The organism is Tumebacillus avium, assembly GCF_002162355.1.
Lineage (GTDB): Bacteria > Bacillota > Bacilli > Tumebacillales > Tumebacillaceae > Tumebacillus_A > Tumebacillus_A avium.
Genome location: NZ_CP021434.1, coordinates 4,941,527 through 5,172,212 on the forward strand (window position 1 = coordinate 4,941,527; position 230,686 = coordinate 5,172,212).

130 protein-coding genes, 1 other RNA gene, 3 pseudogenes, 2 riboswitches and 1 other annotated feature (2 of these 137 cut by a window edge) are annotated in these 230,686 nt (G+C 59.1%); of the genes and pseudogenes, 34 read left to right on the forward strand and 100 right to left on the reverse strand.

The features are described 5' to 3' along the window. The 8 genes from CBW65_RS22930 to CBW65_RS22965 all read right to left on the reverse strand — a co-directional run. Positions 1-1,485 carry the 5' end (the start) of a hybrid non-ribosomal peptide synthetase/type I polyketide synthase gene (locus tag CBW65_RS22930; protein ID WP_087458874.1) on the reverse strand. The gene continues 8,016 nt to the left of window position 1, outside the view, so 1,485 of the gene's 9,501 nt are visible here — the first part of the coding sequence; its start codon is at positions 1,483-1,485; its stop codon lies beyond the left edge, outside the window. A 120-nt stretch (positions 1,486-1,605) separates the two neighbouring features. Next, the gene (locus tag CBW65_RS22935) at positions 1,606-5,559 is read right to left on the reverse strand and encodes a non-ribosomal peptide synthetase (protein WP_087458875.1); all 3,954 of its coding nucleotides are present in this window, start codon (positions 5,557-5,559) and stop codon (positions 1,606-1,608) included. A gap of 2 nt (positions 5,560-5,561) precedes the next feature. After that, a complete protein-coding gene (locus tag CBW65_RS22940) occupies positions 5,562-13,478 on the reverse strand; it encodes a non-ribosomal peptide synthetase (protein ID WP_087458876.1) in 7,917 nt (2,638 codons plus the stop codon). A gap of 29 nt (positions 13,479-13,507) precedes the next feature. Next, positions 13,508-16,750: a non-ribosomal peptide synthetase gene (locus tag CBW65_RS22945; protein ID WP_087458877.1), complete on the reverse strand. Its 3,243-nt coding sequence runs from the start codon at positions 16,748-16,750 to the stop codon at positions 13,508-13,510. A 21-nt stretch (positions 16,751-16,771) separates the two neighbouring features. Beyond that, entirely contained in the window at positions 16,772-20,026 is a 3,255-nt protein-coding gene (locus CBW65_RS22950) for a non-ribosomal peptide synthetase (RefSeq protein WP_087458878.1), read from the reverse strand. Between the two features lie 21 nt (positions 20,027-20,047). Beyond that, positions 20,048-25,819: a non-ribosomal peptide synthetase gene (locus CBW65_RS22955; RefSeq protein ID WP_232463571.1), complete on the reverse strand. Its 5,772-nt coding sequence runs from the start codon at positions 25,817-25,819 to the stop codon at positions 20,048-20,050. A gap of 273 nt (positions 25,820-26,092) precedes the next feature. After that, entirely contained in the window at positions 26,093-27,319 is a 1,227-nt protein-coding gene (locus tag CBW65_RS22960; RefSeq protein WP_087458880.1) for an MFS transporter, read from the reverse strand. Between the two features lie 9 nt (positions 27,320-27,328). Next, a complete protein-coding gene (locus tag CBW65_RS22965; RefSeq protein WP_087458881.1) occupies positions 27,329-27,991 on the reverse strand; it encodes a helix-turn-helix domain-containing protein in 663 nt (220 codons plus the stop codon). Between the two features lie 79 nt (positions 27,992-28,070). On the opposite strand from CBW65_RS22965, the gene CBW65_RS22970 reads away from it, so the two are divergent. Further along, entirely contained in the window at positions 28,071-28,748 is a 678-nt protein-coding gene (locus tag CBW65_RS22970; RefSeq protein WP_087458882.1) for a GIN domain-containing protein, read from the forward strand. Between the two features lie 60 nt (positions 28,749-28,808). Here CBW65_RS22970 and sigK read toward each other — a convergent pair whose 3' ends face one another. From sigK to CBW65_RS23030, 13 genes and pseudogenes are all read right to left on the reverse strand, one after another. Further along, on the reverse strand, positions 28,809-29,510 hold the full coding sequence (gene sigK, locus CBW65_RS22975; protein ID WP_087458883.1) for an RNA polymerase sporulation sigma factor SigK: 702 nt from the start codon (positions 29,508-29,510) through the stop codon (positions 28,809-28,811). A gap of 135 nt (positions 29,511-29,645) precedes the next feature. Next, positions 29,646-31,385, reverse strand: coding sequence for a peptidoglycan D,D-transpeptidase FtsI family protein (locus CBW65_RS22980; protein WP_087458884.1), 1,740 nt, complete (start codon positions 31,383-31,385; stop codon positions 29,646-29,648). 68 nt (positions 31,386-31,453) lie between these two features. After that, positions 31,454-32,107: pseudogene (gene udk, locus CBW65_RS22985) on the reverse strand (uridine kinase); the annotation flags it as partial. A 23-nt stretch (positions 32,108-32,130) separates the two neighbouring features. Next, on the reverse strand, positions 32,131-32,757 hold the full coding sequence (locus tag CBW65_RS22990) for an O-methyltransferase (RefSeq protein WP_087458886.1): 627 nt from the start codon (positions 32,755-32,757) through the stop codon (positions 32,131-32,133). 84 nt (positions 32,758-32,841) lie between these two features. Beyond that, positions 32,842-33,015 (reverse strand): hypothetical protein, encoded by a 174-nt coding sequence (locus CBW65_RS24470; protein ID WP_157722144.1) that lies wholly within the window; start codon positions 33,013-33,015, stop codon positions 32,842-32,844. Positions 33,016-33,082: 67 nt separating this feature from the next. After that, positions 33,083-34,150 (reverse strand): endolytic transglycosylase MltG, encoded by a 1,068-nt coding sequence (gene mltG / locus CBW65_RS22995; protein ID WP_087458887.1) that lies wholly within the window; start codon positions 34,148-34,150, stop codon positions 33,083-33,085. 92 nt (positions 34,151-34,242) lie between these two features. Next, complete coding sequence (locus CBW65_RS23000; protein ID WP_087458888.1) at positions 34,243-34,464, reverse strand: hypothetical protein; 222 nt, start codon at positions 34,462-34,464, stop codon at positions 34,243-34,245. Between the two features lie 100 nt (positions 34,465-34,564). Next, positions 34,565-34,849 carry a DUF1292 domain-containing protein gene (locus CBW65_RS23005; RefSeq protein ID WP_087458889.1) on the reverse strand — a complete coding sequence of 95 codons (285 nt, stop codon included), beginning with the start codon at positions 34,847-34,849 and terminating at the stop codon, positions 34,565-34,567. Positions 34,850-34,858: 9 nt separating this feature from the next. Further along, positions 34,859-35,287 (reverse strand): Holliday junction resolvase RuvX, encoded by a 429-nt coding sequence (gene ruvX, locus CBW65_RS23010; protein WP_087458890.1) that lies wholly within the window; start codon positions 35,285-35,287, stop codon positions 34,859-34,861. After that, positions 35,284-35,535 (reverse strand): IreB family regulatory phosphoprotein, encoded by a 252-nt coding sequence (locus tag CBW65_RS23015; protein WP_087458891.1) that lies wholly within the window; start codon positions 35,533-35,535, stop codon positions 35,284-35,286. Before CBW65_RS23015 ends, ruvX begins: the two co-directional genes overlap by 4 nt. Positions 35,536-35,615: 80 nt before the next feature. Beyond that, positions 35,616-36,680 (reverse strand): AI-2E family transporter, encoded by a 1,065-nt coding sequence (locus CBW65_RS23020; RefSeq protein WP_087458892.1) that lies wholly within the window; start codon positions 36,678-36,680, stop codon positions 35,616-35,618. A gap of 98 nt (positions 36,681-36,778) precedes the next feature. After that, positions 36,779-37,648: a UbiA-like polyprenyltransferase gene (locus CBW65_RS23025; RefSeq protein ID WP_087458893.1), complete on the reverse strand. Its 870-nt coding sequence runs from the start codon at positions 37,646-37,648 to the stop codon at positions 36,779-36,781. A gap of 133 nt (positions 37,649-37,781) precedes the next feature. Next, positions 37,782-38,630, reverse strand: coding sequence for a DUF116 domain-containing protein (locus tag CBW65_RS23030; protein WP_087458894.1), 849 nt, complete (start codon positions 38,628-38,630; stop codon positions 37,782-37,784). Between the two features lie 139 nt (positions 38,631-38,769). Here CBW65_RS23030 and CBW65_RS23035 point away from each other — a divergent pair, with 139 nt between their 5' ends. Beyond that, positions 38,770-40,026, forward strand: coding sequence for a LysM peptidoglycan-binding domain-containing protein (locus tag CBW65_RS23035; protein WP_087458895.1), 1,257 nt, complete (start codon positions 38,770-38,772; stop codon positions 40,024-40,026). A gap of 50 nt (positions 40,027-40,076) precedes the next feature. Here CBW65_RS23035 and CBW65_RS23040 read toward each other — a convergent pair whose 3' ends face one another. Further along, positions 40,077-40,532: a TlpA family protein disulfide reductase gene (locus CBW65_RS23040; protein WP_087458896.1), complete on the reverse strand. Its 456-nt coding sequence runs from the start codon at positions 40,530-40,532 to the stop codon at positions 40,077-40,079. A gap of 30 nt (positions 40,533-40,562) precedes the next feature. Beyond that, positions 40,563-41,096, reverse strand: a complete 534-nt coding sequence (locus tag CBW65_RS23045) for a peroxiredoxin (protein WP_087458897.1) — start codon at positions 41,094-41,096, stop codon at positions 40,563-40,565. Positions 41,097-41,255: 159 nt separating this feature from the next. Here CBW65_RS23045 and CBW65_RS23050 point away from each other — a divergent pair, with 159 nt between their 5' ends. The 4 genes from CBW65_RS23050 to CBW65_RS23065 are packed head-to-tail and all read left to right on the forward strand — an operon-like array spanning position 41,256 to position 42,907. After that, positions 41,256-41,624, forward strand: a complete 369-nt coding sequence (locus CBW65_RS23050) for a DUF2512 family protein (protein ID WP_087458898.1) — start codon at positions 41,256-41,258, stop codon at positions 41,622-41,624. Continuing rightward, the gene (locus CBW65_RS23055) at positions 41,621-42,010 is read left to right on the forward strand and encodes a DUF1540 domain-containing protein (protein WP_232463400.1); all 390 of its coding nucleotides are present in this window, start codon (positions 41,621-41,623) and stop codon (positions 42,008-42,010) included. Before CBW65_RS23050 ends, CBW65_RS23055 begins: the two co-directional genes overlap by 4 nt. A 2-nt stretch (positions 42,011-42,012) precedes the next feature. After that, positions 42,013-42,234, forward strand: a complete 222-nt coding sequence (locus CBW65_RS23060; protein WP_087458899.1) for a hypothetical protein — start codon at positions 42,013-42,015, stop codon at positions 42,232-42,234. Between the two features lie 43 nt (positions 42,235-42,277). Continuing rightward, a complete protein-coding gene (locus tag CBW65_RS23065) occupies positions 42,278-42,907 on the forward strand; it encodes a hypothetical protein (RefSeq protein ID WP_087458900.1) in 630 nt (209 codons plus the stop codon). A 30-nt stretch (positions 42,908-42,937) separates the two neighbouring features. Here the strand turns inward: CBW65_RS23065 and CBW65_RS23070 are convergent, their stop codons facing one another. The 16 genes from CBW65_RS23070 to CBW65_RS24475 form a co-directional block, all read right to left on the reverse strand. Continuing rightward, positions 42,938-43,147, reverse strand: coding sequence for a hypothetical protein (locus tag CBW65_RS23070; RefSeq protein WP_087458901.1), 210 nt, complete (start codon positions 43,145-43,147; stop codon positions 42,938-42,940). A 14-nt stretch (positions 43,148-43,161) separates the two neighbouring features. Then, positions 43,162-43,662 carry a PRC-barrel domain-containing protein gene (locus CBW65_RS23075; RefSeq protein WP_087458902.1) on the reverse strand — a complete coding sequence of 167 codons (501 nt, stop codon included), beginning with the start codon at positions 43,660-43,662 and terminating at the stop codon, positions 43,162-43,164. Between the two features lie 19 nt (positions 43,663-43,681). Next, complete coding sequence (locus CBW65_RS23080; RefSeq protein ID WP_087458903.1) at positions 43,682-44,824, reverse strand: cysteine desulfurase family protein; 1,143 nt, start codon at positions 44,822-44,824, stop codon at positions 43,682-43,684. Positions 44,825-44,907: 83 nt separating this feature from the next. After that, entirely contained in the window at positions 44,908-45,315 is a 408-nt protein-coding gene (gene cymR / locus CBW65_RS23085) for a cysteine metabolism transcriptional regulator CymR (protein WP_087458904.1), read from the reverse strand. Beyond that, complete coding sequence (locus CBW65_RS23090) at positions 45,299-45,979, reverse strand: YczE/YyaS/YitT family protein (protein ID WP_157722145.1); 681 nt, start codon at positions 45,977-45,979, stop codon at positions 45,299-45,301. The genes cymR and CBW65_RS23090 overlap by 17 nt, the downstream gene beginning before the upstream one ends. A gap of 2 nt (positions 45,980-45,981) precedes the next feature. Further along, positions 45,982-47,313 (reverse strand): replication-associated recombination protein A, encoded by a 1,332-nt coding sequence (locus CBW65_RS23095; RefSeq protein WP_087458906.1) that lies wholly within the window; start codon positions 47,311-47,313, stop codon positions 45,982-45,984. A 2-nt stretch (positions 47,314-47,315) separates the two neighbouring features. Further along, the gene (locus CBW65_RS23100; protein ID WP_087458907.1) at positions 47,316-48,353 is read right to left on the reverse strand and encodes a threonine aldolase family protein; all 1,038 of its coding nucleotides are present in this window, start codon (positions 48,351-48,353) and stop codon (positions 47,316-47,318) included. 101 nt (positions 48,354-48,454) lie between these two features. Further along, on the reverse strand, positions 48,455-49,504 hold the full coding sequence (locus CBW65_RS23105) for a threonine aldolase family protein (protein WP_087458908.1): 1,050 nt from the start codon (positions 49,502-49,504) through the stop codon (positions 48,455-48,457). A gap of 127 nt (positions 49,505-49,631) precedes the next feature. Continuing rightward, a complete protein-coding gene (map, locus tag CBW65_RS23110; protein ID WP_087458909.1) occupies positions 49,632-50,381 on the reverse strand; it encodes a type I methionyl aminopeptidase in 750 nt (249 codons plus the stop codon). 117 nt (positions 50,382-50,498) lie between these two features. Beyond that, positions 50,499-50,686, reverse strand: a non-coding RNA gene (gene ssrS / locus CBW65_RS23115) — 6S RNA. An 85-nt stretch (positions 50,687-50,771) separates the two neighbouring features. Next, positions 50,772-52,607, reverse strand: a complete 1,836-nt coding sequence (gene aspS / locus CBW65_RS23120; protein ID WP_087458910.1) for an aspartate--tRNA ligase — start codon at positions 52,605-52,607, stop codon at positions 50,772-50,774. Between the two features lie 41 nt (positions 52,608-52,648). Then, positions 52,649-53,899 (reverse strand): histidine--tRNA ligase, encoded by a 1,251-nt coding sequence (hisS, locus tag CBW65_RS23125; RefSeq protein WP_087458911.1) that lies wholly within the window; start codon positions 53,897-53,899, stop codon positions 52,649-52,651. An 83-nt stretch (positions 53,900-53,982) separates the two neighbouring features. Beyond that, positions 53,983-54,225 (reverse strand) — a binding site (T-box leader). A 22-nt stretch (positions 54,226-54,247) separates the two neighbouring features. Next, on the reverse strand, positions 54,248-55,492 hold the full coding sequence (locus CBW65_RS23130; RefSeq protein WP_087458912.1) for an MFS transporter: 1,245 nt from the start codon (positions 55,490-55,492) through the stop codon (positions 54,248-54,250). Then, positions 55,482-57,059 (reverse strand): putative polysaccharide biosynthesis protein, encoded by a 1,578-nt coding sequence (locus CBW65_RS23135; RefSeq protein WP_087458913.1) that lies wholly within the window; start codon positions 57,057-57,059, stop codon positions 55,482-55,484. The genes CBW65_RS23130 and CBW65_RS23135 overlap by 11 nt, the downstream gene beginning before the upstream one ends. 81 nt (positions 57,060-57,140) lie before the next feature. Continuing rightward, complete coding sequence (hemZ, locus tag CBW65_RS23140; RefSeq protein WP_087458914.1) at positions 57,141-58,655, reverse strand: coproporphyrinogen dehydrogenase HemZ; 1,515 nt, start codon at positions 58,653-58,655, stop codon at positions 57,141-57,143. Positions 58,656-58,705: 50 nt separating this feature from the next. Then, a complete protein-coding gene (locus CBW65_RS24475; protein WP_157722146.1) occupies positions 58,706-58,879 on the reverse strand; it encodes a hypothetical protein in 174 nt (57 codons plus the stop codon). A 146-nt stretch (positions 58,880-59,025) separates the two neighbouring features. Here CBW65_RS24475 and CBW65_RS23145 point away from each other — a divergent pair, with 146 nt between their 5' ends. Then, positions 59,026-60,558: an N-acetylmuramoyl-L-alanine amidase family protein gene (locus tag CBW65_RS23145; protein WP_157722147.1), complete on the forward strand. Its 1,533-nt coding sequence runs from the start codon at positions 59,026-59,028 to the stop codon at positions 60,556-60,558. 67 nt (positions 60,559-60,625) lie between these two features. On the opposite strand, the gene codY is transcribed toward CBW65_RS23145, so the two are convergent. Continuing rightward, positions 60,626-61,405 (reverse strand): GTP-sensing pleiotropic transcriptional regulator CodY, encoded by a 780-nt coding sequence (gene codY / locus CBW65_RS23150; protein ID WP_087458916.1) that lies wholly within the window; start codon positions 61,403-61,405, stop codon positions 60,626-60,628. A gap of 531 nt (positions 61,406-61,936) precedes the next feature. Between codY and CBW65_RS23155 the strand changes: the two genes are divergently transcribed. Beyond that, a complete protein-coding gene (locus CBW65_RS23155; RefSeq protein ID WP_087458917.1) occupies positions 61,937-63,460 on the forward strand; it encodes a CPBP family intramembrane glutamic endopeptidase in 1,524 nt (507 codons plus the stop codon). Between the two features lie 17 nt (positions 63,461-63,477). On the opposite strand, the gene selD is transcribed toward CBW65_RS23155, so the two are convergent. The 3 genes from selD to CBW65_RS23170 all read right to left on the reverse strand — a co-directional run bounded on the left by selD (position 63,478) and on the right by CBW65_RS23170 (position 66,884). Continuing rightward, positions 63,478-64,527 (reverse strand): selenide, water dikinase SelD, encoded by a 1,050-nt coding sequence (gene selD, locus CBW65_RS23160; RefSeq protein WP_408646562.1) that lies wholly within the window; start codon positions 64,525-64,527, stop codon positions 63,478-63,480. Positions 64,528-64,534: 7 nt separating this feature from the next. After that, a complete protein-coding gene (selA, locus tag CBW65_RS23165; RefSeq protein WP_232463401.1) occupies positions 64,535-65,944 on the reverse strand; it encodes an L-seryl-tRNA(Sec) selenium transferase in 1,410 nt (469 codons plus the stop codon). Positions 65,945-66,098: 154 nt separating this feature from the next. Then, the gene (locus CBW65_RS23170) at positions 66,099-66,884 is read right to left on the reverse strand and encodes a hypothetical protein (protein ID WP_087458919.1); all 786 of its coding nucleotides are present in this window, start codon (positions 66,882-66,884) and stop codon (positions 66,099-66,101) included. Positions 66,885-67,003: 119 nt separating this feature from the next. Here CBW65_RS23170 and CBW65_RS23175 point away from each other — a divergent pair, with 119 nt between their 5' ends. Then, complete coding sequence (locus CBW65_RS23175) at positions 67,004-68,299, forward strand: glutamate-1-semialdehyde 2,1-aminomutase (protein ID WP_087458920.1); 1,296 nt, start codon at positions 67,004-67,006, stop codon at positions 68,297-68,299. A gap of 89 nt (positions 68,300-68,388) precedes the next feature. Here the strand turns inward: CBW65_RS23175 and trxA are convergent, their stop codons facing one another. The 4 genes from trxA to yunB all read right to left on the reverse strand — a co-directional run bounded on the left by trxA (position 68,389) and on the right by yunB (position 70,671). Further along, positions 68,389-68,718, reverse strand: coding sequence for a thioredoxin (gene trxA, locus CBW65_RS23180; RefSeq protein ID WP_087458921.1), 330 nt, complete (start codon positions 68,716-68,718; stop codon positions 68,389-68,391). A gap of 26 nt (positions 68,719-68,744) precedes the next feature. Next, positions 68,745-68,978, reverse strand: coding sequence for a NifU family protein (locus CBW65_RS23185; RefSeq protein ID WP_087458922.1), 234 nt, complete (start codon positions 68,976-68,978; stop codon positions 68,745-68,747). Positions 68,979-69,174: 196 nt separating this feature from the next. Continuing rightward, complete coding sequence (locus tag CBW65_RS23190; protein WP_087458923.1) at positions 69,175-69,822, reverse strand: HD domain-containing protein; 648 nt, start codon at positions 69,820-69,822, stop codon at positions 69,175-69,177. A gap of 66 nt (positions 69,823-69,888) precedes the next feature. Further along, a complete protein-coding gene (gene yunB, locus CBW65_RS23195) occupies positions 69,889-70,671 on the reverse strand; it encodes a sporulation protein YunB (protein ID WP_157722148.1) in 783 nt (260 codons plus the stop codon). A 111-nt stretch (positions 70,672-70,782) separates the two neighbouring features. Next, positions 70,783-70,885: riboswitch (SAM riboswitch) on the forward strand. Between the two features lie 108 nt (positions 70,886-70,993). Here yunB and metH point away from each other — a divergent pair. Further along, entirely contained in the window at positions 70,994-74,425 is a 3,432-nt protein-coding gene (gene metH, locus CBW65_RS23200; RefSeq protein ID WP_087458925.1) for a methionine synthase, read from the forward strand. 89 nt (positions 74,426-74,514) lie between these two features. Here metH and CBW65_RS24480 read toward each other — a convergent pair whose 3' ends face one another. Further along, positions 74,515-74,667 carry a hypothetical protein gene (locus tag CBW65_RS24480; RefSeq protein ID WP_157722149.1) on the reverse strand — a complete coding sequence of 51 codons (153 nt, stop codon included), beginning with the start codon at positions 74,665-74,667 and terminating at the stop codon, positions 74,515-74,517. Positions 74,668-74,823: 156 nt separating this feature from the next. Between CBW65_RS24480 and CBW65_RS23205 the strand changes: the two genes are divergently transcribed. Then, on the forward strand, positions 74,824-75,330 hold the full coding sequence (locus CBW65_RS23205) for a hypothetical protein (RefSeq protein ID WP_087458926.1): 507 nt from the start codon (positions 74,824-74,826) through the stop codon (positions 75,328-75,330). Positions 75,331-75,362: 32 nt separating this feature from the next. Here the strand turns inward: CBW65_RS23205 and CBW65_RS23210 are convergent, their stop codons facing one another. The 7 genes from CBW65_RS23210 to CBW65_RS23240 form a co-directional block, all read right to left on the reverse strand. Further along, positions 75,363-76,445 carry a hypothetical protein gene (locus CBW65_RS23210; protein WP_087458927.1) on the reverse strand — a complete coding sequence of 361 codons (1,083 nt, stop codon included), beginning with the start codon at positions 76,443-76,445 and terminating at the stop codon, positions 75,363-75,365. Positions 76,446-76,655: 210 nt separating this feature from the next. After that, a complete protein-coding gene (locus CBW65_RS23215; protein ID WP_087458928.1) occupies positions 76,656-77,309 on the reverse strand; it encodes an rRNA methylase in 654 nt (217 codons plus the stop codon). Positions 77,310-77,326: 17 nt separating this feature from the next. Then, complete coding sequence (locus CBW65_RS23220) at positions 77,327-85,789, reverse strand: polymorphic toxin-type HINT domain-containing protein (protein WP_087458929.1); 8,463 nt, start codon at positions 85,787-85,789, stop codon at positions 77,327-77,329. Positions 85,790-85,963: 174 nt separating this feature from the next. After that, on the reverse strand, positions 85,964-86,626 hold the full coding sequence (locus CBW65_RS23225) for a spore coat protein (protein WP_232463402.1): 663 nt from the start codon (positions 86,624-86,626) through the stop codon (positions 85,964-85,966). 111 nt (positions 86,627-86,737) lie between these two features. Continuing rightward, positions 86,738-88,537: a M3 family oligoendopeptidase gene (locus tag CBW65_RS23230; RefSeq protein WP_087458930.1), complete on the reverse strand. Its 1,800-nt coding sequence runs from the start codon at positions 88,535-88,537 to the stop codon at positions 86,738-86,740. 103 nt (positions 88,538-88,640) lie between these two features. Continuing rightward, positions 88,641-89,777 (reverse strand): zinc-dependent alcohol dehydrogenase, encoded by a 1,137-nt coding sequence (locus CBW65_RS23235; RefSeq protein ID WP_087458931.1) that lies wholly within the window; start codon positions 89,775-89,777, stop codon positions 88,641-88,643. Beyond that, positions 89,774-90,235 carry a CBO0543 family protein gene (locus tag CBW65_RS23240; RefSeq protein ID WP_332457847.1) on the reverse strand — a complete coding sequence of 154 codons (462 nt, stop codon included), beginning with the start codon at positions 90,233-90,235 and terminating at the stop codon, positions 89,774-89,776. Before CBW65_RS23240 ends, CBW65_RS23235 begins: the two co-directional genes overlap by 4 nt. An 82-nt stretch (positions 90,236-90,317) precedes the next feature. Here CBW65_RS23240 and CBW65_RS23245 point away from each other — a divergent pair, with 82 nt between their 5' ends. Both CBW65_RS23245 and CBW65_RS23250 read left to right on the forward strand, forming a co-directional pair. Beyond that, positions 90,318-90,788 (forward strand): hypothetical protein, encoded by a 471-nt coding sequence (locus CBW65_RS23245; protein ID WP_087458933.1) that lies wholly within the window; start codon positions 90,318-90,320, stop codon positions 90,786-90,788. Beyond that, a complete protein-coding gene (locus CBW65_RS23250) occupies positions 90,781-91,344 on the forward strand; it encodes a CBO0543 family protein (RefSeq protein ID WP_087458934.1) in 564 nt (187 codons plus the stop codon). The genes CBW65_RS23245 and CBW65_RS23250 overlap by 8 nt, the downstream gene beginning before the upstream one ends. Here CBW65_RS23250 and CBW65_RS23255 read toward each other — a convergent pair. The 3 genes from CBW65_RS23255 to CBW65_RS23265 form a co-directional block, all read right to left on the reverse strand. After that, entirely contained in the window at positions 91,341-92,741 is a 1,401-nt protein-coding gene (locus tag CBW65_RS23255; protein ID WP_087458935.1) for an amino acid permease, read from the reverse strand. The two genes, CBW65_RS23250 and CBW65_RS23255, sit on opposite strands and share 4 nt — an antisense overlap. 98 nt (positions 92,742-92,839) lie before the next feature. Continuing rightward, a riboswitch (Lysine riboswitch) is annotated at positions 92,840-93,028 on the reverse strand. A 99-nt stretch (positions 93,029-93,127) separates the two neighbouring features. Next, complete coding sequence (locus tag CBW65_RS23260) at positions 93,128-94,921, reverse strand: ATP-binding protein (protein WP_198299703.1); 1,794 nt, start codon at positions 94,919-94,921, stop codon at positions 93,128-93,130. A gap of 123 nt (positions 94,922-95,044) precedes the next feature. Beyond that, the gene (locus tag CBW65_RS23265; protein ID WP_087458937.1) at positions 95,045-97,411 is read right to left on the reverse strand and encodes a M14 family zinc carboxypeptidase; all 2,367 of its coding nucleotides are present in this window, start codon (positions 97,409-97,411) and stop codon (positions 95,045-95,047) included. A 186-nt stretch (positions 97,412-97,597) separates the two neighbouring features. Here CBW65_RS23265 and dat point away from each other — a divergent pair, with 186 nt between their 5' ends. The 3 genes from dat to CBW65_RS23280 all read left to right on the forward strand — a co-directional run bounded on the left by dat (position 97,598) and on the right by CBW65_RS23280 (position 100,918). Beyond that, positions 97,598-98,443, forward strand: a complete 846-nt coding sequence (gene dat / locus CBW65_RS23270; RefSeq protein ID WP_087458938.1) for a D-amino-acid transaminase — start codon at positions 97,598-97,600, stop codon at positions 98,441-98,443. Positions 98,444-98,446: 3 nt separating this feature from the next. Beyond that, on the forward strand, positions 98,447-99,568 hold the full coding sequence (locus tag CBW65_RS23275; RefSeq protein ID WP_269767977.1) for a DmpA family aminopeptidase: 1,122 nt from the start codon (positions 98,447-98,449) through the stop codon (positions 99,566-99,568). 66 nt (positions 99,569-99,634) lie between these two features. Continuing rightward, positions 99,635-100,918, forward strand: coding sequence for an acetyl-CoA hydrolase/transferase family protein (locus tag CBW65_RS23280; RefSeq protein ID WP_087458939.1), 1,284 nt, complete (start codon positions 99,635-99,637; stop codon positions 100,916-100,918). Positions 100,919-100,965: 47 nt separating this feature from the next. Here CBW65_RS23280 and CBW65_RS23285 read toward each other — a convergent pair whose 3' ends face one another. The 11 genes from CBW65_RS23285 to CBW65_RS23335 form a co-directional block, all read right to left on the reverse strand. Next, on the reverse strand, positions 100,966-101,754 hold the full coding sequence (locus CBW65_RS23285) for an EcsC family protein (RefSeq protein WP_087458940.1): 789 nt from the start codon (positions 101,752-101,754) through the stop codon (positions 100,966-100,968). A gap of 20 nt (positions 101,755-101,774) precedes the next feature. Continuing rightward, positions 101,775-104,924, reverse strand: coding sequence for a non-ribosomal peptide synthetase (locus CBW65_RS23290; protein ID WP_087458941.1), 3,150 nt, complete (start codon positions 104,922-104,924; stop codon positions 101,775-101,777). Between the two features lie 14 nt (positions 104,925-104,938). After that, a complete protein-coding gene (locus tag CBW65_RS23295) occupies positions 104,939-106,153 on the reverse strand; it encodes an MFS transporter (protein WP_087458942.1) in 1,215 nt (404 codons plus the stop codon). Continuing rightward, the gene (locus tag CBW65_RS23300; RefSeq protein ID WP_087458943.1) at positions 106,150-113,322 is read right to left on the reverse strand and encodes an amino acid adenylation domain-containing protein; all 7,173 of its coding nucleotides are present in this window, start codon (positions 113,320-113,322) and stop codon (positions 106,150-106,152) included. The genes CBW65_RS23295 and CBW65_RS23300 overlap by 4 nt, the downstream gene beginning before the upstream one ends. A gap of 87 nt (positions 113,323-113,409) precedes the next feature. Then, positions 113,410-114,468 carry an HAD-IIIC family phosphatase gene (locus CBW65_RS23305; RefSeq protein ID WP_087458944.1) on the reverse strand — a complete coding sequence of 353 codons (1,059 nt, stop codon included), beginning with the start codon at positions 114,466-114,468 and terminating at the stop codon, positions 113,410-113,412. A gap of 30 nt (positions 114,469-114,498) precedes the next feature. After that, the gene (locus tag CBW65_RS23310; protein ID WP_087458945.1) at positions 114,499-114,735 is read right to left on the reverse strand and encodes an acyl carrier protein; all 237 of its coding nucleotides are present in this window, start codon (positions 114,733-114,735) and stop codon (positions 114,499-114,501) included. A gap of 45 nt (positions 114,736-114,780) precedes the next feature. After that, positions 114,781-119,241 carry a type I polyketide synthase gene (locus CBW65_RS23315; RefSeq protein WP_087458946.1) on the reverse strand — a complete coding sequence of 1,487 codons (4,461 nt, stop codon included), beginning with the start codon at positions 119,239-119,241 and terminating at the stop codon, positions 114,781-114,783. Between the two features lie 15 nt (positions 119,242-119,256). Further along, positions 119,257-122,493 carry a non-ribosomal peptide synthetase gene (locus CBW65_RS23320; protein WP_198299704.1) on the reverse strand — a complete coding sequence of 1,079 codons (3,237 nt, stop codon included), beginning with the start codon at positions 122,491-122,493 and terminating at the stop codon, positions 119,257-119,259. A gap of 63 nt (positions 122,494-122,556) precedes the next feature. Then, positions 122,557-131,034: a non-ribosomal peptide synthetase gene (locus CBW65_RS23325; protein ID WP_087458948.1), complete on the reverse strand. Its 8,478-nt coding sequence runs from the start codon at positions 131,032-131,034 to the stop codon at positions 122,557-122,559. 203 nt (positions 131,035-131,237) lie between these two features. Then, a complete protein-coding gene (locus CBW65_RS23330; RefSeq protein ID WP_087458949.1) occupies positions 131,238-133,712 on the reverse strand; it encodes a penicillin acylase family protein in 2,475 nt (824 codons plus the stop codon). Positions 133,713-133,730: 18 nt separating this feature from the next. Next, positions 133,731-134,510, reverse strand: coding sequence for a thioesterase II family protein (locus tag CBW65_RS23335; RefSeq protein WP_087458950.1), 780 nt, complete (start codon positions 134,508-134,510; stop codon positions 133,731-133,733). A gap of 169 nt (positions 134,511-134,679) precedes the next feature. Between CBW65_RS23335 and CBW65_RS23340 the strand changes: the two genes are divergently transcribed. After that, positions 134,680-135,102 (forward strand): DUF4362 domain-containing protein, encoded by a 423-nt coding sequence (locus tag CBW65_RS23340; protein WP_087458951.1) that lies wholly within the window; start codon positions 134,680-134,682, stop codon positions 135,100-135,102. Between the two features lie 47 nt (positions 135,103-135,149). On the opposite strand, the gene CBW65_RS23345 is transcribed toward CBW65_RS23340, so the two are convergent. Both CBW65_RS23345 and CBW65_RS25435 read right to left on the reverse strand, forming a co-directional pair. Further along, complete coding sequence (locus tag CBW65_RS23345) at positions 135,150-135,839, reverse strand: aspartate/glutamate racemase family protein (RefSeq protein ID WP_087458952.1); 690 nt, start codon at positions 135,837-135,839, stop codon at positions 135,150-135,152. Positions 135,840-135,920: 81 nt separating this feature from the next. Further along, on the reverse strand, positions 135,921-136,034 hold the full coding sequence (locus CBW65_RS25435) for an FDLD family class I lanthipeptide (RefSeq protein ID WP_198299705.1): 114 nt from the start codon (positions 136,032-136,034) through the stop codon (positions 135,921-135,923). Between the two features lie 203 nt (positions 136,035-136,237). On the opposite strand from CBW65_RS25435, the gene CBW65_RS23350 reads away from it, so the two are divergent. Genes CBW65_RS23350 through CBW65_RS23360 form a run of 3 tightly spaced genes read left to right on the forward strand, consistent with a single transcriptional unit; the run spans position 136,238 to position 142,555 of the window. Then, positions 136,238-139,429 (forward strand): lantibiotic dehydratase, encoded by a 3,192-nt coding sequence (locus CBW65_RS23350; protein WP_087458953.1) that lies wholly within the window; start codon positions 136,238-136,240, stop codon positions 139,427-139,429. Beyond that, the gene (locus CBW65_RS23355; protein ID WP_087458954.1) at positions 139,426-141,300 is read left to right on the forward strand and encodes an ABC transporter ATP-binding protein; all 1,875 of its coding nucleotides are present in this window, start codon (positions 139,426-139,428) and stop codon (positions 141,298-141,300) included. The genes CBW65_RS23350 and CBW65_RS23355 overlap by 4 nt, the downstream gene beginning before the upstream one ends. Continuing rightward, a complete protein-coding gene (locus CBW65_RS23360) occupies positions 141,266-142,555 on the forward strand; it encodes a lanthionine synthetase C family protein (protein ID WP_157722150.1) in 1,290 nt (429 codons plus the stop codon). Before CBW65_RS23355 ends, CBW65_RS23360 begins: the two co-directional genes overlap by 35 nt. Positions 142,556-142,599: 44 nt before the next feature. On the opposite strand, the gene CBW65_RS23365 is transcribed toward CBW65_RS23360, so the two are convergent. Genes CBW65_RS23365 through CBW65_RS23385 form a run of 5 tightly spaced genes read right to left on the reverse strand, consistent with a single transcriptional unit; the run spans position 142,600 to position 160,531 of the window. Further along, positions 142,600-145,908: a non-ribosomal peptide synthetase gene (locus tag CBW65_RS23365; RefSeq protein WP_087458956.1), complete on the reverse strand. Its 3,309-nt coding sequence runs from the start codon at positions 145,906-145,908 to the stop codon at positions 142,600-142,602. 5 nt (positions 145,909-145,913) lie between these two features. Next, a complete protein-coding gene (locus CBW65_RS23370; RefSeq protein WP_087458957.1) occupies positions 145,914-149,297 on the reverse strand; it encodes a non-ribosomal peptide synthetase in 3,384 nt (1,127 codons plus the stop codon). Between the two features lie 22 nt (positions 149,298-149,319). After that, the gene (locus CBW65_RS23375) at positions 149,320-150,567 is read right to left on the reverse strand and encodes a MupA/Atu3671 family FMN-dependent luciferase-like monooxygenase (RefSeq protein WP_087458958.1); all 1,248 of its coding nucleotides are present in this window, start codon (positions 150,565-150,567) and stop codon (positions 149,320-149,322) included. Next, positions 150,564-155,171, reverse strand: coding sequence for a type I polyketide synthase (locus CBW65_RS23380; protein WP_198299706.1), 4,608 nt, complete (start codon positions 155,169-155,171; stop codon positions 150,564-150,566). The genes CBW65_RS23375 and CBW65_RS23380 overlap by 4 nt, the downstream gene beginning before the upstream one ends. Positions 155,172-155,176: 5 nt before the next feature. Then, positions 155,177-160,531, reverse strand: a complete 5,355-nt coding sequence (locus CBW65_RS23385) for a non-ribosomal peptide synthetase (RefSeq protein ID WP_198299707.1) — start codon at positions 160,529-160,531, stop codon at positions 155,177-155,179. A gap of 241 nt (positions 160,532-160,772) precedes the next feature. On the opposite strand from CBW65_RS23385, the gene CBW65_RS23390 reads away from it, so the two are divergent. Next, positions 160,773-160,964, forward strand: a complete 192-nt coding sequence (locus CBW65_RS23390; RefSeq protein WP_087458960.1) for a hypothetical protein — start codon at positions 160,773-160,775, stop codon at positions 160,962-160,964. 21 nt (positions 160,965-160,985) lie between these two features. Here the strand turns inward: CBW65_RS23390 and CBW65_RS23395 are convergent, their stop codons facing one another. The 9 genes and pseudogenes from CBW65_RS23395 to CBW65_RS23430 form a co-directional block, all read right to left on the reverse strand. Next, entirely contained in the window at positions 160,986-162,179 is a 1,194-nt protein-coding gene (locus CBW65_RS23395) for a PQQ-binding-like beta-propeller repeat protein (RefSeq protein WP_157722151.1), read from the reverse strand. A gap of 71 nt (positions 162,180-162,250) precedes the next feature. After that, entirely contained in the window at positions 162,251-172,339 is a 10,089-nt protein-coding gene (locus CBW65_RS23400) for a non-ribosomal peptide synthetase (RefSeq protein ID WP_087458962.1), read from the reverse strand. A gap of 1 nt (position 172,340) precedes the next feature. Beyond that, positions 172,341-175,553: pseudogene (locus CBW65_RS23405) on the reverse strand (amino acid adenylation domain-containing protein); the annotation flags it as partial. 57 nt (positions 175,554-175,610) lie between these two features. Further along, positions 175,611-177,074, reverse strand: a pseudogene (locus CBW65_RS25470) (condensation domain-containing protein); the annotation flags it as partial. Next, entirely contained in the window at positions 177,075-178,346 is a 1,272-nt protein-coding gene (locus CBW65_RS23410; RefSeq protein WP_087458964.1) for an LLM class flavin-dependent oxidoreductase, read from the reverse strand. Positions 178,347-178,360: 14 nt separating this feature from the next. After that, on the reverse strand, positions 178,361-182,869 hold the full coding sequence (locus CBW65_RS23415) for a type I polyketide synthase (RefSeq protein ID WP_087458965.1): 4,509 nt from the start codon (positions 182,867-182,869) through the stop codon (positions 178,361-178,363). A gap of 3 nt (positions 182,870-182,872) precedes the next feature. Next, positions 182,873-186,217: a non-ribosomal peptide synthetase gene (locus CBW65_RS23420; protein WP_087458966.1), complete on the reverse strand. Its 3,345-nt coding sequence runs from the start codon at positions 186,215-186,217 to the stop codon at positions 182,873-182,875. After that, complete coding sequence (locus CBW65_RS23425; protein WP_087458967.1) at positions 186,214-191,658, reverse strand: non-ribosomal peptide synthetase; 5,445 nt, start codon at positions 191,656-191,658, stop codon at positions 186,214-186,216. Before CBW65_RS23425 ends, CBW65_RS23420 begins: the two co-directional genes overlap by 4 nt. A 270-nt stretch (positions 191,659-191,928) precedes the next feature. Next, positions 191,929-192,867, reverse strand: a complete 939-nt coding sequence (locus CBW65_RS23430; protein WP_087458968.1) for a GHMP family kinase ATP-binding protein — start codon at positions 192,865-192,867, stop codon at positions 191,929-191,931. Positions 192,868-193,136: 269 nt separating this feature from the next. On the opposite strand from CBW65_RS23430, the gene CBW65_RS23435 reads away from it, so the two are divergent. Beyond that, on the forward strand, positions 193,137-194,414 hold the full coding sequence (locus tag CBW65_RS23435; RefSeq protein WP_087458969.1) for a DUF418 domain-containing protein: 1,278 nt from the start codon (positions 193,137-193,139) through the stop codon (positions 194,412-194,414). After that, positions 194,411-195,214, forward strand: coding sequence for an NPP1 family protein (locus CBW65_RS23440; RefSeq protein WP_087458970.1), 804 nt, complete (start codon positions 194,411-194,413; stop codon positions 195,212-195,214). The genes CBW65_RS23435 and CBW65_RS23440 overlap by 4 nt, the downstream gene beginning before the upstream one ends. Before the next feature lie 44 nt (positions 195,215-195,258). Here the strand turns inward: CBW65_RS23440 and CBW65_RS23445 are convergent, their stop codons facing one another. Beyond that, positions 195,259-196,026, reverse strand: coding sequence for a DUF4931 domain-containing protein (locus CBW65_RS23445; protein WP_087458971.1), 768 nt, complete (start codon positions 196,024-196,026; stop codon positions 195,259-195,261). A 148-nt stretch (positions 196,027-196,174) separates the two neighbouring features. On the opposite strand from CBW65_RS23445, the gene CBW65_RS23450 reads away from it, so the two are divergent. Further along, entirely contained in the window at positions 196,175-196,534 is a 360-nt protein-coding gene (locus CBW65_RS23450) for a BsuPI-related putative proteinase inhibitor (protein ID WP_087458972.1), read from the forward strand. Positions 196,535-196,577: 43 nt separating this feature from the next. Here CBW65_RS23450 and CBW65_RS23455 read toward each other — a convergent pair whose 3' ends face one another. After that, entirely contained in the window at positions 196,578-198,344 is a 1,767-nt protein-coding gene (locus CBW65_RS23455; protein ID WP_087458973.1) for a M3 family oligoendopeptidase, read from the reverse strand. A 73-nt stretch (positions 198,345-198,417) separates the two neighbouring features. On the opposite strand from CBW65_RS23455, the gene CBW65_RS23460 reads away from it, so the two are divergent. Next, a complete protein-coding gene (locus CBW65_RS23460; protein WP_157722152.1) occupies positions 198,418-198,945 on the forward strand; it encodes a GNAT family N-acetyltransferase in 528 nt (175 codons plus the stop codon). Between the two features lie 32 nt (positions 198,946-198,977). Here CBW65_RS23460 and CBW65_RS23465 read toward each other — a convergent pair whose 3' ends face one another. From CBW65_RS23465 to CBW65_RS25230, 3 genes are all read right to left on the reverse strand, one after another. After that, positions 198,978-200,240: an ATP-binding protein gene (locus tag CBW65_RS23465; protein ID WP_087458975.1), complete on the reverse strand. Its 1,263-nt coding sequence runs from the start codon at positions 200,238-200,240 to the stop codon at positions 198,978-198,980. Positions 200,241-200,329: 89 nt separating this feature from the next. Then, complete coding sequence (locus CBW65_RS23470; RefSeq protein WP_087458976.1) at positions 200,330-201,349, reverse strand: alpha/beta hydrolase; 1,020 nt, start codon at positions 201,347-201,349, stop codon at positions 200,330-200,332. Between the two features lie 93 nt (positions 201,350-201,442). Continuing rightward, positions 201,443-201,565, reverse strand: a complete 123-nt coding sequence (locus CBW65_RS25230) for a hypothetical protein (RefSeq protein ID WP_269767979.1) — start codon at positions 201,563-201,565, stop codon at positions 201,443-201,445. 141 nt (positions 201,566-201,706) lie between these two features. Here CBW65_RS25230 and CBW65_RS23475 point away from each other — a divergent pair, with 141 nt between their 5' ends. Beyond that, positions 201,707-202,204 (forward strand): hypothetical protein, encoded by a 498-nt coding sequence (locus CBW65_RS23475; protein WP_087458977.1) that lies wholly within the window; start codon positions 201,707-201,709, stop codon positions 202,202-202,204. A 1-nt stretch (position 202,205) separates the two neighbouring features. Then, a complete protein-coding gene (locus CBW65_RS23480; protein WP_087458978.1) occupies positions 202,206-202,532 on the forward strand; it encodes a hypothetical protein in 327 nt (108 codons plus the stop codon). 51 nt (positions 202,533-202,583) lie between these two features. On the opposite strand, the gene CBW65_RS24665 is transcribed toward CBW65_RS23480, so the two are convergent. From CBW65_RS24665 to CBW65_RS23500, 5 genes are read right to left on the reverse strand one after another with little or no spacing between them, the layout of a single operon-like run. Next, positions 202,584-202,724 (reverse strand): hypothetical protein, encoded by a 141-nt coding sequence (locus CBW65_RS24665; RefSeq protein ID WP_198299708.1) that lies wholly within the window; start codon positions 202,722-202,724, stop codon positions 202,584-202,586. 59 nt (positions 202,725-202,783) lie between these two features. Beyond that, the gene (locus CBW65_RS23485; protein WP_087458979.1) at positions 202,784-206,431 is read right to left on the reverse strand and encodes a non-ribosomal peptide synthetase; all 3,648 of its coding nucleotides are present in this window, start codon (positions 206,429-206,431) and stop codon (positions 202,784-202,786) included. Then, entirely contained in the window at positions 206,428-207,906 is a 1,479-nt protein-coding gene (locus CBW65_RS23490; protein ID WP_087458980.1) for a condensation domain-containing protein, read from the reverse strand. The genes CBW65_RS23485 and CBW65_RS23490 overlap by 4 nt, the downstream gene beginning before the upstream one ends. A 15-nt stretch (positions 207,907-207,921) precedes the next feature. Beyond that, entirely contained in the window at positions 207,922-212,484 is a 4,563-nt protein-coding gene (locus CBW65_RS23495) for a type I polyketide synthase (RefSeq protein ID WP_198299709.1), read from the reverse strand. 3 nt (positions 212,485-212,487) lie between these two features. Beyond that, on the reverse strand, positions 212,488-217,368 hold the full coding sequence (locus tag CBW65_RS23500; protein ID WP_087458981.1) for a non-ribosomal peptide synthetase: 4,881 nt from the start codon (positions 217,366-217,368) through the stop codon (positions 212,488-212,490). A gap of 188 nt (positions 217,369-217,556) precedes the next feature. Here CBW65_RS23500 and CBW65_RS23505 point away from each other — a divergent pair, with 188 nt between their 5' ends. Continuing rightward, positions 217,557-218,654 carry a C39 family peptidase gene (locus tag CBW65_RS23505; RefSeq protein ID WP_087458982.1) on the forward strand — a complete coding sequence of 366 codons (1,098 nt, stop codon included), beginning with the start codon at positions 217,557-217,559 and terminating at the stop codon, positions 218,652-218,654. A gap of 54 nt (positions 218,655-218,708) precedes the next feature. Here the strand turns inward: CBW65_RS23505 and CBW65_RS23510 are convergent, their stop codons facing one another. Further along, complete coding sequence (locus CBW65_RS23510; RefSeq protein ID WP_087458983.1) at positions 218,709-218,897, reverse strand: hypothetical protein; 189 nt, start codon at positions 218,895-218,897, stop codon at positions 218,709-218,711. A 148-nt stretch (positions 218,898-219,045) separates the two neighbouring features. Between CBW65_RS23510 and CBW65_RS23515 the strand changes: the two genes are divergently transcribed. The 5 genes from CBW65_RS23515 to pdxR all read left to right on the forward strand — a co-directional run bounded on the left by CBW65_RS23515 (position 219,046) and on the right by pdxR (position 225,496). Further along, a complete protein-coding gene (locus CBW65_RS23515; protein WP_087458984.1) occupies positions 219,046-220,458 on the forward strand; it encodes a sigma-54 interaction domain-containing protein in 1,413 nt (470 codons plus the stop codon). A gap of 241 nt (positions 220,459-220,699) precedes the next feature. Further along, positions 220,700-222,019 carry a GntP family permease gene (locus tag CBW65_RS23520; protein ID WP_087458985.1) on the forward strand — a complete coding sequence of 440 codons (1,320 nt, stop codon included), beginning with the start codon at positions 220,700-220,702 and terminating at the stop codon, positions 222,017-222,019. A gap of 15 nt (positions 222,020-222,034) precedes the next feature. Next, positions 222,035-222,808 (forward strand): 3-hydroxybutyrate dehydrogenase, encoded by a 774-nt coding sequence (locus tag CBW65_RS23525; protein WP_087458986.1) that lies wholly within the window; start codon positions 222,035-222,037, stop codon positions 222,806-222,808. A gap of 74 nt (positions 222,809-222,882) precedes the next feature. Continuing rightward, the gene (locus tag CBW65_RS23530) at positions 222,883-223,950 is read left to right on the forward strand and encodes an undecaprenyldiphospho-muramoylpentapeptide beta-N-acetylglucosaminyltransferase (RefSeq protein ID WP_087458987.1); all 1,068 of its coding nucleotides are present in this window, start codon (positions 222,883-222,885) and stop codon (positions 223,948-223,950) included. Between the two features lie 139 nt (positions 223,951-224,089). Continuing rightward, positions 224,090-225,496, forward strand: coding sequence for a MocR-like pyridoxine biosynthesis transcription factor PdxR (gene pdxR / locus CBW65_RS23535; RefSeq protein ID WP_087458988.1), 1,407 nt, complete (start codon positions 224,090-224,092; stop codon positions 225,494-225,496). Positions 225,497-225,533: 37 nt separating this feature from the next. Here the strand turns inward: pdxR and CBW65_RS23540 are convergent, their stop codons facing one another. The 4 genes from CBW65_RS23540 to CBW65_RS23555 form a co-directional block, all read right to left on the reverse strand. Next, positions 225,534-226,229 (reverse strand): aspartate/glutamate racemase family protein, encoded by a 696-nt coding sequence (locus CBW65_RS23540; protein WP_087458989.1) that lies wholly within the window; start codon positions 226,227-226,229, stop codon positions 225,534-225,536. 87 nt (positions 226,230-226,316) lie between these two features. Further along, positions 226,317-227,102 carry an ABC transporter ATP-binding protein gene (locus CBW65_RS23545; protein WP_087458990.1) on the reverse strand — a complete coding sequence of 262 codons (786 nt, stop codon included), beginning with the start codon at positions 227,100-227,102 and terminating at the stop codon, positions 226,317-226,319. Then, entirely contained in the window at positions 227,089-228,015 is a 927-nt protein-coding gene (locus CBW65_RS23550; protein ID WP_087458991.1) for an ABC transporter permease, read from the reverse strand. Before CBW65_RS23550 ends, CBW65_RS23545 begins: the two co-directional genes overlap by 14 nt. A 326-nt stretch (positions 228,016-228,341) precedes the next feature. Then, positions 228,342-229,316 carry an ABC transporter substrate-binding protein gene (locus CBW65_RS23555; RefSeq protein ID WP_087458992.1) on the reverse strand — a complete coding sequence of 325 codons (975 nt, stop codon included), beginning with the start codon at positions 229,314-229,316 and terminating at the stop codon, positions 228,342-228,344. 156 nt (positions 229,317-229,472) lie between these two features. On the opposite strand from CBW65_RS23555, the gene CBW65_RS23560 reads away from it, so the two are divergent. Beyond that, positions 229,473-230,686, forward strand: the 5' portion of a protein-coding gene (locus CBW65_RS23560; RefSeq protein ID WP_269768026.1) for a CynX/NimT family MFS transporter. 31 nt of this gene lie beyond the right edge of the window; 1,214 of the gene's 1,245 nt are visible here — the first part of the coding sequence; its start codon is at positions 229,473-229,475; its stop codon lies beyond the right edge, outside the window.

The following is a 230,686-nucleotide window of genomic DNA, read 5'->3' on the forward strand; positions in this document are numbered from 1 at the left end:
AAACTCGCGGTAGGTCACGCTTTCCTCTTCGAACACCACCGCCACGCGGTCGGGCGTCTTTTCCGCCTGCTCTTCAAAAAACGCATGCAGCGTCAAGTCCTGGTACACCGTCTCCGCCCCGTCATTCCAGACTTCCACGACTTGCTTCTGCTCCGCCTCGGTCAGCAGGGGCAGATAGGCCACCTTTTCATGCGGATGATTTACGATGCCTTCAAGCAACACTACGAAGTTCGCGCTGATCCGTTCGATGGTAGCAGGGTCAAACAGATCGGTCTTGTACCGCCACGTGATCAACAGCCCGTCTGCCGCGTTGATCACTTCCAGCGCCAGGTCATATTTGACCGCCTTGATTTCCAGATCCACGAGCGATGTCGTGAGCCCCGGCAGTTCGATCGGCGCGACCTGATCCCGCAGCACAAACATCGTCTGGAACAGCGGTGATACGCTGATGTCGCGATCCGGCACCAGTTCCTGAATCAACATATCAAACGGCACTTCCGCATGCTGATACGCTTCCAGCGCCGTCTGGCGCACCTCAGCCAGCAGTTCCAAAAAGGTCGGGTTGCCAGCCAAGTCGCTGCGCAGCACCAGATTGTTTACGAAAAATCCGATCAGTCCGTGCACATCGGGCTGGTTCCGCCCGGCGATCGGCGAGCCGACCAGCACATCATCCTGCCCCGTATAGCGGGACAACAACACCTGATATGCGGCCAAGAGCGTCATAAACAGCGTCGCTTGCTCCTTGCGGCCCGCCTCCTTGATCCGCTCCGAAAGCTCCTGCGACAGTTTCACCTGCACAGAATCCCCCGCATCGGTTCGGTGCGGCGGACGCGGGCGGTCGGTTGGCAGCTTCAGCACCGGCAGCTCGCCGCCCAGCTTCTCCCGCCAATACGCCATGTGCTCGTCCAGCACGCCCGTCTCCAGATCGTCGTGCTGCCATTGTGAATAATCTGCATACTGAATCGCCAACGGTTCAAGCGGCGACTCCTCTCCGGCCGCAAACGCCGTATACAGCGCCGACAGCTCGCGGATCAGCACGCCGGTCGACCAGCCGTCCGAGACGATATGGTGTATGACGACCATCAGCACATGCTTTTGCTCCGACAGCTTGTACAGCGTCATCCGCACCAGCGGCACCGCTGCAAGATCAAACGGCCGCACCAATTCCTCATGCGTCAGCCGCTCCACAGCCGCGTGCTGCTCATCCAAAGGAACGTTGCACAGATCCACCGTGACCAGTTCCTGCTCCCGCTCCGTATGCACTTTCTGCATCAGCTGCCCGTCCAGCATGCCAAACGACGTGCGCAGCGACTCGTGCCGGTCCACGATCTCGGTCAGCGCCCGGCCCAATGCCTCCTCATTCAAATCTCCTTCTATCTGAAGCACAGCCGGGATATGATACGCCGAACTCCCTGGCAGCACGCCGTCAGCCAGCCACAGCCGCTGCTGGGCGAATGACACAGGAAATGCATATAAGACTGCCATTTATTTCCCACCCTCTCGGTTCATAAATTAATTAATTGCAATGGATTAGCTTCATTTTAGTATTGAAGGCAAGAAAAAAGCAATCGACACTCTGCAAGAGCGCGATTGCTTTTTTTGGCATTATCGTGTGACCGCGAGAGGATGGATGGAAGCGAGCGTCTGCTTGACCTGTACAGCCAGTTCGATCACCTGCGGCCTTTCCATCAAGTTGTGATGGTCGGCATGGATCGGGATCACCTGCAGGCTGCCAGCCGTGCGCGATTCCCATTTCCCGGCGTCGACCAGCGGTGTCGGGATGACCGGCGAAACTTCGCTCGCCCGGTAGAGGAACATGTCCGCCTGCACCGGGCCGGTGTATTGGTAGCTGCGGGCCGCGTGCTGGTTCGCTTCGGTGACACGGACGATGCGCATCGTCCCTTCGATCGTCGCATCTTCAGGCAGGAAGTTGCGCGCTCTGGCTTCCGCGACGAACAGTTCGGCCGCTTCCGCTTCGGTCAAGCCTTCGAACTGCGCCTCTTCCAGCCCGATCAGGACGGCCCACTCGACCAGGGCGCTGCGCTCCGCCTGCAGATCCGGGTAGGCGTGGCCGAGCGGACGGACATCGAGCAACCCCAAGAAATCGACCGTCTCGCCGGCCGCTTCCAGCAGTCGCGTCATCTCAAACGCCACCGTACCGCCAAACGACCAGCCGCCCAAGCGGTACGGGCCGTTCGGCTGCACTTCGCGGATCTCCTGCAGATACCGCCCAGCCATCGCCTGGATCGAGGTCAAAGGCTCCTCTTCCCAGTCGATACCTGCCGAGTTGATGCCATAGACGGGCACTTCAGCGCCAAGTTCGCGCGCCAGTTCGAAGTAACACATCGAACCGCCGCCGCCCGGATGGACAAGGAACAGCGGCGGCTGTGCACCGTCGCCTTCTTGGATCAAGGTCAGGCAGCTTCTGCTCTGCGTGTTTCCTGCCCGCAAGTATTGCGCATACTCGGCGATGGTCGGACGCTGGAACAGCACGGCCAGCGGAACCTGTACGCCAAACTGGGCGGACACGGCGTTACCGAGCATAACGGCGAGCATCGAGTGGCCGCCGATGTCAAAGAAGTTATCGAAAATGCCGACGGAGTTGATCCGGAGCACTTTTTCCCAGATCTTGACCAGTCCGGCCTCGACCCAATCGCGCGGCACGACGCCCGTCTCCAATGCGCCATGCGCAAGATCGGGCTCCGGCAGCCGTTTACGGTCCGTTTTCCCGCTTGGCGTGAGCGGCATGGCGTCCAGAAAGACATAAGCAGAAGGAACCATGACCAGCGGGATCTTTTCTTTGACAAACGCCAGCAGGTCACGTGCGGAAAGGGAGTTCGGTTCGGTGAGCACAGCGTAGGCGACCAAACGTTTCTCCTCCGTTGTGCGGCCGTGCACGAGGACGACCGCTTCCCGCACCTGCGGATGCGCCGCGACCGCCGCTTCGATCTCGCCAAGCTCCATGCGCTGGCCGCGGATTTTCACCTGATCGTCGGTGCGGCCAACAAATTCCAAAATGCCGTCCGGCAGCCAGCGCACGATGTCGCCGCTGCGATACATCCGCGCCACCGGGTCGCTCACGAACGGATTGGGGACAAAGCGTTCGGCGGTCAGCTCCGGCCGCTGCCAGTACCCGCGAGCCAATGCCGGGCCTCCGATATGCAATTCCCCGGCGACGCCGACTGGCACTGGGCGCATGTGTGCATCCAGCACGTAGACCAGCGTGTTGTGGAGCGGACGGCCAATCGGGACAATTTTGCGCTGACTTTCCCGCTCGCATTGCCAGAAGACCGCGTTGATCGTCGACTCGGTCGGCCCGTAGCGGTTCCAGAGCTTGGCGTTCATCCGCTCAAAGAAGCGTTCCTGCAGCTCAAAGGGCAATGCTTCACCGCCGCACATCACATGACGCAGCGATGTGCACGACGTGAGATCTTTTTCTTCGAGGAACAGTTGCAGCATCGACGGGATGAAGAAGGCAGCCGTCACCTGCTCCTTCGCAATCAGTTCGACGAGATAGCTTGTGTCCATCTGACCGCCGGGACGGGCGATGATGAGCGCCGCCCCGACCGACAGCGTCAGGAAGATTTCCCAGACGGACGCATCGAAGCTGAACGGCGCTTTGTGCAGCATACGGTCGTCTGCGATCATCTGGTAGTCGCGCTGCATCCAGTTCAGGCGGGTGTCCACAGCATGATGCTCGATGATGACCCCTTTCGGCTTGCCGGTAGAGCCGGACGTGTACATCAGGTACGCCATGTTTGTCGGGGTCACGCCGCTGAACACGTTCTCCGCGCTTTGCAGCGGCAGTTGCGGGTCCTCGTCGATGACGAGCACCTCGAGCGACGCCGTGGGCAGCGTCTGCACCAACTTCTTTTGCGTCACCAGAACCGGCACGCCGGAATCTTCGAGAATAAACGCCAGGCGTTCGCTCGGATAATCGGGATCGAGCGGGACATACGCACTTCCCGCTTTTAAGATGCCAAGCAGGCTGATGATCATCTCCGGCGTGCGCTCCATGCAGATCCCAACCGGCACTTCCGGACCCGCGCCAAGACTTTGCAGGCGGTGTGCCACCTGGTTGGCTCGGCGATTGACTTCGCCATAGGTGAGCGTTTGCCCCTCGAAGACCAGCGCAACGCGGTCCGGGAAGCGTTCGGCCTGCTCTTCGAACGGCTCGAACAGGCATTTGGCGTCGCCGTAATCGACTGCTGTGTCGTTCCATTCGACCAGTATCTGCTGCTCCTCCGCCGGGGTGAGCAGTTCCAGCTCGACCAGCTTTTGCTCCATGTTGCCGGACATCGATTCGAGCACGGTCTGGAAATGCCCGAGCATGCGCGAGACGGTTGCGTCCTCGATGCGGCCAGCGTCGTATTTGATCTGCACGACCAGTTCCCTGCCTGGCCCAACCAGAACGGTCAGCGGAAAGTTCGTGCTGCTCAGCACGTCGAGCGGCTCGACTCCGATGTCGCCCCAGCGGCTGCCGTCCCCGTGATCTTCCGGGAAGTTCTCCACGACGACGATGCTGTCAAACATCGGCTTGCCTTGGCGCAAACCGCTCCATTCCTGCACTTTTACCAGCGGGGTGTATTCAAAGGAGCGAATCTCAGTCTGCCGCTCCTGAATCCCCTGCAGGTACGAGACGACATCGATCTCCGGTGTCACCTGTATCCGCAGCGGCAGGGTGTTGATAAACATGCCGATCATCCTGTCCACCCCAAGCATCTCGGCCGGACGGCCGGAGAGGGTGGTGCCGAACAGCACATCTTCCTCTCCGCTGTATAAGTTGAGCAACAGCGCCCACGCGCCCAGCGCGATCGTGTTCATCGTGATCTTGTGCTGTTTGGACAACGCTTGCAGCGCGGCGGTCGTCGCTTGCGACAGCTTGAAGTGCTGCTGTCCAAACCGGTGCGCCTGCTCCTGTTCGCCTTCGATCATCGGCTGCCCTGCATAGCCTTGGAGCATGCCGCGCCAGAACGTTTCCGCATCGTCGAGGTCCTGTTCCTGCAGCCAGGCAATGTATTCGATGTAAGGCGGGCGCTCCTGATATTCGGGCACCCTGCCGGCTGCCAGCGCACGGTAGCCTTCGCTCACTTCCTGCAGCAAAAGCGACACGCTCCACCCGTCCAACAAAATGTGGTGCGTCGTGCACAGGATTCGGAAGCGCTGCTCTGTGAGCCGGATCAGATGCAGGCGTAACAGCGGCTCTTCTGTAAAATCAAACCCGCGTTTGCGTTCCGCCTCCAACAGCCCCTCCAGTTTCCCTTCCTGCTCGTCCGCCGGGAGACCACGCCAGTCATGTTCCTGCCACGGCAGTTCGGCATCTTTGAACACAACTTGCACGGGCTTTTCGAGATCCTCCCAGAAAATCGCGGTGCGCAAGACGGGATGCCGTTCCAGCACACGCGCCCACGATTTTCGCAAGGCTGCAACGTTTAGATCTCCTTGCAGTTCATGGTACATCTGAATGATATACATCCCGGTTTCCGGCGAGAGGAGAGAGTGAAACAACATGCCTTGCTGTAAAGGGGACAATTCGTAAATCGATTCAAGGTGTTCCATCTTTATCTCCTTTTCTTCGACGCCAGTTTCAGCATCAGCGTGTCAAGCGAGCGCTGGCTCAATCTGGCCTCTTTGAAATCGGACGGCGTATACCCGCCCGCGCCCGGCGACATGCAGTGCCCGATCAGGCCGCGCAATGCCTGCATGTATAGCTCGGCCAGCCGTTCCATGCTTTCTGTGCGATGCAAATTGGAGCTGTACTCCCATTCGATCGTCAGCTGTCCTTGCGTCACGACGGCGAGGATCTGAATCTGATGGCTGCGCGTCCCGACCGGACTGCGCTCCTTGCCAAATGCTTCTCCTGCGCCGGTGAACAGCGCGCCTGTTTCCGACTCCTGTTCAAACTGCCCCAGGTAGTTAAAGCTGATCTGCGCCGGTTGCTGACTGCGCAGCTGTTCGGCCGTGTCATCGTCGCGCAAACTGCGGAGCAGGCCGTAGCCGATGCCTTTGTTTGGAATCTGACGAAGTTGCTCTTTGACCGCTTTGATCGTGTCGCTTTCCGACGCTTCCACCGAACCGGCTGCGAGCAGTACCGGGAATTGCGTGGTGAACCAGCCGACGGTGCGGGAAAGGTCCGCTCCGTTGCCCAGATCTTCCCGGCCATGCCCCTCGAGATCGATGCGCACGGCATTCTGTCCCGTGCTTTTTGCCATCGCCCGGGCCAAGGCGGCCAAGAGCAGGTCATTGATCTGCGTGCGGTATGCTTTGGGCGCTCCTTTGAGCAGGTCTTGCGTCTCGGTGACGCTCAAGCGCCGGGAGACTTTTTGAACGGAGCTTTCGAGATTGGCTCCGTCCGGGAAATCGACCGGATAGACGGCCGTCTCTTGCTTCGCCTGGGTCAGCCAGCTCTCTGCCTCTTTGCTCAAACGCTTCGTCTGCGCGTATTCGACCAGCATCTCCGACCAGCGCTTAAACGAAGTCGTTTTCGGCGGCAAGGCAACTAGCTGTCCTTGCAGGAGTTGCCGGCATGCCGTCTGCAAGTCTTCCAGCACGATACGCCAGGACACGCCGTCCATCACCAGATGATGTATCGCAAACAAGAGACGGCCTGCATGACCTGAGCCGAGGTCGAAGTACACCGCTTTTTGCAGGGGTCCTTCCAAGGAGAGGCTGGTCTGCAACTGCGCTCCGCTGGCTTGAATCGCCTGGGCTGCTTCCGCTTCCGAGCGGTCGGAGAGGTCGACGATGTCAAACGACAGGGCTTGCGGCTCGGCATGATCTTGCTTCCAGACCGCCCCGGTTTTGGTAAATCGCAGGCGCATGGCGTCATGATGCAGGACGACCGCCTGCAGCGCCTCGCGCAAAATGGGAGCCGTGACCGAGGAATCGACCGCAAACAGGGCCGACATGTTCCAGTGGTGCGGTTCGGGAAGTTTTTGCTCGAAGAACCAGCGCTGAATCGGCAACAGCGGAACACTTCCGCTCACCAGCCCCTGCTCCGCTTGCGGCGTCTGTTCCTGCGCCTTGGCGACAAGGGCGAGTTGGGCGATCGTCTGGTGCTGGAAAAGCTGCTTCGGGGTCAGGGACACCCCGGCGCGCTTCGCTTTGGCGATGATTTGAATGCCGATGATCGAGTCACCGCCCAGCTCAAAGAAGTTCTCCTGCACGCCGACCCGTTCGAGACCAAGCACTTCCTGCCAAACTTCTGCCAGCAACAGTTCCATCGGCGTCGACGGCGCGGCAAAGGAATTCCGTTCCTCCGAGCGCTGACGATCGGGTGCCGGCAGGAGCTTGCGGTCGACTTTGCCGTTGGAGGTAAGCGGGATGTTCTCCAGCAGAACGAAGGCGTGCGGCACCATGTAGTCGGGCAGCGCCGCCAGCAAATGTTCCCGCAGCCGGGCGGTGGACAGCTCTGCGCCCTGCGCCGGAATGATGTAGCCGACCAGACGTTTCACGCCCGGCACGTCTTCGCGGTCGATGACGATCGCCTCTTTGACATCCGGGTGTTCGAGGATCACCGTTTCGATCTCGCCAAGCTCAATGCGGAAGCCGCGAATCTTCACTTGGTGGTCGATACGGCCGATAAACTCCAGCTTGCCGTCCGGCAGATAGCGCACCAGGTCGCCCGTCTTGTACAGGCGGGCCGTGGTGTCTTCCTTGCCGAACGGATGGCGGACAAACCGCTCTTCGGTCAAATCCGGACGGTTCAGATACCCGCGCGCCACACCTGCCCCGCCGATGTACAGCTCGCCCGGCACACCGATTGGCACCGGCTGCAGCGCGGAATCCAGCACGTACAGCTCTGTGTTTGCAATCGGGCGTCCGATCGGAATCGCCCCGGCCGTCGTATCATCGGCCGGCACATCGTACACGACGCAGCCGACCACCGTTTCGGTTGGGCCGTACTCGTTGTACAGCTTGGTGTGCGGCGCATGCTTCCGCCAGAAGGCGATGTCTTCTCCGGTCAGCTGCTCGCCGCCGATGACCAGCCCTCGCGCCATCTTCGCCGCTTCAGTGCCGGTCAGGGTCTGGCTGAGCAGTTTGAGATGCGCCGGAGTCAGTTTGATGTAGGTCAGATTTTCCTCTTCGCGCAGTACTTGCACCAGGCTTTCCACCCCGTCGTCCTGCGGCACGATCAGCACTTTTTGCCCGATGGCAAGCGGCGCGAAGATCCCGGTGATCGTCAGGTCGAAAGCGATCGACGAGTGCACCGGCACGCCTGTGCCCAACTTCGCCTCGTACGCTTCCGTACACCAGTTGAGGTAGTTGCTCAGACCTCCGTGGCGGATCATCGTCCCTTTCGGACGGCCCGTCGAGCCGGAGGTGTAGATCATGTAGGCCAGATGATCGGCTTCCACCGCCGCCTGCAGATTGGCTGCGCTTTCGGTGGCGATGTCCTCCCATTCGCTGTCGAGCAGGATCGTCTTCGCGCCGTGCGCATCAGGCAGCACGCCAAGCAAGTGCGATTCGGTCAGCAAAAGCGGCACTTTTGCATCTTCCACCATGTAGGCGAGACGGTCGCTCGGATAGGACGGATCGAGCGGCACATACGCGCTGCCCGCCTTCAAGATTCCGAGCAGGCCGACGGCCATCCACAGCGAGCGGTCGACGCAGATGCCGATAAAGACATCCGGCGCCGCGCCGTGCTGTTGCAGGCGGCGGGCCAGGCGATTGGCGCGCTCGTTCAGCTCGCCGTAGGTGAGGAACTCTCCTTTGCAAGAGACCGCCACCGCATCGGGGGTGCGCTCCGCCTGCGCTTCAAACATCTCATGGAAATGCAGGTTGTGCGGGTAGGCGACCGCTGTCTCGTTCCAATCGACGAGCAGTTGCTGACGCTCCACAGCGGTCAACAGCGGCAAGGTCGCGATCGGCTGGTCCGGGTCGGCTGCGATCCCTTCGAGCAGCCCCAGAAAATGTCCGGCCATCCGCTCGATCGCTTCCCGGCCAAACAGGTCGCGGTTGTATTCAAAATAAGCGATCATCCCGTCGGCCGACTCTTGCATAGCCAGCGTCAGGTCGAATTTGGCATGGTTTTCTTCAATCGCCACCGGCTCCAGCTTCACGCCGGCCATCTCCGGCTGCGCGGAAGGCATGTTTTGCAGCATAAACATCACTTGGAATAGGGGCGAGTGCGCCAGGTTGCGCTCCGGCTGCAGCTCATCGACCAGTTTTTCAAACGGGATGTCCTGGTGCGTGTACGCTTCCAGCGTTACGTCTTTCACCCGCCCGACCAGCTCGGCAAACGAAGGATTGCCGGTCAGATCGGTGCGCAGCACCAGCGTGTTGATGAACATCCCGATCAAAGCTTCGAGCTCGCGGCGGCCCCGTCCGGCGATCGGCGAGCCGATCAGCAGGTCGTCTTGCCCGGTATAGCGGAAGAGCAGCGTTTTAAAGGCGGCCAGCAGGGTCATGTACATCGTCGCGCCTGTACGCTGGCAGATCTCCTGCAGCTTGTCCCGCAGTTCGGCAGACAGATGGAAGCCGTGCGCCGCTCCGTTATGCGTCATCTCCGCTTTGCGCGGGCCGGAGATCGGCAGTTCCAGCACAGGCAGGCTGCCGCTGAGCTTTTGCTTCCAATACGCGAGCTGTTCTTCAAACACATCCCCTTGCATCCAGGCGCGATGCCAAGCCGCAAAGTCGGCGTACTGAATCGGCAGCGGTGCGAGCTGATGCTCGCGGCCTTGCACGTGCGCTTCATACAGCTCGGCGAGCTCCTGCAGGAACACGCTCATCGACCAGCCGTCCGAGACGATATGGTGCATGTTGAGCAGCAGCAGATGGTCCTGTTCCGACAGGCGGATCAACTGCGCCCGCATCAACGGCCCTTGCTCCAGGTCAAATGGCAGCATCGCTTCGCACTTTGCCAGCCGCAGCGCTTCCGCTTCCCGCTCCGCAAAGGGGAGCGCGGTCAGCTCAATCAGCGGCACTTCAATGGTGAGCAGCGGCGCAATCACCTGCGCAGGCTGAATGTCATCATAGATAAACGTCGTGCGGAGCGCTTCATGACGGCGGACGATTTCATTCAAGCCCGCTGTGAGCGCCGGCACGGACAGCTCGCCTTGCAGGCGGAACGGATGCGCCATGTTGTACATCGAACTGCCCGGCGTAAAGCGGTCGAAGAACCACAAGCGCATCTGCGAGAAGGACAGCGGCAGACGACCGGTCCGGGAAACGGGCTGAATCGTCCCCTGCTCCTCCGCAACCGGCACGGCAGACTGAACCTGCCGAACGAATTCGCTTAGGTCTTTGGCGGCAAACATGCTGCTCAAAGGCAGACGCACGCCAAACTCTTCCTGCACGCGGGACATCACCTGCGTCGCGAGCAGCGAGTGACCGCCAAGTTTGAAAAAGCTGTCCAGCAGGCCGATCGCTTCGATGCCCAGCACTTCCGCCCAGATGGCGGCCAGACGCTGTTCCAGAGCGGAGCGCGGCTCGACAAACGGAGTCTCTGCGGTACGGGTCTGCTGCGGCGCCGGCAGCGCTTTGCGGTCCACTTTGCCATTTGAAGTCAGCGGCAGAGCGGTCAGCGGCACAAACGCGGACGGCACCATGTAATCGGGCAGCAAGGCAGCCACTGCGATCCGCAGCGCTTCCAGGTCCTGCTCCTCCCCGCTGACGACGTATGCGACGAGACGCTTATCGCCTGGCACGTCTTCGCGGTCGATGACGATCGCCTCTTTGACATCCGGGTGTTCGAGGATCACCGTTTCGATCTCGCCAAGCTCGATGCGGAAGCCGCGAATCTTCACCTGATGGTCGATGCGGCCGATAAACTCCAGCTTGCCGTCCGGCAGGTAGCGCACCAGGTCGCCCGTCTTGTACAAACGGGCTGTGGTGTCTTCCTTGCCGAACGGATGGCGGACAAACCGCTCTTCAGTCAAATCCGGACGGTTCAGATACCCGCGCGCCACACCTGCCCCGCCGATGTACAGTTCGCCCGGCACGCCGATTGGCACCGGCTGCAGCGCAGCATCCAGCACGTACAGCTCTGTGTTCGCAATCGGGCGTCCGATTGAAATTGCCCCGGCCGTCGTATCATCGGCCGGCACATCGTACACGACGCAGCCGACCACCGTTTCGGTTGGGCCGTACTCGTTGTACAGCTTGGTGTGCGGCGCATGCTTCCGCCAGAAGGCGATGTCTTCTCCGGTCAGCTGCTCGCCGCCGATGACCAGCCCTCGCGCCATCTTCGCCGCTTCTGCGCCGGTCAGGGTCTGGCTGAGCAGTTTGAGATGCGCCGGAGTCAGTTTGATGTAGGTCAGATTTTCCTCTTCTCGCAATACCTGCACCAGGCTTTCCACCCCGTCGTCCTGCGGCACGATCAGCACTTTTTGCCCGACGGCAAGCGGCGCGAAGATCCCGGTGATCGTCAGGTCGAAAGCGATCGACGAGTGCACCGGCACTCCTGTGCCCAACTTCGCCTCGTACGCTTCCGTACACCAGTTCAGGTAGTTGCTCAGACCTCCGTGACGGATCATCGTCCCTTTCGGACGGCCCGTCGAGCCGGACGTGTAGATCATGTAGGCCAGATGGTCGGCTTCCACCGCCGCCTGCAGATTGGCTGCGCTTTCGGTGGCGATGTCCTCCCATTCGCTGTCGAGCAGGATCGTCTTCGCGCCGTGCGCGTCAGGCAGCACGCCAAGCAAGTGCGATTCGGTCAGCAAAAGCGGCACTTTTGCATCTTCCACCATGTAGGCGAGACGGTCGCTCGGATAGGACGGATCGAGCGGCACATACGCGCTGCCCGCCTTCAAGATTCCGAGCAGGCCGACGGCCATCCACAGCGAGCGGTCAACGCAGATGCCGATAAAGACATCCTGCGCCGCACCGTGCTGCTGCAGGCGGCGGGCCAGGCGATTGGCGCGCTCGTTCAGCTCGCCGTAGGTGAGGAATTCCCCTTTGCAAGAGACCGCCACCGCATCGGGTGTGCGCTCCGCCTGCGCTTCAAACATCTCATGAAAATGCAGGTTGTGCGGGTAGGCGACCGCTGTCTCGTTCCAATCGACGAGCAGTTGCTGACGCTCCACAGCGGTCAACAGCGGCAAGGTTGCGATCGGCTGGTCCGGGTCGGCTGCGATCCCTTCGAGCAGCACCAGAAAATGCCCGGCCATCCGTTCGATCGTCGCGCGCTCAAACAGGTCGGTGTTGTACTCCAAATCGGCGATCATCCCGCCCTCCGTCTCCTGCACGGCGAGGGAGAGATCGAATTTGGCATGCTTGTAGCTCGCGTCCTCCTGGGTGACGGTCACGCCGCCCAGCTCCAACGATTGCTGCGCGTTGTTCTGCAGGATAAACATCGACTGGAACAGCGGCGAATAGCTTCTATCCCGCTCCGGCTGGAGCAGCTCGACCAGCTTTTCAAACGGAACATCCTGATTGGAAAAACCGTTCAGGCAGCTCTCGCGGACTTTTTGCAGCACTTGCCGGAAGGAAGACTCCCCGGACAGGTCGGTGCGGAAGACCAGCGTATTCACGAAAAATCCGATCAATTCTTCGATCTCCGTCCGGTTGCGCCCGGCAACGGGGGAGCCGATCAGGATGTCATCCTGTCCTGTGTAGCGGTGGAGCAGCGTTTTGTAGGCGGCGAGCAGCGTCATGAACAGCGTGGCGCCTTCCCGTCTGCTCAACTCCTGAATCCGCTGCGCCGTGGCTGCCGGGATCGGGAAGGTCAGATAGTCTCCGTTATACGACTGCACGGGAGGGCGCGGATGATCGGTCGGAAGCTGCAGCACAGGCAGGGTGCCCGCCAGATGTTGCTGCCAATATGCCTCCTGCGCTTTCAGCTCTTTGCCCGCTGCCAACTGCTCCCGCTGCCAGGCCGCAAAGTCGGCGTACTGAATGGCGAGCGGCGGCAACGGCGACGGTTCGCCCGCTGAGAAAGCCCGGTACAGCACCGATAATTCGCGCATGAAGATCGACGTCGACCAGCCGTCCGACACGATGTGGTGCAGATTCAGCACCAACAGATGCTCATCCGCCGCCAATCGAATCAGCAGGGCTCGGAACAGCGGCCCATGCGTCAGGTCAAACCCGCGCCCCGCTTCCGCATCGGCCGCCCGCTTGGCCTGCTCCTCCCGCTGGGCAAGCGGGAGATTGGACAGGTCGAGCACGGTCAGATCAAACGCCGACACCTCTTGAATCTGCTGGATCAATTGCCGGTTCACTTCTGCAAACGTCGTGCGGAGCACTTCATGGCGCTGGACGATCTCCTGCAAGGCCTGCTCCAGCACCTCCGTCTGCAGGCTGCCCTGCAAGCGGCAGATCATCGGAACGTTATACACCGAGTTGCCGGGGTCAAGACGGTCGAGAATCCACATGCGCTGTTGCGCAAAGGACAGCGGGGCGGTACCCGCCGCCCGCTTTTGGATCTCCTCCGCTTGTTCCGCCTGTTTTCCGCCGCGCAGCCGGGCTTCCAAAAGCGCCTGTTTTGATCCGGAAAGTTTCGAGCGCCGCGTAGCCGGAAGGTTTTTCGTTGTCACTCTTTTCAACTCCTAACTCTGTCAGCCTCTTACTCTTCCGTGCCGTCTTCCTCGTCAAACTCTTCCAGCAACAGGTCTTCCATCGCTTCTGCGAGCTCCAAAATGGTCGGTTTTTCAAACAGAACGCGCAGTGAAACGTTGACCTCCAGCGCTTTGCGCAAGCGCGAGATCACCTGCGTCGCCAGCAGCGAATGTCCGCCCAAGGCAAAGAAGTTATCGTAGACGCCGATCTTTTTCACGCCAAGCACTTCCGACCAGATCTCCGCGATCAGCTCCTCGACCATCGTCTCCGGCGGCGCGAATTCGGTTTCCAGCTCCGGGCGCGACTGATCGGGAAGCGGCAATTCCTTGCGGTCCACCTTGCCGTTCGCATTGAGCGGAAATGCTTCCAACGGGATCAAAAACGCCGGCACCATATATTCGGGAAGCAGTTCCTTCAAATATTTGCGAATGTCGGACGGCTCGCCAGCCTCGCCAGCTTGAAGTGTATAGTAGGCGAGCAGGCGCTTGACGCCAGGCTCTGCTTCATGAGCGATGACCACGCTCTCTTTGACCGCCTGATGCTGATCGATTGCCGATTCGATCTCACCCAACTCCACGCGCATCCCGCGCAGCTTGATCTGATTGTCTTCCCGGCCGAGGAACTGGATCGAGCCGTCTTCGCGGTAATAGCCGCGGTCGCCCGTCTTGTACATGCGCTCGCCCGGCACAAACGGATTGGCAATAAACGCTTCTGCAGTGCGCTCCGGGTTGTTCAGGTAGCAGCGGGCCAGACCAACGCCTGCCAAATACAAGTCGCCGGCCACGCCGATCGGCACCGGCTGCAGATGCTTGTTCAAAATGTAGACTTGGTTGTTGTCAATCGGACGGCCGACTGCGACCACCTCGGTGGCGCGAACATCCGCTTCCGAGCAGATGTGAATCGTCGAGTCGATAGAAACTTCGGTCGCGCCCCACGTGTTGGTCAGGATGCCGTTCATCCGTTCGAGGAACAGGCGCACCGTATCGGGACGCAGCGCCTCGCCGCTGGAGACGACGACGCGCAGGCAGTTCAGCTGTGCCCGGTCTTCCGGCGTGATCGTGTCGAGCACCATGTTCAACATGCTCGGCACAAACTGCAGCACGGCGACCTGCCAGCGAATCGCCGCATCGAGGATCGCCCGCGGGTCGCGATGCACCACCGGCTCCAAGAGTGCAATTCTCGCTCCGACCATCAGCGGCCAGTAGAACTCGACTGCCGCATCATCGAAGGTTAGCGTCGTCTTCTGCAGCACGCTCTCTTCCGCTTGCAGCCCGTGCTGGCGCTGCATCCAAGCCATGCGGTTGACCCAGCCGCGATGCGTGCTGGCTACCCCTTTCGGCTTGCCGGTCGAGCCGGACGTGTAGTAGATGGACACCAGATGCTCCGGGGTGACGTCCACAGCCGGACGATCGGTCGCCTGCCGGGCGATCTTTGCCCAGTCGGTGTCGAGGAACAGCATCGTGCAGGCGTCGGTCGGCAGGTTCTCCCGCAGGCGCTCCTGCGACAGGCAGACCGGCGCGTTCGCATCGGTCAACACCTGATGCATGCGCATCGCCGGCGCTTCCGTGTCCAGCGGCAGGTAAGCGCCGCCCGCTTTGAGGATCGCGACCAGCGCGATGACCAGCTCCAGCGAGCGCTCGATGCAGACGCCGACCGCCGTATCCGGGCCAACGCCCATCGCCCGCAGCTGGTGAGCCAGCTGATTGGCGCGGGTTTCCAACTCTGCATACGTCATTTCTTGTTCCCCGTAGACGGCGGCGATGTTGTGCGGCGTACGCTCCGCCTGCTGTTCGAACAGTTGGTGCAGCAGGAGATGCTCCGGGAACTCAACCGCCGTATCGTTCAGGCCGAACAGCAGATGTTCACGCTCTTTGCCGGTCAGGATCGACAGTTCGCCAACCGGCAGATCGGGCTGTGCCGCGATCGATTCGAGCAAGGTCACAAAGTTGCCGATCATTCTGTGCGCCGTCTTTTCTTCAAACAGGTCGGTGTTGTACTCCCACACGCCGGCCAGACCGTCCGGCGTCTCATGCATGCCGAGCGACAGTTCAAATTTTGCCACCTCCAGCTCCAAAGGCTGAGGATGCACAGTCAGCTCCGGCCATTCAATCGGCTGCAGCGCGTCGTTTTGCAACGCGAACACCGCTTGGAACAAAGGCGCGTGCCCCATGCTTCGCTCCGGCTGCAGTTCCTCGACCAGCTTTTCAAACGGCACGTCCTGATGGCTGTACGCACCCAGCGTCGTCTCTTTGACCCGCCCGAGCAACTCGCGGAACGACGGTGCGCCTGACAAGTCGGTGCGCAGCACCAGCGAATTGACGAAAAAGCCGATCAAGCCTTCGATCTCCGCGCGGTTGCGTCCGGCGATCGGCGAGCCGACGATGATGTCTTCCTGGCCGCTGTAATGGTGGAGCAGCGTTTTAAATGCTGTCAGCAGCGTCATGTACAGCGTTGCGCCGGCGCTGCGGCTGATCGCCTGCAGCCGTTCGGTCAACTCCTTGGAGACGGCGAACTCAATGCTTGTGCCATTGTACGTCTGCTGCGCCGGGCGCAGATGATCGGTCGGCACTTGCAGCACCGGGAGTGTGCCGCCGAGCTTTGCTTTCCAGTACGCCAACTGTTCGGCCAGCACATCGCCTTCCAGCCAGTCGCGCTGCCAGATCGAAAAATCGGCATACTGAACGGGCAGGTTGGGCAGCGCGCCAGATTCGCCGCGCAGCAAAGACGTGTACAGCGCAGTCAATTCCTGCAGCAGCACGCCAAGCGACCAGCCGTCCGACACGATGTGGTGCATCGTGAGGAGCAGGGCATGATCGTGTTCAGCAAGGCGCAGCAGGTTCGTGCGCAGGAGCGGACCCTGCCCCAGATCGAACGGAAGGTGTGCGTACGCGCGGATCAATTGCTCGGCTGCCGCTTCCCGCGCACTTTCCGGGCGGTCGGTCAGATCTTCAAACTGCAGCGGGATCTCCACCTGTTCGTGGATGACTTGCACCGGTTCACCGTCTTCGGTGGCAAACGTGGTGCGCAGCGACTCATGTCGCTCGATGATCTGCTCCAGGCTCTGTTCCAGCGCCCTGATGGAGAGCTTGCCTTTCAGGCGCAGCACGAGCGGAACATTATACAGCGCGCTCCCCGATTCAAACTGATCAAAAAACCAGAGCCGCTGCTGGGCAAAAGACACGGGAAGCGCAACCACTTCCTCCTCTTCTGCGAGCTGGCCGCCTTGCAACTGTGCTTGCTCAATACTCATGATCTTCCTCCTGATCTTCTTCTAATTTCCCAAATCGTTCGACAGCGTGCCACGCTTCTTGCGGTACGCCGCCCGCGAGACCGTGCCCATCGCCGGTTCCGATTTTTTTGCTTTCTGCTGCTCCGTTTCCAGATACTGCGCCAGTTCGGCCACTGTGCCCGCTTCAAACATCACGCGAAGCGGCATCTCCGTCCCAAACGTCTGGCGCAGACGGGAGATGACCTGCGTCGCCAGCAGCGAGTGTCCGCCAAGCTCAAAGAAATTGTCGTGCACGCCCACCTGTTCGACACCGAGGATCTCCTGCCAGATCGCTGCAATCTGCTGCTCCTGCTCATTTCGCGGCAGCACCAGCTCTTGCGTTCCGCGATCAACGCCCGGCTTCGGCAGCTTTTGGCGGTCGATCTTGCCATTTGCTGTCAACGGCAGTTTTTCCATCACTTCGAACGCCGACGGAATCATGTATTCCGGCATCTTTTCAGCCAGGAAGCTTCGCAGCTCTCCCGCTGTGATGTCCTGTTCTTCATGCGGCACCACGTACGCGGTCAGGCGCTTGTCGCCCGGCACGTCTTCGCGCACGATCGCCACCGTTTCGCTGACTTTTTCGTGCTTGCCAAGCTCCACTTCGATCTCGCCGAGCTCAATGCGGAACCCGCGCACTTTCACTTGATGGTCGAGACGGCCAAGGAACTCGATGTTGCCGTCGCACAGCCAGCGCACCAAGTCGCCGGTGCGGTACAGACTACCCTCGCCAAACGGGTTCGTGACAAATTTCTCTTCGGTCAGCTCCGGGCGGTTCAAGTACCCGCGCGCCACCCCGTCGCCGCCGATGTACAGCTCGCCCGGCACGCCGACCGGCACCGGCTGCCGATGCTTGTCGAGCACATACAACGTCGTGTTCGACAGCGCCTTGCCGATCGGTACCGACGCTTCCAACTGGCTGGCGTCTCGGATCAGGCAGGCAGTGGCAAACGTCGTTGTCTCCGTCGGCCCGTACACATGGTAGAACTGCCAGCCGCCCGACCGCGCAAACACGTCGCGCACGTGCGCCACCGACATCTGCTCGCCGCCGGCCAGCAGTTGGCGCACCGCGACCAGGTCTTCCCAGCGCGTTTCGATCATCTGGTGGAACAGCGCTGTGGTCAGGAACAGCGTCGTCACTTCGTATTGGCGGATGACGCGGCCAAGCTCTTCCAGCGACGGCTTCTGACCCGGGAACACGACCAGGCGTCCGCCGTTGAGCAGCGCGCCCCAGATCTCAAAGGTCGCCGCGTCAAACGAGATCGGCGCAAACTGCAGGAACACTTCCTCTTCCGTAAACCGCACATAGTTCGTCTCTTTGACCAGCCGCGCCACCGAGCGGTGCGTCACGCAAACGCCTTTCGGACGACCTGTCGAGCCGGAGGTGTAGATCACGTAGATCAAGTTGTCCGGCCCCGCCGTGTTCGCCGGATTCTCACCGCTTTGCGCCGCGATCGCTTCCGCCTGCAGATCGAGGCAGACCAGCGCCGCGCTGTGCTCCGGCAGGCGCTTGGCCAGCCTACTCGTCGTAACCAGCGCCAGCAGGTCAGCGTCTTCCAGCATGAAGGCGAGACGCTCCTGCGGGTAGTTCGGGTCGAGCGGCACATACAAGCCGCCCGCTTTCACGATCGCCAGCAGTGCGACCACCAGCTCTGCCGATCGTTCCAAACAGACGCCGACCGCCGTCTCCGGCTTCACGCCAAGCGCTTGCAGCCTGCGGGCGAGGCGGTTGGCGCGCAGGTTCAACTGCGCATAGGTCAACTGCTCTTCTCCAAACACCACCGCGACGGCATCGGGCGTTTTCGCCGCCTGCTCTTCAAACAGCTCTTGAATCGACCGGTCGCTCGGATACGGCGTCGCGGTGTGATTCCATCCTTCCAGCAGCATGGCGCGCTGCGTTGTCGACATGACCGGCAGCTTGGCGGTGCTTTGCGCCGGGTCGGCGACCGCCCCTTCAAGCAGCGCGATCAGGCTTTCCTGCATCCGTTCGATCGTCGCAAGATCAAACAGGTCGGTGTTGAACTCCACCCGCCCGTTCAACTCACCTTCCTCGCCTTCCCCGATAAACAGGGTCAGGTCGTATTTCGCCGTCTCCAAGCCGATGTCCAAGCTGCTGATCCTGATCCCTGCCGCTTCGATCGGCGCCCGGTCAAAATTCTCATAAGCAAATGACACCTGCGCCAGCGGCGCATGGCTCAAACTGCGCTCCGGCGAAAGTTCCTCGACCAGCTTTTCAAACGGCACGTCCTGATTGGCGAACGCCCCAAGCGACACTTCCCGCACGCGGGCCAACAGTTCGCGGAAGCTCGGTCCCCCTGACAGGTCGGTGCGCAAGACCACAGAGTTGACGAAAAAGCCGATCAACTCCTCGATCTCAACTTGATTGCGCCCCGACACCGGAGAGCCGACGATGATGTCTTCCATCCCGGAATAGCGATGGAGCAGCACCTTAAACGCGGCGAGCAAGGTCATGTACAGCGTCGCGCCTTCTTGTGCGGACAATTCCCGCACCCGCCGGGCCAGCTCTTTGGGCACCGTAAAGCGGGTCGTCTGGCCGCGATAGGATTGCCGGGCCGGGCGCGGCCGGTCGGTCGGAAGCTGGAGGACGGGAAGCTGCCCGCCCAAATTTTCCCGCCAGTATGCCAACTGCTCGTCCAGCACTTCGCCGGACAGCCACTCGCGCTGCCAGACGGCAAAGTCGGCATATTGCAGCGGCAGCACAGGCAGGTTGGGCTCTGTCCCGCTTGCCTGCGCCCCGTACAGCTCCGCCAGTTCGCGGATCAACACCCCAAGCGACCAGCCGTCGGCGATGATATGGTGCAGATTGACCAGCAGCAGATGCTCCTGTTCGGAAAAGCGCACTGCCTGCACACGCATCAGCGGACCGCTGCCAAGATCGAACGGCACGTTAGCAAACGTTTGCATCAACTCTTCCGTCCGCAATTGCTGTTCACTTTCTGCGGCGCCGGTCAGGTCGACGACCGGCACGTCTATTTTTTGGTCAGGATGGATGACCTGCACAGGCTCCCCTTCTTGAACGCCAAACGTCGTGCGCAGCGACTCATGACGCAGGATCAGCGCCTGCAGAGCAGCTTCCAGCGCCGCAACATCCAGCCTGCCTGCGATTCGGTAGGCCACCGGGATGTTGTACAAAGCGCTGCCCCGCTCAAATTGGTCAAAAAACCACAGCCGTTGCTGCGCAAATGAAGCGGGTATGACAAAAACGTCCTGGTCGACCAGCTCATTTACAGTTTTCATGTCTTCTCTGCCCCCTGTCTGTTACTTCCCCAGCTCGTTTGTGACCTGAGCGCCATTCTGGCGGTACGCCGCGCGGGATACGGCCATCAGGCCCGGCGCTTTTTTCACCGGCGCTTTGGCCGCCTGTAAAGCTCTCGCCTCTGCAGCCAGAAGATCGATCGTCCGCGCCTCAAACATCAGACGCAATGGCAGTTCGATGCCAAACACCTGGCGCAGACGGGAGATGACCTGCGTCGCCAGCAGCGAGTGCCCGCCAAGCTCAAAGAAATTGTCGTGCACGCCCACCTGTTCGACACCGAGGATCTCCTGCCAGATCGCCGCGATCTGCTGCTCCTGCTCATTTCGCGGCAGCACCAGCTCTTGCGTTCCGCGATCAACGCCCGGCTTCGGCAGCTTTTGGCGGTCGATCTTGCCATTTGCTGTCAACGGCAGTTTGTCCATCACTTCGAACGCCGACGGGATCATGTATTCCGGCATCTTTTCGGCCAGATAGCTTCGCAGCTCTCCCGCTGTGATGTCCTGTCCTTCATGCGGCACCACGTACGCGGTCAGGCGCTTGTCGCCCGGCACGTCTTCGCGCACGATCGCCACCGTTTCGCTGACTTTTTCGTGCTTGCCAAGCTCCACTTCGATCTCGCCGAGCTCAATGCGGAACCCGCGCACTTTCACTTGATGGTCGAGACGGCCGAGGAACTCGATGTTGCCGTCGCACAGCCAGCGCACCAAGTCGCCGGTGCGGTACAGACGACCCTCGCCAAACGGGTTCGTGACAAATTTCTCTTCGGTCAGCTCCGGGCGGTTCAAGTACCCGCGCGCCACCCCGTCGCCGCCGATGTACAGCTCGCCCGGCACTCCGACCGGCACCGGCTGCAGATGTTTGTCGAGCACATACAACGTCGTGTTCGACAGCGCCTTGCCGATCGGCACCGACGCTTCCAGTTGGCTGGCGTCTTGGATCAGGCAGGCGGTGGCAAACGTCGTCGTCTCCGTCGGCCCGTACACATGGTAGAACTGCCAGCCGCCCGACCGCGCAAACACGTCGCGCACGTGCGCCACCGACATCTGCTCGCCGCCGGCCAGCAGTTGGCGCACCGCGACCAGGTCTTCCCAGCGCGTTTCGATCATCTGGTGGAACAGCGCTGTGGTCAGGAACAGCGTCGTCACTTCGTAGCGGCGAATGACGCGGCCAAGCTCTTCCAGCGACGGCTTCTGACTTGGGAACACGACCAGGCGTCCGCCGTTGAGCAGCGCGCCCCAGATCTCAAAGGTCGCCGCGTCAAACGAGATCGGCGCAAACTGCAGGAACACTTCCTCTTCCGTAAACCGCACATAGTTCGTCTCTTTGACCAGCCGCGCCACCGAGCGGTGCGTCACGCAAACGCCTTTCGGACGACCTGTCGAGCCGGAGGTGTAGATCACGTAGATCAAGTTGTCCGGCCCCGCCGTGTTCGCCGGATTCTCACCGCTTTGCGCTGCGATCGCTTCCGCCTGCAGATCGAGGCAGACCAGCGCCGCGCTGTGCTCCGGCAAGCGCTCGGCCAGCGCACTCGTCGTAACCAGCGCCAGCAGGTCAGCATCTTCCAGCATGAAGGCGAGACGCTCCTGCGGGTAGTTCGGGTCGAGCGGCACATACAAGCCGCCCGCTTTCACGATCGCCAGCAGCGCGACCACCAGCTCTGCCGATCGTTCCAAACAGACGCCGACCGCCGTCTCCGGCTTCACGCCAAGCGCTTGCAGCCTGCGGGCCAGGCGGTTGGCGCGCACGTTCAACTGCGCATAGGTCAGCTGCTCTTCTGCAAACACCACCGCGACCGCATCGGGCGTTTTCGCCGCCTGCTCTTCAAACAGCTCTTGAATCGACCGGTCGCTCGGATACGGCGTCGCGGTTTGATTCCATCCTTCCAGCAGCATGGCGCGTTGCGTTGTCGACATGACCGGCAGTTTGGCGGTGCTTTGCGACGGGTCGGCGACCGCCCCTTGAAGCAGCGCGATCAGGCTTTCCTGCATCCGTTCGATCGTCGCAAGGTCAAACAGGTCGGTGTTGTATTCCAAGCGCGCGTACAGCTTGCCGGATTCGCTTTCCCCCATGAACAGGGTCAGATCAAATTTTGCCGTATCCAGATCGAAGTCGAGCGGCTGCACGGTCAGGCCCGGCATGGTCATCACCGATTGGTCAAAATTCTCAAACGAGAACATGACCTGCACCAGCGGCGCATGGCTCATACTGCGCTCTGGCGCCAGTTTCGCGACCAGCTGTTCAAACGGAACGTCCTGGTTCGCGAAGGCGCCAAGCGAGCTGTCGCGCGCTTGAGCCAGCAGTTCGCGGAACGTTGGCTCCTGCGAAAAATCGGCGCGCAGCACGATCGTGTTCACGAAAAAGCCGATCATATGCTCCAACTCGCTAAGCTGGCGGTTGACCACCGGCGAGCCGATCAGCAGATCGGTCTGGCCGGAATAGCGGTAGAGGAGGGTCTGGAACGCTGCCAAGAGCGTCATGTACAGCGTCGTCCCTTCCTTGCGGCTCAGGTCTTTGATCTGTTCAGTCAAGCGCTCCGTCAGTTGGAAGCGCAGCGTCTTTCCGTTGTAGGTCTGCTTGTGAGGCCGCGAACGGTCGGTCGGAATCTGCAGAATCGGCAGCGTGCCGCTCAACTGCTCCTCCCAGTAGGCCATCTGCTTGTCCATCCCCGCGCCTTGCAGCGATTCGTTGTGCCATTGGGAATAGTCCGCATATTGAACCGGCAGCTCGGCCAGTGCCGGGACGGTGTCCTGCGAGAAAGCTTCATAAAAGGCGGACAACTCTCTGCGGAAGATCGCGAGCGACCAGCCGTCCGAAATGATGTGATGCATGTTGAAGATCAACAGATGGTCTTCCGGGGCAAACGTAATCAGGCGCGCACGGAACAGCGGCCCGTTCTGAAGATCAAACGGCTTGTGCGCTTCTTCCCGGCTCAACACCTGCGCCAGTTGATCGCGCGCCGCTGCCTCGCATGACGAATGATCTTCCACCGGCAGCCGGAACGGCGTGTTGGCCGCGATCACTTGGCACGGCTCACCGTCCTGCTCGCGGAAGGTGGTGCGCAGCGACTCATGGCGTTCGCACAGCTCATGCAGCGCCCGCTCCAGCGCGGAAAGGTTCAGCGTTCCCCGCAGGCGCAGCGCGCTCGCCAGATTGTACATCGGGTTGCCCGGTTCAAGCTGATCGAAGAACAGCAGGCGCTGCTGGGCAAAAGACAGCGGAAGCCGCCCGTCGCGCGACATCTTTTCAATCCCGGCAACCGTCTCCTTGCGCCCTTCTCGCTCACGAATGCGTTTCGCCAAAAGTTCGACCGTCGGCGCTTCGAACAGACAGCGCTGAGTCAGCTCCACCGACAGGAGGCGGCGCAGGCGGGAGATCACTTGCGTCGCCAGCAGCGAATGGCCGCCAAGTTCGAAGAAATGATCGGTCGCCCCGATGCGCTCCAGACCAAACACCTGAGCCCACACATCGGCCACGATCTGTTCCATCATGCCGCGCGGCGCCACAAAGTCGGCTTCCTCACGGCTCCAGTCCGGCTCGGGCAGCAGTTTGCGGTCGACTTTTCCGTTCGGATTGAGCGGCATGCTGTCGAGGACGAGGATCGCCGCCGGCACCATATAGCCGGGCAGCTTCGCCTTCAACTGCTCCGTAAGTTCACGGCTCAGCTCGGCGCCAGTTGTGCAGTTCCCGACCACGTAGCCGACCAGACGCTTCTCGCCCGAAGGCTCGGCACGAACGACGACGATCGCTTCTTCGACAGCTTCATGCTGCGCCAGAACCGATTCGATCTCGCCAAGCTCAACTCGATAGCCGCGAATTTTGACCTGGTTGTCGATCCGTCCCAAAAATTCCAGCGTGCCATCGGCCATACGGCGCATCAGGTCGCCGCTTCGGTACCAGCGCTGCCCGTCGACCTGCACATATTTTTCGGCCGTCAAATCGTTGCGGCCGTAATACCCGCGGCTGACCGCTGCTCCGCCGATATACAGTTCGCCAGGCAACCCGTTCGGAACCAGATTGCCGTGCGGATCGTACAGCCTCAGGCTGGCATGGCTGAATGGGCGGCCGATGTGAAATTTCCCAAGCGCAGTTCCGCGCGGCACCGGATAGTGCGCGCAGATGATCGTGCCTTCGGTCGGTCCGTACAGCACGTGAATCTGCGCCTGCTGAAACACCTCGTACATCGCTTCCAACAGGTCGGGCGCCACCGCGTCACCGCCGATAAAAATGATCCGCAGGTCGTCATAATTGCTGTTGTCCCGGCCTTCTTCCCGAATCGTCTGCACGATTTGGCGCATCAGGCTCGGCACAGTATGTATCGCCGTATATTGCTCCAGATCGGTGATAAGACGCGGCAGGTCCAGCGCATGCTCGCGGTCGAGCACGACCGTCCGGCCGCCTTTGAGCAGCGGGTGCATCAACTCAAACAGCGCGATGTCAAACGCGACAGACGCGATCCACGGCATCACATCCGATTCCGTAAAATTGAACGCTTCGCCGCTCGTGACCAGCACGCTGCTCAAACTGCCGTGCTCGACGATGACCGCTTTCGGGCGGCCGGTCGAGCCGGACGTATAGATCATGTACGCCATGTCCGATGCCGCCGCTTGATCGGCCGGATTGTCACCCTGATGCGCGGCGATCTGCTCCCAATCTGCATCGAGACAGACCAACTGGCAGGTCAGCTCGGGCAATTTGGCTGCGACCGGCTGCTGTGTGACCATTACCTGCATCTTCGTGTCGTCCAAAATATACGCGGTGCGCTCCTGCGGATAATCCGGGTCGAGCGGAACGTACGCGCCGCCCGCTTTCAAGATGCCGAGCACCCCGACGATCAGCTCCAGCGAGCGCTCTACACAGAGTCCAACCAGCTTTTCCCGGCCGATACCCAGCCCTCGCAGATGATGTGCCAGCCGATTGGCCCGCTCATTCAACTCCCGGTAAGTCAGTGTCTGCCCGGCATATTCGACTGCAATCCGATCTGGCGTGCGCGCCGCCTGCTCCTCAAACAGATGGTGAACCGCCTGGCTCCTGCGAGCATCGTCTGCCATCGCAAGTTCCTCGGCGAGCAGAGCTTCCCGCTCCGCTGCAGACAGCAGATTCAACTGCGCCAGCGGCGTATCCGGCCGCTCGAGGCTGCTCTCCAGCAGGCAGCGGTAATGCCCGATCATCCGCTCGACCGTCTGTGCGGCAAACAAGTTGGCGTTGTACACCCACTCCCCGTACAGGCGGCTGCCGTCTTCGGTCAGGTACAACACCATGTCCTTGCCGGCCGCCGCGAGCGGCCGGATGTTCCCGGCGCCGTACACCAACACCGCTTGGCACACCGCTTCCGGCCGCTTCCCGGCCGCCAGTCCCAACTGCTCCGCTGCCCTTTCGATCTGTTCCGGCGTATTCAGCTTCGCCGCCGCACAATGCGCGTCCACGCGGTTCAGCCAATCGGCAAAGGCCAGTTCGCCTGCTGGCACGGAACGGACATACGCCAGCGGCTCGCTTTCCCGCACAAAGCCGGTCAGCAGATCCTCCTGCTCCGAATAGCGGAACATGAGCGTTTGAAAAACGGCAAACAGCAGTTCAAACAGCTCGACGTCAGCTCGGGCAGCAAAAGTCGCCGCTTCTTCATATATTCGATCGGATATCTCGAACGCGATCCGCTCTTCAGAAAATTCCGCCGCCTGCCGGGCATAATCGGCCGGCAACTGCAAGACGGGCAGTTCTGTCGCGAGCAGTTGTTGCAATTCCGGCCGCAGTCGCCCGTTTGCTCCCAGATCCATCATCGTTTCCAATCTTATCACCTCGAAATTAAGTATAAGTTTTGATTCTCCCTCGTTGCATGAACATTATCAAGTCAGTAATATAAAAACACTATACCATTACACAACACTAAATTGTGACCGGATTTATTAAATTCCCTTACCGAAATCCTAGGATATTTAACACGATTTGTCAACAAACTGACTGTAGTTACTTTAAATTTAATAGATACATATGATTTAGAAATATAAAAAACGCACTCTCCGGGGTGGAGAGTGCGCTTTACCTGTTTCTGGCTAGAGCCCTACACTATTTTCTTTTTGCGGATCGACGGCCTTTGCGTACATGATCAGGCTCAAGATCCCGGCCAGGATCATCGAACTTCCTCCGCCAAGCACGACCGGCACGATGGTAAAGGTTTCGTATAGCCAGCCGGCCGCCAGCATCGACAGCATCATAAATCCATTGTGGATCGACATGACCGTCGTGTTTAGACGGCCCTGGAACTGATAGTCCACTTTCGTTTGCAGCAAGGTTGCCATCCCGATGTTAAACATGACATTCCCGAGGCTGGTGAGCGCGACGCCGACACCTGTCACATAGAAACTCTCATAGACAACGGTCATCGCCATGCCGACACCCATGATCAGCATCCCGAAGGGCAGCATCCGTTCAGTCGGCATTTTCGATTTCGCGACCAGCAGGGAGCAGACCACCATGGAGACACCCTGTACGGTGACCAGAATTGAGAAGGAGCTTTTATCCATTCCCAAAAAGTCGGTGATGATAAAGATGCTCAAGACGTTGATAATCCCGGTGCCCAAGCCCAAGAACACGTTGGTGAACAGGATCGGACGCACGATTTTGTTCGTCCAGGAGTAGCGGAACCCTGCTCCCATATCCTGCATGACGCCTTTGAAACCGCCCGGCGCCTGATTCTTCTGCTCTTCTTCCTGCGAAGCGATCGTCCCGAGCAAAATCGCCGCCAGCACGAACAGCGCGCACGTCAGGATCAACGCATTTACACTGCCGAGTTCAAAATAGAGGAACGTGCCGAGCGACGGACCGATCACAAACATCCAACTCGTCGACATCTGGCGCAGATTGGCCGCCTGTCTCCGGTCATCCAGCGGCACGAACTGCATCATAAACGCCGACTGCGGAGCCCGGAAGAAAACGGTGCCGATCGCCGACAGAGCGGCTACCGCGTAGACCAAAATCATCGACTCCTGATAAGCGGCCACCATCAACAGCACCATCACCACCGCACGGAATCCGATCGAGCCGACCAGTGTGCGCTTGCGGTTCCAGCGGTCGGCCAGCACTCCGACAAAAAAGCCTAAGAAAAAGATCGGCGCAAACTCAAAGAACTGGTTGATCGAGACAGCGACCGCAGAATTGTTGGAGATGTCCATCACCATGTACATCAAGGTCATGTTGCGAATCCAGTCGCCAAACTCCGAACACCATGTCGCCATCCAGAAACGTAAAAACTTCGGATTTCCGCGAAGAAAAGCGAGCATCAAAACTCCTCATTCCGTCTTGAATTTTGGAACCATCGAGATAAAGAATTGCCAGATATCCTCGTCCGGCGCATGTGTTGCTGCACCGTATTCCTGCTCCCATCTGTTGATCAAATCCCGCAGTTCCTCTTGCATCTTCTGGCGCCCCTGCGGAGTTAAGTACAGCACGCCGAGGTTGGTCGAAGGGACGCGTTCTGTCTGCTCCCCGCCCGCTTCCTGCTCTTGGGCGTGCTCGACCGCATTCTGATAGGCCTCCAGATACTCGTCGACCATGGCGCGGCCAACTTGCTTTTGGAGAATGCTGAGCGCCAGATCGGCGCTGCCCTGCCCGCTCTTTTGAATGCGCAGGCTCTTGTCGACCGGCAGATAAAATTTTTCGATCACGCCGCCGCGCTCGCGGGTCTCCACCAGTTGCAGCAGCCCGGCCCGGTGCAGTTCTCTGACGTGATAATGTACTTTCGATTTCGGAATGCCTAATCGTTCAGCTAATTGAGTAACCGTTCGCGGCTGGAAGTCGCTGAATAAGCTCATCACTTGCACACGTACTTTATGGGATAATGCTTTCATTTGATCGATCGAATTGATTTCGTAGGACAGCGGAGATTCCCTCCTGTTCGCAGAGCGGTCTATTTTTTTAAACGGGTCAAGAAAATTTGACCGTGTATCCATCATAGCTTCCTTCCGCACAATTTGTCAACGCGAAGAAAACCGATTATAATTTCAAAAAACGTAAGTGAGGAGTTGTTCGAGTTTGACAAAACAATTTTACGCTGCGCCGGTTGAGCATCTGCGCCTGCAGGGCGACTTCTTGGCATTTGCCATTCATGGAACGGAAGCCGAGCAGATTCGTGTCGAAGTCAGCGGCACAGAGGACTATCAGCAATCGGTCACCGTTGAAACGTCCGCTTCCGAAGTCTCGGTTCATGCCCATCCCCGCCCGTTGCTGATCGGTCAAGACACGTCCACAGAAAGCTCGCCGATTCTCGTCGAAGACCGCTCGGGCCGGATTGACCTGTATGTTCCGACAACCGTATCGCTGACCGTCTCGTGCAGCGGTGGCGGAAGTGGCGAAGCGAAGATCCCGCTGCATCGGGCAGCCCTTGTGTTAGAAGGCGCGTTTTCGCTGACCTGCAGCCAAGTCAGGGACGCCGAGGTGACCGTAAACGGCGCAGGGTCGGTCGTCATCAAGCAGATCGACGGCACCTGCACGGCCGTTGTCAACGGAGCGGGGCATGTCCACCTGCAGTCCGGCACGCCCGATCGCCTGCACGCCCAAGTCAGCGGCCCTGGCAGCTTCACCGCTGCTGTCACCGCACAGGAAGCGGATCTGAGCATGTTCGGCAGCGGGTCGATCACCGTCGACGCAGTTCAGGGACGCCTCGTCGAAAACCGTCTCGGCAGCGGCACGATCACCGTCAATCAGCAATAGCCCACACACAAAAAAGCAACCGGCCGCTCTCAGTGAGCGGGCGATTGCTTTGCCTGTCAATCAATCTTCGCGCTTTGGCCTAAGCTCATGCAAGAGTTTGGTCAACGCGCGTTTTTCGATCCGGGAGACATAAGAGCGGGAGATTCCCAGCTCCTCGGCGATCTCGCGCTGTGTTTTCTCTTCCCCGTCCGGCAGTCCGAAGCGGCCGCGGATCACCTCTTGCTCCCGTTCGTCGAGCATGTTCATCCGCGAATAGATCTTCAACTTCTCCAGCTTCAACTGCACCTCGTCAATGACATCGTCCGTTTCGGTGCCGAGCACGTCGATCAAGGTAATTTCATTGCCCTCTTTGTCCGTTCCGATCGGGTCGTGCAGCGAGACGTCTTTTCTGGTTTTCTTAAGCGATCGCAAATGCATCAAAATCTCATTTTCAATACATCTCGCCGCATAGGTCGCGAGTTTGGTTCCTTTGTTCACCGAATAGCTTTCGATCGCTTTGATCAGCCCGATCGTGCCGATCGAGATCAGATCTTCGCTGTCCTCTCCGGTGTTTTCGAACTTTTTCACGATATGGGCGACAAGACGCAAATTGTGTTCGACGAGCACGTTGCGGGCATTTTCGTCCCCATCGGCCATCAGCAGCAGATTTTTCCGCTCATCTTCTTCGGAGAGAGGCTGCGGAAACGCATTGTTTTTAATGTAAGAAACAAACAGCGTGATCTCTTTGAGCAGCAACGCAACCGCGGTCAAAAACCCAGGCATCAGTCTGTCACCTCCCACTACGATTCACCCACCGCTCCGGAAGTGGGCTAGTGTGTTTCAATATATGTGAGGGTGCTTGTTTACTGTGCCTGTACAATCGCTTGCAAACAGGATTTCTAAAGGTTCGACAGCTTTTTAAGGTTTCGGCAGCGCGTTAAAAATCTGCAAGGCGACTTGCTCGGTGGCGCGGGTGCCGGTCGCCGACTCGGCCATGACGGCCACGACGTATTTCGGCTTGTCAACCGGGCCAAATCCGGCAAACCACTGGTGGTTCGCATTCGGGTCGCCGGTCTGCGCCGTCCCCGTTTTGCCGGCGACGGGGAACTGCGCTTTTGCTAAGATATGCGCCGTGCCGTCCGGAGAGGATACCACTTCACTCATCCACTGCTTCACCTGGTATGCTGCCTGGCGGTCGATGACCTGCTTGCGCTCCGCCGTTTCAAAATCTTTATAGAGCAGCCCGTCCGGCGTGTGCAGCGATTCGACCAGACGCGGTTCGCGAGCCATGCCATTGTTCGCGAACACAGCCATCAGGTGCGCCGCCTGCAGCGGTGTTGTGCGCACGTCTTCCTGCCCGATCCCCGTGTTGGCGAGGAAGCGGTCCGAAGAGCCTTCCTTCAGGAAAACGCTGCCCGGGTCTTCTCCGTAAAACTGCGACTGTTCCCCGCTCTTCAGCCCAACCGCAGCGCCAAGGCCCAATTTTTTCGCATAGGTGTCGATCTCGGTGCGGCCAAGCTTCATCGCCATCTGAGCGAACGCCACGTTGCACGACTCGGCAAACGCCTGCTCCGCCGTCACGGTGCCGTGCTTTGTCCAGCAGTTCAGGCGACCGTCGCCGATGTCGATGTAGCCGGGGCATTCAAATTTGTCGGTCGGCGACACCACGCCCGTCTCCAAGGCGGCTTGGGCGATCACCGATTTGAAAATCGAGCCTGGGAAATACGCCTTCAAGGCGCGGTTGACCGGATACTGGTCGCCGTCGACCGGCTCGGTCTGGTCGTAGTTGGGACGGGAGGCCATCGCCAGCACATCTTCCGTTTCCGCATCAAGCACGACGACCGCCCCTTTGTTCATCCCATAGCGGTCCATCGCCTGCTCCACCGAACTTTGGATGTCGTGGTCGAGCGTGGTTTTGACGGAGAGCGACGGATTCTGCTCGGTCGACTCGCGGATGCCTAAGCCGTTGATCGGGCGGTCATAGTTGTCGGAGTAATAAGCGATGGTGCGGGAGATGCCCAAGCCGCGCAGCTCCTCCTGATATTGAAACTCCAGTCCCATTTTGCCGATCTTCTCATCGAGCGGATATTTGCCGCCCCACGTGTTGGCGACCAGATTGGGGTCTTCGCCCAAAAAGCCGATCGTGTGCCGGGCGACAGACAGGTCGTCATAGCGGACTTTGACCTCTTTGGCGTAGATGCCGGTCAGGTTCAGCTTGCGCACCGAGTCGGCCTGTTCCGGAGTCAGGTTGACGGCGCGCTTGTTGCCGCTCATATCGGGCAGACGGAGCAGAAACGGCTCCGTTTTTTCCTGCAAGGCCGCCAAAATGTGCTCGGTGCTGGTATTGAGCAGCAGCGCCAGTTCGTTGATCTTGCTGCGTTCCAAATTCTGCTGCCAGACGGGCAACACGACGATGCCGTTGATTTTGCTGCCGGTCAGCGATACACCGTTGCGGTCGAGAATATCGCCGCGTCCGGAATCGAGCTCGAATTTCTCCCGGCGCTGCTCGACGGCCGACGCGACCAGATCATGACCTTGCATGTCGTGCGCCGAGAACTGAATATAAGCCAACCGCCCGCCCAGCGCCACGATGCCGAGTGTGCAGAGCGTGAGCACCGCTGCGGTGCGGCGTTGAATTTTGCGATGCATAATTTCCATAACAGTCACACTTCCTTTCCCTTCCCAGTGTGACCATGATTGATGCAAAAAAAACGGAGCAACCCTTGTTAACGGGTTGCTCCGGTAGTGGCAAGGACACCTTTGACGATGTCGTTGACTTTGGCGACGAGGATGTCGATCGCCACACGGTTCTGGCCGCCTTCCGGGATGATCAGGTCGGCGTATCTCTTGGACGGCTCGATGAACTGCATGTGCATCGGGCGAACGATGCCCATGTACTGCTCAACGACCGATTCGATCGAGCGTCCGCGCTCTTTGATGTCGCGCAGCACGCGGCGGATGATCCGCACGTCCGCATCGGTGTCGACAAAGATCTTGATGTCCATCAGATTGCGCAGCCGCTCATCTTCGAGCGCCATGATGCCTTCCAGCACCACGACCTGCTTCGGCTCGACGCGCTCCGTGTAATCGTCCCGCGTGTGCTCGGCGAAATTGTAGATCGGCTTTTGGATCGCTTCGTTATTCATCAGCATGTGCAGATGTTCCAGCAGCAGATCGTTGTCAAACGCATGCGGATGGTCGTAGTTGGTCTGCACCCGCTCGGCCATCGTCAAATGCGACTGGTCTTTGTAATAGTTGTCCTGCTCGATCAGAACGATGTTTTCCGGATCGATGTTGCGCGTGATCTCGCGGGCAACAGATGTCTTGCCAGAGCCTGTCCCTCCTGCGATCCCTATCAGCACCGGTCTGTGCATCTGTTCCTTCCCCTTTCTGTACTGCCTGTCTACTTTTTAACCGAGAGGGACACCCCGTCCCCCAAGGGTAGAAACGTCGTCTCATATCCTGGATGATTCGCGAGCAGTTCGTTGTATTCGCGCAGGCGGTTGATCATCGTGCGAAGCTTGTGCTTGACTTCCTCCTGGCCGCTGACCATGCCTTGGAACAAAATGTTGTCGGACAGCAAAACGCCGCCCTTTTCCAAATGCGGATCGAGCAGTTCCAGAAAGCGCGGGTATTGCCCTTTCGCCGCATCGAGGAAAATAAAATCGTACATGCCCAAGTCCCCGATTCGCTCCAGCGCATCCCCTTCCAAGAGCTCGATGCGCGCGCTTAGTCCCGCCTTGGCAAAATTCGCCCGGGCCTCCGCCGCACGCTCTGCATCCCGCTCCAGCGTCGTGATCACAGCGTCGCACGCTTCGGCCATCACGATCGCCGAATAGCCGATCGCCGTGCCCACTTCCAAGATCCGACGGGGCTTGGCAATCTTCAGCAAGACTTGCAAAAAGCTCACCGTCTCCAGATCGAGAATCGGGACAAAGCCTGCTTCCGCCTGCTGCTCCATCTCCTGAAGCAAAGGATTGCGCTCCGGCACCAGGCCGCGCAAATAAGCAACGAGTGTTGGATCGATCATAATTGCAAAACTCCTTCTCAGGACACAAACAGATTCATGTTATCACAAAACCCATTCTCCTGTATAGGACAATGGGTTTTGCTGCTAGTGATCAGCGCCGCCCGGCAGGTCGTCTCCCGGTTCGCAGGGCTGGCCTGCGATCATCGGAGCCTGAAAGCCGTACCGCAGCTTCTGCAGTTCATGCTCGCCGATCAAATAATCGATCACCATATCTTCGGGGGTCACTTGAACAGTCTCATTGGTTTCCTGATTGTTCATCTTGGCTCCCTCCTTCGATAGGTGTAGTTTTCGCGTTCTGCGGGCAGATTATTTTACCTGTTCCCGCCTACTGGCTCTTGGCGATGTTTTGCTGATGCTCAGCGAACGTCGTGGCAAAATAATGCTCGCCGGTGCCGTCATTTTTCGTGACGTAAAAATAGAAATCGTGCATCTCCGGGAACAGCGCCGCTTTGATCGCATCGCGCCCGGACGTGGAGATCGGGCCCGGCGGCAGTCCTTCGATCCGATAGGTGTTGTACGGCGAATCGATCTCCAAGTCTGCAAACAGCAACGTCTCTTTCGTCTTGCCCAACGCGTATTGCACCGTCGCGTCGATCTGCAATTGCATCGGCGGCGTGGCTTTCAGCCGGTTTTGAATAACGCCGGAGATCATCGGACGCTCCTTGGCCACCTGTGCTTCCCGTTCGATCAGCGACGCGAGCGTCAAGGTCTGGTGCAACGTGAGATTTTGCTTTTTCATCTGCTCCTGCCACTCCGGGGTCAGGATCGACTCCGTCTGCTTCAGCATCATGTCGATCACATCATGCGGCGTCACATTTTGGAACGTCTCGTATGTATCCGGGAACAGGTAGCCTTCCAGCCGATATTTCATCCCTTCGACCTGCTTGATCTCGCTCAGGAACGCATAGTCGAATTTGCCGTTTTGCACTTCGTTCAGGAACGCCTGCTTGTCCACGATCTTTTGTTCCGCCAAGCTGTCGGCGATCTGCTCCATGGTCAGGCCTTCAGGCACGGTGAACTGGGTCGTGCCGTATTTGGCATCCCCTTCGACCAGCACGCGGGCGATCTCTTCCATCGTCAGGCCTGGCTGCAGGTAGTACTTGCCCGCCTTGAGCTGGCCGGAACTGCCTTTATACGCAAGATACCATTTAAAAAAGTTCGCATTCTTGATCAGTTGTTTGTCGACGAGCATCACGCCGATGTCATGCGGCGATGCGCCCATCGGAATCTCCACTTCAACCGCCGGACCGCTGTCCTGCGGCGGCTGAAACTGTTCCTCCACATAGAAAAGCCCTCCCCCGATCAGCAGGATGCAAGCGGCGAAGACGTACCACCACTTGTTCCAGCGCGAAGGCTTCTGCGCCGGCAGCTTCGGGGATTGTTTGTTGGTCATGTAAAACCTGCACCTCCACTCATTCCCCACTATTATACTGAATTCGACAAAAGGCGAAAAGCCCGCACCGGAAGATGCGGGCAGACTTTCGGCTATTCCGACTGCTGATTGACGTTCGATGCCAATGCTGCAAAGCCTTCTGCCATCACCTGGCCGACCTGTGCGGCCTGTTCCGGGCTCAGCGATTCGATGCCTTGGCGGTTCACTTGCTCGTTCAGCCCCAACTGTTCGAGCGCCTGTTGCTGCACGTCGTCCAGATGCAGGTCAACCTGATTCGGATGGTACGGATCGGGAATGTTAAAGTCTTTGTTCATCAAAGCCACCTCCCTCTCCTCTAGGGTTGCCTGCTGCGCTCCCGCTCATGACTGGGAATGAAAAACAGGCGCCCCCTGAGGAGCGCCTGCCCATGCCTTGCTATTGCAAATCTTCGTCGCTGCCGCCTTGCTCTTCGAACAAGATGGTGTCGTACTCTTCTGCGACCTTGTCCCACTCAGCATCGTCTTCGATGTAAGCGAGGACATCGTTGCCTTCGTCATCCTTCTCCACGCGCAGGATTACCGCTTCTTCGTCCTGTGCATCAACCGGCTGGAGGATGGCATACATCTTTTGGTCTACTTCGAGCATTTCCAGCACGTCAAACTCATGCTCCGTGCCGTCTTCATCGGTCAGGGTGATGCGTTCGGTTTGAACTTCGCTCATCTCTGGCACCTACTTTCCGTTTTGTTGTCTATCTAAATAGCTTTGCAGGAAGATGGCCGCCGCCATTTTGTCGACGACACCTTTGCGTTTCTTGCGGCTAACATCTGCTGATATCAGCATACGCTCCGCGGCCATCGTTGATAACCGCTCGTCCCACAAAACGACGGGCAAGCTGAATTTAGCCTTTAGTATCTCGGCAAACTGCTCGCTTAATTCGCCGCGCGGCCCAATCGTGCCATTCATGTTCTTGGGATAGCCCAGCACGATCGTGTCGACGTCATATTGCTTGATCAGCTCGCCGATGCGCGCCAGGTCGGCCTCTTCGCTCTTGCGGGTGATCGTCTCCACGCCTTGCGCCGTCCAGCCCATCGCGTCGCTGACGGCGATGCCGATGCGCACGTCGCCGTAGTCGATCCCAAGCGTTCTGGTCAGGTTCATCCTTGATCCCTCATGTAGGCGCGCACCAGTTCCTCGATCAGCTCGTCCCGCTCCAGGCTGCGAATGATATTGCGCGCATTGTTATGGTTGGTGATGTACGCGGGGTCCCCGGAGATCAGATAGCCGGAGATCTGGTTGATCGGGTTGTACCCTTTGACCCGCAAAGCTTCGAAGGCGATCAAAAGCGACCGTCTCGCTTCGCTGTCTTCCTCGCGGCCGCTGAACTTGATCGTGCGGTCAAACGACATATTGAACACCCCATTACGACTTCATTGTTTGCCACGGTAGGCAAGATTTTCCGCAAATCAGGAATCGGGACAATTATACGTCAATGCTTCATGTAGTGCAACACCACGTGCTGCAAAATCACTTTGCCGACCGCCACGAGCGGGATCGCCAGAATCAGGCCGACGATGCCAAACATCTCGCCGCCCAGCAGCAGCGCGAAGATGATCAGCATCGGATGCAGCTTGAGCGTCCGCCCGATCAGGTACGGCCCGATCACGTTTCCTTCGAGCTGCTGGACGATCAGGTTGACGATCAGCACCTTCAGCGCCATCAACGGCGACACCGTAAAGGCCAGCAACAGTGCGGGCGCCGCCCCGATAAACGGCCCGACATACGGGATGATGTTGGTGATCGCCACGATCAGCGCCAAGATGATCCCATACGGCATCCCGACGATCAGATAGCCGACATAAGCCAGCGTCCCCACCACGGTGGCGACCATCAGCTGCCCGCGGATGTAGTTGCCCAGCGCTTCGTCGATCGAGCGGAACAGGCGGATGATCTCCTGGCGATTCTGGCGCGGGAAGAACGTGATCACCGTCTTCTCCATCACCTTCAGGTCTTTGAGCATGTAGAAGACGAGAAACGGCACCACAAACCAGCCGATCGCCCCTTCGATCGTGTTGCCGGCCGACTCCAGCGTCTTGGTGATCGTCTGGGTGACTTTTGACTCCAGCGAGGTCAGGTTGGAGTCGATCGCTTTGCGCACCGCGTCGGGCAGGCGTTTTTTGTCTTCGTTAAAACCGTCCATCCAGGAGTCGAACTCCTCGATCAATTGGGGCAGATGCTCGCTTAGCTCCCGCAATTGATCGATAAACAGTGGGATCGCATTGATCAGCACCACCGTGATCACCAGGAAAAACACGATGTAGATGACCAAGATGCTCGCCCCGCGCGGCACCCCGCGCTGATGCAGGCGCGCCACCAGCGGATTGAGCAGATAGGCGATGATCACCGCGATCAGAAACGGCGTCAACACCGCGCTCAGCACCGTCCAGAACAGTTGCAGCACGTCCCGCAGTTCCCAGAGCAGATATAGGCACGCGAGCAGCACCAGCGTTACCACAAGCGTGTACAGCGTGCGGCTTCGCCGCCACGATTCCATGATGTGCTCACCTCCCGCCGATGTCAGGCAGGATTAGTTTGCCCCAAAATGCGAAAAAGCCCTCCACTTGGAGGGCTTTCCAGTTACCATGCGCCAGTTTACCAGAGAGAAATCGCGATATCGGCGAGCGTAAAGACAAACGCCACCGACGCCACATAGGAATTGACGGTGAAAAAAGCGAGGTCGATACGGCTCATGTCGTGCGGCGAGATGATGCGGTGCTCATACCAGAGCAGCCCCGCCACCGCCGCCACGCCGATCCAATACACGATGCCAAGGTCCACGTAGAGCGGCACCAGCGCAAACAGCACGATCGTCAAAATGTGCATGATCCGCGACAGGCGCAGACCGCCGGCGATCCCAAAGCGCACCGGGATCGAGTGCAGGCCGTTTTTCTTGTCAAACTCGACATCCTGACAAGCGTAGATGATGTCAAACGCCGCAATCCACACCGCGACCGCCCCGGCCAGCAGCAGCGACGGCGTGTCGAACGAGCCGGTCACCGCGATCCAGCCGCCGAGCGGCGCAAACGAGTCGGCGAGGCCCAGCACCAAGTGGCAGGCCCACGTGAAGCGCTTGCAGTACGGGTAGAGCACCAGCACGGCCACTGCCAGCGGCAAGAGCGCGAAGCACAGCGGGTTGAGCATGTACGCGGAGACGCCAAGCAGGGCCAGCGAGCCGATGATAAACAGCCACGCTTCCAGGCTTTTGATCTTGCCGCTTGGAATTTCGCGGTTTGCCGTGCGCGGGTTGCGCGCGTCGATCGCCGCGTCAATGACCCGGTTCAGCCCCATCGCGGCGCTGCGCGCCCCCACCATCGCCAAGGTGACCCAGACGAAGGTCATCAGGCTCGGCCAGGACTCTGTGGTGTAATACGAAGCCATCACCATGCCGATATAGGCATACGGCAAGGCAAAGATCGTATGTTCAAATTTGATCATCTCCAGAAAGAGACGAATCTTAGACATAAAAAAGCCCCCTAGTGATCACATAGCATACTACTCTATTACAGCGATCAAAAGGGGGGTTGTCAACCCGTTTATGAACTTCGCGGCATGCGTTTGTGATCCCTTATTTCGACAAGATACCCAGCTTGATCTTTTACGAATTGACCAGTTCACGGTCCTCTTCTTTGATGGGTTCTTTGCCCAGATACATCCGGATGGCATTTTCCATCTCCGTCATGTTGATGTTCGTGTTGCGGCAGGGACCTTCCGGGCGCTTGTTGGCGATGGCGATCACCGGGATCGCAGCGCCGACATCCTGCACGCCTGCCATCAGGTCGCGTTCGCAAGCGACGGCGATCACGCCTTTGGGGTGCTTTTCGGCGAGCAGTTGGCGCGCCATCTGGCCGCCCGCGCAGATGTGGAAGTCCACATCGTATTTGGCTGTCACCTTCTTGATGTCCTCGCGCGTCCCCGGGTCGAGACAGCGCGGCAGCAAGATCAGCAGCTCATCGCGCTGAATGTTCGCCTGGTTGACTGTGGTCAGGCGATTGCCGACCTGCAGAATCGAGTTGGACATGCGGTCTTTGGAAATGCCAAAGACGCTGGAGATCTTCACCGTCCACGGAATGATGCTGGACAGCGCGACGTGACGCCCTTTGAAGAACGGCACAAAATTCCAGCCGGTCAGCACCGTTGCGCCGATCAGCAGAAAGACCAGATCGACCGCGCCCAGCACCCCGGCAGCTCCCATCACCACCGTGCGCATCACCCACTCCGGCAGTTCCATCAAACGCGGCTGCACCAGATACAGTCCCAGCCACGCCGCGACATTCAAGAACGACAGCGCGATTGCGGTAAAGCTGAGAAACACCCACGGCGTCGTTTCCAAGTCACCGTTGTTTTCCTCGACCTGACCAGCCCAGCCGTCCCATGTATCCCCAAGCTTGCGGGGAGCAATCTTCGTTTCTTCCGCTTCAGCGGACGTCGTTTCGACGTTTGCCATTCCTTATCCCTCCTGCCACACATTGCCATGCTTCTATCATGCCCGAAGCGTTGCCAAGTTATTACACCCGAGGCACCAACCTTGCCCAGAGCGCATATCGTGTGAAGAGTGTACATGTCAAAGGAAGGAGCAAAAGGCGGTGCATCTCTATCTCACAAAACCCGGCGATACGCTGGCAGGTGTCGCCATGCGCCATCGCGTGACACCCCAGCAGCTCATCACCTGCAACCCTCTTCCCCGTTCACCGTTCCTGCTGCCCGGGCATATGCTTATCATCCCCTCGCAGCTCGCCGCAGCGGGCACGGAGGGTTATCATACCTGCCAAGTCAAACCGGACGACACGCTGCGAAGGGTCAGCGCGCGCACCGGTGTTCCGCTGACTTTGATCTCGCTGTGCAATGAGCTGAGCGATGAGCGCATCACCCCTGGGGAGTTTCTGCTCATCCCCGATACATTAACACGCTCCACGGTTTCGAAAAAGCAGTTGGGGCTGCTCAGCTTCTCCCCGCTGCTGCTGCCGGATGGCACGGCAGGGCCGTTGACCTACCTCGGTGCGCAGGGCTTGCGCATCGACGCGGCAGGCAACGTGCAGGTTCCCTCTGCTGCCAAGCCCGGTCCGGACGATAGCAACCTCCGGCAGCTGTTTCTCTGCACGCTGGACGGTGCGGCGCAGATCCTGCCCGATGTCGCCAAAGCATTGCTGAGAAGCGATGACGCCAAGCTGCGCATCCTCGACCAGCTCGCTCTGGCGCTTAAACCCGCCGGCGGGGACGGCGTGATCTTCGACTGGCCGGCGATGCGCCGTGAAGACGAGGTTCCCTATCTGCAGCTGGTCAAAGAAGCGGGACGCCGGCTGCGGCCGATGGGCTATCGGGTCGGCTTGTACCTCAGCTCAGCATCACCGCTTTGCAAACGAACCTCCCTGCTTGCAGAAGTCAGCAGGGGGATCGACCACGTATTTTTTGAAGCGGTCCCAAGCGGCCGCCATGCCTCTCCTCCCCCGCCGCTAGTCGGGACAGAAGACACCCGCCTCGCCTTGCAACAGGCGCTGGAATCTCTCCCACCCGAACAGCTCTGGCTCGTGCAGCGCCCCGCCGCCGTCTACGCGGAACGGGGGCGTGCGGTGCATCGCATAACTCCGCACGCGGCGATCGAGCTCGCCTATCTGCACGGCTCGCCGCTGCTCCGAGATTCGGCCACCGATCTGGCGTGGTTTCGCTGTCCGAACCGAGAGGGGGGACACTCTGTGTGGCTTGAAGATATGAAGAGCTTTGTCCGCAAACTGGAGATCCTGGAGAACATGAAGCTCCAAGGCCTCGCGTTGTGGGAAGTTGGCGCTTATTTTCCGGAAGCCTGGCGCTATCTCTACGATGAGTATGAGACGCTGAACGAATAGAAGCCACGAAAAAAGCTCTGCCTCTCCAAGAAGAGAGACAGAGCTTTTTCTTATGCTTGCGACAGGCCAAGAACCTGTTCGATCTTCGGCTGCAGCTTCTCGAAACCGCGGTCGCCCGCCGTACGGAAGAACAGCTTGCCTTCTTTATCGAACAAGAAGAATGCCGGAACATACTCGTTTTGGAATGCTTCGGCCATCTTGTGCAGGTTGTCGATCGCGACCGGATGCGTGATCCCGTACTTCGCGATGTCTTCCTTCACCTTCTCGATGTCGGTGTCCGCTTCATAGCGCGGGAAGTGAACGCCCACCATCTGCAAACCGTGCTCTTTGTACTTGTCACGGTAGGAGATCAGGAGGTTCATCGTCTCGTGACAGATATGGCACGAGACCGCCCAGAAGTGGACAAGCACATACTTGTCAGAGAGATCGGCCGGAAGCAGATCCTGATGGAACCACTCGGTGGCTCCGGTCAGTTCCGGACGCTCAGAGCCTAAGCGCATCGGCATTGGAAGATACCCTCTTTCCGAATCTGGTACTTACAGGGTGTTTTGACCCGGTTTCCAGTTCGCCGGGCACAGGCCGCCGGTTTGCAGCGCTTCCAGAACGCGCAGGGTCTCGTCAACGGAACGGCCCACGTTCAGGTTGTTGACGGTAGCGTGCTGTACAACGCCTTCCGGGTCGATGATGAACAGGCCGCGCAGAGCGATGCCTTTATCTTCGAGCAGAACGCCGTAAGCGCGAGCGCAGTCCTTCGTGATGTCTGCGCCGAGCGGGTAGTTCAGCTGGCCCAGGCCGTTTTGTTCGCGCGGAGTGTTGATCCATGCACGGTGGGAGTGGATGGAGTCAACCGATACGCCGAGGATTTCAGCGTCGAGATCTGCGAACTCTTGAGCGCGGTCGCTCATCGCGGTGATCTCAGTCGGGCAAACGAAAGTAAAGTCGAGCGGATAGAAGAAGAGAACCAGCCATTTGCCACGGTAATCTTCAAGAGTTACCGAGACATCAAGGGTCTCCAGGTTTTTCGTGGACAACATGTTAAAATTCGGTGCTGCGGATCCAACCAACGGCATAAATGTTACCTCCTCTGGATATGTATGCTACCTCATAATTGTAGACATACCAATCGTTTTTAGCAAGAACTTACGGCGCAAAATGTGAGCCTGATTACTTGCCCCCGTTATGAATTCCCTTCCGGCTAGGCAAACTATACCCGAACAGGAGGGATTTGCGTGAAACTGCTGGTAAAGCTGATGGTGGTCTTTGCGACGATTTATGCGGTTGCCGGCATGATGCGCAGCGTTCGCGTCAACCCGGCGTTCACATTTCTGTCGGCGGCGGCGATCGGACTGCTCGGCTATGCGGGCGACCGCATGCTGCTGCCGAAGATGGGCCGCGCCACGGCGATCCTCACCGATGCGCTGCTCTACGGCCTCACCTTGTTTGGGGCATCGAAAGCCGTTGCCGGGCAAAACAGCAGCGTGACGCTCCCGTACATCGGGCTGGTCTCGGCCGCGCTCGGCGGTTTTGAAGGCTTGTTCCATGAATGGGTGTATGACCGTGAAGCGCACGAAGAGCCAAAAGGGGGCATGGTGCATTGACACGCGTAGTCTGTTCCGTCAACACTTGCACGCACTACATGGCGGGCGATCTCTGCAGCGCCCGCAACATCGACATCATGCATGAAGAGGAAGGCCGCATGTCGGCGATCGCCGACCAGACGATGTGCAAAACGTTCCACGATGCCGCAGGCATCACTTCCTACCTTGGTTCGGCCGACAACATCAACATCACCGGTACGCTGATGGAGCTGACCATGCCCGGCCATCACCTCGATCCGTCGATCGACTGCACAGTCGCGTCCTGCGTCTATTGGGACGAAGGCAGACGCTGCACCGCCAAGGCGATCGAAGTGACCGGCATGCAGGCCAACGAGTGCCAGGATACGAACTGCCGGACGTTCGAACGCCGCGAAGGAGGGATTTGACGGTGAATTCCCATGAACTCGGCTATGAGCTGACCCTCAAAGAGATCGACAACGAGGCCAGCTACGAGCCGCTCGAACTCTGCGGCCTCTCCGGGCTCGGCATCGATCGCATGAAAAGCCTGCTCGACAACGGCGTCCTCCCCAGCGACGACTCCCGCCGCGTGCGCGGACGCGACTTCCTGAACTGGGTCGACCAGAATGACCTTCCTGTGAAAAAACAATAAAAAGAGCGCCTCCAGGGCGCTCTTTTTTCAAGAGGTGGCCATGATGCGCGATTACGAAGTGTACCCGCTGGAAACAGCACAAGCGGATGAGTTTCTGCAAAAGTGGGCGTATCTCTCTGTGCCGTTTGAAGAGCAGCAGCCAGGGCAAATCGCAGCCTATATGCGGGAGCACCCTCCCTTTCTCACCGTTGTACATCCAACCTTCCGCGCTGACCATGCGGAACAATGGCACCCTGCGATCACCTCGATCATCGGCCGCGAACACAGCGGCTTTTTCTTCGATTGGAACAGTGATGAACAAGAACTGCAAGCATGTACGCCAGCAGGCATGACCTTGAATTATCTCCGCGTTTCGGAAGATCCCAAGCATTATGTGCTGGTCGAATGGTCAGATCGCTTGCTGCAAACTGTACCATGCGGCTCCAGTATTTTAAACGCGCTCTGGGTGTTTGGCTTTCAAGGCTATGTCTGCCAAAAAGAGCATAGGGCCGAATTTGCATCGTTTGCCGGGGCGCACAACATCACGCTTGACGGCATCAAACGCTATTTTGAGATCGCCCCTTTTTATTGGAACTGGGCGTTTGACAATGACAATGACGAAATCTACTTCCTCTCCTATCGCTATCAGGCCGATTGGATTCGCAACCGCCTGGCAACGATCAAAAAGAGCTGATGCAAACGCATCAGCTCTCTCTTGTTATTGTTACATTCCCAATTGAAAATCCGGCAGATCCATGTTCAACTGCGGCTGTGGACGGTCGTCGTACGCGATCAGGGAACCGTCTTCTTCCACCTGGAACAGTTTCACTTCATCTCCGGAGATGCTGAACTCCATAAAGCAGCCCCAGCAATAAAACTGGTGCGTGCCAATCTTTCCGATATCGCGGCAGTTACAATGAGGGCAACGGGACATAGGTGGGTACCTCCTTAGAATTCCTCCGCCAGCTCCGTGTCGGCCGGCACCAACAAGGTATCTTGTCCCACCATGATCTCCGGGTGGGCATGCAGCACTTTCCGGCCTTCTTTCAGATCGACCAGAAAGCCTTCCGATACCTCGTACCCCACTATTGTGTTCAGATTTTCATCCAAGTAAACATCTTCCACCGTTCCCAGGTAGGTGCCGTCCTGGGTCAGCACCTCTTTGCCGACAAAATGCACATCGCCTTGGATGAGGCTGCGGATCAGGCCGGTCTCGTCGCGAAACTCTTCGATCTCGTTGTCCTGCAGAATCGTGACCGCATCTTGTCCGAGCGCATGAAGCTTCGCTTTCGGCAAAATCTTGCTCGCCGTCAGCACCGTTCCTTTGGTCAGCAAGAGCGAATGAAAGGTTCCTTCGGCCGAAAAAAGCACATCGCGCACTTCCCCGATATGCTCGCCTCGCCCCAGCTCCACCACCGGCAAACCCACCAGATCTCTCGCTTTCCTCATACACAGCCTCCTTCCGCCTTTATCGCCGTTGCAGGCGCGCCACGATCTCCACCACTTTTTCTGCCGCTGCCCGCACCTCTTCTTCTGTATTCTGTCCCGAAAAAGAGAATCGAATCGCCGAGCGTACACATTCCTCCCCCAGCCCCATCGCCACCAGCACATGGGACGGCTGCAAGGACCCGGACGTGCAGGCCGACCCGCTCGAAGCCATGATCCCCGCCATGTCGAGGTTCATCAAGATCCGCTCCGCCGGAGCGCCCGGAAACGTCACGTTCAAAATCGACGGCACCGCCCCCTCCGGCGAATTGACCTGCAGATTCTCCACGCCTGCCCGCAGCACGGCGAGCATCGTCTCGCGCAGCCCGGTGATCTGTTCATAACGCGCTTCCCGCTGCTCGACAGCCCGCTGCACCGCGAGGCCGAGGCCAACGATGCCGGGCAGGTTCTCCGTCCCGGCGCGGCGCTTGTACTCCTGCGATCCGCCGTGCTGGGTCGGCTTCCAATACAGCCCGCGGCGCACGTACAGCGCACCGACCCCTTTTGGCCCGTGCAGCTTGTGCCCGGAGATCGACAGCAGGTCGATGCCCAGCGCATCGACATCGATCTGCAGCAGTCCCATCGCCTGCACCGCATCGGTGTGGAAAACGATGCCCCGCTCGCGGGTCAACCGACCGATCTCGCCGATCGGCTGCACCGCGCCCGTCTCATTGTTCACCGCCATCACCGAGACCAGCGTCGTGTCGTCGCACAGCGCCGCCGCGATGTCATCGACGCGCACGATGCCGTCCGCACCTGGCGGCACAAATGTCACCTCATAGCCCATCTCCTGCAAAAACTCATATGTATGCAGCACCGCATGATGCTCGATCGTCGTCGTGACGATATGTTTTCCTTGCTCCTTGTACCCGATCGCCGTGCCGATGATCGCCGCATTGTCCGCTTCGGTGCCGCCGCTGGTGAAGACGATTTCGTTTGGCTTGGCGTTGATCGCCTGCGCCACCTGCTCCCGCGCCCGCTCCACCGCGCCTTTGGCCTGCCGCCCGGAAGCGTGCACGCTGGACGGATTGCCATAGATGTCGCGGAAGTACGGCTGCATCGCATCCAGCACTTCTTGCGAGACGGGCGTCGTCGCCGCATTGTCCAGATAGATCACACAGATCATCCCCCTCACTGCTAGTATGACAAAAAGGTATGTGTTTTCCACATACCCAAGCGAGAAAACTGATGTAGCTGTAGCTGAAGTTCCTAGATGTAGAACATGATCGTGTCTTTGCCAAAGCGCTTTTTATCAATGAGATCCTGCAGCGTCGTGCCGTCCAGCACATCATTGATCGAGCTGCGCACTTTCTCCCACAGCTCAGCCAGCTCCTCCTCCGGATCATCGACGATCGTGATCGGCCCTTCCAGCACGCGGATGATGTCGCCGACGGTGATCTCATGCGGCGCTTTCGCCAGCACGTACCCGCCATATGCGCCGCGAATCGAGCGCACCAGACCGGCGTTGCGCAGCGGCGCGATCAACTGCTCCAGATAATGCTCCGACAGCGACTGGCGCTCCGCCACCGATTTTAATGAGACGGGACCCTCTCCGAAAAACATGCCCAAATCGATCATCAACGTGATGCCATAGCGTCCTTTAGTGGATAATTTCATGCTTGACCTCTCTCCTCTCTACATACGGTCCAACCACGCGCTCCGCCCATTTGATGCCCCACTCGGTCGGATGCCCGATCAATAGTGAAAACAAAACGGTGCCGACCCCAAACGGGCCGCCCAGCACGATCCCGACCAGAACAACTGCCACTTCGATCATCGTCCGCACCCAGCGGATCGCGATGCCGGTGCGCTGATGCAGCGACAGCATCAGCCAGTCGCGGGGCCCGGCCCCTAATTTGCAAGCTATATAGATACCCACGCCATACCCGGTACAGAGCAGCCCCAGCATAAACTGCGGCCATTGCTGCCACCAGACGTCAGGCGCCGGGATCAGGTTAAAAATCAGATCGCAATACAAGCCGACCAGCGCAATGTTCAGCAGACAGCCGAGCGTCGGGCGGCTGCGCGCCAGCCAGCAGGCCAACACGAGCAGGAAAATCCCCGACACCTGCTGCGCCGTGCCAAAGGTCAGCGGCGTATGCAAGGTCAGCGCCATGTGAAACACATCCCACGGCGAAGTGCCGAGCCCGGCACGCACAATGCTGACAAATCCGATGCACATCACCAGGAATCCGATGTTCAGCATGATCATGCGGCGCAGATGAAACTTCCACGAAGCTTCATAAAACACATGCCCGTTAGTGTTTGTTTCCAGTTGCACCATTATCCCCCGTTTCGCTTGCCTCGCCAGTGCTGAAGTCGGTCTGAGATGATCTGTTCATAGCCGTTGCGAGTTGGCGCATAGAAGGTTCGCCCGGAAAGCTCTTGCGGCAGATAGCCTTGTTCGACATAATTCCCCGGGAAATCGTGCGGGTAGAGATACCCTTTGCCATGCCCCAGCTTGGCCGCACCTTTGTAGTGGGCGTCGCGCAAGTGCATCGGGACTTCGACCGAACTGCCGTCGCGGATCTCCTGCAGGGCGATGTTGATGCCCATGTAGGCGGCGTTCGACTTTGGCGCGGTCGCCAGATAGGTCACCGCCTGGGCGAGAATGATCCGCCCTTCCGGCATCCCGATCATCTCCAGCGCCTGCATCGCCGACACTGCGACCTGCAGCGCGCGCGGGTCGGCATTGCCGATGTCTTCAGACGCCGAGATGATGATCCGGCGGGCGATAAACTTCGGGTCTTCGCCCGCGTCGATCATCTTCGCCAGCCAATACAATGCGCCGTCCGGATCGGAGCCGCGAATCGACTTGATAAACGCCGAGACGGTGTCATAGTGCGCGTCCGCATTTTTGTCATAGCGGACCACGCGGCGCTGAATCGATTCGGCAGCTTCTTCGACCGTGACGTGGACCACGCCTGCGGAGTCGGGCGGCGTGGAGAGCACGGCCAGCTCCAGCGCGTTGTACATCCGCCGTGCATCCCCGTCCGCATAGCGGGCGATGTGCTGCAGGGCTTCCTCATCCATCTTGACATTGAGATGTCCCAGCCCGCGCTGCGGGATGGTCAGGGCGCGCTGAGCCATGGTGATCAGGTCGGCTTCGCTGTGCGACTGCAGGCGGAAGATCTGCGAACGAGACAACAGCGCCGCGTTCACTTCAAAAAACGGATTCTCCGTCGTCGCGCCGATCAGGATGACCAGCCCTTCTTCCACATGCGGCAGCAAAGCGTCCTGCTGCGCTTTGTTAAAGCGGTGGATCTCATCGACAAACAGCACGGTGCGCTGCGAATACATCGACAACGCGTCTCTTGCTTCCTCGACGACTTTGCGGATGTCGGCGATGCCGGCCGTCACGGCGTTGATCGAGCGAAACATCGATTTGGTGTGCCCGGCGATGATTTTGGCGATCGTCGTCTTCCCGGTGCCGGGCGGGCCAAAGAAGATCAGGGAGGTCAGCTTGTCAGTCTCGATGGCGCGGCGCAGGAGCTTGCCCTGGCCGATGATCGCTTCCTGGCCGATCAGCTCCTCCAGGTTCTGCGGGCGCATTCTGGCGGCGAGCGGGGCGTTCTGCTTCTGTTCTTCTTGTGCCTGATAGCCGAACAGATCCAATGTTACGCAACTCCCCGCACAACGCGGCCGATCTTGACCAGCGCGTCCTGAATCTGCTCGGTGGTGACGTCTTTGTGTGTCACGAACCGCACCAGCTCCGGGCCAAAGTCGCCGCAGAGCACGCCTTCGTCCTTCAGGCGGGCGACAAATTCCAGTTCGCTGAGCCCCGAGTTCGCCACGTTGACGATGACGATATTCGTGTCAACAGAGCTGACATCCATCTGCAAGCCTTTCATCTCGGCAAGACCGTTTGCCAGCAGTTTGGCGTTGGCATGGTCTTCCGCCAGGCGGTCGACCATCTTGGTCAAGGCGATCAAGGCCGGAGCTGCGATCACGCCGACTTGGCGCATCCCGCCGCCCATGCGCTTGCGGATGAAGCGGGCTTGTTCGATCACTTCTTTGCTGCCGGCGAGCACAGAGCCGACCGGCGCGCCCAGCCCTTTGGAAAAGCAGACCTGCACCGTGTCCACATATTGCGTAAACGCCGATGCTTTGTGCCCGGAGCCGACAACTGCGTTAAACAGGCGCGCGCCGTCCATGTGCACCGGCACACCGTGTTCCTTGGCGATCTTCGACACCGCTTCCAGATGCTCCAGCGGCAAGATCGTGCCGCCTGCCTTGTTATGCGTGTTCTCCACACAGATCAGACCGGTGCGCGGATGGTGGATATTTTCTGTGCGAATCGCTTTGCGCACATCCTCCGGGTTCATCGCGCCGCGCACGCCGGGCAGGGTCTTGGTGCTCACCCCGGCATAGACGGCGTGGCCTGCGCCTTCGTACAAATAAATGTGCGCGTCCTGCTCAAGGATGACCTCATCGCCGGAGCGAGTCAGAGTCTGAATGGCGATCTGGTTGCCCAAGGTGCCGGACGAAACGTACAAAGCCGCTTCTTTGCCGAGGATCTCCGCCGCCGTCTCCTCCAACTTGATCACCGTCGGGTCATCGCGCATCACGTCGTCGCCGACTTCCGCTTCATACATCGCTCTGCGCATCTCTTCGGTCGGCTTGGTGACCGTATCGCTCCGCAAATCTATATACATGTTGCACACTCTCCATTTCCGAGAAGATTACTCTGCTTTTTATTATAGAGCAAAAAAGCCATCCCGTGAAGGATGGCTTTCCCAGATGGCTTTTCATGCGCTTAGGCGGTCACTTTGCTTCTGACAACGCGGTTGATCACTTCCAGCGCCTTGTGGATGTCTTCGGTCGTGATGTCCTTGTGCGTGACGAAGCGGACTTGTTCCGGCGTCATCATGCCGCCGAGCACCCCTTCGTGGTAGCAGCCGATCACCAGGTCGCGCACGGTGAGCGGGCTGTCTTCCTTCATCGAGAAATAGACCATGTTCGTATCGATGTCGTCGACGTTGATCTCCACGCCTTCGATGTTGGCCAGCCCTTCGGCGAGCAGTTTGGCGTTGGCATGGTCTTCAGCCAGGCGGTCGACCATCTCGGTCAGCGAGACGATCATCGGCGCTGCGACAACGCCGGCCTGACGGAGCGTGCCGCCCAGACGTTTGCGCCAGTGGCGGGCGGTGTTGATCGTCTCTTTGTCGCCGGCGAGAATCGAGCCGATCGGAGCGCTCAGCCCTTTGGTGAAGCAGACTTGGACCGTATCGACGTATTGGGTGATCTCGCTGACCGGAATGCCTTGGGCAATCGCCGCGTTAAACACGCGCGCGCCGTCCATGTGCATGCGCAGGCTGTGCTCTTTGGCGATCTCCTGCAGCGCGGCGAGATTTTCATTCGGCACGATCACGCCGCCGTGGAAGTTGTGCGTGTTCTCCACGCAGATCATTGCGGATTTCGGATAATGCGGGTCGAGGAACGGACGGATCGCCGCTTTGACTTCTTTCGGGTTCATCACGCCGCGCTTGCCCGGTATTTGACGGGGTTGGACGCCTGCGAGCACGCATTGTGCCGCGCCTTCGAGCATGACGATGTGCGACGACGCTTCGACGATGATCTCATCGCCGCGCTGCGTCTGCGCAAGGATCGCCACCTGATTGCCCTGCGTGCCGGAGGTGACGAGCAGCGCCGCTTCCTTGCCCAGGCGTTCGGCTGCAAGTTCCTCAAGCTTCAGTACGGTCGGGTCTTCGAACGCGTTGACGTCCCCCACTTCCGCCTCGTACATCGCCTTACGCATCGCTTCCGTAGGCTGGGTCATCGTATCACTGCGCATATCGATTCTCATCTTCTCCAAACTCCTTTGCCCGAAAATTTACTCTATTATGATTAAAACTATTATATCGGAAATAGAGTTAAAAACCTATACTAAAATGAAAAATGAGTGATGGCATTTACCATCACTCAAATTTTCACTACAGCACGGTCATGATCTGCGGGCCGTCTGCGGTGATGACGATCGTATGTTCATATTGCGTGGTCAGAGATCCGTCGGCGGTGCGCACCGTCCAGCCGTCTTTTTCATCGAGTTTGACGTGGTGCTTGCCGATGTTGATCATCGGCTCGATCGTAAAGACCATGCCTTCGCGCAGGCGCGGGCCGCGTCCGGCCGGACCGTAGTGCGGCACCTGCGGCTCTTCATGGATCTTGCGCCCGATGCCGTGGCCGATGTATTCGCGCACGACCGAGTAGCCGAGCCCTTCGGCGTGCAGCTGGATCGCGTTCGACACATCGCCGATGCGGTTGCCGACGACCGCCTGTTCGATCCCTTTAAACAGGCAGTCATGCGTCACATCGAGCAACTGCTGCGCCGCTTCCGAAACGTTGCCAACCGCGTAGCTCCACGCCGAGTCGGCATGCAGGCCGTCGAGCAGGGCCACCATGTCGATCGTGACGATGTCGCCGTCTTTGAGCGTGTATTTGGACGGGAACCCGTGGCAGACCACGTCGTTGACCGACGCGCAGGTCGCGTACTGGTAGCCGTTGTAGCCGATCTGGGCAGGAACTGCATTTTTGCTGCGCATGTAGGCGTCGACAAAATCATTGATCTCCATCGTGGTGATGCCGGGGCGGATCAGCTTTTTGATCTCGCGGTGGCATTCCGCGACGATGCGCCCGGCCTCGCGGATCACTTCGATCTCAGCTTGACTTTTCAGTTCGATCACTCATAAACACTTCCCACTGTATAGATTTTCTACCCGTTACTATATCATATGCCAAGACACAGAAAAACCCGACTCTGAAAAAGAGCCGGGTTTGGTGATTTGTTGATCATGAAGTCAAAGAACCCCTCGCAGCCGTGTTACCATTGTTTTGAACCCGCTCGCGCAGGTGGGTTGCCAGTTCTGATATCGGGTATCCGCCTCGACATGATTGTCAGCGGCTCTCGCGCCCATCAGCGACTCTCGTGCATCCCTTATAGGTAATGTTGGATCAAAACGAAAGACAATCACCAACATTGGAGGGTTCTTTGGATGAACAACTCAAGTTCTTCTGACTAGATAGTAGCACATCCATTTAAGGAGTTGCAAGAAAATTCACATAGTTCCCAAGAACTATTTTGCTTCTGTTTCTTCAGCCTCTTGCTTTTCGACGCCGGACAATGCTTTCCCGCCCAGGGCGATGTGCAGGGTGTCGAGCTGTTCGGTGACGACCGGCGACGGCGCCTGGGTCATCAGGTCGGACGCAGACGACGTTTTCGGGAAAGCGATGGTGTCGCGCAGGGACTGGCGGCCGGCCATGATCATGATCAGGCGGTCGAGGCCAAACGCGATGCCGCCGTGCGGCGGAGTGCCGTACTCAAACGCTTCGAGCAGGAAGCCAAACTGCTCCCACGCTTCTTCCCTCGAGAAGCCCAAGGCTTGGAACATGCGCTCCTGAATCTCGCGGCGGAAGATCCGCATCGAGCCGCCGCCGATCTCAAAGCCGTTCAAGGCAAGGTCGTACGCTTTGGCGCGGACGTTTGCCGGGTCGGTTTCCAACAGGTGCAGGTCTTCTTCCATCGGCATGGTGAACGGATGGTGAGCGGCGACGTAGCGGTTCGCTTCTTCGTCATGCTCAAGCAGCGGGAACTCGGTGACCCAGATGAACTTGAAGCTGCTTTCGTCGATCAGGCCAAGCTCTTTGCCGAGCTTCGAGCGCAGAGCGCCAAGGGAATCGGCGACCACTTTCTTGCTGTCGGCCGCGAAGAGCAGCAGGTCGCCTTTTTGCGCGCCCGCCTGGGCGATGATCGCTGCCATCTCTTCTTCGGAGAAGAACTTGGCGATCGGCGACTTCACGCCTTCTTCTTGAACAGCGATCCAGGCCATGCCTTTTGCCCCGTAGCGCTTGACGAACGCTTCCAGCTCGTCGATCTGCTTGCGGGAGTAGGACGCGCAGCCCGGCGCCACGATGCATTTCACTTCGCCGCCATTTTCGATCGCCATGTTGAACACTTTGAAGCCGGAGCCGCGCACTTGCTCGGTCAGGTCTTGCAGTTCGAGGCCAAAGCGGACGTCCGGCTTATCGGAGCCGTAGCGCGCCATCGCTTCGCGATAGGTGATGCGCGGGAACGGACGCGGAATCTCGACGTTCATCGTCGCTTGGAACACGCCTGTCATCATCTCTTCGACCATCTCTTGGAACTGATCCATCGACATGAAGGACTGCTCGATGTCGAGCTGGGTGAATTCCGGCTGGCGGTCTGCGCGCAAGTCTTCATCGCGGAAGCAGCGCGCGATCTGGTAGTAGCGCTCAAAGCCGGAGACCATCAGGAGCTGCTTGAACAGCTGCGGCGACTGCGGCAGGGCGTAGAACTCGCCCGGATGGACGCGGGACGGCACGAGGTAGTCGCGTGCGCCTTCCGGGGTCGATTTGGTCAGGATCGGCGTTTCCACTTCGATGAAGGAGTTGTGGTCCATGAAGTTGCGCAGATAGGTGGTCACTTTCGAGCGGAGCAGGAAGATCTTTTGCATCTCCGCGCGGCGCAGGTCGAGGTAGCGGTATTTCAGGCGCAGATTCTCATCGACATCAATGCCGTCTTGGATGTAGAACGGCGTGTTTTTCGCAGCGTTCAAGATTTCGACTTTCGAGACTTTGACTTCGATCTCGCCGGTCGGGATCTTGGCGTTGACCGCGCCCGCTTCACGCTCGGCCACAACGCCTTCGATCGCGATCACGTATTCACCGCGGAGCTTGTCGCCTTGCGCCATCAGCGCTTGGCTGCCCGCTTCTTCGGTCGGCTGGAACACGACTTGGGCAAAGCCGGAACGGTCGCGCAGGTCGATGAAGATCAGGTTGCCGAGGTCGCGGCGGCGCTGTACCCAGCCGGTCAGGACGACCGTTTGGCCGGCGTGTTCTTTGCGAAGTTCGCCCGCGCGGTGCGTGCGATACAATGTTTGCTGTTCACTCATGGTTGGTTCCCCCTGTATTGGCCCGGTGTGGCCTGGTATCGCTACATGTTGCTCTGCACTTTTTCGATCAGTTCGGCGAGCGGCACGGTGATCTGTTCGCCCGTCTCCATGTCTTTGACGTTGGCGACGCCTTGGGCAAGCTCGTCGTCGCCGAGGATGACAACTTGGCGGGCGCTCAAGCGGTCGGCCGCTTTCATCTGCGCTTTCATGCTTTTGCCGAGATAGTCTTTGTCGGCGACGATGCCGGCGACGCGCATTTCGTGCAGCAGCTTGACGCTGTGCTGTTGCGCCGCTTCGCCGAGTGCGACGAAGAAGACGTCGATGCCTTTGGCGATCGGCAATTCGACCTGCTGGTTCTGCAGCGCGATCAAGGCACGCTCGATGCCGACAGCAAAGCCGATGCCCGGCATCTCCGGTCCGCCGAGCTGCTCGACGAGGCCGTTGTAGCGGCCGCCGCCGGAGAGCGTGGAGCCGTTTTCGATAAACTCAAACGCCGTTTGCGTATAGTAGTCGAGGCCGCGCACCATGCGCGGGTTGACGGTGTAGTTGATGCCAAACGATTCGAGGTAGGAGCAGACCGCCTGGAAGTGCTCGCGGTCGGTGTCGGTCAGGTGATCGAGCATCTCCGGCGCGCCTTGGGTCAAGGTCTTGCACTTGTCGACTTTGCAGTCGAGGATGCGCATCGGGTTGCGGTCATAGCGGCTCTGGCAGTCTGCGCAGAGCTCTTCTTTCACCGGGTGCAGGTGGCTGCGCAGCACATCGCGGTAGTTCGTGCGGCTCTCCGGAGAGCCGACCGAGTTGATCTCCAGCGTGATGTCGTTCAGACCCAGCTCGGTGAAAAACGTCATCGCCAGCGCGATGACTTCTGCGTCGACGCTCGGGTCGCTGGCGCCCAGCACTTCGACGCCAAACTGGTGGAACTGGCGGTAACGGCCGGACTGCGGACGCTCATAGCGGAACATCGGGCCGATGTAGAACAGCTTGGTCGGCTGCTGCGGCTGTGCGTAGAGCTTGCTTTCCACAAAGGCGCGAACGGCCGAAGCGGTGCCTTCCGGGCGCAGGGTCAGCGAGCGTTCGCCGCGATCCTGGAAAGTGTACATCTCTTTTTCCACGATGTCGGTCGTTTCGCCGACACCGCGTGCAAACAGCTCGGTGTGCTCGAAGACCGGGGTGCGGACTTCTGCGGTGTTAAAGCGACGGCAAACTTCGCGTGCCGTCTTCTCGATAAATTGCCATTTCTCCACATCGCCGGGGAGAATGTCGTTAGTGCCGCGCGGGCGATTGGTCATCATAGGGGACGTGCCTCCTCATACTTGAACATCGATCAACTAGTGAAATCAAAAATAAAAAAGCTCCCGTCGCTAAGCGTATATCGCTTAGGGACGAGAGCTGTGACTTCCCGTGGTACCACCCTATTTGAAGCTGCACAAAGCCAGCTTCCACTCGCCGGGTAACGTCCGGTCACGCCGCCCTGCTACCGCGCTTGCCGGCAAGCGTTTCGCAGGGGGTCCTCCAGGGTGTCATTCATCAAGGGTGCGCTAGAGAGACACTTTCAGCCGCGGTGTCTCCTCTCTGACTAGGCGGGTCCTTAACTACTGGGCCCTTTCACTGGATCTCGTGGGATTGAATTAAGAGTAATCTTACTCAGCCAATGATCGTCTGTCAAGCCTATTTTGCCCACGACTGCGAAGTTTTATCAGCGGAAGGAGTCCTAATGCAAATAAAATTCCTCCGGCCGCCGTAAACCCGGCCGTCACGGTAAGCAGCCCCAGCAGCGGCCCGGCCACCGCCACGCCAAGCGACTCCGAGCCAAACGAAGCGGTCGCCCAGATGCTCTGGCAGGCCGACATGCGCGACAGGGGCATCTTTTGCTGGATGATCGTCGTCACCGGAATGTCGGTCAGAAAATGGGCGAATCCGGTCAGCCCGACCAAGAGGCAGCAGAGCAGGAGCGGCGGCGTCAAAGCCAGCGCCCCAAACGTCACGCCGTAGATCAGCCAGCCCAGCGCGACCAGGGTGAGAATCTTCAACCGGGACAACTTTTTCATCAACGCGGCCGACAGGAACATCCCGACCGAGAAACAAGCCATGAGCAGGCCGTACGCATCCCCGTCACCGCCCAGCCCTTCCCCGGCCAAGAGCGGCAAGCCGATCTTGATCATTCCGGCCGAGGCGATCAGGCCCAGCGACGAGAGCAGGATCGCGGCCAAGACCGCTTTTTCCCCGCGAATCTCCCGCCCGGCGCTCCGAATGTCTTGGAAGATCGAGCCCGCACGGCGGTCAGCAGGTCCGCGCTCCCCTTTGGGCAGCAGGATCAGCCACACCGTCCAGAGCGACAAAAAGAAGCTCCCTGCGTTAAGCCACAGCATCAGATCGGCCTGCCCCCACGCCATCAGCACGCCGCCGAGCAGCATGCCGCCGACTTTGCAGATGCGCTTGGCGCTCTCCGACAGCGAGTTGGCGAGCAGCAAGTCTTCGCGCGGCAGCATCTGCGGCAGAATCGACCGCAGTGACGGATGGAAAAACGCCCGGGCCGAGGTGAGCAGCGCCGCGACGACGCACACTTCCCACAGCGTCAAGTCTCCGAGCCCGTATCGCACAGCCAAATACAGCACCGTAAAGCCCCTCAGCGCATCGGTGACAACCATCGTCAGCTTGCGGTCCCAGCGGTCGACGTACGCGCCCGCGACCACACCAAGCACGAGAAACGGCACCGTCTGGCACAGCACCAGCCAGCTCAGCGCGGCGGCCGATCCGGTCATCTGATAGACCAGCCAGACGATGCCGACCTCGTAGATCGCATCGCCCAGTTGGGAGAGCACCTGACCGGAAAAGAGCAGGCGGTAGTTGCGAACCTTGAGCAGTTCCGTATAGCTAGCGGACAAAGCGCTTCACTCCCGGCATCCGGCGCAGCTCTTCTTTGGTGATGCCCTTTTGCACGATCATCAGCCCCCCAAACACCACCGCTCCAACCGCGCCGCCAAGCATGACGAGCACCAGGCTCTCAATGCGCGGCCACGGAATGATCACATCGAGCGGAATCCGGGTCAGCATCCAGACGACAATCCCCATCACGGCAGACGACAAGAGCGGCTTGCCGAACAAGGAGTAGTACGACATTGGGATCTCGGCCAGACGCTTCACCGCCGCGAAGTTCAGCCCCGAGGACAGCACATAGCCGACCACCGCCGCCAAGCCCGCACCGAGGATGCCGAACTTCGGCACGAGGAAGATCAGCAAAATCAATTTCAATCCGAGCCCGGCAAACATGTTGCGGATCGGCATGTACATGTAGCCCATCGCCTGCAAAATATACGCGCAGACCAGTTCATACGACGAGAAGATCGCCATCCACGAGATCGCCGCGATCGTGTCCGCCCCTTTCAGGTCGGTGAACAGGGCGATGTCGATCGGCCCGGCCAGCACATACAGTCCGACCGCCGTCGGGAAGGAGAAAAAGGAGGTCAGGCGAAACGCCATGATCACGCGGTCATTGCGCAGCTTGAGGTTCTTCTGCGCGATCGCTTCGGAGATCGCCGGCATCAAGGACAGCCCGACGGCGACCGCCAGCGACAGCGGCAGCGCGATCAGGCGCAAGGCCCGTGCCGTATACACGCCAAACTCGGACGTCGCCAACTCCTTCGTCCAGTCGAAGCCAAACACCAGCAGGTTGGTGATCGTAAACGCGTCGAGCATCTGCGACAATGGCAAGACGATCGAGGACAAGGAGATCGGGATCGCCACTTTCAAAATGCGGCGCAGCACCACCTTGTTCGCTTCTGTGGAGGCGCGCAGGTACTTCTTGCGGTTCTCGCGCCGCTGCTTCACAACATGCTTGCCGAGGAAAATCAAAGACGCAAACGCGCCCAGCACCGAAGCAAACGTCGCCACAGCAGCGGTCACCCGCGCTTCAGCGCCCAGCCTTACTGCGACAAACACGCCCAGCAAGATCACCGTCACCCGCACCAACTGCTCGACGACCTGCGAGTTGCCGGAGACGGCCATCGCCTGGTGCCCTTGGATATACCCGCGCATCGCAGCGAGCAGCGGCACGACAAGCAATGCGAACGCCAGCGCCCGGATCGCCGTCGAGCTGTGATAGTTCCCCATCCAGATGCCGATCCAGCCGCCGAGGAGCATCAGGACGACAAAGACCAGCACCCCGGCCAACGCCAAAAACCGCGCCCCCACGCGGTAGATCTGATCAGCCCCCGCATAATCGCGCAGGGCGTTTTTTTCGGAAACCAGCTTGGAGATCGCCAGCGGCACGCCAGCAGTCGCCAAAGTCAGCATCACCACATAGATCGCGTAGGCGTTCTGGTACAGGCCCATCGCGTAATCCTTCGCCATATTCTGAAACGGAACGATATAGACAACCCCGAGAATCTTCGAAATCAAACCCGCTGCAGCCAAAGACAATGCGCCGGCTGCCAATCCCTTTTTTGCAGACATAAAACGTTCCCCTACTTCACCAGTATTTGCTAACTTCCAGTCTATCACAAAAGATTGCTTCACAAAAGAAACCCCGTTCCACTACGAACGGGGCGTCAGGGTCTCCGTAAACAGTTCGCGGAGTTTGTTCAGCTTTTTGTCGGTCGTCTGATCCACCGAGTCCACGTACGCTTTCGGTTCTTTGGCGTTATAGATATGGCCTAAGAATTCGCCCTTTTTGTACAGTTTGGTCGACGCGCCGCCGCCAAGCCCAATGATCGTCTGGCGCTCTTCCATGATCGCGATGTTGTAGATCGAGTCTTTGTCCGGCATGGCGTACCCGACGTTTTCGAGGTTGCCCAAGATGTCTTTTTGCCGGTATACGTAATACGGGTGATAGCCTAAGCCCCGCGCCCAGGCGGCCGTCTCCTGCATCATCTGGCGCACGACCTGCGTGTGCGGGATGTCGTAGGAGTCCTTCTCCTTCGTCACATCGGACGTGCGCTTGAACGACATCGTGTGCACGGTGACCGAATCGGGCATCAGCGCTTCAATGCGTTCGCGCGTGTTTCGCACATCTTCGACCGATTCGCCGGGCAGTCCGAGAATCATGTCCATGTTGATGTTTTCGAACCCGGCCTCTTTGACCAGATGGAACCGCTTGTCGACGATGTTTGGCGTATGGCCGCGGCCGATCGTTTTCAAAGTCTCCGCTTTGAACGTCTGCGGGTTGACCGAAATGCGGTTCACCCCGTACTTGCGCATCACTTCCACCCGCTCCGGCGTGATCGTGTCCGGGCGGCCCGCTTCCACGCTGAACTCGCGCCACTTGTCCGCATCGGGAATGTGGCGGTAGAGCGCCTCAAAGACACGGGTCAGCTCCGGCGCCTGCAGCGAGGTCGGCGTGCCGCCCCCGAGATAGACGCTGGTCACCGGGATCGACTGCTCATGCAAAAACGCCCCGACCCGCTCAAACTCCCGCTCCAGGGCATCGAGGAACGACGGCGCATAGGTCGCCTTGTCCTCCATCGAGTAGGCCGGGAACGTGCAGTAGGCGCAATGCGTCGGGCAAAACGGGATGCCAATGTACAAGGAGACCTGCTTGTCGATCTCGTACAGGTCGGGCATCGCATTCAACTGCACGTCAGCGATCTCCATCAGCAGATCGATGCGCTCCGGCGAGATCAGATACTGCTCCTGCAGCGCGCTGCGAATCAAAGCTGTGCTTTTGCCTTCTTCGAGCATGTTGTGGACGAGCTTCATCGGGCGCACGCCGGTCAAGATCCCCCACGGCTGGTGCTCGCCGGTCAGCTGTTCCAACACGTCGTGCAGCACCCACAAGACCGCCTGCTTGCTGCGCTTTTTCAGCGCGGTCTCGCCGGGCGGCGTGACGCTTCTGCGATGCTCGCTCACATAGCGCTGACCGCTCCGCTTGTCATACAGTTCGGCACGGGCCGACACGTAATCGTCGCTCTGCCCGGTCAGCCGAAGCGTTATATAGATCGCGGCGTCCTCCTGCTCTTCAAAGACCACTTCGTCTTCTTCAAAAAACAGGTGGGTCAGCCGGCTGGTTTCTCGCTGGTAATTCAGGTTGCCAAGATCGATGCTAATCCGCATTGACCGTCACCTCCAGATACCAGTGTACCCATCCAAGGGAGGTGCGTCCACTATTTTTGCATCTTGGCGCGCATATGCTGCACTTCGCGGGAACTGAGCGAAAATTCGGTCGCCAGCTCCACATCTTCCATGTACTGCGACTTTTGCAGAAAGTCATGAAAATCGACGTTTAAGAGACGTCGGTTCGTGAAGGTAGCTACTTGTTGATGGATCGTTTTGCGCATGGAAAAGCCCTCCTCGAATGTCGCTTTTTGACTCTCTTTAGTCTTCCCTGTCGGATTGGAATCTAACGGTGTCGAGGGGAAGGATTTTACAAAAATGGCCGCGAAATGTTCCCTCAGACAACACGATAAAGGGGGTCAAGGAAGCTGTGAAAAATCGAAATCGGCTGATCGTTTTGGTGCTTTTGTTTAGTCTGATTTTTTCCTTGGCCGCCTTTGCGGAAGAGGGCCGTTTCGTCAAGGTCACCGCCTATGATGTGAACATCAGAACTGGTGCAGGCACAGAGACGGCTGTGATCGGCACGGCCGATTTTGGCGACTCGTACGAAGTGATCTCGGTCAGCAACGACTGGTATCAGGTGCGAACGGGCAAAGGCGAGTCGGGGTGGATTCACGCTTCGCTCGTCAAAGAAGGAACGCGCTTTGCCGCCTCGAACCCGACGATCCCGGTCGTGGAAGCGAAAGAAGCGCATGTCAACGTGCGCGGCGGCGCGTCCACGTCTTACGAGATCGTGACGACGATTGGACCTGGCACCTTGTATCCGCTCTTGCAGCATAACGGCGACTGGATGCAGATCCGCCTGCCTGACGAGCGCACCGGCTGGGTGGCGAGCTGGCTGGTCACCGAGTCGCAGAACAAAGCCAAATCGGCCGCGAAAACGCAGCAAAGCCAAGCGACGGTGGTGGCAAAAGAGCTGAACGTGCGCGAAGCTCCGTCGCTGGAGGCCAAGGTGCTTGGCATCTTGCAGCAAAATGAGATCGTGCCGGTGCATGCCGAGAAAGCAGGCGGATGGACGGAGATCACCTATGGCGGCGGCACGGGGTATGTCGCCACCGAGTACCTCCGCCTGCCGGGACAAGCTCTGCCGCAAGCGGAGTCCCGTCCCGGCGATGCTGCGGCGGTGCAGGTGAAGCTCAAGGAGCCGGCCAACCTGCGCACCGGGCCCGGCACCAATTTCCCGGTGCTGACCGCCGGGCGAGCCGGGAGCCAGTTTGCCGTGACCGCCAAGTCGGGCGCGTGGCTGCAGGTGCAGCTCGACCCCGATACCCGAGCCTGGGTCGCCGACTGGCTGACCACCGTGAGCGGCGACCTTGGCAGTTTGCCGGAAGAGCAGGCCACGCTCGACAACCGGCTGCGCGGCAAAACGATCGTGCTCGACGCCGGACACGGCGGTTTTGATGTCGGGGCGGTCGGACGGCAGACGGGCGTGTTTGAAAAGGACCTCAACCTGAGCCTCGCCCGCAGCCTGTACAACAAATTGGTCACCACCGGCGCGCACGTGGTGCTGACCCGCGAAGACGACCGCTTTGTGACGCTCGACGAACGGGTGCGACTGGCCGAACAGGAAGGGGCAGACCTGTTTGTGTCGCTGCATTACAATACGAACGATGATGCGGCCTTGTCCGGGTCGATGACCTTTTACTACAGCGAAAACGGCAAAGACCACCAGTTAGCAGTGCGTGTGCAGCAGGAACTGGTGAAGTCGCTTGGGCTGCCCGATCTCGGGGCGCGCTATGGGGACTACTATGTCTTGCGGGAGAATCAGGTGACGGCGATTCTGGTCGAGACGGCGTTTTTGACCAATCCGCAGGATGAGCTGAAAACGAAAGAGGCCGGACATGGGGAAGGAGCGGCCGAGGGGCTGTTTCAAGCGATTGTGGGGTATTTGCAGGGGCAATAGAGATTGTAGTTTTCGAACATAAAAAAACGTCCTGCCTCGCGATGAGGGCAGGACGTTTTTGCGTTATTTACTTGTCGATCGCTTCGAGCTGTTCGAGGAACAGCGGGTTGAGCACCTTGATGTAGGTGCCTTTCATACCGAGCGAGCGGGATTCGATGACGCCTGCCGATTCCAGTTTGCGGATCGCGTTGACGATGACCGAACGGGTGATGCCGACGCGGTCTGCGATCTTGGAAGCGACGAGCAGGCCTTCGGAGCCTTCCAGCTCTTTGAAGATGTGCTGAATCGCTTCCTGCTCGGAGAAGGACAGGGATTCGAGCGCCATCATGACCATTGCGCGCTGGCGGGCCTTTTCATGAATTTCTTCCTGCTCGGAGCGGATGATCTCCATGCCGACCACAGTCGCGCCGTATTCGGCGAGGATGAGGTCTTCATCGGTGAACTGGTTGTTCAGGCGCGCCAGCACCAGGGTGCCAAGGCGCGTGCCGCCGCCGACGATCGGAACGATGGTCAGGTTTTTCTTCTTGAACACTTCGTTCTCTTCTGCGGAGAACACGTAGAACGGCTCTTTGTTCTCGATGTTCTTTTGCGTTTCGGAGATCTTGAGCAGCGACTCGTTGAAGTTGCCCGGGAAGCGCTGATCCACAGTCATGATCTGGTTCCACTCCAGGGTGAGCTCGTACTCGGCAAGGCCAAAGCCCAAGATCTTGCCCGTTTTCGAAACCACGTAGACGTTAGAGTCTACCATGTCGCTGAGCAATTTTGCCAGCTCCATGAAGTCGACGCCGTTTGCAGCCGATTTTTGCAGCAGACGGTTAAAGCGCTGTATTTTTTCCAACAAAACCATGGGGTCACCTGCTATCTATTATTCTTAGTTTTTCGCTAACACTTTGTGATTTTGATTGATTCTTAACTGCGCAACAACTCTACAGTAGTCGAAGTTGTAGGCATTTTCAAGCATGCAACAGGGAAACTAGGAAAATATCATAGAACTGTAACAATTCAGCCCACGTTCTTCAACATTGCCCATTTTGAGAAAGATCATACATGTTCTCGCATCGCTGATAAAACTTGGTAAAATAGACGGGAACAATTCTGATAATTCTCGAATCCTGATTAACTATATCAAGGATTGGAACATTTTGCAATGTCGATTTTGTAAACTTTTTCAGGAAACATTTCAGGAAGCATTTCACGAAAAACGCCATGAAAAAAACGATGATGCTTGATCATCGCTTTTTTAAAGGATGAGGGTAAACCTCATGGACTATGTAAGGTTCATAGCAACAAATAGTATATTGGCAAACATCTGGCATGTCAACATCAATTTTCATTTTTGTGCTACACTTGGAGGAACTGTGTTGGAGGAGGAGCCTTTATGGTGCGAAAGATGCGGAGCTTGCTGCTGCTCGGGCTGATCGGATTGGCCCTGATGCTCTGCGAGCTCTTTTGGGTGCAGGCGATGCAGCACACCCCCCTGCCGGCAGCCGTCACGCCTGCGCAAGCCAAGACGACGGCCGCTCTGTGGCTCGGTGACGCTGCTGTGACTCTCAAGCAGGAAGAAAACAGCGCCGTGTCGCGCTATCTGCACGAGCGCAAGATGACCGAAGCGTTTCGAAAAGAGGCCGCGGATGCGAACAAACCGCTGGTCATGTGGAAGGTAAAATCGGGCGATTCCGAAGTGCTGGTCAACCGCCAGAACGGCCGTGTCGAAGGCGTCCGAGGCATGACTTTGGCACTATTCCCCGGCACCGCCGCGTCGCGGACGGAACAGGTGCGTCAGGAGTTGATCAAGCGGTTTAGCTTGCAGTCATTATCTGTTTCTTCTATTAATAATGTGGGCGTAGAGCATGTATTGCTAAGCTTTGAGACTGGTTACCAATACGATGGCCTGCGCGAAGTCATCCACGCCGAGCTCTACGGCGATCAATTTTACGCATTCGAGCACCGGCTGGAAGTTGCTGCTTCCTCTGGGACTGAAGACCTAGGAGCTCAAAACACTTCAAAAGTGGAAAATGCGGTTCGAGGATTGACCATGATCTCGTTCACGGCTGTCGCTGCCGCGATTGTGCTCACCGCGTTCTATCAGATTTCAAAATGGGGGGTTAGAGGACAGCGGATGTTCGGCGAAGCGCTGATCAGCGTCAGCATGCTGGTGCTCTATTGGCTGATCAATCCAACGCTTGCCGGACTGATCACCGGTTTCCTATACGGAATGATCTTATTTGGCGTATTTGTCATCACAGCACCGGCAGGACTGCCTATGCAATCACCAGATGAGCGGACGTCACCGCCGAGACCGGAGCGATTTGTCATCACTTTAACGTCAGAACTGCCTTTGCAACGGCGATGGGTCGTGCCCCATTGGCCACACCAACAGATCATCGCCGGATATGGGGTGTTTGGCGTCTTGGCTGGCGCGAGCACGATCCTCGCGTGGGTTGCCGCTCAGGCGGGCTTTTGGTTCTCTGACCTGCGGCCGCAGGAAGCGCTCGCTCTGTCCCCGTGGCCCGTCCTGTTGACCGGAGTTGCTGCAGCGGCGGCCGCCATCAATGAAGAGCTGATCTTCCGCAGACTGGGGAATTTCGTTCTCAACCGCTTGCTGAAATCGTGGATCGCAGCGGCGATCCTCTCATCGCTCGTCTGGTCGATGGGGCATCTCACCTATGATGTTTCCCCGTGGTACTACCGCATCTTGGAGTTGGGGCTGGTGATCGGGCCGCTGTTTTTCTGGCTGTACCGGCGGTATGGGCTGGGAGCGGTGATCACGGGGCATTTCTTGTACAACTGCTTTTTGGCAAACGTTGCGCTGGCCGGGGCGTTTGGGAACTATTGGGGCTTCTTGTGGCTCCTGCTGCCCGGGCTGGTGTTTGCGCTCAACAAAAAGGGACTCCGCATCTAGACGGAGTCCCTTTTTTCTTACGGACGAACGGTCAGCTTGCACGGATGATCGGCTACCACTTCGCCCACGATCGAGGCAGCGGCGATGCCGCGGTCGCGGAGCTTGGCGACAAGCGCGTCCGCTTCCTCTGCAGGCACAGCGAGCAGCAGGCCGCCCGAGGTGACCGCATCGCAGAGGATGATCTTGGTGTTCTCATCCACGCCTTCGTAGGTCACATCGTCTTTCACCCAGTCGATGTTGCGCACGGTGCCGCCCGGGAAGACTTTTTGCTCGACGAGCGAGACCGTATCCGGCAGCAGCGGCACTTGCGACGCATACAGCACAACGCCTGCGTTCGCCCCGCGCGCCATCTCCAGCGCGTGGCCGGCCAGACCAAATCCGGTCACGTCGGTGCAGCCGTGGACGGTAAATTCTTTCGCCGTCTCCGCCGGCACCTTGTTCAGCGCAGCCATCGTCTCTTCGGCCAGCTTGATCAGCTCAGGCGTTGCTTTGCCCCGCTTGATCGCCGTGGTCACGATGCCCACGCCGATCGGCTTGGTCAGGATCAGCTTGTCGCCCGGCTTGGCTCCGGCGTTTGTCCACACCTTGTCCGGGTGCACGATCCCCGTCACCGACATGCCAAACTTCGGATCGGTGTCGTCGATCGAGTGTCCGCCGGCGATCACCGCGCCCGATTCGCGGACTTTGTCCGCCCCGCCGCGCAGAATATCGGCGAGGATCTGCTTGTCCAGCTTGGAGATCGGGAAGCCCACGATGTTCAGCACCGTCAGCGGCGTCCCGCCCATCGCATAAACGTCAGACAAAGCATTGGCTGCCGCAATCGCGCCAAACATGTACGGGTCGTCCACAACCGGCGTGAAATAATCCACCGTCTGCACGAGCGCCGTTTCGTCATTCAGCTTGTAAACCCCTGCATCGTCAGACGTGTCAATGCCGACGATCAGGTTTGCATCAGGAATATTTTTCGGAAGATGACGCAAAACTTGCGCCAGGTCGGCCGGGCCGATTTTGCAGCCTCAGCCAGCTTTTTCGGTGAGCAGGGTCAGACGCACCTGTTCGCTTGGCAGCACGGCGTCACCCGAGCCTTGCGAAGGCGTCACGGACGCTTTCGACAACTGCGGGGATTTCTCTTGGGAAGATTGTTCGGACATCGAAATGTATAGCCTCCTTGCGCATCGTCGTCATCACCGGCAGCGGGACGTGACGAAGCGATTGTTCTAACGCATTGAGCGAAAACTGACGGGATCTCACCGTCACATGCCAGGTCGGCAGTTCTTCGGTCGGCAGCGAACCGCCCCCGACTTGGGAAAAGCCCGGCTCCACCTGCACGTCGGCCGCATCGCCAAACACGGCAGCCAGTCCGGCCTGCAGCCGCTCCGCTTCCGGCCCCATCGAGTCGGGCGTGCGCAGCAGCATCCACAGCGTCGGATTGTCGCGCTTGGCCAGATCTTCATCGAGATACAGGCGCAAGGTCGCTTCCAGCGCGGCCAGGGTCAGCTTGTCCACGCGAAGGGCGCGGGTCAATTGGTTTTTCTTGATTCGTTTTATGTATTCCTGCTTGCCAACGATAATTCCCGCTTGTGTTGCGCCAAGCAGCTTGTCCCCGGAAAATGAGCAGATGTCTACGCCTGCCCTGACCGTCTCCCGCACGGTCGGTTCATCGCCGATGCCGTGCGCGCGCAGGTCGAACAGCGAGCCGGAGCCCAAGTCCTCATAAACCGGCACATTGCGGGCATGCGCCAAAGCGACCAGATCGGACAGCTCCGGCTGATAGGTGAAGCCCACGACACGGAAGTTGCTGGTATGTACGCGCAGGATCAACGCCGTGTCGTCGTCGATCGCCCGCTCGTAGTCGTATTCGTGCGTCTTGTTGGTGGTGCCGACTTCGACGAGGTTGGCACCGCTCGCCTTCATCACTTCCGAGACGCGGAACGAACCGCCGATCTCCACGAGCTGGCCGCGCGAGATGATCACGCTTTTGCCTTTGGCCATCTCGGTCAGCACGAGCAGGACGGCCGCTGCGTTGTTGTTGACGACAAGCGCCGCTTCCGCACCGGTCAGCTCGCAGATCAGCTCTTCGACATGCGAATAGCGGGAGCCGCGTTCGCCGGTTTGCAGGTTGAGCTCAACATTGGTATACCCTCTTGCTGTGCGTTCAATCGCATCCACCGCAGCGTCTGCCAGCGGGGCGCGTCCCAGATTGGTGTGCAAGACGACGCCGGTTGCGTTGACCACGGCGCGATAGTTCATTTGAAACTGCTTTTTCACCCGCTCCGCCACCCGGTCGGCGAGCATGTCGAGATTGGTTTCCACCGTCTCGTCCCCTTGCAGGATGCCGGCGCGCACCTCGCCGATCATGTCGCCGGCGGCGGTGGACACCAATTTGTGCCCGTGCGCTTCGGCCAGTTCCCGGCATACCGGATGGTCGAGCAGCCGGTGCACAGCAGGGAGGCTGCGCAGCAGTTCTGTCCCGCGTTTTTCCAAAATCGATCACATCCATTTCATGCGGTTCTCCATCTTACCATTCTAGCTGACTTTCAGGCGTTTTAAAACGCAAAAACTGCCATCCCGCTTACAGACGGCAGTTCTATTTTTGTGCAGGCTTTCCTAAGCGTCTGCTCTTTTTGGCTGGCAGGGCTTAGTCGTCCTCGCCTTCATCTTGTTTATCTTTGCCCTTGGCTTTTCCTTTGCCTTTGTTCTCTTTTTCCTTCTTGGCTTTGTCCTGGCCGTAATGGTTGCCGTTGTCGTGCTTGCCTTGCGCTTTTGGGTTGTTGCCGTTGCCCGGCTGCTTGGTTTCGATCTTGCGCCCGTCTTTCAGCTCGATCTCTAAGCCCTTCAGCGCGCCGGCCAGCGCCGCGTCGAGCTTGACGTCTTCGCCTTGGAGCAGCGCAGTCATCGAATCTTGCAGGCCGAGGCTGGCCAGCAGCTTGTTCAGCACGTCGAGCGCCTGCTGCCCTTTCACTTCGATCTTGCGGTCGCCGATCTCCCCTTCGAGCTTCACTTCGCCTTTTTCAGACTTAAACTCCAGCTTCAGCTCGCCCATCGTGGTCTGCGATTTCAGTTCCAGCTTCGCCACGTTCTCCAGCGCGAACGGCTGCTTGGCCGTCTCCGGTGTCGGAGCCGGGGCAGGCGTTGTCGCCGCCGGTGTGGTCGCAGTATCGGACGACGCCGCAGGCGGCGTGTAGACGGTGAACGGGTTGATCGACTCCATGTCCACCGACGGTTCGGTGGTCGAGCTTGCAGGAGCGGGTTTCGCCGCTTCCAGAGCAGCGATCTCTTCCGGGGTCAACGTCTGTGAAGCGACGAGCGTGCCGGTGATGCCGTTGTCCTCATTGGACGCCGACGCGTTGGTAAAAGCATAGACCGATCCGGCGACCAGGATCGGAGCGGTGATCAGAGCGATTTTTTTCCATTTGGGATTCATTGAGGTTCCTCCGTTCGTTTGCAGGGCTTTGTACAGTCTTCGAAGGAGGGAAAATAAGAATGTCGGTCGTCCGATTTTTTGGTACGATAAGTAATGGACAAGAAAGGTGGAGATTGATCATGGCAAACCTCAACCGTTCCAACTCGGAACGTTATTATGAAGACGCGCAGCAGGTTATCGTCGGCGGCGTCAACTCTCCGTCCCGCTCGTTCAAAGCGGTGGGCGGCGGCGCGCCCGTCTTTATGGAAAAAGGCGACGGTGCGTACCTTTATGACGTGGACGGCAACCGTTACATAGACTATCTCGCCGCGTACGGCCCGCTGATCCACGGCCACGGCAACCAACACGTGGCGGAAGCGATCACCCGCGCTGCGCATCAAGGGCTGCTCTACGGGGCGCCGACGACGCTGGAGATCGATTTTGCAAAAATGCTGCAGGAAGCGATCCCTTCACTGGAAAAAGTCCGCTTCGTCAACTCCGGCACCGAAGCGGTGATGACCTGCATCCGCGTTGCCCGCGCCTACACCGGACGCAACAAGATCATGAAATTCGCCGGCTGCTATCACGGTCACTCCGACCTCGTGCTGGTCGCGGCAGGCTCCGGCCCGTCGACGCTGGGCATTCCCGATTCGGCAGGGATTCCGCAGTCGATCGCGGAGGATGTGATCACCGTTCCGTTCAACGACCTCGCAGCGTATGAAGCGGCGTTGGAGAAATGGGGCGATCAGGTGGCGGCTGTGCTGGTCGAGCCGATCGTCGGCAACTTTGGCATCGTCGCGCCGGAGTCCGGCTTCCTGCAAGGCGTCAATGAACTGACGCACAAGCACGGCGCGCTGGTCATCTATGACGAAGTGATCACCGCGTTCCGCTTCATGTACGGCGGCGCACAGAATCTGCTCGGCGTGACGCCCGACATGACGGCGCTTGGCAAAATCATCGGCGGCGGCCTGCCGATCGGCGCGTATGGCGGCCGCATCGACATCATGGAACAAGTTGCGCCGCTTGGCCCGGCCTATCAGGCGGGCACGATGGCGGGCAACCCGGCCTCGATCTCGGCTGGCATCGCCTGCCTGGAAGAGCTGCAAAAGCCGGGCAGCTATGAGCGCATGAGCGACCTTGGCCGCCTGCTGGCATCAGGCCTGCTCCAGTCGGCGCGCAAATACGGCCACAAGGTCACTTTGAACCGCGTCGGCGGCGCGTTTGCGATGTACTTCACCGACCGCCAAGTGAAAAACTACGAAGACGCCAAGTCGGCCGACGGCGAAAAGTTCGCCCGCTTCTTCCACTTGCTCCTCGAAGAGGGCATCTTGCTGGCACCTTCCAAATACGAAGCGTGGTTCGTCTCGACGGTACATACACCGGAAGACATCGCCTTTACTTTGCTCGCCGCAGACCGCGCGTTTTCCAAGCTGTAAGATACACGCAAAAGGCACTGCCATATCGGCAGTGCTTTTTTGATACAAAAAAAGGCACCGCAGCTGCGGTGCCTTTCTTCCGGTATGACTTACAGTACGCCAGCCAGTTCGTCCATCAGGTCTTTCTTGGACTTGTAGCCAACAACGGTCTTCACAACCTCGCCGCCTTTGAAGACGAGCATGGTCGGGATGGACATGACGCCAAACTTTTGGGTGGTGGTTTGGTTTTCGTCGATGTTCAGCTTGCCGATCGAGAGTTTGCCGGCAGTTTCGCCAGCCACATCTTCGAGGACCGGAGCGAGCATGCGGCACGGACCGCACCAGGTCGCCCAGAAGTCAACCAAGATCGGGGTGTCCGAGTTCTTGATCGTTTCGTCAAAGTTCGCGTCGGTGATGGTCAAGATTGCGTCAGATGCCATGGTTAGTACCTCCGTACGTAAGTGAATTAAACTGCTACAACTTCGCGAATTTCCGGTACAAAGGAGCGGATGGTGCGCTCGATACCCATTTTCAGGGTCATCGTGGACATCGGGCAGCCGCCGCAAGCGCCGGTCATGCGGATTTGTGCAATGCCGGTTTCGCCGTTTACTTCTACCAGTTCTGCGTCGCCGCCGTCAGCTTGCAGGCCCGGGCGAATTTTGTCAAGTGCTTCTTGAACGCGTGCGCGAAGATCTTCCATTGTAAGTAGCCTCCATTTCGTTCTTCCAAATTGATTTCTGTGCATACGCATTTAGTATAGGCGGAAGATATACCGCTCATGCGATGCGTTGCACTTTGTTATTATTTTACCCTTAGTATAGGGAAGGTGGAAAGGTTTATCTGTGACCGCTGTTACATCTCTCATCCATTATCCTATTCACAGGCCGTGTCTTTGCTCACTTTTCGCCTTCCCACTCCGCGTAAAATTGTTCCAAAAACGCTTCCATCACAGCATGCCGGCCCTCCGCCATCTGTTTTCCGTAAGAAGTGTTCATCAAGTTTTTCAGCTTGAGCAGCTTTTCATAGAAATGATTGATCGCCGTCGATTTGCCTTTGCGGTACTCTTCGGCCGTCATGTCGGTGCGCGGCTGCAGATGCGGGTCATGTGACAGCTGCCCTTTGGCACCCGAGTAGGCGAACGTCCGGGCGATCCCGACGGCGCCCAGCGCATCGAGGCGGTCGGCATCCTGCACCACGGCGCCTTCCAGCGTCTCCATGCCCGTTTTGCTGCCGCCTTTGAACGACATTGTCGAGATGATCTCCATCACGTGCTCCAGCGCGTCTGCGGCCACATGTTGCTCCTGCAGCCAGCCGCGCACTTTCGCCAGCCCTGCCGCTTCGCTTTCATTTAGCTTCTCGTCTGCGATATCGTGCAGCAGCGCGGCCAGTTCGACAACAAAAAGGTCTGCGCCTTCTTCCTGCCCGATCTTCTTCGCCGTCTGCCAGACGCGGTAGATGTGCCAGTAATCGTGGCCCGAGCTGTCCCCGCCCAGTTCCCGTTGTACAAATTCCTCAGCTGCTGCGATGATGTTTGCCTGATTCATAGCGTCGTCCTCCTGCTCGATCTGACTACTGACACTATCTTACCATCATCTTCCGCCCCTTACACCTTATTCCCCATCGCCTTCGTCGGGTGTGGCAGAGGTATCCTGACTCGCTTCCTCATCCCCTTGATCATTAAGATTCGGCAGTTGAATCGACGGCATCGGGATCTGCGAACTCGACGTCGTCTGCCCCACCGTCTCCCCTTTAGCGTTAAACACCATCTGCGGCACGTCGCCGACCAGAAAGACGTAGGCGATCGGCACTTTCGTCTTCACCTCTGACGGTGTCGTCGTGAACGGAACGATGACCGACGTGTGCACGGTGATGTCGAGATACAGCGTGTGAATCACCTGGTTGATTCCGCGCTCCTGGGTCTCCCAGCCGATGTCAGACTTCACGTTCCCGACCGGCTCGATCTCGACCGGAATGTCCGGGCCGAGCTGCGACAACAGGGACGAACCGGCCGCCTGCCCAAGCGGAATGTACATCTTTTTCTCCTGCAGGCTCTGCAACACGCCTTCGATGCTTTTTGTCACTTCATTTTGGATGCGGGCCGCTTCGACCATGTTAAAATAGCCGGCTGTCACCTTCCCGGCAGAACTCGTTTTCAAATCGATCAGTCTGCTGTAGTTCGTATCCTCCGAGATCCGCTCCGAGATCGAGCCGTTGATCGCTTCGGTCGCGATGTGCCGCGTCTTCTCCTCCGCCACCTTGATGAACGTCGGGCGCAGACTGCTCTCCACAAAATAGACCGTCTGCGCGATGACAAACACGAACAGGACGAGCAAGGCAAAGATGATAAAGCGCCAGTTGACCGGCTTTTTCGCGCCGCGTATCTTCATCGCCATCCTGCTTCCTCCTTCCCCTGTTCTCATCTCTATGCGGACGAACATAAAACAATCCATTGACACATACGTTTCAAAGGTGATAGTATCAGTCCAACAACTGAATGACTTGAACTCTTATCCAGAGAGGCGGAGGGAACTGGCCCTGCGAAGCCTCGGCAACCGTGTACAGACAGGTGCTAATTCCAGCAAAGCAATACGCTTTGGCAGATAAGAGAGGACACGTATTCCATACGAACGCTAACCCTCTTCTTGGACCGCCCGAGAAGAGGGTTTTTTGTATGTATAAACTGTATGTACAAACAGAGGAGGCTGTCGATTTCCTATGACCCGAGTGCCGATACAGACCCAACTGTCCCGCAAGATCCTCATCCTCGACGGAGCGATGGGAACGATGCTGCAGCAAGAGAATCTCACCCCTGCCGATTTTGGCGGCGAAGAGCTGGACGGCTGCAACGAGAATCTCGTGCTGACCCGTCCCGATGTGATTCAGAAAATTCACGAAGCCTACCTGGCTGCCGGCGCCGACATCATCGAAACGAACACGTTTGGCGCGACCTCGCTTGTGCTCGCCGAATATGACCTGTCCCACAAGACGGAAGAGATCAACTTCGAAGCGGTGCGCCTCGCCCGCGCCGCTGCCGACAACTACTCCACCCCGGACTGGCCGCGCTATGTGGCCGGCGCGCTCGGGCCGACCACCAAGTCGCTGTCAGTCACGGGCGGGGTGACGTTTGACGAACTGGTCGAGACCTACTATGTACAGGCCCGCGCGCTCGTGCAGGCCGGAGCTGACGTGTTGCTTTTGGAAACGATCCAAGACACGTTAAATGTCAAAGCTGCCAGCATCGGCATCCGCCAAGCGTTCCAAGATCTGCAGCAAGAGATTCCGGTGATGATCTCCGGCACGATCGAGCCGATGGGCACGACGCTGGCCGGTCAGAACATCGAGTCGTTTTACGTGTCGCTGGAGCACCTGCAGCCGATCTCGATTGGCCTTAACTGCGCGACCGGCCCGGAGTTTATGCGCGATCATCTGCGCTCCTTGTCCGAACTGGCGCAGTGCGGCGTTTCCTGCTACCCGAACGCCGGGCTCCCCGACGAAGACGGCCACTACCACGAAACGCCGCAAGGGCTCGCCAAAAAGCTGCGCGGCTTCGCAGAGCAAGGCTGGCTGAACGTTGCCGGCGGCTGCTGCGGCACCACGCCTGACCATATCCGCGCCATCCACGAAGCGTTGCAAGACGTCGCGCCGCGTGCCGCTCAGCAGCACCACGCCCCTGCCGTCTCCGGCATCGAAGCGGTGTTCATCGAGCCGGATAACCGCCCGCTGATCGTCGGCGAGCGCACCAACGTGCTTGGTTCGCGCAAGTTCCGCAACCTGATCGTCGATGGCAAATACGAGGAAGCATCGGAGATCGCCCGCGCCCAAGTCAAAAAAGGCGCGCAAGTGATCGACGTCTGCCTGCAGGACCCGGACCGTGACGAGCATCAGGACATGTCCGCCTTCCTCAACTTCGTCACCAAAAAAGTCAAAACGCCGCTGATGATCGACTCGACCGACCCGACCGTGTTTGACCTGGCGCTGAAATACTCGCAAGGCAAAGCGATTCTGAACTCGATCAACCTCGAAGACGGCGAAGAGAAATTTGCAGAAGTGGTGCCTTTGATCAAAAAATACGGCGCAGCTGTCGTTGTCGGCACCATCGACGAGCAAGGCATGGCGGTGACCCGTGAACGCAAAGTGGAAGTCGCCAAGCGCTCCTACGACCTGCTGGTCGGCAAATACGGCCTCAACCCGCAAGACCTGATCTTCGACCCGCTCGTCTTCCCCTGCGGCACCGGCGACGAGCAGTACATCGGCTCCGCTCCGGAGACGATCGAAGGCATCCGTCTGATCAAAGAAGCCTTGCCGGAGTGCCAGACCATCCTCGGCATCTCCAACGTATCGTTTGGCCTGCCCGGTGCGGGGCGCGAGGTGTTGAACGCCGTCTTCCTTTACCACTGCACCAAGGCCGGACTGGACTATGCGATCGTCAACTCCGAGAAGCTGGAGCGCTATGCGTCGATCCCAGAAGAGGAGCGCCGCCTCGCCGAAGACCTACTCTTCCACATCGACGATGAAAAACTCGCCGAGTTCACCGCCTTCTACCGCGAGAAGAAAGTGGTCGATACGGTCGCCGTCTCCAACATGACGCTGGAAGAACGCCTTGCCAACTACGTGGTCGAAGGCAGCAAAGAAGGCCTGATCCCCGACCTGGAAGAAGCATTGACCAAATACCCGCCGCTGGAGATCATCAACGGTCCGCTGATGACCGGGATGGAAGAGGTCGGCCGCCTGTTCAACCTGAACGAGCTGATCGTCGCCGAAGTCCTGCAGAGCGCCGAAGTGATGAAAGCGGCCGTCGCCCACCTCGAACCGTTTATGGAAAAACAGGAAGGGTCGCGCAAAGGCAAAATCCTGCTCGCCACCGTCAAAGGCGATGTGCACGACATCGGCAAAAACCTGGTCGAGATCATCCTGTCCAACAATGGATTCCACGTGGTCAACCTCGGGATCAAAGTGCCGCCGGAGCAGTTGATCAAAGCAGCCCGTGAAGAGCGGCCGGACGCGATCGGCCTGTCCGGACTGCTGGTCAAATCGGCGCAGCAGATGGTGATCACCGCTCAAGACTTGCGCGCAGCAGGCATCGACGTGCCGCTGTTGGTCGGCGGTGCCGCCCTGACCCGCAAGTTCACCTCGAACCGCATCGCGCCGGAGTACCAAGGGCTCGTCTTGTTTGCTAAAGACGCCATGGACGGCCTCGACATCGCCAACCGCCTGAACAAGCCGGAAGAGCGCGAACTGCTCGCCGCGAAGCAGCGGGAAGCAGCGCTGGCACAAAGCGCGGAAACGGTGCAAGAAGCCGCAGTGACCGTCTCGACGGAGCCGGTGCGTTCTGCGATCACCCATGAGCATCCGCAGATCGCAGCGCCCGACTTCGAGCGCCACGTGCTGCGCGACTACCCGATCTCCCATCTGCAGCCGTACCTCAACCTGCGGATGCTGCTCGGCAAGCATTTGGGCCTGAAAGGCAATGTGGAGCAGCTGCTCAAAGACGGCGACCCGAAAGCGACCGAATTGCTGGCGGTCGTTGACGAGTTGCTGGAGCTGGCGAAGACGGACGGCATCATCCGCCCGCAAGGCATGTACCGGTTCTTCCCGGCGCAGTCGGCCGGTGATGAGATTTTGATCTACGACCCGCAAGATACGGGCAAAGTGCTGGAGCGCTTTACGTTCCCGCGCCAGCAGCAAGCGCCGCACCTCTGCTTGAGCGATTTCCTGCGCCCGGTGGAAAGCGGCGAGCTGGACCACGTCGGCTTCCTCGTTGTGACGGCAGGCCAAGGCATCCACGAGCTGTCGACGAAGTGGAAAGAGGAAGGCAACTACCTCCGTTCGCACTCCCTGCAAGCGTTGGCACTGGAGCTCGCCGAGGCATTTGCCGAGCGCGTCCACCACATCATGCGCGACGCCTGGGGCTTCCCCGATGCGCCCAACATGACGATGAACGAGCGTTTCGGTGCCCGCTACCAAGGCATCCGCGTCTCCTTCGGCTACCCGGCCTGCCCGAACCTCGACGACCAGGCGCAGCTGTTCCGCCTGCTGAAGCCGCAAGACATCGGGGTAGAGCTCACCGACGGCTTCATGATGGACCCGGAAGCGTCCGTGTCGGCGATGGTGTTCTCGCATCCGCAGGCAAGATATTTTAATGTGTAATGAAGAAAACCCACACCTCTGCGCATATCTATTAATCCAAATGAAAAAAGAGCTGTGCCTGTACAGGCACAGCTCTTCTTGATTGCCGCTTAGATGCAGTTCGGATACGCATCCGGATCGCAGTAGATCGGGCCTCTTGCTTCTTGTTGTGCCGGCGCGTCGGTCGTCGCCGCGATCACCGCCATCGGAGTCAGAACTGCCAGCAAAGCAGCTGCGGAAAGCATCATAAGTTTCTTTTTCATACAAAAAACCTCCCCATAAAACTATTATCTTTAGAATGAATTAACTATATCAATAATAGCATGGCGGACAACGGAATACAATATATGTAAAAAACGAAACTTTAATCTAAGTAAATTCGTCTAATCAGCAGCAGATCATTTAAAGGAGGATGTACGTTGAACAAACAAAAAGTGAAAATAACAGTCATCGCCGGCGTTTTGATCGCAGTTTTAACCGCAGGATGGTATCTCTTTTTCCCGTCCCAAACAAGCCCCGAAGATACCGCTCTCGTCATGCCTGCCGTCGAAGAGTATTTTTCCGTTCGCAAGCAGGCGATCCTCTCCGGGAATGTTTCGGCGTTGCACAAGCGTTACCCTGAGCTTGCCAAAGGGACCGACCTTCGGGCCGGCATCAACTCGGAGGCCCTCATGGTTGAGCAGCACCGTTCCCCCAAAACATTTGATGAAACGCTCGACCTTGAGTACTACGAACCGATCCAAGTGCAACTGAGGAGCGACACAGCAAAAGTGGTCGTGCACGGTCTGTCCGGCTACCTGCATCCTGAGGATATAATAAGCGAAGGCGAGTTCCACCTCACCCTCACCCTTCGTCAACAAAGCGGTGTCTGGACTGTCACCCAAACCGACGAAAAAACCTTGGAGGAGTATCATACCGAACACTAAAAAATCCCCGCTGCATAACAGCGGGGCCTTCCTTACCGCCAGCCCGGCGCTCCGTTGTCCGGGAAGTGCTGGGGCATTTTCCACTGGTCGGGTGTCGCTGTGAATGAGAAGTTCTGGTCGGGCGGGTTAAACGTGCTGCAGGTGTTGTTGATGTTCCCCATCGACTGCAGCTGCGGCTCATCCCACAAAGGGGAAAGTTTTCCATTCAGCGGGAACTTTGGGTTGCGGATACTTTCCCGGGGACTGGCTTTTTCCGTGTCTTTGACCTTTTGTCCTTTGCCAAGCGTCGCGCCGTGGTTCAAGACAAATTTATAGCGATCAAAGAAGCGCAGCATTTTAAACGCATCACCAACTTTGGGCTGCGGGCTGCCTGCGATTTGTATATCGACCGTAACTGGCAGCGTGTCTGCAGGTGCCGTAACAGGGTTTTTCAGATCTTTAATCGCTTTGCCGATGTCCGTTCGAATTTTCTTCGCCTCAATAAGATGTTTAGCCGTTCCCGCTCGGTTACTTGGATCGAATTTCGCGAGCTCGGTATCGAAATCTTGCGCCTTGGTGCCCAAAAGCGTGAGCGTTTTGTTGTAAGCGGCGACAAGATGTGCCTGCGCCGCCTTTTGCGTCACCAGGTAGTCATCGTAGGTATTGAAGCTGGTCGCGTACCCTTCCTCGCCGGCCGGGGCAAATTCGCCGTCGATATAGCCGGTGGTCAAGCGGTCTTTGAGCTTCTGCTCGGTCATTTGCGGCCCATGGCGTTCCAGCGAGTGACCCCCTTTGACCGTCTCGATCCCTTTGGCGTGCAGTTCGCTGAGCTTACTGTTGTCCACATTCGCCATCCCGTCGAACATCGTCGGGTCGGCTGCATAAAACGGGGCGAGCGTGCGCACGAACGTAAACATTTCGTCCCGATCTTGAAACGTGAACTCCGGCGAATCATCGCGGGTCATATATTTATAAAGCGTTCGCTGCGCCACTGAGAATTTCCAAGACGCGAGCGGCTCGAGGTCCGATTCATACTCTTCGTCGCCAACCTGCATTTTCGGCTGGATCGGCTGGGCGCTTTGCATCCGCGCTCTTAACAGCTGCGCGGTCGCCCGGTTGCCATACGCTTTTTGCATCTGCAAGAGAGCTGCCTGAGACATTGACCCACTGGCTGCGGATTTGGCCTGCGCAGGCTGCCGCAAGGGCTCAGCAGTTTGTGGTGAAGCTGGTTGCTGTACGTGCATCATAACGGCACCGTCCCGATAATGAAAATATAATTTACATTAAATATAACACAGATCATCTACACGCAAAAGCCCCGCTGCATTCAGCGGGGCTTTGTGCTGCTACGTACTTTGAGTCTCTGTTTCTAAAACGTTACATATTTTGCAGAAATGGAAGTAAATATACGATTCACCAATTTGGAAGGAAAAATCCTCCTTAACTAGTCCCACAGAGTCGTAGTCTTCGCTACAAACAGTTGCAAGGTACTCCATCTCTTGATTACAGCCATCACACTTTTTTTGAATGGGATCAACTGCAAAAAGCGGCTCACCGAGAACTCTGCAAACGTACTCAGATCCAAACGCATCGAAAGCATGATCAGTATCGCTGCCCTTTAAAACAAGATCGTTTTCTTCTAACTCGACTAACATCATATTTGAAAATGGCAATGGGGAAGGGAGTCTGTCTTCTTCTTCACAAATCCACTTTTCCTCATCAAATTGTTTCACGATCGAAACAGACCTTGATGTCGGTGCCAACTCAAATACCTGACGAGACCAGTAAGAAGAACAATTTAAACAGGAGAGTAGTGGGATACTGTCTAAAGATGAGTGATGATGAAATTGTTGGAATCTAGGATCGCTTAAGTCAAAGGTAAAAATCAAATGCATATTGATATTACAGTTTGGACAGACCGGTGTATCCCACGAAGTCCCGCCAAAAGAGTGACCGTAGTTGTCTGTCCCTTTGACAACCCTATATCCTTGTCCTCCCATACATCTTCCTCCTCATCTTACCTGTTAGACTTTGTATATACCTTTTGTCCGTAACGGACTGCTCCCCTTAACCCTTCATTATATTTTCTTCCGAAGAGCTTCTTAACATCCCAAATATCTTTCGCCATTCGTTGACGTCCGCTCAAATCTGCATCTTGTCTCATCGTAGCCTTGCCTCGACCTGCAAAAGTCCTTGTTTTTGCATGATCTTCTTTGCTCATCATGACGGCAGGGCCATCGTTTCGACTTATTCCTTTTGTCTTGTTATAAGCGTTCTGTGCGATATGGTGAGGAACTTCATTAGGTCCCTTCACTTTATCCAGATCGCCAAATTTGCCGCCTTTATTGGGATTTAACTGACACGCATTATGCGTCCAGATCCCTAAATTTGAGACGAAGTAGGTGTGGAAGTCTTTGACTTTGAAGTTGTAGACGGTGGCTTTTTGCTGCTTGACGATGATCTGGTCGATGGTCAGGATCTTGCCGTCGGCCGTCTCGAAGCGGTCGCCCGCTCGGAGGTTTTGGGTTTCGACCCAGCCTTCGCCGACGACCCAGAAGGGGTGCTCGTCGGTGGTCTGGATGACCTCGCCGCCTACATGCACTTCATAGATTTCATCGACTTCGCGCTGGTACAGCCACTCGACTTCTTTGTACGCTTTTTCGCCGGTGTACTCGTCTTTGGCAAGGACTTTGTCCCCGATTTTGACGGACTCTATCGGCACTTCGCCGTCTTCGGTCTCCACCTTTGTTCCCAAGGTGAAGCAGTTGCAGCTCTTCTGCGGCGTCGCTTTGCGGTACACTTTCCGCTGCGGCGCTTTGGACTTCTGCAGAACGACTTTCGTCTTCTGAATCCGCGCCTTCTTGACGGATGGCTTGTAGTATTTGACCGCTTTGTAGGCTTTCTTGCCCGCTTTTGCCCCTTTGATGGCGCCTTTGATCGCCCATTTGGCTTGGCCGGCGCCTGGGATGAAGTTGGAGGCGATGCTGGCTGCGGCGCCTGCTTTGTGGTACCACTTGGACTTTTTGCTGGTCAGCGTGCGGATGTCATCGCCGATCGCGAAGTTATACGCTTTTTTCGTGGCTTTCTTGGTCGACTTCCAGACGCCGGACATCCACTTCGGCAGGTGACCGTCCGGGTCGATGTTGTTGACCGGGTCGGCATCTGCGTAGAGATAGCGGTTCAAGGAAACCGGCTCGTCTTCTTCGCCTTCGTACTCATCCGGCACGATGAAGCGGCCCGTCGACGGATCGTAATCGCGCCAGCCCATCAGGTAGAGACCGGTGTTCTGATCGTACATAACACCCATCTTCCCGACGTAACGGTACGGGTTCACCGTACCCACCGCCTGGTCGCCGCCGATGGAGAGGACATTCCCCCACGCATCGTATTCGTACGTGGTCACCACGTTGCCCGCAGCGTCGGTGATCGCCACAACATCGCCGCGCGCGTTGAATTGGTAGTAGTATACCACATCGTTCCAAGCGAACGAGAGCATGTTGCCGTCGCCGTCGCGGAAGTACTTGAGCGAATCAGACTTCGAAGTTGCGGTCAGCTTGGTCTCGAGGAAGATACTGCCGCTTGTGTCGCGGTGGAAATGGTAGTGCGTGTTGCCGGACGCGTCGCTGACGTTTTTCGCAATCCGGTTGCCTTCGGTGTCATACTCGTAGAGAATCTTCGGCTGCACGATGCCGTTGATCGTCTTGTCCACCGACATCAGCTGATCATCGCTGTTGAAGCCGTAGTCGATCACGGTGACATTCGCGCCTTCTTTCACCGTCGTCTTCTTCAGGGTGCCGCTCGGATTAAATTCGTAGTCGGTCGTGCGGATCAGCGCACCCGTGGTCTTATCGAACTCTTGCTTCTGCTGCATGCGGTTGCCCGTCGCATAGGTGTACGCGGTCACCGTCTTGCCGGTCGCCAGGTCTTCCACTTTGACGATGTTCGAGTTCGCGTCATAGGTGTACTTAAACTTGCGGCCGCCTTCTTCTGTCGTCTCTAGGTTGCCGGTCGCCGTGTAGGTGTATTTGCCTTTGACAACGCCTTTATCGGAGACCTGCGTCACTTGGTCGGTCGTGTTGTACTGGTACTGCAGGTCGAGAATGACCGCGTTATTGCCGCGGTTGAGCGCTTTGATCGTGCTGACTTTTTCGCCGCCGTTGTAGGTGAACGTAGTCTGCACGCCCGGCGCAGTCACCGTCTTGATCATGTCGTTGACATAGTACTCGTAGTCGAACGTATCGAAGTTCGGTGTCAAAATCTGCTTGGTGCGGTCGCTGTCATCGGAGAGGACAACGGTGTCGCCCAGTGCGTTGGTGAGGATTTCTTTGTTGTTTTTGTCGTCATAGGAAGTTTTGGAGACGGTCTGCGTATGCGTGATCGTCTCTTCCAACAGACGGTTGTTCGCATCGAAGACGGAGATCGTCTCCGAGTTGTAGAAACCGTCGCCGTCCGGGTCTTTGTCCAGCGGGATCGGGTTGGTCTCGTCATACGTCCACGTGTTGGTCACGTTGCCGTTGTTGTCGTGCAGGTAACGGTTGTCCGTCTTCGTGCCCGCCGGTTGATTGACACCAAGTTCGCGGACCAGTTGGCCAAGTTCGTCATAGAACAGCGAGACTTCTTTCGAAGTCGTCACCGTCGTGCCAACCCCTTCCTGCATCGTGCGCTTGACCACTTGGCCGATCGCGTCGTATTCAAAGAGCGTGATCTGCGTCTTCGTCTCACCGGTCGCCCCGTCTTGCAGCGTCTGGGTCTCTTTGCGCATCTGGCCTTCTGCATCGTACCCCCAGTCGGTGACAGCGCCCGTCGCGTCGACGAGCTTGGTCTTGTCGCCCGCCGCGTTGTAGGTGTAGGAAGTCTTCTTGCCTTGCGGGTCGATGACTTCTTTGAGCTGTCCGTTCGAATCGTAGAGATAGGTGGTCGCGCCAAGCTTGTCCATCCCGATGATCTGGTTGCCTTTGCCGTCGTACAGCGACCAGGTCTCAACAGCCGGTGTCGACGAATCGATCGTGTAAATCGCGTTGTCGTCGATGTCGTAGCTGTAACGGGTAGCCAGACCCATGCCGTCGATCTCTTTGAGCAGTCGTCCTTCGGCGTCAAATTTCTTCTGTTCGACCAGCGTATTCTGGTCTTTCGTCGGATCGGATTCGGTGATTTGACGGTTCAGTTCGTCATAGCGGAAATGCGTGGTTCCCTTGGAATGCAAGGTTGCCGTCACCGTATCCCACGCCAGGTTTTCTTCGGTCAGCTTGTTGCCGTTGGCGTCGTACGTCATGCGCATTTCATTGCGCAGCGGGTCGACGGAGCGCACAAGGCGTCCGACTTTGTCGTAGTAGAGGCGGCTGACAGCGCCGTTTCCGTCTTTGTCTGCCACTTTGCGGCCTAGTTCGTTGTACTCGTCGATCTCGATGATCGACACGACGTTTGGCGCCAGCGGCGTTTTGTTGTCGTAGCCTTGCTTGGTGACTTGCGGCTGTTTGACCAAAACTTGGCGGTTCGCCTCATCGTACGCGTATTCGGTCGTGCGGCCGATCGCGTCTGTCGTTTTGATCAGGTTGCCGTTGGCATCGTATTGATTGATGATCTTTTTGCCCAGACGGTCGATCGATTCCAGCACTTGGTTGTCTGCGTTGTAGACCCATTGTGCCATTTGACCGAGCTCGTTGGTCTCTTTGATCTTGTTGCCTGCCGCGTCGTATTCGAACGACATCTTTTTGCCGTACGCGTCGTACGATTCGAGCAGATTGAGACCGTTTGCGTCATACTTGCTGATCAGTTTGTAGTCGGCCTCTTCCATCCACACATCGTCGATGTGAACGGTGCCGGAAGTCACAGCGATCTTGGTCGTGACAAAAGCTGCGTTTGCCGGAACCGGTGCCGAGATATGCTGGCGGGTCCAGTCGGCTGTGCCGCCAAGCGGAGCGGAACTCTCGCTGCCGATGGGGTTTTTCGAGCTGTCATAGAACTGGACGGTGGTCGTCAGTCCCGCAGCAGCGTCCGCTTTCACATAGCCCAGCGCGCGCACCGGAAGGCGGCCCGCTTTGACCGGGACAAAATCGGACTCGATCGACGCAGCGCCGGTCAGCGTGACGCCGCGGACCCCGCTTTTCTTCTCGGTCGTGTTCAGGGACCAGTTGCCGGCCGTTTTCCAGCCCTGCAGTGCGGTTGCGTCGCCTTGCTCAAAGCTTTGGTTCGGCACAAAGCCGTACCCGGCGCCGCGCTGGTTCAGCTCTTCCGTTACATTGCCGTACGCGTCGTACGTGAAGGACGTTTTAAAACCGTCCGGGTCGATCGTCGCCGTCTTGTTGCCTTTAGCATCGTATTCATGTGTGGTCACACGACCCAATGCATCCGTTTCTTTCACAAGCAGGCTGGTGCCCGGCTTGTAGACGCTCGTCGTCACCGGCGTCACTTGCACGCCGTCGATGTCGGTCGTCGCCGGTTCTGTTTTGGTCAGCACATTGCCAAGCGCATCATAGGTGAAGACCGTCTTCAAACCGCGCGGATCGGTCGATTCTTTCAAAAGGTTGTCCGCGTAGAGGAACGACTTGGTCAGTTTCAGGCCTTGCGGGTCTTCCACCATCGAAACGATGTTGCCCACGCTGTTGTAGACATACTCCGCTTCGATCGATTCGTTCGGGCCGGCCAGCACCATGTTGACCTTTTTGTTGACGAGGTCATAGCCGAGGGTCTGGTTGATCGTCAGCGCCGGATTCGTCGCTCCGGTCGATGCGTTTTGCGTGGTCAAGGTGTTCGACACGTTGATCAGACGCAGTCCGTTATACAGATAGTTCACCGTGTGACCGTTCGGGTCGGTCGCGCTCTTCAGGCGGCCTTGGGAGTCATACGCGTAGCCCAGCGTGCGGTAACGCGTCCCGGCTTCATCGTAGTACTCAACATCGGTGAGCTGTCCGGTGGTGTTGTAGTAGTAAAGGACAGAGCTGATCGGAGAGAGCACTTTGGTCAGCAGGTTGCCTGTGTACGCAAAGGTCACCTTGCGTCCCATGGTGTCGACGATCTCCTGGAGCTGGTTGTTCGCCCAGACGTAGGTGATCTTGTTTTGGTTGTTGTCCGTCTCGGACGTCAGGTTTCCTTGCGCGTTAAACGTGTACAAGGTGCTTTCCGCGTCTTGATCTTGCAGGAGCCACGTGCCGTCCGCCTGCTTGGTCAGCTTTTGGAAAATGCCTTTCGGAGCGGTGTAGGTGCCGTCCGTCTGTTTGGTGAACAGATGGCGGCTGCCGTCTTCGTCGGTCAAGGTCACATTGCCGTTGGCAGCTTCGGCGAGCTCCGTTTCAAAGCTCAAACGCCAGCCTTTGCCGAGCAGCCCCGCTGCGCTGTCCTGGCTGTTGTAGACGCGGTTGACGCCGACGCTCAAGCCGCGGCCTTCCCAGTCAAAATCGCCGTAGGTGAGGAACAGGTTGCCGTTCGAGAGGTTTACGTTGCTCGAACCGTAGCCGGTCTCCGTCTCCACGACGCCCCAGTAGGGTTCGGTGCCCAGCATGTCAAGGAACTGGTCGACATACACGTACTTGCTGACCACCGACACGTTGCCCGCCGCATCTTTGGCCTCCAAACGCAGCGTGTACAGCCCGGTCGGAATGTTTGCGGTGTTCCAGGTGGCGAGCAGATCTTGATTCACCACATCGGTCTGCTTGGCGATCTCCGTCCATTGCGTCGGCGCACTACCCGCTCCGTAGGAGATCGTGTAATCAAGCAGGTCGTTGTCGGACGCAGAACCCACGATGTCGATCGCGCCGTTCAAGTAGTCGCGCTCGTTCGGCGTTGTGATCGCCGCAGTCGGATACGAAGTATCCAGCGTGATGCTTGCCGACTTCGCAGTCGATTCATTGCCAGACGGGTCTTTGTAGATGACAGAGACCGTTTTGTCGCCGTTGCCGTCCGACAGCGTCCATGCTTTCGTCGCCGTAAACGCTTCATCTGCCGTCCATGCCTGCTCTTCGTTGCGCAGGCGCTGCTGGTACGGACCGTTGGCGTTGTCGGTCACCGACAAGTTCAAGCTGACGTTTGGCGAGTTGGTCAAAGTCTGACCGTTGTTGATGACAATCGCGCCCTGCGGCGGCACGGTGTCGACCACTTTGACCGCGGAGGAGAGCGTGTCGCCAAAACGTCCGACGCCCACTTGCAGCATGCCCCAGCGGGTCAGGAAGTCGCCCGGGTTCTTGCCGCCGTTAGAGCGCAAGTTAAACGTTTTGCTACTGCCCGCGCCGATCGAATCGGTGCCGGAGAGCGGCATGCGCGTATCTTGGGTCAGCGGATCGGTTTCTTCCACAGAGCCCAGGTAGAAAGCGCCAGCCGAAGTCCACGTCTGCAGACCTTCGTTTTTCACGGTGACTTGCACGTTGTAATCGCCGCTCGCTTCCATCGTGGCCGGAATCGAGTAGGAGACGATCGACGCGTCAAGCTGCTTGCGCGGCGTGTCGCTGGACGTGGTCGACCAGGTGTAGTTGCCGCTGTTGTCGACCGCTTTGACCGCCATGTAGTACGGCGTGCGGGCCAGCAGTTCGCCGGTGTATTTATAGCTGTTGGTCGTCACGGCGGCGCCGTTGACGACGTCCCAGACGCCCGATTTGGTGCCGAGGTAGACTTCATAGTGCTTCAAGCCGGACAAGTTGTCGGTGGACGCCGCCCACGTAAACGTGTAGGCGCTGTTCAGCTTGTTGGTGACCGCCGGAGTGCCCGGTTTGGTCGGGGCGGTTTCGTCGTCGATCGTCGGCATAAACGCATCCGACTGCACGGTCGTGCCGTATGCGTTGTACGCCTTGACGCGGAACCAGTAGTTTTTGTTCGCGGAGTACGGACCGCCCGATGCGACATAGACCGGACGCGGGTCGTCTTCCAGTTCGCCGCCCGTGCCGTCCAGACGCAAGGTGTATTGGCCTGCTGCCGCCTGTGCGGCGGTCGGCCACAGCTTCTTGCCTTTGGTCGTCCAGGTGGTGACGTTGCCGACATCGATCTCTTCATACGCTTTGCCGTTGAAGAACAGCACTTTGTACCCGGTCGCGCCAGATACCGCGCCCCATTGCAGGTTGACGTAGCCGTTGCCGGTGTTCACGCCGTTGCCGTACGCGGTGCCGGTCGGAGCGGCCGGCTTCGGCGAGTAGGTGATCTCCAGTCTCGGCGCATACGCCCCGGAGCTGTAGTCGCTGGAGTAAAACTTGCGGTACGAACCGGTCGTGTTCTCGTTGGACGCCTGCATGACCAGCCCGTGGTAGTTGGCCGGGTTGTCATACCAATAGTTGACGAGGCTGCCGACGTTCCACGAGTACCAGCCGTTCGCTTCGCCTTTAGAGAGCAGGTTCGAAGCGTACGAACCGCCAAACCCCGGCTGGTTGCTGTACGTGATCCCCGAGCTCGACCACGCTGCATACGCGCGGTGAATGTTGATCGTCGTGTCGACCGAAGAAGGCTCGTAGTACTTGTAGGCCTTAAACGTCGCCCCGGTCAACAGCCCCCCGCCCAGCGCCGGCAGCGTGCTGCCGAACTTGATGAACGTGCGGTGACTGTCGACGGTCGGCGCATACCCGGTGCGCAGTTCCGCGTCGCCGCCGTAGTTGACGGTGTTGTACACTTCACCGACATAGGCGTCAAACGTCGTCGCCGTCGTGCCCCCTGCCGTGACCGTCGGGTCGAGCAGGATCGGATACTGGGTTTCCGGGTCTTTCAGATAGGCCATGTCCAGCGCCAGGGTCAACAGGATCTTGCCGCCCTGTTGTTCCAGCACGTAGTCCATCGCGTGCGACTCTTTGTCGGACGCGTCGCGCATGAATGGCGGCGCAAAGGTGTAGACGACCGCGCCGTCTTTTTTATCGGTGAAGACGATATCGCGTCCTTCTTGCTTGACGTTCAAGTCGGTCTTCAGCTCAAAGGTGATTTTTTCGACGTCAGGAAGCTTTTTTAAGATCAGGTCTTCCTTGACGCCGGTGCTGCGTACATGATAAATAGCATCGATATTTGCAAATAGATTGGGATAGGTAAGCGTATCATCTTTGCTGACGCCGGCCGCTGGGTTGGCGCCAAGAATCGAATAGGAAAGGGAATGCCCGTTTTGCTTGATCTTAAAGATGTCTTTATCGGCCGTCTTGGCAAATAGTGCGGTAAACTTGTTTGCTTTGTTCTGGAACTTGAAGTTTTTCTGTTCGGTCTTGTCGGCGATCAGATCGGTGATGCCGTTGTCGATCGATTTCCAGTCCTTAGTGCCGGTTTCCTGATAGAAAACCGGTGTGGAATACATCTCGATCGTTTCGGTGAGATCGCTGTTTTTCCACGTTTTTGAATTTTGCGTGCGTTTTCCTTTCAGCTCCAGCACCTTATCGGGCGCTTCTTTAGCCTGCTCTTTCGCGTCCTTGTGTTCATTCGAACCGTGCGCATACGCCGTTCGCAGCGAATCGAGCGGCATCGTGACCGCCAGATTCAGCACAAGAAACGACACCAACGCTTTTGAAAAAAGTCCTTTTGATCGCAAACAAATTTCCCTCCTCAGATAAGAAAATTTAACCAAGAGTGCAACAGATGAAATATAGCTTTAAAATAATACGTGAAAAATAGAGTATATAGCTACGGGCAAATGTTCCCATGCCAAAAGACGCAAAAAAGGCGATCCGAAGTGATTCGGATCGCCTTAGGTCTCACTCACAAATTAGAAATTGCGGTTCAGCGCCATCGGGGAATTGTAGCCTTGCTGCTGCTGTGCGCCATAGCCTTGACCGCCGCCGTAACCCGGGGCAGAAAACGCCTGCACCATCGTTTGCATGGTGTGGTCAGCCAGTTGCGGAACTTGGTACATGCCTTGGTAGTTGGCAAATTGGAACAGTTCGTACGCCATCTCCTGGCAGGTGTTGGCAGACGTTGCATGGAACTGGCGCAGCACCGGGTTGGCGCATTCCAGCGTGAAGTTCATGCAGGAGATCGCGCCAAACTTGTGCAGGTTGAGCGCGATGGTCGCGATCGACTGGTCGGACAGGCGGTTGGCCTGCGGGTTGGGCGTCGGGAATTGCGGGTTGTTCAGGCCGATGTTGATGTTTTCGTAAACGTTCGTTTGCGGCGTGTGCGGGACTTGCGGAGTGAAGCCTTGGTTGTTCAGCACCGCCAGGCACTGCTGGTAGCCTTGCACCATGCGGCGCTGCTGGTTGCTCAGGATGTCGCGCAGGTGCGCGTCCTGGCACTGGCTGATCAAGATGCCGTACAGCTCTATGTCTGCCCCTTTGGAGCGGATCGTTTCCTGTGTAACCAAAAACTCATGCGCTCCAAAACGCATCCCTTGCTGTTGTTGACCTTGTTGTTGCTGTTGAGTACGGTTCATTCTGTAAAGCACCTCCAAGCGAGTTTCAAACCTTTACTAGAATGCCGTTTCCACAGCTGCTTTATGCAAATGAAAAAGCCTTGCGCCACGAATCGGCACAAGGCTTTGCTTTTACTTCGCAGCGACTTTGCCCGCGGTCAGGCGCAGGAATTCTTCTGCATCCTTGACGGTGATGTCCACTGCATTTTGCCAAAATTCCGGCTGGGTCAGATCGACGCCAAGGTGCTTCTGCGCCAGCTCCTCCACCGTCATGCTGGCCGTGTCGCGCAAAAGCGCCACGTACTTGTCGGCAAAAGTCGGGCCTTCCTGCAGCGCCAGCGCGTAGACGCCGGTCGAGAACAGGAAGCCGAAGGTGTACGGGAAGTTGTAGAACGGCACCGAAGTCGAATAGAAGTGCAGCTTCGACGCCCAGAAGCGCGGGTGGTACAGCTCCAGAGAATCGCGGTACGATTTCTGCTGCGCTTCCACCATCAGCTCGTTCAGGCGCTCGGCGCTGACCAGGCCTTTTTGGCGCTCATCGTAGAAGTTGTTTTCAAAGATAAAGCGAGCGTGGATGTCCATGTACATCGCGATCGAGCCGTGCACTTTCTCTTCCAGCAGCGCAATCTTCTCGTCGTCCGATTTCGCTGCGCGCACCGCCGCCGAAGTGACCAGCGTTTCCGCAAACGTCGAAGCGGTCTCCGCCACGTTCATCGCGTACAGGCGGGAGAAGAACGGCATGTCGCCCATCACGTGCGCATGGTACGCATGGCCCAATTCGTGCGCCAACGTCGACACAGCGCCCATCGAGTTGTCGTACGTCATGAAGATCCGGGTCTCGTTCTTGCCCGGGAAGCCGGTGCAGAACCCGCCGGGACGCTTGCCCGGGCGGTCTTCCGCCTCGATCCAGCTCTGCTCAAACGCCTGCTTGGCAAAATCGGCAAAGTCGGGAGAGAATTCTTGGAACTGCTCGACGATAAAGTTAGCGCCTTCATCGTACGTATACGAAGTCTCCACGGTGGAAGTCGACGCGTACAGGTCGTAGTAGCTCAGCTTGTCGGCGCCGATCAGCTCCGCCTTGCGGTTCAAGAACTTCACAAATACTTCTTTGTTCTTGTCGATCACATCCCACATCACGTCGAGGGTGGCGCGGGACATGCGGTTGATGTCGCACGGCTCTTTGAGGATCGAATCCCAGCCGCGGGCTTTGTAATGCGCCCAGCGGAAGCCGCCGAGGTGGTTGAGGTTGGCTGCGAACAGCTCTTCGTTTTGCGCAAACGCTTCTTCCCACGCTTGAAACGCAGCTTCGCGCACATTGCGGTCCGGCGCGCCGGAGTACAAGTTCTGCGCCTGGCCGACCGACAGTTCCTTCACTTCACCGCCGCTCTCCACCTTGATCGCCATGCGGCCGATCAGCGTGTTGTACAGCGAGCCCCAGGCATGGTAGCCGTCTACAGCGAGGTCGCCCGCCAACGCTTCCATCTCCGGCGCCATCTTCTCGCCGGCGCGCAGGCGGCGCTCATCGAGGTAAAAGGCGATCGGCTGCACGCGCTCGTCTTTCAAAAGCGCTGCCCAGGTGTTATCATCTGCCGCGAGGATCTGCTTGTCCAGCACGGTCATCGCCGCGCCATGCTGTGCGGACAATTGGGTGATCCGGCCATGCACGATCTTCGCGTGCTGATCTTTCACGTTTTGCGCGAGCAGGCAGGAGGTGAAGCTCGTCGCATAGCGCAGGTTGGCGAACACCTCTTGCACCGTTTTCAAAACGGAGACCCATGCGTCAACGCTGTTTGCCGACTCCAGCGAGGAGATCGTGCCGGACAAACCTTCGATCCCGGCTTCGAGCTGATTCAGATACTGAGCAAACTCCGGAGACTCGGAACCGCCGGCAAAAAACGGATCTAAATTCCACGTTTGGCTTAAATTTTTCATGAGAATCCCTCATTTCGCTATGTATTTCTTCTCCCATCATATCACACTTTTCAAATAACTTCCTGCCCCGTAAAAAAAGCCGCAAACTGCGGCTCCTGCAAGTTTACGGCTTTAAAACGACTTTGATGCACCCGTCCAGCTTTTCATCAAAAATTTCATATCCGCGCTCCGCTTCCGCCAAAGGCAGCCGGTGTGTGATCACGTCGGTCGGGTCAAATTTGTTCTCTTTGATCATCCGGTACAGCTCCGGTATGTAGTGGATCACCGGCGCCTGCCCCATCTTCAGCGTGATGTTGCGGGCGAACAGATCGCCGAGCGGAAACGCGTTGTAACGCGCCCCGTACACGCCGACCAACTGGATCGTCCCGCCTTTGCGCACGCATTGCGCCGCGATGACGATCGCGCCCATCGAGCCGCCCTGCAGCTTCAATGCGCTCTCCACCATCTCGACGATCGTCATCTTGCCGTCCATGCCGACACAGTCGATCACGACATCCGCGCCGCCTCCCGTGATCTCTTTCAAATACTCGCCGGCATGGTCATGCTTGGTGAAATCGACGATCTCCACGTTGTTCACCCGCTTGGCATGTTGCAGGCGATATCCGATGTAGTCGACAGCGATGACGCGCTTGGCGCCTTTGAGCCAAGCAAACTTTTGCGCGAGCAGACCGACCGGGCCGCAGCCGAGCACGATCACCGTATCGCCCGGTTTGACCCCGGCGTTGTCCACGCCCCAGTACGCCGTAGGCACGATGTCAGACAAAAAGACGATCTGCTCATCTTCCATCTCGCAATCATCCGGCACTTTAAACGGCATGAAATTCCCGTACGGCACCCGCAAAAATTCGGCCTGGCCGCCTGCGTACCCGCCGTACGTCTCCGAATAGCCCAAAAAACCACCCGTTTCCCCATGCGGATTGGCGTTGTCGCATTGGCTCTCCAGGTGATGTTCACAGTAGAAGCAGTGCCCGCAAGCCACCGTAAACGGGACGATCACCCGGTCGCCTTTTTTGACCCGCGTCACATCGGGGCCAACTTCTTCGACGATCCCCATCGGCTCGTGGCCGATGATGTAGCCTTTGTGAAGGTTGGGGACGAAGCCGTGAATCAAATGCAAGTCGGACCCGCAGATGCCGGTGGTGGTGATGCGGACGACGAGATCATCACGCTGGATGATCTTTGGATCTGGCATTTCGGTCACTTTTACATCTTTGATCCCTTGGTAGGTTACAGCCTTCATGCCCATTCTCCTTTCAGCCTGCCCTGCTCATACGCAGAGCGGTAATAGCGGTAGACCACAGCGATCGACAGGTAGATCACGATGTCAGATAACAGCGACAGCCAGAGCGACCACCACATGTGGTGCTGCATGTTGCCCAGCCGCATCGTCAGCCATTCAAAGAGGATCGCCGGGATCATCCAGAACACGGCCCGCTTCAAAATCTGTTTCCATCGCTCGGGCAGGTTTTGACAAAACAGATACGCGACGACCGGATAGATGCCAAAATCGAGCAGCAGCGGAATCGTATACAAGGCATGGGGCAGCCCGGAATACGACCACAGTTGGTAGTGCACCATCATCAGATCGGTCAACAAGCCTAAAAAGCTGGTAAAGATGCAAACAGGATACAGCTCCCGGACGCGGGACTTGTCCGCTTTGATGAAAAACCATAGCCAGCAAAATGCAAATACCAGCACAAAATACAAGTCAACTCCTCCTTGATTCGTGCTAATGGATTGAATACCAACAGGGAATAGTAGAAGCAGGAGGTTTTGTTCTATGGCAGTATTCCTGTTTGTAAGTATCGCCATACTTGTCTTTTGGGGCTTCGCTGACAAAGGGCGGTTTCGCGCTATGTTTCCCGTTTGGATGAGCGCCATCTTTGTGCGTTTTCTGGATCACTACATTGTAATTGACTGGTTTAAATTGTGGGTGCTGCACGGTCAAGGGTGGCGCATGATCTGGATTCCGATGCTCGCCAACATCACGATCTGGCCGATCGCAGCTTATCTCTATATTCAATATCTTCCGAAATCTAGAAACTTCTTCCGCCTGCTGCTGCACACGCTTCCTTACGTGGTCGTGATGTCCGGTTATTTGCAAATTCTTACGTACTTAAAAGTCTTCGATATGCAAAAAGGATGGACGATCTGGCATACGTTCGTAAACCTGTTTTTCTATTTTTATATGATGTATGGGATCTATCGTTGGCAGACCCATCCTGTGCGGGGAGGCGTTACGAATGTCTAAATCCACTCCCTCGTATGAGGATTTGTATCAGAAGCAGGTGGAGCTCAAAGAGGTTGACATCGCGCACTGGAAACATGATGACGTGTTTTCCGTTAACTGGTGGATCCTGCTGCTGGTGATGCTGACCGCGTGGACAATCTGCTGGAAGATCGTTGACCGCAAGCGGTTGGTGCCCGTCTTGCTGTACGGCGCGTTTGCAGCGCTTAGTTCTTCGTTTTTGGACGTGCTGGGGACTTCGGTAGCCTTATGGGGCTATCCCGACCGCCTCGTCCCTTTGATTCCGCCTTTTTTTATTTTTGACTTTGTCACCTTGCCGGTCGTTCTCTTGTGGGTTTACCAGAAGTACGGGGATTGGAAACGCTTTCTCATCGCCGCCACCATCGTCTCTGCCAGCTTCGCGTTTGGCTTTGAGCCGTTTCTGGAATGGCGCGGCATGTACCGCTTGCATCACTGGGAGTACTACTATTCCTTTCCGATCTATATCGTGTTTGCTTCCGTCATCAAAAAGGTGGTCGATCTGGTCGTCGCGACACAAAAAAAGCACGCCCCTCACTAGAGGGACGTGCTTTTTTTAACGAACGGATAGAAGATCAGACCGACGAGGAGCATGCCGACACCAAGCAGGAAAGTCTTCATGTCGGACGTGCCGGCGTAGATCACCCATGCCGAGTAGACGGTGGCGAAAAACGCGATCAAAAAGTCGGTCGTGCGGCTTCTGGACTGCCCTTGGTACGATTCGCCTGTGACGGTCAGCTTCAATTGATAAAGCGACGCGATCACGTACGGCACCAGGTAGGACAATGTCGCGACGGTGATCACAAAGCCAAATGCTCCGGCGACGCTTTCTGAGATCGTCGAGAAGATAAACACCTGCGACAACAGGTTGGAGACGATCAGCGAATTGCGCGGCGCGCCTTTTTTGTTTTCTTTCAGGAAGAAGCGCGGGAACATGCCCTGCTTCGCCGCTTGGAACGGCACTTCGGAAGACAGCATGATCCAGCCGATCATCGAACCGGCCAGCGAAATCAGACCGAGGATCGCCATCAAGGATGAGCCCGGCGTGCCGACGACCGACATCAGCGCGTCGACGAGCGGTTTTTCGGTGGCCATCAACTGGTCTTGGGTCAGCGCGCCCATCGTCAGCACGGTGATGCCCATATAGATGATCAGGGCGACGACCAGACCGGTGATCGTCGCTTTTTTCACGTCCGACTGCTTGCGGGCGCGGGACGAGAAGACGACCGCCGATTCGACGCCAACAAACGCCCACAGGGTGGAGATCGCAGCGCCGTTGATCTGGCCGAACAAGGAGACCGCTTCTTGGGTCCCTTCCACTACGCGCGGCTGCACGAGCGGCAGGATGTTCGCTTTTTGGAACGCGAACAGAGCGGCAATGATGAAGAACAGGAAGCCAAGCACTTTCGCAGCCGTCGCCAGGAAGTTGACTTTGCCGGCCCCTTCCACGCCGCGCAGCACCAGCGTGTGGATCAGCCAGAGCATCGCCGTGCAGACGAGGAAGGTGATGAAGTTGCCCGTCTTGACTGCGTACGAGCCGATCTGGAACAGTTCGGCCTGCGAAGTCATCACCGGGAAGAACGTCGACAAGTACGAAGCAAACGTGGTGATGATCGCCACATTCCCCGTCGCGTTGGCCAGCCAATAGCCCCAGGCGACGATGTAGCCGGACAGACGCGACCGGCCGGTGCCTGCGCGAAACATCGCGCGCGCATACATCTGCGGGCCGCCGTTTAACTCCGGCTTGCGCAGCGACAGGTTGCCGAACACCAGCGCCGTCAGCAGCACGCCGATCCCGGTGATCACCCAAGCGGACAAGACGCCCGCCGGGGATGCTTCCAGCGCCAGGTTATGCGGTAACATAAAGATCCCGGAGCCGACCATGTTCCCGATGACGAGCGCGGTCAGCACCCAAAATCCAAGCTTGTTTTTTGACATTTCAATTCTTTCCTCCTTTAACGTAACAAAGGAAGGTGGGCAATAAAAAAACACCGCTTTACGGTGTACTTTTTACGATACCCGCACCTAGCGCCTTTGTTGGAAATAGCTCTCCACGGGAAGTTGGCAGCTTTCCCGTGACAGTTCCGGCCCTCTTCGAGTCCGGCCCCAGCCTCCTGCCGCAAAGACGGCAGAACACTTCGGCGATGCTTCCTTTCCACAGCGTTCACAGGTGTCTTTGCACCTCCCGCCGCGTACTGATCAGCTTCGCAACCTCTACCCCACCTGATAGATGAGGGACTATGAAGTTTACACAACGAGATTTAGTATACGGATCGACTGTCATCATGGTCAAGGACTAATTTTTGACAAACAAAAACTGCCGGTCATGTGACCGGCAGCAGCAGATCGATCGTCGTGCCAACGCCAACGACGCTGGTGATGTTGAGCTTGCCGCCATGGTCTTCGATGATCTTGAAAGACACCATCAGGCCAAGCCCCGTGCCTTTTTCTTTCGTCGAAAAAAACGGGTCGCCCAGTTTTTGCAGCTGCTCTTCCGACATGCCGTTCCCCTGATCGACCAATCGCAGCCGGATCTGATCGGCTCCGAAAGAGGCGAGTTCGATCGTCAGTTCGCCGCCGTCCGGCATCGCTTCGATGGCATTTTGCAGCAGGTTGAGCAGCACTTGCTTGATCTGATTCTCTTCGATAAATACATCCGGCACCGGCTCAAACCGCATCCGAATCCGCACATCGTGCAAGTTCGCCTCCGGTTCGAGCAGCGTGATGATCAGCAGGAGTATCTGTTCCAGGCTGGCCGGCCGGAATTCAGCCAATTGCGGCTTGGCCAGCAGCAGGAACTCGCCGACGATCAGGTTGGCGCGGTCCAGTTCGGAGAGGATGACATCGTAGTACTCGACGTTGTGCTGCGCCCGCTCTTTGAGCAGTTGGGTGAAGCCTTTGATCGCCGTGAGCGGATTGCGAATCTCATGGGCGATCCCGGCTGCCAGCTGACCGATGGCGGTCAGTTTATCGGAACGGTGCAGGAGCTCTTGCGTCCGCCTCTGTTCGGTGATGTCTTTGGCGATCAAATAGGCGCCGAGGATGCGTCCGTCCACGATCAGCGGCACATTGGTCACGAGCAGGGAGATCTCCGAGCCGTTGCCCAGCCGGACATTACACTCATAATTCGGCGTTTCCCCTTCCAGCGACTCTTGCAGACGATCCCCGATCAGGCGGACCGTCTCCGGGTCGTCGATCCACTTGTACAAGTTGCCAAGCATCTCGTCCCGCCTGAGGCCCAACATCAGTTCTGCCGCACCGTTTGCGTCGATCACGCTGCCTTCCAAGTCGATCGAAAAGACGGCGTACGGGTTGTGCGCAAACAGCGAGCGAAAGCGCTGTTCCGACATGCGCGCGCTGTGCATGGCGGCCCGACGGTCAATCAGTGCGCCCAGCAGGACGAGAAATTGAATCAAAAGCGCTGCGATGCCGAGTGAAAAAGCAAGCAAAATGCCGTCACTGGACGTCACATGATGCGTGTTTGACCTGGCGGCTGGATGCATGTTGAAGCCGATCTGTTGAACATAGTGTACAGATGCAACAGCAAAGCCCATCAGCACGGCCGAGATGATTTTGTGTGGACGTTTGCCGAGGCGTTTCCGTTCCTGATACCGAAAAGCAAACAGGAAGATCGCATACAAGACAGGTGTCGCATAGAGCAAGGTAAAGGCGGCTGCCTTTAGATCATATGGTAAGTGATCGCCGGCCTGCACAGCCTGCAGACACAAGAAGCTGGTGAGAATCGTTCCCCCTGCATAGATCAAAGCGGCGAGCAAGAAGCGGAATTTGCTGTTCCCTTTGCGCCGTTTGACCAAACAGAGCACAAGAAAAGAGCTGAGAACCGCCATAAGCATCGAGAGTCCCAGCTTCCAGAAGTCATATGAATCGGACATCGGCACATTGCAGGCTAAGAGCCCGATCAAATGCACCGTCCATGTGCCAAATCCCATCGCTGCCGCTCCTGCCAGCATCCACATGCGGCAGAGCTTGCCGCTGCTGGCCGCCACCCGCTCGCTCAAATCGATGACAGCGTACGCGGAAATCATGGCGATCTGAACGGTCAGCAACATCAGAGACACATTGTACATGCCTAAAAATCGTACCAACGCTTCTTCCATTTCATTCCCCCATACACAAGATCTGGTATCCCCCATATTCTACAAGGATACGTCAGCACCTTCCGATCAACTAAACAAATAGCCCCGGACAATGTCCGGGGCTGCCTGTTTGTTCAGCAACTTTTATTCATAAATGGCATTCGACAAGAGACGGAACAGATAGTCGGTGTGATCGCGGAATCCGGCTTCGAGGCCGATCAAAGTCACCGCTTTGGACGGATCATGCACGATGACCGGCTGGCCCTGTGCGCCGCTGCTGTTGCGCCAGTGCCCGGCGAGGAAGAATCCGCTCTCATTGGCATAGGAGGCATCCACCGCGTAGCCTGCCGTGTTGGTGTACCAGACCGGGCGGTAGACAAACCCGATGTCGGATGCCCCGTAGCCTGCGGTCAGCGGCGAAGACGCATAGTTGACTTTGACGATCCCGTTGGAGTTGGAAGCGCCGACGTTGACGCCGACGGTGGTCAGGCCCAGCGTCTTCGCAGCTAGCGAACCACCTGCGCCAACCGCGATGTATTTGCCGCCGCCGCTGACAAACGCGTTGACGTTCGCTTTGAATTTGGCCAGCTCATCTGCCGACTGCAAGCCAAATTCGGCGTTGGCGACGCTGTTCGAAGTGGCGATCAATCGCTCCGTGCCGCTGTAGATCAGCGCATCGTAGCCGGACAGACCTGCAGACGCCACTTCGCGCGGATGCAGTTCAGTAACGTCAAAGCCGAGTCGCTGCAAGGCGAGCTTGGTGCCGGAGTGGGACTGGCCTTTGTTCATGCCGCCGTCTTTGACCATGGCGATCTGCAGCGTCTCCAACGTTTTCGCGTCGGTCGGAACGGCTGCCGTCTGCAAGGTGAGGCCGGACGCTTTGACGAGCGCGGGCAGCACCGCTGCCTGTTTGACATAGAAGTTGCCGGCCGTGTCGCGCTTGATGTCCACGCCTTGCTGCAGCAGTTCGTTGGCGAGGTGCACCGCTTGGACCGAGGAGTTCGGGATGAGGTACGGGCCTTTGCCGATCAGCGCGCCTGTAGTGTCGACCGATTTGACTTTGCCTGTTTGGACGCTGAAAGCTGTATGCACCGGATCGGCTGCAAAGCCCCACAGCTCCGGCAGGCTCCACGCGGAGATGTCGTACATCGCCGGGGTGTCGGCCGAGATGTCTTCGCCGTCCCAGAGCATGGTGTTGGCGAGGCCTGCTTTCGCCTGGTCCATCGGCACGATGTAGGTGCCGGCCGGGTATTGTTTGCCGCTTACGGTGAACGCCTTTTTCGCCTGCTCGACTTCGATGTCGTTTTGCAGCAGGTGGTTGACCGCTTTTTCGGTCACCGTCGGGTCGGCGCTTTTCGGCAGGATGTAGGCGTTCGGGAAGAAGCCCTCTTGATGGAACGGATGGTCAAAGTTGATGCCGCGCTTGAACACTTCGATCTGGTCGGTCAGCATCGCTTTTTTGTTTTGGGTGGCGTACTTCAGCGCGCCCATCACCGCGTCATATTGCCAGCGCACGCCGTCCCAGTCGTTGGTCGGCGCTTCCAGCGTGTAGCCGTAGGAGCCGTGGTACATCGCATACATCGGCGTGAAGATCGGCGGATAGTCATCCCAGCCAAACGAATCGTCACGCTGCGGGATGTAGACACTGGAAAGGTCTTTGTAGTTGGCGCTGTACTGGTTTTTGTTGGAGAGGATCTCCCTTTCCATCGCTTCCGCTTGGTCGACCGACCATTTGGAGAAGAGGTCGTATTCGTAGTTCGGGTTGTGCGGCGGCGTGCACGGTTCGATCAGGCCAAGCTGGCTGGACGAGTTTTTCACATAGCCGTGCATGTCGAGGAACACCATCGGGTTCCATTCGGTGATCAGATCGACCGTCTGCTGCGTCTCCGGCTGGGACTGGGTGATAAAGTCGCGGTTGAGGTCGATGCCGTTGCCGTTGAAGCGGGTGCCGTCGAAGCGACCGTCCGGGTTGGCGACAACGTTGAAGATCAGGATGTTGTTGGCGAGGATCTCCTGGGTCATCGCATCGTTTTGCAGCGCGAAACGCTCGATCAGCTGCAGCACAGCGTCGGTGCCGACAAATTCGGTGCCGTGAATCGAGCCGTTGATCATGACCGGCACTTTGAAATCTTCGTGCTTTTCAACCCAGGACTGCGCCTTTTCCGGGTTCTTAAACATCTGTTTGCGCAGGGCTTGGTAGTAGCCGTATTTGCCTTTTGCCTGCGGGTCGGAGATGGTGACGGTGTACAGGTCGCGGCCTTGCGAGGATTGTCCGCTCACTTTGACGGTGACGCGGTTGCTTTGTTTGGCCAAGTCCTGGAGCTTTTGCCCAAGCAGGCTATATTTAACGAAATCGTAGTTTTGCTGATTGAACAGGCTGCCGGTAGTCTCTTGGGTTTCATATGCGTTGACGTTGGTCCACGCTTGCGCCGGGTTGTAGGCGTTGACAGCATAGGGGGTGGCGGTGATCAGGGACAGGCCAAGTGCGCCTGCGAGTGCTTTTTTCATCATGGTGTAGGTCCTCCCTTATCTGGATGCAAGGTTATGCATTATTTTTGTATAGTTATTCATCGGCTTTGATAAGTATACATACATGTACAGCAGAGGGCAAGGTTTTTTTCGATGGAAGATGCAGGAGTTCGAAGAGTTGCCCCGAAGAGGTTTGATAGATTAAGCAGTTTGAGGAGGTTATTTAAGATGGCGATTGGCTTTATTAACGGTGAATGGATTCCGGTCGATCAAGCGGTGCTGCCGATTGACGAGCGCGGTCATAACTTTGGCGACGGCGTCTATGAAGTGATCCGTGTCTACCAAGGCGCGCCGTTTAAGATGCGCGAACACTTGGTGCGTTTGGAGAAAAGTGCGGAAGCGATCCTGCTGACGATGAACTATACGATTGAAGAGCTGGAAGCGCTGATCGCAGAAGGCTTGGCGAAGACCGGCCTGCAGGAGGCATCGGTGTATCTGCAAGTCACCCGCGGGATTGCCAAGCGCGTGCATCTGTTCCCGGATGTGCCGGCTTCGACGACGATGACGATTCGCGAAGCTGCCGACATTTCCGATGCGGTGCGTGAAAAAGGCGTCAATGTGACGCTGGTCGACGATGAGCGCTGGAAGAACTGCTTCATCAAGTCGCTCAACCTGCTGCCGAACGTGGTGGCCAAGCAGAAGGCGAAAGATGCCGGGTATTATGAAGCGGTGTTTGTGCGCGACGGCGTGGTGCTGGAAGGTTCGAGCTGCAACATCTTCCTCGTCAAAGACGGCGTGTTGATCACACCGCCTGCGAACCGCTATATCTTGCATGGGATTACCCGTGCGACGCTGCTCGATATTGCCAAGGAGATCGGCGTGAGCGTTGAGGAGAAGGAGTTTGGCACCGACTTGCTCTTGGCGGCGGATGAGGCGTTTATGACTTCGACGTCGATGGAAGTGATGCCGGTGGTGGAAGTGGACGGCAAGAAGATCGGCAACGGCAAGCCGGGCGAAATTTCGATGAAGCTCTTGAAGAACTACCGCGCGAAATTCCAGCACATCGGAGTGTAAACGGTGAGCGGACGGATTCGCGACTACGGCGTGCAGGTCGGTTCGATGCGCACCGGTCCCGGCAATCGGATCACCGATGTGCCGGGCGTGCGGGTCGGACACTGCACGCTGGATGACGGCCACGTGAAGACGGGCGTGACGGCCGTGTTGCCGCACGGGGGCAATCTGTTTCAGGAGAAAGTGCTGGCCGTCGCGCATGTGATCAATGGTTTTGGCAAGACGGCGGGGACGATTCAGATCGAGGAATTAGGGACGATCGAGTCGCCGATCCTGCTGACGAACACGCTGTCGGTCGGACGGGTGAGCGATGCGCTGGTCGAGTATCTGCTGGAGCAGAACCCGGAGATCGGCGTGACCACCGGGACGGTCAACACGGTGGTCTGCGAGTGCAATGACGGCTATCTCAATGAGATACGCGGCTTGCATGTGCAAAGAGAACATGTGCGGGCGGCGTTATCGTCCGCAGCGACCGACTTCGCCGAGGGCGCAGTTGGCGCCGGCACAGGCATGAGCTGCTACGGCCTGAAAGGCGGCATCGGCTCCGCATCGCGGCTGATCGAGCTCGGGGGCAAGGAGTACACGCTGGGCGTGCTCGTGCTGTCGAACTTCGGCAGGCAGCAGGATTTCATGCTGCACGGGATACCGGCCGGGGAGATCATTGCAGGAATGGCTGACGCCGAAGGACTGCCCCTGTCGGGGATGAATGATCGTCTGGCTAATGCGAGTCCTGCCGCTTTGCAGGAACGCGAGAAAGGTTCGATTATTTTTATATTGGCAACCGATCTTCCATTATCCGAGCGCCAGTTAAAACGGGTGAGCAAACGCTGTACGGTTGGTTTGACCCGAACGGGGTCGTTCATCGGGAATGGCAGCGGGGATGTGGTGATCGGCTTCACGACGGCAAATCGGGTGCGGCACGAGGAAACGGAAGCGGTCGTGACCTTGCAGATGCTGAACGAAAATGAGATCGACCTGGCATTTCGCGCGTCATCTGAAGCGTCAGAAGAGGCGATTCTGAACTCGATGACAGCGGCGAAGACGACCGTTGGACGCGACGGACATGTGCGCAAGGGGTTGTCCGAGTATTTGGCAGCTGTTTTGGCAGAAACACAGGAAAGAGCCTGATCGATGTATCAGGCTCTTTTTTCGTGAAAAACTACCAACAGCAACCCTGACAAGGAGACCCCTGCCATGACGCTGATCAGTGAATATAAAAGCAAACTCCGCACTCCGGAAGAAGCGGTGCGGTTGATCGAACCGGGCGACGACATCCTCGTTCCGCTCTCCGCCGGCGAACCGCCCGCGCTGCTCGACGCCTTGCCCACCCACAGCGGCCTGCAAGGCAACCGTCTGTTCCAAATGCTCTCCCTGCGCCCCGCGATCAAGGCCGATCCGGAACGCCTCAAGCTCGTCTCGATGTTTCTCGGCGCAGGCGACCGTCCTGGATTTCGCGAAGGGAAGCTCGATCTGTTGCCGAACCACTTTTCCGACCTGCCCGACCTCTTGCACGACTTTACGCAGAACCGCGTGCTGATGGCGACCGTCTCGCCGATGGACCCGGACGGCTGCTTTTCGATCGGCACCAACTGCGACTACATCGGCACCTTGATCGATGAGGCCAAGCTGATTCTGCTCGAAGTCAACGAATACATGCCGCGCACTTACGGCAAAAATGTGATCCACATCTCGCAAGTGGCAGCCCTTGTGGAAAAACACGTCGAACTCCCCCTGCTCCCGGAACCCCAGATCACCGAAAACGACGCCAAGATCGGCCGCCTGATCGCCGACATCATCCACGACGGCGATAACCTGCAGATCGGCTTCGGCGCGATCCCCAACGCCGTGATGAACTTCCTGCAAGGCCACCAGAACCTCGGCGTGTTTACCGAAATGCTGCCCGACAAAGCGGTCGACCTCTATCGGGCCGGCGTCATCACCGGCAGCAACAAAACGGTCTACCCCGGCCAGATGACGACGACCTTCGCCCTCGGCAGCCGCAAGCTGTACGACTTTTTGCATGAGAATCAGGACGTGCTGTTCCTCCCCGTCTCCTGGACGAACGACGTGCGGATCATCTCGCAGATCGACAATCTGGTGTCGATCAACTCGACCGTCGAAGTCGACTTCCTCGGCCAATGCAACTCGGAGACGGTCGGGGGCCACTACTACTCCTCCACCGGTGGCCAGGCCGATTTTGCCCGCGGGGCACGGCTTGCGAAAAACGGGCGCGGCATCATCTGCCTGCACTCCACCGCCAAAAACGGCACAATCTCCAAGATCGTCCCCACCCTGCACCCGGGCTCGGTCGTCACCACTTCGAAAAACGATGTTGACATGATCGTCACCGAATACGGCGTCGCCCAACTGAAAGGCAAAGCGATCCGCGAGCGCACCCGCGCCCTGATCGGCATCGCCCACCCGAAATTTCGCGAAGAATTGGCGTTTCAGGCGCGGAAGATGGGGTATTTGCTGTAACAGTTGCTGTAAGAAAAAGAGAGCCTCCTCTGCGGGAAGCTCTCTTTTTATTGCAGGCGCTCCAAAACGCGGCGCTTTTTGTACAGCATCTTGCCCGCTTCGGCGACGTCTTCGATCGTTTTCTTGTTCAGAAACGCGCCAAACAGGATGCCGGCGATCGGGATCAGCTGGAACAGTTTCTTCCAGCCCATGTTGTCGGTCAGGGTCATCACCACTTCACGCCAGCCTTGGAGCTGGGAGAACATCTGGCTGCCTTTTTGGGCTGGATCGCTGTAGGCGGCGAGCTCTTCCAAGATCGCTTTCTTGCCGACGAAATCGGAGGATGAGAACTGCAGGCACTTGATGATAAACAAGCGCTCCTGCTTGTCGTTCGGGTCGTAGCCGTACGCATACGCCATCTCCTGCAGGACTTTCAAGGACAGTCCGAGCAGCATCGGGATGTCGATCGCCATCGTAAAAATCCCGCCGATGCCTGTGCTCGCCCCTTGCCATTTGGCAAACGTCGAGCGGGACGCGCGCAAGTCATTGGCCACCTGATCCATCACCGAGAGCGGCAGGGAGGTGATCTCGCCGGGCGCGACCGGCTCCCCTTTTGCTTTGGCGAAACGCTTCAAGATTCCGTCCGTCTGGATCAGATAGCGTCCGCCCGTATCCACATAGGCCATCATTTCGTCGATCGCCTGCCCCAGCTTCTCTTTCAGAAAACGCGGGGTCAGCTTGTCGAGCACGACGAATGGCAGCCGGCCGAGTTTTTCCCAAAACCATAAATCTTTCTGCTCTTGCTCCCACGTCTCGATCTCGCGCAGGGCAAGCTGCAGGTCTGCTTTCGTTTCCACAGGGGCACCACCTCACTCCCCTATTTTCGCCGATTTGCCCGCGCTTGTCTCCTCTCGCGCATCGATTGTCTGGTGTCGGCGCGATTTTTGCCCGAATCGACGACGTTCGCCTCATTCAAACCGGAGATGAATTGAGCCAGCGTTTTTACTGTCGGGTACTGGAACAATTGCACGACGGCAAGCTCCAGCCCCAGCTCGCTCAAGCGGCGGTGGATCTGGACGACGAGGATCGACTGCCCGCCCAGTTCGAAGAAGTTGTCGTTGACGCCAACCTTCTCCACGTTCAGGTACTCCTGCCAGATGCCGGCGATCTGCTTCTCGAGCGGCGTCGACGGCGCGACATACGCGGTGCCAAGCTCCGGGCGGTCGCCTTCAGGCTTGGGCAGGGCGTTGCGGTCGACTTTGCCGCTTGGCATCAAGGGCAGTTGGTCGAGGAACAGGAACAGGGTCGGCACCATGTACTCCGGGAGTTGCTCCTGCAAAAAGACGCGCAGGTCGCTGCTGGTCGGAGCAGTTCCGGAGCTGACCACATAGGCGGCCAGCATGCGGTTGTCCGGCGCGGTGACGACCGCTTCCCGCACGTTCGGGTGTTTGCAGAGCGCCGCTTCGATCTCGCCAAGCTCGATGCGGAAGCCGCGCAGTTTGACCTGATGGTCGAGGCGGCCGAAGTATTTCACCTCGCCGTTCGGTAGCCAGGCGGCAAGGTCGCCCGTCTTGTACAGGCGGCCCGTTCCAAACGGGTTCGGGATGAAGCGCTCGGCGGTCAGTTCTTCGCGGCCCAGATAGCCGCGCGTCACGCCCGCGCCGCCGATATGCAGCTCGCCTGCGACGCCGACCGGAACCGGCTGCAGACGCTTGTCGAGGATGTACAGCTCGGTGTTGGCGATCGGGCGGCCGAGCGGGATCGGTGCGCTCGTGTCTGTCACCTCGTGCACCGCCGCCCAGACGGTCGCTTCGGTCGGGCCGTACATGTTGAACAGGCGGGCCTGCAGCTCGCTTTTAATCGTTTGAGCGAGCGCTTGCGGCATCGCTTCGCCGCCGAGCAGGATCTTTTCCAGCCCTTGCAGCGCCGGGCGGGCGTCGGCGTTGGCGAGCATCATGCCGATCAGCGACGGGGTGCATTGCAGCAGGGTCACGCCCGGCTGCAAGTTGCCGCCGAGGACGTCCGCTTCCGTGTGCAGGACGACTTTGCAGCCGTTGGTCAGCGTCCAGAACAGCTCCAGCACGGAGATGTCAAAGCCGATCGACGTCACCGCCGCGATGCTGTCCCCCGCGCCGCAGCCGATTTTTTCATCCATTCCAGCGAAGAAATTCATCACGTTGCGGTGCTCGACCAGCACGCCTTTCGGAATGCCTGTGGAGCCGGAGGTAAAGATGACGTAGGCAGCGCTGTCGGCGCTGGCCGGACACGCTGGAGCGCTGTCAGCACCTGTCGCCGTGACTTCGGCGACCAGGTCTCGGGTCAGCACCACCTGCACGCCGGCGTCTTCGGTCATGAAGGCGAGGCGGTCGGCCGGATAGGTCGGGTCGAGCGGCAGATACGCCCCGCCCGCCTTCAGGACGCCAAGCAAGGCGATGATCATCTCCGGCGACCGCTCCATGCGGATGCCGACGATCCCTTCTGCCCCGATGCCCTGCTCTTGCAGATACCAGGCGAGGCGGTTGGCGCGGGCGTTCAGCTCGCCGAAGCTCAGATCTGTACCGGCAAATTCCACGGCGACAGCATCCGGCGTGCGGACAGCCTGCTCTGCGAACAGATCATGGATCAGCGCGTCTTCGCGGTACGGCACGGCCGTCTGGTTCCACTCGTTGAGCAGTTGATCCCGTTCCGCTTCGTAAAGCATTGGCAGTTCGGCGATTTTCGCAGCCGGGTCTGTCCCGATGGCACGGAGCAGATGTTCAAAATGGCGCATCATCCGCTCGGCCGTCTCCGCCTGGAACAGATCGGTGCTGTACTCGATGGTGCACTTGATGCCGTCTTCCTGTTCGGTCAGGTAGAGCGTCAGGTCATATTTGGACGTGCCGGAGTCGGCCTGCACCATTTCCATCGATACACCCGGCAGATCGGCACCGCTGCTCGGCGCGTTTTGCAGGATGAACATCACTTGGAACAAGGGCGTGCGGCTCAAGTCACGCGCAGGCGACAGTTCTTCGACGAGCCGCTCAAACGGCACGTCCTGATGCGCATACGCTTCAAACGCCGCATCGCGCACCCGCGCCAGCACCTCGCCAAACGTCGGATCGCCCGACAGGTCGGCACGGATCGCCAGCGTGTTGATGAACAGGCCGATCAGCCCTTCGATCTCCTCGCGCGTGCGTCCGGCGATCGGGGTGCCGACGATCAGGTCTTCCTGTCCCGTATAGCGGTGCAGCAGGACATTAAATGCCGCCAAGAGCGTCATGAACAAAGAGACGCCTTCGCGCTGAGAGACCGCTTTGATGCTGTCGGTCAGATCCTGCCCGAGGAAAAACTCTTGGAACGTCCCTTTCAGCGACTGCACAGCCGGGCGGGCGAAATCGGTCGGCAGGTCGAGCACGGGCAGCGGACCCTGCAGCTTCTCGCGCCAGTAGCTGAGCTGTTCGTCCAGCACGCCGGACGCGAGGTACTCTTTTTGCCAGTCCGCATAGTCGGCGTATTGAATCGGCAGCTCCGGCAGCGGGTCGGACTCACCGTTCCGGAAGGCGCGGTAGTACGCGCCCATCTCCTGCATCAGCACGCCCATCGACCAGCCGTCGGCGATGATGTGGTGCAGGGTCAGGAGCAGCACATGCTCCGTGTCGTTCAGCTTCAACAGCGTGGTGCGCAACAGCGGCGCGGTCTGCAGGTCGAACGAGGTGCGCGCTTCTGCCCCGGCGAGTTTTTGCACCTCCGCTTCCTGCGCCGCGCCTTGCAGTGCGCTCAGGTCGATCAGCGGGACAGGCAATTCGGCCGACGGGTCGATCACCTGCATCAGCTCGCCGTCCACTTCGCGGAACGAGGTGTGCAGCGTTTCATGGCGGCGCGCGACGGCAGCCAAAGCATCGGCGAGCACCAGCGGCTCTAAGCTGCCGCGCATGCGGACCGCACCGGTGATGTTGTAAGCGGCGCCGTCCTGAACAAATTTATCGAGAAACCACATTCGCTGCTGCGCATAGGACAGCGGGAACAGGTAAACGCCCGTAGAGGTCATCTTGCATCGTCTCCTTACGCGGCCGTGTTTTTCGGCGGTTTTTTAGAAGTGTAGGCGGCCGTTCTCCAGACTGCCCAGAGCACCGCCGCGATGACGGCGCCTTGGCAGACCCAGATCGTCTGCGGCATGGTGAGGACTTTCATCAGCAACGGCACCAGCAGGAATCCGCTGGCAAATCCCAGGCGGTTGAGCAGCGCAGAGACGCCAAAGACGCGTCCCCGCACCCGGTTGTCAGACTGCTGCATCAGCACGGAAAATGTCGTGCCGCACACCGCTTCGCTCACTCCGACGACAAAGACGACCGGGAAGATCAGCCAGGGATTGTCGCTGGACAAAAAAGTGATAAATCCGAGCCCGGCCAACACGGCCGACCCGTAGTAGAAACCAAAGAGATGCTTTTTGACCACGTCTCTTTTGGCGATCAAAAAGGAGGCCGTCACGCTCCCGATGCCCCACGTGCCCCAGATGAAGCCGTAGATTTTCGCCTGCGCCGCCGGATCGAGGGCGGCTGCGAGGAGCGGAATGCCGACATTGTGTCCGCTGGCCCCGGCCGTCTGGACGAGGTAGACGCCAAAGCAGGTCAGGAGCAGCGGTTTCAGCCAGAGGTAACGCTTGACTTCGCGCAGGTCTTCGAGGATCGACGCGAGTTTGCCTTGCGCTGCGGCTGCAGCTTGCGGGCGCGGGCCGGTGCGCTCCCATTTCATCATCAGGAGCACGACGCCGGACAGCGCGAATGACAAGGCGTCAATGGCGAGCACCGTCGAGAAGCCAAACAGCTCGGTGACGATGCCCGATGAGAAGAAGCCGATGACCATGGCGATCGAGCTCAGGCGCATGATCAGGGCGTTGACTTCCAGCACCTTGTCTTCGCCGAAAATCTGCGGAACTTCGGCGTTGAAGGCAACTTGGAAAAACGAGGCCAGGAAGCCGATCAGAAACGAGATGATCAGGATCATCACCGGAGTCGGGAAGAAGATGATCACGAGGATCAGCGCGGCGCGGGCAAAGTCGGCGAACAGCATGATCTTCTTGCGGTCAAAGCGGTCGGCCAGCACCCCCGAATACAACGAGGAGAGCAGGCCGCCCAGCACGCGAATCCCGAGGCACGCCGACAGCCACAGCGTGTCGCCGCCGGTGAGGGCGATGATCAGCGAGTTGACGACGATCATGTCCATCATCGTGCCGAGGTGGGAAAACGCGTTGACGTAAAGGTAGAAGGTACGGTTCATCGCATTTCACCGGCGACAAAGCTGACGTGCGGCGCTTGAAGCAGCGTGAAGTGATCGCCCGGTACCTCCTGTGCACGCAGCGTGCCTTGCACGACCTCCTGCCAGCCGGAGACGCTGGCGGCGTCGGCCGTATGCAGCAGCAGGACATCGCCGTGGTACGGTGCAGCGAGATAGGCGGCATAAGCCAAACGGTTGGCGCGGAAGACGCGGTACAGGCGCAGCAGTTGCTCCACGCTGACATCTTCCGGCAAAAGTCCGGCTTGCTGCGCTTGCGGCAACAGGCGCGGCAGATCCCCTGCGGTCAAGCGTTCCGCTTCGGCGGCAAAAGGGGTCACATCTGCGCCCGACAAACCTGCGCTGTCGGTGAAGAAGGCGGCGAGCAGCACGCTTTCCTCCGTGTCCTTCACTGCAAGCTCCGCGTAGGAGTCGAAGAGCACGAGCGGCTCCACTTCCTCCCCTGCTGCTTGCAAGCGGCGCGCGACCTCCAGTGCGACCACGCCGCCGAACGACCAGCCGCCGAGGCGGTACGGGCCGGACTTTTGCACGGTGCGGATCTCGGCGAGGTACTGCTCAGCCAGCGCTTCCACAGTGGTCAGCAACTCTTCCCCATCGTTCAGCCCTGGCGCCTGCAGCGCATACAAAGGCTGGTCGCTGCCCAGTTCCTTGGCCAGCGCCTGGTAGCAGAACACGCTGCCGCCGATCGGATGGACGAGGAACAACGGCGTTTTCGTACCGAGCGGCTGCAGAGGTACCAACGCCCCGTCCGCTTTTTTCACCTCGTGCAAAAGCTCTTCGGCCAGCGCTTCCACCGTCGGGCTGCGGAACAGCGCGGACATCGGGAGCGTTTTGCCAAACACCTCTGCGATCTTCGCCATCAGCCGGACGGCCAGCAGCGAATGTCCGCCAAGCTCAAAGAAGTGATCTTGTACACCGATATCCCCTGTGGATAACACCTCTTGCCAAATGCCGGCCAGCGCCGCCTCCGTCTCATTGCGCGGCGCGATATACGCCCGCTCGCGCATGAGGCTGAGCTCGGGCGCAGGAAGCGCAAAGGAGTCCACTTTGCCGTTTGGCGTCAAAGGCAGTCTCTCCAGCAGGACAAACGCGGACGGGATCATATACTCAGGCAGGCTGTCCTTCAGCAGAACGCGCAGTTCGGCTGCCGTTAATGCGCTGCCGCCTTGGGCGACATAAGCGACGAGGCGTTTGTCGCCCGCGTCGTCTTCGCGCACCTGCACATAAGCCGCCTGCACAGACGGATGCTTGAGCAGGGCTGCTTCGATCTCACCCTGCTCGATGCGGAACCCGCGCACTTTGATCTGGCGGTCGATGCGGCCGAGGTATTCCAGCGTGCCGTCGGCCAGCCAGCGCACCGAGTCGCCGGTCGCATACATGCGGGAAGTGGGATCTGCAGAGAACGGATTGCGGATAAACTTCTCCGCCGTCAACTCCTCCTGCCCCAGATACCCGCGCGCCAATCCGTCGCCGCTCAGGTAGAGCTGCCCTGGCACGCCGATCGGCACGAGGTGCAGATGCTGATCTAACACGTAGCCTTGCGTGTTGGCGAGCAGACGGCCGATCAGCGGCGGAGTGTCCGAATTTTTATCAAGTAAAGCGTATGTCGAATAGGTCGTGTCTTCAGACGGCCCGTAGAGGTTGTAAACTTTCTCCACCGTGCCCAGCGCATACAGCTTCTGCACGAGGTGCAAAGGCAATGCTTCCCCGGCGAGGTTGACGGTGCGCACGCCGGCAGGGATCGCGTTCATGCGCAACAGCTCTGCGATCGCCGACGGCACGGTGTTGATCAGCGTCAATTCTTCCCGGGCGGCCAGTTGCGGCAGCTGCAAGGCATTTTCGGCGAGAATCACCGTGCCCCCGGCTGCAAACGTGGCAAACAGCTCGTAGACGGAGATGTCGAAGCAGATCGACGTCGAGAACAGCACGCCTTTCCAGTCTTCGGCCTCGTACTCATCGAGCGCCCACTGCACCATCGTCGCGGCGCTGTGGTGCTCGATCGCGACGCCTTTCGGACGGCCGGTGGAACCGGACGTGTAGATGATGTAAGCGAGATGGCTTGCTTCTGTCTTTAAGGGCGGAGCGTCCATTACACCTTCATTCGACAAGGGCAGGTAAAGCGCCTGCACGCCATGGGCTGGCAGTTGTTGATGCAACTGTTCACTGGTCAGCAGCGCCGTCAGCTGGGCGTCTTCCATCGTGTACAGCACGCGCTCCTGCGGATAGGCCGGGTCGAGCGGCACGTAGGCCCCGCCCGCTTTCAGCACGCCAAGCAAGCCGATGACCAGTTCCGCCCGGCGCTCCATGTACACGCCGACCAGCCGATCCGGGCCGACGCCCATCGCTTGCAGGCGGTGTGCCACCGCGTTGGCGCGCTCGTTCAGCTCGCGGTAGGTCAACCGCTCTTCGCCGTCGACCAGCGCTGTCGCCAGCGGAGTTTTTGCCGCCTGCTCTTCAAACAGCTGATGCAGACAGACAGCCCGGCGGTACGCCTTTACCGTGTCGTTAAACTCGATCAGCAGGCGCTGCTGCTCCGCTTGCGGCAGGAACGGCACTTCTGCGACCGGCAGTTCGGGATGTGCGGCCAGCGCTTGGAGCAGCAAGGTGTAATGCTCGGCCATCCGCTCGATCGTCGCCGCATCGAAAAGGTCGGTCGCGTACTCGAAGCTCGCCTCCAGCCCCTGTCCCTTTTCGGTCACATACAAGGACAGGTCGCATTTGCTGCCCCCGGTGTCGAGCACCGTGCTTTCGGCGGTGATGCCTTCGAAGGAGGCGGTCGACTGCGGCATGTTTTGCATCGAGAACAGGACTTGGAACAGCGGCGTATGGCTCATGCTCCGCTTCGGCTGCAGCTCTTCGACCAGTTTTTCGAACGGCACGTCTTGGTGCGTGTAAGCGTCGAGCGCCGTCTGCTGCACCCGCTTGAGCAGTTCGTCGAACGTCGGAGCGCCGGACAGATCGGTGCGGATGACCAGCGTGTTGACGAAAAAGCCGATCAGGTTCTCGATCTCCCGGCGGTTGCGCCCGGCGATCGGGGTGCCGATCAAAAGGTCGGTCTGCCCGGTGTAGCGGTGCAAGAGCACTTGAAACGCCGCCAGCAGCACCATGTTTAGCGTGATGCCCTGCTCGCGCCATTTCGCCTGCTGCAAGCTTTGGGCGATCTCTTGCGGCACTGCAAACCGCAAGCGGGAGCCCAGACCGGAGCGTACCGCCGGACGCGGATGGTCGGTCGGCAGCTCTAGAACGGGCAGGTCGCCGGAAAGCGTTTCTTTCCAGAAGGCGAGCTGCTTTTTCATGGCATCGCTGCGCATAAAGCTTTGCTGCCAGCGGGCAAAGTCGTAGTACTGCAAGGGCAGCTCCGGCAGTTCCTCGCCCGCATAGAGCGTGCAGATCTCGCTGATCAACACTTCATTCGACCAGCCGTCGGTGATGATGTGGTGCATCATGATCAGGCAGACATGCTCTTCCGGACTGAGACGCAGCAGGATAGTGCGCAGCAAGGCGTCATGTTCCAGATCGAACGGCTTTTGCGCCTCGCTCGCGATCAGGCGTTCCACTTCCTGTTGCTGCAGATCGGCAGGCAAATGCGTGACATCGATCAACGGCAGCGACGGACGCACCGTCTGGCGGATCACCTGCTCTACGTCCCCTTTGTTTTCGCGGAAATAGGTGCGCAGCGACTGGTGGCGTTCGATCACGCCGCACAGCGCCTGGTACAGACGAGGCAGATCGAGCAGTCCTTGCATCCGCACAGACGAAGCCAGTGTATAGGCGGTCGACGACGGCATCAGTTTGTCGAGCAGCCAGAGCCGGTTTTGCGAAAAAGACAGCGGATTCTTGCTGCCCCGGCGCAGCGTGGTCATCATCGGCAACTGCTCGCTTTCATCGGATCGCTCGATGTAGCGGGCGATGCCGGCCACCGTCGGGTCCTCGAACAGTTCGCGCAAAGGAATCTCCACGTTGAACTCACGTCCGAGGCGGGTGATGACTTGCGTGGCGAGCAGCGAGTGGCCGCCGAGGTCAAAGAAGTTGTCGCAGACGCCGACTTTCGGCACGCCAAGCACCTCGCTCCACACGGCGGCGACTTTCTGTTCGGTCTCCGTGTCCGGCGCGACATAAGACGACTCATCGAGCATCGACCAGTCCGGAGCAGGCAGTCCGAGGCGGTTGATCTTGCCGCTTGGCGTGAGCGGCATCGTCTCAAGCAGCATCGCAAAGGACGGCACCATGTAGTCGGGCAGGCGTTCGAGCAGCCAGGCTTTCACGTCCGCATAGGCCAGTTGCTGCGATTCCGGGACAATGTAGGCGACAAGGCGCTTCTCGGCTGCGATCACCGCCGCTTCCCTGACCCCCGGATGCTCGCGGACGACCGCTTCCACTTCGCCCAGTTCCACGCGGAACCCGCGGATTTTCACCTGATGATCGGCGCGCCCGATGTATTCGAGCGTCCCGTCCGGCCGCCAGCGGGCGAGGTCGCCCGATTTGTAGATGCGCGCGCCAGGCTCGCTGCGAAACGGATTGGGCAGGAAGCGCTCTTCGGTCAGGTCGGGGCGGCCCAAATACCCATCCGCGAGGCATGTGCCGCCGATGTACAGCTCTCCGCTGACGCCGATCGGCACGGGACGAAGCTTTTTGTCGAGCACGTAGAGCTGAGAGTTGGCGATCGGACGGCCGATTGCAGGCAGGGCAGGCCATGCTGCCGGATCGCCTTGCAAGGTGTGCGAGGTGACGACATGGCTTTCTGTCGGGCCGTACTGGTTGTAAACGACCACATCGTCCAGCGGAGAAAGCCATTTGACGATATGGCGGGTGATCTGCAGCTGTTCCCCAGCGGTTACCACTTCCCGGAGATGCAATTGCACCTGCGTCGTTTCGGCCGCTTCGGCGAGGTGCTGCATAGCGATAAACGCCATGTGAACGCGTTCGATTTTCTCCTCCGCGAGGTAGCGTAAGAGCTTGTGCGAATCGCGGCGTGTCTCTTCGTCCAGCACGTACAAGGTGCCACCGCAAGCAAGTGTGCTGAACACCTCTTGGAACGCCGCATCGAAGTTGATCGAATAAAACATCGTCGCGCGCCGCGGACCGCTGTGCAGATAGTCGTTCAACTGCCACAAGTGCAGGTTGCAAAGCGCGCGATGGCCCATCGCCACGCCTTTCGGGCGGCCGGTCGAGCCAGACGTGTAGAGCAGAAAGGCGAGATCGTCAGGCGTCACAATGCCTGGCACATTCTCTGTGCCATAACTGTCAAAAACGGAGAGGTCGTCGAGCAGCACCAACTGCGCGTTGTGTGGCGGAAGTTCATCGATCAGGCTCTGCCCGGTCAAAATCACCGGCGCCTGCGTGTCTTCGATCATAAAGGTCAGGCGGTCTTTCGGATAAGCCGGGTCGAGCGGCAGATACGGGCCGCCCGCTTTTAAGATCGCCAGCAGACCGATCACCATCTCCGCCGAGCGGTTCAGGCACAACCCGACCGGCACGTTGGCACCAACGCCCATTTCACGCAGCCGGTTGGCTACTTGGTTCGCCCGCTCGTTCAGCTCGCGATAGGTCAGCTTTTGCTCATGAAACACGAGGGCGACAGCATTCGGTGTGCGCTCCGCCTGCCGTTCAAACAGGTGGTGCGTGCAAAGTCCCGCTTCGGCTTGCGCATAGTCCACGCCAGTATCATTCCAAACGCGCAACACTTTCGACGCTTCCGCAGCGGTGAGCAGATTCAGGTCGGACAGCTTCTGGCCGGGGTCGTCCGCGATGCTGGTCAGCAGCGTCTCCAGATGTTCCAAGGTGCGCTCAATCGTCGCCGCGTCAAACAGGTCGGTGTTGTACATCAAGAGCCCGGTCAGCCCCGTTTCGCTTTCTGACAGCCAGATCATCTGGTCGTATTTGACCGCCCCCTGATCGGACCAGATCGGTGAAAAGGTCAAGCCGCCCAACTCCAGCTGTGCCACGTTGATATGCGGCTGGAGCAGGAACAAGACTTGGAACAAAGGCGTATGTCCCATCGTCCGCTCCGGCTGCACCTCTTCGATCACTTTTTCAAACGGCACGTCCTGGTGACCAAACGCGTTGATTGACGTCGTTTTCACCTGTTGCACCAGCTCGCGGAAGGTCAGTTCCGCCCCCAACTCCGAGCGCAGCACCAGCGTGTTGACAAAATTGCCAATCGCGCCTTCCAGCTCTGAGCGATTGCGTCCGGCCATGGCGGTACCGACGAGCAGTTCTTCCTGCCCGGTGTAGCGGTAGAGCAGCGTTTTGTAGGCCGCGAGCAGCAGCATGAACATCGTCACGCCTTCCGCTTCGCAGATCTTCTGCAAGCGCGTCTGCAAAGCCAGTGGATAATCGATCGGCAGGTACGACCCGTTGGTCGTCATCATCGCCGGGCGCGGTCGGTCGGTCGGCAACTGCAGCACGGGGAGCGGCGCTTTCAACTGCTCTTTCCAATAGCCGATCTGTTTTTGTGCGGCCTCGCTTTTCATCCACTCGTTCTGCCACGCGGCAAAGTCGGCAAACTGCACCTCCGGCGCGGGAAGTGCTGCCGGTTTGCCTTTTGCAAACGCATCGTAGTAGATCGCCACTTCGCGCAGAAACACATCCATCGACATGCCGTCGGCGACGAGGTGGTGAAAGCAGAGCAGCAGGAGAAATTCCTGTTCTGCCAACTGCATCAGCGAGCAGCGAAACAGCGGGTCACGAGCCAGATCAAACGGTTTGCGGGCGTCCGCGCCGCTCACCTCCCCGATCACTCGCTCGCGGTCGGCAGCGGGCGTTGCGGTGTAGTCGAGGATCTGCACCTCAACATGCAGGTCGTCCCGGATCACCTGCTTGGGCTGATCGTCGATCAGTTGCACGTTGGTGCGCAGCGCTTCGTGGCGCTTGACCACCTCGTTGATGCTCACCTGCATCGCCTCAAGGTTCAGTCGACCGTTCAGCCGAACTGCGTAGGGAATGTTGTCTGACGCATCTTCCGGCTGAAACTGATGGAAAAACCATAACCGCTGCTGCCCGAGCGACAGTTCGGCCGGACCATTTCCGGCACGCTTGGGTATCCCTTGTTTTGCCGGGACGCTCAGCTTGCCTTTGAGACGCTTTTCCAGCAGGGCCCGCTTATCGGCGGACAGGTTTGATTTGCGCGTCGTGACATCCTGTTTGTTCGACATTCGGATTCCTCCATGAAAAGGAAAAGGAACGAAGCCCCCGCAAGCGTCCGCTCACGGGGAATGTTCTGATCTTCGTTCCTCGCCAATTTAGCCAATCTGTACGTTCACGTATTCCGGGAACGGTTGTATGCGGGTCAGGTCGTTTTCGAACACGATCAGATCCCCGTGTTTCTCTACTTCTTTGAAGTCGGCAAACTTGTACGTGATGTACATCATGCGGTTGCGGTCCGTTTGCAAAAACTCTGCCTGCAAACGCTTGCCAGCCGCTTTGGCCGACTGCAGGATGTGGTTGATCAAAATCGAGCCAACGCCGCGCGACATGACGCGGCAGGAGAGCAGGAGCAGCTTGATCTTCCAGACCTCTTCGCCCGTCTCGACGAGCGCGAGGCCGATTTTGCCGTAGGTGCCGTACTTGTCGTTGAGGCCGGCGATCAAGAGCAGATGGTTATCCGATTTGCGGAACTCATCGAGCTCATCGTAGTTGTACGTGTAGCCGGTGGTGTTCAGCTGGTTGGTGCGCTGGGTCAGTTCTTCGGCGCGCTTCAAGTCTTCCACCGTGGCCGGCCCGATCGTAAAGGTCATGTCGAGCGAGGCCAGAAACTCATCGGTCGGGCCGACAAAGTCTTCTTCCACACGCTTGCGCTCGATGTCAGCCATGTACATCTTGCGGCGCTGTTTGGAGTCGTCGGTGATAAAGCGCGGGATCATCACGTCGAGATCGAGCATGCCGTCGAGGTTCAGCGCATCGAGGCACAACACCTGCGGATGGCTGAACGCCACTTCCTCGCGCTCAAACGGCTGGTCGTCGACAAAGGCAAACGTGTCGATGCCGATGTTGATCAGCTTGGCGATCTGTTCTATCGACGATGCTTTCGAGTTCCAGTTGATCTGCGGATAGAGGAAATAGTCGGCGATGCCGAACTCTTCGAGCTTGCGCATGGCGTCCTCATGGTTGTTCTTCGAGGCGACCGACTGCAGGATGCCGCGTTCGTCGAGCTCCTTGATGATGTCGACCACTTCGCCTTTCAAAATGACATGCTCGTCTTCGAGCAGAACGCCGTCCCAGACGGTGTTGTCGAGGTCCCAGACCACGCACTTGATCGTCTTTTTGTCGTCCTTCTTCTTCGTCTTTTGCGTCGCTTCCATGAGTCTCCTCCTTTACGAAGACAGCCTGGGTTAGGCTGCTTTCTTTTCTACAAGCGCTGCGATGGCATCGACGGTGCGGAAGTTGTCGAGGTCGAGGTCTTCGTTCTCGACGCGGATGCCGAATTCGCCTTCTACAAACATGACCATCTGCATCGCAAACAGCGAGTTGACAAAGCCGAGGGCAAAGATATCGTCATCGTCTTTCAGTTCTTGGCTCTTGAAGTGGCGGGAGAGAAATTGGCGGATTTTAGCTTTGTTGGTTTCCATGTGTGTAGTACCTCCTGAAATTGACCGTTAGTTTGGTTGGTTGGGTTAGTTTTGTTCTTGCAGGCTGGCGATCTCTTCGTCGCTCATCGCTTCGAGTTCGGCGATCATGATGTCTTCAATGACAACCGCCATGTCGGCGACCGTGTTGGCTTCGAACAGCACGCGCAGGGGCAGGTCGACCTGGAAGGTCGTGCGCAGACGCGACACCACTTGCGTGCCGAGCAGCGAGTTGCCGCCGAGCTGGAAGAAGTTGTCGTGGATGCCGATCTGCTCAATCCCAAGCAGGTCTTGCAAAATCTCCGCGATCATCTCTTCCAGCTCATTGCCGGGCTCGACGTACGCATTTTTCAAATTCGGACGCGGGTGGCGCGCGCCGTTGCCTGCTGCCGCCCTAGTGGCTGCAGCCGGAGCGCCGCCTTGGTTGATAAACTTCTCAATGCTGGCATTGAGGTCTTGGTTGGAAAGCACCAGTTGAAGCACCGGTTCGACCGACAAGGCGCGGTGCAGGGCGATCGCCACTTCCGCTTCCTCCAGACGGTCGAAGCCGAGGGTGATCCACGGCGTATCGCTTTCCCGGTTGATCTCGGCGACCAGGGCATCCATGTACAGATGTCCGGCAGCCGGGCCGACAAAGCCCCATCCGCCGAGCACCGCCGCCAGCGTCGAGGCGGTAAACACGAAGTCGGGAGCGGTGCCTTCCAGCGCCGCTTGCAGCGCGTGCAGACCGTACACGCGGCCTTGGAAGTGCGCCTCGATGTCCGCGTCTGTCGTATCGGCGATCACGCTGATCGTATCCGAGTCGGCGGAGGCTGCAGCATGCAGGACGCCATTGAGCGTGCCCCACTTGGCGATGGTCTCGGCCACCGCCCGCTTCATCGCGGCAGCATCGGCGACATCCGCCTGCAGCAGCAGCACGTCCGCGCCTTTGGCCTGCAGCGCCTGCACCGCTTCTTCACGGCCGGCTGCGCCGGAGCGTGTCACGATGGCGAGCTTGACGCCTGGCGTGGCGGCGACTCCTTGAGCGATGGAGTTGCCGAGCAGCCCCAGGCCGGTCAGCAGGTAGACGCCGCCTTCGCGCAGGCGCGGCTTGTGCTCAAGCGCCACTCCCGCATACGCCTGCGTCCAACGCTGTGCACCGCGATAGGCGGTCAAACGCACATCCGGCTGGCGGGTCAGGTCGACAGTTAGCGCATCGAGCAGGCGCGCTTCCGCTTTCGAGCCCGCTGCCGGGAGCAGGATGTCAAACGCGCGGGTCGCGGTGTTTGGCACCTCTTGCGGCAGAACGCGCAGCGGCGCAAGCAGCGTCGCTTTGGCCGGGACGGTTTCGTCGCGGCTTTCCACTTGGAAGAGGCCGTTGGTGATCACCGACAGTTCAACTTTTTCAGCCAGTTCCAACTGAGCCAGCTTTTTCGCAATGCTCAAGAGCGAGAAGAGTCCGCTTTGCTGCGCTGCGTCAAACGTCATCTCGGCTGCGGTCAAACTCCACAGGTGCACGATGTGCGCCGGAAGCCCTTCCGTATCGAGCAGGTGCTCAAACTCAGCGAGCGTTGCAGCGCTCTGCACCTGATGACCTGCCCCTTGCAGACGGGAGATCAGCCCGGCGGTGAACGACGAGTCGTCGCCGAGCACCAGCAGGCGTTGCGTCTCTCCTGCCGCCGCTTCAGCGGTCAGCGGCAGTGCCTGCTTCCAGACCGGGGTGTAGAAGCGCTCTTCCACCGGCGGCACAGCTGCTGCCTGCGGAGCTGCTTCGATCACAGCGGTCGGAGCGGCCACCGTAGCAGCCGAACCGTCGATCCAATAGCGCTGGCGATCCCAGCCGTAGGTCGGGAGCGGAACGCGCAGGCGGTCTTCGTGCTCATTGCGCTTGGCAAAATCGACTTCGACGCCGGACAGCCACAGGTTGGCCACCGTGTTCAAGAGGAACGCCGTATCCGACTGACCATCGTAGGAAGCGCGGATCGACGGCAGCACGGTCAGGCCGCTTTTTGCCTGCAGGGCGAACGAGGACAAGGTGGTGCCCGGCCCGACTTCGATCAACGCGAGAGAGTCATCCTGCGCCAGTTCGGCGATGCCTTCTGCAAAGCGCACCGTCTGGCAGAGATGTTTCGCCCAGTAAGCCGGATCGACCGCTTCTTGCTCGGTGATCCACGTGCCGGTCACGTTGGAGATAAACGGAATCTCCGGCGCTTGCGGATTGAATGATGCGATCAATTCTTTAAACTCGTCGACGATCGGCTCCATCATCTTGGAATGGAAGGCGTGTGTCGATGCGACGCGGATCGAGGAGACCCCTTGCGCCTGCAAGGTTTGCTCCAGCGCTGCGACCGCTTCCGATGTGCCGGATACAACGAGGTGTTCCGGCGTGTTGATCGTGGCGATCTGCAGTTCCGCGCCGAGCAGCGGAGTCACTTTTTCGGCCGACAGCGGCACGGCGAGCATCGCGCCGCCCGGCAGCCCGGAGATCAGTTGCGCGCGCTTGGCGACGAGTTGCAACGCATCGTCGAGCGAGAAGACGCCGGCGACGGTTGCCGCCACATATTCGCCCAGCGAGTAGCCGATCAGGGACGACGGGGTGATGCCCCACTCGATCAGGAGCTGGGCCAGCGCATACTCGACAGCAAACACCGTCGGGTGCAGGTATTCGGTCTTGGTCAGCTCCTGCGACTGCGCGTCTGGCGCGGCGGTGTCGCGGCGGAGCATCTTGCGCAGGTCGATCCCTTGCGTCTGCGGAGCAGTTGCTGCTGCCGCACCCGCCGGGAACAGCACGTCGCGCAGATCGCGGCCGACGAGCGGCTGCAAAGTGTCGAAGCAGGCATCCAACTGCTCTTGGAACACCGGTTCCGTTTCATAGAGCTCTTTGACCATGTTTACATATTGGTCGCCGACGCCTGGGAAGAGGAAGGCGACCGAGCGGTTCTCCACATCGTTTTGCGCGGTGAGCAGACGCTTCGGGTCGCGCGTTTCCAGCGCCTTCGCCGCATCGGCTGCACTTTCCGCCACGAGGGCCCGGCGGTGGCTAAACGCTTTGCGCCCGACTTGCAAGGTGTGCGCCACATCGGCAAACGACAGCTCGGTGTGTTTTTGCAAATGGCCGGCCAGATTGTCGGTCATCAGTTCCAAGGAGCGCTCGCTTTTCGCCGAGAGGATCACCAGTTGGCTTTGGCGCTTGGTCGGGCCGCTCGTGCGCTCCGGGAACTCTTCGAGCACGATGTGCGCGTTGGTGCCGCCGATGCCAAAGGACGAGACCCCGGCACGGCGCGGCGTATCGCCCGCCTCCCATGCTTTCAGCTCGGTGCTCACATAAAACGGACCGTTATCCCAGTCGTCAAACTTCGGGTTGGGCTTGTTGAAATGCAGGCTCGGCACCAGTTCTTTGTGCTTGAGCTGGTAGATCGTTTTGATCAGGCCGGTCACGCCCGCCGCAGCGTCGGTGTGGCCGACGTTCGTTTTGACCGAGCCGAGAGCGCAGAATTTCGCTTCCTCGGTCGCATCGCGGTAGACCTGAGTCAAGGCGGCCACTTCGATCGGGTCGCCAAGCTCCGTCGCCGTGCCGTGCGTCTCGACATACGAGATCGTGTCCGCCTCGATGTCGGCGATCGCCAGCGCTTCGGAGATCGCCGCCGACTGCCCGTTGATGCTCGGTGCGGTGTAGCCGACTTTTTGCTCGCCGTCGTTGTTGACAGCCGAGCCTTTGATCACCGCGTAGATCGTGTCGCCGTCGGCGATCGCATCTTCGATCCGCTTCAAGACGACAACGCCAACGCCGGAGCCTTGCGTGCTGCCTTGCGCTTCTTCATCAAACGCGCGGCAGTGGCCGTCGGGCGACATCACGCTGCCTTTGGTGTACATATAGCCTGTCTTCGGATGGATCACCGACACGCCCCCGGCCAGCGCCATGTCACACTCGCCGTTGAGCAGCGCCTGTGTCGCCATATGCACGGCGACCAGCGACGTGGAGCAGGCGGTCTGGACGTTGACGCTCGCGCCTTTCAAGTTCAGCTTGTAAGAGACGCGGGTGGTCAGGAAGTCCTTCTCGTTGCCCATCATCACCTGCAGTTCGCCGACGTTGGCGACCGCAGCGCGGTTGGGCAGAAGGTTGAGCAGCAGGTAGCGGTTCATCGCCTGACCGCCGTAGACGGAGATCGCGCCGGGATAGGTGTCCGGGTTGCAGCCGGAGTTCTCCAGCGCTTCCCAGCACGCTTCGAGGAAGAAGCGGTGGTTCGGGTCGAGAATCTCCGCCTCGCGCGGGTTGAAGCCGAAGAAGCCGGCGTCAAACTGGTCGATATCTTTCAACAATGCTGCTGCCTTCACGTAGTTCGGGTCGCCGATCACCGCCGGATCATGTCCGGCTGCGATCAGCTCTTCATCGGTGAAAAACGAGATCAACTCATGGCCTTGGCGCAAGTGCTCCCAGAATTCGTCGAGGTTGTTCGAATCCGGGTAGCGTCCGGCGAGGCCGACGACCGCAATCTCATCGACGCGGTCAGAAAAGTCTTGATGACTCATATTGCAAAAGCCTCCCTAGTCTCTTCGATTCTTCGTCCTGGCAGCGCGGCGCGATTTTAAATCTTTGCGGCGGTCTGCCCGGTCCTGCCCAAGTCTGACCGAAGTCTCATCGCCCGCATCTCCCAAAAATTTGGCCAAGGCGCCGACCGTCGGGTATTGGAACAGCTGCACGACCGATGTTTCCAGCCCCAGGCGCTCTTTCAGCTTGCGGTGCACTTGCAGGATCAGGAGCGACCCGCCGCCGAGTTCAAAGAAGTTGTCATGCACGCCGACGCGGCTGACACCAAGCACTTCCTGCCAGATGTCGGCGAGCGCCACTTCCAGCTCCGTCTTCGGCGCGATGTAGGCGGTGCCAAGCTCCGGGCGGCCGCTGTCCGGCATCGGCAGCGCTTGGCGGTTGACTTTGCCGTTTGGCGTCATCGGCAGGGCATCAAGCACGACAAACACAGACGGAATCATATAGTCGGGCAGGCGTTCGGCCAGCCCTTTGCGCAGGTCGGATGCGGTCAGATCGGCATCGCTGAGCGTGACATAGGCGGCGAGGTATTTCTGTCCCGGCGAGTCTTCGCGGTCGATGACGACCCCTTCGCGCACACCCGGCACTTCGCACAGCACATTTTCCACTTCGCCAAGCTCGATGCGGTAGCCGCGGATCTTGACCTGGCCGTCGCTGCGGCCGAGGAACAGCAGGTTGCCGTCCGCCCGGAAGCGGACGATGTCACCCGTCTTGTAGATGCGCTCGCCCGGCCGGAACGGATTGGGCAAATAGCGCTCGGCGGTCAGTTCCGGACGCCCGAGGTAGCCGCGCCCGACGTTGTCTCCGCCGATGTACAGCTCGCCGGGAACGCCGATCGGCACCGGCTGCAGGCGGTCATCGAGCACATACGACTGCGTGTTGGCAACGGGGCGGCCGATCGGAATGTCGTCATCGGGCAGCTCTTCGTTGTACACGGTCGCCGTGACGGTGGTTTCGGTCGGGCCGTAGCCGTTGTACAGATTGTTGTGCCCGGTCGACACTTCGCGCCAGGCGCGGACCATCGACGGCATCGCGCGCTCGCCGCCTGCGATCAGCAGGCGCAAGGTCGGCGGCAAAGTCAGCTTCTGCTCCGCCAGGTCCTGCAGGAACGCATGCATGTAGGCGGTCGGCGGATTGAACTTGGTAATCTGCTGCTCGGTCAGCCAGGCGAGAAACTCGTCGCTCGCCATCAGCTTCTTGTTCGGGCGCAGCACCACCGTCGCCCCGGCGGCCAGCGTCGGGAAGATTTCTTCGACCGTCACGTCAAACGAGATCGAGGTGAACTGCACGACGCGGTCGCTCGCCTTCACGTTATAGCGGTCGATCACACCAAAATGATGCGAGACCCCGTTGCGGTGTTCCAGCATCGCCCCTTTTGGCGCTCCGGTCGAACCGGACGTGTAAATCACATAGGCGAGGTTATCCGGACGCACGCCGCTCTTGCAGTTCTGTGCGCTGTACGCATTGATTTGTTCCGCGTCGGTGTCAAAGCACACCGTATGTGCGCTGTGCTCCGGCAGTTGCGGCAGCAGCTGCGATTCGGTCAGCAGCACTTTTACCCCCGCGTCTTCGAGCAGGTAGCGCAGGCGCTCCGGCGGATACTCCGGGTCGAGCGGCAGGAACGCGCCGCCCGCCTTTTGGATGCCGAGCAGACCGACGACGAGTTCGAGCGAGCGGTTGATGCACAAGCCGACCAGCTTTTCCGGCCCGATGCCTTGCTCTTGCAGATAATGCGCCAATCGGTTGGCCCGCGCGTTCAGTTCGGCGTAGGTGAGCTTCTCGTCGAGATACTCCACCGCCACCGCGTCGGGCGTCCGTTCCGCTTGCCGCTCGAACAGCTGATGCATGCACAGTTCGACAGGTACTTCGATCCGCTTGCTGTTGTACGTCTCAACGACCAGCGTCCGCTCCTCTGCTGTCAGCAGCGGCAAAGCGCCAAGTTCCGTGTCAGGACTGCCTGCCGCCGCTTCGAGCAGGGTCAGGAAATGGGTGACCATGCGCGTGATCGTCGCGCGGTCGAACAGATCGGTGCTGTATTCGAAGCGGCCGGTGATGCCCGCTTTGCCTTCGGTCATGCCAAGCGTCAGGTCAAAGCTCGCCGTGCCGGTGTCCGCATCGATCGCTTCCAGGGTCAGCCCGCTCAGGGACAGCCCTTCCACCGAAGCGTTCTGCAGGTTAAACATCACCTGGAACAGCGGCGTGTGGCTGAGGTTGCGCTCCGGGGCCAGCTCTTCGACCAGCTTTTCAAACGGCACGTCCTGATGGGCGTACGCTTCAAACGCCGTGTCTTTGACCGCCTGCAGCAGCTCGCGGAAGCTGGTGCTTCCCGAGAGCTCTGTGCGCATGACCAGCGTGTTGACGAAAAAGCCGATCAAAGGCTCGATCTCCTCACGCGTGCGTCCGGCGATCGGCGTGCCGACGAGCTGGTCGGTCTGTCCGGTGTAGCGGAAGAGCAGCGTCTTGTATGCGGCGAGCAGCGTCATGAACAGCGAGACGCCTTCGCGCTGGCTCAAGGCGCGCAGTTGGTCGGCGAGTTCCGCCGGCACGAGGAACGTCTCCATCGCCCCGCGATGGGACTGCACGAGAGGGCGTTTGCGGTCGGTCGGCAGCTGCAGCACCGGCAGTTTGCCGCTGAGCTTTTCCCGCCAGTAGCCGAGCTGTTCGGTCAGCACCCCGCTGTCGAGGTACTCGCGCTGCCAGTCGCCAAAATCGGCATACTGGATGGCGAGCTCCGGCAGCACGGCCGCTTCCCCGGAGATGGCGGAGTTGTAGAGCAGGGACAGCTCGTGGATCAAAACGTTCATCGACCAGCCGTCGGAGATGATGTGATGCATCGTCAGCAGCAGCACATGCTCCGCTGCGGACAGCTTGAGCAGGCTGAGCCGCAGGAGCGGGGCACTCCGCAGATCAAACGGCTCCTGCGCTTGTTCGGCGATTCTGGCTGCCACTTGCGCCCCTTGCTCATCCGCACCGTAAACGCTGAGGTCGATACTAGGCAGATCGAGCGTGACGCTGGGATCGATCACCTGCATCGGCGCGCCGTCCACCTCGCGAAACGAGGTGACCAGCGTCTCATGCCGTGCTGCGATCTCGCGCAGCGCCTGCAGCAGCGCGTCCCTGTGCAAAGTTCCATGAAGTCTGACTGCCGTTGAGATGTTATACGCCGGGTTTCCTGGCATGAACTGGTCGAGAAACCACAGCCGCTGCTGGGCATAGGAGAGAGGGAAAAGATACACCCCCTCCTCCTTTACCAGAAGTTCCTTCTGAGTATCAGTCAAACGAAACATCTCCTTTTTAGGCTACAGTTTTCTGCGTTCTCGGTTCAGCTTCTTCATCGCCGGCTGCTTAGGCGCAGTCTCCGCTTTTTGCTGCAGGGTTTCCACCATCGCGGACAGTTCGGCGATCGTTGCCACTTCGAACAGGGAGCGCACCGGCAGCTCCACCGAGAAGGCGGTGCGGACGCGGGTGACGAGCTGTGTTGCGAGCAGCGAATGGCCGCCGAGGTCGAAGAAGTTGTCATGCACGCCAACTTTTTCAACGCCGAGCACAGCCGCCCAGATCTCGGCCATCTTCTCTTCCGCCGGAGTGCGCGGAGCGACATATTCCACCGTGCGCGTCATCACCGGCTCCGGCAGCGCTTTGCGGTCCACTTTGCCGTTCGTGGTCAGCGGGATCGCATCGAGGATGACAAACGCGCTTGGGATCATGTAGATCGGCAGTTTGTCTTTCAAGTCGCCGCGCAGTTCCGCCGAGGTCGGCACTTCGTCGCCCTGCGGCACGATGTAGGCGGCGAGGTATTTGTCACCGCCGTCTTCGCAGGCGAGGACGACCGTCTGCAGCACTTTCGGATGCTGGGTCAGCACCGCTTCGATCTCGCCAAGCTCGATGCGGTAGCCGCGCACTTTCACCTGATGGTCGATGCGCGAGACGTACTCGATGTTGCCGTCCGGCAGGTAGCGCACCACGTCGCCTGTGCGGTAGAGACGCTCGCCCGCTTTGAACGGATGCGGGACAAATCGTTCTTCGTTCAGCTCCGGACGGTTCAGGTAGCCGCGGGCCAGACCGGTGCCGCCGACATACAGTTCGCCGGCCACACCGACTGGCACCAGTTGGCGATGCGGATCGAAGATATACAGTTCCGTATTCTGCACCGCTGTGCCGATCGGCAGGTTGCGCTCTTCCACGCGCTCTGGATCAAACGAATACAACGTCGCGCAGATCGATGCTTCGGTCGGGCCGTAGCCGTTGATGATAAACATCTCCGGCAGGCGTTTCGCCAGTTCTGCCACCAAAAGCTCCGGCACCGATTCCACGCCGATCAGGATGCGCTGCAGAGCGATCTTGCGCGGCTGCTCATCGAGCCACTGGATGAAGTCTTTGACCATAAACGGCGCGATGAAGCCGCATTGGATGCCATGCTCCTCCAGCCAGTGGAAATACGCGAGGCTGTCGCTTCTGAACTCATCCGGCATGATGTGCAGGGCCCCGCCTTCCATGAAGCAGGTGAACATCTCCAGCACGGACAGGTCGAATCCGTAGTTCGCCCAGAGCGCAAACGGCACGCCCGGCTCCACTTTTTTGCGGGTGATGTAATCGTGCAGCATGTTGACGACGCCGCGATGCTGCAGCAGCGCCCCTTTGGGCAGGCCGGTCGTGCCGGAGGTGTAGAGCATGTAGCTCAGGTGATCCGGCGTCACGGCATGCGGCGGGTTGGCCGTGCTTTCGTTGGCAAAAGATTCCCCGGTGCTGTCGAGCAGCAGGGTCGCAACGTTTGTGCCTTCAAAAATCTCTTGCAGCGTCGCCTGGGTGAGCAGGACGGACGGCTTGGCGTCTTCGAGGATGAAGCGCAGGCGCTCTTTCGGGTGCGCCGGGTCGAGCGGCACATAGGCGCCGCCGGCTTTCAGCGTGCCGAAGATCGCGATGAGCAATTCCGGCGAGCGTTCGAGGCAGATGCCGACGAATGCGTCCGGGCCGACGCCTTGCTGTTGCAGCCTGTGCGCCAGTTGGTTGGCGCGGGCGTTCAGTTCGGCGTAGGTCAGCTTGCGGTCACCGTATGCGACCGCCATCGTGTCCGGCTGCTCAGCCGCCCAAGCTTCGAACAGGCTGTGCAAGGTGGCGTCGCTCGGGTAGTCGGCAGCCGTTTCGGTCCATTCGACCAGCTGCTGATAGAGTTCCGGCTCGGTGAGCAGAGGCATTGCGTTCAGCTTTTGCTCCGGCGCAGTCACCGCCGCTTGGAGCAGGGTGGCGTAGTGGCCGAGCATGCGGTCGATCGTCGCCGCTTCGTACAGGTCGGTGTTGTATTCCAGCTTGAGCTCGATCCCGCGTCCCGTCTCGGTCGCCTGCAGGGTCAGGTCGAACTTGGCGGTTGCGCTGTCGCCTTCGAGCAGCTCCGTTTCCAAGCCCGGCATGTGCAGGTCAAACGGCGCGTTTTGTAGCGCGAACATCACTTGGAACAGCGGCGTCTGGCTCATGTTCCGCTCCGGCTGCAGCTCGTCGAGCAGCATCTCAAACGGCACGTCTTGGTTGGCGAACGCGTCGAGCGACGTGTCGCGCACGCGCAGGAGCAGCTCTTGGAAGGTCAGGTCGCCGTCGTTCAGGTTGGTGCGCATGACCAGCGTGTTGACGAAGAAGCCGATCAGATCGGCCACTTCCATCCGGCTGCGGCCTGCCGACGGAGAGCCGACGAGGATGTCATCCTGCCCGGTGTAGCGGTAGAGCATCGTTTGGAACGCCGCGAGCAAGGTCATGTACAAGGTGACACCGTTGCGCTGGGCCAGCACGTTGACCGCTTCGCTAAGGAGTTTGTTCAGCGTCAAGGCGCGGGATGCGCCGTTGTACGTTTTCAGCGCCGGACGCGGCTTGTCGGTCGGCAGCTGCAGGACGGTCAACTCGCCGCCGAGCTGCTTTTTCCAGTAGCCCATCTGCCCTTCGATCACGCTGCCAAGGCCTTTTTGCCACTGGGCAAAGTCGGCGTATTGGGTCGGCAGTTCGAAGTCAGGAAGCATGTTGCCTTGGGTGATCGCCACGTAGAACCAGGTCAGGTGGCGCATCAAGATCCCAAGCGACCAGCCGTCCGCCACGATGTGGTGCAAGGTGAGCAGCAGAATGTGGTCTTCACTGCCCATCCGCAAAAGGTTGGCGCGGATCAGCGGCACTTCGGAGAGCGTAAACGGCTTGCGCGCTTCTTCGTTCATGATGCGCACCGCTTCGCCTTCGCGATCCGCTTCCGGCAGGCCTTGCAGATCGATCACCGCAAACGGCACCTGCACTTTGTCGGCGATGATTTGCTGCGGCTGGCCGTCTACTGTGGCAAACGAGGTGCGCAGCGCTTCATGGCGGGTCAAGATCAGATTCAAGCTTTCCTCCAGCGCCGCGATGTCGAGATAGCCCTTCATGCGCAGACCGCCCGGAATGTTGTACGCGGCCGTGCCGCTCTGCAGCTCTTCAAAGAACCACAGGCGCTCTTGCGCAAACGACAGCGGCAGTTGGCCGTTGCGATCCGCCTTTTTGATCGGCGGCAGAGCTTTGCGCTCCATGCGATCCAGCGTCTGGGCGAGGCGTTCAACGGTCGGCTGCTCGAACAAAGTGCGCAGGTCGAGCTGCACGTCGAGCTGTGCGGAGATCTGCGCGACCGCTTGAATCGCCAACAGCGAATGCCCGCCGAGGTCAAAGAAGTTGTCGGTGATGCCAACTTGCGGAACGTGCAGCAAGTCGGAGAAGATCATCGCCAGCGTCGATTCGGTATGATTGCGCGGCGCCACATACTCCCCGCCTTGCGCAGCTTCCGGACGCGGCAGAGCGCGCCGGTTCACTTTGCCATTTGGCAGCAGCGGATAAGCTTCGAGCAGCACATATGCGGACGGCACCATGTAGTCTGGCAAAATACTTTGCGCGAAGTCGCGCAGATCAGAAGAAGTCAGTTCCCCTTGCGGCACTACATACGCGACGAGGCGCTGATCGCCCGGCGCGTCTTCACGCGCGATGACAACCGCTTCCTGCACCCCATCATGGCGCAACAGCACCGATTCGATCTCGCCAAGCTCGATGCGGAAGCCGCGGACTTTCACCTGATCATCGATGCGGCCAAGGAAGTCGAGCGTGCCATCGGGCAGCCAGCGCGCCAAGTCGCCCGTCTTGTACAGACGGCCGTACGGGCTGTCGATAAACTTCTCCTGCGTCAGATCCGGACGCCCGACATAGCCGCGCGCCAGACCTGCGCCGCCGATGTGCAGCTCGCCGGCGACCGCAGTCGGCACCGGGTTGAGATGTGCGTCCAAGATGTAGACTTGGGCATTGGCGATCGGGCGACCGATCGGGATCGGATAACGCCAGAACTCGCTTTGCTGCACCCATTCTTCTTCGTCCGGATTCGCGTGCGGATCAAAGACCACGCGCCACGAGGTGGTGTCGATGCAAGCTTCGGTCGGGCCGTACAGGTTGACCAGTTGGGCGTTTGGCAATTCGTAGGTGAAGTCGGTCGCATCATGCGGCGACAGCACTTCCCCGCCGGCGAACACATGGCGCAAAGTGTCAGCGCCGTTCAGCAGTTTGCCTTTCAAGAGCACCGTCAGCAGAGACGGCACTAGCTGCAGCAGCGTCACGCCGTGCGCTTTCACCGCGTCGGCCAGATACACCGGGTCTCCATGACCGCCCGGTTTGGCCATGATCAGCTGACCGCCCGCCAGCAGCGGCGCCCAGAATTCCCACACCGATGCGTCGAAGCCAAACGGCGTCTTTTGCAAAACGCGGTCGGTCTCGCCGATGCCAAACTCGCGGAGCATCCACAGCATGTGGTTGCAGATCGCGCGGTGCGGCAGCATCGCGCCTTTCGGGCGACCGGTGGAACCTGATGTAAAGATTACGTACGCCAGGTTGTCAGACGTGACGGAAACTGTCGGATTTTCCGCTATTTCCCCGGAAATATCTTCGGAGTCGACCAGCAGCAGCTCTCCCGCATAAGCAGGCAGCAGCTCTTGCAGGTGCGCTTGTGTCAACAGCACCGGCGGCTGGGCGTCTTCCAAAATAAAGCCAAGACGCTCCTGCGGATAGCTCGGGTCGAGCGGCACATACGCCCCGCCCGCCTTCAGCGTCGCCAGCAGCGACACGACCATCTCCGGCGAGCGCTCCATGCAGATCCCGACCAACACGTCAGCGCCCACACCCGATTTTTGCAAACGGTGTGCGAGGCGGTTGGCCTGCTCGTTCAGCTCGCGGTAGGTGAGCTGACGATTTGCAAACACCACCGCCACCGCATCAGGAGTGCGGGCTGCCTGCGCTTCAAACAGCTGATGCAAAGCCGCTTCGGAGCCAAAATCAACTTCGGTAGCGTTCCACTCCGTCAGCAGGCGTTCCCGCTCTGCGACCGGCAGCGGGGATACCTCGCCGACAGTGAGCGCCGGGTTGTCGACCAGCGACTCCAGCAGGATTTCATAGTGAGCGGCCATGCGCTCGATCGTAGCGGATGTAAACAGCCCAAGGTCATATTCGAAGGAAGCGAGGAACTCTCCGTTCACTTCCGCCATCATCAGCGTCACATCAAATTGCGCCGCGCGGCGTTCCAGCGCCCACGATTGCAGCGGCAGGTCGCCGAGCAGCATCTCTGCGCCCGATTCGTTCAAGGCAAATCCGGTCAGGCCGTCCGTATCGAGATGCGATTTCTGCAAAACGAACATCGCCTGGAAGATCGGCGAGTAGCTCTGGTCGCGCTTCGGAGCCAGTTTTTCCACCAAGAGCGGGAACGGGTAATCCTGATGCGCCAGCGCCCCGCGCACTTTTTGCGTCGCCGCTTGCAGGAACTCTACGAAAGTCGGGTTGGCCGACAGATCGCCGCGCACGACAACCGGATTGACAAAATAGCCGACGGTGCTCGCATATTTCGCTTTGCCGCGCCCGGCGGTCGGGGTGCCAACAAGAATGTCGTCCTGACCGCTGTAGCGGTGCAAGAGCACTTGGTAGGCGGCGAGCAGCGTGGTGAACACGGTCGTGCCTTGCGCCTGCGCCAACCGCTTGACTTTCGCAGTCAAGGAGGCGTTCAGCTTGCGGGAGAGCGTGGCGCCGTGATGCGATTGTGCGGTCGGGCGCGGCACATCGGTCGGCAGGTTCAGCACCGGCAGTTCGCCTGCCAGTTCCTGCTGCCAATAGTCGAGGCCAGCCGCCCCGGCCTTGCCGGACAGCAGCTCCGACTGCCAGCCGGCAAAATCGGCATACGCAGTTCCCGCCGCCGAGAGCTCCTGCCCGCCGTACAGCGCGGACAGATCTTGCACGATCACGCCAAGCGACCAGAAGTCGACGATGATGTGGTGCATCGTGAGCAGCATCACATGTTCGCCGCCTGCACGCGGATAAAGCGTGACGCGCAGCAACGGCCCTTGTTCCAGATCGAACGTTTGATTTACGCTCGCCGACATGTCGTACTGCACCTGCTCGTCGCTCCATGCGGCCGAGTCGGCAAGCGTCACCGGCACATCCAGAGCGGCATGCACGACTTGCAGCGGTTCACCGCCGTTGTACGCAAACGTGGTGCGCAAGAGCGGATGACGCAGTCCGAGTTCAGCGATCGCCGCGCACAGTTTCTCCACATCGAGACCGGTACCGATCTTCACCGCGCTGGCGATGTGATACGCCGTGCTGTTCGGGTTCAGCTGCTGCAGGAAGAACAAGGCGCGCTGCCCGTGGGACAGCGGATAGCTGCCCGGCTCCATCGGCTTGATCACTGCCGGCGCTTCGGACGTTTCGTCCAGCTCCTTCAGCACATCCTGCGTCAAAGTTGCGACGCTTGGGCCTTCCAGCAGCACCGCCAGCGGCAGTTCGACGCCGAGGCTTTCTTCGATCTCATGCTTCAGCTCCACCGCCGTCAGCGAGTCCATGCCCAGCGACCCCAGCGGCCTGTCGCGTCCGACGGACGCCTGCGACACTTTCAACGCTTCGGCCGCACGGGCCAGCAGGTATTGCTCAAGCAGTGCGCCGCGCGCGTCCGTATCGGCTGCGAGCAGCTCGGCGCGGCTCAGTTGCACATCGGCCGCTTCTTCCCCGTCTGCTGCCGGGCCGGTGCGGTCCAGCACATCCGACTTCAGCACTTCCAGCCCGCCGTTTTGGAAGCGGTCTTTGCAGGCGTGGCGCTGAATCTTGCCCGACGAGGTCTTGGGGATGCTCGCCGGTTTCAGGAGCACGATGCCGTACACTTGCAGTTCGTGCGCCTCTGCCACCGCCTGCCTTACTGTGGCAACCACTTCGTCAAGGTTGGAGCGGCGCATCGAGCGCTCGACTTCGGCGGTGATCACGAGACGCTCTTCCTCTTCGATCACGACGGAAAACGCGGCCAGGTTGCCGGTGGCGATCGCCGGGTGGCACTCCTGCACCGTAAACTCGATGTCCTGCGGGTAGTGGTTGCGCCCGCGGATGATGATCAGGTCTTTCATCCGGCCGGTCACGTACAGTTCGCCGTCTTTGAGGAACCCGAGGTCACCGGTGCGCAGGAACGGGCCTTCGCCGGTCTCTTCGATCATCGCGCCAAACGTCTCCTGCGTCTGCTCCGGGCGGTTCCAGTAGCCTTGAGCGATCGACGGGCCGGAGACCCAGACTTCGCCGACCTGCTCTTCGCCGCAGACGGTGAACGTTTCGACATCGATAACTCTCACCTGCTGCGCTTGCGGGGAACGTCCCGAGGAAACTAAAGTGCGGGTGCCTTCGAGCGGTTCAGTGACGACGATCGCGCGGTTTTGTTCCAACTGCTCGCCGTCAAAGATGTTCGAGATCGGCAGTTCCTCTTTCTTGCCCCCGGTGACGAACAGCGTGCCTTCCGCGAGGCCATAGCAAGGATAAAACGCTTCTTTCTTAAAACCGCAAGGAGCAAAATACTCGGCAAATCGATCCAAGGTCTCTTTGCGAATCGGCTCGGCACCGGTAAACGCCACCGACCAGTTCGAGAGGTCCAGGAGATCGCGCTGCTCCGGCGTGATCTTGTCGAGGCACAGCTCATAGGCGAAGTTCGGACCGCCCGAGACAGAAGCTCCGGTGCGGGAGATCTCCTGCAGCCAGCGCAGCGGACGCTGCACAAACGCCACCGGCGCCATCAAGGTGGTGAAGAACCCGGCGTACAGCGGCTGCAAGATCCCGCCGATCAAGCCCATGTCATGGTACGGAGGCAGCCAGATCACACAGCGGTCTTGCTCCGACGTTCCAAAGCTGCTCTTGATCAGCTCGAGGTTGGCCAGCAGGTTGCCATGTGTCAGCATGACCCCTTTCGGCGCCGACGTCGAGCCGGATGTATACTGCAGGAAGGCCAGCGTATCCTTGTCGATCTTCGGCTGCTTCCACGACTCTGCCGCCGCGTCGGTCACGTCATCGGTGTTCACCCAAGCCAGATCGCTCAGGCTCTCCGCATCTCCGAAACGTTTTTCCACGCCAACTAAGATCGCCGAGGAGGTCAGCGCATATTTGGCTTCCGAATCTTTAACGATCGCCTGCAGGCGATCCAAGTTGCCGTTTTGGCGCGGCGGGTAGGCCGGGATGGCGAACACCCCGGCGTACAGGCAGCCAAAAAAGGCGATGATATACTCCAGCCCTGGCTGGTACAGGAGCAAGGCGCGCTCGCCTTCCGCCCCTAAGGACTGCAAGACTGAGCCAACGGCCCGTGCCTTGCGATCCAGTTCGGCATATGTGATGCGCGCTTCTCCGTCGTCTGCTAAAAATGCAAATGCATCCCGGTCGCCAAAGCTTTGTGCTCGGGTCTGCAACAGTTCGACCAAGGTTGCAAAATTCACTCGGTTATCCACCATATTTTGTATCCCCCAGACTTCAAGCTTTTTCAGAGCTTTCAACCAGATTTAAATCTCCCAAATTGCATAAAATATATTTCTGCGCAAATAAGTAATCCCCTTCCTAACAAAGGTAAATTTTCTTAGTAAGTTTATTCCTGACTCAAGATTTGAACAAGATAAAACCTGACTTCGCAAAGTGCCGAAGTCAGGTTTAAGTTAATTTATTCCGGCTGCAGGGTCAGTATGCGCTCCCCGCTGGCTTCCACATCAGCTTCCGTGAAGTGCATCGTCTTGTAACGGCCTTCCAGCCACAGGTCGGTCTGGTCCTGATAATGGTCAGAGCCGAGCTGGCCCGATGCGCCCATCGTCAGCGCATCTTTGGCGCCATTGACATCGTTCATGTCGATCACAAAACGCCACGGAGCGCCCAGCACGATGCTAAACGGCCTGCCGCGCGAGAAGCCGGCCATGCCCACCGTGCCGTTGGAGCCGCCGTACTCGTACGGACCGTTGTTATACAGCATATTGAGCGGCTTGATCGCCCCGAGTGGATGCGCGAGGGTGATCGTGTGGACTTTGCCCCACTGCCACTTCTCCGGGTTCTTGCCGTTTTCGTCTGCCATCCAGGCCACCGCTTGTTTGAAGGAATCGATGATCGCCTTCTCCTTCGTGTCGTCTGTGCCTTTAAACCAGATCGGGTCAGGATCGCGCAAAATGACTTCCAGACCGTAGTTCGGCATCGCCGTGCGGTTGAAATGGTAGTAAAACTCTTCGGTCAGGTGCGGTTCAAAGAAACGGGTGTACATCTTGTTGTACATCGCGTGATACACGACAGGACCGGCCAGCTTCGGATCGTCCTGCGGGTTCTCAAACCATTTTTTGAGCACGTCAAACGCCTTTTGCTCCGTTTCGTTCAACTCAGCGCCTTCCAGCGCCTTGATGAACACCGGGCCGTGCTCTTTGGCCTGCAGGTTCAGCCAGTCGCTTTGCATCCGTTCCATGTCTTCGAGCGTCAGTTTGTCTTTCTCCTCGATCATCTGCCCGATGCGGGTCGCGCGGTACGGCAGGTCATAGTCGTAGGAGATGTGATACGGGTAGTCGCCGTCAACCGGCTTGTTGTTTGCCGAAGCAAAATACCCTTTTTCCGGGTTCATCGCGTGCGGCAGTTCATCCCAGCCGATGTAGCCCGTCCATTCATATTCGCTCGACCAGCCCGGCACCGGCGACAGGCCGTCGCCTTTCTTGCGGATCGGGATCGAACCCATCGCGTGGTAGGCGATGTTGCCTGCAACGTCCGCATAGACAACGTTTTGCGCTGGCGCTTTGAACAGCTGCATCGCCGCTTCAAACTCTTCGTAATTCTGCGCTTTGTTGAAGCTGAGCATCGCGGTGATCTCGTCGGTCGCATCGTGCGCCGTCCAGCGCAGAGCCAGCGGCTGTTCGACTTTCTCGGCCGTGCGGATCGTCTGTGACGGCTCCTGGTCTTTGGAGACATAGGAGTCGAGCGTATTGGTGATGATCGGGCCGTGGCGGGAGATGACGATCTCCGCTTTGACCGGCTCTGCCCCTTTGACTTTGATCTCTTCTTGGATCACTTTCGCGTCGTACCACTTGCCATCATATTCGAACTGGTGCGGGTTGTTCGGATTTTGCTTTTCAATAAAGAGGTCTTGCACGTCCGGGGCGAGGTTGGTGAAGCCCCAGGCGACTTGCTCGTTGTGGCCGACGATGACGCCTGGCACACCCGGGAAGATCGCGCCGGAGACGTTGTATTTGCCCGGCATGACGAGATGATTCTGGTAGAAGGTCGACGGCGCGCCCAGACCGAGGTGCATGTCATTGGCGAGCAGCGGTTTGCCAGATTCGGTCTTGTCGCCGGAGACGACCCAGTTGTTCGAGCCGAGGCCTTCGCCCGGCAGCGCCTTTTGTTCGGCGAGGTCGAGGGTGGCGAACAGACTGTCGACCGTCTCTTTGGAAAGTGCTGCTTGCGGGCGCTCCGCTGCGGAGTCGACTTCGATCGCTTTTTCCATCTCCGTCTGGCGGACGATGGTCGGGTGTGCATCCTGGTATTGGAAGAGCAGCGACATCAGCTTTTCGTCATCCAATTTCGGGAGTGCGACGCCCATGAACAGCTCGGTGCGCATGTTCGTGCCGAGCTCCCAGGCCATGTATTTGCCGATCGACAGCGAGTCGAGCGGCGTCCACGGCTCAGGCTTGAAGCCAAGCATCGTGTATTCGACCGGCAGATTGTCCTGGTGGTCTTCGAGGTAGGCGTTGACGCCGTCGGCGAAGCTTTGCAGGGCGTTCATCGTTTCCGGTTGGACTTTCGACATGCCTTCTTCTGCCGCGCGGCGGAATCCGATCGTGCGGTTGAAGTGGTCGATCTTGACCATCTTCTCGCCCATCACTTCCGCCAGTCGTCCGCCGATGCTGCGGCGGGACAGTTCCATTTGGAACATGCGGTCTTGGGCTTGGACATAGCCTTGGGCGAAGAACAGGTCTTTTTCCGTTTCTGCATAAACGTGCGGCACGCCGTATTGATCGCGGACGATGCGCACCGGCTTCTCGACGCCGGTGAGGATCTCGCCTTCGATCGTCGGCAGCGCACGCTGCACCATGTAATAGCTGCCTCCGCTGGCGGCTGCGATCAAGACGAGCACGACCGCAAGCGAGACAAGCATAATTTTCTTAAGCACGCCAACCCCTCCTAAAGGTTAAAACAGGTTGACAATTCGCTTCAGCTCAGCAGACAAATCCTGCAGCAGGTCTTGGCGAATCGCCGGATTGTTTAAAAAGAAATGGTCGCCTTCAAACATCTTCAACTGGAACGCTTCGGTGGTCTGGTCGCGCCAGGCGTCGTGTTTCTCCAGCGAAATATCAACATCGCCCGTACCGCCGAAGCAGTGAATCGGGATGTGCAGCTTGGCTTCGTCCTGGTACTCGTACGTCTCGTTCACTTCGAAGTCGGCGCGGAGGATCGGGAGCAGGAGTTCCATCAGCTCTTCATTTTGCAGCACCGCTTCCGGCGTGCCGTTCAGGTTGCGCAGGCGCTGGACGAACTGGTCGTGCGGAAGCTTATGCACCGGATCGCGTTCGATCTTGCGCTGCGGCGCGCCGCGTCCCGAGACGAACAGATGCAGGGGTTCGAGCCCGAGCTTCTGGCGGCGCAGTTCACGGGACAGTTCAAAAGCGATCAACGCCCCCATCGAGTGGCCAAAAAAGGCAAACGGGCGGTCCATATGCGGTTTGAGCGCTTCGACCAGCGCTTTGACCATCGGTTCGATGTGCGTAAACGGCTCCTCAAGCAAGCGGCTCTCCCGTCCTGGCAGCTGCACCGGGCACACGTCGATCTCCGCCGGCATCTCTTCCTGCCATCCCCGGTAGATCGCAGCGCTCCCTCCCGCATACGGGAAGCAGAACAAGCGCAACCGCGCATTCGGTTTCAATTTCTGCCGGGCCATCCACTTATCTGCTGCAGGTCTCATCGTTGTCATTTGCAAATCTCCTCTTTCAGTTCAATGTTCACGTTATGCGTGTAGCTTAATTAATAATAGTGTCTGATTACTATTTCGATATTGAACTACGCAACCCTTCCGTAATTTTTAGATTTCATGGAACCTTCTGAGTGAGTCGTGCGTCTCTCCAATCAAAGGGGGGACGAGGATGAAAGGACTGACGGAGAAACTATGGATTTTACTCGCTGCACTGCTGTTTGCAGGCACCATGCTTGATTCTGTTGCCGTTCCAAAGGAACTCAGCGTGGTGGATTACGGAGCGCTGAATACTCCTGCGGACGACCGGCGTTTTCGGGAGTTTGCGGAACGTGTGGAAAATTGGGAAGCCGATGGAATTCGGATCGTTTCCCCGACGGCTGAAGGCGATCCGATTTATCTCGATCTCGTCTATTGGCGAGGCGAACTGCACGTGCGGCTGGACACGACGGAGGACGCATTTGGCCCGGACAAGATCATCGAGCTGACTTGCAGTCCGAAACTGCAGCAACTTGACTTCGGTAAAGCCTACGAATACCGGCTTTCCGGATGCATGTATCCCGGCACGTTCACGGTCTATATCATGCCAAAATAAAAAGCCCTTCGGTTTCGCTTCCGAAAGGTTTTTTTTGCTGGATTCCTTTATTCCAAAGCTGCCCCCACCGCTTTTTCCGCATGCAGGCGGGCGGTGTCAAACAGCGGCACGGAGCTGTCCTCCTGCTTGATCAGCAGTCCGATCTCGGTGCAGCCGAGGATGATGCCTTCCGCGCCTTGGCGGGTGAGGTCTTCGATGACCTGACGATAGAAATGGCGGGAGCTCTCCAAGATCTGCCCCTGGCAGAGCTCTTCATAGATAATGCGGTTCACCTCATGGCGCGGCTCAGGACTTGGAATCAGAACGTCCAGACCATGCTCCTGCAAGCGGCCTTTGTAGAAATCGTGCTCCATGGTATAGATCGTGGCGAGCAGGCCGACTTTTTTCAGCCCCTGCCCTTTGATCCTTTCGGCGGTGGCGTCGGCGATATGCAACAGAGGAATTCCGATCGCCGCCTGCACTTCATCTGCCATCTTGTGCATCGTGTTGGTGCAGATGATCAGAAAATCAGCTCCGCCGCGCTCGACGCTTTGCGCAGCTTCGACCAGCAGTGAGGTCGCCTGCTCCCAGTTGCCTTCGCGCTGGCAACGCTCAATCTCGGCAAAATCCACCGTGTGCATCACGCTTTTGGCGTTGTGCAAGCCGCCCAGCTGCTCTTTGACCATCGTGTTGATCAGGCGGTAGTATTCCAAGGAACTCTCCCAGCTCATCCCGCCCAGCATCCCAATCGTCTTCATCCTGTGCCCCCCTCTTCATGATCCAACAAAAGAAAAATCCTTCGGCGTGATTCCGAAGGACTTTCCGCTTTCCTCTACATTTTAGATGTCAATGTCGCAGCTAATCAAGCAAGAAGTGTTGCCTGTCAAGTCTCTGCGTGTAACGTCTACAGTTGCTTCTCCTACTTGAACATCCAGGTCGAAATGGTTTTCCATGTTTACTGACCTCCTAGTTAATTGATAACTTCAATATGATCTAACTAGAATATAGTACCAAATTTACCAGAAGTCAATATAAATCTTTCTATTCTGAATATAAAGGCGAAAACAAACCGTTCTTCCGTTTCCTGAAAATTGTCAATAGACTAAGCATTGAGGTATAATCTTAAAAACAACTTATTTAACGGAAGGAGATTTATATGAACTCTACCAGTACCAAGCAACAGACTCCTACGCTTGAAAAATCGTTGTTTCGGCCGCTTGATTTCTTTATGCTGCGATCTCCTGTCCTGTCCCTGGAGCTGTTCCAGCAGCTGTTCCCCCAGGATGCCGCACATGCGGTTGACCTGAGAGCGGACAGCGTGGCCAAGCTGGCCGAACTCGCCCAAGAAGGGATGATCCGCGAAGCGATCGCCATCGCCTCGCCGTCACTTTTGAATTCGCTTGCCAATTTAACTCATACATCAGATCCCCGCAAACAAGATCAGGCGGTGAAAGGCTTCCTCCGCTATCTGCTGCGGATGATGTCGCGCCCGACCCCGTTTGGCCTGTTTTCCGGCGTCACCACCGGCACGTTTGCCGAGCGGGCGCAGCTCTCTGTGCACCAGGCGCTGCGCCATCAAAAGCGCGCCCGCCCCGACATGGAATGGCTGCTGAAAGTCATTGAAAGCATCGAAGCGGACAACGCGGTCGTTCTGCAACTAAAAGTGCGCTCGAACACGATGATCTCCCTCGACGGCTCCCGCGCCAAACTCCCCTACGTCACCCGCTACGGGCAAAGAGACGATCAGGGGCGTATCTCGATGGACACCGTTTCTGTCCGCGCCACGCCGGTGCTGCACCGCGTGCTGGAAGAGACGGCCGAGCCGATCGTGCTCGCTGAGCTGCTCGCCAAGCTCGCAGCCGAATTTCAAGCCCCGCAGGAGACGGTGCAAACCTTCCTGCTCACTTTGTTCCGCCAAGAATACCTGATCTCCGAACTGCGCCCGCCGACGACGATCACTTCGCCGTTCGACTATCTGCTCGAGCGCATCGCCAGTCTGCAAGGCGTCGAGGAATTGCGCGCCAAACTGCTGGCCATCGCCGACAAACTTGCCGTCTATGACAGCCTGCCGATCGGCGAAGGCGACACGCTGTTCCTCGAACTCGTCGCCGAGATGAAAGCACTTGGCGATGTGAAGAATCCGCTCCAAGTCGACCTCGCCCTCTCTCGTGACCAGCTCACCTTGCCGTCGGCAGCGGCCGAAGAAGCGGCCAAAGCAGCATCCGTCTTGTTCCGACTCTCCGGCACCCGCGTCGGCTATCCGAGCTGGGATGGCTACCGCACAGAGTTTATGGAAAAATACGGGCCGTACCGCGAGATTCCGCTCTTGGAGCTGCTCGATGAAGACCGCGGTCTCGGCGCGCCGGCCGGCTATGAAAATCCGGCGTCACGCCGCCGCCAGGAAACGCAAAAGCGCAGCGAGGAAACGAAAAAGCGCCTCGCCCTGCAAACCAACTGGCTGGCCAAAGCCTTGGCGCAAGGGGCGATCGAAGTCGAACTGACCGACGAGATGATCGCCGAGCTTGGCAACGACGTGCAGACGGCGAAACTGCCTTCCTCGATGGAGATGTATTTCACCCTCGCCGCCACATCGCATGCGGCGCTTGAGGAAGGGGATTTCCGCCTGCACGTAGGTCCTATGGCCGGATCGGACGGCGCGGGACGGACGTTTGGCCGCTTTGTGGATCTCCTCCCCGAAGCGTCTCGCGAACAGCTCGCCTCGGTGCAGGAAGCGGAGCAGCGTCTGGCGCCCGATGCCCTTTTGGTGGAAGTGGCGTTTCTGCCGTCGGCCGGACGTGCGACCAACGTCGTGCTGACCGACCACTGCCGTCCGTATGAGATGGCGATGGGCACCAACTCCTCCAAAGACGCCGCCCACACCTTGCCGGTGTCCGACCTGGTCGTTGGCTGCACGGATGACGGTCTGTACCTGAAGTCGCGCTCGCTCGGCAAGCAGGTGATCCCCAAGGCCGGGCACATGCTCAACCCGCGCCACTCGCCGAACTTGTACCGCTTCCTGCGCGAGATCGCCTCGGAACATCAATTGATGTGGCAGCCGTTCCGCTGGGAAGTGATGGACCATGCACCGTTCCTGCCCCGCGTGCGCTACGGGCGCACGGTCTTGTTGCCAGCCGCCTGGCAGCTTAGTGAGAGCACATCCGACCTGCGCAAGAATATGCAAGATGCAGAGTGGCAAGCGAGTTTCAGCCTGTGGCGCGCGACATGGAAAGTGCCGCGCTACGTGTACCTGCTGGAAGCGGACAACCGCATCCTGCTCGATCTCGACCATCCGCTGCATCTGGAGATTTTGCAAAAAGAGTTCTCCAAAAACGAAGTCAAACTGATCGAGATGGGCGCCGGGTTCGACGAGCTGTGCATCGACTCCCCGGACGGCCTGCTTTTGAACGAAGTGGTGATCCCGCTGATCAAGGCGGACGATGCGTCCGGCTCGCGGCTGCGCATGAGCAGCCGTCCTTCGATCCCCGCCCAAGAGCGGCTGGCGCTGCCGGGCGGCTCCTGGCTGTTCGTCAAGCTCTACGGAGTCAGCGCCCGCCAGGAAGAGCTGATCGGCGGGCAGATGCGCGAGTTTTGCCGCGATGTGCAGGACAAGGGTCTTGTGCACAAGTCGTACTTCATGCGCTATGTCGATGACGGCCCGCACATCCGCCTGCGCTTCCAAGGCGAACCGCAAAGGATCGGCGCAGAGCTTATGCCCCGCCTGCACCACTGGGCGCTGGAGCTGCAAAAAGAAGGCCTGATCTCGCATCTCACCTTCGACACCTACGATCCGGAGATCGAGCGCTATGGCGGACCTCAGCTGATGAAAACGGTCGAGTCCCTGTTCGCAGCCGACAGCATCGCCACCGCGCAATGGCTGTTCGGCAAACGGTTCCAGAAGATGAGCCTGACCCTCGATCAGGTCGGCGCCGTCTCGGTGATCGATTATCTGGAAAACTTCGGCCTGTCCTTCTCCGAAGCGTTCCGCTGGCTGGATATGCGCTTCCCGCACAAAGAACAGCAAGAAGCGTTCCGCAGAGACCGCAAGCTGTTGATGTCGATCGCCAACTCGGCCGATGACTGGGGGGGTCTGCGCGCGCATCCGGAAGGCGAGGCGATCTACGCCGGGCTGCAACTCCGCCGTGACGCCGTGCGCCGCTATGCGGAAGAAGTGCGGGCGACAGGCAGCGCAGGCGAGCTGTACAACGATCCCAACAACATCATCGCCAGCGTCATCCACCTGCATCTGAACCGACTGCTCGGCACCGATCGCAAGCGGGAAAAAGGCATCATGGTGCTCGCCCGCCATAGCTTAAACGCGTTGCGCCACTTCCGGGAGGAATCCCGATGAGCACAGGCAAACCGCAAGAAGTCGTCACGCTGCGCAACGTTTTCCAAGCGTTCGTCTTCTGGCCGCGCATCTTCCGGCTGCTGTGGAGCGTCGACTCCTTCACCCTGCTGTCCCTGCTCTTTTTGCAGCTCTTGCAAGGCCTCGCCCCGGTCGCCGCGCTGCTCGTCACAACGCAGCTGATCAACTCGGTGATGCTCTCGTGGGAACAAGGAGTCAGCGTGCTCTACACGTCGTTTGCCCTGTTTGTCGGCGTCGTCGTCGTGCGGCAGCTGATCGGCCTCGTGCAGACCTATCAGGAGGGCCTGTTCCAAACCAGGCTCTCCAACAAAATCAACCAGACGATCATCGAAAAAGCGGTGGCGCTGGGCCTTGCCGATTTTGAAAACTCGGACGTGCAAGACCAGCTCAAGCGCGCCCAGCAGGAAGCGTCGTTCCGCCCGTATCAGATCATGAAGCAGATGTTTGGCGTGATCACCGGCGTCGTGACGATGGTCTCGGCGGCAGGCGTCTTGATCGCCTGGAAATGGTGGATCGCCTTTGCTTTGATGCTGATGCCGGTCGCGTCGTTCGTATCGTTTATGCGATTGTCCCAGCAGCAGTTCGAATATGAGTACCACCGCGCGCCGCTGCGCCGTGAATCGTGGTATTGGAGCTACCTGCTGACCCACGACAAGGCGGTCAAAGAAGTGCGCCTGTACCAGCTCGGCGACTATCTGCTCGGCAAATACATGGAGATCTTGAAAACGTTTTTCGCGCAGGACAAGCTCCTCGCCCGCAAACGGCTGCTGATCTCCCTGCTGTTCGAGACGATCACGCTGACCCTGACCTCGTCGATGGTGTTTCTCGTGCTGCTCGCGTCCTATACGAAGGAGATCCTGATCGGCAACCTGTTTGGCTACGTGCAGGCGATTACGCTTACGCAAAGCACGTCGCAGGCGGTCGTGCAGGGGCTGATCCAGCTCTGCCAAAACAACCTCTACATCAAGCAGCTGTTTTACTTCCTCGACCTCGATTCGACGGTGCAAAAGCCTTCCGCAAAAACCTTGCCGGAAGCGCCGCCGCTCGATACGGTCGAGTTTCGCAATGTGACGTTCCGCTATGACGGGCGCAAGGAAGACGCGCTGAAAAACGTCTCCTTCACCTTGCGGCGCGGCGAGACGCTGGCCATCGTCGGCAAAAACGGGTCGGGCAAATCCACCCTCGTCAAAGTGCTGACCGGGCTGTATCCGGGCTTCCAAGGCGAGATTTTGCTGAACGGCGAACCGGTGCAGGCGTACGATCTCGATTCGCTGCAGCGGCGCGTCGGCGTCGTGTTCCAGGATTTCATGCAGTACGAGTCGGACATGCGGCACAACATCGGATTTGGCAACCTGCCGTATCTGCAGGATGACGGAAAAATCTACGGCGCTGCCGAGCGCGCCGGGATCGACGGGCTGCTCGACGGCATGCCGCAGGGGCTGGACACCAAGCTCGGGCGCTGGCTGGCCCAAGGCTACCAGCTGTCGGGCGGCCAATGGCAGCGCGTGGCGATCGCACGGGCGTTCCTGCGGGAAGCTGACCTCTATGTGCTCGATGAGCCAAGTTCCTTTTTGGACCCGGTGGCCGAAGCGGACGTGTTCCACAAGTTTCAGCAGCTGATCAACAACCGCCTCGGCATTTTCATCTCGCACCGCTATTCATCGGTCAGGTTCGCCGACAAGATCATGGTGCTCGATCAGGGGCAGATCGTCGAGCTGGGCTCGCATGATGAGCTGATGGCGCAGGACGGCATGTATGCCGAGCTGTACAACCTGCAGGTCAGCGCCTACCTCGATGACAACAAAGGAGGAGCAGAAGATGGCAGTTCAAAAGTTGCAGTGGCAGCCGACTGAGTCGGCCGAGCTGCGTGATGAAGTTCTGCAGAAGGTGCGCTTTGCCGCCGAGCGTTTGAAAGACGCCGATCCCAATGCCAACCCAAACACGTTTCTCGGTTCGGGAGCGGCGGGGCTGTGCCTGCTGTTTGGCCAGCTCGACCGCCTGTTTCCGGAAGCAGGCTGGGATCTTGTTGGACACCAGCAACTCGTCACCATCCAGCAGCGCCTGCAGACGCAAGGTGCGCCCAACCTTTCGCTGTGGTCAGGTCTTGGCGGCATACTTCTGGCCGTCAAAGCGTTGTCACGGGACGGGCAGCGCTATCAAACGATGATCGGGAGCCTGCTGCGCTCGCTGGTCGGCTCGTTGCGGGAACAGCTGCCGGACAAACGCGCCGGGATCGCCAATGACCTCGTCATGATCGACTATGACACGATCGGCGGCATGGCCGGGGTCGGGCGGGTCTTGCTCGCTTTCGCCGACCGCGAAGAGGTGCAGGCGGCGCTTGCCGACGTGCTTCACTATCTGATCGAGCTCTGCGGCGAGAAAGAAGCGCACGGGATGCTCGTTCCGGCGTGGCACATTCACTGTCACAACCATTACCGCGACGATGAGAAAGAGTCCTTCCCCAAAGGCAGTTTCAACCTCGGACTGTCGCACGGCATCTCCGGCCCGATGGCGCTGATGAGTCTCGCCCTGCTGCAGGGCATCGAAGTGCCGGGCCAACGCGAGGCGATCCGCCGGACTGCCGATTTCGTGCAAGGCTTCCAAGTCACACATGACGGCGAGCCGCTGTGGCCGGGACGCGTCTCGTTTGACAATTGGCGGGAAGGCGTTGCGCCGACGGTTGGTGTACGCGACTCCTGGTGCTACGGCGCACCGGGCATCGGGCGGGCGGTGTGGCTGGCCGGCGCGGCGCTTGGCGATGACAGCTTGCAGGAAGCAGGCGCCGCCGCTTACCGGGGCATCGCCAAGCGCGAGGACAGCAAGCACAGCATGGACGCCCCGACGATCTGCCACGGCTGGGGCGGCCTGATGCATCTCGTGCAGCGCATGCAGGCGGACACCGGACAGCCGGAGCTGGCCGTGTGCCGCGACGATCTGGCCCGCCTCGTGCTCAGCACCTTTTCGGAAGCGCACCCCTTTGGTTTCGATGACAGCAAGCCGGTCACCGATCCCGGCCTGCTCGAAGGCGCGGCCGGCGTTGCTTTGACCCTGCTCAGCCTCGTCACAGACGAAGCGCCGGACTGGGATGCTGTGCTGATGATTTCGTAAGTGGATATAGCAAAGCCATCCCCGAGGGGATGGCTTTTTTCGTGCTATCGGGACTTGCGCCGACGGGATTCGCGGGATAACGCGACGATCTCCGGCTTGGCTTCCTGCTGTTCTGACTCGTCGATCATGCGGGCGAGGCCGCCGAGGGACGGATCATCGAACAAGCTGCGCACTTCCAGCGCCACGTTGAAATCGGCTTGGACTTGCGCGATCATCTGCATCGCAAGCAGCGAGTGTCCGCCGAGATCAAAGAAGCTGTCGTGCAATCCAACTTCGGCCACGCCGAGCAGCTGCGCCCACAAGGCGGCCAGCTTCTGCTCGGTCGGCGTCGACGGCGCGACATATTCGCGCTCGCTGCGGTTCGCAGCGAAGTCGGGAGCCGGCAGGGCCTTGCGGTCGATCTTGCCATTTGGCGTCAACGGCAGCGCGTCGAGCAGCACAAAGGCGGACGGCATCATATAGCCCGGCAGATGTTCGCCGATCCGCGCGCGCAGTTCGGCTTCCAGGCTCTCTTCGCTTTCGACCGGCACGATGTAAGCGACGAGGCGCTTGTCGCCAGGCTGAGCTTCGCGCACGGTGACGACCGCTTCCCGCACATTTTCGTACGCGATCAGTTGCGCTTCGATCTCGCCAAGCTCAATGCGGAACCCGCGCATCTTCACCTGCTGATCGATGCGGCCGAGGAACAGCAGGTTCCCGTCCGGCAGGCGGCGCGCCAGGTCGCCCGTCTTGTACATGCGGCCGTCCGGCTGGCCGCAATACGGGTCGGGCAGGAAGCGATCTTCCGTTTCTTCCGGGCGATTGAGATAGCCGCGCACCACCATGTCGCCGCCGATGTACACTTCACCGGCAGTGCCGTTTGGCACCGGCTGCAAGTTGTGGTCGAGCAGGTAGAGCGTGGTGTTGGCGACCGCTTTGCCGATCGGCGTCTGTCGCTCCGGCGCGTGCGCATCCACCACGTAGAACGTCGGTGAAATCGTCGTCTCCGTCGGGCCGTAGCCGTTGAAGATCTGCAGGCCGGGCACCTGTTGAATAATCGATCCAAGCAGCTTTTCGGAAAGCGGTTCGACGCCCGACATCATGCGGTGCAGGCTCAACGCGCCGTTCTCTTCCCCCAGCCAGTTGGCGAGGTCTTTCCACATGAACGGCGGCAGGTACGCCGAGGTGATCTCTTCGGCCTGCAGCCAACTGAAGAACGTGCGGCTGTCATAGCGCACCGCTTCCGGCACCGGATAGACGGCCGCGCCGTAGAACAGCGCCGTGAACATCTCATAGACCGAAACGTCAAAGCCGAAGCTCGTCCAGATGCTGCTTCGGTCGCCTGTGCCCAGCGGTTTGCGTTGCTGCATATCGTGGATCAGGTTGACCACGCCGCGATGCGGCACCAGAACGCCTTTTGGCTTGCCGGTGGTGCCGGAGGTGTAGATGATGTACGCCAGGCCTTCCGCCCCGGTCTGTGCGGGCAGGTTCTCACTCGGCGCTTCACTCCACGGCACCGTCTGGGCATCGAGCGCCAGCACATGCAGGCCTTCGCAAGGCAAGTCTGCCTGCATCGAGGTCTCGGTGAGCAGCACCGGCGCCGCCGCGTCTTCCAGCATGAACAGCAGGCGCTCCTGCGGGTAGGTTGGATCGAGCGGCAGATACGCCCCGCCCGTCTTCAGGACGGCGAGGATCGCCACGATGACCTCCTGCGAGCGGTCCATGTAGATCCCGACCGGCACTTCGGGGCCAGCCCCCAGCGTCAGCAGATGATGGGCCAGGCGGTTGGCTTCCGCGTTCAGCTCGCGGTAGGTGAGCGAACGTTCGCCTGATACGACAGCCACCGCATCGGGCGTCAGCATCGCCTGACGCTCAAACAAGCTGTGCAGCGTGGCGTCGCGCTCATATTCCAGCTCGTAGAATCCTTCCGCCAGCACATCGCGGCGCTCCGCTTCCGAGAGGAAGACCAGCTCGTCGATCCGGCAGTCCGGGTTTGCTGCGACCGCTGCCAGCAGGTTGCGGTAGTGCAGCCCCATCCGCTCGATCGTCACAGCGTCGAACAGGTCGGTGTTGTATTCGAACACCCCTTCCAGCCCGTCCCCATCTTCGGTCAGGAACAAAGACATATCGAATTTGGCCGTTTTGCTTTCGATCCCCATCATCGACACGGTCAGGTCGTTAAACGTAACTGTTGGCTTCGGCGCATTTTGCAGCACAAACATCGCCTGAATCAGCGGCGACACGTTCACGTCGCGGTTGGGCTGCACCTCTTCGACCAGCTTTACAAACGGCATGTCCTGATGCTCATACCCTTCCAGCGCCATCGTGCGCACGCGCTGCAAGAGCTCGCGGAACGTCGGACGCCCCGACAGGTCGGTGCGCAGGACCAGCGTGTTGGCGAGGAAGCCGATCAGCCCTTCCAGCTCAGGACGGCTGCGGTTGGCGATCGGGGTGCCGAGGATGATGTCTTCCTGCCCGGAGTAGCGGTGGAGCAGCGCTTTGTACGCCGCCAAAAGCGTCATGTACAAGGACGCTTCCTCCTGCTGTCCAAGCGCGGCGATCTGCTTCGCCACCGTCTTGTCGATGCGGAACGTGTGCATCTGCCCGCGCATCGTCTTCTCCGCCGGGTGCGGACGGTCGGCCGGCATTTGCAGCACAGGAACTTCGCCGCTCAGTTGCTTGACCCAGTAGCTGCGCAGCTTTTCGTACGTCTCCCCTTGCATCACCTCGCGCTGCCAGGCGGCAAAGTCGGCAAACTGAATTTGCAGCGGCGGCAGCGGAGACGATTTGTCATTCAGGAACGCTTCGTAGAGCGCGGCAACTTCCGCCGTAAACACGCCCATCGACCAGCCGTCCGAGACGATGTGGTGGATGGTCAGGCACAGCATATGCTCTTGTTCGGCGGTCTTCATCAGCAGGGCGCGGATCAGAGCATCCCGATCCAGCGCAAACGGCTTGACCGACTCGACGGTGAGCAGGCGGTCGACTTCTGCCGCCTGCGCCTCCCCGTCCAGTCCGGTCAGATCGACCACTTCGATGGCAAAATCCAATGTGGAGTCGATCAACTGCTTGGGCTGCCCGTTCACCGTCAAAAAGTGGGTGCGGAGCGCTTCGTGGCGTTCGATAATCTCCACGAAACATTTTTCCAGCACCGGCACGTTCAACTTTCCTTGAAAATGCACCGCCGCCGAGATGTTGTAGGACGGGTCGCTTTGATCGAGCTGGTACATAAACCACAAGCGCTGCTGGGCAAACGACAGCTTGGGCTCTTCGGCCGGATCGCGCGGCTGGATCGTCTCCGCCGCTTCCAGGTCAAACCCTTCTTCCTCCAGCAAAAGCGCTAACAGCTCATCCGCTTCGTTTTGAAATCCCATCCCGCTTACCCCCTGACCTTTTTCTTCGCTTCGAGCATCGCCCGTTTTTCTTCATCTGTCATGTTCATCAGCTTTTTACGCACGCGGGCGATCGCTTCGGCCTGACCCGGTTTTTGCTCATATTCGGTGAGCAGTTCGGCGAGTCCGGCAATCGTCGTCACGGAGAACAGCTTGGTGACCGGCACTTCGATCTGGAACGTCTCGCGGACGCGCCCGATCATCTGCATCGCATTGAGCGACTGGCCGCCGAGCTCAAAGAAGTTGCTTTGCACGCCCACTTTTGGCAGCGCCAAGATCTCGCGCCAGATGCCGGCCAGCAGGTCTTCCAGATCATTTCGCGGCTCCACATAGTCGCGCTCGTAAACCGCTTCGTCCACTTCCGGCCTCGGCAGGGCTTTTTTGTCGAGCTTGCCGTTTGGCGAGAGCGGGAATTCGTCGACGAACAGGTACGCAGTTGGGATCATCGCGTCCGGCAGACGCGTTTTCAAGAACTCGCGCAGTTCGTGGGAAGCGGTCACCTCGCCGATCAGATAGGCGACCAGGCGCTTCTGTCCTGGCGTATCTTCGCGGACGAGGACAGCCGCATGCTGGATCGACGGATGCTGCAAGAGCGCCGTTTCCACTTCGCCGGTCTCGATGCGCACACCGCTGATTTTGACTTGGTTGTCGACACGTCCCTGGTATTCCAGCGTGCCATCCGGAAGCCAGCGCACGATGTCGCCCGTCTTGTACAGACGGCCGCCGTCGGCGAGGAACGGATTGTGCTGAACAAAACGCTCTTCGTCCAACTCCGGGCGGTTCAAATACCCCCGTGTGACGCCGATGCCGCCGATGTGCAATTCGCCGTAGACGCCCACCGGCACCGGATTGAGCTGCTTGTCGAGCACATAGACCTTGATGTTGGCGATCGGGCGGCCGATCGGAACAGCGAAACGGTCATCGCCCTGCTCAAAGATGTGGTCGGTGGAAAAGACGGACGTTTCGGCCGGGCCGTAGATGTTGATCAGGTTGGTGTGCGGCATCTTTTCCAGCACGCGGTTGCGCAGCGTCGGAGAGATCGCTTCGCCGCCGAGGAACAGGTGCTTCAGCGTCGTCACTTCTTCGATGCCCGGCGTTTCGATCAGCAGGTTCATCACCGACGGAATCATCGACGTCGCGGTGATCCTCTGCTGTTTCATTTCACGGATCAAATAGACCAGATCGTGGTGTACGCCGTCTGCCCCGATGACGATGGAAGCGCCTGCCAAGAACGGCGCGAAGTACTCCAGCACCGTGCCGTCAAAGCCGACCAGCGATTTAAAATACATGCGGTCGCTTGCCGTCAGACCTGTGCGTTCGATGAGATGAAGCATCGTGTTGACCACCGAGCGATGCTCGATCATCACGCCTTTCGGGCGGCCGGTGGAACCTGACGTGTACATCACATACGCCAAACTGGTCGCTTCCGCCAGGCACGGCGGCTTCTCAGCGCTGGCTTGGGCGATCACCGCCCAGTCGCGGTCGACCGCAATCTCTTCCGCCCCGTGCTTCGGCAAGCGACCAAGCATCGACTCTTGCGTCAGCACCAGCGACATCGAGGCATCATCGAGCATTTTATCGAGGCGCTCCTGCGGGTAGCTCGACTCAAGCAGAACTTGCGTGCCGCCCGCTTTCAGAATGCCGAACATCGAGACGATCATTTCGATGGAGCGGCCCATGTAGATGCCGACCAGCGACTCATGCCCGACGCCGCGCGCTTGCAGGAAGTTGGCGAGGCGGTTGGCGCGCTCGTCCACTTCCTTGTAGGTCAAGGTCAGCTCGCCGGAGATCAGTGCCGGCGCATCAGGCGTTTTCGCCACCTGCGCTTCGAACAGCTCATGCAACACAGGACGCTCTGGACGCGGGCGTTCCGTGTTGTTCCACTCGACGAGGATCTGCTGCTCCTCTTCCGGGCTGAAAAGCGGCATCTCGGCCACTTTCAGCTCCGGATTCTCGACCACCGCTGCGATCAGGTGCATCCAGTGGCGGTTGATCTGCTCAATCGTCTCTTTGCGGAACATCGCCGGCGCATACTCGAAGAATCCGGTGATGCCTTCTTCAACTTCCATCAGGCCGATCGTCAGGTCGTATTTTGCCGTCTCCGCATCGGTCAGCTCGTATTTCAGCTCCAGATGCGGGAGTTCTAATTTGTCTTCCATCACATCGACGTAGACAAAGCTCGCTTGGAAGACCGGGTTGCGGGAACCGTCACGCGGCGGTTTCAATTCGTCAAGCAGCAGGCCAAACGGGATGTCGTTGTTCGCATACGCTTCCAGCGACACGTCTTTGACGCGGCGGAGCAGTTCGATGAACGTCATCTGCGGATCAACTTGTGCACGCAAAACGACAGAAGTCAGGAAATAGCCGATCACGCCTTCCATCTCGCTGCGGTTGCGGTTGGCAAACGGTGTGCCGACCAACAGGTCTTCCTGTCCGGTGTAGCGGTACAACAGCGCATAGTAGACCGCAAGCAGCGTCATGAACGCAGACGCTCCTTCTTTTTTCCCGATCTCTTTCAAACGGTTCGCCGTTTCCATCGGGATGTCGAGGAACACGCGCGCCCCTTTGAAATCCTGAATCGCCGGACGCGGATAGTCGGTCGGAATGTTCAGGACAAAATCAGAGCCGTCGAGCGTCTTTTTCCAGTAGTTGATCAGGTTGTCTTTCACGTCGCCGGTCAGGTACTTGCGCTGCCACTCCGAGAAGTCGGCGTAGGAGATCTGCGGCTCCGGAAGCAGGGACGGCTGGTTGTTCAGGAACGCCTTGTAGTGCGCCATCATCTCATGGAAGAAGATCGAGAAGGTCACGCGGTCGGTGACGATGTGATGCACGGTCAGCACAAACAGCCACTCGTCTTCATGCTTGCGGATCAGGTTGGTGCGCACCAAAGGCGGCACTTCCAGATCAAACGGGATCTGGATCACTTCCGACATCGCGTGTTTCGCCGCCTCTTCGCGCTCTTCGCGGGGCAGGTGTGTCAGGTCGAGCAGCTCCATCGGCACAAACAGCTCATCGTGCACGAGCTGCATCGGCTGGCCGTTGATCATCTCAAACGTGGTGCGCCACGCTTCATGGCGGCGGACGATCTCATTGAAACTCTGTTCAAAGACGGGCGCGTTCAGCGTCCCTTTCATATTGATCGCGCCATACACGTTGTAGGTCGGCTCGTCAGGGTTCATCATGTGGAAGAACCAGAGGCGCTCCTGGTCGATCGCCAGCGGGCTCGGGTTCTTGTGGCCGCGATTGGGAATGCGGTCTTTTTTCAGCATCAGTTTTTCGGCGGCCAGGTTTTTCGCCTTGGCGCGTTTTTCAAAGATGGCACGCTGCTCCGGGGTGAGCGCTGCCAGACGGTCGGACAGATTGTTTTTCATCGGGTATGACCTCCTCCAAGCCCTACAGCGTGTATTTGGCTTTCAACTTGCCCAAGTAGTTCATCGAGCTCATCACATCGTCCACCGAAATGCCGAAGTCGACCAGGCAGGCCACTTCGGTGACGCCGATGTCGATCAGGTCTTCGATCAGGCCCGAGCATTTGTCCACGGTGCCGAACAGGGAGCTTTCCGTAAAATATTTATCAAAGGCGTAGGACACGATCGCATCCTGGTCCGCTTCGGAAAAATCTTCATAGTTGCCCATCACGTTTTTCTGCTGCTTAATGAACGTTTTCAGATAGTCTTTCAGCGGGCCGCGCACTTTGTTTTTGATCTCGTCGTTCGTTTCGCCGACACAGGTGTGCACCATGACGGTGACTTTGCCCGCTTCGGGGTCGTAGCCGTGCTGGGCCAAGGTCTCGCGGTAGAGCTTGATCTTTTCTTCAAACTCGTCGAGCGTCTGGTTGGTCAGCCCGGTCAGGATGTGCGAGCCAGTCTCGGCCGCTTTGATATAAGTCTCGGGGGAGCCGTTGGTGGCGACCCAGACTTCCAGTTCGTTTTGCAGCGGGCGGGGCAGCACTTTCACCGGCTGCTCCTGCCCGTCGATGCCGGTCATCATCACCGTTTCACCGGCCCAGAGCTGTTTGATGATGTTGATGTTGTCGATCATGATCTCTTTGCGCTGGTTGTAGTAGTCGCGCGTCGGCACCGGCGCGATCAAAAAGTCGGACGGGTGCCAGCCCGAAGCAAAGGAGACGGCGGTGCGTCCGCCGGACAGGTTGTCGACGACCGCCCACTCTTCGACAAAGCGGATCGGGTGGTGCAGCGGCAGTGCGACAGAGCCGGCGCGGATCTGGATGTTTTCGGTGATCATCGCCAGCGCTGCCGAGAGCACCGACGGGTTGGGATACAGCCCGCCAAAGTCTTCAAAATGGCGCTCCGGCGTCCAGACGGCGGAGAATCCATGCTGGTCGGCGTATTTGACCGAGTCGAGCAGCATGCGGTATTTGTCCGGCTCTTCGGTCGACCCGTCGCCGGAGAAGAAGAAGATCGAGAAGTCCATGCCTTTGTCGGTCAGGCGCGGACGCTGTTTTTTAGAGACGGCCGTCTGGCCGCCTCCCATCGCCGCCAGCATGCTTTCCGGCATGGCGGTCGGTTCTTGGGAAGCGGTGACGACGGCGGTGTTCAGGCCTTTTGCTTTCATGCGCTTCTCGAGGACGGCGCGCTGCTCAGGCGTGAGATTTTTCAAACGGTCATTCAAGGAGCTCATTCGATGCCCTCCCCGGCCAAAAGTTCTGCTTCGATGTCATCTTCAGTCAGGCCTTCGATTTCGGCGAGCAAGGCTTCCAGTTCGTCGAGCTCTTCCGGCTTGAGCTGGTGGTCGGCGATGTATTGGGACAGCTCGGCGACGCTGGCCGATTCGAACAAAGCGCTCATCGGCAGGTCGATCTCAAACGTGTTGCGGATGCGCGTCACAAGCTGTACGCCAAGCAGCGAGTTGCCGCCGAGGTCGAAGAAGTTGTCGTGGATCGAGACTTGGTCGACACCAAACAGGTCTTGCCAGATCACGGCGACCTGCTCCTCCACGTCGTTGCGCGGCGCGATGTACGGGCGGTTGGCGTCGACGGTGCGGTTGCCTTTCAGGCTGTCGAAGTAGGTGGAGGCGTTCATGCCGTTGGTGTCGTCGATCACCGTTTGCAGGTCTTGGGTGGAGACGATGACATGGGTCAGCTCGCTCGCCAAAATGCGGGTGAATGCGTCCATGCCGTCTGCTGCGGAGATGCCGAACTGCTTTTGCATCTGCTGCAGCTGCGCGACCATCTCCGGCAGGATCGGCTGGCCTTGGAGCAGGTTGTCAAATTGCCACATGCCCCAGTCGATCGACAAGGTGTGCGTGCCGGTCGCTGTGCTGTGTGCGCGGGCGAACGTGTCGAGGAACGTGTTGGCCGCCGTGTTGTCGACTTGGCCAAATCCGCCGGTCACCGACAGCATGCGCGAGAAGAGGGCGAAGAAGTCGAGCTCCATCTCGCCGGTCGCCTCAGCGAGCGCCAGGGTGCCTTTTACTTTTGGAGCGAACACCGTCTCCATCGCTTCCGGCGTCTTGAGCTGGATCAGCCCCGAGCCCATCAGCTCTTCCGTGTGGAACACGCCATGCACGGTGCCAAATCGCTCCTGTGCATCGGCGAGCGCCGCCTGCAGGGCAGAGGCGTCGGTGATGTCAACGCTGTGGTAGATCAGTTCGGTTGCTTTGCCAAGTTCGAGCAAGCGGTTGATGGAAGCGGTTTGATCAGAGCTGTCGCTCGGATTATTGGCGCTATTCGATGCCGTGATGTACTCATGCCAGGTATCGCTGGCCGGGAAGTCGCTGCGGCCAATCAGAACGAGTTTTGCAGCGTGTTCCTTTGCGAGGTGTTCTGCAACGTGCAAGCCGATCTCGCCCGTTGCTCCGGTGATGACGTAGACGCCGTTTTGACGGAGGGTAGCTGCCGATGCTTCTACTTCCGAGAGCTTCACGTCATCGAAGCCTTGTACGAAGCGGTGTGTGCCGCGATAGGCGACAAGCGCTTGGTCGGACGGAGCTTGGTTCAGCTCAGCGACCAGACGGTCGGTCAGCTTGCCTGCTTTGTTCAGTTCGATGTCGATTGCACGCGCCGAAATGTTTGCGAACTCCTGCGGGATGACTTTTACAGCGCCAAGCACTGTCGCGCGCACCGGAGACAAGATCGGCTCGCCGATCACTTCCTGCAGGGAGTTGGTGATCACGGTCACTTGGAACGACTCGGTGCGGTTGTGCTCGCCGAGGGCCTGCACGAAGTTGATCATTGCGTAGAAGCCGCGCTCCTGCGCCGTCGCATAGCTTTGCTCCTCAGCGGTCAGCGACCAGAGATGCACGATGCGCGTCGGCACTTGCTCCGCCTCGACCAGCTCTTTCAGCAGTTGGCTGTACTCGCCGCGCTCCGCCGGGTTCAGCGTGTATTCCCCTTCGCCCGCTTGGGCAAACGCATCCCCGATGCGGACAGCGGTCACGTCATGACCTTGCTGCTTCAGACGCTCAGCCAGCGCTGCGCCAACACCCGTTTCGTCCTGCAGGAGCAGGAAGCGGGCCTTCTCCCCAGGCTTGGCTTGCAAAGGCGCGGTGCCTTGCCACGCCGGGATGTGGAACCAGTCGGCGAGGTTCGCCAAACGTCCGACCGGGCGCGGTGCTTGGAAGGCATTTTTGTTGAATTCCACGAAATAGCGCTGCTTCTCAAACGGATAGGTCGGCAGATGCAGACGACGGCGGGACGCACCAGCATACAGCGACGCCAGATCAACTTCCACACCGTGCAGCCACAGCTGCCCAAGCGCGGTCAGGAAGAAGGCGTCATCCGCCTGCGCTTCGTCGCGATGGCGCGTCGAGGACAAGACGACCGCCGCTGCGTCGGTGCCTTGCAGCGACTGCTTAACTACAGTGCCAAGCGAGCGCCCCGGACCCACTTCCAGCAAAATGCGGCCCGGCTGCTCCACCAGTGCTGCCACGTTGTCGCCAAAGCGGACCGCCTGGCGCAGATGGCGCACGTAGTAGCCCGGGTCGGTCGCCTCTTCCGCTGTGATCCACGTCCCGGACACATTGGAGAGATAAGGCAGGACCGGCGCGTGCAGCTCCACTTTTGCCACTTCCGCCGCGTATTGCTCCAGGATCGGCTCCATCATCGCCGAGTGGAACGCATGCGACGTGTCGAGGCGTTTGAAGTGCAGCTCTTTCTGCCCCAACTCCCCTTCCAACTGCTCGATCGCCGCAGTTGGTCCGGCCACAACGGTCGCTTTCGGGCCGTTCACGCCCGCGATGGAAAGTTCGGACGGGAGCATCGCCGCCACGTCCGCTTCCGGGAGCGGAATCGCCAGCATCGAGCCCGGCTCCATCGCTTGCATCAGGCGTCCGCGCGCGGCGACAAGCGGCAGCGCTTCGTCCACGCTCATCACACCGGCCAGCGTCGCAGCCACATATTCGCCGATCGAATGCCCGATCATCGCTTCCGGCTGCACACCTCGCGACAGCCACAATTGCGCCAGCGCGTATTCAAAAACAAACAGGGACGGCTGCGTGTATTGCGTCTGGTTTAGCAGCGCCTGCGCTTCTTCTTCATTGCCTTCAGCCGGGAAGAACAAGTCGCGCAGATCGAGGCCGAGGTGCGGTTTTAACAGCTGAGCCGCGCGGTCGATCTCTTCCTTAAAGACTGCTTCCGTCTCATACAGCCCGCGGCCCATGTTCGCGTACTGCGAGCCTTGCCCGGAGAACAGGAACGCCACCGACGGCGTGTGATTGGTGGTCAGGCTGTTGCTCTGTACCTGCTTCGGATCGAGTTCACGCAGCGCTTTGACCGCCTGTTCCGAGTCGGTCGCCACCACGATGCGGCGGTGATTATAGGCAGCGCGGCCCGTCTGCAGCGTGTAGGCCACGTCCGACAGGTTCAGTTCCGCATTCGCTTCCAAATGCTGAGCCAGATTGTCAGTCAGCGATTCGAGAGCTGTTGATGTTTTCGCCGACAGCACCAGCAGATTGCGGTCGTTCGCTTTCGCCGACGCTTCCGTCGCCGGAGCTTCTTCCAGAATCACATGGGCGTTTGTGCCGCCGATGCCAAACGAAGAGACGCCCGCACGGCGCGGGGTGTCACCCGGCACGTTCCAGTCGCGCAGCTCGGCGTTGACATAGAACGGGGAGTTGGCAAAGTCGATTTTCGGGTTCGGATTTTCAAAATGCAGGCTTGGCGGCAGTTGCTTGTGCTGCAAAGACAACACCGTTTTGATCAGACCGGTCACGCCTGCCGCCGCATCGAGATGCCCGACATTCGTTTTGACCGAACCAAGCGCGCAGTAGCCCTTTTCCTCCGTGCTCATGCGGAAGGCTTGGGTCAGCGCGGAGACCTCAATCGGGTCGCCAAGCGCTGTGCCGGTGCCGTGCGCTTCGATATAGGTGATCGTCGCCGGGTCGATGTCGGCGATCGCAATTGCCTGGGAAATGACCGCTTCCTGGCGGTCGACGCTCGGTGCGGTGTAGCCGACTTTGTTCGAGCCGTCGTTGTTGATCGCCGACGCGCGGATCACGGCGTAGATTTCGTCGCCGTCTTCGATCGCATCTTCCAATCGCTTCAGGAGCACCACACCGCCGCCGTTGCCGACGACCATGCCGGCCGAGTTTTCATCAAAAGCACGGCAATGGCCGTCCGGGGAGAAGATGCCCCCTTCCTGCCACAGGTAGCCCGCCTTTTGCGGGAATTTAACCGCCACGCCGCCCGCGAGCGCCATGTCCGATTCGTAGGTCAGCAGGCTCTGGCAAGCCATATGCACCGCCACCAACGAGGTCGAGCAGGCCGTCTGCACGGTCACCGCCGGGCCTTGCAAGTTCAGCTTGTACGAGATGCGCGTCGCCAGGAAGTCATGGTCGTTGCCGATGCCCGCCTGGTAGGAGCCGACCGCATTGACGATCTCCGGATTCGACATCAGGTTCTGCATGTAGGTGTTGCGGCCCACGCCGCCAAACACGGCGATGCGCCCGTCATACGAACGGCCGTCATAGCCGCTGTCTTCCAGCGCTTCATAAGCGCATTCGAGGAAAATGCGGTGCTGCGGGTCGGTCGTCTCCGCTTCCCGTTTGATCATGTCAAAAAACGCCGCGTCAAACTCCTCTGCACCTTGGAGCGGTGCGCCGGCCTGCACATAGTTGGGATCTTCGCGGTTGATGTTCCCTGCTTCCACTTCGTCATCGGAAAGGGGGCGGATCGATTCCACCCCGTTTTTCAAGTTCTCCCAAAATTCACGGGTGTTGTTCGCGCCCGGAAAACGGCCGGACATCCCGATAATGGCAATCCCTTGCAAATCCAACATCTCACTCATCTCTTTTACTTCCTCCGATCTTTGAGCAGCTGTTTGCGTTTGTTCAGCGCTTCCCGCTGCTTGCTGGCTTGATCACGGATCTCCTGAATAGAAGGCTTGGCGGCAGTTTCCTGTTGCAAAAATTTGACCAGCGCCGAGACGGTCGGATACTTGAACATCTCGACGACAGAGAATTCGCGTTGCATCTCCTGCTGGAGCTTTTCATGAACTTTGACCATCAGCAGCGAATGCCCGCCAAGGTCAAAGAAGTTGTCGTGCACGCCGATCTTGTCCACGCCAAGCACTTCCTGCCAAATCGCCGTCACTTGCTGCTCCAGCTCGGAGCCGGGCGCAACATAGACGCTTTCCACTGCGCGTGCGCCGTCCGGTGCGGGCAAGAGGTTGCGGTCGATTTTGCCGTTTGGCGTGAGCGGAAACTCCGGCAGCAGGACGAACGCGGACGGCACCATGTAGTCGGGCAAAGCCGCTTTTAAGGCATGGCGCAGGTCGGGCACGGTGACGGCCGCATTGGGTTTCGTTGTGACATAAGCGACGAGGCGCTTCTGTCCCGGTTGGTCCTCGCGGGCGATGACGACGCCGTTTTCCACACCTTCGTGAGAGTTCAACAGCGCTTCGATCTCATCGAGCTCGATGCGGAAACCGCGCACTTTCACCTGATGGTCGAGGCGGCCGAGGTATTCGATCGTGCCGTCCGCCTGCCAGCGCACCAGATCGCCGGAGCGGTACAGTCTGGCGTCGCCGGTGCGGAAGGGGTGCGGGACAAATTTTTCAGAAGTCAGCTCCGGGCGGTTCAGATAGCCGCGGGCAAGCATCGCGCCGCCGATGTACAGTTCGCCCGGCACACCGAGCGGCACCGGCTGGCCGTGAGGGTCGAGGATGTAAACTTCAACGTTTTGGTTCGGGCGTCCGATGTGGACAGCGCTGTCCTTCGTCAGCACGGCATGCGTGGTGCAGACGGTGTTTTCCGTCGGGCCGTAGCCGTTGACGAAGCGGCGTCCTCCGGCCGTCCAGCGTTCGACGATCTCTTTCGTGCAAGCTTCCCCGGCGGAGATCACCGTGCGCAGATGCGGCAAATGGTCGCTCGGCAGCATCGCCAGCACCGACGGCGGCAAGGTGGCGTTGTGGATCTGCTTGTCGTTGAGCAGATTCAAGAGCGCCGGACCCGGCAGCAAGTCGTTTTTGTCGGCGAGGACGAGCGTGCCTCCTGCGGCCAAGACGGTGAACACTTCGGAGACCGATGCATCAAACGAGAAAGAGGCAAACTGCAGGACGCGGGTGTTTCCGTCGATCACAAAGGCGTCTTGCAGCACGTGCACGAGATTAAACAACCCTGCATGTTCAAGCAGCACGCCTTTGGGCTTCCCGGTGGAGCCGGACGTGTAGATGACATAGGCCAGGCTGTTTGGCGTGGCGCTGGCTGCCGGATTGTCACAGCTGGCACCTGCGATCTGCGGCCAGTCGGCATCGAGCAGAATCTGCTGAAGGCTGTGCTTCGGCAGCTGCTCGGCGAGATGCTGCTGGGTAAGCAGGATCGCGGCACCGGAGTCTTCGAGCATGAAGGACAGTCGTTCGCTCGGGTAGGCCGGGTCGAGCGGCAGGTACGCTCCGCCCGCTTTGAGAATGCCAAACATGGCGACAACCATCTCGACCGATCGCTCGACGGAGACGGCGACCAGCGTTTCTGCTGTCACGCCTGCTTGTTGCAAATAGTGGGCGAGCTGGTTGGCACGCTCGTTCAGTTCGGCGTAGGTCAGTTTGACATCGCCCAGTTCGAGCGCCGTTTTGTCGGGCTGCTGTGCCGCTTTTTGCGTGAACAGCTGATGAGCGCAAATCGGTTGGCCAAAATCGGCGGTGGTCGCATTCCACTCCTTGAGCAGCAGCTGTTCTTCTTCTGCCGTCAAGAGTGCGGCATCGGCCAGCGGTTCGAGCGGCGCAGAGGTCAGCCCGTGCAGGAGCGTGGTGAAGTGACCGCTCATCCGCGCTACGGTGGAGAGGTCGAACAGGTCGGCGTTGTAGTCGAAGGAGGCGGAAAGTTCGCCGTCCACTTCGGCCAGAGTCAGGATCAGGTCGTATTGGACATGCGTCTGCCCGAGGCGCAGCGACTCCATCGGCAGGTCGCCGCCAAGTTTCGCGCCCGGCTCGTTGAGGGCAAAGGCGGTCAGGCCTTCGCGGTCGAGCAGGTGCGATTTTTGCAGGACGAAAAACGCCTGGAACAGCGGCGAGACGCTGGGGTCGCGCTGCGGGTGAAGTTTTTCAACGAGCAGAGAGAACGGATACTCCTGATGGTCGAGCGCACCCAGCACCGTGCGGCGCATCTCTTCTGTAAACGCCGCAAACGTCTGCCCGTTTTGGAACCGCCCGCGCAGGACGATCGGATTAACAAAGTAGCCAAGCGTGCCCGCATCTTTGGCCGACGTGCGCCCTGCTGCCGGAGAGCCGACGAGGATGTCCTCCTGGCCGGAATAGCGGTGCAGGAGCACTTGATAGACGGCAAGCAAAGCGGTGTAAAGTGTGGTGTTATGGGCTTTGGCGAACGCTTTGACGTGTTCGGTCAACGCGGTGCCAAGGCGGAACACGTGCGAAGCCCCGTTAAACGTCTGCACCGGCGGGCGCGGACGGTCGGTCGGCAGGTTGAGCACAGGCAGTTGGCCGGACAGCTGCTGCTGCCAGTAGCTGAAGAGCTTCTCGCCTTTTGCGCCGCTCAGCATCTCCGCTTGTTTGTGGACGTACGTGCCGTAGCTTTGCGCTTCGGTGACGATTGCTGCCGGGGTGCCTTTTGTCAGCGCTTGATAGAGGTCGCGCAGTTCGGCGGTGAGCTGGCCCAGCGACCAGAAGTCGGTGATGATGTGGTGCATCGAAAGCAGCAGCACATGCTCTGCGGCCGACTGTGTAAAGACGTGGACGCGCCACAGCGGCCCTTTTGCCAAATCGAACGGGGAGTTCGCTTCGGAGGTGATGCGCTGCTCCAATTGCGCGGCGCTCCACCCTGCCGTATTTTCGACTGCAAAAAGGAAGTTGGGCTGCTCCTGCACGAGCTGCAAGGGTTCGCCGTTGTGCAGCTCAATGCGGGTGCGCAACTGCGGATGGCGTTCGGAGAGGATCGTGAACGCCGCTTGCAAAGCCTGTGTGTCCAATGCGGCCGGAATTTTGACGGCGCGCGAAACGTTGTATGCGGAACTGTCCGGAGCGATGCGCTGCATGAACCAGAGCGAGCGCTGGCCGTAGGACAGCGGGAATTCGGTTAGGGAAGCGGATGCGTTTGCCGCTTGATGCCGCTCCGCGTCTTCTGCTGTTTCGCCGAGCTTGACCAGCACTTCGGTCGCCAGTTCGGTGATGCTTGGGCCGTCGAGCAGGGTGGTCAGCGAGAGTTCGGTGTGGAACGTCTCTTCCACTTCGTTTTTCAGCTCGACCGCCATCAGCGAATCGAGACCCAGCACGTTCAGCGACTGGCAGCGGTCGATCTGCGCCGGGTGCACTTTTAACACGGCGGCCGATTTGGCCAGCAGGTAGTTCTCCAGCGCGATCAGGCGCTCGCTTTCCGTTAGCGTAAGCAGGCAGTCGCGGTCGAGCGTGCCGAAGTCAAAGCCAGTTTTTTGCGGCTGAGTTGTGCTTTCCTCAGCAACCGGCGCACTTTGGCCAAGCACATCCGCGTGCAGCACGTCCAGCGTGCCGTCGAGGAAGCGCTGGCGGCAGGCGTGGCGCTGGATCTTGCCGCTGGAGGTCTTGGGAATGCTCGCCGGTTTGATCAGGACGACGCCGTACGTCTGCAGCTCATGGTGCTCGGCTACTCCTTGGCGAATCGAAGCAGTGACTTCGGCAAGATTGCCTTTGCGGTGGGCGCGCTCGACTTCGGTGACAACGACGAGCCGCTCTTCCCCGTCCACCTCGACAGAAAACGCCGCGACCGCTCCGGCCGGAACGGCAAGGTGCGCTTCCGATACGGTAAACTCAACATCCTGCGGGTAATGGTTGCGCCCGCGGATGATGATCAGGTCTTTTAGGCGGCCGGTGACGAACAGTTCCCCTTCTACTAAGAAACCGAGGTCGCCGGTGCGCAGAAACGGCCCTTCGCCCATCGCGAGGCGAGCACCAAACGTCTCTTCCGTTTTTTCAGGAGCTTCCCAGTAGCCTTGGGCGACGCTCGGGCCGCTGACCCAGATCTCGCCGACTTCATCTTCCGCGCAGACGGCAAACGTTTCCGGGTTGACGATCAGCACGCGCTGGTCGGTGCGCTCCGGGCTGCCGCAGCCGACGAGGAGCCGCGCTTGGTCGGTGCGCTGCGGCGCATGCCGGACTTTATTTTGTTCAAGCGCTTCGCCGTCCAAAGCAAGCGTGACCGGAGCGGTCAATTTGACGCCGCCGGTGACGAACAGCGTTCCTTCGGCGAGGCCGTAGCAAGGGTAAAACGCCTCTTTGCGGAATCCGCAAGGGGCAAAGAAATCGGAGAAGCGCTCCAGCGTCTCCGGGCGGATCGGTTCTGCGCCGGTGAACGCTGTCTCCCAGCGGGAGAGATCGAGACTGTCGCGCTGCTCCGGGGTAATTTTTTGCACGCAAAGATCGTAGGCAAAGTTCGGCCCGCCCCCCAGCGTTGCGCCGAGGCGGGAGATGGTTTCCAGCCAGCGCAACGGCTTTTGGATAAAGGAGACGGGCGGCATCAGGGTCATCTCGTACCCGCCGTACAGCGGCTGCAGCACCCCGCCGATCAGCCCCATATCATGGAACGGAGGCAGCCAGAGCACGCCTTTCGTTCCGTCGGCGATGCCGAAGTTCTGATGGATCAGGCCGAGGTTGTGCAGCAGATTGCCGTGGGTGAGCATGACGCCTTTCGGAGCGGACGTCGAGCCGGACGTGTACTGCAAGAAAGCCAGGGACGATGCATCGGTGCCGGGGTGTTGCCAGGAAAGGGCAAGCGACCCGTCAAGATGATCGGTGGCGATCAGGCGCAGGGTTTGCAGTCCGGGTGTTTCGTGGTGGCGGCGCTCGAAGCTTTTGTAAATTTCGTCGGTGGTCAAAGCAAACGTGGCTTGAGCGTCAGAAGCGACCGCGACGAGACGGGACAGGTTGCCGTTTTGGCGCGGCGGATAGGCGGGCACAGCGACCACGCCCGCGTACAGGCAGCCAAAGAAGGCGACCACATACTCCGGCCCCGGCGGATACAAGAGCAGCGCGCGCTCTCCGGCCGCTCCCATGCTTTGCAAAAGAGCGCCCAGCGCGCGGGCTTTTAGATCAAGCAAAGCGTAGGAATACTCCACTTGTTCGTCTTCAATCAGAAAGCGATACGCAAGTTGGCTTGGCTGCTCCTGCGCTCTGTAGCGCAGCAGATCCACGAGCGTGGCAGACAATACCTGCGTTTCGAGCATGAGTAGTTCCTCCAGTCCTAAGGTTTCCATAATTTTCTACATTTATAAGTTTCTTAACTTACTTCAATAAGTTACAATCTATAATCCCTATTCGCTAGTAACAGTAACAATCCTGCCTAAATTTTAGAATTGCAGGTAGCATGATTTATTGTGATTGTTGCTGCAATCAAATCTATTGGAAAGTTTAATGAGAAGGTATGAGCGGGGACGTGAAGAAGTATGAAACAGAGGTGATGTTTTCGTGAATCGGTTTCATTGCTGTGCGACCTGCCAGCATTATGCGGTCGTTGCGACGGATGGAAAAAGGAAGAGCAAGTGCGCCCGCTTGGGATTTGATACGCAGCCGAAGTTCCAGTTTGACTGCTGGAACCCGAAGGAAAATGTGCGGAAGTTGATGGAGCGGGAAAAAGGAAAAGACTCCTCGGGTGCGTGAGGAGTCTTTTTTTTTTGGCGTTTAGCGCTTGGCAAGCGGTGCTGCCAAAGCTTTCGACGTTTTTTCATACGGGATGCTCTTGAGCGCGCCGTCCAGCCCTTCGGTCAGCGCGGTCGGGTAGCCGAGGCGAACGAGGTAGTAGTCGCGATTGGTTTGGGCGAACGTCTCGGTGTAGCCGCCGAGGATGTAGCCGCCGTCCGAAGTTTGGTGGATCGAGTTGGCCAGTTCGCCGAGGGCGCCGCCGTACGATTGCTGCCATTGCAGGGCGCCATAGGCGTCCGTTTTCACCGCGTACATGTCGAAGTCGGTGGTGGAGAAGGAGTAGTAGCCGCCGAGGATATAACCGCCGTCTGCCGTTTGCTCGGCCGTATAGCCGTAGTCGCTGCCGGTGCCGCCGTAGGTGCGCTGCCAGGTCAGGTTGCCGAGCATGTCCGTTTTGACGAGGTAGGCATCACCGTCTGTGCTGTACTCATAACGCCCGCCGATGATGAAGCCGCCGTCGCTCGTCTGCTGGACGGAGTAGCCCATGTCGGTTTTGGTGCTGCCGTATGTCTTATACCACTTCTGGTTGCCGTTGGCGTCCGTGCGGATCAGGTAGACGTTGCTGTTGTACAGCTCGTTTGAATACGTCCACGTGGTGCCGACGACGACGTAGCCTCCGTCTGTGGTCTGCTGAACCGAACCCGATTCCCCGGCGATATCCGTCTTCGCGCCGCCGAAGTTTTTTTCCCAGATCGAGTTGCCGCCCGCATCTGTCTTCATCAGGAACACGTTATCACTGGCCCCGGCCACATAGAGATTCCCCGATACGATAAATCCGCCGTCCGCCGTCTTATTCACCGACATCAGATCGGCCCCGCTGGCGAATGTCTTCTGCCAGAGCACGTTGCCCGCCGCATCCAGCTTGGCCATAAAGCCGTTATCGCCGACCAAAATATAGCCGCCGTCTGCCGTCACGTTCAGATCGCGTGCCAGCACAGGCAGGTTCACCGCCCACTCGATCCCCGCGTTACCATCCATCTTCACCACATCGCCATCAATCCCGTACCCGATCAGACCGCCGTCTGCCGTTTCAAAAACATCCCCAAACGCCTCGTATCCACCGCCGTCATACGCCGCATGCCACAGCAGCGTCGGTTCCCCCGCCGCCAGCGCGGTTCCCGCTCCCAACAACATCCCGCCAGCAAGAGTAGCAGCAACAATTTTCTTAATCATGATAATTCCATATTTAATCAATACCAAACTAAAAAAAGAGCTGTTGGCCAACTGCCAACAGCTCTTTCCCCTTAAATATGTTGCAAATTCTTCAGTATCGTGAAGTGATCGCCTTCTACAGACTTGACCTCCACGCGCTGCAACAACTCCTCCCACCCAAGCGTAGGAGCATGCGGATTCCCCGCGCTCGATTCGCTGAGATAGAGAGTGGTCGGCACAGACACCATGCCCGCCGGCAAATATGCGACCAGTGCGGTCATGTTCGCTTTGAAGACGGTGAACAGCCGGGTCAACTGCTCGTAGCCAAGGTCGGTTGCCACATGGCTGTGCAAGAAAACAAGTCCTGCCTGCTCATCAAGGCGTGACAGCTCTTCCGCCTCTTCAGGCAGCAACAGTACGCCCAACTGACCGGCCAGATCGGCTGCGAAAGACGGCAGCAACGCATCCGGTTCCTCGATAAACAGTGTTGGCGCATAACTGTCGATCAGCACCAGCGACGCCACTTCCCGCCCCTGAGCCTGCAGCAAACGCACCATTTCATACGCGACTGCTCCGCCAAACGACCAGCCGCCGATGTGAACCGGGCCTTGGGGCTGGACCTTCACAAGCTCTGCCACATAACAAGCCGCCATCGTCTGGATGTCTTCAAAAGGCGCTTCGGTAACTTCGAGACCACGTGCCTGGAAAGCGTAGAACGGTTGTCCGCCGCCCAGCGCATTTGCCAGCTCCAGATAGGACAACGCACTGCCCCCGACCGCGTGGACGCAGAAGAACGGATCGCCCTCGCCTTTTGCCAGCTCGATCAGCGGCGTATAGGCGGTCTGCCCGCCTTGGCGGAGCAAGTGCGCGACACCTTCGACGGTCGCATGCTGGAAGAGTCTGGCCAGCGGGAGTTCCTGCCCGAATTTTTGCTGAATCTGCGCGGAGAGACGCACCGCCAACAGTGAGTGCCCGCCTAGGGTGAAGAAGTTCTCTTTCGCCCCAACCTTTGACACCCCAAGCAATTCTTCGAAGATGCGGCTCACCATCAGCTCGACCGCATCCCGCGGCGCGACAAAATCATGCTCATGAGACACAGCCGGCACCGGCAAGGCCCGGCGGTCCACTTTGCCGTTTGGTGTGAGCGGTAATGCTTCCAGCACCACCAGCGCAGAAGGCACCATGTACTCCGGCAACTGCTCCGCAAGATGCTCGCGAAGCACTGACAGACTCACACTCTCCGCTGCCACATAGCCGACCAGCACGTCTTCGCGCAAGATGACCGCAGCGTCTTGCACCGTCGGATGTTTCCGCAACTGCGCTTCGATCTCGCCCAGCTCCACGCGGAATCCGCGCAGCTTCACTTGCTCGTCGATCCGCCCGCAGAATTCCAGCTTTCCGTCCGGAAGCCAGCGTGCCAAATCACCAGTCTTATACAGGCGCTCCTCATTCACGACGATAAACTTCTCCGCCGTCAGCTCGGGCTGGTTCAGATACCCTCTCGCCAACCCTATACCAGCCACATGCACCTCGCCCGGCACGCCGATCGGCACTTCTTGCAAGCTGGCATCGAGCACATACAGCTTCGTATTTTGCAGCGGATATCCCATCGCCCCCGTGCGGCCGCCCGGACCGGCTTTCATCGCGGCCACCCCGACACTCGCTTCGGTCGGCCCGTAGAAGACAAACAGATCTCGCCCCTCGCCATACCGCGCCATCAGTTCTTCGGTCACAACCTCACCGCCCGTAAAGATCGTCCGCAGTTGCGGCAAATCCTCATCCGGCAAAATCGCCAACGCAGACGACGACAAGAACAGCCCGGTGATCTTCCAGTCGCGAAGCAAACGAATCATCTCCGGCCCTGGAAGCGTCTGTTCGGCAAAGCATACCGTCGCCCCGGCGGCCAGCGGAACCAGCAGATCGCAGACCGACGCGTCAAACGAAAACGAGGCGGTCTTCAACACCCGATCCCCCGTCGTCCATCCGAAACGCCGCACACAATCCTCCACAAAATTCACCGCGCCGCGATGCATCAGCAACGTGCCTTTCGGACGTCCCGTCGAGCCCGACGTATAAATCACATACGCCAAATCATCCGGCCCGGCTTGGCTTGGCACCGGCTCGGCACTGATGCCCGACCAGTCCGCATCCAGCAGCACCACGTCTGCCTGCGAATCGGGCAAGCCGGCTGCCAGATGCCCTTTTGTCAACAGCCACTTCGCCTGCGAGTCCTCCAGCATAAACGCCAGTCGGTCACTCGGATACGCCGGGTCGAGCGGCACATACGCCCCGCCCGCCTTGAGCACGGCGAGCGCGGCAACGGCCATCTCCGGCGTGCGGTCCACCGCGATGGCGACCAACTGATCCGGCCCGACACCTTTTGCCTGCAGGACACGCGCGATACGGTTCGCCTGCTCATTCAACTCGCGATAGGTCAGCACGCCCTCAGCACACTCCGCCGCCACCGCATCCGGCGTGCGCGCCGCCTGCGCTTCGATCAGCTGATGCAGGCTGGCCCGATCCGAATAAGGCGCAGCAGTCTCCCGCCAGTTCGCCAGCAGCCCGCGCTCCTCATCGGTCAGTACCGGCAGTTCGGCAAGCGCACAATCAGGCGCGCTCGCGATGCCTGCCAACAGCACGTCAAAGCGTTCCGCGATGCGTTGCACCGTCTCCGCTTCGAAGAGATCGGTATTGTACTGCACCACGCCGACCAGCCCGTCTTCCCCTTCATACAGCGAGAAGGTCAGGTCGAACATCGAAGTCGCTTTGTCGATCGGAAACCGGGTCAAGGTCAGCCCCGGCAGTTCCAAGTCGCCCTGCGGCGCATTTTGCAGCGCAAACATCACTTGGAACAACGCAGAATAACTCATGTCCCGTTCCGGCTGCACTTCCCTCACGAGGCGTTCAAACGGCAGGTCTTGATGCGCATAGGCGCCAAGCGTCGTCTCCCGCACCCGGGACAGCAGCTCGCGGAAGCCGGGGTTGCCCGACAGATCGGTGCGCAGTGCCAGCGTATTGACGAAAAAGCCGATCAGCGCTTCTGTCTCCTGACGCGTCCGACCCGCGATCGGGGAGCCGACCACGATATCTTCCTGCCCGGACAAACGGCAGAGCAGCGCGTTAAATGCCGCCAAAAGCGTCATGTACAGGGTAACGCCCTCTTGCTGGCTCAGCGCTTTCAAGCGCGGCAACACGCCATTTGCAAGTGAAACCTCAATCATCGCACCGTTAAAAGCCTGCACCGCCGGCCGCGGTTTGTCGGCGGGCAATTCCAGAACGAAGTCAGCGCCGCGCAACTGTTGTTTCCAGTAGGCCAACTGCTCCTCCAGCACACCGCCTTGGAACCATGCGCGCTGCCAGGCAGCAAAATCTGCATATTGAACCGCAAGCGGCGCCAGCGGCGACGGACGATCTTGGGAAAACGCCTCATACAGCACAGACAGCTCCTCGATCAAAATGCTCATCGACCAGCCGTCCGATGCGATATGGTGCATCGTCACGAGCAGCACATGATCCGTTTCCCCCATCCGCAGAAGCAAGGCGCGCAACATCGGCCCCCGGCTCAGATCGAATGGTCGATCTCCTTCTTCGATCACCGTCAGAAGCGCCTGCATCTCCCGTTCGAAATCAGCGAGGCCGGATAAATCCTGCACCGCAAACGGAAGTTCCGCATCGGCGACGACCTGCGACGGCTCGCCGTTCGGCGAATGAAACGCAGTGCGCAGCACTTCATGACGGCGCAAAATTTCGTCAAGTGCCCTTTGCAGCGCGGACAGATGCAAGTGTCCTTTCAGGCGGAGCGCAAACGGCATGTTGTACGTTGAAGTCCCTTGATGGAACTGCTCAAAAAACCACAGCCGCTCCTGCGCAAATGACAGCGGCAAACTTCCAGTCCGCGGCACAGGCACGATCGGCAAGGCCGCAGATGTCCACTCTTCGCGCATTTTGTGTTCCACATACGCGGACAGGCTCTCGATGGTCGGCGACTCAAACAGCGCCCGCAACGGCACCTCCACACCCAGCGCCGAGTTCAAATGCGACATCACCTGCGTCGCCAAGAGAGAATGCCCGCCGAGTTCAAAGAAGTTTTCGCGCACGCCGACCAGCGGCAGGCGCAGCACGCGACGCCAGACTCCCGCCACCGTTTCTTCCAGCGGTGTTCGCGGCAAAATTGCCTCTTCTGCCCGGACCGCCTGACTGCGATCCGGCTCCGGCAGCGCGGTCCGGTCGACTTTGCGGTTGACCGTCAGCGGCAGCGCCTCCATCATCACGAATTGCCCAGGTACCATAAATTCAGGCAGCGCCGCTTTCAGATACGCTCTCATGTCGGCACTTGCAGGCGCTTCCTGCTTCCCGACTGCCAAATACCCGACCAACTGATTTTCGCCCGACTCATCCGGCCAAGCCAGCACAACTGCATCTTGCACAGCAGGATGTTGGCGCAGCACCGCTTCGATCTCGCCGAGCTCAATGCGGTACCCGCGCACCTTCACCTGCAGGTCGATCCGCCCGAGGAATTCAAGCTTCCCATTCGGCAGCCAACGCACCGCGTCGCCCGTCTTGTACAGACGCCCAAACGGCGTCTCCACAAATTTCTCCGCCGTCAGTTCGGGACGGTTCAGATACCCGCGGGCCAGACCCGCACCGCCGATGTGCAGTTCGCCCGTCACACCGATCGGCACCGGCCGCATGTTGGCGTCTAACACGTGCATCACCGAATTTTGCAGCGGCGCCCCGATGGTGGGAACGCTGACTCCGTCACAGACTTCCGCCGTAACAAAAACGGTCGTTTCCGTCGGCCCGTACACGTTGATCACCTGCCGCCCGTCCTGCTTCCAGCGCTGCACCACTTCCAGCGGCAGCACCGTCCCGCCGCAGATCACCGTGTCCAGATCAGGCAGATCTGCACTCGGCAGCTGTGCCAGCATCGCTGGTGTCGTCGAGATGCGGTTGACGCGCTTTTCCCGAAGCAGCGACTGCAAATGCGGCCCCGGCAGCAAATCCTCACGCTTGAACAGCACGATCGTCGAGCCGGTCGCCAGCGGCGGATACAGGTCCTTCACCGACGAATCGAACGAGAACGAAGGGAACATCGTGCAGCGCGTGCCTTCCTGCAGCCCAAAGTTGCGAATGAACATCTCCGTGAAGTTCATCAGGCTGCGATGTTCGATCAAAACGCCCTTCGGCTTGCCCGTCGAGCCGGACGTGTGAATCACGTACGCGAGATTCCCAGAGCGCACACCGCTTTGCGGATTTCGAACCGGCTCTTCGGGGAACGTCTGCTGATCGAGCAGGATCACTTCCGCCCCGCAGTGCGGCAGTTCATCTGCCAAATGCGACTGGGTCAGCAGCACCTGCACCCCGCCGTCTTCAAGCTGATAAGCGATTCGCTCTGCCGGATACGCCGGGTCGACTGGCACATACGCGCCGCCCGCCTTTAGAACACCAAGCAGACCGACGATCATCTCCGGCCCGCGCTCCACGGCGATCGCGACCAACTGCTCCGGCCCGACCCCGCGTTTTTGCAAATGATGCGCCAGACGGTTCGCCTGCTCGTTCAGCTCGCGATACGTCAGCGTCCGTTCGCCATATTCGATTGCGACAAGATCAGGGGTCTGATCGGCCTGACGCTCAAACAGCTGATGCACACACAGGTCTTCCGAGAACGGAGCCGCCGTATCGTTCCACGCCGCGATCAACCCGCGCTCTTCTTCGGTCAGCAGCGGCATTTCCGCAACCGCACGGTCAGGCGCGTTCACGATGCCTTCGAGCAGCAGCGCAAAACGCTCGATGAACCGCTCGATCGTTTGATCATCAAAGAGGTCGGTGTTGTACACCACGCTCCCGGCCACGCCGCCGTTCTCCTCCTGCAGCAACAGGCTCAGGTCAAACTTTGACTTGCCCAGCTCAATTGGAAAGTCGCTCCAGGTCAGCCCCGGCAGGCTGAGATCCTCCCCAGGGGCATTCTGCAAGGCAAACATCACCTGAAACAGCGCCGTATAGCTCGTATTCCGCTCCGGACGCAGTTCTTGCACCAAACGTTCAAAAGGAAGATCCTGATGCGCATACGCGCCAAGGGTCACTTCCCTTACGCGCTTCAGAAGTTCACGGTAGCTCGGAGCGCCCGACAGATCGGTGCGCAGCGCCAGCGTGTTGACAAAAAAGCCGATCAAACCGTGCGTCTCCGGACGGGTGCGACCCGCAATCGGCGATCCAACCACGATATCCTCCTGACCAGAAGTGCGGGACAGCAGCACGCTAAACGCCGTCAACAACGTCATGAACAGCGTCACGCCCTCCTGCTGGCCCAGCGCCTTTAACCGTTCGATCAGCCCGGCCGGCAACACGACATCCCGGGAGGCGCCGGCAAACGTCTGCACCGCCGGCCGCGGGCGGTCTGTCGGCAGTTGCAGTACAGAAGGTGCGCCTCGCAGCGCAGCTTTCCAGTAGGCAAGCTGCGTTTCCAGCACCTCGCCTTGCAGCCAATCGCGCTGCCATTGCGCAAAATCCACATATTGCATCGCCAGCGGCGCAAGCGGAGAAGGAGCACCTTGCTGAAAAGCGGCATAGAGTTTCGACAGCTCATCGATCAAGATCCTCATCGACCAGCCGTCCGAAATGATATGGTGCATCGTTAACAGCAGCACGTGATCTTCTGCTGCAATCCGCAGCAGTTTCGTGCGCACCAAAGCGCCATGGGTCAGATCAAAGGGGGTGTCGCCTTCTTGAATCGCTTCCAAGGCGGCCTGCATCACTGCCAACTCGACCGGCGAATCGGAAAGATCAACCAGCTCAAACGGCATCTCCTGCCTGGCTGCAATCACCTGCTCAGGCTGACCGTCCACGACGGCAAACGATGTGCGCATCGCCTCGTGGCGCGCCATGATCTCATTGAAGCTTTGTTGCAGCGCCGGCACGTCTAAGCGCCCTGACATTCGCAATGCCATCGGCACATTGTAAGCGGCCGGATTGGAATTGAACTGTTCCAAAAACCACAACCGCTCCTGCGCGAACGACAACGGAAACCGCTTGCTCCGATCGGCAGGGCGGATGGTGATGATTTCCGAAACAATGCCTTTCCGCTTGTCGATCAACCGAGCCAACGCTTCGATCGTCGGCGATTCGAAGAGCGCACGTAAAGAAATTTCCACGCCGCATTTTGCAGCGACCTGGCCAGTGACCTGCGTCGCGAGCAGCGAATGTCCTCCGATCGCAAAGAAGTTGTCGGTCACACCGATGCCGTCCAGACGCAGCACCTTTTGCCAAATCTCCAGCAGTTCGCGCTCCGTATCGGTCCGCGCTCCGACCGCTACTTCTGCGCCGGCCGCATGTTCGCGACTCGGCGCGGGCAGTGCGCGGCGGTTGACTTTGCCGTTCGCAGTAAGCGGCAATGCCTCCAGCTCAACAAAATACGAAGGGAGCATAAATTCGGGCAAACCCTGCTGCAAAAAGGCGCGCAGTTCTTTCGGAGACGGGACTTGCCGGCCCGCGACATACGCGAGAATCTGCTGCTCTTGCACCAGCACAGCCGCTTCTTTGATCTCTGGATGCTTCAGCAAGCCTGCTTCGATCTCGCCAAGCTCAATGCGGAATCCACGGATCTTCACCAGTTGGTCAAGGCGGCCGAAATACTCCAGATTCCCATCCGGCAGCCAGCGCACTTTGTCGCCCGTCTTATACAGCCTGCCAAACTCCGTGTCCAGAAACTTCTCTGCCGTCAGCTCCTGACGGTTCAAATATCCGCGCCCGAGTCCAATGCCGCCGGCGTACAGTTCGCCCGGCATGCCGACCGGAAGCGGATTGAGATGATCGTCGAGAACGAACGTTTTCATGTTCGCCAGCGGCCGGCCGATCGAAGGCAAACGCCCGTCTGCCGGTGCCGTCGGCACTTCATATGTCGTGGTGTAGATGGTCGCCTCCGACGGGCCGTAACCGTTGATCACCCGGAACGGGAGGCCAGGGCGCGGATAGGATCGCATTGCTTCGCCGCCAGCGAGTTGCATCCGAAGCTTGGTGTCCGACGGCCACTCCAGCGCCATCAGCGCTTCCGTCAGCACCGTCGTCGTATAGCTGACTGCGATCTCCTGCTCCAACAACCACGCTTGCAACTTCTGCGGCGCATAGCGCACCTCATCTTCCGGCTGCACAATCGCACAGCCGATCAACAGCGCAGGGCAGAGATCCATCAGCGAACCGTCAAAGCCAAGACCGGAGATGTGCGACGTGCGGTCGGCGGAGGTCAATCCCGTATAGCGGGCATACCAGTGCGCAAAATTGAGTATGGACTCGTGCTCGAGCTCAACTCCTTTTGGCGTCCCTGTCGAACCTGAGGTGTACAGGACACAAGCCAGATGGCGCAACTCGGACACGGCCGGCAGGTTCTCCGCACTTTCATCAGCAAAAACAGCCTGATCGAGATCCAGACGGCAACTCGCGCCGCCTTCCCACACCGTGCGCTCCTGCAGGCTGCCCTGTGTCAGGAGTACGACCGCTTGGGCATCATCGAGCATGAAGCGAATCCGTTCGGCCGGATATTTCGGGTCGATCATCAAGAACGCAGCCCCGGTCTTCCACGCGGCCAGATAGGCTCCAATCAGCTCCGGTGAGCGCTCCAGACAAACGCCGACCTTGCGCTCCGGTCCCGCCCCCTGCTTTTGCAAAAAGCGGGCGAGGCGGTTGGCATATGCATTTAGTTCCCCGTACGTCCAGACACCATCCGGCGTGACGACAGCCGGCGCATCCGGTGCATGCGCCGCATGAGCTTCTACATATTGATGCAAAAAGCGGTCACGCGGAAAATCAACATCGGTCGCATTCCAGACGGTCAGCACTTCCTCCCGCTCAGCTGTGGAGAGCAGCGGAATCTCCGCGAGCGAAACGTCCGGTTGATCGGCGACCGTATGCAACATCACCGACAGATGATCGAGCATCCGCCGCACCGACTCTGCATCATAGAATTGCGCATCGTACTGCAGACGCAAGATCAGCTCTTTCGCCGGAATGCCGACCAGCGTCAGCGGGAACGACGTCTGCTGCTCGGAAGAGACCTCAATGATGTTCAGAGAGCGCTTGGCTGCTTCCGTTTCCTCTTCGTCGTGGAAATTCTCGAAGACAAAAATCGTTTCAAACAGGCGCAGGCTGCGCGGAACTTCACTCCACTCCTGCACACTGATCAGCGGGCTGTGATCATATTGGCGCGCTTCCAATTGCTCATTTTGCAGCTCTTTCAGCCACGGGCCCAGCTCCCGGCTCAGATCGACGCCGACCCGCACCGGCAAGGTGTTGATCAGCATGCCGGCCATCGTATCCACCCCCGGCAGATCGCCCGGACGGCCGGAGACGGTGCTGCCGAAAACGACATCTTCTTCGCCCGATGCCCGGCTCAGATACAGCGCCCAGATTCCTTGCAACAGCGTGTTCAGCGTGATCTGGAAGTTGCGGGCAACTTTTTGCAGCTTCTGATGCACCTCATGCGGCAGGTTGAGGTCAAGCGCTCCGTACGGCGCTTCTCCTGCCGCGATCTCACGCGGCCCCCAATAGAGCGGCAGAGCAGTCGGCTCCGCAAACCCGGCCAGCGCCTGGCGCCAATAGCGCTCCGCCGCTTCCATGTCCTGACGCTGCAGCCAGGCCAGATAATCGCGGAACGGACGTGCCGGCTGCAACGTGAGCTCAACACCGGCCTGATACGCTTCGTAAAACTGCCACAGTTCCTGCAGCACCATTTGCAAAGACCACCCGTCGAGCAGGAGGTGATGGAAGGACCAGGTCAAGCTGTGCAGTTCATCCGCCAGTTTGATCATCGTGATCCGCATCACCGGCGCTTGGGTAAACACAAACGGTTCGATCCGGTCCTGTTCATAAAACGCGGCCAGCTTCTCCTGTTGCTCTCCTTGCAGCACAGCGCTCCAATCGAGTTCGCGCAGGGGGAGTTCCACCACTTTGCCCACCACTTGCAACGGCTTCTCTAAATCCTCCCAATAAAAAGCGGTGCGCAGGATCGGATGGCGCTCCATCACTTTTTGAAAGGCACGGGAAAAGGCGTCAATGTTCAGCCGTCCTTCCAGCAGCATATTGAGCTGTACGCCGTACACCCCCGATTCGGGGGCGTACAGCGTATGGAACAGCATCCCGTGCTGCAGAGGTGTCAGTTCGTACAGCGACTCGATATTTTCGCGTTTCATATTATTCTCCCACCTTGCCAAACGAGCTCAGGAACTTGTCGAGGTCCTCTTGATTGATGTTCGCTTCCGGGAAGTCGGACGGGGTAAACCCGCCTGCGTTCGGGTCGAGGCAATGCTCGATCAGGACGCGCAGCTCGGCGAGGAAGTCACCCGCGACGCGCTCAATCGTCGCACGGTGATGGATGTTCTCCGAGAACTCCCAGCACACTTCCAGCTCGCCGTTGATAACCGTTGCCGACAGCTGCAGATAGTGCGGACGGCTGCCGCTTTGTGCGCGCGGCGACCCGACGCTCTCCCGTGCAAAGCCAAACAGCGCATCGCCCGACACCTGCTGGTCAAACTGCCCGAGATAGTTGAACGAAATGTCCGCTTGCGGGAATGCTTTCAGGCGTTCCGCCACATCTCCCACTTGGCACAGGCGACGCAGCAAGCCATAGCCGATCCCTTTGTTCGGGACGGCGCGCAGCAGTTCTTTTACTTTCTTGATCTGTTCGCCCGGATGCTTGTCGAAGCCGAGGTCGACCAGCACCGGATAGATCGAGGTAAAGAAGCCGACGGTGCGCGAATGGTCGATGTCGTCCATCAGGTCTTCGCGTCCATGCGCTTCGATGTTGATCAGGATCTTGCGCTCCTGCGACCAGTTCGCGCAGACTTTGGCGAGCGCGGTGATCAGCACATCGTTGATCTGCGTATGGTACGCTTTCGGCACATCTTGCAGAAGCTGCTTCGTCTCCGCTTTCGACAGCGTGACATACACATTGCCGACCGACGCTTCGATGTTCTGCCCCTGCAGATCGGACGGCAGCCCTTTGACATCCTGCCATCTCGCATCCAGCCAGTAGTCCGCTTCTTTCAAAACCGGCTCGGTCTGCGCGTATTCGTTCAGGCGGTTGGCCCAGTAGCGGAAGGAAGTCGTCTTCGGCGGCAGGGCGGCTTTTTGTCCTTGCTCCAGCTGACCAAAAGCGGTGCGCAAGTCTTCGATCAAAATCCGCCACGAGATGCCGTCGATGACGATGTGATGCAGAGCAAACAGCAGACGTCCCGTCTTCTCAGCGCCAAGATCAAAATACACAAAGCGCACCAGCGGCCCTTCGGTCAGGTGCAGGCTTCCTTGCGCCTCGATCGCCGCTTCTTCCAGCGCGGCTTCCTGCTGCTCAGCCGGCACATCGCTCAAGTCGATCGCCGTGAACGGCACGTCGTCGCTGTGGCCGGTGTTGATTTGCGACCAGTTGCCCTCCGCATCCTGCACAAAACGCATGCGCAGCGCATCGTGGTGCTTCATCAGCTCGCCAAACGCTTGTTTCAAAATCTCCAGGTCAACGCGCTGGCGCACTTCGAGCAGGAACGGCATGTTCCAGTAGTGCTTCTCAGGCAGGTCTTGCGCCAACAGCCAATGCTGCATCGGGGTGAGCAGCGCCGGTCCGGTGACAACGCCCTGCTCGCTTTGCACGACCGCCGCTTTGCCGGCGACGGTGGCCAGCTCGGCGATGGTCTGGTATTTGAACATATCTTTCGGCGTCAAACGCAGGCCCGCTTGTGCCGCCCGGGTGATGATCTGGATCGACAGGATCGAGTCCCCGCCAAGGTCAAAGAAATTGTCATGGATGCCAACATGCTCAAGCCGCAGCACTTCAGCAAAAATCTTCGCCAGCAGCGCTTCCGCTTCGTTGGTCGGCATCACCGCACTTTCCGACAAGGCTTGCACCTGCGGCGCGGGCAGTTTCTTGCGGTCGACTTTGCCGTTGGCGGTGAGCGGAATGCTGTCGACGGTGACAAACAGAGCGGGCACCATGTATTCCGGCAAACGCTCTTTCAGGTAGTGGCGCAGATCCTGCGAAGTGACCGCGCCATCCGCATTCGGGATCACATAGCCGATCAGACGCTTATGGCCCGGTTCGTCTTCGCGGTCGATGACGACAGCGGAGCGCACGCCCGGATGGGCCGCGACGGCCGCTTCAATCTCGCCAAGCTCGATGCGGAAGCCGCGGATTTTCACCTGTTGGTCGATGCGGCCGAGGTATTCAAGGTCGCCGTTCGCAAGATAGCGGCCCAAGTCGCCGGAGCGGTAGAGGCGTTGTGTGACGCCGTTGATCTCGAAGTCTGCAAAACGCTCGGCGGTCAGCTCCGCGCGGTTCAGATAGCCGCGCGCCAAGCCTGCGCCGCCGACGCAGATTTCACCCGGCACGCCGATCGGCACCGGCTGGCCAAATGCATCAACGAGGTAGACTTGCAGGTCAGGGATCGGACGCCCGATCACCGATGCCGGCGAAGCGAGGTCATCGCGGGACAGCGGGCGGTACGTGACATGGACGGTCGTCTCGGTGATGCCGTACATGTTGACAAGTTGCGGCTTGTGATCGCCATGGCGGTCAAACCAAGCAGCAAGCGACTGGATCTCCAGCGCTTCCCCGCCAAAGATCACGTAGCGCAAGGCCAAGTCGGGCGACTGGCCGACACGCTCTTCCGCGTGCATCAGCTGACGGAACGCCGACGGCGTCTGGTTGAGCACGGTCACTCCTTCACGGACCAGCAGTTCATAGAACGCATCCGGTTCGCGGGATGTCGCAAACGGAACGACAACAAGCTTCGCACCGGACAAGAGCGGTCCCCACAGCTCCCAGACGGAGAAGTCGAACGCGTAGGAGTGGAACAGCGTCCAGACATCAGTTTCATTGAAGTGGAACCACTGCTCCGTTTCGGTCAACAGGCGCACGACATTGCCATGCGGGATGAGCACTCCTTTCGGTGTGCCGGTCGAACCGGAGGTATAGATGATATAGGCCAGCGTATCGCCCGTTGCGCCGCTGTCCGGGTTCGCTGTGCTCTCCCCGGCGATCTCTGCCGCCTCATCGTCGAGTGTGAGCACTTGGGCGGTGTGGGACGGGAGGTTCGCCAACAGGTGCGACTGCGTGACCAGCACGGCAGCCTGCGAGTCTTCCAGCATGAAGGAGAGGCGATCCTGCGGATAGGTCGGGTCGAGCGGAACGTACGCGCCGCCCGCTTTCAAAATCCCAAGCACGCCGACGACCATCTCGGCGGAGCGCTCGACACACAGCCCGACCAGCGTTTCCGGGCCGACGCCGAGCTTTTGCAGGCGATGTGCCAACTGGTTGGCACGCGCGTTAAGCTCAGCATAGGTCAAGCTCGTATTTTCAAAAGCGACGGCGATGCGCTGCGGGTTCTTGGCAGCCTGCTCTTCGAAGATCTGGTGCAGGGCGGGCTGGGCAGCCGTCTCTTTTTTGACATTCCATTCGCTGAACAGCTTCGTGCGTTCAGCGTCGGTCAGCATCGCCAGCTCGGCGATGGAAGTGTCCGGGTTGGCGACGATGGCGTAGAGCAGGTTCATGTAGTGCTCCGCCATGCGCACGATCGTCTCGTGCTCGAACAGGTCAGCGCGGTATTCGAACAGGCTCAAACCGTCATCATTTTCCACGATCGCAAGCGACAGGTCGTATTTGGCGGTCTGGTTGTCGATCCACTCGCCGTCAACTTCGATGCCCGGCAAAGTGAATTTTTCTTCCGGCACGTCGACATACACAAACACCGCCTGGTAGATCGGGTTGCGGGACGCATCGCGCTCCGGCTTGATGTCATCGAGGATCAGGCCGAACGGAGTGGTTTTGTAGTCGTAGGCGCCGAAAGACGTATTTTTCACGCGGCGCAGCACTTCGCGGAACGACAGGTCGCCGGCGAGATCGGTGCGCAGCGGGATCGTGGTCAGGAAGTAGCCGAAGATGTTTTCGGTCTCTACTTTGTCGCGGTTGGCCAGCGGTGTGCCGATGATGATGTCCGGCTGCCCGGTGTAGCGGTAGAGCAGAACTTTGTACGCCGCCATCGTGATCATGTTGGCGGTCGCGTTCTCCTGGCGGGCCAGAGCTTTCAGGCCGGCAAACAGCTCCGGCGGGATCTCAAAGTTGTGACGCGCCCCTTTGTAGTCCTGATCGGCCGAGCGCGGATAGTCGGTCGGCAGGTCGAGCACGAGCGAGGAGCCTTCGAGATGTTTGCGCCAGTAGGTCAGCTGTTTTTCCAGCTCTGCGCCTTGAATCGTTTTGCGCTGATGTTCGGCAAAATCGGCATAGTGCAGCTGCAAGGACGGATGCTCCGGCTCTTCCCCGTTCAGGTAAGCGGTGTAGTTCACTTTCAGTTCATGGAAGAACATCGAGAACGTCACGCGGTCCATGACCAGATGGTGAATCGAGAAGACAAACACGGTGTCTTCGTCGGTCATGCGGATCAGCATCACGCGCAGCAGCGGGCCGTTTTCCAGATCGAAGAGACGGTTCGACTCGCGAAACTTTTCCGCTTCCAAAGCCTCTTCGCGCTCCGCCGCCGGCAGGTGGCGCAGGTCGATCACATGCGGCTTGATCTCCACTTGCGGCTGCACAATCTGCACGACGCTGCCGTCTTCCTGCATGCGGAAGATCGTGCGCCATGCCTCGTGACGGGCGACGATTGCGTTGACCGCTCTGCTCAGGGCTTCGATGTGCAAAATGCCTTTGAAACGCAGTGCCGTGTACACATTGTAGGTCGATTTGTCCGGCTCCATCTGCTGGAAGAACCACAGGCGCTCCTGGTCATACGACAGAGGGCTTGGGTTGCTGTGGCCGCGCGGCGGGATCGTCTCATCTTCCGTTTGCTCCTGCGGGATCTCGATGCCCATCTTTTTCAACTGGGCTTCGAAGACTTTGCGCTGTTCGGGAGACAGTGATTTGATGCGTTCTTGCAAGTCTTTCATCTATTGCACCCCCTGCACGGAAAGTTTCACACGGTATCGCTCTTGAAGTTCGTTCAGGTGTGTCAGCCCTTCGAGCACCGTCTCCGGCTCCAGGCCAAAGTCGACGAGGCAAGCCACTTCGGTGACGCCGATGTCGATCAGGTTGTTGATCAGGGTCTCGCACTTGTCGACCGTGCCAAGCAAGGTGCTCTCTTCGAAGTAGCGCTCATACGCAAAGGAGACCAGTGCGTCTTTGTCCGCTTCGGTGGCGAGGTCGAAGTCGCTTTTGAAATTGTCCTGTTGGCGCAGGAAGGTGCGCAGGTAGTTGGTCAGCGGTGTGCGCGCCTGCTCTTTGACCGTGTTGTTGTCGGTGCCGAGGAAGGTGTGCAGCATGACGGCGACCTTGCCTGTTTCCGGGTCGTGCCCGGCTTTGGCGCGGGCGTCGCGGTAGAGCTTGATCTTTTGCTCCAGCTCATGCAGCGGCTGGTTGACGAGACCGGTCAGAATGTGGCCGCCCATCTCGCCCGCTTTGACCAGCGTCTCCGGCGCGCCTTGGGAGGCGAACCAGAACTCGAGGTTTTTCTGGATCGGGCGCGGCAGGATGCGGGTCGAGACTTCCTCCCCGTCGATGCCGGTCATGGTGACCGTCTCGCCTTGCCAGAGCCGTTGGATGATGTCGAGCGCGTCGATCATCTCGTTGCGGCGGTTCTTGTAGTAGTCCATGTTTGGCTTCGGCGACAAGATGAAGTCGTTCGGATGCCAGCCGGACGCGGCACAGATCGCGATGCGGCCGCCGGAGAGGTTGTCAACGACCGACCACTCTTCGGCGACGCGGATCGGGTGGTGCAGCGGGATCGCGACCGAACCGGCGCGCAGCTCGATGTTCTTGGTGACCATGGCCAGAGCGGCGGAGAGCACGGCCGGGTTGGGATACAGCCCGCCAAAGTCTTGAAAATGGCGCTCAGGCGTCCAGATCGCCGCATAGCCATGTTCATCCCCGTGCTTGGCGCAATCGACCAGCAGCCGGTATTTGTCGCGGGACGCGGTGCTGCCGTCGCCGGAGAAGAAGTAGAGGGAGAAGTCCATCCCTTTGTTCGGGTCGCGCTCTTTCTTTTGCAAGCCCGCACCTTTAAAAGCAGGCTGGGAGCTGTCTGCGCCGGGCAGGGTGACAGCGATTGTGCCGCTGTCCTCTTTTTTGACCAGGGTGTCGAGGCCTTGTTTTTTCAGCTGTTTTTCCAGCAGGGCGCGCTGTTCAGGCGACAGGGCGGCGAGTCGTTTGTTCAAATCGTTCATTGGGACTTCACTCCTTACTTCGTCTCTTCTTCAAGCATTTTGGCGAGCAGATCATCGTCCGACATGCCTTCGATCTGTTTGAGCAGTTCATCGAGGGCATCGAGCTTTTCCTGGCCGAGCTGGTTGTTTTCGACCATTTGGGCGAGCGCCTCGATGGTCGGGGATTCGAAAATCGTGTTGATCGGGAAATCCATGCCAAACTGTTTGCGCATCCGCGTGACCAGTTGGATCGCCACCAGCGAGTTGCCGCCGAGGTCGAAGAAGTCGGCCTGCACAGACGGCTGCTGGACACCAAACAGTTCCGCCCAGAAGCCGGCGATCGTCGCTTCAAGATCGGTGCGCGGGGCGACATAGTTGGAATTGGACTGCGCGCCTGCGAGGGCGGCTTGGCGAGATTCTTCCAGCGCTTCGAGGAAGCCGGCAGCGGTAAAGCTTTGCGATGCTTGCAGCACGTCATGGAAGTCCTGCGTGGAGACCACCGTCTGCGGCAGGCCGAAGCTGAGCATGCGGTTCAGAGCTTCGATGCCTTCTCCATCGGTGATGCCAAACGTCTCGCGTGCTTCGCGCAGCTGCTGGTGCAGTTCGGCGACTCCTGCGAGCTGCTGTTCCTGCCAGTCATCCCACTTCCAGATGCCCCAGCTCACCGAGTGCGTATTGGCACGGCTGGCGGCAAAAGCGTCCAAAAACGCGCCGGCCGCGCAGTTGTCAGACTGCCCAAATCCGCCCGTGGCGGCGACTGTGGAGTTGTAGAGCAGGAAGAAGTCCAGCTTCGCGTCGGCGAGGGCCTGCTCCAGCACCAGAGCGCCTTTTACTTTCGGATCGAGGACGGCAGAAGTCATCTCTTGCGTTTTCAGCTGCAGCATCCCCGTCCCGCGCGGGTCTTCCGCGTGTACGACCCCGGTGATTTCGCCAAAGCGTGCTGTGGCTTGCTGCACGATCGCCTGCATCTGCCCAAGGTCGGTGATGTCGGCGGTGAAGTACAAATGACCATCGTCCTCGCCGCCAGTCAACGACGCGGCTTCGGCATCGTGCGTGACGAGCACAAGTTTGGCATTCGTTGTTGATGCGAGGAAGCTCGCAACAGATTGTGCATTCGGTGCAGACGCGCCAGTGATCAGCACCACCGGGTTGTCACGGAGGGTTGCGCTGCGCTTCGGCAAACGCGCCGCTTCAAACGTTTGCGTGAAGCGCAGGTTGCGGCGGTACGCGATCACGCTGTCGCTTGCATCAGCAGAGAACTCCGCGATCAACTGGTCAACATCTGTTCCGCCGTCGATGTCGATGGCGCATGTCGTGACGCCGGTGAGCTCTTGCGGGATGACTTTGCACAGGCCAAGCGCCGTGGCGCGGGCCGGGGCGGTGACGGTGTCGGCGAGGACGTCTTGGAGGTTGTTGGTGATCACGCCAAGCTGCACGCCATGCGCCAAGGTCTGCTCGCCAAGCGCTTGCGAAAGGGCCAGCAGCGAGTAGAAGCCTTTCCCCTGCAACTGCTCATACTCGCCCGCTTCGGCAATCACGCCAAAGAGATGCGCGATCTTGTGCGGCAGGAGTTCTGCTGCTGCCAGTTCATCCAAGAGCTTGCTGTAATCTTCGCGGTCCGCCGGACGCACGGTGTAAGCGCCCGCTTCCGTTTTGGCAAAATCGGCACCCGCTGCGACCGTCACCACGCGATGCCCGGCGGAAGTCAGGCGTTCGGCCAGCTTTGCGCCCACTCCGGTCTCGTCGAGGAACAGGAGCCAATTTTGCGCATCGGTTGCCGGGTCGGCGATCAGGAGCGATTTTTTCCACGTCGGAACGTAGAACCAGTCTGCAACGTCCGCTTTCTTGCGCTGCAGTTTCGCGACAGTTGAATGCTTGCGCTCCAGCCAGTAGCGCTTGCGTTCGAACGGATAGGTCGGCAACGCCAAACGATGGCGCATTTCCCCTGCGTACAACAGCGTCCAGTCGATCTTCAGCCCGGACAGCCACAGCTTGCCGAGCGCGGTGAGCAGAAACGCCGCATCTGACACTTGCTCGTCGCGGTGGCGCAGCGAAGAGAGAAGCACTTCCTGCGCCCCTTCTTGTGCCACTTGCTGACGGGTCAGGCCGATCAGCGAACGGCCCGGGCCAACTTCGAGGAACAGGCGTCCCGGCTCTTGCAGCAGTTCGCGCACATTGGCGGCAAAGCGCACCGTGCCGCGCAGATGTTTTGCCCAATACGCCGGGTCGGTCGCTTCTGCTGCCGTAATCCACGTGCCCGAGACGTTGGAGAGATAGGGCATTTGCGGCGCATGCAGCTCCACGCTGCGCACCGCTTCCGTAAACTGCTCCAAGATCGGGTCCATCATCGCCGAGTGGAACGCGTGCGACGTCACGAGGCGACGGCACTCCACTTCCTGCGCCTGCAGCTTTTGCTCCAAGACTTCCATCGCCGCAAACGTCCCGGCGACCACGCAGGCTTGCGGTCCGTTGACCGCTGCCAGGGACAAGCCTTCGCCAAGCAAAGGCAGCACATCCGCTTCTGCCAGCGGAACGGCCAGCATCGTGCCGGCCGGCAAGGACTGCATCAGCTTGCCGCGCACCGCGACCAGCTTCAGCGCGTCTTCCAGCGACATCACTCCGGCCAAGACGGCTGCCACATACTCCCCGATCGAATGCCCCAGCATCGCGTCCGGTTGCACGCCGAGCTCCATCCACAATTTCGCCAGCGCATACTCGATCACGAACAACGCCGGCTGCGTGATGTAGGTCTGACGCAGCAGCTCACTCGCTTCCTCCGCTTTGTCTGCTGCCGGATACAGCACTTCGCGCAGATCGACGCCAATTGCAGAGCGCAATGCGTCTGCGCAGAAATCGATCTGCTCGCGGAACACAGGCTCTTCGCGATACAGCTCCAGCCCCATGTTCACATACTGCGCGCCTTGCCCTGGGAACAAGAACACGACCGAGCGGTCGCGCGTCTGGGATTCGCCCGTCACCACGCGCTTGCCGTCCATTGCCTCCAAGGCGGCAACGGCATCCTCATGGCTCTCCACCGCCACCACGCGGCGGTGATCGAACGCCCGGCGGCCCGTCTGCAGCGTAAACGCAACGTCGGCCAGATCCCCTTGCGGATTGGCCTGCAAATGCGCGGCCAGATTCTCCGTGGCCGCGTTCAAGGCCGTACCCGTTTTGGCCGACAAAACGAGCAGTTTCCACTTGCGCGACGATTCGGATGACGAATCAAGCACCGGTGCTTCTTCCAGCACGACATGCGCGTTTGTTCCGCCCATGCCAAACGACGAGACCCCGGCGCGGCGCGGCGATTCGCCAGCCGCCCACTCTTTCAGCTCGGTGTTCACATAGAACGGAGAGGAGTCCAAGCCCAGCTTCGGATTGGCTTTTTCAAAATGCAGGCTTGGCACCAGTTGCCCGTGCTTGAGCATCAACGCCGCCTTGATCAGCCCGGTCACGCCGGCCGCCGCGTCGAGATGCCCCATGTTCGTTTTCAACGAGCCAAGCGCACAATAGCCCACGCGGTCGGTGCTGTCGCGATAGGCATTGGTCAGCGCCGAGATCTCGATCGGATCGCCGAGCGGCGTGCCTGTGCCGTGCGTCTCGATGTAGGAGATCGTGTCCGCGTCCACCCCGGCCACCGCCAGCGCGTCGAGGATGACTTGCGCCTGCCCGTCAACGCTTGGTGCGGTAAAGCCGATTTTGCCCGCGCCGTCATTGTTGACCGCCGAGCCGCGAATCACCGCATAGATCTGATCGCCGTCCTCCAGCGCATCTTCCAGACGCTTCAGCACCACCACGCCAACTCCGTCGCCGCCGATCGTGCCTTGCGCCCGCTCATCAAACGCCCGGCAATGCCCGTCGGGCGACAAAATGCTGCCTTCCTGATACAGATATCCTTCCGCTTCGAGCAGCTTGATCGCCACGCCCCCGGCCAGCGCCATGTCGCACTCATGCATCAGCAGCTGCTGGCAGGCCTGATGCACCGCCACCAGCGACGTCGAGCAGGCGGTCTGCACGGTCAGTGCCGGGCCGGTCAGGTTGAGCTTGTAAGCGACGCGCGTCGCCAGGAAATCATACGAGGTCGCAAGCGTCGCCTGCAGCGCGCCGATCTGGCCAAACAGCCCCTGGTTGCTGTACAGATGATAAGAAAAGCTGTTCTGCCCTACGCCGCCGTAGACGCCGATGCGCCCCGGATACTGCTCGGCATCATAGCCGGCCGTCTCCAGCGCTTCCCACGCCGTCTCCAAAAACAGGCGGTGCGACGGGTCGGTCACTTCCGCTTCTTTGGCGGTGTAGTCAAAAAAGTTCGCGTCAAACATATCGCGGTCTTGCAGCAATCCCCCGCGCTTCACATACTGCGGGTCTTGCAGGAGGTCAGAATCGACGCCTGCCGCCTTCAGCTCTTCCTCGGTAAACTCGGTGATCGTCTCATCACCGTTTTGCAGATGCGCCCAGAACTCCGCGATGTTTTTGCTGCCCGGAAAGCGGCCTGACATTCCGACGATGGCGATCCCTTCGAGGAGCTGGTTTTCCTTCTCGTGGCTCATGTCTTACTTCCCCCTGCCTTTTGATAATTGCTTGCGGCGGTTCAGCACGTCTTTTTTCGACTGCGCTCTCGCCTGCGATTCTTCCGCCCGGCCCGCCGTCTTGGCCGGTTCCTGCGTTTGCTGCTGGGTCAAAAATTTGGTCAGCGTATACACCGTCGTATGACGGAACAGCTCTACGATTGAAAACTGCGTCTGCAGTTTGTCTTGTACGCCTTCATGCACTTTTATCAATAAGAGCGAATGTCCCCCGAGATCAAAGAAATTGTCATGAATGCCGATGCGCGTAAGCCCCAGCACGCTTTGCCAGACCGCCAAGACGATCTCTTCCGTCTCCGTGCGCGGCGCGACATACTCGGCCGTTTCGGCCTGCAGCCCTTGCGGATGCGGCAGCGCCTGGCGGTCGACCTTGCCGTTCACCGTCAGCGGCAGGACGTCCATCACGACGACCGCCGATGGCAGCATATATTCGGGCAGCCTTTCCTTGAGCCGCCCGCGCAGTTCCTGGGCGGAGAACCCTTCCGCCTGCTCCGGCACCACATAGGCGACAACACGCTTGTCGCCCGGCTCATCTTCGCGCACGACGGCGATCACTTCGCGAATCTCGGCCAGCGACTGAATTCCCTGTTCGATCTCGCCAAGCTCGATGCGGAACCCGCGCACTTTTACCTGATGGTCGAGGCGGGAGATGTATTCGATCGCCCCGTTTGGCAGGCGGCGCACGAGGTCACCCGTTTTATAAAGCAGGCCTTCTGCAAACGGATTCTGCAAAAAGCGTTCCGCCGTCAGCTCCCGACGGTTCAGATACCCCTGCGCCACGCCGTCGCCGCCGAGGTACAATTCGCCCGCCACGCCGACCGGGACCGGCTGCAGATGAGCGTCCAGCACATAGGCGGACGTGTTGGCAATCGGCAGGCCGATCGGGATGTTGACCACATCGACGGCCAGGTCATACACGTTTTGCCAAGTCGCAAACGTCGTGCTTTCCGTCGGGCCGTACGCGTTGAGCAGCCGCTTAGGCGCGCCGTGCTGAATCACTTCGCGCATCCAGCGCGCGTCGACCGCTTCCCCGCCGACCAGCAGGTGGCGGAGGTTCGCAAATGCGTCCGGCACCACACCGGCGAGCTGGTTGAACAGCGCAGTGGTGATAAACATCGCCGTGATGCCCTGCGCCTTGAGCTCCGCAGCAAATTCTTTGGGCATCAGCGCGATGTCTTTCCCCACGCCAACGAGCTTGCCGCCATTGGCGAGCGCGCCCCAGACCTCAAACGTCGCCGCATCAAAAGAAGAGTTGGACACCTGCGCAACCACGTCGTCAGCGCCAAGCTGCGCGTAGTCGGTGTTGCAGACCAGACGGTTGATCGCGCGATGCGGGACAAGCACGCCTTTCGGTACGCCCGTCGAGCCGGACGTGTACACCACATAGGCGAGGTGTTCGGCACTGGTGAGCGGCTCCGGATTCTCAGCGCTCTCCCCGCCGATCACAGCTGCGTCGCGGTCGAGGCAAATCAACTTCACGCCATCCTGGGGCAGGCGCTCAGCGAGATGCTCTTGCGCGACGATCACGCCAAGCCCGGTGTCTTGCTGCATAAACAAGAGACGCTCCTGCGGATACGCCGGGTCGAGCGGCACATAAGCCCCGCCCGCTTTCAGAATGCCCAGCATCCCAATCACCATGTCGTGTGAGCGTTCCACGCAGAGCCCGACCAGCGCATCCGGCCCGACGCCGAGTCCGCGCAGATGATGCGCCAGTTGGTTGGCGCGCGCGTTCAGCTCGGCATACGTAAGCTCCGTGCCGCCAAAGACGGTCGCCACCGCGTCCGGATGCTGCCCGGCCTGCTGTTCAGCCAACTGGTGAATGCAGCGGTCTTGCGGATACGGGGTCTTGGTGTCGTTCCACCCGTGCACCGCCTGCTCCCATTCTGCTTCGGTCAGCAGAGGCAGCTGTGTCACCGGCACTTGCGGGCGGGCGGCGATGCTTTCGAGCAGCGTGCGGAAATGTCCGGCCATCCGCTCGATCGTCGCCGCCTCATACAGATCGCGGTTGTATTCGAAGTTCCCGTGGATGCCGTCCGCCCCGTCTTCCACGTAGAGCGTCAGGTCAAATTTTGCCGTGCCGTTCAGCACTTCCCCGTGCGTCAGCGACAGATCGCCGAAGCGCTGTTCTTCATGCGGCGAGTCGAGGAAGTTGAACATCACTTGGAACAAGGGGCTGCGCGAAGCATCCCGTGCCGGCTGCAGCTCTTCGACCAGTTTGTCAAACGGCAGTTCCTGATGGGACAAGGCCCCGGTCACCGCATCTTTCACACGGCGCGCCAGTTCGGCCATCAAGGGCTCTCCGCTCAGGTCGGCGCGCAGCACCAGCGTGTTGACGAAAAAGCCGATCATCCCTTCCGCCTCGCGCTGGCTGCGTCCGGCAAACGGTGCGCCGACCAGCAAGTCTTCCTGTCCGCTATAGCGCGACAGCAGGACGGAGAAAGCGGAAAACAACGTCATAAACAAAGTCACGTCTTCCTGCTTGCTCCAAGCTTTCAGCTCCGCCGCCAGCTCTTTAGGCAAGGCAAACGAAACGTTGCCGCCGCGATGCGTCTGCACCAGCGGGCGCGGATGGTCGGCCGGCAGATCGAGGACGACCGGCGCGCCGGACAGGGTCTCCTTCCAGTAGCTGACCTGCTTTTGGCGACCCTCGCCGTTCAGCCAGTCCTGCTGCCACTCTGCATAGTCCCCGTATTGCAGCGAAAGTTCGGCGAGCGGCGACGGAGCGCCTTTTGCAAACGCTTCGTACAGGACGGTCAGCTCTTTGAGCAAAATGTTCATCGACCAGCCGTCAAACACGATGTGGTGCAAGGTGAGCAGCAGCGTGTGCTCCAGCTCCCCCGTCCGCACCAGCGTGGCCCGCAATAGCGGCCCTTGAGTCAGCGAAAACGGCTGCTGCGCTTCGGCCATCGCCAGGCGCGGCAGGTCAGCCCGGTCTGCTTGCACGAGCGGCATCGCCACCGCCTGCATGCTGTGCACGACTTGCACCGTCTCCCCGTCCTGCGCGGCAAAGGAGGTGCGCAGGATCTCGTGGCGCTCGACGATCTCGTTTAGCGCTTTTTCTAATACGTGCGCATCGAGCGGGCCTTGCAGTTCGATCCGGTACGGCATGTTGTAGGACGTGCTGTTTGGCTCCATCTTGTCGAGGAACCACAAGCGCTGCTGGCTGGACGACAGACGCGCCGGACGGTCTCCCGTGCGCTTTTCGATGCGGGAGATTCCTGTGGCCGATGCGGCCATCCCTTCGTCTTGCAGCATCTTGTCGAGCAGCGCGCGCTTCTCTTTGGACATCGCTAACTTCGAAAACCGGCTCATCTCTCCGCCTCCATCATCATTTGCACATCTTCTTCTGACATCTCGGACAATTGCAGCAAGAGCTCTGCCGTCTTTTCAATCCGCGCCCGCTCCTGCCCGTCTTGGAGCAGGAGGTTGGCCAGCCCTTCGACCGTCGGCGCGTCAAACAGCGCTTTGACGGCGATCTCAACTTCCAGCGCCTCGCGAATCTCCGAGATCACCTGCATGCCGAGCAAGGAATGCCCGCCGATGGCAAAAAAGTTGCTTCTCACGCCAACCTGCTCCACGCCGAGCAGATCGGCCCAGATCACGGCCAGCACTTCTTCGACCGGGGTGCGCGGCAGCACGATCTCATCTGTCAGCGCTTCGATCTCCGGCACCGGCAGCGCTTTGCGGTCGACTTTGCCGTTTGCGGTGAGCGGCAGCCGTTCGAGCAGCACAAACTGTGTCGGCACCATGTAGTCGGGTAGCCGTTCCCGCAAAAAGGATTGCAGCGCACTCCGCTCAAGCTCTTCCTTGCCAGCGACATACGCGATGATGCGGTTGTCATGAACGGTCGCCACCGCTGCTGTCACCGCCGGATGCTGGAGCAGGTCCGCTTCGATCTCGCCAAGCTCAATGCGGAAGCCCCGCACTTTCACCTGATGGTCGATCCGGCCGAGATACTGCAGAGTACCGTCAGGCAGCAGACGCGCCAAGTCGCCCGTTTTATAGAGACGGCCCACTTCCGTTTTTACAAATTTCTCTGCGGTCAGCTCGGGGCGGTGCAAGTAGCCAAGCGCCAGGCCTGCGCCGCCGATGTACAGTTCACCGGGCACCAAAAGCGGCACGGGCTGCTGCTTGGCATCCAGCACATACGCCTGCACGTTGCTTATCGGGCGTCCAATCGGAATGGAGTCGGCCGGGCCGCGCGGGCAGATCTGGTATGTCGCGTCGATACACGCTTCTGTCGGACCGTAGAGGTTGACGAGGTCGGCCTGCATCGCTGCGTAAAAGCGTGTGACCAGCTCCGCAGTCAGCGCTTCGCCGCCGCAGAACACCCGCTTGAGCGATGTGCAGGCGGCAAATTTCGCTTCGTTCAAAAGCATCGCCAGCATCGTCGGCACGACTTGCAGCACCGTCACCTGCTGCTCCTGCATCACCTGCGCCATGTAGCGGGCGTCAAGGTGTCCGCCCGGTTCAGCGAGCACGAGGCGTGCGCCTGCGAGCAGGGGAGCGTAAAACTCCCAGACCGATGCGTCGAAGGAAAAGGACGTTTTTTGCAAAACGGCATCTTCGGCGGTGAGCGGAAACGCCTCCTGCATCCACCGCATGTGATTGCAGATCGCGCCGTGCGGAACGACGACGCCTTTCGGTGCGCCTGTCGAGCCGGACGTGTAGATCACATAAGCCGGGTCGCTTGCTGTGAGCGTCACGTTTGGCGCGTGGGGTTTTTCCCGGGAAATGACCTCCCAGCCTTCATCGAGGGAGACGACGGTCGCTTCACAGTTGTTGAACCGCGTTTGCAGTTGGCTCTGGGTGAGCAAAACGCCGGCGCGTGAGTCTTCCAGCATGAATTGGAGCCGTTCCTGCGGGTACTCGGGATCGAGCGGCAGGTAGGCACCGCCTGCCTTTAGCACGGCGAGCAGCGCGATCACCATCTCCGGCGAGCGCTCCATGCAGACGGCCACGATGTTGCCCGGCCCCGTGTGGAGCCGCTGCAGGTAGCGTGCGGTGCGGTTGGCGCGTTCGTTCAGGTCGCGGTAGGTCAGCCTCGTTTCGCCTGCGACGAGGGCGAGTGCATCCGGCGTACGTTCCGCCTGCTGTTCAAACAGGTGGTGCAGGCGCAGGTCGTCTTCGCCAAAATTGCGGTCAGCGCCACTTGCCAGACGGAGCAATTCGGCGCGTTCCTCTGCGGTCAGCAGCGGCAATTCGCCGACAGCGCGGTCGGGCGCTGCAGCGATGCTTTCGAGCAGGGTGGTGAAATGGCCCATCATGCGCAGGACGGTGCTTTCATCAAACAGGTCGGCGCTGTATTCGAAGGTGGCCGACAAGCCGTCCGTCTCCTGAATCAAGAGCAGCGACAGGTCAAATTTCGCCGTGCCGTTGTCGATGTCGGCGTGTTCGAGCGTCAGGCCGGGCAGCTGCAATTCCTGTTTCGGCGAGTTCTCAAAGACGAACATCACTTGGAAAAACGGCGAGTGTGAGCCGTCGCGTTCCGGGCGGAGCGCTTCGACAAGTTTGTCAAACGGCACATCCCCATTCGCAAATGCGCCAAGCGCCGATTCGCGCACGCGGGCGATCAGATCGCGGAACGGAAGGGTGCTGTCCACCTGTGTTCGCAAAGCCAGCGTGTTGACGAAAAAGCCGATCAGCCTTTCGACTTCCGCCCGGTTGCGGCCGGAGATCGGAGTGCCGACGATGATGTCTTGCAGGTCGGTATAGCGATGGAGCAGCGTCTTAAACGCCGCCAGCATCGTCATGTACAGGGTCGCGCCGGCCTTTTGGCTCAAGCTTTGCAGCGCATCGACCAGCTCTCTTTGCAGCATCATCCGTTTCGCGCCGCCGCGATAGGAAGGGGCGGCCGGGCGCGGGCGGTCGGCAGGAAGCTGCAGCACAGGGAGTTCGCCGTGGAGCTGTTCTTTCCAATAATTTAGCTGTCCGTCCAGCACGCCGTCTTCCAGCCAATCGCGGTGCCATTGCGAAAAGTCGCGATATTGCACCGGCAGTTCTGCCAGCGGCGAAGGCTGCCCGGCGGTGAAGGCCGCATACAGGGCGGCGACTTCGCGGCGCAGCACTTCCAGCGACCAGCCGTCCGAGACGATGTGGTGCATGTTGAGCAGCAGCACGTGTTCGTCGTCCGCCACTTTCAGCAGCCGGGCCCGACACAGCGGCCCGCGCTCCAGATCAAACGGTGCAGCGGCGTCCGCCTGCAGCTCTTCCCACGAGTTGCAGAGCAGCATGGGTACAGCCTCCGCAGGTTGCACCACCTGCACGGCCATTTCATCCCCGTCTGCAAACACCGTCCGCAGCGCCTCGTGCCTGCGCACCACTTCCGCCAGCGCCTCTTCCATCGCCCTGACGTCCAGCGTTCCAACCAGCCGCATCGCCAAAGGCAGATTGTACAGCCCGCTCCCCGCCTCCAACCGATCCAGAAACCATAGTCTCTGCTGGGCAAAAGACAAAGGAGCAGGAGTGTCTCGCTCCGCTGCAAGCAGTTGCTTAGACACTCTGCCCTGCGTCACAACCTCCGCCAGCCGAGCCACCGTTCTGGCTTCCAGCACATCCCGGAGCGACAGTTCCACGCCGAGCTGCTCACGAACGCGGGAGACGATCTGGGTCGCCAGCAGCGAATGGCCGCCGAGCTCATAGAAGTCGTCAAACACGCCCAACTGCTCCAGCCTGAACAACTGGCTCCATACTTCCGCGATCACCCGCTCCGACTCACTGCGCGGCGCGACATACTCCGCACCAAGCTCCGGGCGGCTCGCACCCGGCACCGGCAAGGCCCGCTTGTCGACTTTGCCGTTTGGCGTCAAGGGCAGTTCCTCCAGCGTCACAAACACCGCCGGAATCATATACTCCGGCAACCGCTCCGCCAAAAACGCCCGCCACTGCGCAACGCTGACCGTTTCCGATGCATCCGGCACCAGATACGCCGCCAAGCGCTTCTCCCCCGGCACATCTTCGCGTGCTGTCACCACACAGCTGCTTACGGCAGGATGCTGCATCAGTACAGCTTCGATCTCGCCGGTCTCAATCCGAAACCCGCGGATCTTCACCTGCCCGTCGATCCGTCCCATAAATTCAATCCGGCCGTCTGCCAAATACCGCACCTGATCGCCCGTCTTATACAACCGCTCTCCCGGCACAAATGGGCTCTCGACAAACATTTCTGCCGTCAGCTCCTCACGCCGCCAATAGCCTCGCGCCAGCCCGTCGCCGCCCGCATACAATTCACCAGGCACACCGACCGGCACCGGCTGCATCTGTCCGTCCAGCACATACACTTTCGTATTGCTGACCGGCCGCCCGATCGGCACCGATGACAGCCCATCATCCTCACGACGCATCGGATGACAGCAGGTAAACGTCGTATTTTCCGTCGGCCCATAGCCGTTGATCAGACAGATGCCGTCCAGCTCGCGCAGCACCTTCTGCACATGTCCGACAGACAGCACATCGCCGCCGGCGAGCAGATAGCGCACGCCGCGCAAGTCTTCCAGCCGGTGCTCCACCATCTGCGCAAACAGCCCTGCCGTCAGCCACAGCACCGTCACTCCCTGCTCGCGAACGGCGCGCCCCAGCTCTTCCAGAGATGAAGCCCCGCCCGGCATCAGCGCCACACGCGCCCCGTTCAGCAGCGCGCCCCAGATCTCCAGCGTCGCCGCATCAAACGTCACCGCCGCCGACTGCAAAAACACCAGATCCGGCCCAAACGGCAAATAATTCGTATCGCGCACCAGACGCACCACACCGCGCTGCGTCACCGCGACCCCTTTCGGCTGTCCGGTCGACCCGGACGTGTACATCACGTAGGCCAGCGACTCCGCCGACGTCTTGCACGGCGGATTGTCGTCCGCCCCGCCCGTCAGCTCCTCAAGGAGCAGCACCTGGGCCTCATGCTCCGGGAACACGTCAAGCAGGCTGCCCTGCGTCACCAGCACACTCACATCCGTATCTCCTAGCAGAAACGCCAGCCGCTCCTTCGGCATCCCTGGATCGAGCGGCACATACGCCCCGCCCGCCTTCAAGATCCCCAGCATCCCCGCAAGCATCTCCAGCGACCGCTCGACACAGATCCCGACCGGCTGCTCTGGCCCGACACCGGCGTCCAGCAGCTCATACGCCACCGAGTTCGCCCGCCGGTTCAGCTCGCGATATGTCACCGCTGCTCCGGCACACACCGCCGCCACCCGATCCGGCGTCAACGCTGCCTGCTCTTCGAACAGCTCCTGCACCGTCTTCTCACGCGGATACGCGGTCGCCGTCTCGTTCCATTCGCTCAGCACCTGCTCGCGCTGTGCAGCGGTCAGCCAGCCCCCGGCCAGCGTCTCCCGCCACGCCTCTGCCATCTCGCGGGTGCCGAACAGCTCAGCCTCATAGCCTTCCGCCGTCTCTGTCAGCAAGCCCGGCAGCTCTTCCCAAGCCGCAAAAGGCAACAGCAAACACAACAGGTGCTCATCAGCACCCATTGCGCAGAGAAACGCCTGCAGGCTCTCCGGCCGCGCACCGATCTCCGCAGCAAAATCCGCGAGCCGTGCCGTTCGTTCAGCTTCCGGTCCGCCATCCAGGCGCATGACCGGTATCACCCATGATTGATCTTGCATCAGCTGACGGCGCTGCGCCGCCTTGTGCAAGTTTTTCTGTAAACATTCGACATGAAGGGCTCCCTTGAGGAGCATCGTCACAGGAAGGAGCAAACGAGGCGAAGGAGAAAAATCGGAGAAGGACAGTTGAGAGAGTTCAATCAGAGTAAACATCTTTATGCTCGACCCTCTTTCAATCCAAATAATGAACCGCCCAAGCGGCTATTTTCGTACCGATTCACCCACTCATCATTACTCTGTGAGCAAATCCGTTATTCAATCAATTTTTTCTTTTTAGGCACTCTCAATTACTTGTTAAATAACAGAATTGTAGCACACAGCCAGACGCATTACAATTAACATTTTGTAGTAATTTGAATACTTCAACTCTCTCTAAAATCAAAAAGCGGGTGCAGCCTTAAGACTGTACCCGCTTTCTATCTGTTACATGCCGACCTGAAAACGGCAGGTGATCTCAAATCCCCACTCGCCAAGTTTCGCCGTCGCTTCTGCCATCCGCTCATCGAGGCACTCCGCCCCCGGCTCAAACATGTAGCCGCCAACCGTGCCGCTGTGCGCCATCTGCAAGCCGACCGCGCCGACCTGCAGACCAAGCTTTTGCAATTCCTCAAAACGCAGTTTTGGCAGATAATTCTGATTGATTTCCGAACTCTCCGTCGCCACCTGCCCGATCAGTTTGGCATCCTGCAGCTGTACCGCGCGGCGCATGATGTCCCGCAGCTTCACAAAGCGGTCGATCTCCTGCAGATTGTAGTTGGCCGGTTCAAACGCCAGCGTATCGACTCCGTTGCTGTTTGGCTCCGTGTTAAAGCCAAGCACTTCAAACGCCGGGAACTGTCCGCCAAAGTCTTCGATCACCAGGCCGTCGCGCTGTGCAAACAGCACGCAGCGGTCGATAAACATGATCGAATCGGCTGCCGTCTCCGATTCCACCGCCAGCGCTCCGATGTGCTCCTCAGTCAATTCGATCTCCAAGGCGCTGGCCACCGCCATGATCGACGCCACCACATCGCCGGTCGAAGAACCTAAGCCCCATCCTTCCGGGATGTCGCTGTCCACAACCAGACGTCCGCCCACTTTCCGTTCCTTCAAGTTCTCCAGTGTCACGCGCACCGCCCGCAGCGCTTTTTTCTTAAAAGCGGGCTCGACCGTCAAAATCCCGCTGGCATCCGGCACAAAATGCGCTCCGGCCTGGTACTGGTCACAGGGCATCGTCACCAGCCCGCGGCGCAGCGTACCGTCCGCATCATAAAACTTCCCCTGCAAAATCTCACCGTGATGACAAATTGCCAACCCGTAGCCTGCTTTCGAATACGCTTTCACCTTTGCTTTCGTCGAGTCGAACGATCTCGTATCCTGCATACTCTACCTCCGTTAGCAGACTTCATCTATACGTAAATATAAGTTTGTTACATCAACCACACACAATACTCCTATTTAATCACGAGGGCATTCGAGTTGATTATCTCATGAAAAAAAATTATCTTTACTCATATATATTACACTACAATTGTATCTGTAAAGTGAAATCTGAAAAATTCTATCTAAAATATTTTTTCTTAATAGTTCATTGATTGAAACGTTTCTTGTAAATATTCCGACTATAATGGGAATAAAGGGGGAATCTTTCGATGACACAACAGCCAGAAATCAAGCCGATTCAGCCCGAAATCAAGCCGATTCAGCCCGAACAGCGGATGATGGAACTTGACGTGATTCGCGGGTTTGCCATCTTGGGGATCTTGATCGTCAATATGCAATTCTTCTCCAGCGCTTTCCAGTATCTGTCCCGTGTCCGGATGACTCTGTGGACGGAGGAAGGGGACAAACTGGCCAAACTATTGATCGATCTGCTCGCAGCCGGGAAGTTTTACACGATGTTCTCCTTCCTCTTTGGCATCGGCATGATGATCTTTTTGGAGCGCGCCCGCCAAAAAGGCCGCCGCGAAGTGCCGCTGTTTCTGCGCCGGATCAGCATTTTGCTGGCATTTGGACTGATTCATGCCATCTTGATCTGGGTGGGTGACATTTTATTCCAGTATGCGGTGCTCGCCTTTTTCCTCGTCCTGTTCTACCGGGCTAAGCCTTGGTTCGTCTTGCTCTCGGCCTTTTTCTTTCTCTTCCTGACGCCTGTGCTGAACTTCTTGAACTTCTATCAAAAGATCACCATCCCGATCTACCAAGCCTCGGGACTTGGTCCCAAGCTGTTCAATCCGTCGATGATGCTCGAAGAGGCCAACCAGGCCTACGAGTTCGGTACGTACGGCAGCCAAGTCTTGCAGCGCATGGCCGATTTCGTTTTCCATTACGGGGTGTTCTGGGCGCTGTTTCCCGTCGTGTTCGCCATGTTCCTGTTTGGCGTGTACGCGGCGAAAAAACGCATCTTCCAGAACATTCAGGAGCATCGCAAGTTCATCCGCTGGGTCTGGATCGGCTCGATCGCCACGACGCTGTTTTCCGACTTTTACACGACCTACCTGGCTGCTTCTATCTCCCTGCAAAACTTGCATATCTTTGAACAGTGCATCCGTGCCCTGTACAATCCGGCCTTGTGCATCTTCTATGTAACATCGATCCTGCAGTTGATGCAGTTCGACGCCGTGCGGGCGAAACTGGCGCCGTTCGCCGCCGTCGGACGGATGGCGATCTCCAACTACCTGCTGACCTCGCTGATCTGCACGACAATCTTCTACTCTTATGGATTTGGCCTGTTCAACAAGGTCGGCACCGCCAAAGGGCTGTTGATCTCCTTATTGATCTACCCGCTCCTGATGGTCTTCTCGATCATCTGGCTGCGGCACTTCCGCTACGGACCGGTCGAGTGGCTCTGGCGGTCGCTGACGTACGGACACTGGCAAAACATGCGTCTCTCGAAACGATCAACACCAGAAGGAGGTCATTCGCAATGAAAACGTTTATGAAACTGCTCACCGCCACATTGGCAGTCAGCGCGGTCCTGCCGGCTGCTGCAGCCGGTGCAACCGCCCCGGCGACGTATCTGGCCACCCTGCAATTTGACGGCAAAGACAACTTCGACTCCGGCGAGCAAAATTTCCCGCAGCCATTCCGCTTCACGGGTTATGACACGAACATTGAGCACAACAAAGAAAATCTCGTCCGGTTCAAAATCGGCAGCAGCATCTACGGCACCGGTTCGACCGGCTGGGCAAACCGCGGCCCAAACGACCAGCGCCCGGCTGTCTACTTCCATTTTGTGCGCTCCGGCGGCTATGACGTGTATCAATACTGGCTGTACTATGCGGACAACGACTACATCAACGACCACGAGCACGACTGGGAAAAATATTACGTCTACGAGCAAAACGGCGTCCCGACCCACCTGCTGATCTCCGACCACAACACCTACCACATCTACAAATGGGCCGATGTACCCAAAGACAACGCTCACCCGAAGATCAGCGTTGACGGCGGCGCCCACGCCATGAAACTGTCCTCCGAAGATGGAGTGCGCATCCGCTACAATGGCGCGATCTCCAAAAACAACGGGCGCCTCGACCAAGGCGACCTGACCACCGTGCCGTGGGTGATCTACTCCAACGAAGCGTTTAGCGGTGTCACCTCGTACAGCGCATCGCCCAACGTCTTTTACGGCGGCGATCCGGAGTACAGCACCAATTCCAACGAATACGGCTCGCCTTCCAACGCGCCGTGGGTGCGCGGAGACTGGACAACGCCGGCGCTCCCCTAAACGCAAAAAGGACAACTCCGCTGAGAGTTGTCCTTTTTGTTTCCCTAAAAATACAGCCGCTGCATCTCCTGCGCCACATTCCCGATCCGGTCGGCGACCTGCGGAATGCCAAAGCCGACAAAGATCGGCGACGCGACGAATCGCGGCATGATCTTCACGCAGATCTGTCTCTCCAGGCGGTAGAAAAACAGATTGTACGAGTTGCACGACTTGTGGAAATGATGCATCAGATAATGAGCAGCCTTTTGAATATAATCGGCCATGATGTCGATCTGCTCCGAATCGGACAGCACCACGTTTAACTCATAAAATCCAACCCGCGGCTTCGTCGAGATGTTCAGCTCCACGCCGGGCTCAGCAGCGATCGGGATCCCTTCGAACTGTTCCGAACTGACATGTTCCAGATAGTCAACTTTCTCCAGACCGACGATCTGCATATGCGGATGGCGAATCGTGCCGCCCGACTGCGGACCGTGGCTTTTGAACATCACCACCGAACGAAACTCACCGCTTTGCTCCAGCTTTTCCCACTCCCGCACAGCAAAGCGCATCAAACGCCGCATGTGCGCCGGGTCATAGTCCGAAAGTTCCGCAAGGCACTCATCCGTTTCGATCAGCACCGTCTGCAGCGTGTCCTGCAGGACCGGATACTTATTTTTGAGCAGCATCAGCGGCCCATCTTCGGCCAGGATGCCGGTCAGCGACGCCCGGTCACAAAACGGGCACAGCGTTTCCCGATTGATGATGCTCTCCGGTTTTTGCTGCCCGATGTTCATCACAAACTGCAAATGCGTCTCCGTTGAATACGCCATCCTCGATCACCCATTTTCTCCGCTTTTGTTCATCATACCGTGATAAAAGGCGGCGGACAAGCGTGGTTTTTACAGTCAATCTGTAAACATTCCGCCGGAAAATGCATATGAAAATAGCAGATTCCAAATTCCAAGGAGGAGATTGATTATGTTGACTGTAACGACCAACAAATCTACGTATGCGGTGGGGGAAGCGGTGCAAATCACCTTGACCCTGACCAACACGACCAGCTCGACTCAAACCTACAACTTCAACACTTCGCAGCGCTACGACATCGTCGTTCAAAAAGGAGGCCGTGAAGTTTGGCGCTGGTCGAACGGGCAGTTCTTCCTGCAGGTGCTCGGTACCCTCACCCTGCAGCCGGGCGAATCGGTGACCTACACCGAGACGTGGGACCAGACGAACAACAACGGCAACCAAGTGGCCGCCGGAACCTACACCATCGTCGGCAGCATCACGTCGAGCAACAACCCGCAGCAAGCCAGCACCACGATCACCATCCAGTAACCACACGGAAAAAGCCAACCAGCCCGGCTGGTTGGCTTTTTTCTTATGAAGTAAGCTGTAGGAACTGCTCGACATCTGCAGCCAGCAGGTCGATCGCCCCTTGCCAAAAATCGGCCTGAGTCAAATCGATGCCCAGATGCTTTTGGGCCAGCTCTTCCGGCGTCATCCGGCCCGTATCGCGGAGCAGATCCCGATAGGCCTCGGCAAATTCGCCGCTGCCCTGCTTTTTCGCCTGGGCATAAAGTCCCATCGAGAACAGGTAGCCAAACGTATACGGGAAGTTGTAGAACGGATTGTCGGTCATGTAGAAATGCGCCTGCAAGATCCACTGGTACGGATGATAGCGGTCGTACACGCCGTCATACGCGTGCCGCTGCGCCTCGACCATCAGCTCAGAGATGCGGCCGGCCGGCACCATCCCCTTTTTGCGCTCTTCATAAAACGCCCGTTCAAATCGGAATGCGCCATAGACGCCCTGCACCATGACCAGCCCGCGGCCCAGCTTGTCGGCGAGCAACGCTGCTTTTTCTTGCTTGGACCCGGCCTGTTTGATCGCCGCATCCATCACGATCATCTCGGCGAACGTCGACGCCGTCTCCGCCAGCGACATCGGATATTCCTGCGCGAAATGCGGCAAGCCGTTCAGCACGTCATGGTGATAGCCATGTCCCAGCTCATGGGCGAGGACCAGCATGTCGGACGCCCGGCCGCGATAGGTCATAAACACGCGCGACTGCCCGGCGCGGAAGAACGGAACGCAGAAGCCTCCGCCGCTTTTCTCCGGACGATCTTCCGCTTCCACCCAATCCTGCTCGAAGCAGGTCTTGGCAAAGTCGGACATCTCCGGCGAAAACGCGCGAAACTGCTCGACGATCAGGTCGGCCGCCGCTTCGAAGGTCAGGTTGGTCGACACTTCCGAAAACGGCGCATTGCTGTCCTGCATCATCAGGCTGTCCAAGCCAAGCAGTTTCCCTTTGCGTTTGAAAAAGGGAGTCAGACGATGGCGGTTCCCATCGACCGCGCTGTACATCGCATCGAGGGTGGCTTGGGACAAGCGGTTGTTGAACAAGGGTTCCTGCAGCACCGAGTCCCATCCGCGCTGTTGGTAAAGCGCCAGCCGGAACCCGGCGATGTGGTTGAGCGCCGCTGCGAACAGCTCCTCTTCCCCTGCCAGTTTGTCCTCCACCGCTTCCAGCACGCTGAGGCGCACTGCGCGGTCGCGATGCCCGAGCAGGCCAAACACCTGACCTGCCGTCAGCTCTTGCGCTTCCCTGTCCAGCACGACCGGCACGCGCAGCTGATGCTGGAGGGTGCGGTAGAGGTTCGCCCAGGCATGATAGCCGTCAGCCGCCAATTCGTTGGCCAGCAGTTCCTGATCGCCGCTCATCCGGTCTTGGACACGCGCGCGACGTTCGTCGATGTAGAGCCGGACCGCCTGCAACTGCTCGTCCGCCAGCAGCTTTTCCCACTCTGCTTGCGGCACCTGTGCCAGCTCCTGCTCCAAGCGGATCATCAGCGCCGTGTGCTTGGCGCGAAGCGCTGTGGCCGTTCCTTGTAACTGCTGCACCTGCGCATCTCCGCGCTGTTCATAGGACAGGCAGAAGAGAAACATCTCACACTCCAGCAGCCGGCTGCCCAGCTCCTGCAGCGTCAAAATCAATGCTTTCCCTTGTTCCCCGTCTATATATGCGATCTTCAGATCAGATAATTGATCGGTAAGGCTGGTCAGCTCTGCGGACAATGCGTCCGAATGCTTGCCTCCTGCGAAAATGTCATCCAAGTTCCAATTTTGAGACAGTTTTGTTTGCATCTACAACATCCCCTCTCTAACTCCAGCATATACCATTTCCCAAAAGTCGGGTAGAATGGGAAAAAAGAAAGGAATGACAGAAATGTTACAACTCCACATTCGCAATCTCGGGCCAGACGACGCCGCCGCCTTTCGCCAGCTGCGGCTGCGCGCGCTGCAGGAATACCCGCAGGCGTTTGGCTCTTCCTTTGAAGAAGAGCAGCACACCACGCTGGAAGCGGACACCGCCGTTTTTGCTTCCCGCGTCGCGCCAAACAATTTTGTCGCCGGCGCTTTTTTGGAGGACGGAACGCTGGTCGGCACGATCGGCTTTGTCCGGCAGCAGCGGAACAAGCTCAAGCACAAAGGCATGATCTGGGGCATGTACGTCGCCCCGGAGCTGCACGGCACGGGCGCCGGTTCCAAGCTGATGCAGCATGTGATCGATGAGCTGAAGCAGGAGCCGGAGATCACCCAGATTCAACTGGCCGTGGTCACCACAAACGAACCTGCGAAACGGCTGTACGAGCGATTTGGCTTTGTTACCTACGGCTTGGAAAAAGCGGCGCTGATCGTCGACGGAACGGTCTATGACGAACATTGGATGGCATTGTATCTGTAAGCACAAAAAGAGAGGGCTGCCGCCCTCTCTTTTTATCTGGTCGGAATGGTGATGGCAGCGGTCGTGCCGTCGCCCGGTTCGCTCCAGAACTCCAGCTTGCCGTGCATCGCTTCGATGATCCGAAACGAGACCATCAGCCCCAGTCCCGTGCCTTTTTCCTTGGTTGAATAAAACGGCGATCCGAGCCGTTCCAGCTCCTCCGGCGTCATGCCGGGGCCGTTGTCGATCACTTCGATCACCACGTGCTCCCCGGAACGGCGCGCCAGTACGTCGATCTTGCCGCCGCCTGCGCTGCTCGCCTCGACTGAATTTTTGATCAGGTTCATGATCACCTGTTTCAGCTTCACCGAGTCGGCCATCAGTTGCAGGCCCGGTTCTGCTTCGACCGAAAGCGCTGCCCCCTGCATCGTGGCGTAGGAAGACATCAGGTTGGTGACGTGCTTGAGCACATCCCCCGCCTCCACGCGTTCCAGACGGTCCAGCTCCGGTTTGGCGAAATTGAGGTAGTCGGATATGATAAACTCCGCCCGGTCCAGCTCTTCGATCGCCGTATGCATATAGCGGCGGTTCTGTTCATCCATCGTCGAAGAGGCGAGTTGGATAAACCCGCGCACCACCGTCAGCGGATTGCGCACCTCATGGGCGATCGAAGCGGCCAGTTGCGTGATGATCTGCAGCTTTTCCGATTTTTGTATCTCCGCCCGAATCCTGGCGTTTTCCTGCATGTTCTCAAGCAGCAGCACAGACGCCGTCATCGACAGCAAATAGAGCAAGCCAAAGAACAGATAGAACTCCAGACTATGCTGGAACAGGTACCACACATCGCCGCGATAGACGAAATAGAAGCCGATCGACAGCATGATCAACAGATAGGTCATCACGGAGAGCAGCCCGGCGAGGACGATCTTGCCGCGCAAACTGTACGTATGAAACCACGGCCTGATGCGCAAGAGCAGCGGCAAAAGCAGCACCACGTCGATCAGCACCGTATAAAACGCGGCCCCGCCACCCAAATAGAGACGGCAAAGCAATAAAATAGCGCCCGCAGCGATCCCGCCGCGTACGCCTCCGTACAAAATGGCGATCAGAAACGGCACCCAGCGCAGGTCCCAGATGAATTCATCTCCCATGTTGATGGGAAAAAACATGCACAAACAAGCGGCGACGCCGTACATAACGCCGATCCACCATTTCATTTTCAGCAGATCTTTTCCATACATCCGGTCCGCCGCCAGGATCTGATAGAGAAAAAGCGGAGCCAAAATGACCAAAAAGTTAAGTAGTAAATCTTTCACTCAGCAGACTCCCCCATTTTCACCTTCTCGTTCCATTATAACAAAAATAAAGTAAAAAGAGCCTGCCAGTTGTTCAGCATGGCTCTTTCCTATAATTCAGCGTCTTCCCGCGCGATGTTGCCGGAGAAGGTCGCTCGGGTTGTGACATCTGCCGGATCTTTTTTCGCTGCTGTTTGTGTGCTGTGCCGACCTTTGTCCAGGTAATAGGACAAGAAAGCGGTGGTGCGCACCAGATACTCATTGGTTTCTTTCGAATAAGTGCCGACATGTTTCTTTGCCGGCGAGACCCACAGCACCGTGTTCATCGAAGCGGACGCTTCGGCCAGCTCCATGCTCTCAGACGCCGGAATGATCTCATCCCCTTGTGCATGGATCAAAAAGACGCCCCGGTCACGCAGATTCTGAATCGAGAGGATCGGCTGCACCGTCTCCGGCTCGATCCCAGTCAGGAGGCTTGCTTCCCACATCGCCAGTTTGGGCATAAATTCCACTTCGGCCAGCGGATGCAGATTGGCGAGGTTGGTCTCCAGGTATTGGTCCAAGTTGGTAAACGCCGAGTCGGCGACCACCGCCTGCACTTCCGGGACTTCCGGCGCTACCTCAAGCGCGGTCGATGCGCCCATCGAAAAGCCGACCAGCCCGATCTGCTCATAGCCAAGTCCTTTGGCGTAGTCGATCGCGCCGAGCAGGTCTTGTTTTTCATAATAGCCAAGCGAGGTCATCGTCCCGTCCGATTCCCCGGCGCCGCGAAAATCAAACATCAGCGACGCGATGCTGCGGCTGTGCAGCGCTTTTGCCATATGCAGCGCGACATTGGCGCTGGTCCGGTTTTCCGAATAGCCGTGCGCGAAGATGACGATGCGGGAGGTCTCTTCGGCGGCCGGCACCAGCCAGCCTTTGAGCGTGACATTTTCGTTTTGACTCTCGAAGCTGACGTCCTGATAGTCGAGATGAAACACTTCCGGCGTTTCGGCGATCGGTTTTTTCGGCGGATGCAGGTATTGCCAGCCGAGAAATGCGATGCTTGCGGAGGGAGTCAGGACGATGAGCAGCAGGCACCAAAAGGACAGCCAGAACCAGATGCGTTTTTTTCTTCGTTTCCTCCTCATGCCGCAACCCTCCGTTTCTTATACATCCCATTTATCTCCATCTTGGCGCACAAAAAAACCCGCATCCGGGAAAGGATGCGGGTTTTTTCAAGATTAGCAGCCGCAGCCGCCGCCTTGTTGACCACCTTGGTAGTCAGGCACAAACAGGAAGAACAGAACGAAGATGATCAGGAACACAACTGCCCATTTGGTATAAGCGCCAAATACACCGTACATAAAAAAAACACCCCCTCTCTGCTCGTTATTAAGGTACGGGGAGAAGGGGAATCTGGATACGGGCACCTGTCCCGATGACTAGAAAACGGGCGCAAACGCACACTATACCTGAACTCACAAAATGAGGGAGGTATATACACGATGAAAAAGACTGCAGCAAGCCTCTTCGCTGTATTGCTCGCATCTTCGCTTGTGACCGGATGCAGCAACAACAACGCGCAAAATGACGGCCAGCCTGCAGGCGGCGGCGCCAAGGCGCAAAGCCAGCAGGCGCAGCAAAAAGGCGGCGCGAAAACGCAAGCTCAGGGCGGCCAAAAAGGGCAGCAAGGACAGCAAAACGTCCTGCAGAAACAGGACAGCCAAGATGCCCTGTATGAAGACAAGAAGTTGGAAGCGGCCGTCGAAAAAGTGCAAAACGTCAAGCATGCCACCATCATGGTCTCTGGCACGACCGCCTATGTGATGATTGAAGACATGGGTTCGATGAAAAAGTCGAACGTCGCCGCTCCGAACACCGATGCCAACATCCTGAACGCACCGGAAGCGGTCAACATGCCGCCAGCGATGACCACCGCCATCCGCGACACGATCATCCGCACCAATCCGAATCTCCGCCGCGTTGTGTTCATGAGCAAGTAAGATGGTGTTTTTGAACGACAACCTCTGGGAAGTCACGCGCCAGCACCTCGGCGAAAACGGTGAAAACGTGGCGATCGAGCTGCAGGACCCGAACGGATATTTTGATGCCAACGTGCGCTGGGACGGGATGATCGAGCTGCACGTGTACCACAACGTTCCCAAAGGCGAGCAAAACGCCAGCGGCGACGGACATATCGATACGCTGCATCTTGCCGATCTGGATGATTTTATCGTCCGGCTGCAAGAGCTGAAAGAGATCGGCCAGGAATTTTTTGATTATCAGGATGTGTGGGAAGACCAACGAGAAGATCGGCAGTTTGAAATTTAGACCAAACAAAAGGGCGAAGGCCGGGGGCCTTCGCCGTTTGTATGGCATACGTTACTGTTGGTGCTGCGGTTGACCGCTGTTGTTTTCCTGCTGATACTCCGCGTAGGCGATCAGCACTACGCCAAGCTGGGCTTCCAGTTGGTTGATCCTCTGATGCTGTTCTTGCGTCAGGTCGGCCAGTTCGTTTTTCATCCTGTTAATCCCCCCTTTGCGGGTGTTTCAACAGGTAGTGTTGCTTTTTCGCGCCCTCGTTATGTCTGGCGTCTGCGCGAAGGGCGGGACAGTGCGCGAATCTGCGACGGCACTTGACGGGCTCCTGTCTGCAGGTACGCCTTGGCTTGTGTTTCGAGACGCGCCGGGTCGTGGGCCAGGTTGTGCAGCTCCTGTTCCAGATCGAGGATCGTCGCCCGGTCGAACACGCGGTGCAGCGTGAGGTCAACCGAGAAGATGCCTTGGAGGCTGGAGACGAGCTGGGTGGCCCGCAGCGAGTGTCCGCCGATCTCAAAGAAGTTGGCCGACAAGGAGACGCGTTCGAGGCCGAGCAGTTCGCAGAAGAGTTGGGACAAGACTTCCTGCACGGCCGTCTGCGGCGGCGTATCATCACTTACGGCGAGCACGTCCGGCTGCGGCAGAGCTTTGCGGTCGAGCTTGCCGTTTGGCGTCAAGGGCAAGGCGTCGAGCGTGACAAAGGCGGCCGGCACCATGTAGTCGGGCAGCGCGGCTTGCAGGAACAAACGCAGGTCGCTGCTGTCCGGTGCCGATTGGCCGGTTGCCTGAACGATGTAGCCGATGAGACGCAGGTCGCCTTGCGGGTCGGGCATGGCAGTTGCGGCGGCCGCTTGGACCTGCGGGTGGGCGTGGAGTTTGGCTTCCACTTCGCCCAGCTCGATGCGGAACCCGCGGACTTTGACCTGCTGGTCGAGGCGGCCGAGATATTCCACGTTCCCGTCGGCCAGCCAGCGTGCCTCGTCACCTGTGCGGTACAGTCTCCCTTGCCCGGTGAAGGGGTTGGGGACGTAGCGTTCCCCCGTCAGGTCAGGCCGTTCAAAGTAGCCGCGCGTCACGCCTGCACCGCCGATATACAGCTCGCCGGGCACGCCGGCCGGCACAGGTTGCTGCTGCGGGTCGAGGATGTAGAATTCGGTGTTGGCGATCGGTTTGCCGATTGGAAGGACCGGCGGGGTATCAGTTTGGACTTCATAGGTGGAAGACCAGACGGTGGTCTCGGTCGGCCCATACATGTTGAAAATGCGGCAGGGCAGCTTCTCGCGAATCGCTTTGACCAAGGTTCCTTGCAGCGCTTCCCCGCCAAGCATGAGCAGACGAACGCCTCGCAGCGCCCCGATGGCCGCAGGATTGCCAAGCGCCATCTTCATTAGCGAAGGTGTGCCTTGGAGCAGTGTGACCCCATGCTTCACCGCCTGAGCAGGCAGGTCCGCCGTGTCGGCCACGATCACCGTCCTGATGCCCCGTGTCAGCGTCCACAGCAATTCCAGCACCGAGATGTCAAACGCATAGCTCGTCGAAGCGAGCAGCACGTCCCCTTCCTCAGGCTGAATCCGTTCATCCATCCCCCAGAAAAAGTTCGCCACATTCCCCTGTTCCACCATCACGCCTTTCGGCTTCCCGGTAGAACCGGATGTGTAGATCATATAGGCCAGATCGTTGACTGAGGCTTCGCCGAGAGAGATGTCTTCGCGTTGCGAAGACAAGTTCTTCTCTACTGACGTTCCGTCATCGCCCAGCGAAGTCGAGACCTTCTCACTTGCCGTGCCGTCTTCGCCCAGCGAAGTCGAGACCTTCTCACTTGCCGTGCCGTCTTCGCCCAGCGAAGTTGAGACCTTCTCACTTGCCGTGCCGTCTTCGCCCAGCGAAGTTGAGACCTTCTCATCTGCTGTGCCGTCTTCGCGCAGCGAAGTCGAGACCTTCTCACTTGCCGTGCCATCTTCGCGCAGCGAAGTTGAGATCTTCTCTTCTGCTGTGCCGTCTTCGCGCAGCGAAGTCGCTTCGTCGCGATGTGATGCAATCGCATCTAATGAAACGACCGTCAGGTCAGGTATCGCCGGCAGGCTCGCCTTGTGCTTATCGAGTGTCACAAGCGCCTGCACTTTTGCATCTTCCAAGACATACGCGACTCGCTCGGCCGGGTAGGTTGGGTCGAGCGGGACATAGGCCGCGCCGGATTTTAAGATGCCGAGCAGACCTGTGATCATGGCGAGGGAACGCTCGGCGAGAATTGCCACTCGCATGGACGGGCCGATGCCGCACTGGGTCACCAGATGATGCGCGAGGGCATTCGCTCGGCTGTCCAGTTCGGCATAGGTCAACTCCTCATCGCCAAACACGACGGCAACTGCATCTGGCGTGCGGGCTGTCTGCGCTTGGAACTGTGCTTGGATGCTCAGGCTGCGCTCCGGCGACAGGGCAACTTTTGTCTGATTCCAGCCCGTGAGCAGTTGCTTTTGCTCCACTTCCGTCAGCATTGGCAACTCGCCAATCGTCAGCTCCGGCGTCTGCACGAGACCTTCGAGCAGCTGCAGGTAATGCCCCGCCATGCGCTCGATCGTGGCCGAATCGAACAGGTCGGACGCATACTCGAACAAAACGTCCGCTCCCGCCGCCGACTCCATCACCGTCAGCGACAGGTCGCATTTGGCCGTCCCGCCGTCAAACTCCATCGGCTCCAGAGTCAGACCGGCCAGCTCCTGCACGCCGCCTGCCCCTTCGACATAGGTGAACATCGCCTGGAAGATCGGACTCCGGCTCAGATCCCGCTTCGGCTGGATCTCTTCCAACAAGAGCCCAAACGGCATATCCCCATGCGAGAACGCCCCCGTGCTCGCCTCTTTCGTGCGCAGCAGCAATTCAGTTCCACGCAACTCCGGCTTCACTTCCGTCCGAATCACCATCGTGTTCAGGAAAAAGCCGATCACACTCTGCGTCTCCTGCTGTTTGCGCAAAGACACCGGCGTGCCGACCAGCACATCCTGCTGCCCGGTATAGCGGTGCAACAGCGCCTGATACGCCGCCATCGTCACCATAAACGCCGATACCCCATGCTTCCCGCCCAGCGTCTTCACGCCAGCCATCACACGTTTTGACAACGGAACTTTCACCTGCGCCCCACGGTACGTCTGCACAGCAGGACGGGGACGGTCGGTCGGCAGATTCAGCACAAACTCACTGTCCGCCAGCTGTTCCTTCCAATAAGAAACCAGCTTCTCACTGCCTTCCCCTTGCAACTGCTCCCGCTGCCACTCGGCAAAATCGGTGTACTGCAAAGGCACGTCCGGCATTTCCATTCCTTCGTAGTGACGGAGCAGTTCGCCAAAAAACAGCCCCAGCGACAGGTGATCGCTCACGATATGATGCACGATCAGCAAAAACAGATGCTCCTGCTGATCCGTCTGCCAGCAAAACGCCCGCAGCAAAGGCCCTTTTTCCAGATCGAACGGCACCTTCACTTCCGCCAAGAGCTGCTCCAGCACTTCCGCTTCCACTCGGCCCCGCACATCGCGCACCACAAGCGGCACCGACAGCTCGTCGGCCACCACAGCGCGGGGCGCACTGTCAAACTGCGCAAACGTCGTGCGCAGCGCCTCATGCCGCTGTACGATCTTCCCGACGCTTTGCTCCATCCTTGACAGATCCAAGTCCCCTTTGATCTTCACCACGCTGTACATGTTGTACGCCGGGTCGTTCGGCTCCATCTGCTGGAAGAACCAGATCCGCTCCTGGTCGACCGACAGCGGCGCCGGCCCTTCCGAGGTACGGCGCGGAATCGACACTTCCGCTTTGGCCAGCTTGCTGCTGTCGATGTTTTTCGCCTGCAGTTTCTTTTCCAACAGCGCCCGCTGCTCCGGCGACAGAGCAGCGAGGCGGTCGCTTAAACTTTTCATCGCGCCTGCCCCTCCCCGACCCGCAGCGGCAGGTCGGCCAATTTTTGCCCCGGATCTTGCAGCACCGCTTCGAGCAGCCGCTCCATATCCCCGGCGATCTCCTCGATCGTCTCCTGCTCAAACAGGTCGGCATTAAACTCCCAAAATCCTTTGGGCTCCTCATTCGCATCGAGCACTGCAAAGACGATGTCATACTTCGACGTCGACCCGTCGATGTCCAGATCGACGATCGACAACGGCATCCCTTCCAGCACCTGCACCGTCGGCACATCGACATGCACAAACATCGCCTGAAACACCGGATGACGACTTGGGTCTTCCGGCAGCTCCATCAGATCGACGAGCATCCCAAACGGAATGTCGGCATGCTTATGCACCGCCACGTTTACGTCCTTCACTTTGTGCAGCAGTTCGCGGAACGTCATGCCCCCGTTCACATCGACGCGGAACACGATTGGCGTGAGAAAATACCCGACCGTGCTCTTCACTTCCATCCGCGAGCGGTTCACGTACGGCGTGCCCACAACGATGTCCTCCTGCCCCGAATAGAGGTGGAGCAGCGCATCATACGCCGCCAAAAACACCATAAACGGCGTCACGCCTTCCGTTTTTGCCAAGAGGTTGATCCCTTGAAAAAGTTCACTCGGGAGCCGGAAATGCTTGCGCCGGCCTTCGAAGCTCATTTGCTCCGGACGCGGGTGGTCGGCCGGCAGCTCCAACTGCATCGAAGCCCCCGCCAACTGCCCTTTCCAGAACGTCGTCAGCTCATCCAAGACCTCGCCCTGCAGGTAGTTCACCTGCCACTCCGCCCAATCGGCATACTGCACCTGCGGCAGAGGCAGTTGCAGCGGCGTCCCCGTCACATAGCTCATGTAATACTGCAACAGTTCCTTGTCGGTCACCATATAGGTGATCCGGTCGGTGATCAGATGGTGGGTCACCCACAGCTTGATGTGCTCTTCCGCATCGAGCTGCAAGAGCTGAATCCGAAATAAAGGCGGCGTCGCCGCATCAAACGGAATCCGCGTCGCTTCCACCATGATCCGGTTCGCTTCCGCCCGGCGCTCCTCTGCCGGCAGATGGCGCAGGTCGATCCGCTCCATCTGCACATCCAGCTCCGGCAGCACGACCTGCTTCGGCACACCGTCGATCACCCGGAACGCCGTGCGCCACGCTTCATGGCGGCGCACGATCTCCCGGTAAGCGTTCAGCAAAGCGTCCGCATCAAGCGGGCCGCGAATATGCTGGGCGTTGTAGTTGTTGTGGCGCGGGTCCTGCGGCGTGGCCTGATAGCTCTCCCACAGGCGCAACTGATCGATCGACAGCGGGCTTGGACCATCATGTCCGCGCACCGGGATGCGGTCCTGCAACGGGGCGGCTTTTGACACGTCGATGCCTTTTTGTTTCAGAGCCTGCTCCAGCAGTTTGCGCTTTTCCGGCGGCAAGGCAGCCAGGCGTTTTTGCAAGTCATCCATCGTTGTTCCTCCCTCTTACTGCTCGCTGAGCAATCTCGCTGTCACTTCGTCCAGGTCGAGGTCTTCAATCTCGCCGAGCAGACGCTCCAGTTCGTCAAGCTCATCCTGCGCCAGCCCCGTCTGCGCCACGCGCTCGGCAAGTCCAGCGATCGTCGGCGCCGCGAAGAACTCATCCATCGGCAGCTCGACCATAAACTCCTGGCGAATCCGCGCGACCAGCTGAATCGCCAACAGCGAGTTGCCGCCCAGTTCAAAGAAGTTGTCGAGCACAGACACCGAGCCGACCCCAAACAGCTCGCCAAGGATGCCGGCGATCTTCTCTTCCGTCTCATTGCGCGGCGCGACATAATCGGCATCGCCTTCCTTGCGCAACGATGCATCCACACCGCCTTGGGAAAACGCGCCCATCGTGTACGCCTGCTGGTTGTCGATCACGGCGTGCAGGTCTTGTGTGGACACGATCACCTGCGACAAGCCGCTGCCGAGCACGGCCGCCAGCGCTGCCATGCCTTCTGCCCGCGTCATGCCAAATTCTTCGCGCATCTGCTTCATGTGCGCCTGCACCGCCGGGTTGTTTTCCATCCGCTCTTCCAGCCAGGTCTCCCACTTCCAAATGCTCCAGTCGATGGCAAAGGTGCGGGTGCCATGTGCTGTGTTGCAACGGGCCAGCCGGTCGAGGAACAAGCTCGCCGCCGCATTTTCCAGTGCGCCCAAGCCGCCGACAACGCCTGTCGTCGAAGAGAACAGCACAACAAATTCCAGCTCCTCGCCTGCCAGCGCCGCATCTAAAGCCAGCGCCCCTTTGACTTTCTCATCCAGTCCGGCGGCGATCGCATCCGGCGTTTTGAACTGCATCATGCCCATCCCGCGGTTCCCCGCCGCATGGAACACCCCGTTCAATCCGCCAAATTGCGCCCGGGTCTGCCCGATCACCGCTTGCATCTGCCCCAGTTGGGTGATGTCCGCGCTGATGCAGAGCAGGTCGGCCGAGCTGCCCAGATGCAGCTCCACCGCCGCGAGCTCCTCCTCGGCTGCCACATGAACCACCTTTGCGCCCACCGTTTGCAACAGGTGCCGGGTCAACTGCAGAGCGGTATCCTCCGCACCGCCGGTGACCAGATAGACCGCGCCTTGGCGCAGTGCTCTGCCGCGCTTGGAAGCATGGAGCAGGGCCGTTTTTTCCAAAGTCTGCACAAAACGCGTGTGCCCGCGATAGGCGACATGCTCTTCTGTCGCTTGGGACAACAGCTCTTCTGCCGCCTGCTCCACGCAATCGGCCGCCTGCGGTGCGTCCGCGTACGGCAGGTTGAGGTCGAGCGTGCGGATCGAAAGCGCCGGGTACTCCTGCGGGATCACTTTGCAGGCGCCAAGCAGTGTCGCGCGCTCCGGCGCAAACACTTCGCCGCCCGTCACTTCCTGCAGGTTGTTGGTGATCACGGTGATCTCGACAGGTTCCGTCCAGCCTTGATCGGTGATCGCCTGTGCCAGATAGACCAGCGAGTGCAGACCGCGCTCCTGTGCCGCTTCCAAGCGGTCGAGCCCGGTGTCGCTGTCATCCAGCTCGGAGAGTGCGCCAAAATGCGCGATGCGCTCCGGCATCTGCCCGGCCAGTTGGAGTTCCTTGAGCAGTTCGCCGTATTGCTCGCGGCTGCGCAGGTCGAGGCCGTATACGTTGTCTTCCAGACGGGAGAAATGATCATCAGCCATCACCGCGACCACTTCCTGCCCTTCCGCCGTCAATTCCTTGACCACTTCCGCGCCAAATCCGGCATCGTCGAGGAACACCAGCCAGCGCTTCGGCGCTTCCAGTGCCGCAGCGGTCAGATGGCCTTGCTTCCAGACCGGCACGTAGTACCAGTCGGCGACGTTTTTCTGTTTCGCCAGCGACGGTTTCGATGTGCCCGGCACGCCCGGCTGCAGCATGTAGGACTTGCCTTCAAACGGATAGGTCGGCAGCGGCACGCGCAGGCGCTGTTCCGCTTCGCCGTACAGCGAGTTCCAGTCGATGTCCACACCGGACACCCAGAGCTGGCCGACAGCACGCAGCCATGCTTTTGCATCATGCAGCTCTTCATTGCGGTGGCGCAAGGTGGCGATGGTGTACGCTTTGCCTTGCACAGCCATCGCGGTCTGTTTGACCATCTTGCCCAGCGCGTTGCCTGGCCCGACTTCGAGATAGACGTGCGATGCGTTGCCGAGCAGTTCCTGCACGTTGTCGGCAAAGCGCACCGCTTCCCGCAGGTGGGTCACCCAATACGCCGGATCGGTCGCCTGTTCTGCCGTGATCCACGTGCCGCTGACATTGGAGAGGTATGGCAGTTGCGGGGCGTTCAGTTTGACCTTTTTGACTTTTGCCAAAAACGCTGCCAGCATCGGCTCCATCATCGCAGAGTGGAAAGCATGCGAGGTTTCCAGACGGCGCGAAGAGATGTTTTGCTGCTCCAGTTCCGCTTCGAACGCCGCCACCGCCTCATGCTCGCCCGACACCACACAGGCGTTTGGCCCGTTGACGGCGGCGAGGGACAGATTGGCCGGCAGGATCGCACGCAGTTTTTCTTCGGAGAGAATCACGGCGAGCATCGAACCGCTTGGCAGTTCTTGCATCATCGCACCGCGTGCCGCGACCAGCTCCAAAGCCGCTTCCAGCGTAAACACGCCAGCGAGGCAAGCAGCCACGTATTCGCCGATCGAGTGGCCGAGCATCGCTTTCGGAGAGATGCCTTTGGCCTGCCACAGCTGGGCCAGCGCGTATTCGATCACGAACAGGGCGGGTTGAGTCAACCGGGTCTGGGTCAGCTGTTCCTGCGCAGCCGCTTCCTGACCTTGCGCCGGGTAGAGCACGGTGCGCAGATCGAGGCCGAGGTGCGGCGTCAACAGTTCAGCGGCACGGTCGACATGGTCGCGGAACACCGCTTCTGCCTGATACAGATCGCGGCCCATGTTGACATACTGCGCCCCTTGGCCCGGGAACAGGAAGACGACCGAGCACTCCAGCTCTTCCTCGCCTGCCGCAAGCGAACCGCTACCAGTCAACGCATCGTCAGAGGTGAGCAGCAGAGTGGCCGCTTCTTCCGGGCTGCTTGCGACGGCAAACTTGCGGTGCGAGAACGCTTTGCGCCCTTTTTGCAGCGTGTACGCCACGTCGGCCAACGCCTGCTCAGCGTGCGTTTCCAGATGCGCTTGCAGATTCTGGGCTGCTGTCTCCAGCGCGGAAGAGGTCTTCGCGGAGAGGACAAGCAGTTGATGTTCAGAGTTCGCAGCCGAAACTTCCACTTGCGGCGCTTCTTCCAGCACCACATGCGCGTTGGTGCCGCCGATGCCGAAGGAGGAGACCCCGGCGCGGCGCGGGCCATCCGACTGCCACTCTTTCAGCTCGTGGTTCACATAGAACGGCGAAGAGGCGAACGGGATGCCCGGGTTGCCTTTTTCAAAATGCAGGGACGGCGGCAGTTGCTTGTGCTTGAGCGCCATCACCGTTTTGATCAGCCCGGCCACACCGGCCGCTGCGTCGGCGTGCCCGATGTTCGACTTGACCGAGCCAAGCGCGCAGAACTGCTCGCGGTCCGTTTTGTTGCGGAACACTTGGGTCAGCGCCGCCACTTCAATCGGGTCGCCCAAGACGGTCGCCGTGCCATGCGCTTCCACATAGCTGATCGAGTCCGGTTCCACGCCCGCCATCAGCTGTGCCTGCGCGATCGCCTGCGCCTGCCCGTCGGTGCTTGGCGCGGTGTAGCCGACTTTCATCGAGCCGTCGTTGTTGATCGCCGTGCCTTTGATCACCGCATGGATCGTGTCGCCGTCGGCCAGCGCATCTTCCAGCCGCTTCAGGACGACCACGCCAACGCCTTCGCCCGGCACGGTGCCTTTTGCCGCTTCGTCAAACGTGCGGCAATGTCCGTCCAGCGACATGATGCCGCCTTCCTGATAGAGGTAGCCTTGCTTTTGCGGAAGCGTCACCGCAGCCCCCCCTGCCAGCGCCATGTCGCACTCGTACATCAGCAGGCTTTGGCAGGCTTGGTGCACCGCGACCAGCCCTGTCGAGCAGGCGGTGAGTACCGTCGCCGCCGGGCCGGTCAGGTTGAGCTTGTAAGACACGCGCGTCGCCAAAAAGTCGCGCGAGACGCCCATCAACGCCTGCAGCGGCCCCATCGCCGCCACCACATCCTGATTGGCGGCGAGGTACATCGTCTCGTGGCGGTTGCTCGCCGCACCGCCAAAGACGCCAATCGCTCCAGCATAGCGCTCCGCATCATAACCGGCGTGCTCCAGCGCTCCCCAAGCCGCTTCCAAAAAGACGCGCTGCTGCGGGTCGGTGATCTCCGCCTCACGCGGGGTGTAGCCAAAGAACTCGGCGTCAAAACGGTCCGCACCGGCCAGCACGCCGCCGCGCTTCACGTAGTTCGGGTGCTGCAGCAATTGCTCCGAGACCAGAGCCGCTTTTAACTCCTCATCGGTAAAGGTGGAAATCGACTCCACCCCGTTTTTCAGATTCTCCCAAAATGCGTCCACATTCTCAGCGCCGGGAAACCGCCCCGACATGCCGATGATCGCAATTCCTTCCATCAACGCGTTGCTCATGGCTTATCCTCTCCTGCCTTTCATCATCTGTTTGCGCCGTGCGAGCATCTCTTTTTGTTTCTCGACGCGGTTCTCGACCTCTTCAAAATCGGGCTGTTCGACCGTCTCCACCGCCAGAAACGCCGCCAGCGTATGGATCGTCGGATGACGGAACAGCTCGACGACGGTCAGCTCTTTATGCGGGAACTGGGGGACCAGTTGCTTGTGCAGTTGCAAGATCAGCAGCGAATCGCCGCCCAGATCGAAGAAATTATCATGAATCCCGACCCGCTCCACGCCGAGCAGCTTCGACCACACCTCGACCAGTTGCCGCTCGATCTCATTTTGCGGGGCTTGGTAGCTGGCATCTGCTGTGCTTGGCGCAACAGCAGGTGCGGGCAATGCGTTGCGGTCGACTTTGCCGCTTGGAGTCAGCGGAAGTTGTTCGAGCGCAGTAAACGCCGACGGCACCATGTAGTCGGGCAGCTTTTCACGCAGGAAGTTGCGCCACTCGGCCGGGCCGGTCGCACTGCCTTGCTGCGGCACGACATAAGCTGCCAAACGCTTGCCGCCGGGCAGGTCGCCGCGTGCGGTGACGACCGCTTCCCGGATGTCGGCGTGCTGGGCCAGCGCCGCTTCGATCTCGCCCAGTTCGATCCGAAAACCGCGGATCTTCACCTGATGATCGAGGCGTCCAAGATATTCGATCGTCCCGTCCGGCAAGCGCCGTCCAACATCGCCCGTCTTGTACAGCCGCCCGTACGGACTGTCGACAAAACGTTCCTTGGTCAAATCCTCACGCTGCAGATACCCATGCGCCACCGCGCGTCCGCCAAGGCAGATCTCGCCTTTGACCCCAAGCGGCACCGGCTGCATCCGCGCATCCAAGATCAGGACGCTGGCGTTGTCGATCGGCAGGCCCAGCGTCGGCAGTACCGGCCACTGTTCTGCCGCGCCTTCGAGGCGAAGCGAAGTGACGACGTGCGTTTCGGTCGGTCCGTATTGGTTATACAAAAGGCAGTCCGGGTGCCGTGTAAAGAACTCGCGCACGACCGGCGTGATCTGGAGCTGTTCGCCTGCCGTCATCACTTCTTTCAGCTCGGGCAGTTGGATATTCTGCTCCACGCAGACTTCCGCGACATGCTGCAGCGCAACAAACGGCATGAACAAACGCTCGACACCCTGTTCGCGCACCAGATACGGCAGCCCGGTCAGGTCTTTGCGCGCCATCTCCGGGATCAGCACCAGCGTCCCGCCTGCAGAGAGCGTGGCGAAGATCTCCTGGAACGACACGTCAAAATTGAGCGAGGTGAACTGCAAAGTCTTGGCCTGCGGGTGACGAGCATCGCGCAATTGCCAGTCGATCAGGTTCACCACCGCACGGCCCGGCATCGCGACGCCTTTCGGAACGCCAGTCGAGCCGGAGGTGTAGAGGACGTAGACGAGATTTTCCTGAGTCAGCCTATAATCGGGATTCTCCACGCTCGCTTCTGCCCACAGCGCCCGGTCGCGTTCGACGTCGACGACGGTGGTTAGCGAGGCTTCCCAGTCGGTGCCGCTCTGGTTGGTGAGCAGGATCGACAGCTGCGATTCCTGCACGATCCGCTCCAAGCGTTCCTTCGGATACGCCGGGTCGAGCGGCACATAACATCCGCCCGCCTTCAAGATCGCGAGCAGCCCGGCGATCATCTCCGGCGACCGCTCCATCGAGATCCCCACCGGCACATCCGCCCCAACGCCAAGCGTTTGCAGGTGCCGCGCCAGGCGGTTCGCTTCTTCATTCAGTTCGCGGTAGGTCAAAATTCGTTCATCCATCACCACAGCAACAGCATCCGGCGTCTTTGCCGCTTGCAGTTCAAACATCTCTTGCAAAAGCTGCTCAGAGGCAGATTGCGTGGTTGTGTGGTGCGTGACCTCAGTCGTTTCCAGTTCGGAAAGCAACCCAATCTCCCCGACCGTCACATCCGGCTCACGAACAGCCTTGCTGACAAGCGTCTCAAAATGCCCGATCATCCGGCTCATCGTCGCTTCATCGAACAGATCGGTGTTATACTCCCACGTCCCGACGAGCTCCCCGTCCGCTTCGGCCATCGAGACGAGCAGATCGAACTTCGCCGTGCGCCCTTCCAGTTCCACCGGCTCCAGGGTCAGGCCGGGCAGAGCGACTTTTTCCACATGGGCATTCTGCAGGACAAACATCGCCTGAAACAGCGGCGACGCGCTGACATTGCGCTCCGGCTGCAGCTCTTTGACCAGCATTTCAAACGGCACATCCTGATGGGCATACGCTTCCAAGGCCGTCTTGCGCACCTGTGCGACCAGCTCTGCGAACTTCGGGTTTCCCGACAGGTCGCTGCGCAGCACCAGCGTGTTCACGAAGAATCCGATCATCGCTTCGACTTCCTCTTGATTGCGCCCGGCAATCGGCGTGCCGACCACGATGTCCTCCTGCCCCGAATAGCGGTGCAACAACGTCACAAATCCGCCGATCAGCGTCATAAACAGCGTCGCCTGCTGCTCCGTGCTCCACGCCTTCAGCCCTGCGGTCAGCTCCCGGCCAAAGCGGAACGGCAGCATCGCGCCAGCATACGTCTGCACCGGCGGACGAGGACGGTCGGTCGGCAATTCCAGCAACGGCAGTTCACCGCCGAGCTGTTTCTTCCAATATAAAAGCTGCTCATGAAGCACCTCGCCCGACAGCCATGCCCGCTGCCATGCGGCATAATCGGCATACTGCACGACAGGCTCCGGCAGTTCCCCGCCGATGTACAGCGCCGTCAGCTCCCGAATGAACACGCCCACCGACCAGCCGTCAAACACGATGTGGTGGAAGTTCAGCATCAGCACATGCTCTTCCCCGCTCAGCTTCAGCAAGGAATAGCGCACCAACGGCCCTGTTTGCAGATCGAACGGCGTTTCCGCCTCCGCCTGCACCAGCCGCTTCCATTCGCACTCCTGCGCTGCGGCATCGAGCCCGCTCAGATCGGTCACCACAAGCGGCGTCCAACCGCCCGGCGTGATCACCTGCACCGGCCCTGCCTCTCCTTCAGCAAACGTCGTGCGCAGCGACTCATGGCGTTTGACGATCTCCGCCAGACTCCGCTCCAGCCTTTCCCCATCAAGCGATCCGGCCAGCCGAACAGCAAACGGCATGTTGTACGCCGTCTTGTCGGTCAAAATCTGATCGAGCACATAGAGCCGCTGCTGTGCAAACGAAAGCTCCAACTGCCCCTCTCTCTGCACCCGTTCAATCGGCAAGCGTTCTCCGTGCGCTCCGCCCGAGGTCACCAGCATCCGCTCCACTTTCGCCGCCACCGCCGCAGCGGTCGGCGACTCAAACAGCACATCGAGCGGGACGCTGATCCCAAACGCCGTGCGAATCCGCGACATCGCCTGCGCCCCGAGCAGCGAGTGACCGCCAAGCGCAAAGAAATCGTCCTCCACGCCGACCTGCTCCATCCGCAGCACCCCGGCAAAAATCCCGGCGACCAGCTCTTCGGCCTGCGAACGCGGCGCAACATACCCGTGCGTCTCTTGCGCCGCCTGCTTCCACTCATGGCGCACCAGCCCCACAGGAATCGCTTCCCCCGGCAGTTCCTGCCACAACCTCTGCGGATCTTCCGCCGCGCCGTACAACAGCGTCAGCAGATGCCCGGCCATCTTTTCCACCGTTTCGCGCTCAAACAGATCGGTGCTGTATTCCAGCACGCAGAACAGCTGATCGGGCGTCTCCGTCACGTCGAGCAGCAGATCGAATTTGGCATGCGTGCGGGCGATTTCCACTTCTGTCGTTTGTGCGCCGGGCAGTTCCAAGAGCGGCCCTGCCGCCGTCTGCAGCGAAAACATCACCTGAAACAGCGGCGACACGCCAAGCAAACGCTGCGGCTGCAGCTCTTCGACGAGCTTTTCAAACGGCATCTCCTGATGGGCGTACGCTGCCAAAGCCGCTTTTTTCACCCCTTGGAGCTCTTCGGCAAAACTCGCCCCTTCTGCCAACTGCGTTCTCAGCACGAGCGAGTTGGCAAATAGCCCGACCGTGCCTTCCACCTCTTCCAGCACCCGTCCGGCGACAGGCGTCCCGACCAGCACATCGCGCACGTCGGCGAAGCGGGCCAGCAGCACGTTAAAGGCGGTGAGGAGCGTCATAAACATCGTCGCCCCTTCGCGCAGCGCCACCCCGCGCAGCTTTTGCGTCAGGTCGGCTGGCATTGCAAACGGCACCGCCCCGCCCCCTCCGCTGCTGCGGGCCGGACGTTCCCGGTCGGTCGGCAGCGGCAGGAAAAAGGAATGCCCCGCCAGCGTCTCCTGCCAGAAGCGCAACTGCTCTTCGTACTCCTCGCTTTCCAGCCATTCCCCCTGGTAGTGCGCGAAGTCGGCGTACTGCACCTCCGGCTCTTCAAGCGGCGAGTCGACGCCAAGCCGATACGCCGCATACAGCGCCGACAGCTCGCGGGCGATCACGCCGTTCGACCACCCGTCCGACACGATATGATGCAGCACAAACAGGAGCACATGCTCCTCCGGCGCCAATTTGTACAACGTGACGCGCAAAGGCAGGTCTTCTCCCAGCGCAAACGGCCGCGCACATGCTTCGCCGATCAGCTCCTGCACCTTTCCTGCCTGTTCCGCCTCCGGTAGCTGCTGCAAATCCTGCACGATCAGCGGCCATTCCACCGCTTCCCGCACGATCTGCACCGGTTGTCCGTCCGTCTCCCGAAACGTCGTGCGCAGCGTTTCATGCCGCCGCACGATCTCCTGCAAAGCGCGATGCAAAGCCTCAGCATCCAAAGCTCCCTTTACATGCAGCGCAAATGGCATATGATACGCCGCATTCCCCGGCGAGAGTTGATCCAAGAACCATAACCTGCGCTGAGCAAACGACGCGGGAAATGCATAGAGAGTCATATCATAGATCGTCCCTTCAGTCTGATTTCATTAAAAGAATCGTTTTCATCTTGTTAACTATATTCGTTATTAAAGCACATAACCCTTGTGAAAGCCTGACACATTTTGCGCATTCTGAAATGAAGGAATATCGACATTAAACATCTAATATATGGAAATGTATGTGTTAAAAAAAGGGGAGAAGACTGATGCGGCACAAGCGATTTGCCTATTTGACACTAGTCTTGGCAGCGGCGATCACCATCCTGCCTGCCACCGCAGCCGAAGCGGCGTCCAAGCGGATCTGGGGCGTCCCGGTCTACGGTCAGTATCCGGAGCTGCCTGCGGGCTGCGAAGCTGCAGCTGTCACGATGATCATGAACTGGGCGGGCTCAAACGTTTCCAAATCGGACGTGGCAGCAGCCATCCCGCGCCAACCGCTCTTGTGGCGCACCGACGGCCTGCTGTTCGGCGGCGATCCGCATGAAGGGTTTGTCGGCAACCCGTTTGAAAAAGAAGGCAGTTTTGGCGTGTTTGCCAAACCGATGGTCAAAGTGGTCGACCGTTACCTGCCCGGCCGCGGCGTCGATCTCAGCGGCCAAAAGTTCGAAGACCTCCTGCGCGTCGTCGAAAGCGGCCAGCCCGTTGCCGCATGGGTGACCAACTACCTGGAAGAGCCCACGATCAACGCATCCTGGCGCACCCGCTACGGCCGCACGATCACCTGGCGTTCTCCCGAGCATGTGATGACGATCGTCGGCTACAACGATGCGGAGATCATCGTCAACGACCCGGCCAACGGCACGGTGCGCACCTATGCGCGCGACCGTTTCCGCTACGTCTGGGAAACGATGGGCCGCCACGCGCTAACCATCTCCAACAAACAGCAGCCGAAATTTTCCGTCTACCAATATAAGACGTTGCTCAAAGAGTTCCCGACTTATGAAGCTGGCCTTGCGTATGCCAAGAAGTGGGACCATTCCAAAGTGATCGAAAAAAGCACCGGTGAAACGAAGTGGGACAATTACCCGAGCTACGTTTCCCAAAACAACCGCTACATCAACAGCTTCAAGTCCCAGGTCGGCGCGATCGGCTATGCACAACAATATGCCAAAACGAAAGTCGTCGACGTCACCAGCGGCAAGATCATCTGGAATAACTGGCCCAAAAACGTCTACCAAGGCAGCCGTCTGATCAAGACCTACGCGTGGTACGATGTGGAAGCAGCCATCGCATACGGCAAGCTCTACGCCAACTCCCGCGTCGTGGACAGCGCGACCGGTGAGGTGCTGTGGAAGTTCCAGTAACTCACACAGCAAAAAGACCCCGTTTAAAAAACGGGGTCTTTTTGTCTGCTTCCATTAGCGGCCGATGACGATAACACGGGAGATTTGCACAGTGCGCAGGAAAATGAAGGAACGGCGGCGGCGGCGACGGCGGACGATGATGACGATGGTACCGCCGCGGATGATCACGATGCGGCCGCGGACACGACGCCCGCCGCGAGTTTCAACCTCCACGTTACGGCCAACAAATTGAGAAAAGGACATGCTTGCTTACACCTCACTTTCGGTCAATCTGCTGTATCATATGCTCGTCCCGCCGCGTTGGAAAAAGACACCTGCTGATATTGGCGGCAGGGAACCGCCCTTTTTCCGCGAATCTATCAACAACTTAAGTAGTGACGGAGGCAAGACCATGCAGATCAGCAAAAACGGCTGGGTGAAACGTTATCTTGACGCCCTCGCGCAGGAAGTCGAACAGTCGCGCAAAGAGCTGTTCCTCTACAAAGCGGCGCTGAACCAAGCCTATGAAGGCATCATCATCACCGACAAAGAAGGCAGGATCGTCCTCGCCAACCAGACCTACGCCAACTTTCTGAACATGACGCTCGAAGAGATGATCGGCCGTCCTGTGACCGAGATGGTCGAGAACACGCGGATGCATCTCGTCGCCCGCACCGGCAAGGCGGAGATCGCCCACCTGCAGCGCATCAACGGACAGGTGATGATCGCCAACCGCATCCCAGTCTTCACCGGCGACGAAGTGACCGCCGTGATCGGCAAGGTCATCTTCCAGGATATCCGCGAGCTGTTTGAGATGACCGCCAAGTTCGAGCGGCTGAACACCGATCCTGACCACCATAAAAAAGAGCTGAACAAACGCCTGCGCGCCAAATACAGTTTTGACACGATCCTTGGCGCTTCGGCAGCCATGGAGCGCGCAAAAAAGCTCGCCCGCCGCGCCGCGCAAAGCGACTCCACCGTGCTGTTGCAAGGGGAGAGCGGCACAGGGAAAGAGCTGTTCGCCCACGCCATCCATCAGGCGTCCCGGCGCGGGAAGGGCCCGTTGATCCGCATCAACTGCGCGGCGATTCCCGAGTCGCTTTTTGAATCGGAGCTGTTTGGCTATACGGAAGGCTCGTTCACCGGCGCCAAAAAGTCGGGGAAAAAAGGCAAGTTCGCTCTCGCTGACCAAGGCACCCTGTTCCTCGATGAAGTGAGCGAACTGCCTCTGCAGTTGCAGGTTAAGCTCTTGCGCGCCTTGCAGGAGCGGGAGATCGAGCCGGTTGGCGCAGACGCTCCCGAGTCGGTCGATGTGCGGATCATCGCCGCCAGCAACAAAGATTTGGCTGCGCTCGTCGCAGAAGGCCGTTTCCGCCAAGACCTGTTTTACCGCCTGCACGTCGTGCCGGTCGATGTCCCGCCTCTCCGCGAGCGCGAAGGAGATGTCGGGCTGCTGCTGCACAGCCTGCTCCGCGAGTTGATCGCTGAAACGGGCATCCCCTGCACCGGCCTCGCCCCGGAAGCGGAAGCCAAGCTCCTCGCTTACGACTGGCCGGGCAACGTCCGCGAACTGCGCAACGTGCTGGAGCGGGCGTTGCATGTCCAGGAAGAAGGCGTGATCACCCTGCACGATCTGCCCGCCGATATCGCTGCCGCCAAACCTGCCCCGACAACGCTCAAAGAAGCGCTTGACGCTTATGAAGAGCAGTTCATCCGCCAAGCCCTGCAAGCCACCCATGGCGACAAACTCGCCGCAGCCACCCGCCTTGGCATCAGCAAATCCTCGCTCTATGCCAAACTGGATAAATACAACCTCGCCACGTAAGCGCCCTCGGGCGCTTTTTCCATACTCTCGGAAAAACTGTACAGAAGTCTGGAAAATTTACGACTCATCACTTCCCGCTCAATCTCCTGTACCCCCTCTGCAAAACGTGTGATCTCGCGCCGCCAGACCTGTGCGGACAAAGTTGGCATGCTTCTTGCAATTCCCATGTAAGCGGATACAAGTTTTCTGAATCCTTCATTATTGATCACAACTCTGACACACATCAAGGAGGTTGAATCAAATGTTAAGCATGATCGGTCTGATCGGCGGTCTGGTTCTGCTCATCGTCTTGACGATGCGCGGCATGAACCTGCTGATCGCAGCGCCACTGTGCGCCTTGTTCGTCGCAGTCTGCGGCGGCATCCCGCTCTTCCCGCAACTGGCGGCAGAAGGGCAAGCCAATCTCGTCAGCAATTATATGACTGGTTTTTCCGGCTTTATCACATCCTGGTTCCTGATGTTCCTGCTCGGCTCCATCTTCGGCAAAGTGATGGAAGACACCGGCGCGGCCGACTCCGTTTCGAAATGGGTCGTCGAACGCCTCGGCATGAAACAAGCTGTGCTGGCGATCGTCATCGCCTGCGCCCTGCTCACCTACGGCGGCGTTTCGCTGTTTGTCGTCGCCTTCTCCGTCTATCCGCTCGCTCTGTCCCTGTTCAAAGAAGCCAATCTGCCGCGCCGTTTCATTCCGGCTGCGCTCGCCTTTGGCTCCGTTACGTTCACCATGACTTCGGCTGGATCGCCGGAGATTCAGAACTGGCTGCCGATCGAATTCCTCGGCACCTCTCCGTATGCCGGTTGGGAAGTCTCGCTGATCATCGCCCTGTTCATGATGGGATTTGGCTACTGGTGGCTGAAGCGCATGATCGGCAAAGCGGTGGCCAATGGCGAGACCTTCCAAGCCCGCGCCAACGACCCGGTGCAGCAGAGCCGCGACCTGCCCCAGCCGTTCATGGGCCTGATCCCGCTGCTCGTCGTGCTTGGAATCTCCTTCTTCTTCCACGACTCGCTCAAGCAGTCCGCGCTGATCGTCGCACTGCTTGGCGGCATCATCGCCACCTGGGCGCTGAACTATAAGTTCCTGACCAACGTCTGGGAATCCGCTTCGGCAGCCACCGTCGGCGCCTTGATCGCCATCGCCAACACGGCGGCAGTCGTCGGGTTTGGCGCGGTGGCCAAAGTCACTCCGGCTTTCGGTGTCGCAGTTGACGCCATCGCCTCCCTGCCCGGCTCGCCGCTGATCGGCGCTGCCGTCGCCGTCTCCGTCATCGCCGGGATGACCGGCTCCGCATCGGGCGGACAGACGATCGCCCTGCCGCTGTTAGCACCTGGCTACATCGATGCCGGCGTCAACCCGGAAAGGCTGCACCGCGTCGTCGCTATCTCGTCGGGCGCGCTCGACTCGCTGCCGCACAACGGCTATGTGGTCACCACGATCCGCGGCATCTGCGGCGAAACGCACCGCGAAGCATACGGCGCCATGTTCAACATGACCGTCGTCGTGCCGACGGTCGGTGTCATCATCGCCATCGCCCTGTTCTCGCTTGGCCTTGGCATCTAGAAAGGAGCAACACCTATGGCTGCACAAATCGTCTTCATCACCGGAGCCGCGAGCGGCATCGGCTTCCAGATCGCCCAAGCGTTCGCCCGCGCCGGACACACCGTCGTGATCAGCGACCTCCGCGCAGAGGCTGCCAAGCAAGCGGCAGCCGATCTGACCGGAGAGGGCCTCTCCGCCCTCGGCCTCGGCTGTGACGTCACGCAGGAAGAACAGCTGCAGCGCGCCCTCGAACAGACGGTGGCCGCTTACGGCCGCCTCGACGTCCTGATCAACAACGCCGGAATGCAGCACGTCTCGCCGATCGAAGAGTTCCCGACCGAAAAGTTCGAGCTGCTCGTCAAAATCATGCTCACCGCGCCGTTCATCGCGATCAAGCACGCCTTCCCAATCATGAAACAGCAAGGCTTCGGCCGCGTGATCAACATCGCTTCGATCAACGGGCTGGTCGGCTTCGCAGGCAAGGCAGCCTACAACAGCGCCAAGCACGGCGTGATCGGCCTGACCAAAGTCGCCGCCTTGGAAGGCGCGCCGCACGGCATCACCGTCAACGCGCTTTGCCCCGGCTATGTCGACACTCCGCTCGTGCGCAACCAATTGAGCGACCTCGCCGAGACGCGCGGCGTCGCACTGGAAAGCGTGCTGGAAGAGGTGATCTACCCGCTCGTCCCGCAACGCCGCCTGCTCAGCGTGGAGGAGATCGCCCACTATGCCCTGTTCCTCGCCGATCCCAAGGCCCAAGGTGTCACCGGCCAGGCGGTCGTCATCGACGGCGGCTATACGGCACAATAATTCTCGGGTTCGCCACCGGATGTGTTCTGCGCTATAATGGCTCATACATACATCTAGTCTGAGGTGAATCTGTCATGAAAAAGCTCGTCTTGACTGGCGGAGGCTCGGCCGGGCATGTCACCGGGAACATCGCCCTCTTGCCAAAGCTGACGCAAGCCGGTTGGGCCATTGAATACATCGGCTCCCATGATGGGATCGAACAGGAGATCATCGCCGAGACCGGCCTGCCCTACCACGGCATCGCTGTCGGCAAACTCCGCCGCTACTTCGATTTGAAAAACTTCAAAGACCCGTTTCGCGTCTTGCAAGGCACATTGCAGGCCTACCGCCTGTTGCGGCGGATCAAGCCCAAGGCCGTTTTTTCCAAAGGGGGATTTGTCGCGGTGCCGGTCGTCGTCGCCGCGTGGCTGAACCGCATTCCGGTGATCATCCACGAGTCCGACCTGACGCCGGGGCTCGCCAACAAGCTCTCCGTGCCGTTTGCAACCAAAGTCTGCGTCACCTTCCCGGAGACGCTCCAGCACCTCGACCCGCAAAAGGCGGTGCACACCGGTTCGCCGATCCGCCATGAGATCCTCGAAGGCAATGCCGATCGGGGACGCGCGTTCTGCGGCTTCACGAAAAGCAAGCCGGTCATCCTCGCCATGGGCGGGTCGCTTGGCTCGGTCAAGATCAATGACGCCTTGCGCGCCAACCTCGACACGCTGCTTAAGCGGTTCCAGATCGTGCACCTCTGCGGCAAAGGCAACCTCGATCCGGCGCTCGAAGGGCGCAGCGGCTACAAGCAGTTCGAATATGTCAGCGGCGAACTCTCCGACCTGTTTGCGATGACCGACCTGTTCATCTCCCGGGCCGGCTCCAACGCCATCTTTGAATTCCTGGCGCTGAAGAAGCCGCACCTGCTGATCCCGCTGTCCCGCGCCGCTTCGCGCGGCGACCAGATCCTGAACGCGCGCTCCTTCGAAAAGCAAGGCTACAGCCATGTGCTGTTCGAAGAAGACCTGACCACAGAGACCTTGCTCGATGCGGTCAACGAGACGTACGACAACCAGGATCAATACATCGCCGCGATGAACCAAAGCACGACCGGCAGCGCCGTTGAGCTGATTTTCAACCTGATTCAACGAGCTGCGAAAAAATAAGCAAAAGGCCCTCACCGGATGATGAGGGCCTTTTCTTGCATCTGGCTCCACTTTTCGAACCAATTGGCTCTTTTCATTTTGCAGACAATTCACTATAAAGAGAGAAGAAGCGTTCTCAGAACGGGGGAAGGGGATCGGTATGCCGCGAAAAACACTCTATCAAACAGTCTACCATCGTCTGCGCTATCAAATCCTAAGCGGGGACTGGCCCCTCGGGAGCCGATTGCCGCCGGAGCGCAAACTGGCTGAGGAATGGGCGGTTTCGCGCAATACGATCGTGCATGCCTACGCCGATCTGGAATCGGAAGGCCTGATCTACTCCCGCGTCGGCAGCGGACGCTACGTCCAGCCCTTGCCGCCGCCGTCCGCCCTGCCGCTGCTGAACTGGCGGGAACAAATGCCGGGCGGCTCCCACCTGTCCGCACCCTCTTTGATGACCGAGTTGAACGCGCTGCTCGGCACGCGTGATGCGCTGAACTTCGCCTTTGGCGAAGGGGGCAACCACACGCGGCTGAAGGCGGAGTTCGCCAAGGGGATCGATCCGCTGCACATCTTGGAGACGAGCGACGCCGACTATCTGTTTCCGGTGCAGGGCCATCTCGAACTGCGCAAGTGGATCGCCGAGTGGATGAACTGTGAGCAGATCACCTCGCCCACGCAGGTGATGATCACGAGCGGCTCGCAGGAAGCATTGCAGATGACGACCTCGATTCTTGCCGGTCCCGGCGATTCGATCGCGGTGGAGATGCCGACCTATTTTGGCGCGCTGCACCTGTTTCAATCGCTTGGCCTGCACCTGATCCCGATCCCGGTCGATGGAGAAGGCATGCGCGTCGACGTGCTGGAAGGCATCCTGTCACGCACCCGCCCGCGCTTTATCTACACCGTGCCCACGTTCCACAACCCGACCGGCACGATCCTGTCGATGGAACGCCGCCGGCAGCTCCTGGCGCTCAGCGAGAAGCACGGCATCCCGATCGTCGAGGATGACGCCTACCGCCACCTGCATTTCGAGCAGGAACCGCCGCCGCCGCTTAAAGCTTTGGACCGGCAAGGCAACGTGATCTACATCAACACGTTCTCTAAAGTGCTGTTCCCCGGCCTGCGCCTCGGCTGGGTCGCGGCAAGCCGTCCGTTTATGGAGCGTCTGACCCGCTACAAAGAGCTGTCGATCTCCACAAACACGTTTGTCCAGCACGCCTTGTGGTCCTATCTGCAGCAAGGCACCTTCCACGCGCACCTCGAAGATGCGCGCCGCCACTACCAGCGCCAGGCTGCCGTCATGGACAAGCACCTGAGCGCACTGGTCGCCAAAGGCGTCTCATACGCCACGCCAAGCGGCGGTTTTTACTACTGGGTCTCCCTGCCCGAGCAGGTCAGCCCCAAAGAACTGCTGCAAAAAGCATTGCAGCAAAATGTCGTCTTTGCGACCGGCGATCTGTTCCTGCCCCGCGAGACGGAACAGCCGTACATTAGGCTCTGTTACAGCCATGAGACGGAAGAGGGGATTGAGCAAGGCATGCGCATCCTCGCTTCTCTTCTATAAATAGAAAGACCGACGCCAGCAGGCATCGGTCTTTTTTTTATTCGCCAAGCGCCATCTCCACCGCTTTTTTCGCATGCAGATAAGTAGTGTCAAACAGCGGCACACACGCGTCGCCAGCTTTGACCAGCAGCGGAATCTCCGTGCAGCCCAAAATGATGCCTTCCGCTCCCTGCTCCTCAGTCAACTGCGTCATGATCTCACAGTAGCGCTTGCGGGAATGCGCCAAGATCTGCCCTTGGCAGAGTTCATCGAAAATAATATCGTGCACGTCCTGCCGCTCGACGCTGCCCGGAACGATCACCTCCACGCCGTGCTCCTGCAGGCGCTCGCGGTAAAAATCCTGCTCCATCGTGTAGCGGGTGCCGAGCAGCGCCGCCTTTTGCACGCCTTGGGAGCGCAGCGCTTCGGCTGTGACATCGGCGATATGCACGAGCGGAATGTTCAGCCCGGCTGCAATCTCCGGTGCCAGCGTGTGCATCGTGTTGGTGCAGATCAGCAGGAGCTCCGCCCCGCTCTCTTCCAGCTTGCGGGCGGCTGCAAGCAGCATGTCGGCCGCCTTTTGCCACTCGCCCGCTTTTTGACAGGCGACGATCTCTTCAAAATCAAAGCTGTGCATGACCACCTTCGCCGAATGCAGGCCGCCCCGTTTCTCGCGCACCAGTTGATTGAGCAGCTGATAATACACCACCGTTGACTCCCAGCTCATCCCGCCAAGCAAACCGATCGTTTTCATCACTTGTACCCCCGTTTTTTCTTACACTATACCGAGGAGAACGAGCATTCAAAAGAGCCAATTAAGGGCAGTAACCAAGCCAGAACTTTACCCTAGCGCCACCCGGTCGCTGACTCCGCGCAGGCGCTCAAATTCGGCGAGCAGGTCGGGGATGGTCAGCTTGGACTTCTGCTCTTGCGTCACGTCGAGGATGATCCGTCCCCCATCCATCATCAGCAGGCGGTTGCCAAGATCGAGCGCCTGCTGCATGTTGTGCGTGACCATCAGCGTGGTCAACTTCCGGCGCGCCACGATCTCCCGCGTCAGGTCGGTCACCACCTGCGCCCGGGCCGGGTCGAGCGCGGCCGTGTGCTCGTCGAGCAGCAGCACTTTAGGATCGGTGAACGACGCCATCAGCAGGGAGAGCGCTTGCCTTTCGCCGCCGGACAGGAGACCGGCTTTGGCGCTGAGGCGATGTTCCAGACCGAGGTTCAGGTCGGCGAGCAGTTCGCGAAACAGTTTCTTGCGCTGTTTGCTCACTCCGATGCGCAAGGTGCGGCGCTGATTGCGGGAGTAGGCGATGGCCAGATTCTCCTCGATCGTCAGCGACGGCGACGTGCCGGCCATCGGGTCTTGAAACACCCGCCCGATCACGTGCGCCCGCCGATGCTCCGGCAGGTGTGTGGCAGGCTGGCCGTCGATCTCGACCGTTCCTTCGTCCGGAGTGAGCACTCCGGAGATCATGTTCATCAGCGTCGACTTGCCCGCCCCGTTGCTGCCGATGATCGTGACAAAATCGCCGGGGAGCAAGGTGAGATCGAGGCGGTCGAGCGCCATTTTTTCATCGGGCGAGCCAGGGTTGAAGACTTTGCGGATTCCGTTAAGCTTTAACATGTTCCTCACCTCCTGCGATGCGGCGCGGTTTGCGCCATTTGGCTTTCCAGGACTGCAGTGTTTTTGGCGACACCAGCGCCGCGATGACGATCAGAGCGGTGATCAGCTTGAGATCGGACGGATTGACCCCGGCGCGCAAGGCAAACGCCACGATCAGCCGGTACAGGATCGCCCCGCCGATCACGGCCAGTGTGGCGCGGGCGATGGTCGAGCGGCCAAACACCGCTTCGCCGATGATCACCGACGCCAGCCCGATCACGATCATCCCGATCCCCATCGACACGTCGGCAAACCCTTGATATTGTGCCATCCACGCCCCGGCCAGCGCGACCAGTCCGTTGGACAAGGCCAGTCCCAGCACTTTTGCCCCGTCCGTATTGGCGCCAAACGAGCGGATCATCCGTTCGTTGTCCCCTGTCGCCCGCAGCATCAGCCCGGTCTCCGTGCGGAGGAACCAGTCCAAGGCCAGCTTCACCGCGACCACGCCCACAACCAGCACCGCTGCCAGCGCATAATCGCCGAGCCATGCTTCCAGACCCGAGTAGATCTGAGTCACCAGCGTTTCCTCATTCAAAAGCGGCACATTCGCCCGCCCCATGATCCGCAGATTGACCGAGTACAGCGCGATCATCGTCAAAATGCCGGCGAGCAGGGCGTTGATCTTGCCCTTGGTGTGCAAGAGGCCCGTGATGCTCCCGGCCAGACAGCCAACCAGCACTGCTGCAGCTGTCGCGAGGACGGGATGGTACCCCGCCGCCAGCAGCGTCGCCGCCGTCGCGCCCCCGGCCGTAAAGCTGCCGTCCACCGTCAGATCGGGGAAGTCCAAAATGCGGAACGTCACATACACCCCAAGCGCCAAAAATGCAAAAATAAGTCCTGATTCCATCGATCCCAGCAGAGCGAATACCACCATCACAACCCCTTTTCCATAAAACTCAAAAGTAACTGCTCTTCCCAAGTTTCAATCACTTACCTCATGCTTACCTCATGCTTACCTCATGCTTACCTCATGCTTACCTCATGCTTACCTCATGCTTACCTCTTGCTTACCTCATGCTTACCTCATGCTTACCTCATGCTTACCTCATGCTTACCTCATGCTTGTCTCATGCTTGTCTCATGCTTGTCTCATGCTTGTCTCATGCTTGTCTCATGCTTGTCTCATGCTTGTCTCATGCTTGTCTCATGCTTGTCTCGTGCTTGCCTCATGCTTGTCTTCCAGCTTTCACTTGAAAGCATTTACTTCGTCTTTTCAAGCATCTCCGCATTCTGCTTCATCACGTCGGTCAGCACGATCCCTTGCTTCTTCGCTGCCTGTTCATTAATCCCCAGCTTCAACTCCTGCGGAATTCCGACTGGCAACTGGCTTGGCTTTTTACCGTTTTTCAGCATCTCCACCGCCATCTCGCCGGTCTGGTAGCCGAGCTGGAAATAGTCCATCATAAATCCGGCAAAAGCGCCGCGCTTCAACGACTCCGACTCGGCCACAAACAACGGCAGCTTGCTGTCATTGGCGACTTTCACCACCGCTTCCACCGCCGAGACGACCGTGTTGTCCTTCGGCACATACAGCACATCGCTGCGCCCGACCAACGAGTCGGCCGCCTGCTTCACTTCCGAAGAGTTCGAAACGCTGGCCAGCACCGCAGACAACCCGGCCCGCTCCAGCTCCTGTTTCATGCTTTCCGTGGAGACGACCGCGTTCTGCTCCCCGGAGTTGTAGATGATCCCGACCCGCTTCGCCTGCGGGAAAAACTGCTGCAGGTGCTCGACCATCTTTTTCGCCGCTTCCGGGTGTGTGTCTGACGTCCCGGTCACATTTTTGTGCGGAGCTTCCAGGCTTTTCACCAGCTTTGCCCCAACTGGGTCGGTGACAGCGGTGAACAGCACCGGCGTATCCTTGATCGCCATCGCAGCCGCCTGCGCGCTAGGCGTGGAGATCGCAAAGACCAGATCTTCCCCTTCCATCGCAAACTTCTGCGCGATCATCGCGTTGTTCGAGAGATCGCCCTGCGCATTTTGCACATCGAGCTCCAGATTCACACCTTCCTCATACCCCGCATCCTCCAGCGCCGCCACAAATCCTTCCCTTGCAGCATCCAGCGACGGATGCTCCACCAATTGCGTAATCCCGATCTTCACATCTCCATCCCCCGTCCCGCACCCGGTCAACATCGTCAGACCCAGCGCCGTCACGGCCAGCTTTTTCCACACAATTCTTCCCCTCCGATCTACTGTCACACTTCACCACATAAAAGCACATATGCATAAAAGCGTTGAAGCGATTTTATTGGAAAACTACTAGTCTGTCAACCAGTGAATTAAATAGACGGAATAGTTTAACTCCTCGAAGACTACCTTACGATTTCCATCTGGAACAAATCCAACGCATATGATACCTTTAGGCAAAGAAAGAAGGGGGAACTCATGGACGCTAACGCTCGTGTACAGAAAAACAGCCTGCTGCTCCTCTTGGGCATCGTCCTGATCGCCTCCAATCTGCGCGGTGCGATCACGGCGGTGGGGCCGCTGGTTGGGGAGATCCGCCTCGATACCGGGCTTTCCAACACATGGGCCGGGATGCTGACCACGCTGCCTCTGCTCGCCTTTGCCGCGATATCACCTCTTGCGCCAAAGATCGCCCGCCGCTTTGGCACGGAAAATACACTGTTTGGCGGCATGCTGCTGCTTGCGATCGGCATTTTGCTGCGCTCTGCACCGTCTTCTGCCGCGCTGTTTGGCGGGACGATTTTGATCGGTTTTGCCATCGCCGTCGGCAACGTGCTGCTGCCCAGCCTGATCAAGCGGGACTATCAGCACCGCGTCGGGCTGATCACAGGTCTTTATACCCTCGCCATGTGCGGCTTTGCTTCGCTTGGTTCCGGCCTGAGCGTCCCCTTGTCGGAAGGGCTCGGGCTCGGCTGGCAGTTGTCCCTGATGAGCTGGGCGTTGCTTGCCGTGCTGGGCATTTTGCTCTGGTATCCGCAAGTGCGTCCGCTGCCTGTGTTGACAGAAACAGAGACCGCAAACGTGCGTGTCAGAGGAACGCTTTGGACCTCGCCGCTCGCCTGGCAGGTGACCTTGTTCATGGGCCTGCAGTCCTTTGGCTTTTTCGCGGCGGTCTCCTGGCTGCCTGAGCTGTTGCACAGCCGGGGGATCTCTCCGGCTTCGGCCGGCTGGATGGTGTCCTTCATGCAGATCATCGGCCTGCCTGCCACGTTTTTTGTTCCGGTGCTGGCGGGACGCCGTCCCAGTCAGCGCTGGCTCGTCCTCGCCATGGCGGCCGTGTTTTTCATCGGCTACGCGGGTCTTCTGTTCGAAGATACAACGTTTGTCTTGCTCTGGGTGCTCCTGCTCGGGATCGGCCAAGGCGCCTCCATCTCGCTTGCGCTCACGTTTCTCGCCCTGCGCGCACCTAACGCCCGGGTCGCCGCCGAACTGTCCGGCATGTCCCAGGCGGTCGGCTACCTGCTTGCCGCCAGCGGCCCGTTTCTTTTTGGCTGGCTGCACGATCTCACCGGCGGCTGGACCGCATCGCTTGTCGTGCTGATCCTCTCCAACGCCGGACTGCTTGCTGCCGGACT

Bases quoted from the DNA above. Each gene is read 5' to 3' on its own strand.
- CBW65_RS22935 (WP_087458875.1), bottom strand. From the start codon at position 5,559: ATGGAACACCTTGAATCGATTTACGAATTGTCCCCTTTACAGCAAGGC.
- CBW65_RS22945 (WP_087458877.1), bottom strand. From the start codon at position 16,750: ATGAGTATTGAGCAAGCACAGTTGCAAGGCGGCCAGCTCGCAGAAGAG.
- CBW65_RS22950 (WP_087458878.1), bottom strand. From the start codon at position 20,026: ATGAAAACTGTAAATGAGCTGGTCGACCAGGACGTTTTTGTCATACCC.
- CBW65_RS22955 (WP_232463571.1), bottom strand. From the start codon at position 25,819: ATGATGGATCTGGGAGCAAACGGGCGACTGCGGCCGGAATTGCAACAA.
- CBW65_RS22960 (WP_087458880.1), bottom strand. From the start codon at position 27,319: ATGCTCGCTTTTCTTCGCGGAAATCCGAAGTTTTTACGTTTCTGGATG.
- CBW65_RS22965 (WP_087458881.1), bottom strand. From the start codon at position 27,991: ATGATGGATACACGGTCAAATTTTCTTGACCCGTTTAAAAAAATAGAC.
- sigK (WP_087458883.1), bottom strand. From the start codon at position 29,510: ATGCCTGGGTTTTTGACCGCGGTTGCGTTGCTGCTCAAAGAGATCACG.
- CBW65_RS22980 (WP_087458884.1), bottom strand. From the start codon at position 31,385: ATGGAAATTATGCATCGCAAAATTCAACGCCGCACCGCAGCGGTGCTC.
- CBW65_RS22990 (WP_087458886.1), bottom strand. From the start codon at position 32,757: ATGATCGATCCAACACTCGTTGCTTATTTGCGCGGCCTGGTGCCGGAG.
- CBW65_RS24470 (WP_157722144.1), bottom strand. From the start codon at position 33,015: ATGAACAATCAGGAAACCAATGAGACTGTTCAAGTGACCCCCGAAGAT.
- mltG (WP_087458887.1), bottom strand. From the start codon at position 34,150: ATGACCAACAAACAATCCCCGAAGCTGCCGGCGCAGAAGCCTTCGCGC.
- CBW65_RS23000 (WP_087458888.1), bottom strand. From the start codon at position 34,464: ATGAACAAAGACTTTAACATTCCCGATCCGTACCATCCGAATCAGGTT.
- CBW65_RS23005 (WP_087458889.1), bottom strand. From the start codon at position 34,849: ATGAGCGAAGTTCAAACCGAACGCATCACCCTGACCGATGAAGACGGC.
- ruvX (WP_087458890.1), bottom strand. From the start codon at position 35,287: ATGAACCTGACCAGAACGCTTGGGATCGACTACGGCGACGTGCGCATC.
- CBW65_RS23015 (WP_087458891.1), bottom strand. From the start codon at position 35,535: ATGTCGTTTGACCGCACGATCAAGTTCAGCGGCCGCGAGGAAGACAGC.
- CBW65_RS23020 (WP_087458892.1), bottom strand. From the start codon at position 36,680: ATGGAATCGTGGCGGCGAAGCCGCACGCTGTACACGCTTGTGGTAACG.
- CBW65_RS23025 (WP_087458893.1), bottom strand. From the start codon at position 37,648: ATGTCTAAGATTCGTCTCTTTCTGGAGATGATCAAATTTGAACATACG.
- CBW65_RS23030 (WP_087458894.1), bottom strand. From the start codon at position 38,630: ATGGCAAACGTCGAAACGACGTCCGCTGAAGCGGAAGAAACGAAGATT.
- CBW65_RS23040 (WP_087458896.1), bottom strand. From the start codon at position 40,532: ATGCCGATGCGCTTAGGCTCTGAGCGTCCGGAACTGACCGGAGCCACC.
- CBW65_RS23045 (WP_087458897.1), bottom strand. From the start codon at position 41,096: ATGCCGTTGGTTGGATCCGCAGCACCGAATTTTAACATGTTGTCCACG.
- CBW65_RS23065 (WP_087458900.1), top strand. From the start codon at position 42,278: ATGCGCGATTACGAAGTGTACCCGCTGGAAACAGCACAAGCGGATGAG.
- CBW65_RS23070 (WP_087458901.1), bottom strand. From the start codon at position 43,147: ATGTCCCGTTGCCCTCATTGTAACTGCCGCGATATCGGAAAGATTGGC.
- CBW65_RS23075 (WP_087458902.1), bottom strand. From the start codon at position 43,662: ATGAGGAAAGCGAGAGATCTGGTGGGTTTGCCGGTGGTGGAGCTGGGG.
- CBW65_RS23080 (WP_087458903.1), bottom strand. From the start codon at position 44,824: ATGATCTGTGTGATCTATCTGGACAATGCGGCGACGACGCCCGTCTCG.
- cymR (WP_087458904.1), bottom strand. From the start codon at position 45,315: ATGAAATTATCCACTAAAGGACGCTATGGCATCACGTTGATGATCGAT.
- CBW65_RS23100 (WP_087458907.1), bottom strand. From the start codon at position 48,353: ATGTATATAGATTTGCGGAGCGATACGGTCACCAAGCCGACCGAAGAG.
- CBW65_RS23105 (WP_087458908.1), bottom strand. From the start codon at position 49,504: ATGAGAATCGATATGCGCAGTGATACGATGACCCAGCCTACGGAAGCG.
- aspS (WP_087458910.1), bottom strand. From the start codon at position 52,607: ATGAGTGAACAGCAAACATTGTATCGCACGCACCGCGCGGGCGAACTT.
- hisS (WP_087458911.1), bottom strand. From the start codon at position 53,899: ATGATGACCAATCGCCCGCGCGGCACTAACGACATTCTCCCCGGCGAT.
- CBW65_RS23135 (WP_087458913.1), bottom strand. From the start codon at position 57,059: ATGTCTGCAAAAAAGGGATTGGCAGCCGGCGCATTGTCTTTGGCTGCA.
- hemZ (WP_087458914.1), bottom strand. From the start codon at position 58,655: ATGCGGATTAGCATCGATCTTGGCAACCTGAATTACCAGCGAGAAACC.
- CBW65_RS24475 (WP_157722146.1), bottom strand. From the start codon at position 58,879: ATGCGCAAAACGATCCATCAACAAGTAGCTACCTTCACGAACCGACGT.
- codY (WP_087458916.1), bottom strand. From the start codon at position 61,405: ATGGTTTTGTTGGAAAAAATACAGCGCTTTAACCGTCTGCTGCAAAAA.
- CBW65_RS23155 (WP_087458917.1), top strand. From the start codon at position 61,937: ATGGTGCGAAAGATGCGGAGCTTGCTGCTGCTCGGGCTGATCGGATTG.
- CBW65_RS23170 (WP_087458919.1), bottom strand. From the start codon at position 66,884: ATGAATCCCAAATGGAAAAAAATCGCTCTGATCACCGCTCCGATCCTG.
- CBW65_RS23175 (WP_087458920.1), top strand. From the start codon at position 67,004: ATGGCAAACCTCAACCGTTCCAACTCGGAACGTTATTATGAAGACGCG.
- trxA (WP_087458921.1), bottom strand. From the start codon at position 68,718: ATGGCATCTGACGCAATCTTGACCATCACCGACGCGAACTTTGACGAA.
- CBW65_RS23185 (WP_087458922.1), bottom strand. From the start codon at position 68,978: ATGGAAGATCTTCGCGCACGCGTTCAAGAAGCACTTGACAAAATTCGC.
- CBW65_RS23190 (WP_087458923.1), bottom strand. From the start codon at position 69,822: ATGAATCAGGCAAACATCATCGCAGCAGCTGAGGAATTTGTACAACGG.
- yunB (WP_157722148.1), bottom strand. From the start codon at position 70,671: ATGGCGATGAAGATACGCGGCGCGAAAAAGCCGGTCAACTGGCGCTTT.
- metH (WP_087458925.1), top strand. From the start codon at position 70,994: ATGACCCGAGTGCCGATACAGACCCAACTGTCCCGCAAGATCCTCATC.
- CBW65_RS24480 (WP_157722149.1), bottom strand. From the start codon at position 74,667: ATGAAAAAGAAACTTATGATGCTTTCCGCAGCTGCTTTGCTGGCAGTT.
- CBW65_RS23210 (WP_087458927.1), bottom strand. From the start codon at position 76,445: ATGCAAAAAGCGTATGGCAACCGGGCGACCGCGCAGCTGTTAAGAGCG.
- CBW65_RS23215 (WP_087458928.1), bottom strand. From the start codon at position 77,309: ATGGGAGGACAAGGATATAGGGTTGTCAAAGGGACAGACAACTACGGT.
- CBW65_RS23225 (WP_232463402.1), bottom strand. From the start codon at position 86,626: ATGAACCGTACTCAACAGCAACAACAAGGTCAACAACAGCAAGGGATG.
- CBW65_RS23230 (WP_087458930.1), bottom strand. From the start codon at position 88,537: ATGAAAAATTTAAGCCAAACGTGGAATTTAGATCCGTTTTTTGCCGGC.
- CBW65_RS23235 (WP_087458931.1), bottom strand. From the start codon at position 89,777: ATGAAGGCTGTAACCTACCAAGGGATCAAAGATGTAAAAGTGACCGAA.
- CBW65_RS23245 (WP_087458933.1), top strand. From the start codon at position 90,318: ATGGCAGTATTCCTGTTTGTAAGTATCGCCATACTTGTCTTTTGGGGC.
- CBW65_RS23250 (WP_087458934.1), top strand. From the start codon at position 90,781: ATGTCTAAATCCACTCCCTCGTATGAGGATTTGTATCAGAAGCAGGTG.
- CBW65_RS23255 (WP_087458935.1), bottom strand. From the start codon at position 92,741: ATGTCAAAAAACAAGCTTGGATTTTGGGTGCTGACCGCGCTCGTCATC.
- CBW65_RS23260 (WP_198299703.1), bottom strand. From the start codon at position 94,921: ATGGAAGAAGCGTTGGTACGATTTTTAGGCATGTACAATGTGTCTCTG.
- CBW65_RS23265 (WP_087458937.1), bottom strand. From the start codon at position 97,411: ATGATGAAAAAAGCACTCGCAGGCGCACTTGGCCTGTCCCTGATCACC.
- dat (WP_087458938.1), top strand. From the start codon at position 97,598: ATGGCGATTGGCTTTATTAACGGTGAATGGATTCCGGTCGATCAAGCG.
- CBW65_RS23280 (WP_087458939.1), top strand. From the start codon at position 99,635: ATGACGCTGATCAGTGAATATAAAAGCAAACTCCGCACTCCGGAAGAA.
- CBW65_RS23290 (WP_087458941.1), bottom strand. From the start codon at position 104,924: ATGACCTCTACGGGCGTTTACCTGTTCCCGCTGTCCTATGCGCAGCAG.
- CBW65_RS23295 (WP_087458942.1), bottom strand. From the start codon at position 106,153: ATGAACCGTACCTTCTACCTTTACGTCAACGCGTTTTCCCACCTCGGC.
- CBW65_RS23300 (WP_087458943.1), bottom strand. From the start codon at position 113,322: ATGTCGAACAAACAGGATGTCACGACGCGCAAATCAAACCTGTCCGCC.
- CBW65_RS23305 (WP_087458944.1), bottom strand. From the start codon at position 114,468: ATGGAAGCGACGCAAAAGACGAAGAAGAAGGACGACAAAAAGACGATC.
- CBW65_RS23310 (WP_087458945.1), bottom strand. From the start codon at position 114,735: ATGGAAACCAACAAAGCTAAAATCCGCCAATTTCTCTCCCGCCACTTC.
- CBW65_RS23315 (WP_087458946.1), bottom strand. From the start codon at position 119,241: ATGAGTCATCAAGACTTTTCTGACCGCGTCGATGAGATTGCGGTCGTC.
- CBW65_RS23325 (WP_087458948.1), bottom strand. From the start codon at position 131,034: ATGGTGGATAACCGAGTGAATTTTGCAACCTTGGTCGAACTGTTGCAG.
- CBW65_RS23335 (WP_087458950.1), bottom strand. From the start codon at position 134,510: ATGACAACGATGAGACCTGCAGCAGATAAGTGGATGGCCCGGCAGAAA.
- CBW65_RS23340 (WP_087458951.1), top strand. From the start codon at position 134,680: ATGAAAGGACTGACGGAGAAACTATGGATTTTACTCGCTGCACTGCTG.
- CBW65_RS23345 (WP_087458952.1), bottom strand. From the start codon at position 135,839: ATGAAGACGATTGGGATGCTGGGCGGGATGAGCTGGGAGAGTTCCTTG.
- CBW65_RS25435 (WP_198299705.1), bottom strand. From the start codon at position 136,034: ATGGAAAACCATTTCGACCTGGATGTTCAAGTAGGAGAAGCAACTGTA.
- CBW65_RS23350 (WP_087458953.1), top strand. From the start codon at position 136,238: ATGAACTCTACCAGTACCAAGCAACAGACTCCTACGCTTGAAAAATCG.
- CBW65_RS23355 (WP_087458954.1), top strand. From the start codon at position 139,426: ATGAGCACAGGCAAACCGCAAGAAGTCGTCACGCTGCGCAACGTTTTC.
- CBW65_RS23360 (WP_157722150.1), top strand. From the start codon at position 141,266: ATGGCAGTTCAAAAGTTGCAGTGGCAGCCGACTGAGTCGGCCGAGCTG.
- CBW65_RS23365 (WP_087458956.1), bottom strand. From the start codon at position 145,908: ATGGGATTTCAAAACGAAGCGGATGAGCTGTTAGCGCTTTTGCTGGAG.
- CBW65_RS23370 (WP_087458957.1), bottom strand. From the start codon at position 149,297: ATGAAAAACAATCTGTCCGACCGTCTGGCAGCGCTCACCCCGGAGCAG.
- CBW65_RS23375 (WP_087458958.1), bottom strand. From the start codon at position 150,567: ATGAGCTCCTTGAATGACCGTTTGAAAAATCTCACGCCTGAGCAGCGC.
- CBW65_RS23380 (WP_198299706.1), bottom strand. From the start codon at position 155,171: ATGAGTGAGATGTTGGATTTGCAAGGGATTGCCATTATCGGGATGTCC.
- CBW65_RS23385 (WP_198299707.1), bottom strand. From the start codon at position 160,531: ATGCTCGAAACGCAGGTATTGTCTGCCACGCTCGTGGATCTGCTGCGC.
- CBW65_RS23395 (WP_157722151.1), bottom strand. From the start codon at position 162,179: ATGATTAAGAAAATTGTTGCTGCTACTCTTGCTGGCGGGATGTTGTTG.
- CBW65_RS23400 (WP_087458962.1), bottom strand. From the start codon at position 172,339: ATGAAACGCGAAAATATCGAGTCGCTGTACGAACTGACACCTCTGCAG.
- CBW65_RS23410 (WP_087458964.1), bottom strand. From the start codon at position 178,346: ATGAACGATTTGAACAAACGACTCGCCGCCCTGTCGCCTGAACAGCGC.
- CBW65_RS23415 (WP_087458965.1), bottom strand. From the start codon at position 182,869: ATGAGCCACGAGAAGGAAAACCAGCTCCTCGAAGGGATCGCCATCGTC.
- CBW65_RS23420 (WP_087458966.1), bottom strand. From the start codon at position 186,217: ATGAGCCGGTTTTCGAAGTTAGCGATGTCCAAAGAGAAGCGCGCGCTG.
- CBW65_RS23425 (WP_087458967.1), bottom strand. From the start codon at position 191,658: ATGTTTACTCTGATTGAACTCTCTCAACTGTCCTTCTCCGATTTTTCT.
- CBW65_RS23430 (WP_087458968.1), bottom strand. From the start codon at position 192,867: ATGCAGGATACGAGATCGTTCGACTCGACGAAAGCAAAGGTGAAAGCG.
- CBW65_RS23435 (WP_087458969.1), top strand. From the start codon at position 193,137: ATGACACAACAGCCAGAAATCAAGCCGATTCAGCCCGAAATCAAGCCG.
- CBW65_RS23440 (WP_087458970.1), top strand. From the start codon at position 194,411: ATGAAAACGTTTATGAAACTGCTCACCGCCACATTGGCAGTCAGCGCG.
- CBW65_RS23445 (WP_087458971.1), bottom strand. From the start codon at position 196,026: ATGGCGTATTCAACGGAGACGCATTTGCAGTTTGTGATGAACATCGGG.
- CBW65_RS23450 (WP_087458972.1), top strand. From the start codon at position 196,175: ATGTTGACTGTAACGACCAACAAATCTACGTATGCGGTGGGGGAAGCG.
- CBW65_RS23455 (WP_087458973.1), bottom strand. From the start codon at position 198,344: ATGCAAACAAAACTGTCTCAAAATTGGAACTTGGATGACATTTTCGCA.
- CBW65_RS23460 (WP_157722152.1), top strand. From the start codon at position 198,418: ATGACAGAAATGTTACAACTCCACATTCGCAATCTCGGGCCAGACGAC.
- CBW65_RS23470 (WP_087458976.1), bottom strand. From the start codon at position 201,349: ATGAGGAGGAAACGAAGAAAAAAACGCATCTGGTTCTGGCTGTCCTTT.
- CBW65_RS25230 (WP_269767979.1), bottom strand. From the start codon at position 201,565: ATGTACGGTGTATTTGGCGCTTATACCAAATGGGCAGTTGTGTTCCTG.
- CBW65_RS23475 (WP_087458977.1), top strand. From the start codon at position 201,707: ATGAAAAAGACTGCAGCAAGCCTCTTCGCTGTATTGCTCGCATCTTCG.
- CBW65_RS23480 (WP_087458978.1), top strand. From the start codon at position 202,206: ATGGTGTTTTTGAACGACAACCTCTGGGAAGTCACGCGCCAGCACCTC.
- CBW65_RS24665 (WP_198299708.1), bottom strand. From the start codon at position 202,724: ATGAAAAACGAACTGGCCGACCTGACGCAAGAACAGCATCAGAGGATC.
- CBW65_RS23485 (WP_087458979.1), bottom strand. From the start codon at position 206,431: ATGAAAAGTTTAAGCGACCGCCTCGCTGCTCTGTCGCCGGAGCAGCGG.
- CBW65_RS23490 (WP_087458980.1), bottom strand. From the start codon at position 207,906: ATGGATGACTTGCAAAAACGCCTGGCTGCCTTGCCGCCGGAAAAGCGC.
- CBW65_RS23495 (WP_198299709.1), bottom strand. From the start codon at position 212,484: ATGAGCAACGCGTTGATGGAAGGAATTGCGATCATCGGCATGTCGGGG.
- CBW65_RS23500 (WP_087458981.1), bottom strand. From the start codon at position 217,368: ATGACTCTCTATGCATTTCCCGCGTCGTTTGCTCAGCGCAGGTTATGG.
- CBW65_RS23505 (WP_087458982.1), top strand. From the start codon at position 217,557: ATGCGGCACAAGCGATTTGCCTATTTGACACTAGTCTTGGCAGCGGCG.
- CBW65_RS23510 (WP_087458983.1), bottom strand. From the start codon at position 218,897: ATGTCCTTTTCTCAATTTGTTGGCCGTAACGTGGAGGTTGAAACTCGC.
- CBW65_RS23515 (WP_087458984.1), top strand. From the start codon at position 219,046: ATGCAGATCAGCAAAAACGGCTGGGTGAAACGTTATCTTGACGCCCTC.
- CBW65_RS23520 (WP_087458985.1), top strand. From the start codon at position 220,700: ATGTTAAGCATGATCGGTCTGATCGGCGGTCTGGTTCTGCTCATCGTC.
- CBW65_RS23525 (WP_087458986.1), top strand. From the start codon at position 222,035: ATGGCTGCACAAATCGTCTTCATCACCGGAGCCGCGAGCGGCATCGGC.
- CBW65_RS23530 (WP_087458987.1), top strand. From the start codon at position 222,883: ATGAAAAAGCTCGTCTTGACTGGCGGAGGCTCGGCCGGGCATGTCACC.
- pdxR (WP_087458988.1), top strand. From the start codon at position 224,090: ATGCCGCGAAAAACACTCTATCAAACAGTCTACCATCGTCTGCGCTAT.
- CBW65_RS23540 (WP_087458989.1), bottom strand. From the start codon at position 226,229: ATGAAAACGATCGGTTTGCTTGGCGGGATGAGCTGGGAGTCAACGGTG.
- CBW65_RS23545 (WP_087458990.1), bottom strand. From the start codon at position 227,102: ATGTTAAAGCTTAACGGAATCCGCAAAGTCTTCAACCCTGGCTCGCCC.
- CBW65_RS23550 (WP_087458991.1), bottom strand. From the start codon at position 228,015: ATGGTGGTATTCGCTCTGCTGGGATCGATGGAATCAGGACTTATTTTT.